Origin of the sequence: Nocardioides sp. CER19 (assembly GCF_029846275.1) — a bacterium.
GTDB lineage: Bacteria > Actinomycetota > Actinomycetes > Propionibacteriales > Nocardioidaceae > Nocardioides.
Map to the genome: position 1 here is coordinate 447,626 of NZ_JARVWS010000004.1, position 214,179 is coordinate 661,804.

Genomic DNA, 214,179 nt, shown 5'->3' on the forward strand with positions numbered 1-214,179 from the left:
GGAGGCGCCGTCGGCGGCCACCTTGCCGGTGATCGTCGTCTTGCCCGCGGTCAGCGTGACGCCCTCGAGGCGGCCGTCGGTGACCTTCGCGCTCACGCGGCGGTCGACCGGGACGCCGCGCTCGCCCTTGGCGACGTTGGAGGTGATCGCGACCGGGTCGGTCGGCGTCTGGGACGGCGACGGGCTACCGCTGGTGCTGGCCTCGACACCCCCCGTATCGGGGGCGCCGTCGTCGGCCTGGCAGCCTGTCAGGAGAGCCGCAGCGGTCACGGCACTCAGCAGCAGTGCCGCGGACTTGGCGTTGCGAAGGAACCCCATGGCGTTCTCCAGACAGACGACTCGTTGGACAGGTCCTGGGACCCGGCCGGGCCCCACCCTAACTTCCACTCCTCTTGGGACGGAAAAGCCCGCCGGCTGGTTGCAGCCGGCGGGCCTTCGTGATCTGTCTGTGACCTCAGTGGGCGTGCTCGCCCCGGTAGTACTCGAAAACGAGGCCCGCGAGGGCGATCGCACCGAGGGCGCCGCCGATGATCATCAGCCAGTAGGCGGCCATCGCCGCACCGAACACGATGATGGCGAGCGTCGCGCCGCACCACAGCGGCCACCACGAGTACGGCGGGAAGAAGCCGAGCTCGCCGGCACCGTCGGCGATCTCGCCGTCCTTGCGGTCCTCCGGGCGCGCCTCCATCCGCTTCGCGTGGAAGCCGAGGTAGAGCGACACCATGCCGGTCAGCAGCGTGGCCATGGTGAGCGCCGAGGTGCCCGTCCAGTCCAGGCCGTGCTCCGACGCGCCGGTGACCAGCGCGTAGGCCGGGGTGACCAGCACGAAGAAGATGGTGCAGGCCACGAAGATCCAGGTCTCGGACTTCATCAGGCGTCACCTTCCGTGTGCGTGGACTTGCCGGGGATGTGGACCGCGAGCTCGTCCTCGGACTCCAGCTCGAGCGCCGCGATCTCGGGGTGGTGCAGGTCGAACGCCGGGGACTCCGACCGGATCCGCGGAAGCACCGAGAAGTTGTGGCGCGGCGGCGGGCAGGACGTGGCCCACTCGAGCGAGCGGCCCCAGCCCCACGGGTCGTCGACCTCGACCTTGGGCGCCTTGCGGGTCACCCACAGGTTGAGGAACCACGGCACCATCGAGAGGCTCAGCAGGAACGCGCCCACCGTCGAGACCTGGTTGAGCGTCTCGAACCCGTCGGACGGCAGGTAGTCGGCGTACCGGCGCGGCATGCCCTCGACGCCCAGCCAGTGCTGGACGAGGAAGGTGGTGTGGAAGCCGATGAACAGCAGCCAGAAGTGGATCTTGCCGAGACGCTCGTTGAGCATCTTGCCGGTCAGCTTGGGCCACCAGAAGTAGAAGCCGGCGAACATCGCAAACACGACGGTGCCGAAGACCACGTAGTGGAAGTGGGCGACCACGAAGTAGGAGTCCGAGACGTGGAAGTCCAGCGGCGGGCTGGCCAGGATGACGCCGGTCAGACCACCGAAGAGGAAGGTGGTCAGGAAGCCGATCGACCAGAGCATGGGGGTGTCCATGCTGATCGAGCCGCCCCACATGGTGCCGATCCAGTTGAAGAACTTCACGCCGGTCGGCACCGCGATGAGGAAGGTCATGCCGGAGAAGAACGGCAGGTCGACCGCACCGGTGACGAACATGTGGTGGGCCCACACGGCGACGGACAGCACCGCGATGCCGGTCGTCGCGCCGACCAGGCCGACGTAGCCGAAGATCGGCTTGCGGCTGAAGACCGGCAGGATCTCGGAGATGATGCCGAAGAACGGCAGCGCGATGATGTAGACCTCGGGGTGCCCGAAGAACCAGAACAGGTGCTGCCAGAGGATCGCGCCGCCGTGGGAGGCGTCGAAGACGTGCGCGCCGAGCTGGCGGTCGGCTTCGAGCGAGAGCAGCGCACCGGCGAGGACCGGGAACGCGATCAGGACGAGCAGCGACGTGATGAGGGTGTTCCAGACGAAGATCGGCATCCGGAACATCGTCATGCCGGGGGCACGCATGCAGATGATGGTCGTGATGAAGTTGACCGCGCCGAGGATGGTGCCGAGACCGGCCATCCAGAGGCCCATGATCCAGAGGTCACCGCCGACGCCGGGGCTTCGGACGGCGTCCGACAGCGGCGTGTAGGCGAACCAGCCGAAGTCGGCGGCACCGAGCGGGGTCAGGAAGCCGGACGCGGCGATGAGGCCACCGAAGAGGAACAACCAGTAGCTGAACATGTTCAGTCGCGGGAACGCGACGTCAGGCGCACCGATCTGCAGCGGCATGATCGCGTTGCCGAAGGCGAAGAACAGCGGCGTCGCGAAGAGCAGCAGCATGATCGTGCCGTGCATGGTGAAGAGCTGGTTGTAGAGCTCCTCGTTGACGATCTGGTTGCCGGGGAAGGCCAGCTCCGCGCGGATGATCAGCGCCATCACGCCGCCGATGAGGAACCAGGCGAACGCCGTGACGAAGTAGAGCTTGCCGATCAGCTTGTGGTCGGTGGTCGTCAGCAGACGGTAGGCCAGCTGCCCCAACGGCCGGCGCCCGCTCGGGGTCGCGGTCGAGGGCGATGCGGTCGCGGTCACTGGTTGTCTCCTTCAGAATCAGCGCTGTCGCCGCCCACCTGGCCACCCTCGCCGCCGGGCTGGGTGTTGAGACCGTCCTGCGTGTAGGCCTCCGAGCCGCCGAGCAGGGGCTTCGTGGTCTCGCGACCCTTGTTCTGCAGGTCCTGGAGGTAGCTCGCGTAGTCGGCCTCGCTGACCACCTTGACGTTGAACAGCATGCGCGAGTGGTAGGTGCCGCAGAGCTCGAAGCACTTGCCCTTGAACTCGCCGAGGCGCGTCGGGGTGATCGCGTAGTGGTTCACACGGCCCGGGACGACGTCCATCTTCATGATGAAGGCGGGGACGCCGAAGTCGTGGATGACGTCGGGGCTGTGCAGGTTGAAGCGCGTGGTCTCGCCCACGGGCAGCACCAGCGTCGGGATGCGCTCCGCGGTGCCGGCCTCGTAGACGTAGCTGTCGTAGGGGAACTTCATGTCGGTCGGGTCGTCGTCGGCCGAGCCGTCGCGGGTGCCGATCCCGTAGTTGAACGTCCAGGACCACTGCTGGCCGACGACCTCGATCGTGTTGTCGACCTTGCCCTCGTCGAGCATGATGTTCTGGGTCCGGACCGTGTGGGTGAAGAACACGATGACCATGAGGACCGGCGCGATCGTGTAGAAGATCTCGATCGGCAGGTTGTAGCGCGTCTGGACGGGGATGTCCGCCTCGCTGCGGCGGCGGTAGCGCCAGATGGACCAGAAGATCAGGCCCCAGACGATGACTCCGGTGATCATCGCGGCGATCCAGGCGCCCTGCCACAGCGAGAGGTTGTGCTCGCCCTGGGCCGAGGCGGGATCGGGCATGGCCGCCCGCTTCCACTCGTCCTTCGTCTCCGACGAGCAGCCCCCCAGCAGTACGACGGCGGCGGCCAGCGCGACCAACAGGGACGTCTTCCCCGCCAGTCGCCGGCCCCCCGGCTTTCCGGGCAAGTGCAGACCCACGAACGAGCCTCTCTCTCGAGCATTCACGGCTTGGGTCCCGTACCCCTCTGCGGGGACGGGCTCACTGGTCGCACATTAGCGGAACCGCTCCCCCCGGCGGCCCGCGGGGTGGGCCTTAGGGTTGCGATGTGATCTATCCCGCGGTCTATCTCGACGCGGCGTCGGCGGAGCCTCTTCACCCGGCCGCACGAGACGTCCTGGCGGCCGGCGTGGAGCGTGGGTACGCGGATCCGCGCCGGCTGCACGGCCCCGGCCGCGACGCCCGGCTGCTGCTCGACAACGCCCGCGAGGTCGTGGCCGCCTCCCTCGGCGTGCGCCGCGACGAGGTCCTGTTCACGACCTCGGGGACAGCCGCCGTCCACGCCGGGCTGCTCGGGCTCGCGCCGTCGACGAACAGCGCCGTCGTCACCACCGCGGTCGAGCACCAGTCGGTCCTGGACGCCGCCTCGTGGGCGGGCCTGCCGGTCCGGTCCGTCGAGGTGGACGCGACGGGACGCGCCGACGCCGGCTCGGTGGCCGCGGCCACCCGTGCGGGGCGCACCGGCCTGGTCGTCGTACAGCAGGCGAACCACGAGGTCGGCACGGTCCAGCCGGTCGACGAGATCGCCGCCGGGCTCGACGGCGTGCCGCTCCTCGTGGACGCGTGCGCGTCCATGGGGCGGCTGCCGCTGCCGGCGGCGTGGACGGCGGTGGCCGGCTCCGCGCGCAAGTGGGGCGGCCCCGGCGGCGTCGGGGTCCTGGTCGTGCGTCGGACGGCGCGCTGGCGCTACCCCTTCCCGGCGCCCGACCCCACCGAGCGCACCGACCACGGGTTCACCCACGTGCCCGGGGCGCTGGCGGCGGCGGCCGCCCTCCAGGCCGTCGTGGCCGAGCGCGACGACGTGGGCGCGCGGCAGCGAGAGCTGATCGACCTCGTCCGCGCCCGGGTCGTGGCGATCCCCGACGTGGACCTGGTCGGGGACCCGGTCGAGCGGCTCCCCCACCTGGTGACCTTCTCGTGCCTCTACGTCGACGGCGAGGCGCTGGTGACCGAGCTGGACCGCCGCGGCTTCGGCATCGCCAGCGGCTCGGCGTGCGCCGTCGACACGCGCGAGCCGTCGCGCGTGCTCGGGGCGATGGGTGCGCTGACGCACGGCAACGTGCGGCTCTCCCTCACCCGGGACGCGACGCGCGAGGACGTCGAGCGGCTCCTCGACGTGCTGCCCGGTGTCGTGAGCGACCTGCGCGCCGAGGTGGCGCTGTGACGGTCGCCGCGACGACGCTGGACTGCCGCGGCATGCCCTGCCCGCGCCCGATCATCGAGCTCGCCCGGCACCTGACCGACGTCGAGCCGGGCGCGGTGCTGGGCGTCGCCTCCGACGACCCGGCGGCGCGGCACGACGTACCGGCCTGGTGCCGGCTCCGGCAGCAGGAGTACGCCGGCGAGGAGACCGCCCCCGACGGGGTGCCGGTCTACCTCGTCAGGCGTCTGAGCTGAGGCTCGCTCAGCCCAGGTGCGGGGCGACCTCCGCGGCCGCCTCCGTCCCGTAGCTCTCGCTCAGCCGGTCGAGGAACTGCTGGCTGGTGAAGGAGTACTCCTGGGTGCCGACGGTCTCGACGACGTACGCCGCCAGGGTGCAGCCCACCTGCGCCGACCGCTCCAGGCCGAGGCCCCACGCGGTGGCCGCGAGGAACGCGGCACGGAACGCGTCACCGACGCCCGTCGGCTCGACCGCCGCGACGTTCTTGCAGGCCGGCACGACGATCGGGTCCTCGCCGCGGCGGGTGATCCGCACGCCGTCGGCGCCGAGCGTGGTGACCTGGGTACCGACCCGGTCGAGCACCTCCGCGGCGCTCCAGCCGGTCTTGGACTCGATGAGGTGCGACTCGTACTCGTTGGAGAACAGCAGCGCGGCGCCGTCGACGAGCTGCTGGATCAGCTCGCCGCTGCCGAAGGCCAGCTGCTGGCTCGGGTCGGCGATGAACGGGTAGCCGTGCTGGCGGCACTCCTCGGTGTGGCGGAGCATGCCGTCCGGGTCGTCGGCGCCGATGAGCACGTAGCTCGGGTCGCCGACCTGCTTGACGATGGGGGTCAGCTCGATGAGCCGCGCCTCGGACATCGCGCCGGGGTAGAAGCTGGCGAACTGGGCCATCGTGTCGTCGGTGGTGCACACGAAGCGGGCGGTGTGCCGGGACTCGGACACATACACGTGGTCGCAGTTGACCCCGTGTCGCTCCAGCCACGACCGGTAGTCGCCGAAGTCCTCGCCGACCGCACCCACGAGCACCGGGGAGAGCCCGAGCTTGCCGAGGCCGAAGCAGATGTTGGCCGCGACGCCGCCGCGGCGGATCTCCAGGTCGTCGACGAGGAAGCTCACGGACAGCTTGTCGAGCTGCTCCACGACGAGGGAGTCGGCGAACTTGCCGCGGAAGGTCATCAGGTGGTCGGTGGCGATCGACGCGGCGATCAGGAGGCTTCCAGACACGTGCCGGAACACTACCCGTTGGTACCGCTTGGAGTACCCATCGGTAGTTCATAGCGTCGTACGCATGAGCGCTGCCGACCATGTCTCCGGACTGGCCTACGACGACCCTTCGACCCCGTCCGAGCTGACCGCCGACTGCCGTGCCGCCGGTGCCCGGCTGGCGCTGCCGGCCTCGTTCGACTCCGTCGCACGGGCCGCCGCGCGCGGCCCCGTGTCCCTTCGCTTCGAGGACTTCCGCGAGATGAGGAAGCCCGAGATCCACCCGACCGTCGCCGCCCGCCGTATCGCGGCCGCGCTGGACCTGGACCTCGACTGACCTCTCCTGGCCATCCCTCCCTGGATGCAACAGCCCCCGCCGGAAACCCGGCGGGGGCTGTTGTCTGCGGTGCGTGTGCGACTCAGTGGAACGAGTCGCCGCAGGCGCAGGAACCCGTGGCGTTCGGGTTGTCGATCGTGAAGCCCTGCTTCTCGATGGTGTCGACGAAGTCGATCATCGCGCCGTTGAGGTAGGGCACGCTCATGCGGTCGACGACGACCGACACGGAGTCGAAGTCGGTGACGACGTCGCCGTCGAGGGTGCGCTCGTCGAAGAAGAGCTGGTAGCGCAGGCCGGAGCAGCCACCGGGCTGCACGGAGATGCGCAGCGAGAGGTCGTCACGACCCTCCTGCTCCAGCAGGCTCTTCACCTTGGCGGCCGCCACGGGGCTCAGGTTGATGCTGTCGGCGCGGCGCTCGAAGGTGGTGTCGGTCATGGTGGCTCCCTGTGTGGTGGGTGCGGGGTCTGTCCTTCGCTCCAATCCTAAGTCATCGACGGTTATTCCTCCTCACCGCGACCAGCTGCGCGCGACCCGCTCGGCGAGTGCCTCCAAGGACCCCGCCGGGTCGGCGAAGGCCCGCTCCTCCCCCACCGTCTCGAGCAGGGAGTAGGCCGACTCGATGCCGAGCGCCCGCATCTCCCGGGCCCCCACGTCGACCCTGCCCGCGAGCAGGACGCAGGGCCGGGCCACCTCGGCCGCGACGTCGGCGACCCCGGCGGGCACCTTGCCGGAGCGGCTGGAGAAGTCGAAGGCGCCTTCGCCGGTGACGACCAGGTCGGCCGACCGCGCGCGGTCGCGGAGCCCGACGGCGTCCGCGACGAGCGCGAGCCCCGGTCGGCGCTCCGCCCCGAGCAGCAGCAGCCCGTAGCCGAGCCCGCCGGCGGCGCCGGCGCCCGGCGCGAGGGCGAGCCGTCGGTCGGCCGCGGCCGCGAGGTCCTGGAGCGCTCCGTCCAGCGCGGGCAGCTGCTCCTCGGTCAGCCCCTTCTGCGGCCCGTAGACCTTCGTGGCGCCGAAGAGCCCGGTCAGCGGGCTGTCCACGTCGCTCGCCGCGATGATCTCCACGCCGGGAGGCGTCGGCACGGTGACCTTCGTGATCCCGGTGAGCGCCGCGCCGCCGCCGTCCAGTGGTCGGTCGGCGGTCGCACCGAGCGCCGCGAGCAGGCCGGCCCCGCCGTCGTTGCTGCCGCTGCCGCCGAGCCCGACGACGACCCGCCGGGCGCCGGCGTCGACCGCCGCGAGGACGAGCTCGCCGACGCCGTACGTCGTGGCCGACTCGGCGCCGCTCCCCCCGGTGATCGCGAGTCCGCACGCCTGGGCTGACTCGACGTAGGCGGTCTCCTCGACCACCAGCACCGTGGCCGGGACCGGCCCGCCGTGTGGTCCGGTGACGGTGACGGCGAGCAGCTCGCCGCCGAGCGTCGCGTGCAGCACGTCGACGAAGCCCGGTCCGCCGTCCGCCATCGGGACCAGCTCGAGCTCGTCGCCCGGCGCGTGGCGGCGCCAGCCGGTCCCGATCGCCTGCGCCGCTTCGACGGCCGTCAGCGTCCCGGCGAACTTGTCGGGAGCCACGAGGATCCTCATGGCGAGCACCCTAGGGCGTCCGGCCCGGCCCCTAGGGTGTGCCGGGTGGAGATCAGGCCGATGCGCGGGAGTGACGTGGCCGTCGCCGAGTCGCTCAGCGACGAGGCGTTCGCCGCGTTGCCGCAACGCTCCGCGGGCGCCGCGCGGTCAGCCCGGCGTACGAGCGCACACTCCGCGGCGTGGGTGCGCCGGACCACGCACCTGGTCGGGACCGACCCCGGCGGCTGCTGGGTCGCCGAGGACGAGGGTCGGATGATCGGCTTCGCGACGTCGTTCGTGCGGGAGACCACGTGGTTCCTGGCGACGTACGCCGTCCGCCCCGACCGGCAGGGCGGCGGCATCGGCACCGCGCTGCTCGCCGCCGCCATGCACCACGGCCGAGCCTGCCTGCACGCCATGCTGTCCGCCTCGGAGGACCCGCGAGCGGTACGCCGCTACAAGCTGGCCGGCTTCGACCTGCACCCGCAGATGCACCTGACCGGCACGGTCGACCGGACGACCATCCCGGTGATCGAGAAGGTCCGCGACGGGAGCGCCGCCGACATCGACCTGCTGGACTCGCTCGACCGCGCGACCCGCGGCGCTGCGCACGGTCCCGACCACGAGCTCCTGCTCGCCGGCGGCCGACTGCTGGTGTCCGACACCTCGACCGGGTCCGGCTACGCCTACGTCGAGGCGACGGGCCGCGTCGTCCTCCTCGCGGCCGGCAACCGTCGGACCGCGTCGAGACTGCTGTGGGCGGCGCTGGCCGACCTTTCGGGACCGGTGGTCGTCCCGAACCTCACCGCCGCCAACCAGTGGGCCCTCGACGTGGGGGTCGCCGCCCGCCTGCAGCTGGGTCAGGGCGGTTACCTCGCACTGAAGGGCCTGCGGGCGCCGGCTCCTTACATCCACCACAGCGCGCTGCTTTGATGACCGGGTGAGCATCTTCCGCCGCAAGCCGTCGGAGTCCGACCGCATCGCCGCCTTCTGGACGTGGTGGTCTGAGGAGGGTGCGACGTTCTGCGCGGACGCGCTGGCCGGGCGCGACGTCGAGCGCATCGTGCCGGTGCTCGGCCCCAGGGTCGACCGACTCCACGACGACCTGGCGTGGGAGCTGGTGGCGGGCACCGTCAGCGAGCACGCGCTCGTCGTCTCCGCCGAGGGGACGCCGGAGCTGCGTGCACTGGCACGTCGGTGGCTGCTCGCCGCCCCGCCGGCGACGGAGACCTGGTCCTACAGCGACGTCCGACCCCCGCTCCCCGATCCGGACGACGCCTCGATCGGTCTCGACGGCGGCCTGCCGCTCGCGCTGCGCGACGTCACCGTCGCGGCGCGTCGGGTCGGCACCCGGCTCGACGTCACGGTGCACCACCCGTCGTTCGCCGACGCCCCCGCGGAGGCACGTCTGCGGCTCGCCCTGCTCGCGCTCGATGCGACGATCGGCCAGACCGCCGTGGAGCTGTGGATCGGCGAGATCACGCCGAGCGAGCTGAGGCCCCGTGACGGCTTCGGGCTCGCCCCGCTCCGCGTGTTCGTCGAGCGGATGCAGAGCGAGTACGTCGACCAGGACGGCGCCCCCTCCTGGCTGCTGCTGCGCGGCGAGGGGCCGCGGGGCCCGGTCCAGGCGGCCGTCACGGTCCCGCTGCACCCCGCTGTGTCCCCGTTGCTCACCCACCACGTCGGCGTCCTGGTGCCCTACGCGCAGCGCGACGAGGAGGGGTTGCCGACCGGCACGTCGCTCGACGGGCTGCGCGCGCTCGACCAGCGCATCGCGGAGCTCCTCGGACCGGACGGCCGGGTCGTGGCGCACGAGTCGGCCGCCGGCGTACGGCTGCTGCACGTGTACGCCGACGGGGCGACCGACGCGCCGGCCCGGCTCCGTCGCGAGCGGCTCGAGTGGGCCGAGGGGACCGCGGAGGTGGAGGTCGCCGCCGACCCGGGGTGGGACCGGGTCCGGCACCTGTCGACCTGACCGTACGATTCCGCCATGACGACCGTCGACCTCCCGCTGCTGCCGCTCGGCCGCGGCATCGACCTCGACTCCGAGCGGGGCGTCGAGTGCCCCGGGGACCTGCCGCCCGCCTCGGACCCCGCCCTCGTCGAGCGCGCCCGGGCTGCCAAGGCGGCGCTCGGAGACCGCGTGTTCGTGCTCGGCCACCACTACCAGCGCGACGAGGTCATCGAGTTCGCCGACGTCACCGGCGACTCCTTCAAGCTCGCCCGCGACGCGGCCGCGCGGCCGGAGGCGGAGTTCATCGTCTTCTGCGGCGTCCACTTCATGGCCGAGTCGGCCGACATCCTCACCTCGCCGGCGCAGAAGGTCGTGCTGCCGGACCTCGCCGCTGGTTGCTCGATGGCCGACATGGCTCGCCTCGGGCAGGTCGAGGCCGCGTGGGAGGCGCTCACGGCTGCCGGGATCGCCGATCAGGTCGTGCCGGTGACCTACATGAACTCCAGCGCCGACATCAAGGCGTTCTGCGGTCGCCACGGCGGCGTCGTGTGCACGTCCTCCAACGCGCAGACGGTGCTGGAGTGGGCGTTCGAGCAGGGGACGAAGGTGCTCTTCCTGCCCGACCAGCACCTCGGTCGAAACACGGCGGTGCTCAAGCTCGGGATCCCGCTCGACAAGTGCGTCGTCTGGGACCCACGGCAGCCGAACGGCGGCCTGACCGCCGAGGAGCTCGCCGACGCGACGATGATCTTGTGGAAGGGCCACTGCTCGGTGCACGGCCGCTTCTCCCCCGACACCGTCGACGCCCTGCGCGAGACGATCCCGGGGATCCAGATCCTGGTGCACCCCGAGTGCCAGCACGAGGTCGTGCTCAAGGCCGACCTGGTCGGGTCGACCGAGTTCATCATCAAGACGATCGAGGAGGCGCCGGCCGGCTCCGCCTGGGCGATCGGCACCGAGCTCAACCTGGTCAAGCGGCTCGCCGCCCGGCACCCGGACAAGAGGATCGTGTTCCTCGACCGCAACGTCTGCTACTGCTCGACCATGAACCGGATCGACCTGCCGCACTTCGTCTGGGCGCTGGAGTCGCTGGTCAGCGGTGTGGTCCCCAACGTCATCGAGGTCGACGCCGACACGGAGCACCACGCCAAGGTGGCCCTCGAGCGCATGCTCGAGCTGCCGGGCAAGATCGAGAAGGACTGACTCAGCGCGGGAGCCGGACCCGGATCGTGGTGTCGCCGGGGCGGCTCTGCAGCGCGACCGTGCCACCGTGCGACTGCACGATCGCCTGGACCAGCGCGAGTCCCAGGCCGGCACCGGACTCGCCGCCGCGGTGCCGTGACTCGTCACCGCGCACGAACCGCTCGAAGGCGCGCGCCGCGATGGAGGGCGGGAAGCCGGGGCCGTCGTCGTGCACGTCGAAGCCGTCGGCCAGCACCCGGACCGTGACCGTCGTGCCCGGCGGCGTGTAGCGGGTCGCGTTGCCGAGCAGGTTCGTGACCACCTGGTGCAGCCGCTGCTCGTCGCCGGGTACGAGGACGCCGGCATCCGACTCGGGGTCCGCGCTCGCGGGGAGCACCAGCTGCCAGCGGCGCTCGGGGTCGACGACGCGGGCGTCGGAGGCGGCCTCGATGAGCAGCCGGGTCAGGTCCACCGGGTGGTGCTCCAGCGGCCGGCCGGCGTCCAGCCGCGCGAGCAGCAGCAGGTCCTCGACGAGCGAGGTCATCCGGCCGGACTCCTCCTCGACCTTGGCGAAGGCGACCTTGGCCGCCTCCGCGTCCTCGGGGTGCTGCCGGGCCAGCTCGGTGTAGCCCCGGATCGTCGTGAGCGGCGTCCGCAGCTCGTGCGAGGCGTCGGCGACGAACTGCCGCACCTGCTGCTCGCTGCGGTGCCGCGCGGCGAGCGACGACTCCACGTGCTCCAGCAGCGTGTTGAGCGCGTTGCCGACCTGACCCACCTCGCTGCGGGCGTCGGTCAACCGCTCCGGCACGCGCTCGGTCACCCCGATGTCGCCGGTGTCGAGCGGGAGCCCGGCCACCGTGTGCGCGGTCGCAGCGACGTCACGCAAGGGGCGCAGCTGCCGTCGTACGACGAACGTGCCGGCGCCGGCCGCGGCGACGATGCCCAGCAGCGTGAGCAGCGCCTCCCAGCGGAGGAGCCCGGCGATGGTGTCGTCGACGGTCTTGGTCGGCAGACCGGTGACGAGGGTGACGACCTCCTGGGTCTGACCGACCTGCAGCGGGAGGTCGCGGGCGGTCACCCGATAGCTGCCGTGACCGGGCACCTCCACGGTGTGGACGTTCCCGTCGACCGGGACGCCGTCGAAGTTGTCGAGATCGGTGATCGTGTCCTCGTCGTTGACGTCGCGGCTGTAGATCTGTCCCTGCGCACGCACTGAGCTGCCCTCTCCAGGGAGGATCACCTGGAGGGTCCCGGGCGCGACGTTGCGCGAGCTGGGCGGGCCCGGGCGGCCGAGCGACCGCACGTCGGCGTCCAGACGGTCCATCAGCTGGCTGCGCATCGCCAGGGTGGTGACCGCGCCCATGAGCACGCAGACCACCGCCACCAGCGCCACGGCGGTGACGACCAGGCGCGACGTGAGCGTCGCGAAGAACCTCATCAGGTGGCCGGCTTGAGGACGTAGCCCGCGCCACGGAGCGTGTGGATCATCGGCTCCCGGCCGGCGTCGATCTTCTTCCGCAGGTAGGAGATGTAGAGCTCGACCACGTTGGCCTGGCCGCCGAAGTCGTAGTTCCAGACCCGGTCGAGGATCTGCGCCTTCGACAGCACCCGTCGCTGGTTCCGCATCAGGTAGCGCAGCAGCTCGAACTCGGTCGCCGTCAGGCTGACCTCGTCCTCGCCCCGGAAGACCTCGTGGCTGTCCTCGTCCAGGCGGAGGTCGCCGACGGTGAGGACCGAGCTCGTGGTCTGCCGCCGGGCACCCGCTCGGCGCATCAGACCGCGCAGCCGGGCGACGACCTCCTCGAGCGAGAACGGCTTGGTGACGTAGTCGTCGCCGCCCGCGGTGAGGCCGGCGACGCGGTCCTCGACGGCGTCCTTGGCGGTGAGGAAGACGACGGGCAGGTCCGGCTGGGACATGCGGACCCGGCGCAGGACCTCGAGCCCGTCGAAGTCGGGCAGCATCATGTCCAGCACGACGGCATCGGGCTCGAAGTCCTTCGCCGCCGCGACCGCCTTCGCGCCGGTGTGCGCCATCTGGACCTGCCAGCCCTCGTAGCGCAGCGCGAGACCGATCAGCTCCGCGATGTTGACCTCGTCGTCGACGACCAGCACCCGGAGCGGGGAGCCGTCGGGGCGGGACAGGGTGTCGCTCTCGGTCATGGCTCCACCCTGCCGGGCGTGTCTGTGAGAAACCTGTGACATCTCTGTGCCGCGGATGCGGGTCGGGGCCGGCCCGATCCCGTGCCGGCCCCGATGCCGCGACCCGTCAGCCGCGGCCGTCGAAGCCACCCCCGCCGGGGAACGCGCCGCCCCCGGACGGGCCCCCGCCGGTGAAGCCGCCGAGCCCGCCGGCGCCGCCGAAGCGGCGCTGGTTGGTCGTGGACCCCCCGCTGGGCAGCGCCTCGTCGAGATCGGCCAGGACGACCCGCTGGCCGGCCTTCAGGCCCTCGGAGATCTGCGTGCGGCTCCGCCCGACGACTCCCGTCGTCACCCGTACGCGGGTCGGGGTGCCGTCGTCGAGCACGGTGACGCTGCCGTTGCTCACGGCGCTGGTCGGCACCGTGACGACGCCGGACGCCGTCCCGATGACGATCGCGACCGAGGCGGTGCCGCCGCTCGGCAGGTCCAGGCCGCTGTCGTCCAGCGTCACGACGACCGGGTACGTCGTCGTGCTGCTCGAGTCGCTCGGCTGCGGATCGATCCAGGTGACCTTCGCCGGGAGCGCCTTGTCCGCGCCGGCGGGGGTGACCGCGGCCGCCTGGCCGACCTCGAGCTCGGCCAGGTCGGTCGAGCTCACGCTGAGCTGCGCGGTGGTGGTGCCCTCGCCGACGAGGCTGACCGCGTCGGTACCGGCGCTGGCGGAGTCGCCGGCACCGACGTCGACGGCGACGACCTTGCCCGCGTTGGGCGCCGTGATGACCGCGCCGGCCAGCGACTGCTGGGCTTCGACGAGCGCGGCCTTCGCCTCGTCGATCTTCGCCTGGTCCGACGCGAGCGTCGCGGCCGTGACCGTCCTGGCGGCGCCGCCCGACCCACCGACGGACTCCGAGCCGCCCGTCGACGCGGGCGACCCGCCGGTCGCCGTCGCGGTCGTGCTGCTCACCTTGGTGCTCGCCTTCGTGCTCGCCTTCGTGCTCGCCTTCGTGCTCGCCTGGGTGCTCGGCGTGGTGCTCGTCTTGGTGCCGCTGGACTTCGTCCCGCTCGAGCCGCTCGTCGACCCCTGGCGCAGTGCCGCGACGGCGTCGTCGAGCGTGCCGCCGAGCGTCTCGAGGGCGCTCTGCAGGTCGTCCTGGGCGGCCTTCACGGACTGCTGGGCGTCCTGGACCGCCGCGAGCGCGTCGGTGCAGGCATCGTCGGTGGCCGAGGAGCCCTGGGTGCTGCCCGATCCGGTCGTCTCGCCGGCACCGTCACCGTCGCCCCCACCGGATCCGGTCCCGTCCGGGTCCGTCGTGTCACCGGAATCGTCACCGGAGCCGGTCTCGCCTCCCGCGAAGGCGTCCTTGCAGGCCTCCGTCTGGGCCGCGAGCTCGTCCTCGGCGCCGGTCAGCGCAGACGTGGCGGCCGACTGCGCCGACGTCACGGCCTGCTGCTCCCGGGCCAGCTTGGCGAGCGCCGCCGTCACCGCGGGCGGCACCTGGACGGTGGCCCCACCGGAACCTGACCCCGCTCCCCCACCGGTCGAGCCGCCGGTCGAACCGCCGGTCGAGCCGCTCGGCGTCGACCCCGAGGGAGCCGAGCCCGAGGGGGCCGCGGAACCCGAGCCTCCTGACGACCCCGATGACCCGGACGAGGTCGACGAGGTGGCCGTGCTGACCGTCGACGCCTGCGTGTCCTCGTCGGACTCGAGCTGGGCCCTGGCGGAGGCCACGTCCGCGCGCGCCTTCTTCACCGCCGCCTCGAGCGACGTCTTGTCGAGGCGCGCGAGGACGTCGCCGGCTGCGACGGTGTCGCCGGCCGAGACCGTCACCTTGCTCACGGTGCCGGACGTGGCGAACGAGAGGTCGACCCGCCCGCTCTGCGTGAGGGTGCCCGAGAGCGTCAGCGACTGGTCGACGTCGCCGCGGGCCGCCAGTGCGGTGCGGTAGTTGCCGGCCGCGTCGGCGTTGCCGGCGTACGCCGCCCAGCCGCCGCCGGCCAGCGCCAGGACGAGTCCGCCAGCGATCGCGTGCCGGGGCCGCAACCGCCTCACGAGCTGGCTCCCTGCCGGCCGCCGAACCCGCTCCCGAACCCGCCACCGAACCCGCCGGTGCACTGACCGTTGACGGCATCGCTGATCGTGATCCGCTGCGCCGTGACGGCTCCGGTGTCGTCGCTCTGGCCGTTGGCGCTGACGCACTTGCCCACGGCGAGGACCTTGGCCGTCGCCGTCTTGGTGGTCGTGTAGGTCGTGTCGGCGGTGACCGTGACCTCGACCGTGGTCGACGTGCTCGACCCACTGCTCGCTCCGGGCGTCTGCGACATCACCGTCAAGGTGTTGCCGGTGGCGCCGAGCACCTTCCCGAACGCGCCGAACATCCCGCGGCGACCGCCGGGCCCTCCGCTGGGCGCACCGTCCGGCGCACCGTCGGGCGCACCGTCGGGGGCGGCGCTCGGCAGGTCGGTCGGCATCCCGCTCGGGGCACCCGACGGCCGGTCGGCCCGCGACCCGCCGAAGCCGCCGTCGCAGGACCCGTTCTGGGCGGCGGTGATCCGCACGGACGCCGCGGTGATCGCCGTCTGCTGGGTGTCCGCAGCGCCCGAGCCGCTCGAGGAGCTGTCCTGCACCGGCATGACGACCACGCAGCTGCCGGCGGCCACATCGCTCAGCTTGGCGGCGACCTGCGCGGTGAAGGTGGTCGAGCCCGTGTAGGTGACGGCGGTCTGGCCGGACTGGCCCTGCACCTGCAGCGTCTTGCCGCTGATGGCGGCCACGAGGCCGTTCGCCCCGGGGAAGCGGCCGGAGCCCTGGCCACCGGCCTGCCCGCCACCGGCGTACCCGCCCTGCTGGCTGCCCGGCTGGCTGCCCGGCTGGCCGTCGGTCGCCTGCGAGTCGTTGCCACCGCCGCACGCCGTGAGGGAGAGCATCAGCACACCTGCGGAGGCGGCCAGGACGGGACGAGCGAGCTTCATGGGTGTTCCTTTCACGGCGCCGGTCACTCGGACCGCAGCGCGTCGATGGGGGTGAGACGGGCGGCGCGGCTGGCGGGGTAGACCCCGAAGCCGATGCCCAGCGCCAGGGAGGTGCCGAGGGCGGCACAGGTGGCGAGCGTCGAGAGCGACACCGGCTGGTCGATCAGCGACGGCAGCACGAAGGAGCCGACGTAGCCGATGACGACGCCGATCACGCCGCCGCAGAGTCCGAGCAGCGAGGCCTCGACCAGGAACTGCCGCCGGATGACCGCCGGGGTCGCGCCGAGCGCCTTGCGCAGGCCGATCTCCCGGATCCGCTCGGTCACCGAGACCAGCATGATGTTCATGACGCCGATGCCGCCGACGAGGAGCGAGATGGCGGCGATGCCGCCGAGGAGGACGGTCAGGGTCTTGTTGGTCGAGTTGGCCGTCTCGACCAGGGAGTCCTGGGTCGAGATGCTGAAGTCGGCCGTGCTCGCCGTCACGCCGTGCGCGTTGAGCAGCAGGGCGTTGATCTCCTGGTAGGCCGCGGACAGCGTGCTCCCGGAGGTCGCCTCGACGTAGATGGTGCTGACCGCCGAGGTGGTCGAACCGGTCAGCCGCTTCTGCGCGCTGATCGGGAGGATCGCCTGGTCGTCCTCCGAGGAGCCCGTCGACGACGACCCGCTGGACGCGAGGACCCCGATGACGGTCAGCGGGGTCCCGTCGACGCTCACCTGCTGCCCCACCGGGCTCTGCGGGGTGGCGAACAGCTCCGAGGCGGTGTCGGCGCCGAGCACGACGACGTTCGCCGCCGACGTCACCTCGGCGCTCGTGAAGAACCTGCCCTCGCTGACGGAGCGGGCCCTGACCTCCGGCCAGGCGGCGGTCGTGCCCACGACCGACGTCGTCCAGTTGGTCTGACCCGCGGTCAGCGAGGCCGAGCCCGAGGAGACCGGCGCGACCTTGTCCGCGTCCGGGACCACGGCGCGATCGCCGATCGACTGGGCGTCCTGGAGGGTCAGCGTCGTCGAGGAACCGAAGCCGCCGCGTACGCCGGACGAGCTGGTGCTCGACCCGGGAGACACGATCAGCAGGTTGCTGCCCAACGCGCTGATCTGGTCCTTCACCTTGTCCTGCGCACCCTGCCCGAGGCCGACGGTGAGGATCACCGACGAGATGCCGATGACGATGCCGAGCATGGTGAGCAGCGAGCGGAGCCGGTGGGCACGCACCGCGTCGGTGGCGGTGCGGAAGGTCTCCCTCCAGTTCATCGGGCACCCACCAGTCGGTCGTCGGTGATGAGTCCGTCGCGGATCACCAGGTTGCGGTCCGCTTGTGCCGCCACGTCGTGCTCGTGGGTGATCAGCACGATGGTGCGACCGCTGCCGTGCAGCTCCTCCAGGAGGCCGAGAACGGCCTCGGTCGAGCCGGAGTCCAGGTTTCCGGTCGGCTCGTCGGCGAGGATGATGTCGGGCTCGGTGACCAGCGCGCGGGCCACCGCCACACGCTGCTGCTGGCCGCCCGAGAGCTCGCCGGGTCGGTTCTCGACCCGGTCGCCCAGCCCTACCTTCTCGAGCGCAGCGACGGCACGGTCGCGACGATCGGCCCGCGGCACGCCGGCGTACACGAGCGGGAGCTCGACGTTGCGCCAGGCGGGGAGCGAGCTGAGGAGGTGGAACTGCTGGAACACGAAGCCGATCCGCCGGTTGCGGACCTCGGCGAGCTGCGCCTCGGTCATGCGGGACACGTCCTCGCCGCCGAGCAGGTAGGTCCCTTCGGTGGGGGTGTCCAGGCAGCCGAGCAGGTTCATCAGCGTCGACTTGCCGGAGCCGGAGGGCCCGATGACGGCGACGTACTCGCCCCCGGCGATCTGCATGTCGATGCCGCGCAGCGCCTCGAACTCGATGCTGCCCGAACGGTAGGTCTTGCGCACGCCGCTCAGGTCGACCACGGGAGCGTTCACTGGGGGAAGCCCCCGCCCGCGCCGCCGCCCGGGAAGCCCCCGCCGGGGAAGGCGCCCTGACCGCCGGGGAACCCACCCTCCTGCTGGTTGCTGCCGGTGCGGTTGCTGCGGTTGCTGCGGGTGCCGGCGCCCGAGGGCAGGGTGAAGCCGGGCACCTGGACGGTGTCGCCGGACTTCAGGCCGGAGAGGACCTGCGTCTGGGCGCCGTAGGTCTGCCCCACCTCGACGGTCGTCCTCGTCGCCTTTCCGCTCACCATCTTGAGGACGTACGTCGTGTCGCCGCTGGACTTCAGGGCGCGGCTCGGGACCACGAGCACGTCGGGCGTCTGCTTGACGACGATCGACGCGGTCGCCGAGGTGCCCGCGAACAGGTCGTTGCGCTGACCGGTCACGGCGATCGTGACCGGGAAGACCGCGGCGCCGCTGCTGTTGGTCTCGGCGACCAGACCGACGCTCTGCACGGTGCCGTAGACCGTGTCGTTCACGCCCGTCACGGTGATGTTGGCCTGCAGGCCCTTCTTCACCTGGGCGACGTCGGAGCTGGCGACCGTGGCGTCGACGACGTAGGTGCCGTTGGAGACGACGGTGACCGCGGTGGTGCTCGAGGTCGAGGTCGAGGCGCTGGACGACGCGGAGCCGAGGCCGCCGCTGCTGCCACCCGCGCTGCCGTTGCTGCTGCCGCCGGAGCTCCCGCTGCCGACCGTGTCACCGACCTCCAGGCCGACGGAGGTCACCGTGCCGGAGATGGTCGACCGGAGGACAGCGTCGTCCACGGCCTGCTCGGCCTCGTCCAGCGACGCCTGGGCGGACACGACCGAGGTCTGGTCGGCCGCGACCTGGACGTCGGAGGCGTTGGCGTCCTCGTCCTCGGAGAGCTGCGCCCGTGCGGCGTCGAGGGTGCTCTGTGCAGCGGTGCGCGCGGCCTCGAGGGCAGTCGCGTCGACCTCCGCCAGTCGCTGGCCCTTCTTGACCTTGTCGCCCGCGGCCACCCAGACGTGGGTGACGCGGCCGGAGACGCCGAAGTCGAGGTCGGCCGTCTTCGCGGCCGCCACGGTGCCGGACGCCGACACCGTCTGCTGGATCGTGGTGGAGCTGACCTGCGCTGTGGTCGCGGCCGTTGCTGCCGCTCCGTCGTCGCTGCGGAACAGCAGCCAGCCGCCGCTGCCCGCGACCACCACGAGCGCGACCGCCGTGACCAACCACCAGGTGCGCCCGCGGCGCCGTTTCTTCAGGAGTCTCCATCGCACGGGCAGAGGCTCGCGGACCGGGCTGTGCCGGTCGTCAGGTGAACCTGTGCTGGACCTGTGGAAGCCTCAGGAGCCTCACAGGCCCGGTGCGCCCCACACCGCGAGCCAACGGCCGAGGTCCTGCTCCATCGGCAGCTCGCCGGCCAGGGCGTCGCGCACCTGCAGCTCGAGCAGGTTGTCGCGGGCCTTCGCCGCCTGCGGGGCGAACGGGTAGAACGTGCCCTGCTTGTAGAGGTAGACCAGCCCGATCGTGCGCCCGTCGGCGCCGGTGAACGGCACCAGCGAGCAGAGCAGCCCGGGGCCGAACCCCTGCTCCTCGAGGGTCGAGTTGACGGCGTGGAGGCCGGTGCACAGCGAGGTGAGGTCGGGGTTGGCCGGATCGACCGGGTCGTGGTCGAGCTCGAGCCAGGTGAAGCCGAACTCGTCGGCGGTCGTCGTGACCCGGGGCGCGTCCGACCCCTCGGAGACGAGGGCGACCAGGTCTGCCTGGGTGGTGGCAAAGCCTGACCCGGCCGCGCCCCGGTAGCAGACGGAGCCGTCACCGGTCGCGACCAGGCCGAGCGTCGTCTGCAGCGTGATCGCGGCGCTCGGCACCAGGAAGAGCGAGTCCAGCTTGGCCTGCTTGGGCTTCGACCGCCCGGTGATCGTGTCCCAGAACCCCATCAGTCCGCCGGCCTGCCGAGCTCCGCCTCGATCTTGGCCAGCTGCTCGAGCCGCTGCTCGAGCGACGGGTGCGTCGAGGTCAGCGTGCGCAGCGAGACGCCGCTGACCGCCGGGGCGATGAAGAAGGCGTTCATGGCCTGGCTCTGGCGCAGGTCGGCGGTCGGGATCTGGTTGATCTCGCCGGTGATCTTCTGCAGCGCGCTGGCCAGCGCTCGCGGCTTCATCGTCAGCTGAGCACCGGCGCGGTCGGCCGACAGCTCGCGGTAGCGGGACAGGAGCCGGAGCAGCAGGAAGCTGACGGCGTAGACCACCATGCTGACGACGAGCACGATCAGCCAGATCGGCAGCCCGTTGTTGTCGTTGCCGCGGCGCCGGTCGCCCCCGCCGAAGATCGCGCCGTACTGCGCACCGCGCGTCAGCATGCTCGCGATGATGCCCGCCGACGAGGCGACCGTCATGACGAGGACGTCGCGGTGGGCGACGTGGGAGAGCTCGTGGGCGAGCACGCCCTCGAGCTCCTCGGCGGTGAGCCGGCGCATGATGCCCGTGGTCACGACGACAACCGAGCGGTTCGGGGAGCGGCCGGTCGCGAAGGCGTTCGGCAGGTCGGTGTCGGCGACGCCGACGCGCGGCTTCGGCATGTCGGCGAGGGCGCAGAGCCGCTCGATCATGCCGTGCAGCTCGGGCGCCTCCTCCGGCGAGACCTCGCGGGCACGCATCGCCTTCATCGCGACGGTGTCCGACTGGTACCACTGCCACCAGGCGACCCCGAGGCCGATCAGGCCGATGAAGGGTGCGTACTGGGGCGGGAAGATCGCGATCAGCACCGCGATCAACGCGACGAACAGTCCCCCCAGCAGGACCATCACCAAGGTCATCCGCGTGGAGAGCCCCGCGTCTCCCGCGAACCGTGTGCGTGCCATGAGGCAAGTCTCCTTCATTCCGCAACCGGTGGGGTGCGGTCCTCCCCGGAAAGCCGACGTCGGTTCACCGAGCGTTCCTCTTTCCTCCCTGCAACGGACAGGACCCATCCATAGGTTCCCTTTCGTTCGCAACGGAAAGGTTCTCGGCATGGAGCGGACCCCCGCAGTTCGGGCGCGTGGGATCAGCAAGTCCTTCGGCGACGTCCTCGCCCTCGACGGCGTCGATCTCGACGTCCCGGAGGGCCAGGTGCACGGGCTCGTCGGACCCAACGGCGCTGGCAAGACGACCCTCCTCGGGCTCCTCCTCGGCCTGGCGGTCGCCGACTCCGGCACGCTCGAGATCCTCGGTACGCCGGTCGGCCGGGTGCTCGCCGTACCGGAGGGTGTCGCGGGGTTCGTCGACGGGCCCGGCCTCTACCCGTCGCTGACCGCCCGCCAGAACCTGGCGGCGCTGGCCACCCTGCGCCGCTTCGGGCCCGATCGGGCACGCGAGGTGGACGAGGCGCTGGCCTCGGTGGGGTTGAGCGACGTCGCCGACGACCGCGTGCGCGGCTTCTCCCTCGGGATGCGCCAGCGGCTCGGGCTCGCGGCGGCCCTCATCACGCGGCCGCGAGTGCTGGTCCTCGACGAGCCGGCCAACGGCCTGGACCCGGCCGGGAAGCACCACGTCCACGGCGTCATCCGCCGGCTGGCCGACGACGGCGTGGCGATCGTCCTCTCCAGCCACCGGATGGACGACCTCGCCGCGCTCTGCTCGGAGGTCACCATCCTGGCCACCGGCCGCGTCGTCTTCGCCGGGCCGGTCGCCAAGCTGGCCTCCGAGAGCGGCGACCTCGACTACCGGGTGCTGACCTCCGACCCCGCTACCGCGCGAGAGGTGGCGACCGCCACGCCGGGCCTGCGCCTGGTGACCGCCGACGGGCTCCAGCGGCGCAGCGAGGCGCTCGTCGTGCGCGGCGCCGTACAAGCCCTCGACGAGCTCGTCGTGCGGCTCGTCGGCGCGGGTGTGGCGGTGCGCGAGCTGGCCCCGGTGGTGACGCCGTTGGAGGCGGCGTTCCTCGCCCTCACGGGCATCGACCCTGCTCGGGACGCGGGCAGGGAGGAGGTGGGGTGACCACCGTCGTCGCACCGCTCGGGGACGTCGCTCGGCCGGCCGCCGTCCTGCCCGGCTTCCGCTTCGAGCTCGCCAAGCTGCTCTCGCAGTGGCGCATCCGCGTCGTGCTGCTCGTCTGCTGGCTGGCTCCCGCCGGGTTCGTCGCGGTCGTGAGCCGCCAGTCGTCGCTGCCGACCGACACCGTCTTCGGACGGTGGATGCTGGCCACCGGCTGGGCCGGATCGCTGGTCGTGCTCGCCTTCGCCTGCAGCTGGGCGCTGCCGCTGCTGACCTCGCTCGTCGCCGGCGACGTGTTCGCCGCCGAGGACCGCCTCGGCACCTGGCGGCACCTGCTCGTCGCCGTCCGCTCGCCGCGTCGCATCTTCCTCAGCAAGGCCCTCGCCAGCCTCACCCTCATCGTCCTCATGTTGGCCGGCCTGGCCGTGTCGAGCATCGTCGGCGGGCTGGCCGCCGTCGGCAGCCACTCCCTCGTGGGACTCGACGGTCACCTGCTTCCGACCGGTACGGCGGCCCGCACCGTGGTCCTCGCCTGGCTGTGCGTGCTGGCCCCGACGCTGGCCTTCGCCGCGGTCGGCCTGCTCGGCTCCGTCGTGCTCGGCCGCTCGCCGATGGGCCTGCTGGTGCCGGCGGTGCTCGCGCTGGGGATGGACCTGGTCCTGATGCTGCCGGTGCCGGTCGCCGTACGGCTGGCGCTGCCGAGCAACGCCTTCCTCGCCTGGCGCGGGCTGTTCACCGACCCGGGCCAGACCGGCCCGCTCGTCGTGGGCATCGTCGTGAGCCTGGCCTGGGCGGCGGTCGCCACGGCACTCGCCTACCTGCTCTTCCTGCGCCGCGACTTCACGGACTTGGCCTACGACGGCGCCGGCCGGCGCGCCCTCCTCGTCGCGGCGCTCCCGCTGGCCACCCTCGTCGCGGTCACGGTCGGTGTGGTGTCGCTCTCGACCCCGGCCCGAGGATCGGGGATCGAGAAGGACAAGCTCGATGCCTCCCTGGGGACGGCGTTCGCGCACCTCTACCGCCTGCAGACCGAGGAGCTGCACCGCCCGGCCGTGACCGAGGCGCAGCTCTCCGCGAAGGCGGACTGCGACAAGGGCGGCACCCGCGTCGACGACCACGGCGCCGGCAACGACTGGCGCTGCGTCGTGTCGTGGCGCCTGCCCGGCTCGACCGCCGTGGGCGCCGCGATCTACCAGCTCGACGTCACGGCCGATGGCCGCTACGTCGCCGACGGCGACGGCCCCAAGGAGGTGAACGGCTACTTCCAGGTGCGGACACCGCACGGTGACGCACCCAACCCCCTCTGGCAGCTCGACGGCTCCGTCGACCTGCTTCATCACAGCTGAGAAGGGAAAGACCCATGCAGGTAACGCGACGACGCGTTCCAGATGTCCGTCTCGGGCTCTTCGGCAAGCGGCGGCTCCGCCTCGCGATCGCCGGCACGGCCGCCCTGGCGGTCGCCGGTGGCGGCATCGCCTACGGCTCCACCACGATCTTCGACCACCAGCAGGTCGGCACCGAGTACGCCAACGGCCTCCAGGTGTCCGCCGACCAGGTCATCAAGCCGATCGGCGACCGGCTCTCCACCGTCTACGGCAAGTTCATGGCCTCGGCCCCCAGCCCCGACGGCCGTTTCCTCGCCGTGACCAGCACCGACCGCTCGGTCGCCGTGCAGATCTTCGACCTGTCGACCTACCAGCTGGTCTGGCGGGCCGGCACCGCCGCGGGCGTCAACCAGAAGCTCACCGACAACAGCGTCGGGCAGGAGGCGCCGACGTACTCGCCCGACGGCAAGTTCCTCTGGATCTCCCAGACGAACGGCGTGACCCGGTTCCCGGTCAACGCCGACGGCAGCCTCGGCACCCCGACCAGCTTCCCGATCGCCGCCGTGGACGGGCACTCAGCCCTGCCCGGCCAGTCGGCCTACTCCCCCGACGGCTCGACGCTCTACGTGGCCGTCAACGGGCAGAACCGCGTGCTCGCGCTCGACCCTGCCACGGGCGCGATCAAGCAGACCTGGACGGTCGGCACCGCGCCCCGCCAGCTCGCCTTCGTCGGCAGCAAGCTCTACGTCAGCAACGAGGGTGGCCGCGCCGCGAAGCCCGGCGAGACGACGATGGACTCCTACGGGACCGCCGTACCGGCCGACGGGTTCCGGGGTACGTCGACCACCGGCACGCTCAGCGTCATCGACACCACCCAGCCCGCCGCGGCGGTGCGCTCGATCGGCGTCGGCCTGCACCCCACCGCGCTGAAGGTGGCCGGCAACGCGCTCTTCGTCACCAACTCCTTCGACGACACCGTCTCCGTGGTCGACACCCAGCGCGACAAGGTCGTGCAGACGATCAACACCCAGCCGTGGGCGGGGTCGAAGGTCGGCTACCAGCCCAACAGCGTCACCCTGACCAAGGACGGCCACCTGCTGGTCACCCTGGGCCGGGCCAACGCGGTGGCCGTCTACCGCTACCACGGCAACCCGCAGGAGCCGGTCGACTTCATCGGGCTGCTCCCGACCGACTACTACCCGGCCGAGGTCACCACCGCCGGCGACCAGGTCGTCGTCACCAACACCCGCGGCATCGACGCCCGCGGCCCGCTGCTGAGCTTCACGCAGGGCACCGGTACGACCAAGGCGACCGGCCACGGCACGCACGGCACCACCGGCTCGCTGACGCGGTTCACGCTGCCCAGCGACCGGAAGATCGGCGACTACACCAGGACCGTCTTCGCCCAGAACGGCTGGGGCGCCAGCGGCACCGACGTCAAGCAGGCGACGGGCAAGAAGGTGAAGGCGGTCCCCGTCCCGAAGCGGATCGGCGACCCGTCGACGATCAAGCACGTCTTCCTCCTGGTCAAGGAGAACCGCACCTACGACCAGGTCTACGGCGACCTGACGGAGGGCAACGGCGACGCGACCCTCGCCCAGTTCGGCGCGCAGGTGACCCCGAACCAGCACGCGCTGGCGAAGCAGTTCGGGCTCTACGACAACACCTACGACATCGGCACCAACTCCGCCGAGGGCCACAACTGGCTGATGCAGGGCGACAACCCGGAGTACACCGAGTCCAGCGCCGGCGAGTACGTCCGCAGCTATGACACCGAGGAGGACGTGCTCGGTCACCAGCGCTCGGGCTTCCTGTGGACCGCCGTCCAGCAGGCCCACAAGACCGCGCGGAACTTCGGCGAGTTCGAGTACACCGAGGGCAAGCCCTCCGGCACCTGGCAGCAGTACTACTGCGCCAGCAAGAGCGTCGACGCCGGCGGCGACCCCGCCCAGCTGACGTCGCCCGAGCTCAAGGGCAACTACGGCTCGGTGATCCCGTCGCTCAACGCCATCAGCAACCCGACCTCGCCGCCGTTCGACACCGCGATCCCGGACATCTACCGCTACCAGATCTGGAAGCAGGAGTTCGAGAAGAACGGTCCCGCGAACTTCAACATGATGTGGCTCTCGAGCGACCACACGGGCGGTACGGCGGACCCGCGGGCCCAGGTCGCCGACGGCGACCTCGCCGTCGGCCGGATCGTCGACGAGATCTCCCACAGCAAGTGGTGGAAGGACTCGGCGATCTTCGTGGTCGAGGACGACAGCCAGGCGGGCGCCGATCACGTCGACGGCCACCGCGCGCCGATCCAGATCATCAGCCCGTGGGCGCAGCACGGGAGGACCGACAGCCGGTTCTACGCCCAGATCACGATGGTCCGGACCATCGAGCAGATCCTGGGTGCCCAGCCGCTGAACCAGAAGCTGGCCGCCGCGACGCCGATGACGACCGCGTTCCAGTCCAAGCCGGACTACACGCCGTTCGACGCCGTACCGAACCAGATCCCGCTGACCGAGGGTGTCGCCACGCCACCGGCCTGCGGTCCCGACACGCTCGGCCTGACCGGCGCGGCCGCCCAGAAGCTCAAGGCCCAGCAGGCCCAGGCCACCGCAGTGCCGGACGACAAGACGGCGATCGCCGCCCAGTGGAACAAGTGGAAGTCCCAGCAGAAGCTCACGGGCAACGGGGCGCGGGCCGACTACGCGGCGCCCGAGCTGATGAACCGCTTCACGTGGTACCAGACCCACAGCTGGAAGGTCCCCTACCCGGGTGACAGCCAGGTCTATGCCCCGTCCGAGGTCCCCGGCGGCGCCATTCCGTCGCCCGACAACGACTGAGGCTCCTGCAGCACCCACGACGGCCCGCCGGGGACTCCCCGGCGGGCCGTCGTGGGTGCGGACTGGCTACTGCTGCTCGGTCGGCTTCTCGGCCGGCCTCTCCTCGGCCGTGCCGTCGAGGAGAGGGCTGGACTCGATCGCCTCGGGGGCGTCGGCGGCCGGGATCTCCTGACCGCCGGCCTTGCCCTTGAGCCGGGCGAGCTCGGCCTCGACGTCACCCTGCGAGCTGAGCGCCTCGAGCTCGCGGGAGATGTCGTCGCCCTTGTTGAGGGACGTGACGTCGTCGAGCGCGCCGGACGCGATGAGCTCGTCGACAGCGCCCGCGCGGGCCTGCATCTGCGCCGTCTTGTCCTCGGCCCGCTGGATCGCGGCGCCGACGTCGCCGAGCTCGTCACCGATGCCGGTGAGGGCCTCGTTGATCTTGGTCTGCGCCTCGGCCGCCGTGTAGGTGGCCTTGATCGTCTCCTTGCGGGTGCGGAACGACTCGACCCGGGCCTGCAGCCGCTGCTGCGCGAGGGTGAGCTTCTCCTCCTCGGCCTGGAGCGCGTCGTGCTGGGTGCGCAGGTCGGAGATCTGCGCCGTCAGGCCGGACTTGCGGGTCAGCGCCTCGCGGGCGAGATCCTCGCGGCCCAGGCCGATGGCCTTCTCGGCCTGCTCCTGGAGCTTGCCGGACTGCTGGTTGAGCTGGTTGAGCTGGAGCTCGACGCGCTTGCGGCTGGTCGCCACGTCGGCGACGCCGCGGCGCACCTTGGCGAGCAGCTCCAGCTGCTTCTGATAGCTGTAGTCGAGGGTCTCGCGCGGGTCCTCGGCGCGGTCCAGCGCCTTGCTCGCCTTCGACTTGAAGATCAGGGAGAAACGACTCCACAGGCTCATGGCGGTTCGGCTGCCTCTCACGCAGGATCGATGGGTGCCCTCACCCTACGGCGCGAAGACAACCATGCGCGACCGAGCCACTACGCTGGACGCCGTACCCATCCCCGCTGGATAAGGCCCTGAGTTGTTCCGTCGCAAGTCCGAGAGCGCCGTCGTCGACCAGACCTCTCTGAAGGAGGGCGGCAAGGGCCGTCCGACGCCCAGCCGCAAGGAGGCCGAGGCCGCGCGCCTGGCCCGCGCCCGCACGCCGCGCGGCCGCAAGGAGCAGGCGGCCGCGTCGCGCAACATGCGCTACGAGTCCAGCCAGAAGATGCGTGAGGCGATGAAGACGGGCGACGAGCGCTACCTGCCGGCGCGCGACAAGGGCCCGGAGCGGCGCTTCACCCGTGACTTCGTCGACAGCAAGTTCACCCTCGCCGAGCTGATCCTGCCGCTGCTGGTCGTCACGATGGTGCTCGGCTGGTCGGGCAACAACACCCTGGCCTGGTTCTCCAACGCGTTCATGACGCTCATGCTGCTCGCGGTGGTCGCCAACCTGCTCTGGCTGCGCTTCGGCCTCCACCGGCAGATGAAGCGCCGTTTCCCCGAGTCGACGCGCAAGGGCCTCACCTACTACGCCGTGGTGCGCGCGGTGCAGCTCCGCTTCCTGCGTATGCCGAAGCCGCAGGTCCGCATCGGGCAGCAGCTGCCCGACACCTACCGCTGAGCCGGCGTCAGGGGCGCTTGGCCGGCGACACGGTCTTCCCCGGGTCGCGCTCCACGGCGTCGCCGAGAGCATCGTCGATCGCAGCCATCAGGTCGGCCTCGAGCGTGACCCCGGCCGCCTTGACGTTCTCGGTGACCTGCTCGGGCCGGCTCGCACCGATGATCGCCGCCGAGACGTTCGGGTTCTGCAGCACCCAGGCGACGGCGAGCTGGGCCTGCGACAGCCCGGCCTGCTCGGCCAGCGGCTTGAGTCGCTGGACCCTCGTCAGCACGTCGTCGTTCAGGTAGCGGCCGATGAAGTCGGCCCCGCCCTTCTCGTCGGTGGCCCGCGACCCCTCGGGCACGGGCTGGCCCGGGACGTACTTGCCCGTCAGGACGCCCTGCGCGATCGGCGAGAAGACGACCTGGCCGATGCCCAGGTCCTCCGAGGCCGGCACGACCTCGGACTCGATGACGCGCCACAGCATGTTGTACTGCGGCTGGTTGGAGACGAAGGGGATCCGCAGCTCACGGGCGAGCGCGTGCCCGGCGCGCAGCTGGGCGGCGGTCCACTCCGAGACCCCGATGTAGAGCGCCTTCCCGCTGCGGACGACGTCGGCGAAGGCCTCCATCGTCTCCTCGAGCGGCGTCTCGTGGTCGTAGCGGTGCGCCTGGTAGACGTCGACGTACTCCGTGCCCAGCCGGCGCAGCGAGCCGTCGATCGACTCCATGATGTGCTTGCGCGACAGGCCGCTGTCGTTGTGCTTGCCCGGCCCGGTCGGCCAGTAGACCTTGGTGAGGATCTCGAGGCTCTCGCGCCGCTCGCCGGCGAGCGCCTTCCCGAGCACCTCCTCGGCGACCGTGTTGGCGTAGACGTCGGCGGTGTCGAACGTCGTGATGCCCTCGTCCAACGCCCGCCGCACGCAAGCGAGCGCCGCGTCCTCCTCGACCTGCGAGCCGTGGGTCAGCCAGTTGCCGTAGGCGATGGCCGAGATCTTCAGGCCGCTGTTGCCGAGGTTGCGGATCTCCATGTCCTCGACCCTACTGAGCCCCCGATGCGGCAGGATCGACGGGTGAGCTCCCCCACCTCCGATGTCAGCGTCCGGGTCGCCTGGGCCGAGGACGCGCCCGCGATCGCGGCGCTGCAGCTGCGCTCGTGGCAGCAGCGGTACGCCGGCCTGCTGACCGCGTCCGAGCTGCCGTCCGGCCCCGAGGCGGTCGAGGCGGCGACCGCCGCCTGGCGCGCGTCCCTCGTCAAGGCGGCCGACGCCCGGCAGCGGGTGCTCGTCGCGCTGGCCCACGCCGACGTCGTCGGCTTCGTGATGACCGGCCCGGCGACCGACCCGGACTGCGAGCCGATGCGCGACGGGGTCGTCGAGGAGCTGACCGTCGACCCGTCCCGGCTGCGCGAGGGTCACGGCTCGCGGCTGTTGCAGGCGGCTGCCGACACGCTCGTCGCCGACCGGTTCACGCGCGCGGTCTGCTGGGTGCCGTCCACCGACGACGACCTGCGTGGCTTCCTGACCGGCGCGGGCTGGGTGCCCGACGGGGCCCACCGCACCCTCGAGTCCCCGTCGGGCAAGCCGCTCAAGGAGATCCGGCTCCACGTCGCCCTGGAGGGCTAGAGGGACAGGTAGCTCTCGAGCCCCACCGTGAGGCCCGGGTGGTCCGCCACGCCGCGCAGGCCCGCGAGGACGCCCGGGACGAAGCCGGCCCGGTCGAGCGAGTCGTGCCGGATCGTGAGCGTCTCCCCCACCCCGCCGAGGACGACCTCCTGGTGGGCGACCAGCCCGCGGATCCGGAGACCGTGCACGTGGATGCCGTCGACGACCGCGCCGCGGGCGCCGTCGAGCTGCGTGCTGGTGGCGTCAGGGACCGGCCCGAGGCCCGCGTCGCGGCGGGCCGCGGCCACCAGCTCCGCCGTACGTCGTGCCGTGCCGGAGGGGGCGTCGGCCTTCGTCGGGTGGTGCAGCTCGACGATCTCGACCGACTCGAAGAAGGCGGCGGCCTCCGCCGCGAAGCGCATCATCAGGATCGCGCCGATGGAGAAGTTGGGGGCGATGAGCACGCCGACGCTGGGAGCGTCGTCGAGCCAGCCGCGGAGGGTCGCGAGCCGCTCGTCGTCGAAGCCGGTGGTGCCGACGACGGCGTGGATGCCGTGGGAGACGCAGAACTCGAGGTTGCCCATGACGGCGGCGGGGGTCGTCACGTCGACGACGGCGTCGACGCCGCGGTCGAGCAGTGTCTCCAACGGGTCGGCGCTGCCGATCCGGGCGACGACCTCGACCTCGTCGGATCCCTCGAGACCCTCCACGATCGCCGAGCCGAGCTTGCCGTGTGCGCCCAGTACACCCACCTTCACCACGCGTCGGACCCTACCGGGTCCACCACCCGCCGACCCGATCTGGCAGTCTGAGACCATGCCAGTGCAGACGATTCCGGCGCGGATCCGCTGGGCCGTGGACTTCATCGACGTCCACCCCAACGACCACATTCTCGAGGTCGGGTGCGGCCCGGGCGCGGGCGCGGAGCTGATCTGCAGCAGGCTCGAGACCGGCAAGCTGTTCGCCATCGACCGCTCCGAGTCGGGCGTCGACCGGACCAAGCGCCGCTGCGCCAAGTTCGTCCAGGCCGGCCGGCTGACCGTCCGCCAGATCGACCTGGCGACGCTGCGCGTCCCCGTGAAGCGGCTCAACAAGGTCTTCGCGTTCAACGTCAACCTGTTCTGGGTGCGCGAGGCGACCGACGAGGTGGCGCTGCTCTACGAACGCCTCCTGCCCGGCGGCACCTGCAACATCTTCTACGAGTCGACCCGCCGCGAGGACGTGGCCGCGATGGTCGAGAACACCTCGAAGGCCCTGATCGGCGCAGGCTTCCGCGTCTCGGTCGTCGACCAGAAGCAGCCTGCGGTCATCGGGATCATCGGCCGCAAGTGACGCACGCCGCGTCAGCGGAACTGCGTCGTCAGGGGTCGAGTAGGCGGGCGCGGCTGAGGAACGAAGTCGCGGCCGGCGTGTCGAGACCGGACGAGTAGGCCCCACGAGACTCGACACGCTCGCTGGCGATCGCTACTCGACCAGCCGAGCTTCAGGTCAGGGGCCGACGACGGCGAGGATCTCCGGGCCGGCGAACACCTGGGCGGCGATGGCGCGGCAGTCCTCGAGGGTGACCTCGTCGATCCGGGTCAGGACCTCGTCGATCGTCAGCAGGTCGGTGTGGACCAGCTCGGCCTTGCCGAGCCGCGACATCCGGGAGGCGGAGTCCTCGAGACCGAGCACGAGGCCGCCGCGCAGCTGGCCCTTCCCGACCGCGAGCTCGTCGGCCGTGATGCCGTCGCGGGCGAGCACCGCGATCTCGGAGCGGACCACCTTGAGCACCTCCTCGACCTTCGAGGGGAGGCAGCCGACGGCGACGCCCACCAGGCCGGTCTCGGCGTGGGAGCTGGCGAAGGAGTAGATCGAGTAGGCCAGGCCGCGCCGCTCGCGCACCTCCTGGAACAGCCGCGAGGAGGTGCCGCCGCCGAGTGCGGTCGTCAGGACCGACAGGGCGAAGCGGCGGTCGTCGTCACGGGCCAGGCCGGGTACGCCGAGGACCAGGTTGACCTGCTCGAACGGCCGGCTCGCCGAGACCGACCCCGATGCGATGCGCACGGGGCGTCCGGTGCGCGGAGGCACCGGCGGCTCGCTGCCGGACAGGAAGCCGTCGCGCCCGAAGGCCTTGCGGACCTGCCGCACGACGGTGGCGTGGTCGAGGTTGCCCGCGGCCGAGACGACCATGTTGGCGGGCCGGTAGTGCTTCTTGTAGAACCGCCGGATCTGGTCGCGGCTGAGCGCCTCGACCGACTCGGCCGTACCCGCGATCCCCCGGCCCAGCGGGGCGCCCTCACCGAACGCCTCCGCGGCGAACAGGTTGTGCACCACGTCGTCCGGGTCGTCGTCGTGCATGGCGATCTCGTCGAGGATGACGTCGCGCTCGGCCTCGACGTCGTCGGCGGTGAGCAGCGACGCGGTGACCATGTCGCCCAGGACGTCGATCGCCAGCGGCAGGTCGCTGTCGAGGACACGGGCGTGGAAGCAGGTGTACTCCTTCGTGGTGAAGGCGTTGAACTCACCGCCGACCGCGTCGAGCGCCAGCGAGATCTCGAGCGCGGTGCGCTCGGGGGTGCCCTTGAAGAGCAGGTGCTCGAGGAAGTGCGACGCGCCGTGCAAGCGGGCGCTCTCGTCACGGGAGCCGACGCCGACCCACACGCCCACGGCGGCGGACCGTACGCCGGCCATCTGCTCGGTGACGACACGCAGCCCGCCCGGCAGCACCGTGCGTCGTACGACGGATCCGGGGCCTTCCTCGAGCGTCACCGTCGTGCCGACCCGCTGGCTGGCGCCGGACAGGGCAGAACCGGACGACCGGCCGGCAGTGCCCTGCCGGCCGGTCGTCTCGGTCTCAGTCTTGCGAGAGCTCACGCCGGAGCGTCACTCCTCCACCTCGACGGCCTCATCCGTGGCCTCAGCCGCATTGTCGGCCTCCTCCACGACGGGGGCCAGCGAGAGCTTGCCGCGGTCGTCGATCTCGACGATCTGGACCTGGATCTTCTGACCCACCTCGACGACGTCCTCGACGGACTCGACGCGCTTGCCGTCGTTGAGGGCCCGCAGCTTGGTGATGTGCAGCAGGCCGTCCTTGCCGGGCAGCAGCGACACGAACGCACCGAAGTTGGTGGTCTTCACGACGGTGCCGAGGTAGCGCTCGCCGACCTCGGGCATCGTCGGGTTCGCGATCGAGTTGACCGCCGCGCGGGCGGCCTCGGCCGCGTCGCCATTGGTCGCACCGATGTAGACGGTGCCGTCGTCCTCGATCGAGATCGTGGCGCCGGTGTCCTCCTGGATCTGGTTGATCACCTTGCCCTTCGGGCCGATGACCTCGCCGATCTTGTCGACCGGCACCTTCACGGTGATGATCCGCGGCGCGAAGGGGGACATCTCCTCCGGACCCTCGATCGCCTCGCCCATGACCTCCAGGATCGCGGTACGCGCGTCCTTGGCCTGGTTGAGCGCGGCCGCGAGGACGTCGGCGGGGATGCCGTCGAGCTTGGTGTCCAGCTGCAGCGCCGTGACGAACTCGGGCGTGCCGGCGACCTTGAAGTCCATGTCGCCGAACGCGTCCTCGGCGCCGAGGATGTCGGTGAGCGCGACGTACTCGGTCTTGCCGTCGATCTCACCGGAGATCAGGCCCATCGCGATGCCGGCGACCGGAGCCTTGAGCGGCACGCCGGCCTGCAGCAGTGCCAGCGTCGAGGCGCAGACCGAGCCCATCGAGGTCGAGCCGTTCGAGCCCATGGCCTCGGAGAGCTGACGGATCGCGTAGGGGAACTCCTCGCGGGTCGGGAGGACCGGCAGGAGGGCACGACGCGCGAGGGCGCCGTGGCCGACCTCGCGGCGCTTCGGGGAGCCGACGCGGCCGGTCTCGCCGGTCGAGAACGGCGGGAAGACGTACTTGTGCATGTAGCGGCGGTGCTTCTCCGGGGAGAGCGTGTCGAGCTGCTGCTCCATCTTGAGCATGTCGAGGGTGGTGACGCCGAGGATCTGCGTCTCGCCACGCTCGAAGAGCGAGGAGCCGTGCACCCGCGGGATCACGCCGACCTCGGCGTGCAGCGGACGGATGTCGGCCAGGCCACGACCGTCGATGCGGACCTTGTCGCGCAGGACGCGCTCGCGGACGAGCTTCTTGTTGAGCGAGCGGAACGCGGCGCCGATCTCGCCCTCGCGGCCCTCGAACTGGCCGGCGACCTTCTCCAGGAGCGACGCCTTGATCTCGTCGAGACGGCTCTCGCGCTCCTGCTTGCCACCGATGGTGAGCGCCTCGGCGGTCTCGGCCGACACGGCGGCCTCGACGGCGTCGTAGACGTCGTCCTGGTAGTCCAGGAAGATCGGGAACTCGGCGACCGGCTTGGCGGCGACGTTGGCCAGCTCGACCTGCGCGTCGCACAGCTGCTTGATGAACGGCTTGGCGGCGTCCAGACCGGTGGCCACGATGGGCTCGGTCGGCGCCTGGGCGCCGGACTGGACCAGGTTCCAGGTCTGCTCGGTCGCCTCGGCCTCGACCATCATGATCGCGACGTCGCCGGTCTCGGTGACCCGGCCGGCCACGACCATGTCGAAGACGGCGTCCTCGAGCTGGCTGTGCGTCGGGAAGGCCACCCACTGGCCCTCGATGAGGGCGACGCGGACGCCACCCACCGGGCCGGAGAACGGAAGGCCGGACAGCTGCGTCGACATCGAGGCCGCATTGATCGCGAGGACGTCGTACGGCTGGTCGGGGTCGAGCGCGAGGACGGTGATGACGACCTGGACCTCGTTGCGCAGGCCCTTCTTGAAGGTCGGGCGCAGCGGGCGGTCGATCAGCCGGCAGGTGAGGATGGCGTCCTCGCCCGGACGACCCTCGCTCCGGAAGAAGGAGCCGGGGATCTTGCCCGCGGCGTACATCCGCTCCTCGACGTCGATCGTGAGCGGGAAGAAGTCGAAGTGGTCCTTCGGCTGCTTGGACACGGTGGTGGCCGACAGCAGCATGGTCTCGTCGTCGAGGTAGGCGGTCACCGAACCGGCGGCCTGGCGGGCCAGGAGGCCCGTCTCGAACTTGACGGTGCGCTTGCCGAACTTGCCGTTGTCGAGAACGGTCTCGACGGCAGAGATGACGGGTTCAGTCAATTTCTTCTCTTGTCATAGCGGTGGAGCGCCTCGCTCCACGTTCTTGGACTCGGATTTCGCCAGACAGCCTATCGGGCAGAGGCCCGAAATGCGGAACGACCAGCCACCCGCAGGGGTGGCTGGCCGTCACGCGAAGACTGAGGTCGTGATCAACGACGCAGACCGAGGCGCTCGATGATGGAGCGGTACCGGTTGATGTCGGTCTTCTGCAGGTAGTTGAGCAGACGACGACGCTGGCCGACGAGCAGCAGCAGGCCACGACGGCTGTGGTGGTCGTGCTTGTGCTGCTTGAGGTGCTCGGTGAGGTGGCCGATGCGGTGCGACAGCAGCGCGATCTGCACCTCGGGCGAGCCGGTGTCACCCTCGGTCGTGGCGTACTCGGCGATGATCTTCTTCTTGGTCTCCGCGTCGGTTCCAACCGCCATGGAGGGCTCCTCTCGTCTCGCTGCGCGGCGCGCCCGGGCCTGTTCACCGGGGCACTTTTTGTCCGCGGCCGTTCTTACGGCAACCGGAGAAGACTATCCCGGCGGTGTGCGCCCGACCCAATCGAGCCGGGCGCCCCGCTCAGACCCTGACTCCCTCGAGGACGTCGAGCACCTCCTCAGGGACCCGCGCCTCCCGCAGCCGCGCGACGCGCTCGGGGTCCGTGAACGTCTCGGCGAGCCGAGCGAGGAGGGCCAGGTGGTCGTCGCCGGCTCCGGCGATCCCGACGACGAACTCGGCCCGCTGACCGTTCCAGTCGACCGGCTCGTCGTACCTCACGAAGGAGATGGCGGTCCGGCGGATGGCGGCCTTCGCGTCGTTGGTGCCGTGCGGGATCGCGAGCCCGTTGCCCATGAAGGTCGACACCGACCGCTCCCGCTCGTGCATCGCCGCGACGTACGACGGCTCGACGGCACCGGCCGCGAGAAGCAGCTGTCCGGCCTCGTCGATGGCCGCGTCACGCGAGGTGGCCGTGCCGCCGAGGACGACCGACGTCGGCGACAGCACGCTGCCGTCCGCCGCCGCCTCGACGCCCGCGGACGGGACCGTCTCCAGGGGAACCTCCGCTCCGGTCGACCCCTGGTCGACCAACTCGACGATCTCGTCGTAGCGCGGGCTGCCCATGAAGTTGTCGACCGAGACGTGCATCGCGGACGGCGTCCTCTCCCGGGCCCGCTCGGTGAGGTCCTGGTGGGTGACGACGAGGTCGTAGGTGTCGCTGAGGTCGGAGATCGCCTTGTTGACGACCGTCACCTCGTCATGGCCGGCGTCGCGGATCTTCTTGCGCAGGACCGAGGCGCCCATGGCGGAGGAGCCCATGCCGGCGTCGCAGGCGAACACGATGGACCGGATCTCGCCCGTGTGCGCCCGCTCCCCCGTCAGCACGCTCGCCACCGACGACCGCTTGCCCTTGTTGGCCTCCATCTGTGCGGTCGCGCCGACGAGGTCGATCTCCTCGTCGGAGCGCTCGAGCTTCAGCAGTGCACCCGCGACCACGAAGGTCACCACCAGGGCGCTCGACCAGCACAGCGTCACGCCGAGGGCGCTGCCCTTGGCCAGGGAGGAGTAGACGGCGAAGATCGAGCCCGGCGCCGCCGGCGCCACCAGGCCGGAGTCGAAGATGACGTTCATCAGCGTTCCCGTCGCACCGCCGGCGATGAGCGCCAGCAGGAGGCGCGGCTTCGCGAGCACGTAGGGGAAGTAGACCTCGTGGATGCCGCCGAGGAACTGGATCACGAACGCACCCGGTGCCGTCGCCTTGGCGACGCCCTTGCCGAAGACCATGAAGGCGAGCAGCACGCCGGCGCCGGGCCCGGGGTTGGCCTCGAGCAGGAAGAGCGCCGAGTGCCCGATCTCCTTCGACTGGTCCAGGCCCAGCGGCGTCAGGACACCGTGGTTGATCGCGTTGTTGAGGAACAGCACCTTCGCCGGCTCGATGAAGATCGCGGTGAACGGCAGCAGGCTGTGGTTGACGAGGAACTCGACCACGTTGCCGAGGCCCTCCATGACGGCACGCAGGACCGGCCCGAGGAGGAACATCGCCCCGATCGCCATCAGGGCCGCCGAGATGCCGGCCGAGAAGTTGTTGACGAGCATCTCGAACCCGGGCTTGATCTTGCCGTCCCACAGCCGGTCGAGCCGCATGATCACGAACGCGCCCAGCGGTCCCATGATCATGGCGCCGAGGAACATCGGCGACCCGCCGGTCTCGGCGTAGGCCTTGTCGAAGAGCGGCGAGCTGGTGGCGAGGATGATGCCCAGCGTCGAGGTCGCACCGACGACGCCACCGCGGATCTTGTAGACGTTGTAGCCGCCGGTGTAGGCGATCAGCAGCGGGATCAGGTAGTAGATGCCCGGGCCGACCATCGTGGCGATCTTCTCGTTGGGGGTCCACCCCACGGGGATGAAGAACGCCGTGATGAGGCCCCAGGCGATGATGGCGCCGATGTTCGGCATCACCATGTTGGACAGGAACGTGCCGAACTTCTGCACGTGGACGCGAGCCCCGGGTCGGGACCTCGGGACGGTGGTCGGTGCGCTGGCGGTCGCGGCCATGGAACGTCCTCTCGTTCTCAGAGGCGGCGTGACGTGCGTCACGCGGCAATGCGGTCAGTGTGCACCGATTCGGACATGTTGCCAAGCACTCGGACACTGTTTTCTGTCCGATGATGTGGCTTTTGCGGGCGGCCGCCGCTAGCGTCGGAGATCGACGACGTGGGCAGATCCGCCCGGAAGATCGAAAGGACGATCCGCCATGAAGGCACTGCGCTTCTACGCACCCGAGGACGTCCGGCTCGAGGAGGTCCCCGAGCCGACCTGCGGCCCCGACGAGGTCAAGCTCAAGGTCCGCAACTGCTCGACGTGCGGCACCGACGTGAAGATCTTCCACAACGGCCACCAGAACCTCACGCCGCCGCGCACGATCGGTCACGAGATCGCCGGCGAGGTCGTGGAGGTCGGCGCCGACGTCAACGCGACGTACGGCAGCAGCTGGGCGGTCGGCGACCGCGTCCAGGTCATCGCCGCCGTGCCGTGCGGCGAGTGCCACGAGTGCCGCAAGGGCTGGATGGCCGTGTGCCAGAACCAGACGTCGGTGGGCTACCAGTACGACGGCGGGTTCGCCGAGTACATGATCGTCCCGCGCCAGGTGCTCAAGGTGGACGGCCTCAACCGGATCCCCGACAACGTCGGCTACGACGAGGCCTCGGCGGCCGAGCCGTTCGCGTGCGCGATCAACGCCCAGGAGCTGCTCGGCATCGAGCCGGGCGACACCGTGGTGATCTTCGGCGCCGGACCGATCGGCTGCATGCACACGCGCATCGCCCGCGGCGTCCACGACGCGGGTCCGATCTACCTCGTCGACGTCAACGCCGAGCGCCTGGCCATGTCGGCGGACGCCGTGAAGCCCGACGAGGCGATCAACGGCTCCGTGGTCGACGTCGTCGCCCGGGTGATGGAGCTGACCGGCGGCCGCGGCGCCGACGTCGTCATCACCGCCACGGCCGCGAACGTCACCCAGGAGCAGGCCATCTCGATGGCCGCCCGCAACGGCCGGATCTCGTTCTTCGGGGGGCTGCCGAAGACCGACCCCTTCATCCGCTGCGACTCCAACCTCGTGCACTACCGCCAGCTGCACATCCACGGCGCCAACGGCTCCGCCCCGGAGCACAACAAGCGCGCGCTGGAGTACATCTCGACCGGTCAGGTCCCGGTCAAGGACCTCATCACCCGCCACGTGCCGCTCGACGACGTGCTGAGCGCGTTCGACATCGTCAAGAACGGTGAGGCGATCAAGGTCACCGTCGAGCCGTAGGGCGGCGAAGCCGCTCCTACGGCTCAGGGCGGGGAGGTCGAGCGAGCCCGCGGCCGAGCCTGTGAGGCCGCGACGGCGAGTCGAGACCCACCGTCGAGCCGTAGGGCGGGCGGGAGTACCCGGTTGACCGGGTACTCCGGAACTCCGAGGGCGTCATGACACCCCGGGAGTTCCGCACTTCCCTGGGCGGCGGGGCCGGTGGGGCTCCTGTGGGTCGGGCGGGTCGGGCGAGTCGGCCGGGCAGGGCGTCTCAGGCGAGGAGGGCGCGGACCGCCTCGCGCCCGGCCCGGGGGTCGGCGGCGGCCAGCGCCGCCTCGGCCGCCTCCTCGCAGGTCGCGCGCGTGACGGCGGCAAGCTGCGCACCGACCGCCCGTACGGCGGCCGGCGCCATCGACAGGGAGGTGACACCCATCCCGACGAGAGCCATCGCGAGCAGCGGGTCGGCGGCCGCCTCGCCGCACACGCCGACCGGCTTGCGCGCCTGACGTCCCGCCTCGGCCGTGATCGCGACCATGTGCAGCACGGCCGGCTGCCAGGGGTCGGTGAGGTAGGCCAGGTCGGTGGCGAGCCGGTCGGCGGCCATGACGTACTGGGTCAGGTCGTTGGTGCCGATGGACAGGAAGTCGACGACCTCCAGGAACCGGCTCGCGAGCAGTGCAGCACTGGGGACCTCGACCATGACGCCGGGCTTGAGGTCGCGCCGACGCACCTGCTCGGCGAAGGCGGCCGCCTCGGCGACCGTGGCCACCATCGGCGCCATCACCCAGGCGTCGGCGCCCGTGCGCCGTGCCGCGTCGGCGATGCCGTCGAGCTGGCGCTCCAGCAGCTGCGGGTTGTGCTCGGCGAGCCGCAGCCCGCGCACTCCGAGGGCCGGGTTCTCCTCGTCCTCGAGCGTCGCGAACGCGATCGGCTTGTCGGACCCGGCATCGAGGGTGCGCACCACGACGTGGTGGCCCGCCGCCGCGAACGGCCCGAGCACCTCGGCGTAGATGTCGGCCTGCTCCTCGGCCGTGGGTTCCTCGCGGCGGTCCAGGAAGCAGAGCTCGGTGCGGAACAGCCCGACGCCCTCGACCGGGACGTCGGTCGCGACGCGCGCGGACTCGCCGTCCGCGACGTTGGCCAGCAGGGTGACACGTGCGCCGTCGGCCGTGGCGCCGGGGCCGGCCCACGCCTCGAGCGCGGCCCGGCGGACCCGGTCCTCCTCGACCAGGCGACGGGCCTCGTCCTCGGCCACGGCGGGGTCGACGGTGCCGGCCGCTCCGTCCACCAGGACGTGGCTCCCGGCCGCCAGCCCGAGGGCGGCCGCGACGCCGACGACGCACGGGATGCCGAGCTGGCGCGCGATGATCGCGGTGTGGCTCGTCGCCCCGCCCCGCTGCGTGACGAGGGCGAGGACCCGGCCGGGCTCGAGGCTGGCGGTGTCCGCCGGAGCGAGGTCGGACGCGACGACGACCGACGGAACCTCCGGCGGGGCGACGCCGGGCTCCGGCTCGCCCACCAGCCGCGCGACCAACCGCCGTTCGATGTCGCGCAGGTCGGTGGCCCGCTCGGCCATGAGACCGCCCATCGCCGCGAAGACTCCGACGAACTGCTCGACCGCACCGTGCACCGCGGCCAGCAGCGCCTCGCCGCCCTCGAGGCGTGTCCCGACCGCCTGGCGCAGCCCCTTGTCGCGGGTCAGGCCGGCGCTCGCGGTCAGGACCTCCGCGGCCGCGCCCGTCGCCCGGGCCGCCTTGGCGGCGTACCCCTCAGCGACCGCGACGGCGGCGAGGTCGTAGGCGGCCAGCGCGTCGTCGACCGTGGCGTGGCCACCGTCGCCGTACGATGCGACTGCCTCCGGCGAGACCTCCTGCGTGACCACGAGGACCGGCCCGTAGGCGAGTCCCGGCACGACCGGCGTGCCGCGGAGCAGGGAGTGCGGCGCGCTCTGGCCGACGTCCGTGGTGGTAGTGACCATGGCCACATCCAATGCCACAGGTCGCTTGACAGTCAACACATTCGGGACTAAAACAACACAATCAAAGGTGCCGCTCGATCGCCGGCAGTGAGGAGCCCCCAGACATGTACGCCGAGGAGCGCCACCAGGCCATCGCCGAGATGGTGGCGAGCCGGGGCAGGGTCGCGGTCACCGAGCTCGCGTCGCGGTTCAGCGTGACGACGGAGACCGTGCGGCGCGACCTCTCGCAGCTCGAGCGGCTCCAGCTCGTCCGGCGGGTCCACGGCGGGGCGGTCTCGCTCCGCTCGGTCACGATGCTCGAGCCGCGCCTGTCCGACCGCGACCAGGAGCGCACACCCGAGAAGGACCGGATCGCACAGGCCGCGGTCGCCCTGCTCCCCCAGGGCGGCGGCACGCTGCTCATCGATGCCGGCAGCACCACCGCGCGGCTGGCCTCGCGGCTCCCGGCCACCGACCCGTGGACGGTCATCACCCACTCGGTCCCGATCGCCGCCATCCTCGCCCCGCTCCCCCACGTCGAGCTGCACCTGCTGCCCGGCCGGGTCCGGACGGCGACCCAGGCGGCGGTCGGGCACGAGACGGTGCAGGCGATCGGGCAGTACCGCGCCGACCTGGCCTTCCTCGGCACCAACGGCGTCTCGACCCGCCACGGCCTGTCCACCCCGGATAGCGAGGAGGCAGCGACCAAGCGGGCGCTCGTGGAGGGCGGCCAGCGGGTCGTCGTACTCGCAGACGCCACCAAGATCGGTCAGGAGCGCGCCGTGCGCTTCGCCGGCCTCGATGAGGTCGACGTCCTGGTGACCGACGACGCCATCAGCCCCTCCGACGTCGCGGCGTTCGAGGCCGCCGGCCTGGACGTCGTCGAGGCGTAGCAACGATGTCGACGACGCGGCAGGGAGCGGGACTGATCGTCACGCTGACCGCCAACCCCAGCGTCGACCGGACGGTCGCGCTGCCCTGCGCCCTGGAGCGCGGTGCCGTCCTCCGCGTCGACCACGCCACGTCCCAGGCCGGAGGCAAGGGCGTCAACATCTCCCGGGCGGCCGTCGCCGCCGGCCTCGCCACCGTCGCGGTCCTGCCCGCGCGATCCGACGACGCGTTCGTCCACGAGCTGGAGGAAGCCGGGATCAGGTGCCGCACGTCGCGGCCGGCCGGCGAGATCCGGGTCAACCTCACCCTCACCGAGCCCGACGGCACCACGACGAAGCTCAACAGCCCCGGCGCGGCCGTCGACCGGGAGCACCTCGACGACCTCGCCGCGACACTCGAGCGCGAGGCGCGAGGTGCGTCGTGGGCCGTGTTCGCGGGCTCGCTCCCACCCGGCGCGCCTGCAGGCCTGTACGCCGACCTGGTCGCCCGCCTGCGCGGGGTGACCCGGATCGCCGTCGACACCAGTGGCGAGCCGCTGGCTCGCCTGGTCGACGGGCTGCCCACCAGCGCCCCCGACCTGCTCAAGCCCAACGCCGAGGAGCTGGCCTCGGTGACAGGCGCGGACGGGGCCGAGCTCGAGGCCGACCCGGTCGCCGCCGCCCGGGCCGCGCGCCAGCTGGTCGACCGGGGCGTCGGCACCGTGCTCGCGACCCTCGGCGGCCAGGGCGCCCTCCTGGTCGACGCCGAGGGGGCGTGGCACGCGCTGCCGCCGCCGACCACGGTCGTGAGCACGGTCGGCGCGGGCGACTCGAGCCTGTTCGGCTACCTGCTCGCCGAGCTCCGTGGGCTTCCACCGGCCGACCGGGTCGCGCTCGCCGTCGCCTACGGCAGCGCGGCCGCCGGCCTGCCCGGCACCACGATCCCCGGGCCCGAGCACGTGCGGCCCGAGGCGGCGGTCGTGCGCCCCCTGCTGCTGCACGAAGCGATGTGAGCCCTCACCGACCATCCACTCACCGCACCGGAGGAGACCCCATGCCCAGCACGTCAGTCATCGTCGGCTCGGCCGTCGGCCTGCACGCCCGACCCGCCGCGCTCATCGCCGAGGCGGTGGGGAACCTCGGCGTCCCCGTGACGATCAACGGCGTCGACGCCGGCTCGTCCCTCATGATCATGACGCTCGGCGCGAAGAAGGGCGACGAGGTCGAGGTCGCCAGCGACGACCCCGCGGCGCTCGCCGCTGTCGTCGCGCTGGTCGAGCGCGACCTCGACGCCGAGTGAGCGCGTGACATAGCCCCTCGGGGGTGCCCACGGGACGGATGTGATGGCACGATCAACCGTCATGACCCGTCTCGGAACCCTGGTCGCCGCACTGCTCCTGGCCCTCGGCCTGCTGGCACCGGGCGGCCCGGGCGGCCTGCTGGCACCGGGCGGCCCGGCGAGCGTGGCGGCCGAGGCGCGGATCCCGGCCGACGTACCGACGTTCGCGAGCGCCGTCCCGGCCAGCACCACCCAGGTGGTCCGGACGATCTCGAGCCGACGCTGGTGCCGGCAGGTCTACTGCACCGTCACCCAGGCCTGGCGGAAGGACGCGGCCGGGTGGCACCTGGTGCGCCAGTTCCGTTCCTCGATCGGCGCGAAGGGCTGGGGCAAGCAGCGGGAAGGCGACCGGCGCTCCCCCGTCGGCGTGTTCCGGATCAAGGTGACGTTCTCGACCCGCTCGCCCGGACCCGGTCCGATGCCGTGGCGCCAGCGGAGGGCGACGTCGGTCGTGAGCAACACGCCGGGACCGAACTACAACACGTGGCTCGAGGTGCCGGGCGTGCGCAGCGGCAACCGCCCCTCGATGCGCTGGGGCTGGGTGGTCGACTACAACCACGTCCGGCTGGCGCCGGGACAGGGCGCGCAGCCGGTGCCGGGCAAGGGCAGCGGCATCTTCTACCACACGTCCAAGCCCGGGCACCGCTGGTCGCCGACCGCGGGCTGCACCCAGGTCGGCAACCCGCAGGGGATGCGTTGGCTGGAACGCTGGCTGCGCCCCGGAGCCGACCCACGAGTGGTCCAGCGGCTCTGAGGCGCAGCCTGCGTGGCGCGGCTACCCGGCGGCGTACGCCGGCCGCTCGGGCTCCTCGACACGCGTCCCGACCGGTGCGGTGAGCCGGCCGGGCCACCAGGCCCGCTCCCCCAGCAGGACGAGCGCCGCCGGCAGGAGCACCTGACGGACCAGTGTGGCGTCGAGGAAGATCGCGACGGCCAGGCCCACACCCAGGGTCTTCATCTCGAGCATGCTGAGCGTCGCGAAGATCGCGAACACCGAGATCATCACCGTGGCGGCGCTGGTGACGACGCCCGAGGTGTCGGCGATGCCGCGCTGCACCGCGAGCCGCGGCGGCAAGCCGTTGAGCGCGTGCTCGCGCACCCGGCTCAGGACGAACGCGTGGTAGTCCATCGACAGGCCGACCAGGACGACCATCACGAACAGCGGCAGCCAGTTGATGAGGAACCCGGGTGAGCTGAAGCCGAGCGGCCCCTCGAGGAACCCGTGCTGGAAGACCAGCGTCAGCACGCCGAACGCGACGCCCACCGAGGCCAGGTTGAGCACGCAGGTCAGCAGCGCGAGCACGACGCTGCGGAAGGCCAGGCCCATGATGAGGACCGTCAGCAGCAGCACGGCGCCGACGACGTACGGCAGCCGCTCGCGCAGCAGGTGGGTGGTGTCGTAGTTCTCGGCCGCCATACCGCCGACGTACGCCGTCTGCTCACCCATCGCGGCCGGCACCAGCCGGTTGCGCAGGTGCAGCACCGCGTCGTCGACCCGCGGGTCCTCGTCGGCGTAGTGGGTGGTCAGGTGCAGCACGGCGACGCTGCCGTCGTCGGCGACCTGGATGTCGGGCTGCCCGGCCAGGAAGTCACGCGTCCGACCCGCGTCCTGCTGGAGCCCCGCCAGGGCGGTCCGCACCTGGGACTCCTGGCCGGCGGGCACGGGCACCACGACGTCGGCCCCGACCAGCTGCGACGGGAACGCCGCCTCCATGTCCCGGTAGGTCTGGACCTGCGGGATCGACTGCGGCAGCGTGGAGAGGTTGGACTGGTGGATCTTCATGCCGAGCGCCGGCGCGGAGAGGGCGAGTACGACGACCGTGCCGGCGAGCAGGGCGGCGACCGGGTGCCGCACCACCGGACCGAGCAGGCGGGTGCTGATGCCACCGCGGCCGATGCGGCGGTTGAGCCGCCACAGCAGCGGGATGCGCGGTCGGTCGACCCAGCGGCCGAGGCCGCCGAGGAGCGCGGGCAGCACGGTGATCGAGCCGATCACGGCGATCGCGACCACCACGATGGCGCCGGTGGCGAGCGAGTTGAAGGTGACGTCGCCGACCAGGTAGAGGCCGGCCATCGCCGCGATCACCGCGGCTCCCGACACGAGGATCGAGTGTCCCGAGGTGGCCGCCGCGATCTCGACGGCGTCCACGGTGCCGTGGCCGGCGGCGCGCTCGGCGCGTTCGCGCTTGAGGTAGAAGAGCGAGTAGTCGACGCCGACCGCCATGCCGATGAGGACGATGAGGCTGCTGACCGTGGGCTCGGCGTGGACCAGGTGCGAGATCGGCGCGGTGAGCCCGATCGTCGCGGCGACGCTGGTGGCTCCGACGAGCACCGGGATGCCCGCCGCGATGAGCGCGCCGAACGCCAGCAGCATGAGGACGAGAGTGATCGGGAGGCTGATGCCCTCGGCCGAGGAGAGGTCCTCGCCGACCCGGTCGTTGATGGCGGCGTCGACCGAGACGTCACCGGTCTGCCGGACCTCGAGGTCCGGGTGCTGCTTCTGGACGGAGTCGGTGACCGCCTGCAGGGCGCTCACGTCGTCGGTGTTGTCGCGCAGCTCGGCGTTGACGAGCACGGCCTTGCCGTCCGGGCTGGTCACCGGGTCGACGACCTTGGCGACGAAGGACAGCGTCCGGCCCTGCGTGGCGATCTGCCCGGCGGCAGCGGTCCGCTCCGCCGGCGTACCGCCGGTGACGAGGATGCGCTCGGTGTCGGGCGCCTCCATGCCGGCGCTGCGGACGAGGGCGGCGGCGTGGCCCGAGTCGCCCGTGTCGTAGTCGGCGTCGGTCGTCTCCTGGGTCGGGACGGCGGCCGCGAGGCCGACGGCGATGATGACGAAGGCGAGCCACCCCCCGACCGCTCGCCAGGGGTGACCGGCGCTCCAGCGGGCGATCCGCAGGGGGACCCCTCCGTGTCTGTTCAGCTTGTTCATCTCAGGCTCCTTTCAGGCTGTGCGACCAGCCTCGTGAGCCCGCGCTCCCGTGTCGGTGGTGCGCCCTCCCGAAGTGACGGTGGTGCCTGCACCACTGCGCGGGACCGCCTGCCGGCGCCAGGATGGGGGCGTGAGTACCGTGACCGCTGTCGCACCGACCGAGATCGCCGGGCGGCTCCGCCTGACGCTGTATGCCGGCGCCGAAGTCCTCCTGACCGTGCCGACGCTCGTCGCCCTGGTGGTCACGATCGTGGGCGGCGTCTTGTCGATCACGTGGATCGGGCTGCTGTTCCTGGTCTGGTCGGTGCCGATGCTGCACTGGCTGGCGGACCGGCACCGGGCCATGGCCGCCCACACGCTCGGTGTCCCCGTGCCCGACGACCGGGTGCCGGTGCCGCCGGGGACACACCTGATCGGGCGCGTCTTCGTCTGGGCGCGCGACCCGATGACCTGGCGGGAGCTCGGCTGGGCGATCGTCGCGGCGACCGTCGGCCTCGCGATCTCGCTGCTCACGGTCGTGCTGTTCCTGGCCGTGGTGACCGGGGCGCTGTGGTGGTTCGGCGTCGAGCCGATCATGCGCGCTCGCGCTCGGATCGACTGCTTCTTCCTCACCTACGGCCGTGCCGAGCGGCTCGAGCAGCGGGTCGCCGACCTGACCGAGAGCCGCGCCGACGTGGTGGACCATTCGGCCGCCGAGCTGCGCCGCCTCGAGCGCGACCTGCACGACGGCGCCCAGGCCCGGCTGGTCGCCCTCTCGATGAGCCTGGGGATGGCCGACGAGGCGTTCGACGCGGACCCCGAGCGGGCCCGCAAGCTGGTGAGCGAGGCGCGGGCCACGTCGTCCGCCGCGCTCGGCGACCTGCGCGGTGTGGTCCGCGGGATCCACCCGCCCGTGCTCGCCGACCGCGGCCTCAGCGGCGCCGTCCAGGCGCTCGCCCTCGACCTTCCCCTCCCGGTGGAGGTGGAGGCGCGGCTCTCGGGGCGTCCGCCGGCCCCCGTCGAGTCGGCCCTCTACTTCGCGATCGCCGAGTGCCTGGCCAACGTCGGCAAGCACTCAGGGGCGGAGCATGCGTGGGTCCGACTGTGCCACCGGGACGGCGTCCTGAGGGCGATCGTGGGGGACGATGGTCGTGGCGGCGCCGATCCGACGGCAGGAACGGGCATGCTAGGCGTGATGCGCCGACTGGCGGCTTTCGACGGCACCTTGTCCGTCTCCAGCCCCGTCGGCGGCCCCACGATCGTCACGCTGGAGGTCCGTTGCGCCTTGTCCTCGCCGAAGACAACACCCTCCTCCGGGCCGGCCTGACCCAGCTGTTGGAAGGGCACGGCTTCACGATCCTGCACGCTGTCGCCGACTCCGCCCACCTCGACGAGGCGCTGGCCGATCCCGCCGCCGAGGCGGCCGTGCTCGACGTACGGCTGCCACCCGACTTCACCGACGAGGGGCTGCGCGCGGCCATCACCGTGCGGACGGCCCGGCCCGGGTTCCCGGTCATGGTCCTCTCCCAGTACGTCGAGGCGCTGTACGCCCGCGAGCTGCTCGCCTCCGGCACCGGTGCCGTCGGCTATCTCCTCAAGGACCGGGTGGCCGACGTGGCGGAGTTCGCGGAGGGCGTGCGCCGGGTCGCCGCCGGCGGGACCGTGCTCGACCCGGAGGTCGTCGCCACGGTGCTCTCGCGCCAGCGGGTGGAGCCGCTCGACCGGCTCACCGCGCGCGAGCGCGAGGTGCTGGGGCTGATGGCGGAGGGGCGCTCCAACGCCGCGATCGCCCACGCCCTGACCGTGACGGAGAAGGCGGTGGCCAAGCACATCAACGCGATCTTCACCAAGCTCGACCTCCCCGTCGACGAGGACGACCACCGCCGCGTGCGGGCGGTGCTCGCCTACCTCCGGGTCTAGCGACCCTAGGTGATCGGGCGCGACCGACCCTGAGCACCCTCAGGGGCGCCTCAGGGTCTGGTCCGGGGCGCTGCCCGACGCGCGTACCGGCGTCGCTCGGCGAGGGTTCTCGTCATGATCAAGGTCGAGTCCCTCACCAAGAAGTACGCCGGATTCACGGCCGTGGACGACGTGTCGTTCACCGCCCGGCCGGGTCGCGTCACGGGCTTCCTCGGCCCGAACGGGGCCGGCAAGTCCACCACCATGCGGGTCATGGTCGGCCTCACCGAGGCCACCTCCGGATCGACGACCATCCTCGGTCGCCGGTTCGCGGACCTGCCCAACCCGGGCCGCGAGGTCGGCGTCCTGCTGGACGCCTCCGCCCAGCACGCCGGCCGCACCGGCCGGGAGATCCTCACCATCGCCCAGCGCACGATGGGGCTGCCCAAGTCGAGTGTCGACGAGACGCTCGAGCGGGTCAGTCTCACGGAGAGCGAGGCCGGCCGCCGGGTGCGCAACTACTCGCTCGGCATGCGCCAGCGGCTCGGCATCGGCGTCGCGCTCATCGGCGACCCGGAGGTGCTGATCCTCGACGAGCCCGCCAACGGTCTCGACCCGGCCGGCATCCGCTGGATGCGTGACCTGCTGCGCGGCTTCGCCGACCAGGGCGGCACCGTGCTGCTCTCCTCGCACCTGCTCCACGAGATCGAGGTCATCGCCGACGACCTCGTCGTCATCGGCAACGGCCGGATCGTCGCCGGAGGCACCAAGGACGAGCTGCTCGCCGCCGGAGGCACGCTGGTCCGCGCGGCGGACACCGCCGCGCTCGCCGCGGCCCTCGCCGGGGCCGGCATCGGGTACAGCGCCGCGGACCGCGGCGCCCTGCTCGCCGACGCCGAGCTCGCGGTCGTCGGCCAGGCCGCGTTCGCGGCCGGCGTACCCCTCACCGAGCTGCGCGCCGCCGACGGCGCCGGGCTCGAGGAGATGTTCCTCGCGCTGACCGCCGAGAGCCAGCGCGACCAGATCACCGTCCAGGAAGGAACCGCGGCATGACCACCGCCACCATCGAGTCCGCCGACGTCCGTACGTCGACCCGCGACCGCGCCGTCCCGAAGCCGATCCCCTTCAGCCGCATCCTCGGCGTCGAGCTCCGCAAGATGTTCGACACCCGCTCGGGCTTCTGGCTGATGGCGAGCATCGGGATCCTGGCCGTGGTCGCGACCGGCGCGGTCATCATCTTCGCGCCCGACGACCAGATCGACTACGGCGCGTTCGGGTCGGCCGTCGGCGTGCCGATGACGGTGATCCTGCCGATCATCGCCATCCTCTCCGTCTCCAGCGAGTGGAGCCAGCGCAGCGCGCTGACCACCTTCACGCTGGTGCCCAGCCGGGCCCGCGTCATCGCCGCCAAGGCGACGCTGACCGTCGCCATCGGCGTCGTCTCGATGCTCGTCGCGCTCGGCGTCGGCGCGGTCGGCAACGTGGTCGGCAGCGCGCTGGCCGGTGTCGACCAGACCTGGAACATCTCGCCGTCGGAGTTCGCCCAGATCGTGCTCGCCGACGGGATCGGCATGCTGATGGGGTTCATGCTCGGCGTCCTGCTGCGCAGCTCCCCCGCCGCCGTCGTCGGCTACTTCGTCTACTCGCTCGTCCTGCCCGGCATCTCGGGGGCTCTCGCCAACGCGACCGACTGGTGGAACCAGCACGGCGCGTGGTTCGACCTCAACTGGGCCTCGGGCAACCTCTACGACGACATGACCGGGCAGATGTGGGCACAGCTGGGTGTCACCGCGCTGATCTGGCTGGTTCTTCCCCTCGCGGTCGGGCTGCGGCTCCTGATGCGCGCCGAGGTGAAGTGACCTCCTGAGACTGCGGCCCGGCCCCTGCGGGGGTCGGGCCGCTGCCATCTCTCAGAGGATCGTGACGGGATGGCGGACCACGGCATCGAAGAAGTAGCCGTTGGGGTTCCAGGCCGCCTCGTCGGGCTGCGTGCGGCCGCGCACGTCGGTCGCCCGGGCGAGGAGCGTCCTGGCCCCCGGCTCCGGGCGCTCGAGGACGGTCGACCACTGCGTCCAGCCCCAGCCGTGCCCGGCACTCGCCCGACCGGGAGCGTGCAGCCTCGCGGGACGCCAGGTGGCACCTCCGTCGGTGCTCACCTCGACACCGGCGATCGGGCCGGCCCCGCTCCACGACCGCCCCGTCAGCTCGATCCGCGGGGCTCGCGCCAGCTGGGCGCCCCACGGGAGCTCCCAGGCCGAGCGCACCGGATTGGTGGAGAGCGGGCCGTCGATGTTGTACCAGGTCGTGCTCCACGGCGAGGTCAGCTCGCTGGTCGACACCTCGAGGGAGCCGAGCCACTTGATGTTCGCGATGCCGACCCAGCCGGGCAGCACCAGCCGGAGCGGAAAGCCGTGGTCGGGCAGCAGCGGCTTCCCGTCGGCTCCCCAGGCGAGGATGGCGTCGTCGAGGGCCTTCGCGACCGGGAAGGGTCGCCTGACCGGGCCGTAGTCCACACCGGCGTTGACGTAGTCGGCGTCGAGGCCGGTGGCCTGGACGCTGACGGCGTCGGGCCGCAGCCCGAGCGCACGCAGCACGTCCGCGAGCCGTACGCCGGTCCAGCGCACCGTCCCGACCGCGCCGAGGGTCCACTGGGTGCCCGAGGCGGCACGTCCCTGCTGGGAGGCGAAGAAGCTGCGCCCGTTGCCGGTGCACTCGTGGACGGTGGTCGCCTGGACGTGACGGAAGCCGCGCAGCTCGCGGAGCGACAGGCTGGCGTCGCGGCGTACGCCGTCACCGTGGACGCGCAGCCGGTAGGTGCTCGGGTCGATCGTCGGCGTGGAGGTGTGGTTGCGGACGAACAGCCGGCGCTGCGGGGTGAGGTAGGCGCTGGGGTCGACCGACTCCCAGCGCATCTCGGCGTTGCTGCCGTAGTCGACGAACCACCGCGGCGGGAGCGGCTTCAGGATCTGGGGAGCGCCCGCCGACGCGGGCGGCACGAACGAGGGCAGCGAGGCGGCCGCAGCGGCCGAGGCGGCGAGTCCGAAGACCGTGCGCCGGGTGACCCGAGTCATGCGCCGAACGTTAACACGATCGACTTAGTAGTTTTAGTGGTCGAAGGCCCTGATCGTCCGGTACGCGGCGCGGACCGCGATGGCGCGGCGGAGCTGTCGCGACACGACCCCGGCGAACTGCTGGTGGTAGTTCTCGTCGGTGAAGGTGGAGACGGTCAGGTAGAAGCCGGAGAAGGCACCGAGGAAGACCGCCACCTCGACCAGCTCGCGGGTGACCCGGTGGAGGCCGAGGATCGGGCGGCCGGGCTCCGACAACCAGGCCTGGTAGACCTCCGGCGAGATGATGATGGCGCCGAAGACCAGCAGGAACGCGGCCACGATGAGCGCCAGCAGGGTGACCTGGATGAGCTGTGTGAGCAGCAGCATGAGCAGCAGGTTCCAGCGCTCAGGGCCGCTCACCGCCGCCTGCTCCACACCGACGTCGCCGATCTCGCCCGCGTGCGCGGCGAGCGGAGTGCCCTCGCACGCGGTCACGAGACTGTCGGAGTCCATCCCGTTGTCGGCCTGGTCGACCTCGTCGGGCAGCCGCACCAGCAAGAAGGCGACCGAGAGCCCGAGGAAGAGCAGCACGACCAGCCACAGGTCACCGAGCCCGAGGTGCGCACTGACCTGCCAGACCTCGGTGTTGACGAACAGGAACGTCACGAACAGCACGAGAAGCGGCAGCGCACGGGTGGCGACCGGGACGAGGGCGGTCAGCGACCGGAACGTCGTGCCGAAGGCCCACACGACGATCGCCCGGGCCCGCAGCGCGGTGAGCGCGTACCACACGGACACGAGCAGGACGACCGTGACGAGCGCGGCCGGGGCGAACGAGAGCTGGTCGCCGATCCAGGCGAGCGCGACCCCCGCGGCAGCGGCCGCGAGGACGGCGACGACCAGGAGGGGCAGCGCGCGACCCGGGCGCAACGCCTGCCGGACGGCGGCGCGCTGCTCCGGCACGAAGTAGGGCAGCCCGTGCCGCTCGAACCAGATCTCCGTCGCGCGCAGCGCGTCCCCGCGGTCCGGGGGCCCCGGCATCCCTCAGTCCTCGGCGAGCAGGCGGCGCGCCTGGTCGACGTCGGCCCGCATCTGGTCGATCAGCTCGTCGATCGAGCCGAAGGCGACCATGCCGCGCAGCCGGTCGACGAACTCGACGAGGACCTCGACGCCGTAGAGCTCGAGGTCGGTGCGGTCGAGGACATAGCTCTCGACCCGGCGCGTGATGACGCCGTCGAAGGTCGGGTTGACGCCGACGCTGATGGCCGCGGGGTAGCGCTCCCCCGTGTCGAGCCGGGTCAGCCAGCCGGCGTACACGCCGTCGGAGGGTGTCGCCGTCAGCGCCTCGGTGGGGACGTTGGCGGTCGGGAAGCCGAGCTCACGCCCGCGCTGGTCGCCCTTGACGACAAGGCCGCGGACGGCGTGCGGTCGGCCGAGCGCCTCCGCCGCCCCCGCGACGTCGCCGGCGGCGAGGCACGTGCGGATGTAGGTGGACGACCACACCTGCGGACCGCCGTCGAGCGGGATGCCCTCGACCGCGAAGTCGTGCCCCGCACCGAAGTCGGCCAGGCAGGCGACGTCCCCGACCGCGCGGTTGCCGTAGCGGAAGTTCGCGCCCACGACGGCCTCCTGGGCGTGCAGCGCGTCCACCAGGACGCGCTGGGCGAACTCGTCGGGCGACCACCGCGCCATGTCGCGGTCGAACGGGAGGGCCAGGACGGCGTCGGCGCCGTGCTGGGTGAGCAGCTCGGCGCGCGCCTCGATGGTGGTCAGCGTGGGTGGCGCGTGCTCAGGCCGGAGCACCGCCATCGGGTGCGGGTCGAAGGTCACCGCGACGAGCGTGAGCCCGTCGGCGAGAGCCTTCGCCCGCGCCGTCGCGAGGACGTGCTGGTGACCAAGGTGCACTCCGTCGAAGTTCCCGATGACGACGGCCGTCCGTCCCAGGTCGGAGGGCACCTCGTCGAGCGATCGCCACAGCTGCACGAGGTCAGACTCTAGTGGTCCTCATCCGGTGAACACCGCGACGGGTCGTGCCACGGACGGGTCGCCGGTGGGCTCGTAGAGCGCGAGGAAGGCGCCGTCCGGTGCGAAGACCGCGGTCAGCCCGTCGAGGCCGATGCCGAGCTTCCGACCCACGCGCACGTGTCCGGCCTGCTCCTCGTCGAGGTCGTACGCCGGGAAGGCGGCGCGGGCGGCGTCGGCGATGGGCAGCAAGGTGAACGTCTCGCCGAGCTCCTCGAGCGTGTGCGCCACGTCGAGCCCGTAGGGCCCGACGGCCGTGCGGCGCAGCGCCGTCAGGTGCCCGCCCACCCCCAGCATCGCGCCGACGTCGCGGGCGATCGCGCGCACGTAGGTGCCGCTCGAGCAGCGCACCGAGATGTCGACGTCGAGGAAGTCGCCGACGGCGCGTCGGTCCAGCACCTCGAGCGCGTGGATGGTGACCGGGCGAGCCTTCAGCTCGACCGCCTCGCCCTCGCGGACCCGCTGGTAGGCCCGCTTGCCGTCGACCTTGATCGCGCTGACCGCCGTCGGCACCTGCTCGATGTCGCCGACCTGCGTGGCGAACGCCGCCCGGACCGCCTCGTCGACGAGGTGGCCCGCGGACGCCGTCGTGAGCGTCTCGCCCTCGGCGTCGTCGGTCGTGGTGCTCTGCCCGAGGCGGACCGTGGCGTCATAGGTCTTCTCGGTCAGCATGAGGTACCCGAGCAGGCGGGTGGCGCGCTCGACGCCGACGACGAGCACGCCGGTCGCCATGGGGTCGAGCGTGCCGGCGTGGCCGACCTTCCGGGTGCCGGCCAGCCGGCGGACGCGGGCGACCACGTCGTGCGAGGTCATCCCGCCGGCCTTGTCGACGACGACAAGACCCGGGTCGGTCACGGTTCCTGAGGTGGGCGCGCAGCGCCCGTCTCGAAGGGCTCCGTGCCCTCGTCCTCGTCGAGCTCGCCGTCCCAGTCGTCCTCGTCGTCGCGCGGCTTCTTGTAGGGGTCCTCCTCGCCGGCGTACGTCGCCCCGCGAGACGCGGCGACCGCCTCGTCCTGCGCCTTGGCGCGGGCGAGCACCTCGTCGAGGTGGCGGGCCGTCTCGGGCAGGGCGTCGTGGATGAACTCCAGCGACGGCGCGTGCCGCATGCCGAGCTGCTTGGCGACCTCGGAGCGGATCAGGCCCTTCGCCGACTCGAGCGCGGCAGCGGTCGCCGCCAGCTCGGTCGGATCGTCGCTCATCGCCGTGTAGAAGACGCTGGCCTGCTGCGTGTCACCGGAGACCCGGACGTCGGTGACGGTGACGAACCCGAGCCGAGGGTCCTTGATCCGGCGCTCCAGCATCTGCGCGACGATCACCTGGATCCGGTCGGCGATCTTGCGCACCCGGGGGTTGCTCATGTCTCTCACTCTCTCAAACGGCCGACGCCGCCACAGCCCGAGGGCTGCAGCGGCGTCGGCATGTCAGCTGACTCAGCCGCGCGGGATCTCGACCATCTCGAAGGCCTCGACGATGTCGCCTTCCTTGATGTCCTGGAAGTTGCGCAGCACCAGACCGCACTCGAAGCCCTCGCGGACCTCGGAGGCGTCGTCCTTCTCGCGCTTCAGCGACGCCAGGTCGAGGTTGTCGGCGACGACGGAGCCGTCGCGGATGACCCGGACCTTCGCGTTGCGGCGGATCAGGCCGCTGGTGACCATACAACCGGCGATGTTGCCGACCTTGGAGCTGCGGAAGATCGCACGGATCTCCGCCTGGCCCAGGGTCCGCTCCTCGTACTCCGGCTTGAGCATGCCCTTGAGCGCGGCCTCGATCTCCTCGATGGCCTGGTAGATGACGGTGTAGTACCGGATCTCCACGCCCTCCTTCTCGGCCATCTCGGTCGCCTTGCCCTGCGGGCGGACGTTGAACCCGATGATGATCGCGTCGGAGGCGGCGGCCAGGTCGACGTTGGTCTCGGTGATCGCACCGACACCGCGGTCGATGACGCGGATGCCGACCTCGTCGCCCACGTCGATCTTCGCCAGCGCGTCCTCGAGGGCCTCGACCGAACCGGACACGTCGCCCTTGAGGATGAGGTTGAGCTCCTGGCTCTCGCCCTTCTCCATGGAGGCCATGAAGTCCTCGAGGGTACGACGCACACGGCGCTTCGCCTGCATGGCGGCCCGCTCGCGGGCCTCCCGCTTCTCGGCGATCTGGCGCGCCATCCGGTCGTCCTCGACCACCAGGAAGTTCTGGCCGGCGCCGGGGACCGCCGAGAGACCGAGAACCATCGCCGGACGCGCCGGGGTGGCCTCCTCGATCTCCTTGCCGTACTCGTCGAGCATCGCCCGGACACGGCCGTGGGCCGGGCCGGCGACGATCGAGTCGCCGACACGGAGCGTGCCGCGCTGGACCAGCACCGTGGCGACCGGACCGCGACCGCGGTCGAGGTGCGCCTCGATGACCAGACCCTGGGCGTCCTGCGTCGGGTTCGCCCGCAGGTCGAGGCTGGCGTCGGCGGTCAGGACGATCGCCTCGAGCAGCTTGTCGAGGTTGAGGCCCGACTTGGCCGAGACGTCGACGAACATCGCGTCGCCGCCGTACTCCTCGGGGATGAGGCCGTACTCGGTCAGCTGGCCACGGACCTTGGTCGGGTCCGCCTCCGGCTTGTCGATCTTGTTGACCGCGACGACGATCGGCACACCGGCCGCCTTGGCGTGGTTGAGCGCCTCGACGGTCTGCGGCATCACGCCGTCGTCGGCCGCGACCACGAGCACCGCGATGTCGGACGACTGCGAGCCGCGGGCACGCATGGCGGTGAACGCCTCGTGACCCGGGGTGTCGATGAAGGTGATGGCACGGTCCGCGCCGTCGACCTCGGTGGAGACCTGGTAGGCACCGATGTGCTGGGTGATGCCACCGGCCTCGCCCGCGACGACGTTCGCGTTGCGGAGTGCGTCGAGGAGCTTCGTCTTGCCGTGGTCGACGTGACCCATGACGGTCACGACCGGCGGACGGACGACCAGGTCGGCCTCGTCGCCCTCGTCCTCGCCGAACTCGATGTCGAACGACTCGAGCAGCTCGCGGTCCTCGTCCTCCGGGGAGACGACCTGGACGACGTAGTTGAGCTCCTCGCCGAGCAGCTCGAAGGTCTCGTCACCCACGGACTGGGTGGCGGTCACCATCTCGCCCAGGCTGAAGAGCATCTGCACGAGGGCAGCGGCGTCGACGTTGATGCGCTCGGCGAAGTCGGTCAGGGACGCGCCGCGCGGCAGGCGAACGGTCTCGCCGTTGCCCTTGCGGACGCGCACGCCGCCGATCGTCGGGGCCTCCATGGCCTCGAACTCCTGGCGACGCGCCCGCTTCGACTTGCGACCGCGGCGCGACGGGCCACCGGGACGACCAAACGCGCCCTGCGTGGAGCCGCGCTGGCCGGGACGGCCACCGCCGCCCGGACGACCGCCGCCACCGGGAGCGCCGCCACCGGGACCGCCGCCGAAGCCACCGCGACCGGGGGCACCGGCGCCGGCGCCGGCCCCGGGACGACCCGGAGCACCAGTGCGGCCACCCGGGCCGGGACGGCCCGGAGCACCGGGGCGACCGCCAGCGGGGCCGCCGGGACGCGCGCCGAAGGAGTTGGGGTTCTTGGGCATCATCGCCGGGTTCGGGCGCGGCATGCCCGGGCGACCGGGCGCACCGCCGTCACGGCCGGCCGGCGGACGCGGCGGACGCTGGGCGTCGCCGGCACCAGCGCCGGCACCGGCGGGGGCACCACCGTCGCGCGCGGCCGGCGGGGCCGGGCGACGGCCCATGCCCTGGCTGGACGCGAACGGGTTGTTGCCCGGACGCGGCGCGCCGGGACGCGGAGCCGGGCGGGGACCCGGGGACGGAGCCTTCGGCGCGGGCGCCGCAGGAGCCGCCGGGGCCTGCGCGGCCTGCGCGGCCGGAGCGGCGGGGGCTGCGGGCTGCTCGGACGGGGCCGGAGCCGGCTTCTTCGCCGGGCCGGGCCGCGGGCCGGAGGGTGCGGAGGGTGCGGACGGAGCGGGCGCAGCCGGAGCGGCGGCAGCCGGGGCGGCAGGCGCCTCGGCGGCGGGGGCCGACTCCTGGGCAGGCGCGGCCTGCGGCGCAGGCTTGGCCTGCTCCTTCGGCTGCACCGGAGCGGCCTGCGTGGCGGGCGCCTCGGGCGCCTTGTTGGCGAGAAGGTCGGCGCCGTAGGTCGCTTCGAACTTCTTCACCGCGGGGAGCTCGATGCTCGACGACGCGGTCTTGGCGAACTCGCCGATCGCGCCCAGCTTCTCCAGCGCTTCCTTGCTGGTGATGCCGTACTGCTTGGCGAGTTCTGATACTCGGGTCTTGGCCACAATTCTCCTTCTGGCCACAGACCCGGTTTCGGGCTCTTCTTCTGTGACCGTTAGTGGTTGGTGCTGTGCAGACAGCGGAGGGGGCTCATCGCGAAGTACTCATCGAGTGCTCATGAGCTGTTGCTCCGATTCCTAGGTGGGTCGATCACGGTCAGCGAGTCGAGGTACTCCCCTACCGGTGTCGCAGGCAGACCACCCTCGAGCCGCAGGGCTCGTGTGAAGGCCTTCCTCCGCACCGCGAGGTCGTAGCACTCGGACGTGGGGTGCAGGTGCGCTCCGCGTCCGGGTGTGGTGGCAGTCGGATCGGGTACGACGGCCGGGTGGCCGTTCGCGTCCGAGCCGGCGGTCACCCGCACCAACTCGCGCTTGGCGGCCCGCTGCCGACAACCGATGCAGGTCCGAACCGGGCCATGAGCAGGGGTTTCGTCTTGGCGTGCCACCAATCCACCACTCTACCGGTTCCGGGCAACGGATTCCGAAACGGGGCTGGTCGTAGCGTGAACTCATGGCAGTGGGCCGTGCGTTCGCCGAACGCTTCAGGGGATCAACACTCGACGGGGCGAAATGGTTCCCGCACTACCTGCCCGCGTGGTCGTCGCGGGCCGCCACCGCGGCGTCGTTCCGCGTCGGCGAGGGGCTGACGCTCGAGGTGCCGCCCGACCACCCGCTGTGGTGTCCCGACCTCCACCGGCCGCCGCTGCGGGTGTCGGGGATCCAGTCCGGCAGCTGGTCGGGACCGGCCGGGTCGACGTACGGGCAGCAGCGGTTCCGCGACGGCCTCGTCGTCCGGGAGGAGCAGGAGCGCTTCGAGGGCTGGCTGCCGGCCACCGGGCGGGTGGCCGCGCGAGCAGCGATGGACCTCTCGCCGCGGTCGATGGCGGCACTGTGGCTGAGCGGGTTCGAGGACGACGCGGAGCAGCTGCGCTGTGGGGAGCTGTGCGTCTTCGAGGTGTTCGGGCGCTCGGTCGAGGGCGCGACCGCTGAGGTCGGGGTCGGCATCAAGCCGTTCCGCGATCCCGCACTCACCGACGACTTCGCCGCTGCCCGCCTCCCCCTCGACGTGCGGGAGCCGCACGACTACGCCGTCGAGTGGGACACGGAGGAGGCGGTCTTCACCGTCGACGGCGAGGTCGTCCGTCGCTGCGCCGGCCCGCCGACGTACCCACTGCAGCTGATGCTCGCGGTCTTCGACTTCCCGGAGTGGTCGGTCGGTGGCGACGACGATCTGGTGCCACGGCTGCTCGTCGAGGAGGTCAGCGGCTGGTCGTGACCTGTCTCAGGATCCGCGGAGGGCGTCGAGCAGGACCGGCCACAGCTCGCGTCCCAGGGCCGCGTCGGCCGCCGGCGTGCCGCCGTGGGCGAGGTCGCGGCGTGGCGGCGTGGCGGTCTCCCCCGGCAGCAGCACCCGGTGACCCGCCTCGGCGTGCGTGACGACGGTGGTGCCGCGCCCCGTCGCCTCGCGACGTCGTCGGACCTGCTCGGCGAAGAGCACCGACGGCCACAGGGCGTCGTCCCCGCCCGCCGCGAGCACCACCTCACCGGTGATGCGCTCGACCGGGATCCGCGCGGCGGGTACCCGGTCGGCGTAGGTCTCGAGGCTCTGGCAGTACATGTCCACGTAGGACGGCGGGCCCTCGCCACCTTCCGGCTCCCAGCCGTCGTCGTAGGGAACGAACGGGAGCGGCTCGCCACCGCGCGTCCAGGACGACCGCTGCGGCCTCGCGTCACCGAGGGCCGCCCACACCACGTCGCTCGGCGCGAGCCCGACCACGACGTCGATCTCGGCGTGGAGCGCGCCGAGGAGCAGGGCCGCCTCGGCGCCCCGTGACGTGCCGAGGACGGCCAGCCGGTCGCAACGCTCGTGGAGCCGGGCCAGCGGCTCCTCGAACGACTCGAGCGGCACCAGGTCGACGGTGTCGCCGAACCAGCGGTACGACGCCGCGGTGATGCCCGCCGCAGCGAGGACGCGGCAGCGGTCCTCCTCCACGCGGCCGCTGGAGCCGGCGAGGACGAGCACGCCGACGGCGTCACCCCCGTCGGCGATGAACAGCTCGGCCATCCGCGCTCAGCTCTCCGCCGGGGCCTCCTCGTCGGAGCGGATGTCGATGCGCCAGCCGGTGAGGCGCGCGGCCAGGCGGGCGTTCTGCCCCTCCTTGCCGATCGCCAGCGACAGCTGGTAGTCGGGGACGACGACGCGGGCCGACTTCGCGTCGGCGTCGAGGATCTCGACGGAGTTGACCCTCGACGGGGAGAGCGCGTTGGCGACGAGCGTCGCCGGGTCGTCGGACCAGTCGACGATGTCGATCTTCTCGCCGTGCAGCTCGGCCATCACGTTGCGGACTCGCTGGCCCATCGGGCCGATGCAGGCGCCCTTGGCGTTGACGCCCGAGGTGTTGGACTTCACCGCGATCTTGGTGCGGTGACCGGCCTCGCGGGCGATCGCGGCGATCTCGACGGTGCCGTCGTGGATCTCGGGGACCTCGAGCGCGAACAGCTTGCGCACCAGGTTCGGGTGGCTGCGCGACAGGGTGATCTGCGGGCCGCGCATGCCCTTGCGCACGCTCGTGACCAGGCACTTGATGCGGGTGCCGTGGTCGTAGCGCTCGCCCGGGACGCGCTCGCTGACCGGCAGCAGCGCCTCGATCTTGCCCAGGTCGACCATGACGTCGTCGGGGTTGCGACCCTGCTGGATCACCCCGGAGATGATGTCGCCCTCACGGCCCGAGAACTCGCCGAACTTGATGTCGTCCTCGGCGTCGCGCAGCCGCTGCAGCATGATCTGCTTCGCGGTCGTCGCGGCGATGCGGCCGAAGCCGGCGGGCGTGTCGTCGTACTCGGTGATGACGTTGCCGTCCGCATCGACCTCGGCGGCGAGGACGCTCACGTGGCCCGACTTGCGGTCGAGGACGACCCTCGCGTTCTGATGGGCGCCGGGGGTCTTGTGGTACGCCGTCAGGAGGGCCTGCTCGATCGCCTCCACGAGCACGTCGAAGGAGATCTCCTTCTCCCGCTCCAGCATCCGCAGGATGCTCAGGTCGATGTCCATCAGGCGTCTCCTTCTTCCGTGTCGCCAGGGTCGCCGGCGGCGCTGCCGGGGCGGTTGAACTCGATCTGCACCAAGGCTCGCTTGACGTCGACGTAGGCGACCCGCCGCTGCTTGCCGGAGACGTCCAGCGTGGCGCCGTCCTCGTCGCTGGCGATGACGCGTCCGGTGAACACGCCACCCTCCTGCGGGGTGACCTTGACCAGGCGCGACTCGTTGCGGCGCCAGTGGCGCGGCAGGGTGAGCGGCCGGTCGACACCGCGCGAGGTGACCTCGAGGGTGTAGGGGTGCTCGCCCATCACGTCGGAGTCGTCGAGCACCCGGTTGACCTCACGGGTCGCGTCGGCGACGTCGTCCAGCGTGACACCGCCGTCCTTGTCGACGGCCACGCGGAGGATGCGACGCTTCCCGGCGGGCGTGATCTCGACGGCCTCGACGTCCAGACCCAGGGAAGCGAGCGGCTGCGTCAGCTCGCTCTCCAGCCTGTCCCTGACGGTGTCATTCACCGGGCCGGTCATGGCCACCTCCCTGTCCTGTTGTGTGGTGCAGTTGTGCCCGACAGCCTATCGGCTCGGTGGGGTGACCAGCACCGTGGTCCCGACACGCCGCTCGATAGGGTCCGGGTGTGCGACCGCTCTCCCGTCCCCTCACGCGACGGACCGTCCACGGGGTGCTCGCCGGGGCCATCGCAGTGCCGCTGACCGGGTGTGACCTGCTGCCCGAGTCCAAGCCCGCGCCGTCGCCCGCACCCACGGCCGACGAGCTCCTGGTGGACCGGGTGGCGTCGGCGATACGCACCGCCCGCGCCGCCGCCGCTTCCGTCCCCGCAGGGCGGTCGCTGGTCGTCGTGCACGACGCTCACCTGGCCGCCCTCGGGGTGGCGACGCCGTCGGGCTCCCCCACCGCCACCGGGTCCCCTGCCGTGGCCGACCTGCGCTCGGCCGAGGCGACCCTGGAGGCCACGCTGACCGACGCCGGGAACCGGGCCGACGACGGCGGCCTCGCTCGTCTGCTGGCCTCCATGGCCGCCTCGATCGCCCAGCACCTCGCCACGCTGCCGAGCGGGGCGGGCCGATGAGCGCGTCCGTGCAGCCGCTGCAGACAGCGCTGGCGGCCGAGCACGCGGCGGTCTACGTCTACGGCCTGCTCGGCGGCCGCACGTCCCGCGCAGACGCTCCCCAGCTGTACGACGCCGTGCGCAGCGCCTACGAGAGCCACCGCTCCCGCCGCGACCGGCTGCAATCGCTCATCGCCGACGCCGGCGCGGACCCGGTCGGTCCGGCCGCTGCCTACGAGGCTCCAGCGGGGATCGACTCGACTCGCGGCATCCGTCGGGCGGCGCTGGAGCTGCAGCGCTCGTGCGTCGAGACCTACGCCTGGGTGGTCTCGAAGACCGACGGCGAGGCGCGCTCCTGGGCGATCAACGCCCTGAAAGACGGAGCGGTCCGCGAGCTCACGTTCCGAGGAACTCCCGAGACGTTCCCCGGAATCCGTGAGCTCACGGACCACTCATAAGGGCCTGGACACGAGGCCGGTGAGGGACCCGTCGGCTTGTGGGGACTGACGGTTGGGACGCCCTCGTGCACAATCATGCAACCGAGCCTGGGGCAGGGCCACAGCAGCGCGGCCTCAACTCTCTGCATTGCAAGAACGTGCAGAAATGGGGGTCGTCAGGCCCACTTCTCCACGAGGTCGAGAACGTCCGTCAGCGACCGCGCGACACCGTCCGGCGCACCCTCGGCGTGGCCCCGCTGCTCGTCCGGGATGACGCTGTGCGGCACGTGGATCGCGCGCATGCCCGCTGACTGCGCACCCCAGATGTCGTCGTAGAGCCGGTCGCCCACGTAGACGCAACGCGCGGGGTCGTCGACCCCGACGGCCTCCATCGCGGCCCGGAACGCGTTCGGTGACGGCTTGGTCCAGCCGATCTCCGACGTGTAGACGTCACCGTCGATCAGGTCCGCGACGCCGTCGCGCTCGAAGAAGCCGACGTGCCACGCGCGCGGCCAGATCGTGTTGGAGAGCACGCCGACCTTGAGGCCCGCCTCCCGCAGACCTTTCAGCAGCGGCGCGACGTCGGGGTCGGTCTCGGTGTGAGGGAGCCAGAACTCGTAGTAGGCCGTGAGCAGGTCGGGATCGTGCTCGAGACCCGCGACGTCGAAGAGGTCGGCGATGGTGGCGCTGCGCTGCTCGTCGCGCGACCAGCCCCACACCACCTGCCCGGCCTCGTGGAGCCGCGGCGCGTTCACGGCGTGGTCGTCGTCGCAGGCGCCGCGCACCGCGTGGGCGAGCGCGAGCGACTCGGCGTGGAAGTCGATGTCGTGCCAGCGGGTGAGCGTGCCGCCCCAGTCGAAGATGACGGCGTCGATGCCGGTCATGCCATCGTCCCCGTCTCGAGGTAGCGCTGGTGCCAGCCCAGCGCCTCGTCCAGCAGGTGAGGGGTGTGGCGGGCGTGCGGCCGCGCAGCACGGGCGCGGGCGACGTAGTCGCGCAGGGGCTCACGGAAGTCCGGATGGGCGCAGTGCTCGATGACCCGTTCAGCGCGGGCGCTCGGCGAGAGGCCGCGTAGGTCCGCGAGGCCCTGCTCGGTGACGAGCACCTCGACGTCGTGCTCGGTGTGGTCGACGTGGCTGACGAACGGCACGATCGACGAGATCGCGCCGCCCTTCGCGGTCGACGGCGACACGAAGAAGTTGAGGTAGGCATTGCGGGCGAAGTCGCCGCTGCCGCCGATGCCGTTCATGATCGCGCTGCCCATGACGTGGGTGCTGTTGACGTTGCCGTAGACGTCGGCCTCGATCATGCCGTTGATCGCGATCACGCCGAGCCTGCGGACGACCTCCGGGTGGTTGGAGATCTCCTGGCTGCGCAGCAGGATCCGGCCCTTGTAGGAGTCGATGTCGTCCATGAAGCGGCGTACGCCGTCCGGCGACAGACCGAAGCTGGTCGCCGAGACGCCCGTCAGCTTGCCGGCGTCGAGCAGGTCGAGCAGCCCGTCCTGGATCACCTCGGTGTAGGCGGTCATGCCCTCGAACTCGGCGTCGAGGAGTCCGGCCATCACCGCGTTGGCGACGTTGCCGACGCCCGACTGCAGGGGCAGCAGCGAGTCGGGGATCCGGCCGAGCCGGACCTCGTGGCGGAGGAAGTCGACGAGCAGGTCGGCCATGGCGCGGCTGGCGTCGTCGACCGGCTTCAGGGGCGTGTTGCGGTCGGGCGCGTGGGTCTCGACGACGGCGACGACCTTGGCCGGGTCGACCCGCAGGTAGGGGTCGCCGATCCGCTGCATCGTCGACGTCAGCTGGAGGGGCGCCCGGTGCGGCGGCAGCCGGGTGCCGTTGTAGATGTCGTGGAAGCCCTCGAACTCCGCCGGCTGCCACGAGTTGACCTCGAGGATGACCTTGTCGGCGCGGTCGAGCCAGGTCTTGTTGTTGCCGATGCTGCTGCTCGGCACGAGCAGCCCGTTCGGGAGGATCCTGGTCACCTCGACGACGGCGACGTCGAGCGGACCGTAGAAGCCGAACCACATGTGCTGGGCCGCGTGGCTCAGGTGCGTGTCGACGTACTCGACCTCGCCGTCGTTGATGAGCTGGCGCAGCGTCGGGTCGGAATTGTAGGGCAGGCGCTTCGAGAGGCCGTGGGCCGACGCGAGGACGCCGTCCACCTCCGGGGCGGTCGACGCCCCCGACCAGAGCTGGACGCGGAAGTCCTCGCCCCGCTCGTGAGCGGCGGTCATCCGCCTGGCGAGCGCATCCGGGAGAGCCTTGGGATAGCCGGCCCCGGTGAACCCGCTGATGCCGACCGCGTCGCCGGGCCGGATGTGCGTCGCGGCCTCGTCGGCCGAGACGACCCGGCCCGCGAGCCGCGGGCAGACGATGCGGCTCATCGGACCTCGGCCCGCGGGGTCACTGCCGGACCAGCGCGACCAGGTGGTCGCGGACGCGGTCGGCGGGCACGTTCTCGCGCTCGCCGGTGCGTCGGTCCTTGACCTCGATCACGCCGTCAGCGAGCCCGCGCCCGACCGTCACGATGGTCGGCACGCCGATCAGCTCGGCGTCCTTGAACTTCACGCCGGGGCTGACCTTCTCGCGGTCGTCGAAGAGCACGTCGATGCCGTCGCCGGAGAGCTCGTGGGCGAGCCGCTCCGCGGCCGCGAGGACGGCCTCGTCCTTGCCGGCGGCGACCAGGTGGACGTCGTACGGCGCCACGTGGCGGGGCCAGCACAGACCGATGTCGTCGAGGGTGTCCTCGGCGATCGCGGCCACCGCGCGGGTGACGCCGATGCCGTAGGAGCCCATGGTGACGGTGACGAGCTTGCCGTTCTCGTCCAGGACCTGGAGGCCGAGCGCGTCGGCGTACTTCCGGCCGAGCTGGAAGACGTGGCCCATCTCGATGCCGCGTGCGGACTCGAGGACGCCCTCGTCGCAGTTGGGGCAGGGGTCGCCGTCGCGCACCTCGGCGGCCTCGATCGTCCCGTCAGCCGTGAAGTCCCGGCCGGCGACGAGGTCGATGACGTGGCGGCCGGGCTCGTCGGCGCCGGTCACCCAGCGGGTGCCGTCGGCCACACGCGGGTCGACGACGTAGCGGATCCCGGACGCGCCCTCCTCCCCCAGCGCGCCGGGGCCGATGTAGCCCTTGACCAGCGCGGAGTGCTTGGCGAGCTCGGCCTCGTCCATCGGCTCGACCTCGATGGGCTCGAGCTGGCCCTCCAGGCGCTTCTGGTCGACCTCACGGTCGCCGGGCAGGCCGATGGCGAGCGGCTCGCGGGTGCCGTCCGGGTGCTTGAGGACAACCATGACGTTCTTCAGCGTGTCGCCGGCGTTCCAGGGCCGGTCCTGACGAGGGAAGACCGCGTTGAGGTGGTCGACGAGCGTCTGGATGGTCGGGGTGTCGGGCGTGTCCTCGGCGTGCGCGGCCGGCACGTCGGCGTACGACCGGGGCGCGGGCGGCCGGACCTGCACGGCCTCGACGTTGGCGGCGTAGTCGCACTTGGTGCAGCGGACATAGGTGTCCTCGCCGACCTCGGCCTTCGCGAGGAACTCCTCCGACGCCGAGCCGCCCATCGCGCCCGACGTCGCCTTCACGACGACGTAGTCGAAGCCGAAGCGGTCGAAGATGCGGACGTAGGCGTCGCGGTGGCGGTGGTAGCTCTCGTCGAGGCCGGCGTCGGACACGTCGAAGGAGTAGGAGTCCTTCATCGTGAACTCGCGGCCGCGGAGCAGGCCGGCGCGCGGCCGCGCCTCGTCGCGGTACTTCGTCTGGATCTGGTAGAGGCTGAGCGGCAGGTCCTTGTAGGAGCTGTAGAGGTCCTTCACGAGGAGTGTGAACATCTCCTCGTGCGTGGGCCCGAGCAGGTAGTCGCCGTCCTTGCGGTCCTTGAGGCGGAAGATCCCGTCGCCGTACTCGGTCCACCGGCCGGTCGCGTCGTAGGGCTCCTTGGGCAGGAGCGCGGGGAAGGTGACCTCCTGCGCGCCGATGCCGTCCATCTCCTCGCGGATGATCCCCTCGATCTTGCGCAGCACGCGCAGTCCGAGGGGCAGCCAGGTGTAGATGCCCGGCGCGGCACGACGGATGTAGCCGGCACGGACGAGCAGCCGGTGGCTCGGCACCTCGGCGTCCGCGGGGTCCTCTCGCAGGGTCCGCACGAACAGGGTCGACATCCGCATCAGCATGTGCAGAAGGTTACGGCGCACGGGCCGTCCGCACGCACTCGGTATCGCGCGCTCATCTGCCCGTCGCGGCCTGGGTGCCGCGCGGGGGCGGTGACTAATCAACCGTCGACACCGGTGATCGGTTCACCACTCACCGCCTGACGGCACCGACCCACGTCACCGTCAGTCCGCCCTGCTTGATGACCGTTGCAGCAACCAGGAAGTCGGCCGAACTGACGGTGACATGGCCGGGGAGACGCTCAGCCCCGCGCGGCACCCAGCGCGGCACGGATCAGCGGAAGCTGGAGCGGCAGCCGGCCGAGGGCGGCGGCCTTGAGCGGGGTGTTGTCGGTGCGGGCGGCGTCGGCGGCCATCTTCAGGTTGCCGGGGAAGACGGCGACCAGCAGCAGCGCACTGACCAGTCCGGCGACGCGGCGGGTACGCCGGGTGTTGAGGCCGGCCGCGCAGACCAGCTCGGCGACGCCGCTGGCGAGGATGACCTCGCGGTGTGCCGGCACCCACGACGGCATCAACGGCTCGAACGTGCGGGGCCGGACCAGGTGGACGGTGCCGCTGATCGCGAACGCGGCGCTCAGGATGCGGGTGCCCCGCGCGAAGACCATGCGCGTGACCCTACGCACCGCTCGGCGTACGGCGCGCCGCGGCGGCCCGATCAGCTGCCGGACCCGCCGGCCACGACCGCACCGGCGATCACCACGGTCATCACGGCGGCCGACACCTCCTGGACGGCCTTGCGCGTCGCTTCCGCTGCCCAGTCGCCCTCGGCGATCTCCTTGGCCCGCGCCCTCGCGACCCTGCGGTCAGCCTTGTCGACGACGCGTGGGATCGCGTCGATCGCGTGGAGGAGCGCGATCACCGCTGCGGTCCGCGAGTCCGGCGTCAGGCCCGTGACGAGCACGCCCTGGAGCCGAGCGCGCAGCTGGTCCTCGTGGGAGGAGTCCTCGGCCGGCCAGCTGCTCCGCGGGAAGAGGCCGAGGATCCTGTCACGCTCCAGGCGGAGCACGCCGCGGGCGGCCAGCCCCTCCAGCAGGTCGGTGCGCAGCCGCTTGGTCAGCCTGCCGATCACGTCCTTCGGCCGGCGCCCGTCTCGACCCTCGAGCCTGGCCAGGGCGGCGTCCAGCACCGGCTCGCCGGTCGGGGTGGTGTCGAGGATCTGCAGGCGTCCCTTGCGGCCCTCGCCGTCGAGCCCGATCCGGCCGGCCTCGGTCAGCTCGATGAGGAGCGCCCCGGCGAGCGCCGCGTCCAGCCGCTCGGTCATCCGCCAGTCAGCGCGTCCGCCCTCGTCGTCGTACGCGAGCAGGACGAGGTCCTCGGCGATGAGCATGGTTCGAGGGTAGGACTCCTCAGAACATGACCGTCGAGAACCGGGCCGTCTCGACGAAGCCGACCCCCTCGTAGGCGCGCCGCGCGGGGGTGTTCCAGTCGTTGACGTAGAGCGAGACCACCGGCGCGATCTCGCGACGGACGATCTGCGCGACCGCGGCCATTCCGACAGTGGCCAGGCCCCGCCCCCGCAGGTCAGGCACGACGTAGACGCCCTGGATCTGGGCCGCGTGCGGCGACGCGCAGGCCACCTCGGCCTTGAAGACGAGTCGCCCGGACTCGTCGAAGCGGGCGAACGACCATCCGCGGGACATCAGCTGCAGGACCCGCGCGCGATAGAGCTCGGCGCCTCCGCCCTGCTCGGGAGAGACGCCGACCTCCTCGGTGTACATGGCGACGCAGGCCGGGTAGACCTCCGCCAGGTCGGCCCGGGTCGTACGCCGGACCAGCGGGTCGCCCTCGACCAGGGGGTCGCCGTCCAGCTGCAGGTGCGGCTGGTTCCAGCGGACGTCGCGCGGCCTCCCCCACGAGCCAGCGACCGTGTGCCAGAACGCCCGGACGGCGTCGTGCGGCCCGACGATGGTGGAGATCGTGCGGCCCCGGGCGAGCGCCCGCTCGGCGAAGGCCCGCGCGTCCTCCTCGCTGGCGCCGATCGGCACGAGGTTGGCGCCCACGTGGCAGGCGGCGACGAGCTCGCCGTCGGCGTACCGGCCCCACATCTCGCCGCCGAGCCAGCGCGGCTCGAGGCTGGTCGTGCGGGCACGGTAGTCGGCGAAGACGTTGACGACCGGGTCACGGCCGACGAGCTCGAGGAACGCGTCCAGGTCGGCAGGGCCGAGCGGCCTGATCCCCTGACGCGTGGTGAGCACGCAGCGAGCCTAGTGTGCCGGACCGGGAACCCGACTCCGGAGGTCCCCGCAGACGACCTCGACGTCGCCCATCTGGAGCAGACCGGGATGGACCTGCCCGAGTTCGCCGCGTTCCCGCTGCTGGACAGCGAGGCGGGACGCGCTGCGCTCGCCGACTACTACGCCGGGTACGTCGACGTGGCGGTCCGTGCCGGGCGCCGGTGCTGCTGAAGCCACGCCGAGCTGGACGAGGCCGACGACCTCGACGAGGGCGACCCGGTGGTCCTCGCCGCTGCCCAGCGCCGTTGCTCGCGGCGTTCCCCCACCTCGAGGTGCTCGGCGGCCGCTGCGGCACCGACGTGCGGCACGTGGCCGCGATGTGGGGCAGCGGGCCGGTCAGCTGATGCTGACCGACGGCGCCGCGCCGTCGACCGACTCCATGCCCTCGGCGATCTTCATCGCCTCTTCGATGAGGGTCTCGACGATCTGCGACTCGGGCACGGTCTTGATGACCTCGCCCTTGACGAAGATCTGCCCCTTGCCGTTGCCGGAGGCGACGCCGAGGTCGGCCTCGCGTGCCTCGCCGGGGCCGTTGACGACGCAGCCCATGACGGCGACCCGCAGCGGCACCTCCATGCCCTCCAGGCCGGCCGTGACCTCGTCGGCGAGCTTGTAGACGTCGACCTGCGCGCGGCCGCAGGACGGACAGGAGACGATCTCGAGCCGGCGCGGCCGCAGGTTGAGCGACTCCAGGATCTGCAGGCCGACCTTGACCTCCTCGACCGGCGGCGCGCTCAGCGAGACGCGGATCGTGTCGCCGATGCCCTTGCTCAGCAGGGCGCCGAACGCCGTGGCCGACTTGATCGTGCCCTGGAAGGCCGGCCCGGCCTCGGTGACGCCGAGGTGGAGCGGCCAGTCGCCGCGCTCGGCGAGGAGCTCGTAGGCGCGCACCATGACGACGGGGTCGTTGTGCTTGACCGAGATCTTGAAGTCGTGGAAGTCGTGCTCTTCGAAGAGGCCCGCCTCCCAGACGGCCGACTCGACGAGCGCCTCGGGCGTCGCCTTGCCGTACTTCTCGAGCAGCCGCTTGTCGAGCGAGCCGGCGTTGACGCCGATGCGGATCGAGGTGCCGTGGTCCTTGGCCGCCGCCGCGATCTCCTTGACCTGGTCGTCGAAGGCGCGGATGTTGCCCGGGTTCACGCGTACGGCGGCGCAGCCGGCCTCGATCGCGGCGAACACGTACTTCGGCTGGAAGTGGATGTCGGCGATGACCGGGATCTGCGAGTGCTGGGCGATCGCGGGCAGGGCCTCGGCGTCGTCCTGGCTCGGGCAGGCGACCCGGACGATGTCGCAGCCGGCGGCCGTCAGCTCCGCGATCTGCTGCAGGGTCGTGTTGACGTCGGCCGTGAGCGTCGTCGTCATCGACTGCACCGAGATCGGGTGGTCGCTGCCCACCCCGACCTTGCCCACCTTGATCTGGCGGGTCTGGCGGCGCGGAGCGAGGACCGGCGGCGGGGCGGCCGGCATACCGAGGGAGATCGCGGTCATGACTGAATTATCCGTCCCTACTGAGACTGCAGGTGAACGGGGACCACCAGGTCCCCGACGATCAGCACGCCGCCCATCACGAGCAGCGCGGAGGCGACCACGTAGGCCACCGGGAGGAGCTTGGCCGCGTCGACGTAGCCGGGGTCCGGACGCCGCCGGAGCCGGGCCAGGCCGCGGCGGATCGCCTCCCACAGCGCGCTCGCGATGTGGCCACCGTCGAGCGGCAGCAGCGGCACGAAGTTGAACAGGCCGATGAAGAGGTTGAAGCCCGCCACGAGCCCGAACAGGAACATGACCTTGTCGAGCAGCGGGAAGCCGCCGTCGGAGACCGCCTCCCCGGCGATCCGGCCGCCGCCGACGATGCTGACCGGCCCGTTGGGGTCGCGCTCGCTGACGCCGGCGATCGCCTTGGCCACGCCCCAGACCTTGACCGGCAGGTGGGCGAGCGCCACCACGCTGTCGCGGGTCATCCCGCCCATCCGCTCGAGCGTGAACACCGGACCGCCGGTGGTCGTGACGATGCGGGTGGTCGGCGAGACGCCGAGGAAGCCGACCTGGCGCAGCGTCTGGTCGGTCTCGGAGGCCGGGCGCGCCTCGACGGTGGTGTTGGTCGTCGCCGTGTGCTCGGTGCCGTCGCGCAGGTAGCCGATGGTCGCCGAGCCGTCCTCGTTGGCCCTGACCAGGTCCTTCAGCTGGTCCCACGAGGTGACGGCGGTGCCGTTGAAGCTGGTGATGGTGTCGCCGGGGCGCAGGCCGGCCTTGGCCGCCGGCGACTCGGGGTCGCCGGACCGGCAGTCGGCACGCTGGTCGGAGTAGGGGACGACGCACTGCGACACCTGGTCGAGGACGGGCCGACCGGCGTCGGCCTTGACCTCGCGGACGCCGTACGTGCCGAAGATGACGCTGAACAGCGCGAACGCGATGAGGAGGTTCACCGTGGGGCCGCCGGCCATCACGATGACCTTCTTCCACCAGGTCATCTTGTAGAAGAGCCGGTCCTCGTCCCCGGGCTGGACCAGCTCCCACTCGGCCGCGCGGGCGTCGGAGATGAGCTGCGTGAACATGCCGGTGTTGGAGCGACGCACCTTGAGCGAGCCGTCGGGCTGCCGCTCCCCCAGCTCCTCGGCGCCGGGCGGCAGCATGCCGATGATCTTGACGTAGCCGCCGAGCGGGATCGCCTTGACGCCGACCTCGGTCTCGCCGCGCTGGGTGGACCAGACGGTCGGGCCGAACCCGATGAAGTACTGGGTCACCTTGCCGCCGAACGCCTTCGCGGGGATCAGGTGGCCGAGCTCGTGCAGGCCGATCGACGCGAGGATCGCGAGGAAGAAGAGCACCACGCCGAGGGCGTAGTAGACGGCGGTCATTGCCCTCCTAGGGGCGGGAGTCGTTCAGGCTCGTTCGGGTCGTTCAGGATCGTTCAGGCGTGGTCGATGAGGCTCGCGGCAGTCGTGCGTGCCCACGCGTCGGCAGCGAGCACGTCGTCGACGGTGAGCGTCTGGTTCGAGGGTACGTCGACCGCGCCAGCGGAGCCGTATTCCGTCCTGCGTTGCACGACACGTTCCACCGTGTCGACGATGTCGGTGAACCCGATGCGGCCGTCGTGGAACGCGTCGACGCAGACCTCGTTGGCCGCGTTGTAGACGGCCGGGAACGTGCCGCCGCGCTCGCCGACCGTGCGCGCCAGCCGGACCGCGGGGAACGCGCCGTCGTCGAGCGGCTCGAAGCGCCAGTCGCTGGCCGTGGTCCAGTCGATCGGCGTCTCGGCGTCGGCGACCCGGTCCGGCCACGCCATCCCCATCGCGATGGGGACCATCATGGTCGGCAGCCCCAGCTGGGCGATGACCGCACCGTCGGTGAACTCGACCATGGAGTGGATGAACTGCTGCGGGTGGACGACGACCTCGATCCGGTCGAACGGCACGTCGAACAGCAGGTGCGCCTCGATCACCTCGAGGCCCTTGTTGACCAGCGTCGCGGAGTTGGTCGTGATGACCCGGCCCATCGCGAAGTTGGGGTGCTTGAGGGCCTGCGCCGGCGTGACGTCGGCGAGCTCCTCGCGGGTGCGACCGCGGAACGGGCCGCCACTCGCGGTGATGACCAGGCGACGTACCTCGTCCGCCGTCCCGGCGCGCAGGCTCTGCGCGATGGCCGAGTGCTCGCTGTCGACCGGGACGATCTGGCCCGGCTTCGTGGCCCGCTTGACCAGCGGCCCACCGACGATGAGCGACTCCTTGTTGGCCAGCGCGAGTGTGTTGCCCGCCTCGAGGGCGGCCAGCGTGGGGCGCAGACCGACCGCGCCGGTGATGCCGTTGAGGACCACGTCGGCCGGCATCCCGGCGGCCTCGATGCTGGCGTCCTCGCCCAGCCCCGAGTACGCCGGCCGGAACTCGGCCACCTGGCGCTCGAACAGCTCGGGGTTGCCGCCGCCGGCGGTCAGCCCCACGACCCTGAACCGGTCGGGGTTGACGCGCACCAGGTCGAGCGCCTGGGTTCCGATGGAGCCGGTCGAGCCGAGGATGACGACATCGCGGGAGTCATGCACGCTGTCATCCTCCCAGACCCGCGGGCGTGGTTACGGTGGCGTCATGGCCGAGGTCACGACGGAGTACGTCGACATCGACGGGCACGCGACATGGCTGCGCCGCTCCGGCAGCGGCGAGGAGGTCGTGCTGCTCCTGCACGGCGGCCTGAGCTGCAGCGAGGAGCTCCTCGACGCGCTCGAGGCACCGCTCGTATCGACGTACGAGGTGGCCGCGTTCGACCGCAAGGGGCACGGCTACACCGCCGACACCGACGAGCCGTTCCACTACGAGTCGATGGCCGACGAGGTGATCGGCGTGGTGGAGCTCCTCGGCCGTCCGGTCCACCTGGTCGGCTGGAGCGACGGCGGGATCGCCGCGCTCCTGGCCAGCAGGCGACGACCCGACCTCATCGGCCGACAGGTGCTGATCGGCACCAACTTCCACTACGACGGCATCGTCCTCGGCGGCACGGACGACGAGGGATCGGGGCTGGCCGGCGCCATGGCCGAGTCATACGGCCGTCGCTCCCCCGACGGACGCGACCACTTCCCGGTCGTGCACGCCAAGTTCCTGGAGATGGCCCGGACCGAGCCGACCCTGGCACCCGCCGACCTCGCCGCAGTCGCGACGCCCACGCTGGTCCTGGCCGGCGACGACGACATGGTGAGCCTCGAGCACACGGTCACGCTCTACCTGTCCCTGCCCGCCGGACAGCTCGCGATCGTGCCCGGCACGTCGCACGCCGTGCCGCTCGAGAAGCCGGCGCTGGTCGGTCAGCTGATCGGCGAGTTCCTGCGCGGTCCGGTGCCGCCGATGACCGCCCTGCCGGTCCGCCGGGCGCCGTCGGCGGAACCCGACCTGCCCTGACCCTGGCGCTCGGGGCACCTCCGGGATCAGAATGCCGTCCACCCGGCCATCGGGAGCCGGCGAGCCGAGAGGGCGCGTGGCCATGGCACGACTGCGGATCTGGACCATCGGACTGGCGGCGGCAGCGGTCGCCGCGACAGGCGTCACGGCTCCGGCCGGGGCGACCAAACCGGGCAGCGGGTCGTCGACGGGCTCCGCGCGCATCTTCATGGTCAACCCGGTCCAGTCCAGCGGCGACCAGTCGCTCGCGGACGACAACGACTCCGCCACCTCGGTGCCGGCGAGCGACTACGTCGTCGTGCCGCTGACCCATCTCGACGGCTCCGGCTACCTGCGAGGCGACTACGCGGTCGTCCAGTCGAGCACCGGCACGCCGGCGTTCTCGAAGTCCAACGAGTTCCTCTACAACCGGCACGACGACCAGTTCGAGCAGACCATGGCCTACTTCTGGGTCACCCAGGCGCAGACCTACCTGCACGAGCTCGGCTTCGGCGAGAGGCTGCCCGGCGTCTTGAACCAGCCCTTCGACGTCAAGGTCGACCAGTACGGCGGCGACAACTCCTACATGACCGACAAGCCCTACCGCGTCCGGCTCGGCAAGGGCGGCGTCGACGACGCGGAGGACGCCGAGGTGATCGTGCACGAGTACGGGCACGCCGTCCACGCGAGCCAGGTCCCCGGGTTCGGGACCTCCCTCGACGCCGGCTCCATCGGCGAGGCGTTCGGTGACTACCTCGGGGTCACCGTCGGACTGGATGCGGCGGCACAGTTCGGCTGGCCGGTGCGGACCGACCCCGCCTGCGTCGCCGACTGGGACTCGATCTCCTACACCGCCGCGCCCCACTGCCTGCGCACGCTGCACGAGAACCTGACCGTCGCTGACCGGATCGGCGAGGTGCACTTCGACGGCCAGATCTGGAGCCAGGCGCTGTGGGAGAGCCGGCTGGGCTACCAGGCACTCGGGCTGAGCACCCGGGCCTGGGACACGACGCTGATCGACTCGCAGTTCGGCTATGCGCCCGACACGTCCTTCTCGGCGGCCGCCGCGACGACGTACGCCACGGCGCTGCGCCGCGACGGGCAGGCGGCGGCCGACGTGGTCCGCGCCGCGTTCGCCGCTCGAGGCATCACGTTCTGATGTCGACCGCAGATCCGCCGGATCCGAAGCGCTCGGTGGCTTCAACAGACGGATCCAGTCGTCATACGCTGTCGCCATGACGGAATTCGGTGGCCCGGCCCTCCCCCAGCAGCGCAAGCTCGTCACCGCGATCCCCGGCCCGGGATCGCTCGAGCGGTTCGACCGGAAGAAGGCGTACGTCGCCGACGGCGTCGGCACGACGCTGCCGGTCTTCGTCGTGGCCGCCGGCGGCGGCGTGATCGTCGACGTCGACGGCAACAGCCTCATCGACCTCGGCTCCGGCATCGCCGTGACCACGGTCGGCAACGCGGCGGAGAAGGTCGTCGAGCGGGCGAGCGCCCAGCTCGCGGCGTTCACGCACACCTGCTTCATGGTCACGCCCTACGACGGCTACGTCGACGTGGCGCAGAAGCTGGCCGAGCTCACGCCCGGCGACCACGCCAAGAAGAGCGCGCTGTTCAACTCGGGCGCCGAGGCCGTCGAGAACGCGGTGAAGATCGCCCGCGTCGCGACCGGCAAGGACGCGGTGGTGGTCTTCGACCACGCCTACCACGGTCGCACCAACCTGACGATGGCGATGACGGCGAAGAACATGCCCTACAAGCACGGCTTCGGCCCCTTCGCGGGCGAGGTCTACCGCGCGCCGATGTCCTACCCGCTGCGCGACGGCCTGTCCGGCGCCGAGGCCGCCGCCCGCGCGATCGACGTCATCGAGAAGCAGGTCGGCGCCACGAACCTCTCCTGCGTCGTCATCGAGCCGATCCAGGGCGAGGGCGGCTTCGTGGTGCCCGCCCCCGGCTTCCTCCCGGCGATCGCCGAGTGGTGCGCCAAGAACGACGTGCTGTTCGTCGCCGACGAGATCCAGGCCGGCTTCTGCCGTGCCGGGAGCTGGTTCGCCGTCGACGAGGAGGGCGTCGTCCCCGACCTGATCACCACCGCCAAGGGCATCGCCGGCGGCCTCCCGCTGGCGGCGGTCACCGGCCGCGCCGACATCATGGACGCCGTCCACGGCGGCGGCCTGGGCGGCACCTACGGCGGCAACCCGGTCGCGTGCGCCGCGGCGCTCGGCGCCATCGAGGAGATGGAGACCCACGACCTGGCCGGCCGCGCCCGCGAGATCGGCACCCTCATGCAGACCCGCCTCGATGCCCTGAAGGACGCCCATCCGGTCATCGCCGAGGTACGCGGCCGCGGGGCGATGATGGCCATCGAGCTCACCCAGCCGGGCACCCTCGAGCCGGACGCCGAGCGGACCGCCCGCGTTGCGGCGTACTGCCACTCCCAGGGCGTCGTCGTCCTCACCTGCGGCACCTGGGGCAACGTCTTCCGCTTCCTGCCGCCGCTGTCGATCTCCGACGAGCTCCTCCAGGAGGCGTTCGACGTCGTCGCTGAGGCCTTCTCCGCCACCGCCTGACCCCTCACCTCCCCGAGATCGGCGTTCCCGCCCGTCGAGATCGGCTTTCTCGCCCGTCGAGTTGGGGCTTGTCGCCCGTCGAGTTCGGGCTTGTCGCCCGTCGAGTTCGGGCTTGTCGCCCGTCGAGTTCGGGCTTGTCGCCCTGCGAGTTGGGATGGCAGGCCACCCGCGCGACGGGCGAGAACCCCGAACTCAGCAGGCAGGACAACCCAACTCGATGGGCAAGAACGCCAATCTCGACGGGCAAAGAACGCCAATCTCGAGGGGCGGGAAGGCCCATCTCGAGGGGCGGGAAGGCCAATGTCGGGGTGGACGTCGGTGGGTGTGGGTGTCGCCACCACCGTTTGCTCGGAGCCTAGTGAGTGGAAGACGTGCTCAGATAGAGCAAACGCGGGTAATCCGGGAAGCGTTACGCGGCTGTCACAACTGATTTCGTCGTCAGATCGGCACTCAGACGACGGAATCACTTGCATCTCACGCATCGGGCAGGGACCATGGGACCCATGGACCCGGACTACACCGCCGACCTGCCCCACCTGCAGCAGGCCGCCAAGGACCACCTCTGGATGCACTTCACGCGGCACTCGTCGTACGAGAACGCCGACGTGCCGATCATCGTGAAGGGTGAGGGCGCCTACATCTACGACGCCCACGGCAAGAAGTACCTCGACGGACTCGCCGGCCTCTTCGTCAACCAGGTCGGCCACGGCCGCACCGAGCTCGCCGAGGCCGCCGCCAAGCAGGCCTCGCAGCTCGCGTTCCACCCGCTGTGGTCCTACGCCCACCCGGCAGCGATCGAGCTGGCCGAGAAGCTGGCCAACCTGGCGCCGGGCAACCTCAACCGCGTCTTCTTCACCAGCGGCGGCGGCGAGGCCGTCGAGACCGCGTGGAAGCTCGCCAAGAACTACTACAAGCTCGTCGGCAAGCCGCTCAAGCACAAGGTGATCAGCCGCGCGATCGCCTACCACGGCACCACCCAGGGCGCGCTGTCGATCACCGGCCTTCCGGGTCTCAAGCAGCAGTTCGAGCCGCTCGTGCCGTCCACGTTCCGCGTGCCCAACACCAACACCTACCGGGCCGACTCGATCACCGGCGGCCTCCTCGACGGCTCCGACGCGGAGGCCTTCGGCCGCTGGGCCGCCGACCAGATCGCCGTCGCGATCGAGAACGAGGGGCCCGACACCGTCGCCGCCGTCTTCCTCGAGCCGGTCCAGAACGCCGGCGGCTGCTTCCCGCCGCCTCCGGGCTACTGGCAGCGCGTGCGCGAGATCTGCGACGAGTACGACGTCCTGCTGGTCTCCGACGAGGTCATCTGCGCCTACGGCCGGCTCGGCACGTGGTTCGGCGGCCAGAAGTTCGGCTATGAGCCCGACATCGTCACCTCGGCGAAGGGCCTCACCTCGGGCTACGCCCCGCTCGGTGCGATGATCGCCTCCGACCGGCTGATGGAGCCGTTCCTGGCCGACGGCCAGATGTTCGCCCACGGCTACACCTTCGGCGGCCACCCGGTGTCCACCGCTGTCGCGCTGAAGAACCTCGAGATCTTCGAGGAGGAGAAGCTGCTCGAGAACGTGTCGAGCAACGAGGCCGCCTTCCGGTCGACGCTGGAGAAGCTCAAGGACCTGCCGATCGTCGGCGACGTCCGCGGCTCGGGCTACTTCTACGGCATCGAGCTCGTGAAGGACCGCGACACCAAGGAGTCCTTCACCGAGGACGAGTGCGAGCGCATCCTCTACGGCTACGTCTCCAAGGCGCTCTACGAGGAGGGCCTCTACTGCCGTGCCGACGACCGCGGCGACCCGGTCATCCAGCTCTCGCCGCCGCTGATCGTCGGTCAGCGCGAGTTCGACGAGATCGAGCAGATCCTGCGCGTCGTCCTCGACAAGGCCTACAGCCTGCTCTGACCGGACCCCCGAGTCGGCGCCTCCTCGCTTCCCGTTGCGAGGAGGCGCCGACTCGGCATTTCGGGGTCCAGTGGGACGCCCGAGCCGGCCGCCGCGGGGTCGCCGAGAAAAACCTGGCGACGCGCTCGCCGGAACGACGTCACGGCGAGGGGACCACCACGACCTGGGGAGCACCGGGGATCGGGATGTAGCCGGGGCCGTAGAACGTCAGGTGCGTCAGGTCGACGAGCATGGCGCCCAAGCGGTAGGTGTCCGGTGGCGTGCCGGCGGGCAGGACGACGTCTCCGGTCCAGATCCCGTCCCGGGCGGTGCCGCTGGCGAGGACCAGGGAGCCGCCCGGCGCGCCGAGGTTCTCGGCGTTCAGCAGCGATGCCTGCACCTCGGTCACCCCCTCGACGTCGGTGACGTGGAGGCTGACGTGGACCGAGACCGGGCCGTTCAGCGTGTCGACCTGAGTCGGATCGACGGACGCCGAGACGAGCTGCGGGGCATGGGTGTCGGACGTGCCGAGAACGGTGATCGCGCCGGCCCCACCGGGGAGTGCCGCATTGGGCGAGACGCGGCCGTCGGTGGTCTCGTCCGCGTAGGCGTCGGGACCGAGGTAGGTCAGCTGCCGCCCCGCCCGGTCGACGGTGGCGACGGTGATGTTCCACGTCCCACCGATCGAGCCTCGTGGGATGGTGACGGACCCGGTCCAGACGCCGTCGGCCGCGGTGCCGCGGGTCAGGGCGGCCTCCTCCATGGTGGTGCCGCCGCTCCAGTAGCCGTCCGATCCGCGATAGCTGGCGCCAACGCCGACGTAGGTGACGCCGCTGTCCGCGTCGGTCACCCGGGCGCTGATCGTCAGGGTGCGGGCCGCCGTACGGACGTCGACGGTCGCGCCGGCCGCGGGGCTGAGCAGCTGCACCACCGCTGGTGGGGTGAGGTCCGGGTGGCTGTTGGTGACCCGGAGCGTCCCGAGCGGGTTGCGGAAGGTGTTGTGACCGACCCAGTCGTTCACGCTGATCGAGAGGGCGAAGGTGCCGGGCGCCGTCCACTGGTCGAGGTGCGCCTGGGCCTGCCACCAGCCGTCGCGCACGGTCCCCGAGACGAGCCTGAGCTCGTCCACGTGGATGTCGATGCCGAGGCCTCCGAGCACCCAGGCGACACCCGTGTCGTCGGTGATGTGGGCGCGGACGAGAACGTCCTCCGGGCCGCTGCCGACGTCCACGGTGGTCGGCAGCACCTGGGCGGACACGATCACGGGGGCAGCGGTGTCGTGCTTGCACTGGGACCCGGCGTCGGCGGGGTCGTTGCCGCACCAGTTCGTCCCGGGCCCGCCGGTGAGCACGTCGGCGCCCGGGCCACCGTCGAGGTCGTCGTTCCCGGCGTCGCCGTAGAGGTGGTCGCGCCCGGCGCCGCCGAGGATCGTGTCGTCCCCGGAGCGACCGCGCAGCTGGTCGGCTCCGGTTCCGCCGTCGACGCGGTCCCGGCCCGGCCCGGCGTCGACGACGTCGTTGCCGCCGCGGGCACGGATGACGTCGTTGCCGCCGCGACCACAGATGACGTCGCGCCGATTGGTCCCGACGAGGACGTCGGCGTGCTTGGTCCCGACGATCGTGCAGCGCTCACCGCGGGCGGTGTAGGCCTGCGCCTGGGCGGACACGAACAGCGTGCCGACGAGGACGACGGCCACCACGACGGCCGCACGTCCGGCGGTGCGCAGGATTCGGGACATCAGGGGCCTTCCGACGACGGTGGGTCGGCACATCTCACCACGCATCGCCCACGCCGTCAGAGGAACGGCAGGACCCACCGTCGAGCGGGCTAGCTGTCGAAGCCGAGCCCCGCGCGGTCGAGGGCACGCAGCCACAGGTTGCGCCGGCCCCCGTCGGCGTCGGCCTTCGCCAGCGAACGGGTCGTGAGCCTGATGCCGGTCCAGCGCAACGGTTCCGGAGGGAACGGCAGCGGCTTCGACCTGACCATCTCCAGCCGGGTCCGCTCGGTCTCCTCGCCGGAGAGCAGGTCGAGCATGACCTGGGCGCCGAACCTGGTGGCCGCGACACCGAGGCCGGTGTAGCCGAGGGCGTAGGCGACGTCTCCGCGCAGGGCGGTGCCGAAGAACGCCGCGAACCGGGTGCAGGTGTCGATGACGCCGGCCCAGCGGTGCGTGAAGCGCACGTCCTCCAGCTGCGGGAACGTCTCGAAGAAGTGCCGCGCCAGCCGGTCGTGGGTCGGCCCCGCCGACTCGAGCTCCGGGGAGATCCGGGATCCGTAGTGGTAGACCGCGTCGTAGCCGCCCCACAGGATCCGGTTGTCCCGGGTGAGGCGGTAGTAGTGGAACTGGTTGGCGGAGTCCCCGATGCCCTGCCGGCCGGACCAGCCGATCGCGGCCATCTGCTCGGCGGTGAGCGGCTCCGTCATCAGGACGTAGTCGTAGACCGGCACCGTCATCAGCGAGAGCCGCCGCAGCAGCGGCGGGAACGCGTTGGTGGCCAGCGCGACCTGGCCTGCGCGCACCGAGCCGCCCGGGCCGGCATCCGACGCCGTCTCCAGCCGCAGGCCGGCGGCACCGCGGTCCAGCGCGGTCACGCGGGTGCCCTCGTGGATGACCACGCCGGCGTCCAGGCAGGCCTGACGTAGACCCCAGGCCAGCCGGGCCGGCTCGACGAGCGCGGTGCCGTGCGGCTCGAGCAGCCCGCCGACGTACGTCGGCGAGTCGACCAGCGCCCGGACGCCGGCCTGGTCGAGGAGCGTGTGCTCGACGCCCCGCGCCCGCATCTCCTCCGACAGCTCGGTCAGCTCGGTGACCTGGTGGGGACGCGTCGCGACCGAGAGCTCACCGGTGACCCGCCAGTCGCAGTTGATCCCGTGCCGCTCCACGGTGCGGCCGATCGCCGCCAGGTTCTCCTCCCCCAGCCGGTCGAGCGTCTGCAGCTCGTCGGGCCACCGCGACAGGCCGTTCCAGAAGCCGTGGGTCAAGCTCGCCGAGGCGAAGCCGCCGTTGCGCCCGCTGGCCTGGTCGCCGCACCGCCCGCCCTCGAGCAGCAGCACCGATCGCGACGGGAACCGCTCACGAGCCAGCAGGGCCGTCCACAGACCGGTGTACCCGCCGCCGACGACGACCAGGTCGGCCTCGGCCGCGTCGCTCAGGGGCGGCAGCGGGTCGGGGCGCGCCGGGTCGTCGAGCCAGTACGGCATCGGCCTGGCCTGCGCCAGTGCGGGATGCATCAGGCGGCGAACGCCCGCGACCGACGGCGCGAGAGGATCTCGCCGGTGAGCACGACCGTGATGGCGATCAGGAACATCAGCGTGCCGACGACGTTGACCTGCATCGGCACCGCGCGCTGCGCCGAGCCCCACACGAACATCGGGAACGTGACCGTCTGGCCGGCGTTGAGGTTCGTGATGATGAAGTCGTCGAAGGACAGGCTGAACGCCAGCAGGGCCGCGCCGAGGATGCCCGGGAAGACGAGCGGGAAGGTCACCTTCCAGAACGTCTGCGACTCGGTGGCATAGAGGTCCATCGCCGCCTGCTCGAGGTTCTCGTCCAGCCCCGCCAGGCGGGATCTCACGGTGACCACGACGAACGACAGGCAGAACATCACGTGCGCGATGAGGATCGTGCCCGTGCCGAGGCGGCCGCCGAAGCCGGAGGCGACGAAGAGGGCGAGCAGCGAGGAGCCCATCACGATCTCGGGCGAGGCCATCGGGAGGAACAGCACCAGGTTCATCGAGCCGCGCCCGTGGAACCGGTGGCGGACCAGCGCGAACGCGGCGAGCGTCCCGATCACGGTGGAGATCACCGTGGCCAGGAGCCCGATCTCGATGCTCTTGCCCACCGCCTCGCACATGCCGGCGGGCTTGCACGGGTGCAGCCAGTTGTCCCAGGTGAAGGACTGGAACCGGTAGAGGTTGCGAGCGTGGCTGCTGTCGTTGAACGACATCAGGGCGACGATGACGTTCGGGATGTACATGTAGACCAGGACCAGCAGGCCCAGGAGCAGGACCAGGTGGTCGTTGACCCATCGGCCCAGGCGCGAGAACCCGTTCACAGGAGCTCCTCCGTTCCGACCCGGCGAATGTAGAAGAGCACCAGCGCCAGGATGATGACCATGAGGATCACCGAGAGCGCGCCGGCGGCGGCATAGTCCCCGGTGGTGGTGAAAAGGTCCTGGATCACGTTGCCGACCATCCGCTGGTTGGGGCTGCCGAGCAGCGAGGCGTTGATGTAGTCGCCGGCCGCCGGGATGAACGTCAGCAGCGTGCCGCCGACGACGCCCGGCAGCGACAGCGGCCAGGTCACCTTGAAGAACGCGCGGGCCGGCGAGGCGTAGAGGTCGCCGGCTGCCTCGATGAGGCGCCCGTCGATCTTCTCCAGCGAGGCGTAGAGCGGCAGCACCATGAACGGCAGGAAGTTGTAGGTGAGTCCGGCGATGACCGCGACCGGGGTGGCGAGCAACCGCCCGTCGGCGCTCAGGATGTGCACGGCCTGGAGCGTGTTCACCACCCAGCCGTTGTCGCCGAGGATGAGCTTCCACGACAGCGTGCGGATGAGGAAGCTCGTGAAGAACGGCGCCACCACCATGACCAGCAGCAGGTTCTTCCACCGGCCCGCCTTGAACGCGATCGCGTAGGCGAGCACGTAGCCGAGCACGAGGCAGAAGAACGTCGCCAGGGCGGCGTAGCCCAGCGAGCGGACCAACGGCTGCCAGTAGTCGGCGAGGGCGTCGACGAAGTTGCGGAAGTGGTAGGTGACGTCGTAGCCGGTGAGGACCGAACCGTTCGGGTCGAACAGCGACGTCGCCAGCAGCGAGTAGAACGGGACGACGAAGAACAGCCCGAGCCACACCGCTGCGGGAAGGACCAGCCAGTAGCCGGTCAGCTTCCGACGCGGCTTGTCCCGCCCTTCCGCCGCGCCGGCGGGCGGCGCCTGCTCAGGGGTGACGGCGACCATCAGTCCTCCTCGATGCCCGCGCCGACGTCCTGGCTGGCGTCGAGCAGGAAGGCGAACTCCGGGCGCCACGAGACGTCGACCTTGGTGCCCGGCGCGAGGAGGCCGCGCGCGCCGGTGTTCTGCTCGAAGGCGATCATCTCCGAGCCCCACGGCATCTTGACGACGTACTGCGTGGAGACGCCGATGAAGCTGGAGTCGACGACGACGGCGCCGGTCATGTGGTTGCCGGGTGCGTCGATCGGCTCACCCTCCGGTGCGATGAGGACCTTCTCGGGCCGGATGCCGACCCAGCCCGGCGTGCCGGCCGTGTTGGCGGTGTGCGCCCGCTCGATCGGGATGGAGACGACGGTTCCCTGCATGTCGACCCGCACCTGGCCGTCCTCCACGCCGACGACGGTGCCGCCGATGAGGTTGGACTGACCGAGGAAGTTGGCCACGAAGGTGGTCTTCGGGTTCTCGTAGAGCTCGGTCGGGCTGCCCAGCTGCTCGATGATGCCGCCGTTCATGACCGCGATCGTGTCGGCCATCGTCATCGCCTCCTCCTGGTCGTGCGTCACGTGCACGAAGGTGAGGCCGACCTCGGTCTGGATCCGCTTGAGCTCGAGCTGCATCGCGCGACGCAGCTTGAGGTCGAGGGCGCCGAGCGGCTCGTCGAGCAGCAGCACCTCCGGCCGGTTGATGAGGGCGCGGGCGAGCGCGACCCGCTGCTGTTGGCCCCCGGACAGCTGGGCCGGCCGCTTGCCGGCCTGCGGGGTCAGCTCGGTGAGCTCCAGGATGTCGCGGACCGGACCCTTGACGTCCTTGACGCCGCGCCGCTTGAGGCCGAAGGCGACGTTCTCCGCGATGGTCAGGTGCGGGAAGAGCGCGTAGTTCTGGAAGACCGTGTTGACCGGCCGGCGGTAGGGCTTCTCGTGGGTGATCTGCTGGTCGCCGATCGTGATCGACCCCTGCGTCACGGTCTCGAGGCCCGCGACCATGCGCAGGGTCGTCGTCTTGCCGCAGCCCGACGGGCCGAGCAGGGCGAAGAAGCTGCCCTGCGGGATCTCCAGGTCGAGCGACTGCACCGCCACGAAGCCGTTCGGGTACTCCTTGCGCAGCCCGGTCAGGCGCAGGTCGCGACCGGACCCGCCGTCAGCCACTGATGACATCGTTGAATTCTCCTTCGTACTGCCGCATGGTGGCCTCGTCGAGCGCCATGAAGCTGTGCGTCGCCTTGAGGAAGTCCTGGCTCGGGAAGATCAGCGGGTTGTCGACCAGCGTCGGGTCGACCTTCTCCATCTCGGCCTGTGCGCCCTGGACGGGGCAGACGTACCAGACGTACGCCGCGAGCTTCGCCGCGATCGCGGGCTCGTAGTAGAAGTTGATCCACTTCTCGGCGTTGGCCTGGTGGGGCGTGAGGTTGGGGATGATCATGTTGTCCGACCAGATCATCAGGCCCTCCTCCGGCCTCACGAAGACGAGGTTGTCGTCCTCGGCCGCCGCGATGTCGCCGGACCAGGCGACGCAGGCGGCGATGTTCCCGGCCGAGAGGTCGTTGAGGTACTCGTTGCCGGTGAACGCGCGGATCTGGCCGCGTCCGCGAGCGGCCTTGACCTTGTCGAGCGCCGTCTCCCAGTCGCTGTTGGTGAACTTGCTGGGGTCCTTGCCTTCGGAGAGCAGCATCAGCCCCATCGTGTCGCGCATCTCGGTCAGCATCGTGACCTTGCCGCGCAGGTCGTCCCGGGTGAGCAGCTCGTCCATCGTCCGGACTTCCTTGACCAGCTTCTTGTTGTAGGCGATGCCGGTGAAGCCGCTCTGCCACGGGGCCGAGTAGTCCCGGTTCGGGTCCCAGCCCACGCCCTGCAGGGAGGAGATGAGGTTCTTGTCGAGGTTCGGGACCTTCGCCTTGTCGAACTTCTGGATCCAGCCCATGCCGATCATGCGGGCGGCCATCCAGTCGGTCAGCATGAACATGTCACGCCCCGTCGACTGGCAGGCCCCGAGCTGGTTCTTGACCTTGGCGAAGAACTCGTTGTTGTCGTTGACGTCGGCGACGTAGTTGACGTCGATGCCGTACCGCTTCTGGAAGTCGGTCAGCGTCGACGTGACGTTGTTCTTCGGGTCGTCCTCGTCGATGTAGGCCGGCCAGTTGGAGACCACCAGCCGCTTGTCGGTCGCCGACCGGTCGGTCGCCCGGCACGACGTCGGGTCCTGCTTGAGGTCCGGCGTCGAGAACCGCGGTAGCACGGCGAGGCTCGCCACTCCGAACGCGGTGACGCCGGCCCCCTTGATCAATCCCCTGCGGCTCAGGCCATTCCCGCCCACGGCGCACCTCCTTCCAACCCGGCCGCCTCACCGGGTGCCGGGATCGTGTCACGGCTCACCAAGTGAGGCAAGGGAATCCGTGGTCGCGAAACACGAATGCAACGAACTACGTCGTCGCGTCGGCCGGCGACTGGCGAAATCCGCTGCGCCACGCATCGAAACCTTTGACCCTGGCTGACCCAGCCTGGACACTGACGCCCATGACGCGCCCCCGGAACAAGTCGTCGGTGAGCCTGGACGAGGTCTCGAAGGCGATCATCGAGCAGCTCCAGCAGGACGGACGGCGGTCCTACGCCTCCATCGGCAAGGTCGTCGGGCTGTCCGAGGCCGCCGTACGCCAGCGGGTGCAGCGACTGATCGACTCCGGCGTCATGCAGGTCGTCGCCGTGACCGACCCGCTCGAGCTGGGCTTCGCTCGCCAGGCGATGGTCGGCATCCGCGTGGCCGGGCCGCTCGACCCCGTCGCCGACGCGCTCACCGCGCTCGACGAGGTCGACTACGTCGTCATCACCGCCGGCTCCTACGACCTCCTGGCGGAGGTGGTGGCCGAGAGCGACGAGCACCTCCTGGACCTGATCTCCGAGAGCATCCGCACCATCCCGGGGGTCGTCGCCACCGAGACGTTCATGTACCTGCGCCTGCGCAAGCAGACCTACTCGTGGGGCGTTCGATGAGCCCGTACGCCGGCCTCTCGCTCTGGCACGCCACCGCCGGCGACCCGCTGGAACCCCGCGCGGCGCTCCCCGGCGACACGACCGTCGACGTGGCGATCGTCGGCGCCGGCTTCACCGGGCTGTGGACCGCCTACTACCTGGCCGAGGCGCGCCCCGACCTGCGGATCGCCGTCATGGAGAAGGAGATCGCCGGGTTCGGCGCCTCCGGCCGCAACGGGGGCTGGGCCTCGGCGCTCTTCCCTGCGTCGCTGGCGACGCTGGCCCGGATGGGGTCGCGCGAGACCGCGCTGGCCCAGCACCAGGCGATGCGCGCGAGCGTCGACGAGGTGATCCGGGCGGCCGCCGCCGAGGGGATCGACGCCGACATCGCCAAGGGCGGCACCATCGTGCTCGCCCGCACCGCGCCGCAGCTCGCCCGCGCACGCGCCGAGGTGGCCGATGCGCGCTCGTGGGGGCGCGGCGAGGACGACATACGGCTGCTGGACGAGGCGGAGGCCCGGGCGGTCGTCGACGCGGCGGGGACGCTCGGGGCGACGTACACGCCCGACTGCGCGGCCATCCACCCCGCCAAGCTCGTGCGGGGGCTGGCGCGTGCCGTGGAGGCGCGGGGCGTCACGATCCACGAGCAGACGCCGGTGACCGCGATCGAGCCGCACCGCGTCGTGACGCCGCGCGGCACCCTGACGGCCGACGTGGTCGTGCGCGCCACCGAGGGCTACACACCGAGCATCCGCGGCCTCGAGCGCGCCGTCGTTCCGGTCTACTCGCTCATCATCGCCACCGCTCCCCTGCCGGGGGCGCTCTGGGACGAGATCGGGCTGGCGCGTCGGGAGACCTTCAGCGACCACCGCAACCTGATCGTCTACGGCCAGCGCACGGCCGACGACCGGCTGGTGTTCGGCGGCCGCGGGGCGCCGTACCACTTCGGGTCCCGGATCGAGCCGGCGCACGACCGCGACGAGCGGGTGTTCGCGAGCCTCTACGCGACGCTGCTGGACCTGTTCCCGGTGCTCGCCGGCACGAAGGTCACCCACTCGTGGGGCGGCGCGCTCGGCATCCCCCGCGACTGGTGCGCCTCGGTCGGGCTCGACCGCGCCACCGGGCTCGGGTGGGCCGGCGGGTACGTCGGCGACGGGGTCACCACCACGAACCTGGCCGGCCGCACGCTGCGCGACCTCGTGCTCGAGCAGTCGACCGCGCTCACCATGCTTCCGTGGGTCGGCCACCGCTCGCCGCGCTGGGAGCCCGAGCCGCTGCGCTGGCTCGGCATCAACACCGGTCTGCGGACGATGACGCTCGCGGACGCCGAGGAGCGGCTGACCCGTCGTCCGTCGCTGGCCGCTCGGGCGATGGCGCCGCTGCTGGGTGGCCACTGAGGCCGCCGGGTCCTGTTCCGGGTCGCGTCGGGGTGGTCCGGCGCGGCGACCGGATAAACCAGTTGCGCTGCCGGTCCGGCGCCCCGCAGGATGTTCCGCGATCGGGCGCGTGCCCGGTGATGACCGAGAGGAGGCGAGTAGCCGTGATGACTGTCGTTGTCGGCCTGCCCACCCGCCGTCCCTCTCACTCTCACCGGAGCACCCTTGTCTTCCGACTTCACGCTTGACCCCAGCTTCACCTTCGACTTCGTCGCACTCGACGACGATAACTTCGCCGAGAACGGCTCCCGCTGGTCGACCTGGCTCGCCGTCGAGCCGCTGTGCCGCGGCCCGGAGCCGCGCCCCGACTGGGTCGTGACGTCCCAGGCCGCGGTCGACACCGAGCTCGGCATCCTCAAGACCGGCAAGGAGGCCGACGCCTTCCTCCTCGAACGGGCCGTGCCCGGCTCCGACCTGGTCGGCGAGTCAGTCGTCATGGTCGCCAAGCGCTACCGCGGCGAGGAGCACCGCACCTTCCACCGGTCGACGTCCTACACCGAGGGTCGCCGCAGCCGGAACACCCGCGACATGCGGGCCGTCGCCAGCAAGTCCGCCTACGGCCGCTCGGTCGCCGCCGGACAGTGGGCGCACGCCGAGTGGGAGGCCCTCGTGCGTTGTCACGGGCTCGGCCTGCCGGTCCCCTACCCGGTCCAGGTCGACGGGACCGAGATCCTCATGGAGTGGATCCAGGTCGCCGGCGAGACCGCCCCGCGGCTCGCGCAGACCCGCCCGTCCCCGGAGCTGCTCGCGTCCTACTTCGAGCAGCTGCGCGGCGTGCTCGTCACGCTGACCGAGCAGGGTCTGGTGCACGGTGACCTGTCGCCCTACAACGTGCTCGCCGCCGACGAGCGGCTCGTCGTCATCGACCTGCCGCAGATGGTCGACCTGGTCGCCAACCCGGCCGGGGCGGACTTCCTGCTCCGGGACTGCACCAACGTGTGCCGGTGGTTCGCGTCCCGAGGGCTGAACGTGGACGAGCACGCGCTGTTCGGGGAGCTGATGGCCGTGGCGTTCTGACGAGGCCGGGTCGGCGGCCCCGTCCAGCGGTGAGCCATCAACCGACCGACAGCACCAAACGGTTGATGGCTCACCGCTCCGGAGCGGCCGGGCCCTAGTCTCGGCTGTCGTGAGCCGCCGCCGTGTCCGTCCTCAGCCCGTCCCCGTCGCCGCGCCCGTCCCGCACGCGCCGGTGGACGCGGAGCGCACGACGCTCTACACGGCGGAGGAGCTCTACGACACGGCGGACTACCCCGACTCGCTGGATGCACGGGCCTACGCGTGGTCGCGCGAGCGGCACACCCGCGAGACGGCGCGGATCCGGGCGCTGCACGACTTCGCGATCGACGAGGCCCTCGACGCCTGGATCGAGGGCCGGCACCTGGTCGGGGTGATGGGCGGGCACGACGTGCGGCGGGGCGAGCCGACGTACGCCGCCGCCGCGCGGCTCGGGCACGCGCTGGGGCAGAGCAACGTCGTGACGACCGGCGGCGGTCCCGGGACGATGGAGGCGGCCAACCTGGGCGCCTGGCTGACGTCGTACGACGTCTCAGCGGTCGATGCCGCTGTCGCACGGCTCGGGGCCGTCCCGACCTTCCGGCCGTCCGTCCAGGACTGGGCCGACCTCGCGCTCGGCGTGCGCGCCGGCGTGACGGACCGCCCGAGGCAGCGCTCGCTCGGCATCCCGACATGGTTCTACGGCCACGAGCCGCCCAACGTGTTCTGCGACGCGATCGCGAAGTACTTCCGCAACGCCACCCGCGAGGCGATCCTGCTCGAGGTGTGCGACGCCGGCATCGTCTTCCTTCCCGGTGCGGCGGGAACGGTGCAGGAGGTGTTCCAGGACGCCTGCGAGAACTACTACGCAACACCCGAGACCGTCGCGCCGATGATCCTGCTCGGCGCGCGCTACTGGACCGAGGAGCTGCCGCTGTGGCCGCTGCTGCAGGCGCTCGCGAAGGGCCGCGTGATGGAGGGCCGGGTCCACCTCGTCGACACCGTCGAGGAGGCCGCCGAGGTGGTCGCGGGCGGGCGCTCCTGACCGCTCGGACGGCGGTCAGGCGGCTCGGGTCCGGACGATCCGCGCGCCGATGACGTCGCGGTAGTGCTCCACGAGGGTGTCGTTGACGGCCTGCCACGAGCGGCCGGCGACGGCGGCGCGGGCGTCGCGCCCCATCCGGCGGCGCAGCCGCGGGTCCTCCCGCAGCCGGCCGACGAAGGCGGCCAGGTCGGTCCCGCTGCCGGGCTCGTAGAGGAAGCCCGTGACCCCGTCGTCGACGACGTCGATCGGTCCCCCGGAGCGCGGCGCGACCACCGGGACGCCCGAGGCGAGCGCCTCCTGGGCGGACTGGCAGAACGTCTCGTGCCGACCCGTGTGGACGAAGACGTCCAGCGAGGCGTACGCCGCCCCGAGCTCCTCCCCGTGGAGGACCCCGAGGAAGTGGGCCCCGGGGAGGAGCGCGCGCAGGCGCTCCTCCTCGGGACCGCCTCCGACGACGACCAGCGCGTAGCGGTCGTCGTGGGCCAGGGAGGCGAGCAGACCGAGCTCCTTCTCGGGAGCCAGCCGGCCGACGTACCCGACGATCGTCTGACCCCCGGGGGCCAGCCGGGCGCGCAGGCCGTAGTCGACGCGCCGGGGGTCGAACGCGGTCAGGTCGACACCGCGTGGCCACAGCGCCGTGCGCTGGATGCCGAGGCCCTCGAGCTGGGCCAGGCTCGCGGTCGACGGGACCAGCGTGCGGTCGGCGCGGTGGTGGATCTTCCGGGTCAGGGCCGACGCGGCGAGCGTGCAGCCGGTGCGGTGGAGCATCGGATAGCGCGCGGCGAAGCCGACCAGGTCGGTCTGGTAGATCGCGACGGTGGGGATGCCGAGCTCGCCGGCGACCTTGAGGGCTTGGTAGCCCAGCGTCGCGGGGCTCGCGACGTGCACGACGTCCGGGCCGAAGCGCTGCATGATCGCGCGCAGTCGGCGCCGCGTCTCCAGACCGAGGCGGAAGTCCTTGTAGAACGGGAGGCTGGCACCGCGCACGCGGAGCACCGGGAAGCCGGCGTACTCGGCGGGGCCGGTCGGCGCGACGAGCGCGGCCTCGTGGCCGTCGACCTCGAGGTGCTCGAGCACCCGGCGGACGGAGTTCGTGACCCCGTTGACCTGCGGCAGGAACGACTCCGAGACGACCAGGACACGCAGCCGGTCGTCGGCTCCACCGGCGACCGGGAGCTCGATGACGTTCGTCATGGCACCGACGGTGTCGGGCGGGCGTCAACGGGCCGTCATGCTCGGTTGACGAGTCGGTGAATGTCGTGTGAGCAGCGCGCGGTCACAGGTGCTCGCGCGCCCACAGGGCGGCGCTGGTGCGGTCGGCGACGCCCAGGCGCCGGAACACGCTGCCGAGGTGCACCTTGACCGTCCGCTCGGCGATGCCGAGCCTGCTGGCGATCTGCTTGTTCGCCAGCCCCTGCGCGACGAGGGCGAGCACCTCGCGCTCGCGGTCGCTCAGGTCGCCGCCGGGCGACGACGTGCGGGTCGGGAGCAGCGCCCGCGCGACCCGCGGGTCGAGCGGGGCGTGGCCCGCGGCTGCCGAGCGGATTCCGGCGAGCAGCTCGGCCGGCTCGCTGTCCTTGAGGAGGTAGCCGACGGCCCCCGCCTCGAGAGCCTCGGCGACGCGGGTCTGGTCGGCGAAGGAGGTGAGGACGACGACGGCCGCGGTCGCGCCGCCGTCGACCAGGCGGCGGGTCGCCTCGACGCCGTCGACACCGGGCATCGAGAGGTCCATGAGTACGACGTCCGGCTGCTCCGACAGCGCCGAGACCGCGTCGACGGCGGCCTGCCCGTCGGCCGCCTCGGCGACCACCTCGAGGTCGCCGGTCGCGTCGATGAGCGCCCGGATCCCGGTGCGCACGAGGGGGTGGTCGTCGACGAGGACGACCCGGGTCCTGGGAGCGGTCATGGCAGTCGCAGCCTCCAGACACAGCCGAGCCCCGGGGCGGAGGCGACGGCGAGGTCGGCGCCGGCGTCGGACGCGACGTCGGCCAGCACCCGCAGCCCGAGGTGTCCGTGCGGCGGATCGGCCAGCACCTGGGCCGGGTCGAAGCCGACACCGTCGTCGGCCACCTCGAGGACGACGCCCTCGGCGGTCTGCCGGAGCGAGAGCGCGACGCGGGTCGCGGCGGCGTGCCGGCGTACGTTGTGGAGGCACTCGCGGGCGACCCGGTAGACCAGCCGCTCCTGCTCGGTCGTCAGGGCGAGCTCGTCGTCCACGTCCACGTCGACGTGGATGCCGCGCGGCCGGAGGCCGGCAGCCAGGTCGCCGAGCGCCGAGCGCAGTCCGGCCGTCTCCAGGCCGGGTGGGTGGAGGTCGACCAGCAACGACCGGAGGCTGCCGATGCTGCTGCGCAGGGTGCCGGCCGCGTGGTCGAGCTCGGTGGCGGTGGCGGTGTCGCCGGTGGCGGCGAGGCGTGCGGCTGCGCCGCTGACGGCGTACGACGTCGCCGCGAGCTCCTGCACCGGGCCGTCGTGCAGGGTGCCGGCGATCCGGCGGCGCTCCTCCTGGGAGGCGTCCACCGCCTTCTCGAGCAGGGCCTCGCGCTGGCGCTGGGCGCGCCGGAGCCGTCCGAGCAGCCGCCAGAGCAGGGGCGTCAGGAGGACGGCGAAGAACAGCAGGCTGCTGATGGTGACCCCGGCGAAGCCGCGCCACAGCTGCCCGCTGCGCGCGGTGACCGTGTCATAGCGCGAGTAGGTCTCGAACAGCAGCGGCGTCCCGTCGGGCGTCCGGACCGGCCGGTAGACCTCGAGGAGGCGACCGTTGCCGCGCTCGTAGCGGTTCTCGGGCTCGTCGAGGTCGCTCACGTCGGCACGCGTCGCGGGGTGCTGGAGCACCTCCCGCTCCTCACCGCCGAGCGGGAAGACCGCGCCGATCAGCCGCGGCTCGTCCGACCACACCACCTCGCCGTCGCGCGACCACAGCTTGACCCGGATCACGGACGAGGCGGGCATGTAGTCGTGGAGGGCCGCGGACAGCTTCGCGGCCGCCGCCGGGTCACCCGTCAGGATGCCGTCGGTGAGCGCCGGCTGGGCGACCGCGCGGGCGAGCAGGTCGGTCGTGTTGGCGGCGTCGTTGACCGCTTCGCGCTCGGCGAGGTGGCGGGCGGCGTAGGACCCGACCACCGAGACCAGCACCAGTACCGCCAGTGCGGCGACGACGACCGGGAGGAGCACCCTCACCGGCCCGCCGTCGCCGTGGTCGGACGGGTCCCGTGGCCGCGACACCGCGAGCCACGGGACCTGCGCCTGCGTCGTCATCGCCCCATCATCGTCGGCCGCGGTCGTCACGGTGACCGGAATCGTCGGAGCCGCGACCCGTGTGCCGGCCGGAGCGGTGTCCGCCGTTGTCGTCGCCCGGCTCGGCCTCCCGGCCGCCATGGTCGTCGCCGGGCTCGGCCTCACGCGCCCCGCGGTCGTCACCCGGCTCGACGCGCCGGTCGCGGTCGTGTCGGCCACCGTGGTCGTCGCCGGGCTCGGCGCTGGGTGTAGCGGTACGGCGTTCGGTCGCTGCCCGCTCCGTCGGCTCCGCCGACGGCGCCGACCGAGTTGACCGAGTCGACGGAGTCGACGGAGTCGACGGAGTCGATGGAGTCGACGCAGCCGGGGCGGCGGAGGCGGCGGAGGCGGCCGGTGGGGTCGTGGGGTCCTCGGCGGGGACCTGCCGCGTGAAGGACGCGTTGCCGAACAGGCCGAGGGCCGCCGGGACGCCGGCGACCACCAGGGCGAGGGCGCCGAGTGCTGCCTTGATGATCATCGGGGCTCCTAGAGGTGGATGGCTTCGTGCTGACACCCCCACCGTGGCCGTCACCCCGGTCGGTCCACCATCGGACCTTGGTACTAGTACTCACGGCTCCGGGCCTCCTTGGCCGCGAGGTAGTCCTGGTTCGTCGGCGTGAGGTGCACCGTCATCGGCACCTGCTCGGCGACCCGGATGCCGAGCCGCGTCAGCTGCGCGGTCTTGTCGGGGTTGTTGCTGAGCAACCGGATCTCGCCGACCCCGAGCGCGCGCAGCATCTGGGCGGCGACCGTGTAGTCGCGGGCGTCCTCGGGATAGCCGAGCGCGAGGTTGGCGTCGAAGGTGTCGATGCCCGTGTCCTGCAGCGTGTAGGCGTCGATCTTCGCGTAGAGGCCGATGCCCCGGCCCTCCTGCCGGAGGTAGAGCAGGTAGCCACCCTCCGTGCCGAGCAGGTCGAGCGAGTCGTCGAGCTGGGGGCCGCAGTCGCAGCGGCGACTGCCCAGCACGTCCCCGGTGAGGCACTCGCTGTGCAACCTGACCAGGGGTACGCCGGCCGGGCCGGTGCTCGGCGGGCCGGACCGGTCACCCAGCCCGAGCGCGACGTGCTCGCGGCCGTCGACGAGGCCGTCGAAGCTGAACAGCCGCCCGGTGACCACCCGGCCGTCCGGGAGCCGGACGGGAAGCCTCACCTGGTTCCTGATGCTCGCCTCTGGCACGCCTCACTCCTCCTCGATCCGTTCCTCGACGGTGACGCCGACGCGCTCCCCGTACCGCCCGGACAGGGCGTAGCGGAGCACCACGACGTCGCCGACCTGCTCCACGTCGACCAGGCGGGCCCGGCCGGGCGGGCGGCCCGACGGCCCGAGCAGGCGCGGCGCCTGCGGGTCTCCGACCAGCAACGGGGCCACGGCGAGCTGCAGCTCGTCGGCGACGCCCTCGTCGAGGAACTGGGTGAGCACGCTCGCTCCGCCCTCGACCAGCAGCCGTCGTACGCCTCGGCGGTGGAGGTCCTCGGCCACCCCACGCATGGAGACCGTCGGACCGGCGTCGACGAGCACGGCCCGCTCCCCCACCGCCGCACCCACGTCGGGAAGGCAGCCCGAGGCGCAGTAGACGAGCTTGGGCCCGTCGCCCGTGGTGAAGAACCGCGCCTGCGGGTCGAGCTTGCCGCCCTCGGTGACGGTCACCTTGAGCGGGTGCTCGGGGCGGCCGCGCCGTCGTCGCTCCTCGCGCCGGGCGGCGTCGCGGACCAGCAGGCGCGGGTCGTCGGCCCGGACCGTCCCGGCGCCGACCAGGATCGCGTCGCAGCCCGCCCGGACCGCGTCCACGCGGTCGAGGTCGGCCTCGTTGGAGAGCACGAGCCGGCACTCCGAGCAGTCGTCGAGACAGCCGTCGAGAGAGACGCAGCAGCTCAGCAGCACGTAGGGGCGGTCAGCCAACCGTCGCCTCCCTTCGTGGCGCCAGGCGCCCGACCAGCAACACGAGCGCACCCGGCAGCGTCGCCACCAGCGCCGCCACGCCGTAGGCCACCGACACCGCGAGCCCGTCCGAGGCGGGCAGACCGACCGCCATGAAGGCCCAGGCCGCGGCGCCCTCCCGCGGCCCCCATCCGGCCAGGCTGGTCGGCACCGTCGAGCCGAGCAGGACGGCCAGCGCGAGGGCGAGCGCCTGCCCCGCCGGCAGGTCGACCCCGGCGGCGGCCATGGCGGTGAGCAGGACGGCCGTGTGGCAGGCCGCGACGCCGAGCGAGGTGGCGACGACGATGAGCGCGACCCTGGGGCGGCGGAGGATGGCGGCGACGTCGCGACGCGCCCAGCGCAGTCCGACCAGCGCCAGGGCCACCGCCCCGAGGCCGACGACGACCGCCGCCGTCCGCAGCCCGCTCGGGACCAGGACGACCACCGCGACGGTGACCGCTGCCTGCACGGCCAGTCCGAGCGTGCGCTCCCAGAAGACGCTGCGCACGGCGCGGCCGGTGCTGTCGACGCGGCGCCCGTGCTCGACGGCACGGTGCACGTCGCCGAGCACCCCGGCCGGCAGGGTGGCGTTGAGGAACTGCGCACCGTAGATGGACACGTACGCCGGCCCGAACCCGATCCGGGCGTCGAGCGCGGTCGCGACGGCCCGCCAGCGCCAGGCGCAGCAGGCGGTCGCCGCCGCGGTCAGCGCGAGCGCGATCGCGAGGAGCGGCCCGTCAGCCGTGCGCAGCCCGCGCACGACCGGGTCGGCGCCGAACCTGGCGAGGAGCACGCCGACGACCAGCGCGCCGGCGGCCGGCTTCAGCCAGGCACCGGTGCTCATCGGCGTACTCCGATCGGGGCCGGCAGGGCGTCGGCGACGCGGGCCGCGGTCTCGTCCCAGCCCGTGAGCGAGGTACGCCGGTCGAGGGCCGAGACGCGCAGCGTCGCCCGGAAGTCGGGGTCGGTCAGCCAGACCCGCAGCGCGGTCGCCAGGGCGTGTGGGTCGCCGGGCTGCACGAGCAGACCAGGCAGCTGTCCGTCGGAGGTCGTGCCGACGGCCTCGCGGACGCCGCCGACGTCGGAGGCGAGCACCGGCACGCCGCGGGCGAGGGCCTCGGTCAGCACCATCCCGTAGGTCTCGCCTCGGGAGGGCAGCACGACGAGGTCGGCGGCGGCGTACCGCGCCGCGAGCTCCGCGGTCGACATCGGGCCGACGCGGGTGACGAGGCTCAGGGCACTGTCGTCGAGGCCTGCATCGACCGGGCCGACCCAGTCGCAGGTCCAGGTGAGGTCGGTGAGCGTCTCGAGCGCGGCGGCCAGGACGTCGTAGCCCTTGGCGCGGCAGACCCGGCCGACGCAGAGCAGCGCCCCGCCGCTCTCCGAGCCCGCGGCGACCGGCGCCGGGTCGACGCCTGGAGCCGCCGTGGCCACGGCGGTGAGGCCGTACTGGCTGCGCAGCCAGTGCCGGGTCCACGCGCTGGTGGCGACCACGGTCCGTGCCGCCTGCAGGACCTCCCGCTCGACCGCCCGGGCCCCGGGGGCGTCGACGCCGAGCGGGAGGTGGACGAGGATCCCGAGCGCGAGCCGCCGACTCGCCGGCACGAGCACGTCGGGCGAGGCGGATGCGACCAGTCCGTCGACGAGCACGGCCTCGCCGTCCGGGACGGCCCGGAGCGCGTCGACCAGCCGTCTCGTCGCGAGCTCGTCCGGCCACGGCCAGGGCCCGGCGACGGGGTGCTCGACCACGCGCCAGCGGAGCGCGGTGAGCCCGTCGGCGACCCGGCGGTCGTAGACGTTCCCACCGCTCGGACGTTCGGTGTCGTCGATCCCCGCCGGCGTCACCAGGTGCAGGATCCTCATGGCACCGCCTCGTAGGACACCCAGGCGACGTCGGACTCGCGCAGCGTGACGACCAGCGACGCGATCCCGGTACCGAGCGCTCCCGCCCGGACGCGGTCGGCGAGCGCGTCGCCGACGACCTGGGCGATCACCTCGGTCGTGCTGTTGCGGCCGGCGAACGCCGGCGACTCGTCGAGGTTGCGGTAGTCGAGGTCGGCCAGCACGGTGCGGAGCTCGCTCGCGGCCTTCCCGATGTCGACCAGCACCCCCGCGTCGTCGAGTGCCTCGCCGCGGAACCCCGCCTCGACGACGTACGTCGCTCCGTGCAGCCGCTGCGCCGGGCCGAACTCGTCCCCGGCCAGGCTGTGGGCGATCATGATGCGGTCGCGAACGGTCACGGTGAACACGTCAGGCCTCCGGGTAGTCGACGGTGTGGCACAGGGCGGGCCGGCCGGCCGCGAGCGCGGCCAGGACGGCGGGGAGCTCCTCGAACGGCGAGCGGTCGGTGAGCAGCAGGTCGAACGCCTCGTCGCGCAGCAGTGAGAGCGCGAGCGCGAGGCGGTCGGTCGTGGTGCGGCGCGAGCGGCGCGCCCGCGCGACGGACCCGACCTGGCTGGCGACGATGCGCAGCCGCCGGGAGTGGAACGCGCCGCCCAGGCCGACCTGGACCGCCCGGTCGCCGTACCAGCTCATCTCGAGCACGGTGCCCTCGTCGGCGAGCAGGTCCACCGCGACCTGCAGCCCCTCCCCACTGGCGCTGGTGTGCACGACGAGGTCACGCTCGCCCTCGGCGTCGGCCGGGGTGGCGAAGCCGACCCCGAGGGCATGCGCCGTCACGGCACGCTCCTTGTCGATGTCGACCAGCGTCACCTCGATACCCGGGATGCCGGCGAGCAGACGCGCCACGCAGCAACCGACCATGCCGGCGCCGATGACGGCCACGCGGTCGCCGACGAGCGGCGCCGCGTCCCAGAGCGCGTTCACCGCCGTCTCGACGGTCCCGGCGAGCACCGCCCGCCGCGCCGGCACGCCGTCCGGCACGGGGACGACGGCGTCGGCCGGGACCACGTACGCCGTCTGGTGCGGGTGCAGGCAGAAGACCGTGCGGCCGAGCAGCTCGGGCGGGCCGGCCTCGACGACGCCGACGTTGAGGTAGCCGTAGGCCACCGGTCCGGGCAGGTCGCCGGTCTGGAAGGGCGCCCGCATCCGCTCCCGCTGGTCCTCGGGCACCTCGCCCCGGAAGACGAGGGTCTCGGTGCCCCGGCTGATCCCGCTGTGGAGGGTGCGCACCAGCACGTCGCCGGGTCCCGGCGCGGGCAGCGCGACCTCCCGGATCTCGCCGGTTCCGGGACGCACGACCACGAACGCACGTGCCGTCGTCGCCGTCATAGGAACCGTCCTTCGTCCGAGACACATCGTGAACCGAAACCGACCGGGCGTCGTACCCCAGTCGTACCCCAAGACACGGAGGTCACATGCCGACGGTTCAGATCCGCCCGGCCGACGCGGTGACGTCGGTCCGACTGGGCCTCGCCTGCCTGGTCGCGGTGCTCGTCGCCCGCTCCTTCCTCGCACCTGCGAACGTGGGCCTGATCGTGGTGGTGGCCTCCGTGGCCTTGGCGCTCGACGCCGTCGACGGCGAGGTCGCCCGCCGGACCCGCACCTGCACCCGGTGGGGAGCGCGCTACGACATGGAGGTCGACGCGTTCCTGCTGCTCGGGCTCAGCGTGTACGTCGCCTCGACCGTCGCGTGGTGGGCCGTGCTCATCGGGCTCGCGCGCTACCTGCTGCTCGTCGCCGGCTGGTGCTGGCCGTGGCTGCGTGCTGAGACGCCCCCACGTCGCTGGGCGAAGGTCGTCGCGGCGATCCAGGGCATCGTGCTCACCGCCGTCGCCGCCGACGTCCTGCCGCCCGGGGTCGCCCTCGTCGCGCTCGCCGTGTCCCTCGCGCTCCTCGTCGAGTCCTTCGGCCACCAGGTGCGCCAGCTGTGGCGGGCCCGGCCGGCCGAGCGGAAGCCGGCGGCGGCGGTCACCGTCGCGGCGGTCCTGGTCGTGTGGCTGGCGCTCGTCGCGCCCGACCGGCTCGACGGCCTCTCCCCGCACGCGTTCCTGCGGGTCCCGGTCGAGCTCCTGGTCCTCGTCCTGCTCGCGGTCGTCCTGCCGGCGGTCGTGCGCCGACCGCTGGACGTCGTCCTCGGCGTCGCGCTCACCCTCCTGGTGCTCGTCAGGGCCCTCGACGTCGGCTTCTACGCCGTGCTCGACCGGCGCTTCGACCTGCTCAACGACTCCTACTACCTCGCGCCCGCGATCGGGGTCGTCCGTGACTCCAGCGGTACGCCGGCCGCCGTCGGCGTCGTCGTGGCGGCGGTGCTGCTGCTCGCGGCGGTGGCGGCGCTGCTGATCGGCGCGGTCTCCCGGATCGCGTCGGCCGCGGCCCGCCACCGGCGGGTCGGCACGTCGCTGGTCGCGGCACTCGGGATCGTGGGCGCGTTCTCCGCAGCCGCCGGCGCCGGGCTCGCGACCGCGCAGACCTCGCAGCTCGCCGCCAGCCAGGTCGGCGGGGTCAGGAGCGACCTGGCGGACCGGCAGGTGTTCTCGCAGCAGATCGCCACCGAGGAGCAGCAGCCGGCCGGGCTGCTCGACAGGCTGCGCGGCAAGGACGTGCTCCTCGTCTTCGTCGAGAGCTATGGCCGGGTCGCCGTGCAGGGGACGTCGTACTCCCCCGGGGTCGACACCGTCCTCGACCGCGGCACGTCCCAGCTCCGCGACGCCGGGTACGGAGCGCGCAGCGCGTTCCTCACCTCACCGACCTTCGGCGCGGCGAGCTGGCTCGCGCACTCGACGATGCAGTCAGGACTGTGGGTCGACAGCCAGCAGCGCTACGACCAGCTGCTCACCTCCCGTCGCGACACCCTGACGTCCTCGTTCGAGCAGGCCGGTTGGCGCACCGTCTTCGACGTGCCTGCGGTGACGAAGGACTGGGCAGACGGCCGGCGCTTCTACGGGTTCGACAAGCTCTACGACGCCCACGACGTGGGCTACCGGGGACCACGGTTCAGCTATGCGACCATGCCTGACCAGTTCACCCTCGCCGCGCTGCAGCGCAACGAGCTCACGCCCGGCTCACGCCGGCCGGTGATGGCCGAGATCGACCTCGTCTCCAGCCACCACCCGTGGGCGCCGCTGCCGCGGCTCGTCCCGTGGGCCTCGGTGGGTGACGGCTCGGTGTTCGACGGGATGCCTGCCCAGGGCGACTCCCCCGACCAGGTCTTCCGCGACCCCGACAAGGTCCGCGCCGCCTACGGGCAGTCGATCGAGTACAGCTGGCAGTCCCTCGTCTCCTGGCTGACCCGCCACCCCGACCCGAACCTCGTCCTGGTGGTGCTCGGCGACCACCAGCCGCACAGCTACGTGACCGGGTCCCGCCCCGGTCACGACGTGCCGGTCAGCGTCATCGCGCAGGACCCGCGGGTGCTCGCGTCGATCGACGACTGGCACTGGCAGGACGGGCTGCACCCGTCCCCGGAGGCGCCCGTCTGGCGGATGGACGCGTTCCGCGACCGGTTCCTCGCCGCCTACAGCGGTGACCCCATCGAACGGAGAGAACCATGAGGATCCGCATCATCGCAGCGCTCGCCGTGCTCGTCTCGGCGTTCGTCCACCTACGGCTCTGGGCCGACGGCGTCAAGCACGAGCACATGGTCGGACCGGCGTTCATGGTCAACGCCGTGGCCGGCGTCGTCATCGCGGTGCTGCTGCTCGCGTGGCGGCACAGCTGGGTGCCGCTGTTCCTGGCGCTCGGCTTCGGCGCGTCCACCATGGGCGCATTCATCATCTCGGCGACCGCGGGCCTCTACGGCGTGCACGAGCACTGGCAGGGCGGCTACGTGTGGGCCGCGTTCATCGCCGAGGCGGTCGCGATCGTCACGGGCGCGGTCGGCCTGCTCACCGAGGGCTACGTCACGACCGACCGACGTACGCCGGCCCCGCACTCGCGCGCGCTGTGAGGCCCTAGACCTCGGTCGCGGCCAGCTGCCCGCAGGCGCCGTCGATCTCCCGACCGCGGGTGTCGCGGACGGTGGTCGGGATGCCCTTCGCCTCGAGCCGGCGCACGAACTCGCGCTCGTCGGCCGGGTCGGAGGCCGTCCACTTGGAGCCGGGCGTCGGGTTGAGCGGGATCAGGTTGACGTGCACCCAGCCCCAGTCACCGTAGGAGTTGAGGACGTCGGCCAGCAGGTCGGCCCGCCAGGCCTGGTCGTTGATGTCGCGCATCATGGCGTACTCGATCGACACCCGGCGCTTGGTGGTGCGGGCGTACTCCCACGCCGCCTCGACCGTCTCGGCCACGCTGAAGCGGGTGTTGATCGGCACCAGCTCGTTGCGCAGCTCGTCGTCGGGCGCGTGCAGGCTGAGCGCCAGCGTGACGGGGATGCCCTCGGTCGCGAGCTGCTTGATCCGCGGCACCAGGCCGACCGTCGAGACGGTCACGTGACGGGCGCTGAGGCCGAGCCCGTCCGGTGTGGGAGACGTCAGCCGGCGTACGGCTCCGATGACGGCCTTCCAGTTGGCCAACGGCTCGCCCATGCCCATGAACACCACGTTGGAGAGCCGGCCGCGGCCGCCGGGCACCTCGCCCGACGCCATCGCGCGGGCGCCGACGACGACCTGGTGCACGATCTCGGCGGTCGACATGTTCCGCTGCAGGCCGCCCTGGCCGGTGGCACAGAACGGGCAGGCCATGCCGCAGCCGGCCTGGGAGGAGATGCAGATGGTGGCGCGGTCCGTGTAGCGCATCAGCACCGACTCGACGAGCGCGCCGTCGAACAGCTTCCACAGTGTCTTGCGGGTGGTCCCGCCGTCGGCCTCGAGCGTCCGGATCGGCGTCATCAGGTCAGGCAGGAAGGTGCCGACGAGCTCCTCCCGCTGGGCGGCGGGCAGGTCGGTCATCTCGGCCGGGTCGTGCACGAGCCGCTCGAAGTAGTGCACCGACATCTGCTTGGCCCGGAAGCCCGGCAGACCGGCCTGCTTGGCGGCCTCGACCCGCTCGGCGAGCGTGAGGTCGGCAAGGTGCCGCGGCGGCTTGGCGCGGCCGCGCGGGGCGTCGAAGACGAGGGGAAGGGGCTTCGGCTCGGACATGAGGGTCCCAGTGTCCCACCCGAGGGGTCGGTTCCCCGAAACGAGCGACGGCCCCGGGGTCCGGTCCCCCGGGGCCGTTCGCGTCAGTGGCGGTGACGTCCTCCCCCGTGGCCCCTGTCGAGGCCGCTGCCGCTGAGCGCCCCCTTGATCGTGTTGAACATGTCGGTCTGGTCGGACAGGCCGACCACGTTGGCCGCACCCGGGCCGTAGCCGGCCAGCCGCAGCTGGGTCCCGGTGTGCTGCTGGGAGCCGTTGAGCTGCGCGGTGCCGTAGGCGACGGTCATGGTCGTGCCGTCGTGCGTGAGCAGGTTGTAGGTGCCCGCCAGCGGGATCGTGCTCGGGGAAGCCGCGCTGATGTCAGCGGCGTTGATGATCTGGCTGGTGTGGGCGTGGTCGGCCGTCACGAGCACGAGCGTGTCGCCGTGCTTCTTCGCGAACTCCATGCCGACCTGGACGGCCTCGTCGAGGTCCTGGGTCTCGCCGATCTGGCCGCAGGCGTTGGCCGCGTGGTCCTGCTTGTCGATCGAGGCGCCCTCGACCTGGAGGAAGAAGCCCTTCTTGTTGTCGAGGAGCTTGATGGCCTTGTCGGTCATGTCCGCCAGCGTCGGCTGGGTCCCCGGCCAGGTGACCGCCGAGCCGTCGGGCGCGGTGTCGTTGGTCCGGCAGGTGGCGGCGGGCTTCGAGTAGCCGGTCGCCGTGGCGGGCGTGGCCTTGTAGCGCGTCTGCATGTTGCCCGACGCGAACAGGCCGAGGAGGGGCTTGCGCTGGTCGGCCGACCGTACGCCGGTCAGGGTGCCCTTGTCCTCCACCACCTGGAACCCGCTGTCCTCGGCGTTCTGGAGCACCGACCGGCCGTTGCCGGCGACCGCGTCGAACCAGCCGCGACCGCCGCCGAGGGTGACGTCGGGACGCGCCGCGAGGAGCTGCTCCTCGATGGACGTCTGGCCCGGGCAGTTGGTCGTGTCCTTCTTCTGGGATCGGCCGTCGACCGTGACGGTCTGGCCGGCGGGGGTGTAGCACCCGCGGTCGGCGACGTGGGCGTACTGCACCGCCGGGGTGGCGTCCTGGATCTCCGCCGTGGTGACGTCGCCCGTCTTCAGGCCGCGCGTCTTCGCCCACTCCAGCAGGGTCTGGTGGGTCGTCGTACCGTCCAGCCCGACGCTGATGGCGCCGTTGTAGCTCTTGACGCCGGTGGCCCAACCGGTGCCGGAAGCGGCCGAGTCGGTGACGTAGTCGGGCTTGCCGGTGTCGTCGCCCGGCGAGAGCGGGTCGTCCTTCTTGTGCAGCGCGTACGTCGTGTACTGGCCGGTGAGCGGGAGGCTGTCGATGCCCTTGAGGGTGCCGGCGGCACCGGCGAGGTAGTTGCGGGCGATGGTGATCTCGGAGTCACCCATGCCGTCACCGATGAAGAGGATGACGTTCTTCGCCTTGCCGTACTTGATCTGGGCGTCGACCTCGGCGGTCTGGTCGCCGTGGTGGCGGTTGGTGCCACCTGGCGCGGTGAGGTTGGCGGCGTACGCGGCTCCGGTGCTGGCGACAGCGAGAGCGGCAACGCCGGCGAGCACGCGGAGACGGCGCGGGCTGGCGAGGTTGCGGGGCATCGTGGCTTCTTTCACTCGGGTCCCGGGACGGTCCCAGGCACACCTGAAACTAAGAACCCCGGCGCGCCGGCTGCCCCCTCGCGTCGTTAACCGCAGGTGAACAGGCACCGACCAGTCGTCGCGGCGTCCCCCACCTGGGGGAACGAGGAAAGCGGGCCCCGGAGCCGTCGGCTCCGGGGCCCGCGTGCGCAGAGCGCAGGTGTCACTTGACCTTCTTGACCCCGCTGGTCTTGACGAGCGAGGACGGGACGGCGCCGGCGAGCGAGCCGGTCACGCGGACGGAGACCTTCTTGCCCTTGAGCTTCTTGGTCAGCTTCAGCGACGTGCCGGTGGCACCCTTGATCGGCTTGCCGTCGGCCAGCCACTGGTAGGTCAGCTTCGTGCCCGCGGTCCAGTGACCCGCTGTGACGGTGAGTCGCTTGCCGACGCGCGCCGTGCCGTTGACCTTGGGCGCGGCGCCGACGAGGTGCACGGTCGGCTTCGTCGGCGGCTTCACGACCGGGACGTCGGCCTGGCTGCGGTAGATGTGGACCTGGTCGACCAGCGAGCCGATGGGGGCCGGCGTGCCGGCGAGGTTCGGGCCGATGCCGGTGACGTTGCCGCGCTGGACGGCCGCGTTCGGGCTGTCGCCGTCGCCGGACCGGACGTTCTTGACCGTGAGGCCCTTGTCGGTGACGCTCACCTCGATGTAGGTCGGGACGTGCTCCTGGTTCTCGACCGAGTTCGCCCAGTGACGCGTGTGCCCCTTGGTCTCGGGTCCGCCCTTGAGGGTGTCGGCGCCGTAGCCGCCCTTGGTCGCGTCCGGCTCCGTCAGGTCGTAGAACTTCGACCCCGAGGCCGAGTTGGCGGTCACGTAGATGACGCCGCCCGGACCCTCGACGACGGTGGTCTGGCCGGGCTGCTCGGCGGCGTTCGCCTTCGCACCGCTCGGGGACTCCGCCGAACCCTTGATCGCGTAGGAGCGCGAGTAGGAGTGGTCGTGGCCCTGCAGGACCAGGTCGACGCCCAGGTCCGAGAACGACTTCGTGAAGTCGGTGCGGCGCTGGATGTTGTCAGTGTCGTTGGCGTGGTCGGCCGGCGAGTAGATCGCGTGGTGGTAGACCAGCACGACGTGCTTGATGTCCGGGTCGGCCGCCTTCTGCCGGGTGATCGTGTTCCGCACGAACTCGACGTGGGCCGGGTCCGAGTTGGTGGTCGCGGAGTAGGCGTTCGAGTTGAGGTCGATGAACAGGACGCCCTTGTAGGTGAAGAAGTAGTCGCCTCCGGAGACGGCATCCGCCGCCGGGCCCTTCTTCGCGGCGTTGGTGTAGAGCGGGTCGCTGCGGTCGATCGTCGACGGCAGCGCGAAGTGCTGCTCGTAGGCGTAGCCGGACACGTCGTGGTTGCCGATCGTCGCCGCCCACGGGATGGAGCGGAGCTCGGACGGACGGAGGAACTGGGTCCACTCGGTCTCGTTGTTGGCCGTGTTGACCTGGTCGCCACCGGAGACGTAGAGCTCGGCCTTCGGGCTGTGGATCTTCGTCTGGTCCAGGGTGTACTGCCAGCCGTCGCCGTCGAGGACGGGGTCGCCGGACGAGCCGATCTGCGGGTCGCCGAAGAACAGGAACTGGTAGCCGCCGTTGCCGAACGTGCCGGTCTTGAAGGTGTAGTACGCCGACTTGGCGCCGTCGGCCGTCTTGATCCGGTAGTAGTACTTGGTGCTGGGCTGCAGACCCGTGAGGGTCGCCTTGCCGTTCGCGCTGGTCAGCGCGTTGCCGGTCGCGGCGTCGCTGGTCACGTTGGACGCGACCGTCGCGTCGAACGTCTTCGTCGTCGCGAAGTCGCTGGTCGTCGACAGCTCGACGGTCGCACCGGTGGGCGTGGCCGAGGAGTACCAGGCCACGGTGCGCGCCGTCTCGTCGGCGCCGACGCCGAGAACGACACCGCTGAACGTGGTCGGGTCGGCGCCGTTGGCGCCCGTCACGACGACGGTGCCCGCGAGGGCGGCGGCCGTCAGCGAGACGGTCGCGATGCCGGCGGCAGCGCGCCGGCGGGTGTTGAGCAGCTTCATCGAAGCGATTCCCTTTCGGATCCGAGGGAAGAGTGGGACAGGACGGCTCACCGTTTCGGCACCCGGTGACGCACCGGTGAACGGGACGCGTTCACTCAGGTGCCACTCAGGGAACGCTCAGCCCGCGGCGACCCGCTGGACGAACCAGACCAGGCCGAACACGGTCACCACCGCGGCGATCCCGCCGGTCACCACCACGCTGGGAATCGCCGACTTGTGGCGCCGCAGGAGGGCCAGCATGGGGAACAGGGCCACGATGAGGCCGAGCTGCACGGCCTCGATGCCGAGGTTGAACACGAGCAGCGACCACAGGAGCGTCCACGACCACGCCTGCTGGATGCCGAGAGCACCGGCGAAGCCGAGACCGTGGATCAGGCCGAAGCAGAAGACGACGGCCAGCCGGGTCCAGCCCGCGCGGTCGAGGGCGAAGTGGCTCCTGCTTGTGGTGTCGAGGTCGATCGCATGACCGCGCTTGAGCCACAGCCGCAGGAGGTGCCACCCGGCGACGAACGCGATCGACAGCGCGATGATCGGCTCGACGACGCGTGCCGGGACGGTGACGAGGCCGAGCGCGGCGAAGAGCAGCGTCACGGAGTGGGCCAGGGTGAAGGTCGTCGCGGCCAGGACGATCTCGCGGAGGCGCCGGGACCCGGCGATGAGGGCGACGAGGAAGAGGATGTGGTCGATCCCGGTGAGGAGGTGCTCGCAGCCGAGCTTGAAGAACTCCCAGAACCGCTCCGCGGTCGACTGGTCGGTCGAGAAGGACGTCCGTGAGCCGTCGAGGGCCGCGCTGCCGTCCACGAAGTCGAGGTCGTAGGTGGCGATGGTCTTCGTGCCTGTCACGTAGCCTTCGTCGTCGGGGAAGAGCGTGCTGTGGATCTCGTGCGCGCGGGCGGCATCGCTGCAGCGGTAGTCGAGGACGACGTGCGCATAGGGGACGTCACGCAGCTCGACCGTGAAGTCCCCGTCCGGGGTCGGCGTACAGGCGGCGCCGTCACTGCTCACCCCGAAGCGCTTCTCGACGTAGGACAGCACCGAGTCGGCGTGGTCGTTGATCGCCTTCGCCTGGCCCGCGAGGTCGGCCGCATCCCACGCGGGCTGTCCCTCCTTGACGAGGGGATCGTCGCGCTCGGCGTCCGCGACCGAGTAGAGCAGCAGGTCGTACTCGAGACCGAGGTCCACGCGGACGTGGCCCATCGCGGGTGCCGTGACGTCGGCGTACACGACGGACGAGAACCCGTGCGCGTCGGCCCGCGAGAGCGGAAGAGCGAGGAACAGCAGGACGGCGAGCGGCGCGAGGAGCGCGGGGATCTTTCGCATGGCAGTGCGGAGGGTGTCGGCAGCGGGTGAACGAACGGGGACGTCTCGGCGAACTCCTCCGGAAAGCCGTCGACCGCGTTGGAACGGCTCGACCCGGTCGGGTAGACAGAGCGCCGCAGATCCCATCTCCGGAGAGGCCGTTCAGTGCTCCCCCGCGTTTCCGGCTGCGTCGTCGCAGCCGCCGTCCTCGCCCTCGCGACGGCCTGCTCGTCGTCGTCCGCCGACGAGCAGGACGCACCCCCGCCGAGCCCGTCTCCGTCGATCGTCGGCGCCGACGGCGGCCCGGTGCGGCCGGCGGAGGGCACCGGCACTCTCGGTCCCGGCTTCGTGACGCCGACCGCGCCACCGCCCCCCGGCGGCACCATGACGCCGAGCCCCGACTCGTGGTCGAGCGTGCAGGTTCCGGACGGCTACACGGCTGCCCTCCTCTCGACCGACGACTCCCCCGCCGCTCGCCACCTCGCCACGGCGGTGAAGGCGTGGGCGGCCGCCCACCACGTCGGACTCGCGCTCGTGCCCGCCCACGACCCGGGGAGCTATGTGGCGGCGATCCAGAAGGCGATCGACCTGCACCCCGACCTCGTCATCAGCGCCGGCGACGCGCTCGCGGACCCGCTGGCGCTCGTGACCGCGAGCTGGACCCAGCAGAAGTTCCTGCTCCTCGGCGCGGAGCTGGCGGAGCCGACCTACAACGTCACGGCTGCGGTCTGGAAGGGGACGGCGGCGCGCGGAGGTGGTTCGGGAAGCGCGCGCGCCGACGTCTCGACCTTCACCGTCGAGCGGGCTCGTCGGGCCCTCGACGCCGGCGTCGCCGCGGTGCTCCGCGGCTACGCGGGGTACGTCGTCCAGGTCGACTGAGCGCGGCTCAGGCGGTCGAGGTCAGGATCCACACGACCAGCGCGCCGACGCCCACCACCACGAGGGCGGTCGCGACCATGCCGAGCACGAAGTAGAGCCCGAAGCGCCGGCTCTGCCGACGGGCCACCAGCACGATCGGCACCACGAGGGCGACCAGGACGACCGGGAAGAGGTCGGTCACCGTGTGCTGGGCGAGGAAGGACTCCAGCAGCGCGGCGAAGAGACCCGGGACGACCAGCGTGAAGGCCAGCCCCGAGAAGAACCCGGACAGCGGCGTGAACACCGGATGGTCGCGATGCCACCAGTCAGGACCGTCGTTCTCGGACATGTCCATCCCGCCTTCGACGGCGGTGTTCGGTCGGAGCTGGATCATCAGACCCCCTCACATCGAGGATGTGCCCCTCGACCATAACGCCGCCGTCGCGCCGGATGAGGGACATCCGCTCCGCGGACACCCGGGGCCGCCTAGAAGACGGCGTAGTGCAGCAGCAGCCAGATCGGGGCGATCGTGGCGAGCAGCGAGTCCAGCCGGTCCATCAGGCCGCCGTGTCCGGGAATGACCTGGCTCATGTCCTTGACCCCGAGGTCGCGCTTCATGACGGACTCGCAGAGGTCGCCGAGGGTGGCCATCACGACCGCGATCAGACCGAGGGCGACGCCGATCCACCAGTCGGCGTCGAAGAGGAAGACGACCAGCAGCACGCCGGCGACGATCGTGAACAGGGTCGAGCCTGCGAAGCCCTCCCAGGACTTCTTCGGCGAGATGACCGGGGCCATCGGGTGCCGGCCGAAGAGCACGCCCGCGACGTACCCGCCGATGTCGGAGGCGATCGTGACCAGGACGAACGTGATGATGCCCTTCACGCCGTCGTCGATCCCGGTCTCGTCCCAGGTGCCGCCCTCGGCGAGCATCAGCGCGACGAAGGACCCGAGGAACGGTACGTAGACCAGGGTGAAGACCGACGCCGTCGCGGTCTTGACGTAGCCGTCGACGCCGCGGCGCAGCAGCCAGAGCATGGTGACGAGCGCTGCGACCGCCGTGGCCGTCACGAGCGCGTCGGCGCCCCACGCGTACGCGACGACGACCATCACGACGCCGCCGATCATCAGCGGCTGCTCGGGCAGGTCGATGTCCTTGGCCAGGAGTCCCTTGCGCAACTCCCACGTGGCGACCACGACGGCGGCCGCCACGATGAGGATGAACAGGCTCTTCCAGATGAAGAGCGAGAGCGCGACGGCGGCGAGCAGGACGACGGCGGACGTGATCGCCGCCTTGAGGTCCCGCCCGGCGCGGCCGTGGTCCTTTGCTCCCCCGGCAGGGGGCCCGCCCTTCCCGGGCGGGTCGGAGGCGGGAGCCGGCACAGACATGTCGGTCATCGTGGGGACTCCGGTGCTCGAGGTCAGACCTCGAGCAGCTCGGCCTCCTTGTGCTTGAGCAGGTCGTCGATGGCGTCGGTGTGCTTCTTGGTCATCCCGTCGAGCCGCTTCTCGGCACCGGTGAGGTCGTCCTTGCCGATCTCGCCGTCCTTCTCGAGCTTCTCGAGGGCCTGCTTGGCCTTCTGACGGACCTGCCGGACCGCGACGCGGCCACCCTCGGCCTTCTCGCGTGCCTGCTTGATGTACTCCTTGCGGCGCTCCTCGGTCAGCTCCGGGAACACGGCGCGGAGCACGCGGCCGTCGTTGGACGGGTTCACGCCGAGGTCGCTGTCGCGGATCGCCTTCTCGATGTTCGGCATGGCCGAGGCGTCGAACGGGGCGATCACGATGATGCGCGGCTCCGGGCTGGTGAAGGTGGCCAGCTGCTGGATCGGCGTGGGCGTCCCGTAGTACTCAACGGTCAGCTTGTTGAAGACCGCGGGCGTCACGCGGCCGGCGCGCAGGGTCGCGAAGTCCTCGCGGGTCGCCTCGACCGACTTGTTCATCTTGTCGTCGGCCTCGTTGAGGGTGTCGTTGATCACCGGTGCTCCTTCGTTGAGATCTTCGCTGGCCGCGGGGACGTCAGCCTGCGCTGACCAGGGTGCCAATCTTCTCACCCTGCACGACGCGCAGGATGTTGCCCTCGGGCTCCATGCCGAACACCACCATCGGCAGCTTGTTCTCGCCGCAGAGCGCGAACGCCGTCTGGTCCATGATCCGCAGGCCCTGGGCGATGGCCTCGCCGTAGGTCAGCTCGTCGTACTTGACGGCGGTCGGGTCCTTCTTCGGGTCCGCGGAGTAGACCCCGTCGACGCCGTTCTTGGCGACCAGGACGACGTCGCACTTGCTCTCCAGCGCGCGCTGCACGGCGACCGTGTCGGTCGAGAAGAACGGCAGCCCCATGCCGGCACCGAAGATGACGACACGACCCTTCTCGAGGTGCCGGATCGCGCGCCGCGGGATGTAGGGCTCGGCGACCTGGCCCATCGTGATGGCGGTCTGGACGCGGGTGTCGACGCCCATCTTCTCGAGGAAGTCCTGGAGCGCCAGGCAGTTCATGACGATGCCGAGCATGCCCATGTAGTCAGCGCGGGCGCGGTCCATGCCGCGGTTCTGCAGCTCCGCGCCTCGGAAGAAGTTGCCGCCCCCGGTGACGACGGCGACCTGCACGCCCGCTTGGACGACGGCCGCGATCTCCTTCGCGACGCCCTGGACGACATCGGGGTCGACCCCGACCTTGCCGCCGCCGAAGACCTCGCCCGAGAGCTTGAGGAGAACCCGCTTGTACCCCGTCACGCGGTGACCTTTCCGTGGTGGAACCGTTGCTGGACGCGCGAGGAGGCCGGCCCGATGAACAGTTGCTGTGTCATCGGGCCGGCCTCCTCGTCGTACGTCTGGTGAAACCTATCTGATCGCGAGGATCAGGCACCGACCTCGAACCGGGCGAACCGGGTCACGGTGGTGTTGGCGGCGTCGAGCACCTGCTTGACAGACTTCTTGGCCTCGAAGACCGACTCCTGGTCGAGGAGCACGATCTCCTTGAAGAAGGCGCCGATGCGACCCTCGACGATCTTGGCGACGGCAGCCTCCGGCTTGCCCTCCTCCAGCGTCTTCTTGGTCAGGACGTCCTTCTCGGCCGCGACGACGTCGGCCGGGACCTCGTCGCTGGTGAGGAACTGCGCCTTGAGAGCCGCAGCCTGCTGAGCAGCCTGCTTCGCCGCGGCCTCGTCGCCCTCGAACTCGACGAGCACGCCGAGGGTCGGGGGCAGGTCGGACGCCTTCTTGTGCAGGTAGACGGTCGTGTTGCCGTCGAAGTAGGCGACCTCGCCGAGCTCGATCTTCTCGCCGATGGTGCGGGCGAGCTCCTCGACGGTCTCGCCGACCGTCTTGTCGCCGAGCGAGACGGCCTTGAGGGCCTCCGCGTCGCCGACCTTGCTGGCGTTCGCGGCGTCCGCGATCGCCTGGGCGGCGTTGATGAACGCGTCGTTCTTGGCGACGAAGTCCGTCTCGGCCTTCAGGCTGATCAGCGCGTTGCCCGAGGCGGCGACGAGACCGGCGGACGCCTCACGCTCGGCGGCGCGGGCGGCGGCCTTGGCCGTACCCTTGACGCGGAGGATCTCGACGGCCTTGTCGAAGTCGCCGTCCGCCTCGTCGAGCGCCTTCTTGCAGTCCATCATGCCGGCCTGCGTCAGCTCACGGAGCTTCTTGACGTCGGCTGCGGTGTAAGCCATGTGTCTTCCTCTTGAAGTACGTCGGTGTGCGGGAGTGGGTCAGGCCTCGGCCGGAGCCTCGGTGCTGGCCTCGGCCGGAGCCTCGGTGCTGGCCTCGGTGGCCTCGGTGGCCTCGGTGTCAGCCTCGGCGGCCGGAGCCTCGGTGCTGGCCTCGGTGCTGGCCTCGGTGCTGGTCGCCTCGGCGGCCGGAGCCTCGGTGCTGGCCTCGGTGCTGGCCTCGGTGCTGGTCGCCTCGGCGGCCGGAGCCTCGGCGCCCTCGGCGCCCCCGAGGAGCTCGCGCTCCCACTCGGCCAGCGGCTCAGCCTGCTCGCTGCCCTCGGCGGCCTTGCCACCGGAGCGGGCGATGAGGCCCTCGGCCACGGCGTCGGCGACCACGCGGGTCAGCAGGCCGACGGCGCGGATGGCGTCGTCGTTGCCCGGGATCGGGAAGTCGACCTCGTCGGGGTCGCAGTTGGTGTCCAGGATGCCGATGACCGGGATCCTGAGCTTACGAGCCTCCTCGACGGCGAGGTGCTCCTTCTTCGTGTCGACGATCCAGACGGCGCTGGGCGTGCGACCGAGGTCGCGCAGACCACCGAGGGTCTTCTCCAGCTTGTCCTTCTCGCGCTTCATCTGGAGGAGCTCCTTCTTCGTGCGGCCGGAACCGGCCACGTCGTCGAAGTTGACCTCCTCGAGCTCCTTGAGGCGGTTGATCCGCTGGTGCACCGTCGAGAAGTTGGTGAGCATGCCGCCGAGCCAGCGCTGGTTGACGAAGGGCATGCCGACGCGGGTCGCCTGCTCCTGGATCGCCTCCTGCGCCTGCTTCTTGGTACCGACGAACAGGATGACGCCGCCCTTGGCGACGGTCTCCTTGATGAAGGCGTAGGAGCGGTCGATGTAGGCCAGCGACTGCTGCAGGTCGATGATGTAGATGCCGTTGCGCTCGGTCATGATGAAGCGCTTCATCTTCGGGTTCCAGCGACGGGTCTGGTGTCCGAAGTGGACGCCGCTCTCGAGGAGCTGGCGCATGGTCACGACTGCCATGATGGTTCTCTCCTTGTGGTGGGGCCGCGCTCCGTCGCACCCGTCCTTGCGTCTGTCGAGGACGGGCCGGAGGCGGCTCCGGTCGGTTTTCAGTTGCTGCCCGGTTCGTGTTCAGCCGGGCCCTGACGTCCACGCGCACCCCGACCCGATCGCTCGGGACTGAGGGACGCGCCCACGGGCGGTCGGCGCTCAGGAGTCGAGTGCCGTCGCGGTCTGTGGACGTGCGAAGTCAACCCATACGGGTTGCACGGTCAAGACTAGTCGGCTCACCCCTGCGGGGCGAATCTGCGCAGTGGGCCGGTTGTCGTCCACAAGCGGCCGGCGCGCGGTGGTTCTCCCCAGGTCGTACGGCGACCGATGCGGCCCGGCCCGCAGCCCGGGCATCGTCGGCGCATGAGGTCGTCCACCGCCGCCCCGACCCGGCTCCCCGGCTGGCAACTCGTCGTCGTCCTGCTGGTCGGTTCCCTGATGCTCGGCCCATCCCCGGCCAGCGCCACCGGGGAGTCGGATCCGGTCGGCGTGTGGCCCCTCTCCCCCGTTCCCGACGTGGTCCAGCGGTTCGACCCGCCCTCCGCCCCCTGGGGGCCGGGTCACCGAGGCGTGGACCTGCTGGGCCACGTCGGCCAGACCGTGCTCGCCGCGCTGCCCGGCCGCGTGACCTTCGCCGGCGCGCTGGCAGGGCGCGGCGTCGTCGTGGTCGACCACGGCCCGACGCGGACCACCTACGAGCCGGTCAGCGCCTCCGTCGGTGTCGGCGACCTCGTCGCGGCCGGTGCCCCGCTCGGCACCCTCACCTCGGTGCAGTCGCACTGCCTCCCGTCGGCCTGCCTGCACTGGGGGTGGATCCGCAACGTCGACGACGTCTACCTGGACCCACTGCGACTGGTCGGCGCGACGCCGGTCCGACTGCTGCCCCTCTGGCGCGACCGGCCCGCCGACGAGGGAGCGCGGTCGGCCGGACGCGCCCTCTCGCCGTACGCCGGGCCGCGGCCCCCGCTCCAGCTGCTGCGGTTCCCGCGAGGGCTGTAGCGCTGCGCCGCGCGTCGGACGTCCTGCGTCCGGGCCGCACGGGCGGCCACCGCGTCGGACGTCGGCTCAGGCCCGGGGGTGCGCCTGCTGGTAGGCGCGGCGCAGGCGGTCGGTGCTCACGTGTGTGTAGAGCTGGGTGGTCGCCAGGGAGGCGTGCCCGAGGAGCTCCTGCACGGAGCGCAGGTCGGCGCCGCCCTCGAGCAGGTGGGTCGCGGCGGTGTGCCGCAGCCCGTGGGGGCCGATGTCGGGGGCACCCGGGACGTCAGCGATGCGACGGTGCACGAGGGTGCGGACGGCCCGCTGGTCGATGCGGCGCCCACGTGCACCCAGGAAGAGCGCGGCGCCGGCGCCGTCCGCGACGAGAGCGGGTCGGCCGCGGACGAGCCAGGCGTCGAGCGCACGGGCAGCAGGGCCGCCGTAGGGCACCGTGCGCTCCTTGCGCCCCTTGCCGAAGACACGGAGCACGTGGCGGTCGCGGTCGACGTCGTCGATGTCGAGCCCGACGAGCTCGCCGACGCGGGTGCCGGTCGCGTAGAGAAGCTCGAGCATCGCCACGTCCCGCAGCCCGATCGGGCTGCCGTCGTCGGCCAGCTCGGCGGCTGACCGGATGAGCGCATCGGCCTCGTCGGCGCGGAGGACCGGGGGCAGCGTGCGGTGGGCCCGCGGCGACCCCAGGCTCGACCCGACGTCGCTCGCGGTCCGCCCGGTGCGGGCCAGCCATGCGGTGAAGACGCGGGCGGCGGTGGCCCGGCGCGCGATGGTGGTGCGGGCACGTCCGGTCGTCTGCTGCTTGGCGAGCCAGCTCCGCAGGGTGCGCAGGTCGAGCTGGTCGACCGATGTGATCCCGAGCCGATGGGCGTGGTCGAGCAGACCTTCGATGTCGCCGATGTAGGCGCGGACCGAGTGGGCGGTCAGGTCGCGCTCGGAGCGCAGGTGGCGCTCGTAGTCGGCCAACAGGCGCGCGAAGTCCTCGGGCAGGTCGGCGTCGTCCACCGTCCCAGGGTGGACGACGGCGTCGATCCGACCAGCGCGACACGCCCGCCGTCGGGTCAGGTCCGGGCGAAGGCGGTGATCCTCCACCCGGCGCCCGCCTTCTCGGCGAAGCCGTTGCGGGTGAGGTCCGCCAGGTGACGTGCCGTCTCCGCCGCCTCCATGCCCGCGATCCGGGCGATGGAGTCGAGGCCGGACGGGCGGCCGACCGGCAGTGCGTCGAGCACCTGGAGCTGTCGCACGCTGAGGTGGTCGCGCGGTCTCTCGGGTCCCCGGACGTCGACGGTGAGGTGGTCGCCGGCGGCTCCGACGGCTTCGAGCACCTCGGCCCCGCTGCTCACCAGCGTTGCGCCACGTCGGATCAGGAGATGGACTCCGGCTGACGTCAGAGCCGTGACCGGACCGGGCACGCCCATCACCTGGCGGCTCACGCCGTCGGCCCAGCCTGCGGTGTTGAGGGCGCCGCTGCGCGGGGCCGCCTCGACGACGACCGTGCCCCGAGTCAGCGCGGCGATGATGCGGTTGCGGGCGAGGAACCGCAGCTTCATCGGGGATGCGCCGGGAGGCGCCTCGGAGACGACCGCCCCGTGCTCGGCGAGGTGCTCGAGGAGCCGCTCGTGGGCGGCGGGGTAGATCCGGTCGGCGCCACACGCGAGGACGGCGACCGTCGGCCCGCCAGCGGCGACCGCGCCGCGGTGGGCGGCCTGGTCGACGCCGAAGGCGGCGCCGGACACGACTGCCCACCTGCTCTTCGCGAGCACGCCGCACATCTCCCGAGTCACGCTGGTGCCGTAGTCGGTGGCCGAGCGGGAGCCGACGACCGCGACGGAGTCGTCGAGCGAGTCCAGTGTCACCGGCCCGCGTACCCACAGCCCCAGCGGGACTCCACCGCGCCCCTCGACGATCTCGGGAGCGTGCTCCAGGTCGTCGAGCTGCGTCGGCCACTCGTCGTCGCCCGGGACGACGAAGCGCAGGCCATTCGTCTGCGCCCGCTCGAGGTCGCGGGCGGGGTCGACCGCGGCCAGTCGGGCCACCGCGTCCTTGCGGTTCCCATCGCGCGAGCCCGTGCGCAACAGGTCCTCTCGAACACTCACCGCTCCGCGGGCAGCAACGTCTCGCGCCAGGTCCGGGTCGGCGGGCTCGAACGCCATGGCGAGGGCGACCCTGGCGAGGCGCTCGGCCTCGGACGCGCTCATACGGCCTGCCTCAGGATCGCGTCCTGCAGCGGTTGACCCAGGCGCAGCCGCAGCGCGACGTCGAGCTCCTCCACCCCGGGCCGCTCGGTGCCCCACAGATCGGTGATCGTCCAGGCCATCCGATGGACCCGGGTCGCACCGCGCCGGGTCAGGCCACCGCCGAACAGCTGCTGGTCGAGCAGTCGCTCGGCGGTCTCGCTGAGCGGCCACTCGTGGCGCAGGATGGGCCCCGGGGCCTGGCCGTTGAGCCGCCACGACCGGCCGGCGTAGCGCTCGCGTTGACGCTCCCGTGCGAGAGCAACCCGCTGCCGCACGGTCGCCGACGTCTCCGGAGCCCGGGCCAGCGGGTCCCTGGCGTCGTCACCGGTCACCGGGCGGACGTGGCGCAGGATGTCGATCCGGTCGGCGATCGGGCCGGTGAACTTGGCACGGTAGGCGTTGCGTCGAGCGGGAGTGCAGATGCACCGGTCGCGACCGGCGTCGACGTCGAAGTCGCCGCACGGACACGGGTTCGCGGCGAGGACCACGATGCCCCGGGCGGGGAAGGTCGCCGACTCCTCACCGCGGGCGATGGTGACCTCGCCGCTCTCGAGGGGTTGGCGCAGTGCCTCGATGACGTCGGACTGGAACAACGGGAACTCGTCCAAGAACAGCACCCCGTTGTGCGCGCGGCTGATCTCCCCGGGGCGGACACGACCGGTGCCGCCGCCGAGCAGGCTCGCCTTGCTGGCGTCGTGGTGCGGCGCGAAGAACGGCGGACGCGACAGCATGGAGTCGGTCGGCTCCAGCGCGCCCGCCAGGGAGTGGATGGCCGTCAGCTCGAGCGACTCGTCGAGGGTGAGATCAGGCAGGATGCCGGGGATCCGCTCGGCGAGCGTTGTCTTTCCTGCGCCACGGGGCCCCGAGAGCATCAGGTGGTGGCCCCCGGCGGCGGCGACCTCCAGCCCGAAGCGGGCATCCTGCATGCCGAGCAGGTCGGCGAGATCCTGCTCGGCCATCCGCTCCTGGCCGCGCCACGCGAGCAGCCGGCTGCCCGACATGGGCGCGACGGGCGGAGCCTCGGGCACCTCCTCGCCGCGAAGCTCGCACAGCACCTGGGCGAGGGAGCGCACGCCGAAGACGGCGATCCCCGGGACCATGGCGGCCTCACGGCTCTGCGGCTCGGGAACGAAGACGCGCCTGATCCCTCGGGTCGAGGCGGCCAGCACCATCGGGAGGACCCCGGGCCCGCTGCGCAGGCCACCCGAGAGGGTCAGCTCGCCGATGAACAGCGTCCCGGCAAGCGCACCGACGGGCACGACGCCGATCGCTCCCATCGTGGCGACGGCGATGGCGAGGTCGAAGTGGGTCCCACTCTTCGGCAGGTCGGCCGGCGAGAGCAGGATCGTGACCCGGCGCGTGCTCGGCCACTCGGCGGTCCGCTCCTCCTCGTCACGGCTCCCGAGCCGCAGCCCGCTGTTGTTGACCGCCATGCGGCAGCGGTCGCGCGCCTCGTTGAGCGCGACGTCGGGGCGGCCGACGATGGTCGTGCCGACCATCCCACGCGACACGTCGACCTGAACGTCGATGAGGTGTCCGACCGCCCCCTGGAGAGCGACCGTGCTCGCCGTGGCGACGCCCATCAGAGGCCTTTCACGTGATCGACGACCGCCGCGCCGCGACCGGGCCGCAGCACGGCCACCAGGTCGATCCGGATCTCGGGCGGCCTGAGCCCACGGTCGTCCGCCCACCTCTCGACCAGCCGGCGGAGCCGCTCGAGCTTGTCGAGTCCGACCGCCTCGTGGGGCGTACCGCAGGTCGTTCCGCTCCTCGTCTTCACCTCGCACGCGACGAGGACGGACCCGTCGCGGAGGACGAGGTCGAGCTCGCCCTCGTCGCACCGCCAGTTGCGGTCGAGCAGGACCATCCCCTGCCCCGTCAGGTGCCGCTCCGCCACCGACTCGCCGTAGTACCCGAGCGCAGCGCGGGCTGCCGCTGTTGTCGCCATGTCGCTGACCTCCGAGCCGATCGCTGTCATAGGACGAGCATCGGGGCGCCTTCGGACAGCTGGGGCCTGGTGCTGTCGGCCTGTGGAGAAGGGCGCTCGATGGCGAGGCTGTGGACGCAAAGTGGCCCGGCAGGGTCCCAGGATCGCCGGTGTCCTCCTATGCTGCGGGCACGACCCGATCGGGAAGACACGCTTTTCACCGCGACCGGCCGCCGAGGTCCCGGGTCGTCGTAGTCACTCCGGCTCATTCCTCTAGCCCGTTGGAGTGAACTCGACCGCGTCTGCTATGCGGCGAGTCTGAGGCCCCCCTACGTTTTCCGCCGGGGGCCGACTTCTTTGGGGAGGTGTGCAGCCACGATGCGCAGTCATGCGGGCTCACGCGCACGTGGCGTGGTCGCCGCAGGAGCGGTCGTTCTCAACACCGCCCTCGTCGCGCCGCTCCTCGTGATCATCGTCCTCGGCATCGCCGAGACGGCATTCCTGATGAAGGACAACGTCGCCCTGAGCTCTCTGGTCCGCGACGGCGGCCACGCCGCCGCGTCCTCGGCCGCGTTGCGCGACGGCGACTCCCCCGCGCTCGGCACGGTGACCGCCGCAGCCATCGCCCGCGCCGAGTCGTCGCTGTCGAAGGCTGAGATCACCGAGCTCTGGATCTACAAGGCGGACGCAGGCGGCTTTCCTGCGGGCAACCCCGCCAACGACCACTTCCGCCGCTGCGAGACGGAGTGCATGGCCTACACGTGGGACGCCGACCGGCAGACGCTCGACTACGTCGGCGGTCAATGGGACGCGGACGACATCGACGTCTGTTCCGACGATCTCGGCGTCTACATGAAGGCGAACCACAGCATCCTCACCGGCGTCTTCTCCCAGGGCATCGGCATCAGCAAGCACGAGACCTTCCACGTCACCTCCGCCTCCGGAAGCTGCCAGATGGTGACCTCGTGACCGCCGTACGCCGACGTCGTCAGTCAGACCGCGGAGCCGTGATCGTGGAGTTCGCGCTGATCGCGCCGCTCCTGCTGATGCTCGTGTTCGGCATCATCGACTTCGGCTGGATGATCGACCGCAGCAACGTCATCAACAACGTCGCACGCGACGCCGCCCGATCAGCGAGCCTCGACGGCACCTACTCGGAGATCAACCAGGTCGTGACCGACGAGCTCCACGACATCGGTGTCACCGTCCCGAGTGCTGACGTGAACATCAGCATCACGTGCACGAACCCGGCCCCGGCCGCGAACTGCACCGGCGCGGGCGACTACAACGCCAACGCCAAGTCGGGTTCGGCGGTCAAGGTCACCATCGCGTACACCCACCACTGGATCACGCCCGTCGGTGCTCTGTGCGGCTTCTTCGGCGGCGGCTCCTGCACCGGCAACACCATCCTGCTGACCCGGACCTCGGAGATGATCAGGGAATGAGGCGCTTCTTCTCACGCCCCCGCCGTGAGCGTGGCGCCGTGGCGATCATGGTCGCCGCGCTGGCGATCGTCCTGTTCGGCGTCGCCGCCCTGGGCGTCGACCTCGCGTCTCAGGTCAACCGCAAGCACCTGCTCAAGAACCAGCTCGATGCCGCCGCGACCGCCGCCGCGTACTACCTGGACACCGATGCGACCGGGATCAGGGACGCCGCGACCAACGCGATCACCTATTTCGCGAAGAACGGTCAGGGGACCCTGAATCCGAGCCAGATCGACTTTTGGTGCGTGGTCGGTCGCAAGCTCAACGGCGACGGCACGCCGTTCGTCGTCAGCGGTGGCGGACAGGTGGCCGACTACCAGATCCCGAGCGCCGGCCAGACCGCAGGCGTCTGCAACCCCGATCCGGCGTCGGCGACCACGACCTGGAAACAGTCGGAGTACGGCAACCGGGTACGAGCCTGGGACAACTCGCACTACAGCATGACCTGCAACAACACCCTGTGCGCCGTTCCTTGCGCCCTGAGCGCCGGGCCAGCCAACAACTGGAGTCCGGGCACGTCGTCGTACAACGGCCTGCCGATCACCTGCAACACGATCCGCGTGGGCGCCAGCGCGGACGTGCCGTTCAGCTTCGCACCGGTTCTCGGGATCGACCAGGGATCGACCGGATCCCAGATCGCCGTCGCTTGCAAGGGCGTGTGCGGCGCGATCGCGCCTAATCCGATGGACGTCGTGATCGTCGCCGACCGCACGCTGTCGATGACGATGAACCCCGAGAACCACGACTACCGCGAGGACCTCGCCGACGGCATCAAGGGGATGCTCAAGGTGATGACGCCCGAACAGCAGTACGTCGCCTTCGGCGCCCTCGGCCCGAGCTACCTGAAGCGCTCCGAGAGCCCGGAGACGAAAGCCTGCAGCAGCACGGCGCACGGCCTGATCTTTCCAAGCAGTAACGAGACGATCGCTTCGGGTGGCTCGTGGATCCCGATCCAGTTCCACAAGGACTACAACACCCTGAACGCAGCGGGAGTCCGGACGCTCGACACCACCAACCCGCTCTACAAGGCGATCAGCTGCCTCAGCACGACGGATCCCCCCACCCGCACCGCGCTGGCGTCACCACTGAAGTCGGCCGCGCGCTACGTGCTGAACAAGCCGGGCGACACCAACAACGTCTCAGCGATCGGAGGCGCGGGACGGGCGGGCGTTCCGCGCAAGGTGATCATCTTCGAGACCGATGGCCAGCCGTGGGAGAACTTCACGACCGGCGGATCGACGAGCCTCGACAACAGCGGCGACATCTTCTCCAACTACAACGACTCTTCGACGCCTCCGGCGACGTCCACCTTCACCGTCGACGGGACGGTTCAGTCCGGTGCGCCCTCTGGGCTCTCGCCGGCGCCGCCGACGTCCTACACCAACGGCAGCAAATACACCTACACGTACAAGAACAAGTCAGTGACCACCGTGACGGCCAAGACGACGACGCTCTTCGGAGGCCAGCAGGCCTGCAAGAACTTCCAGGCCGTGGCTGAAGCCGCGAAGGCCGCGGGAGTGCTGCTCATCACCGTCGGCTACGCGACGAGCGGTCTGACGTGCAGCAGCTGCAACGCGCAACCGTCGTCGTGCAACTCGCCCCAGACGCCGCAGACGACCCTGACCGGGACACCGTCGAGCAATGGCTCGGCCTGGGTCAGCGACGTCTCGCCGAGTGCCTGCCGTGACAGCAGCAACGGCAAGGACGGCAGTCAGTCCAAGCCGTACGGCATCCTCACCAGCTGTAAGCAGAACATCACCGTCACGTACTCGGTGCCGATGAAGCAGAACGGCACGGTCACCGTTCAGCGTGCCGACGACCAGGTCATCACGTCGGTCCTCGCGAGTGCCGCCTCCCCCCGGGACAACGGTTCGTCCTCCGACTCGAACGGCTGCGGGAGCACGGCGGACATCACTGCGGAGAACGCAGACGGCGACTTCTTCTTCTGCGCTGCGAAGGGTCAGGACATGGCGCCGATCTTCATCACGGCGCTGAGCCAGGTGAGCAAGGGCGTCAAGCTGATCAACATGCCCCACTGACGCACCTCGGGGCGGCCCGACGCCGCTCCGCGGTCGAGGAGGCTACTTCGGCGAGTCGATGTCGAGGAGGCTACTTCGGCGGGTCGATGTCCGCCGGCTGCAGCTCCTCGACGTTGACGTCCTTGAACGTCAGCACCTTGACGTTCTTGGCGAACCGCGCCGGGCGGTACATGTCCCACACCCAGCAGTCGCTCATCGAGATCTCGAAGAACACGTCGCCGCCCTCGCTGCGCGCCTTCACGTCGACCTGGTTGCAGAGGTAGAAACGACGGTCCGTCTCGACGACGTACTTGAAGATGCCGACGACGTCGCGGTACTCCCGATAGAGCGTCAGCTCCATCTCGGTCTCGTACTTCTCGAGGTCCTCGGCGCTCATGCAGTCTCCTCCACAGGTCCCTCACCAGGTACGACGACGGGCAGGTCAGACTCTAGTCCGGAGGTCACCCCGGGCAGGCTCCAGGACCGTCGGTGGTGGGTGGTCGGGCCGAACCGCGCGAGGGCGTCGATGTGAGCCGGTGCGGAGTAGCCCTTGTTCTCGAGCCAGCCGTACTCCGGGTGCTCCCCGTCGAGCTCGACCATCAGCGCGTCGCGGGCGGTCTTGGCGAGGATGCTGGCGGCCGCGACGGCGGCGCAGGTGAGGTCCGCCTTGATGCGCGTGAGCACCGGCGGCAGGTCGATGAGCTCGTCGAGCGCAGGGGCGACGGGGAGCGCCGCGGGTGCGACAGGCACGTCGAACAGCGGCACCTCGACCGGCTCGACCAGCGGAGCCGGCGCCGGCGGGGTCAGGTAGTCGTGGTTGCCGTCGAGGAGCACCTGGTCGGGCACGATCGAGAGCTGGGCGAGCGCGCGGTGACCGGCGAGCCGGAGCGCCGGGATGATGCCGAACTCGTCGATCTCGCCCGGCGTGGCGTGGCCGACCGCCCAGCAGGCCGCCCAGCGCTGGATCTTAGGCACCAGCCGCTGCCGCGCCTCCGGGGTCAGCAGCTTGCTGTCACGCACGCCCTGGGGCGCCGTACGCGTCGTCTCGGAGATGACGACGACGCCGATGGTCACCGGTCCGCACAGCGCGCCGCGGCCTACCTCGTCACACGCCGCGAGGTGGCGCACTCCCCCGCGCAACAGGGTGCGCTCGAACCGGAGCGTCGGGGCGGCACTCATCGCGACGGCACCGCGTCGAAGCTGTCCGGACGGTGCTCGATCCGGAACTTGCTCGCCGGCCACACCACGGCGCCCACCTTGCCGACGACGAGGTCCTCCGCGACCCACGGCGAGTCGGAGCAGTCGGTCTCGTTGGGCGTGCACAGGTGGTAGGAGGAGTCGGCCGAATGGGCCCGGTTGTCGCCCATGACGAACAGCATGCCCTTCGGGACGCGCTGCGTCTTCCAGTGCTTCACGCCCGGCATCGGCCCGTAGCAGACCCCCGAGCTCCCGGGGGCGCATCCGGTCGCCGCCGGCCGGGCGTACGCCGACTCGTCGACCGGCTTGCCGTTCACGAGCAGCCTCCCCTGCTGGTCGCAGCACTCCACGACGTCGCCCGGTACCCCGATCACGCGCTTCACCAGGTGGCCGCCGGACGGATAGAGCCCCACCTTCGTCAGCAGCTGCGTCACGGGGTTGGACGCCTCGGAGACGTCCTCCGGGCCGAGCCAGCCACCCGGGTCCTTGAACACGACGACGTCGCCCCGCTGCGGCGTCCCGCCGAACCAGTACGACGGCTTCTCGACGAGGATCCGGTCGTTCTTGACCAGCCCCGGCTCCATCGACTCCGACGGGATGTAGAACGCCTGGACGAAGAGCGCCTTGATGAGGATGGCGAGGATCAGCGCCCCCGCCAGGAGCAGGATCGTCTCCTGCCAGACCGGCAGGTGCGGGTGGCGTGCCGACCCCCCAGACGCCGAGGACCGCGACCCTCCTCCGTCCGGTTCGACGGTGGAGATGTCGCGGTCCTCGTAAGTCACGCGCAGAGTCTAAGGAGACTCCGGCCCGGGGCCGGATCAGGCCTCGCGGCGCTCCTTGATCTTCGCCTTCTTGCCGCGCAGGTTGCGCAGGTAGTAGAGCTTCGCCCGGCGGACGTCACCGCGGGTGACGACCTCGAGGGTCTCGAAGATCGGGGAGTGCAGCGGGAAGGTGCGCTCGACGCCGACGCCGAAGGAGACCTTGCGGACGGTGAAGGTGCGACCGACGCCCGAGCCGTGGACGCGGATGACGACACCCTGGAAGACCTGGATACGGGACCGGTTGCCCTCGACGACCTTGACGTGCACCTTGACGGTGTCGCCGGCGCGGAAGTCCGGAACGTCGGTTCGCTTGTTGGTGTTGCCGATCTCGGCAAGCACGTTGGTCATGATCTCTCCTCGCAGATGCCACAGGTCAGCCGCGGTCTGGGAACTTGCTCTTCAGGTGGGGGCCTCGCCATGCTGGCCGGCGGCGTGCGGTTCCCCCTGTGGCAGGAGCCCGACGCGGACCCTCCGCTCGATCTTGCTCGGAGCGGTCCTTCGGCCGACGAAGACCAAGCGAAGAGTCTGCCACAGTCGCGTCAGGAGCCAGAAATCCGTCGCCGCTTCGTGAGAACCACCGCGCCCGGCGGCGCCTCCAGGTCCGGCCGCAGCCGGAACCCGGCCTTCTTGTACATCCGCTGGTTCTCGGCGCTGGCCACCCCCGTGAACAGCGCGTACGACGTCGCGGCCGGTGCGGCGACCGCCTGGATGTGCTCGAGCAGGACCCGGCCGAGGCCGCGGCCCTGCACGTCGGGCGCCACCATCAGCCGCCCGATGTCCCAGGCCTCGCCGTCGAGGCGCCCACGGACCGCCCCGACCAGCCGCCCGGCCACGCGGACGACGTAGTTGTCCCAGACGCGCAGCGACTCCTCGACGTCGGCGAGCGACTCGTGGAGCGCCGGGATGTCGAGCGAGTCGTTGGTCAGTGCCTCCTGGACCCAGCAGGCGCGCTGCAGGGTGAGGATCTCGCCGGCGTCGCCGCGGGTGGCGGGCACGATCTCCCACTCGCTGCCGGCGGCGCTGGCGTGCAGCAGGTCGGGCCGGCGCTCCGCGGTGCGGCGCAGCCGCTGCTCGTGGCGCCAGGCGGCGATCCGCGCGTGGTCACCGGAGAGGAGCACCGGCGGGACGTCGTACCCCTGCCAGGACGCGGGCTTGGTGTAGACGGGGTACTCCAGCAGCCCCGTCCCCTCGCCCGAGTGGGACTCCTCGACGAGGGACTCCGCATTGCCCATGAAGCCGGGCAGCAGCCGCACGACCGCCTCGGTGATGGCGAGCGCCGCCACCTCTCCCCCGTTGAGGACGTAGTCGCCGATGCTGATCTCCCGCACCTCGGCGACCTCGCGCGCGCGGTCGAGGACCCGCTGGTCGATCCCCTCGTAGCGCCCGCAGGCGAAGACGATCCGGTCGCGGGTGGCCAGATCGCTCGCGAGCGCCTGCGTGAAGGGCTCGCCGCTGGGCGTGGTGAAGACGACCGTCACACCCTCGCCGACGCCGAGCTCCTCGAACGCCTCCCCGAACGGCTCGGGCTTCATGACCATGCCCGCCCCACCGCCGTAGGGCGTGTCGTCGACGGTGCGGTGCCGGTCGTGCGTCCAGCTCCGCAGGTCGTGGACGTGCACCTCGAGGAGTCCACTGTCGATCGCCTTGCCGGGCAGGCTCAGCGAGAGCGGCGCGAGGTAGTCGGGGAAGATCGTGAGGTAGTCGAGCCTCACTCGTCCTCCTCCGGCAGCGGCGCGATGAGGCCCGGGCGGTCGTCGATGACGACCCTCTGCCCGGCGAGGTCGACGACCGGGACGAGCGCCTTGACGAACGGCACCAGCGCCTCGCGGCGGTCGGTCGTACGGATGGTCAGCAGGTCCTGGGCGCCGCCGTGGACGAGCCCGGTGACCTCGCCGAGGTGCGCGCCGTCCGTGCCGTACGCCGCCAGGCCGACCAGCTGGTGGTCGTAGTACTCGTCCGGGTCGTCGGGCGTCGCGTCGGCGGGGATGTCGACGTAGAGCAGCACGCCGCGCGCGGCCTCGGCGGCGTCGCGGCCGTCGAGCTCAGCGAAGAGCAGGTGGAGGATCCCCTGGTGCCAGCGGCTCCCCTCGACGGTGAGCGTGCGCTCCCCGAACGCCGACCCCTTGGGCGGCACCGCCCGCAGCGTCGTACCGTCCGCGAAGCGGCGCTCCGGCTCGTCGGTGCGCACGTCGATCGTCACGTGACCGCGGATGCCGTGCGGCTTGCCGATGCGGCCGACCAGGACCTCGATGGACTCCACGGGCGACATTGTTCCGCACGTCAAGGGTCTCTCGACCCTGGGCCACGCTGCCCGCCGCCGCTAACGTCGGCAGGGACCACTCGAGGAGGCGGCGGATGGACGACGACAGCCCGGTCCGGGAGCTCACGCTCGACGAGTGCTGGGACTTCCTGGCGACGCAGGAGCTCGGGCGGCTGGCGTTCCGGCTGACCGACGACGTCCACCTGGTGCCGGTGAACTACGCGGTGGACGGCAGGACCCTCCTGTTCCGCACCGCCCCGGGCACCAAGCTCGTCGGCGTCGAGCTGGGCGGGTCCGTCGCCTTCGAGGTCGACGAGGTGGACGGCGAGACCGCGCGCAGCGTCGTCATCCGCGGCCGGGCCAGGCGCCTCGAGGAGCCCGACGAGTACCGGGCCGACAACATCGCGCTCCACGTCTGGGTCGACACGCCGAAGTACTTCGTCGTCGAGCTGGCCCCCGACGAGATCACCGGCCGCGAGTTCAGCCTGCACCGGCCCTGGCGGCGCATCCGCCCGGCGGATTGACGCCCTGCCACTTCCGGCACCGGCAGCGGCACGAGGCCGCGCACCGCGCGGACGCCGCCGGCCTGCGCTCCTGGGTCGCCGGCGCCAGGTACCACGTCGTCCAGGTCATCGCCGCGCACACCGTCGGTCGCGGCTACCGCCTGGACCGCGACGGCGACGTCAGCGCCCGCTGAGCGGCTCCGCCGTCAGGACTCCCCTGCCGCGTACGTCGAGCACACCAGCTCGCGCAGCCGCTCGGCGTCCGCACGCTCGTGGGCGTGGAGCAGGCCGAACGTGAAGCCGCTCACGCCCGCCGGGACGCCGCTCACCAGCCGTCGAAGCGTCGCCTCGGCGACCACGGCGTCCTGGAGGTCGCCGAGGATCCGCTGGATCCCCTTGAACCGCTTCCGCTGCTTCTTGCCGTGCCCCAGCGGGCGTAGCAGCTCGCCGGCGTAGCGCGCCCGCTTGGCGGCCTTGCGCGCGCGGTGCAGGTCGTCGTCGGCTCGGGACGCGCAGGCCTCCTCCAGCCGGCGCTCGGCCTTCCGCGCGGCCTTGCGGGCCCGCTTGCGCAGCCGGCGGGCGTCCGCCTCGTCGACCGGTGGCTCGCGGCGCCAGGTCTGCAGCAGGTCCTGGACCGCCTGGTAGCGCTCCGAGGTCATCGCCTTCGCCAGCTCCTCCTCGGCATGGACCTGCTCCGCCAGGAGGGTGCCGTCGATGCGGGACGTGACCGGGCCGAGGACCTGGTCGGCCGGCAGGTCGGCCAGCGCGGCGGAGAACCTCGACCGCTGCACCTGCCGGTCGCGCACCTCGCCGAGCCGGCCGGCGTACCAGCGCAGCTCCTCGTCGGCCTCCGCGACGTCGGCCGGCGCGAGGCGGAGCAGCGGGGCGAAGACCCGGACGGTGCTGCGCAGCCGGCGGGCGGCGACGCGGGTCGCGTGGATCGCCTCGGCGTCGGGGAGACGGGCGGCTCCGGTGAGGACCGCGTCGGCCTGGTCGCGCAGGTAGGCGGTGAGCGGATCGTCGGACTGGTCAGTCGTCATGCGGCCTCCTCCACCGAGCAGACCTCCACGGTAGCCGGGGAAGCAGAACGGGCGTCATCCCGAGGTGGGATGACGCCCGTTCCGAGCGTGTGCTCGACCTCAGCGGCGGTCGACGTCGACGAAGTCGATCCGCGCGCCGTTCTTGCCCGCGAGGGCCCCGATCACCGTGCGGAACGCGGAAGCCGTGCGGCCGCCGCGGCCGATCACCTTGCCGAGGTCGTCGGGGTGGACCCGGACCTCGAGGATCGACCCGCGCCGCAGCTGCTTGTCACGCACCACGACATCGTCGGGGTGGTCGACCACGCCGCGGACGAGGTGCTCGAGCGCCTCGGCGAGCATGATCAGGCCCCAGAAGTGGGCTCAGCGGCGGGCGCCTCGGCCTCAGCCGGGGCGTCCTCGGCGGGAGCCTCGGCGGCCGGGGCCTCCTCGGCCTTCTTCTCGGTCTTCTTCGACGCCTTGGTCACGGCCTCGGAGGTCGGGGCGGAGTGAGCCTCGGCGAGCGCCTTGTTGAAGAGCTCGAGCTTGTCCGGCTTCGGAGCGGCGACCTTGAGGGTGCCCTCGGTGCCCGGGAGGCCCTTGAACTTCTGCCAGTCACCGGTCACCTTGAGGATCGCCTCGACGGCCTCGGTCGGCTGGGCGCCGACGCCGAGCCAGTACTGCGCGCGCTCGGAGACCACCGCGATGAAGGACGGGTCCTCCTTGGGGTGGTACTTGCCGATCTCCTCGAGCACCCGGCCGTCGCGCTTCTTGCGCGAGTCGACGACGACGATGCGGTACTGCGGGACCCGGATCTTGCCCAGGCGCTTCAAACGGATCTTGACGGCCACGTCTGTGGTATTCCTTCGGAATTCGTGTGTGGGTGAGGATCGCGCGACCAGGTGGGGAACACCGACGCCCGCTCCTCGGCGGACGCTGCACGGCCGGTGAGAGGGGCCGCCCGTACAGGACTCGACGGGCAAGTCTGCCAGAGGTGCCGCCGCGGGTCGAAATCCGACCGCTACCCGACCAGCGTCCCGCGCAGCACGACGGCCGCCGGCCTGGCCAGCACCGTGAGGTCCGCGAGCGGGTCGGCATCGTAGACGATGAAGTCGGCCTCGCTGCCCTCCGCCAGGTCGGGCGTGAAGCCGAGCCACTCGCGCGCCCGCCAGGACGCGGCGCCGAGCGCGACGTCGGCGGGCAGGCCGATGCGGTGCAGTGCGACGACCTCCTCGTGGAGGACACCGTGGCGCTGGTTGCCGGCCCCGTCGGAGCCGGCGAAGAGCGGCACCCCGGCGTCGTACGCGCTCATGAGCGTCTCGCGGCGCCGCGCGTAGAGGTCGGTCATCGTCGAGGCGTAGGTGGGGAACTTCGGTTCCGCGGCGGCGGCCAGCCCCGGGAAGATCTCGGTCTGGACGACGGTCGGCACCAGCGCCGTGCCGCGCTCGGCCATCGCGTCGACGAGATCGGGCGTGAGGCCGGTGCCGTGCTCGATGCAGTCGATGCCGGCCTCGATGAGGCCGGGCAGCACGTCGCGGCCGAAGCAGTGGGCGGTGACCTTCGCGCCCGCGTCGTGGGCGATCTTGACCGCCTCGGCGAAGTCCTCGGCCGAGAACGACGGCGTCAGGTCGCCGACCTCGCGGTCGATCCAGTCCCCGACGAGCTTGACCCAACCGTCGCCGCGGCGGGCCTGCTGGGCGATGGCGGCCGCCAGGTCGGCGGGCTCGACCTCGTCGGCGAAGTTGCGCATGTAGCGGCGCGTGCGGGCGACGTGCCGGCCCGCCCTGATCAGGCGCGGCAGGTCGTCGCGCTCCTGGATCCAGCGGGTGTCGGCCGGCGTACCGCAGTCACGGACGAGCAGGGCGCCACCGTCACGGTCGGCGATCGCCTGCTGCTCGGTCTCCTCCTTGCTGACCTCGCCGTCGTTGCCGAGACCGAGGTGGCAGTGCGCGTCGACGAGGCCAGGCACGATCCAGCCGCTCGCGATCGTCTCGGCCCCCGCCTGGTGCTCGTAGGTGACCCGGCCCTCGACGACGAAGAGGTCGTGGACCTCGCCGCCGGGAAGGACCGGGCCGTGGAACCGGAGCGCCGTCATGTGCGGCACGTTACCGGTCGGCCGAGGCGTCGTACGGGCCCCTCCCAGGGGCGGTCACCCGCACGACGCCTCGGTCTCGTCACCGCCGTCGGGTGGTCAGCCCCCAGCCGAACGGGTAGAGCGGGTCGTAGTTCGCGTCACCCACGTTGATCGGCTCCTGGTCGAGCGTGCGCGGCCAGGTGACCGGCAGCTTGCCGGTGAAGGCACGGGTGCCGAACAGGTCGTCCGCCACGCCTGCGCCCTCGCTACCGGGCAGCCACGAGGCGACGATCGCGTCGGCCTCGGCGACCACCTCGGGCGGCAGGATGATCGGCCGTCCGGACACCACGAGCACGGTGCAGCTGGCGGCCTGCGAGCAGACCTTGTCGATCGCCGTACGGTCCGCGGCGGAGAGCTGCATCGTCTGCGGCTGCCGCGGCACGCCGTGGTCGCCGGGGTCGTAGGCCCACTGGGGACCGCCGACGTCACCGAAGCCCTCGGCGTACGGCGTCTCGCCGACCACCACCACACCGGCCGCGTTCGACGGCACCGCCGCCGAGGCGTCGGCACTGTAGGTCGCACCCGGGGCGTACTGCTTGATGCCGTCGAGGATGGTCGTGCCGGGGATGACGTTGGTCGACCCGCCTTGCCAGGTCAGCGTCCAGCCGCCGGCCTGGTTGCCGATGTTGTTGGCGTTGCTGCCGGCGACGTAGACCGGCCGGTCGGCGCGCGCGTGCAGGGGCAGGGTGCGGCTCGAGTTCTTGAGCAGCACCTGCGACTCGGCCGCGGCCCGTCGGGCGAGCGCGTGGTGCGCCGCGTCGCCGACGGTCGACTGCAGCGACCGGTCGGTGAACGGGTGCTCGAACAGCCCGAGGTTGAACTTCGCCGTCAGGATCCGGCTCACCGCGTCGTCGATGCGGCTGATCGGCACCTGGCCGGAGTTCACCAGCCCGGTCAGCGTCGGGATGAACACGTCCCAGCCGTTCGGGTTGTTGGGCGCCTGGATCGGCTCCATGAACATGTCGACGCCTGCGAGCACCGACGTCTTCACCTGGGCGGTGTAGTCGCCCGGCAGCTGCCGGATCGCCCGCCAGTCGCTGATGACGAAGCCGTCGAAGTGCTGCTGTCCCTTGAGCCAGCCGGTGATGAGCTCACGGTTGGCGTGCATCTTGACCGCGCCGTCCTGCCCGTCGGTGAGACCGTCGGTGAAGTCGACGCTGGAGAACGACGGCATGACCGAGCCGACGTGGTGCCGCTTGATCGCCGGCTTGTAGACCGACAGCGCGTACTTCTCGAACTCGGCGCGGGTCACGTGGTCGACGCCCTGGTCGATCGGGTAGGCCCCGGTGCCGGCCTTGCTGGCGTCGTAGGTCGTCAGCCCGTCGCCCGCGAAGTGCTTGGCGGTCGCGAGGACGTGGTCGCGCTGGTCGAGCTGGCCCGGGTGACCCTGGAGGCCGTCGATCACGGTCTCCATCGACTCCACGAGCTTCGGGTCCTCACCGAAGGACTCGTAGGTGCGGCCCCACCGGTCGTCACGCGCGACGCAGATGCACGGCGCGAAGACCCACGGGACGCCGGACGCGCGCGTCTCGATGGCCGTGACGTGGCCGATCTTCTCGACCAGCTTGGGGTCCCGGGTGGCACCGAGCCCGATGTTGTGCGGGAAGACGGTGGCGCCCTGCATGTTGCCGTGACCGTGGACCGAGTCGACCCCGTAGATCATCGGGATCCCGAGACGGGTGGCGAGCGCCGCCCGCTGGTAGCGGTCGACCATGTCGGCCCAGCCCGCCGCGTTGTTCTGCGCGGGCGTCGAGCCGCCCCCGGAGAGGATGCTGCCGAGACCGTAGGTCGTGATGAGCGAGGGGTTGGCGTCGATGTCGATCCGCTCGGCCTGCGTCATCTGGCCGATCTTCTCGGCGAGGGTCATCCGGCCGAGCAGGTCGGCGACGCGCGTCTTCGTGGACAGCTTCGGGTTGAGGTACGCCGGCCCGTGGCTGTGCTGGCTGTGATGGCTGTGGTGGCCGTACCGGTCGTGCCGGGTCGCATGGTGCGCGTCGGCCGTCGGGGTGGCGAGGAAGGCGAGGCCGAGGGTGGCCGCGGTCGTGGCGCTCAGGACCGCCAGCCGGGTCTTGCGAGACCGTCGGCGACCGATGGGGCGATGGTGGGATTGCTGCAGAGACAGCACGTGAGCCTCCTCCCGGGATGTCCCGACGCCTCGGCTCAGAGACGCGGGGCGCGACGACCGCGCGCGACCCACTTTGTTGCGTACGTCACATTCCGGTCAACCGTTACGCGTCCGTAACTTGGGAGCGCTCCGACGGTGGTCGGACCTCAGAGCCGGTCGAGCAGCCACGTCGGGCTGAGCGTCGCGGCGAAGCCGGAGACGTTGGCCTGGAGGGCCCGGTCGGCGGTCACGACGGCGACCCGCTGGCCCCGGTCGGCCGCACTGCGGGCCTCGGCCACGATCGCCGAGTCGCCGTCGCGGGCTGCGTGCACGGTGCGGACATGGGCGTCGCGGCCGGCCTTGGCGCCGGACTTCGCCTGCCCCTCGAGGACGAGTACGACGACGTCGTACTCGATGTCGGCGACGAGCAGGGCTTCGTGCAGTCGGCGAGCCGCGCCCGCGCGGTCCTTCCACCACCCGTCGGGGCGTGCCCCGACGACGTTGGCCGCATCGACGACGAGGACGCTGGACACGTCATCGACCCTAGCCGCGCGGGGTGCGGCGGACGACGATGGGGGCATGAGGTTCACCGACGCCCAGCTGGCCTACCTGCGCTCACAGTTGCTGGGCCGGCTCGCGACGGTCGGCCCCGACGGCGGGCCGCAGAACAACCCGGTCGGCTACCGGGTCGACGACCAGCACCGGATCGTCATCGGAGGCGCCCGGATGGGCGCGTCGCGGAAGTTCCGGAATGTCCAGCGACACCCGCAGGTGGCGTTCGTGGTCGACGACCTGGCCTCGGTGAAGCCGTGGCGGCCGCGGATGCTCGAGATCCGCGGTACCGCAGAGGCGCTCACCGACGCCGAACCGTTCGGGCCGGGCTACTCCCCCGAGCTCATCCGCATCACGCCGGAGAAGGTGTTCGCCTTCGGACTGGAGTGAGGCTGTGTCGGCCACGTGTCACCGTGACCGTCGGGGCCACGGGTGACCGTTCGGAGGTGTCACTCTCTTCCCAAGAGGTCACGGTGACCGTTCGGCGAGCGACCAACCGATCCGACGCACCCAACCGTCGGCCGCTCACCGCGGGCCGGTGTCACTTGAGGTACTTGGAGAAGTCCTTCGGAAGGTTGAGCTGCGCGGCGGCCGCCTCGTAGTCGACCTCCTCGCCCCCGGGGTTGCCGAAGGGGTTCGCGGCGGCGGGCTTCTTCTCGGACTCCGCCTTGGCCTGGGCGGCCGCCTTCGCCGGGTTGCCGGACTTGCGGGCGCCCTTGCCCTTCTTCTGCTTGGCCTGCTGCTTGGCCCCGGCGCGCTTGCCGAACGCCGCACCGGGAGCGCCGGGCATGCCGGGCATACCGCCGCCGGAGGCGAGCTGGCGCATCATCTTCGCGGCCTCGCCGAAGCGGTCGATGAGCTGGTTGACGTCGGAGACGGCGCGGCCCGAGCCCTTCGCGATGCGGGAGCGGCGGGAGCCGTCGATGATCTTGGGGTTGGCCCGCTCGGCAGCGGTCATCGACTGGATGATCGCCTGGATCCGGTCGATCTCGCGCTCGTCGAAGTTGGCGAGCTGCTCGCGGAACTGGCCCATGCCGGGCAGCATCCCCATCAGCTTCGACATCGAGCCGAGCTTGCGCAGCTGCTGCATCTGCTGGAGGAAGTCGTCGAGGGTGAAGTCGCCGGTCGCGACCTTCTCCGCCGCCTTGGCCGCTTGCTCGGCGTCGAACGCCTTCTCCGCCTGCTCGATCAGGGTGAGCATGTCGCCCATGTCGAGGATCCGGCCGGCCATCCGGTCGGGGTGGAAGAGGTCGAAGTCGGTCATCTTCTCGCCGTTGGAGGCGAACATGACCGGCTTGCCGGTGAGGCTGACGATCGAGAGGGCGGCACCACCACGCGCATCGCCGTCGAGCTTGGTGAGGACCACGCCGTCGTACCCGACGCCGTCGAGGAAGGCCTGCGCGGTGGTGACCGCGTCCTGACCGATCATCGCGTCGACGACGAAGAGGACCTCGTCGGGCTCGATCGCGTCGCGGATGTCGGCCGCCTGCTTCATCATCTCGGCGTCGATGCCGAGCCGGCCGGCGGTGTCGACGATGACGACGTCGTGGAGGGTGCGCTTGGCCTCGTCGATGCTCTGCCGCGCGACCGCCACCGGGTCACCGACGCCGTTGCCGGGCTCGGGGGCGAAGACGGGTACGCCGACCCGCTCGCCGTTGACCTGGAGCTGGTTGACGGCGTTCGGCCGCTGCAGGTCGCAGGCGACGAGGAGCGGCGACTTGCCCTGCTCCTTGAGCCAGCGGGCGAGCTTGGCGGCGAGGGTCGTCTTGCCGGCGCCCTGGAGGCCGGCGAGCATGATGACGGTCGGGCCGGTCTTCGCGTAGCGCAGCCGGCGCGTCTCGCCACCGAGGATCGTGATGAGCTCGTCGTTGACGATCTTGACGACCTGCTGGGCCGGGTTGAGCGCCTGGGAGACCTCGGCGCCGCGGGCGCGCTCCTTGACGGCAGCGACGAACTCGCGGACGACCGGCAGGGCGACATCCGCCTCCAGCAGCGCGATGCGGATCTCGCGCGCGGTGGCGTCGATGTCGGCCTCGGAGAGCCGGCCCTTGCCTCGCAGGTTCTTGAAGGTGTCGGCGAGCCGGTCGGAGAGCGTGGCGAACAAGTTCTGGTCCTCAGGATCAGTCGGGTGGATCGACGCCCAAGCCTAACCGGCGGTCATGGTCATCGAGGTATGCAGGCGAGTGCACACTGCCCACGCGGAGTTCCGCACGGGAGGTGAGGGCTGGGCTGCATACCTCGACGAGCAGTCACAGCAGCTCCCCCGACAGTGCCGCCCGGACCGCGTGCGCAGCCTGCGCGGCCCGCTGGTCGCTGAGTACGCCGGCCGACGACTCCTGCACGTAGAACACGTCGACGGCCTGCGGCCCGAGCGTGTCGACGTGCGCCGACCGGACCGTGACGTCGAGCCGAGCGAGGGCGGCGCAGACGAGGTAGACGACGCCGGGCCGGTCGGTGGCGCGGACCTCCAGCACGGTCGCCTGCGTCGACGCCTCTGGGCGTACGGCGACACTCGGGGCGAGCGTCGAGCTGTCGGCCGGTCGCAGCCGGCTCGCCGGGTCGACCCGGCGCTCGGCGATCGCGGTGAGGCGCTCCCGGAGCACCGCGGGGTCGAGGCCCTCCTCGTCGAGCTCCCAGACGGAGACGCCGTAGGCGTCCTGGGCCCAGGCCCGCGCCGCCCGGACCCGGAGCCGCTGCACGGCGAACGTCGCGGCGATGTCGGCCAGCAGGCCGACCCGGTCCGGGGCGATGACCGTGACCCGCGTCCCGTCGGCCACCGGCTCGACGTCGAGCGAGGCCCCACCGGCGCGGACCTGCGGAGGGACGGGCACGTCCTCGGTGACGATCGCCGGCAGCGCGGTCCCGGTGTCGAGTGCGACCCGCGCCCGGCGGGCGAGGTCGAGCACGAGCGAGGCGCGCCAGGACGACCACGCCTTCGGGCTGGTGGCCCGGGCATCGGCCTGGGTCAGGGCGGCGAGCAGGTCCAGCGCCGCCGGGTCGGTGACGACCGAGGTGATCGCCTCGACGGTGCCCGGGTCGTCGGGATCGCGGGTCGTCGCGACGGAGGCGAGCAGCAGGTGCCAGCGCACCAGGGTCTCGACCAGCTCCACGGCGTCCGGCTCGAAGCCCATCCGGGTCGCGACCTCCCGCGCGATGGGCGCACCGGCGACGCTGTGCTCGGTGAGGCTGCCCTTGCCGATGTCGTGCAGCAGCGCGGCGACCATGAGCACGTCGGGCCGGGCGACCGTGCGGATGAGCGCCGCCGCCTCGATGCAGGTCTCCACCACGTGCCGATCGACGGTGAAGCGGTGGATCGCCGAGGCGTGCGGGAGCAGCCGGATCCGCTCCCACTCGGGCAGCAGCCGGTCGACCGCGCCGGTCTCGTCGAGGGTCTCCCACACCGCCCTCAGCCCGTGGCCGGCGGCGAGGAGGCGCACGAACAGCCGGCGGGCCTCCGCCGGCCACGGCACCGGCAGGGGCGCGCCCTCCTGGGCGAGCCGCGCGACGGTGGCCGGCGCGAGCACGACGTCCTGCTCGGCGGCCAGGGCCGCGGCCCGCAGGAACAGCAGCGGGTCCTCGGCCGGCCGGGCGCCGGGGGCGAGCACGACCTCGCCACCCGACAGCGCGACGCCCGGGCCGAGCGGGGTCAGGTCGGGCCGGCGCGGCCGCACCCGGGTCGGGCGGTCGATCAGCGCGTCGACCCGCCGCCAGGTCAGCCGCGAGAGGTGGGTGATCCGACGCCCGATCCGACGCACGTGCACCTGGGCGGCGCGCTCGTCCGGCAGGCCGAGCCGCTCGGCCAGCTCCGCCCACATCTCGGGCCCCACGCGGTCGGTGGCCCGCCCTGCGAGGTCGTGCACGTGGTCGCGCACGTCGAGCAGCTCCTGCCGACGCGGCTCGAGGTCGGTGTGCGGCACGTCGACCAGCCACGTCGCCACCAGCGCCTTGAGGATCGTCGCGTCCCGCAAGCCCCCGGCCGCCTCCTTGAGGTCCGGCACGCTTGCGTGTGCCAGCTCGCCGAGCAGCTCGTGGCGCTGCATGACCAGACGCCGGAGCTCCGGCAGCCGCGTGCGGGCGTGCCGGCGCCAGTGGGCGAGCATCGTGGTGCGCAGCCGCAGGGTCAGGTTGGGGTCCCCCGCCAGGTGACGGACGTCGAGCAGCCCGAGCGCGACCCGCACGTCGCCGTCGGCCGCCGAGACCATCTCGGGCAGCGACCGCAGCGAGTGGTCGAGGTCCGCCCCGGAGTCCCACAGCGGGTACCAGACCTTCGTCGGCGTCTCCCCCAGGTCGACGCCCTCGTCGTGCACGAGGACCACGTCGAGGTCCGAGTACGGCGCCAGCTCGCCGCGGCCGAAGCCGCCGACCGCGACGAGCGCCGCTCCCTGCGTCGGACCGGCCGAGGCGTCGTACGCCTCCACGCAGAGACCGTCCGCCGCTGCGGTCCGTCGGGCTCGCTCGGCGGCGGTCACGGGGTGGCGGTCACAGGGGTGGCGGTCAGATCGCCGCGTCGTCGCGGTCGCCGGTGCGGACGCGTACGACGCCCTCGATGGCGGACACCCACACCTTGCCGTCGCCGATCCGACCGGTCTGGGCGCTCCTGACGATCGTGTCGACGACCACGTCCGCGTCGGCGTCCTCGACGACGATCTCCAGGCGGATCTTCGGGACCAGCGCGACGTCGTACTCCGCACCCCGGTAGACCTCGGTGTGGCCCTTCTGCCGTCCGTAGCCGCTGACCTCGCTGACCGTCATGCCGGTGACACCGACGGACTCGAGAGCGACGCGGACGTCCTCCCACTTGTGCGGCTTGATGACCGCGGTGACGAGCTTCATGGTTCTCCTCATGTTCCTCGGTCCCGCGTCGCGGGCCGGCGGACGACCTGGGGCGATTGTGCCGGATGCGGGACGGCCCGGCCCCTGTTGGAGCCGGGCCGTCCCTCGGTGCTGTCAGATGGCGGCGGCGTCGCGGTCGCCGGTGCGGACCCGCACGACCGTCTCGACCGCGCTCACCCACACCTTCCCGTCGCCGATCCTGCCGGTCTGGGCCGTCTTGACGATGATCCCGACCACGTCGAGGGCGTCGCCGTCCTCGACGACGATCTCGAGGCGGATCTTCGGGACCAGCGCGATGTCGTACTCGGCGCCGCGGTAGACCTCGGTGTGGCCCTTCTGCCGTCCGTAGCCGCTGACCTCGCTGACCGTCATGCCGGTGACACCGAACGTCTCCAGCGCCTCGCGGACGTCCTCCCACTTGTGCGGCTTGATGACCGCCGTCACGAGCTTCATGCGAGGACCCCCGTCCCGGCGGCGATGTCGTACGCCGACTCGCCGTGCTGGTCGCCGTCGATGCCCTCGATCTCGGCCTCCTCGCCGATCCGCCAGCCGATCGTGTACTTGATGCCGAGGGCGATGCCCGTCGTCAGGACCCCGGTCCACACGATGGTGAACAGCGCCGCGAGGATCTGGTCGCCCAGGGAGGCGAACCCGCCGCCGTAGAACAGACCGTTGATCCCCCCGGGCGCGTCCGCGCTGGACAGGAACCCGATGAGGAGCGTGCCGACGAGGCCGCCCACGAGGTGCACCCCGACGACGTCGAGCGAGTCGTCGTACCCGAGCTTGTACTTGAGGCCGACCGCCACGGCGCACAGCGCGCCGGCGACCGCGCCCACGATGATCGCCCCCGTGAGCGTCACCGCGCCGCAGGCCGGGGTGATGGCGACCAGGCCGGCGACGATGCCCGAGGCCGCGCCGAGCGAGGTGGCCTTGCCGTGGAGGAAGCGCTCGACCAGGAGCCAGGCGAGCATCGCCGCGGCCGTGGCGATCGTCGTGTTGAGGAACGTGATGCCGGTCTCGCTGCGGAACTGCTTGCTGATCGCGTCGTCCGAGTCACCCGTGAACACGATCGAGCCGACGTTGAAGCCGTACCACCCGAACCACAGCAGGCCGGCGCCGATCATCGTGAGCGTGAGGTTGTGCGGGCGCATCGGCTCGCGGCCGAACCCGAGACGCTTCCCGATGACGAGCACGAGGACCAGGCCGGCGATGCCGGCGTTGATGTGGACCACGGTGCCGCCGGCGTAGTCCTGCGGGACCGTCGAGCCGCCGCTGAGCTTGTCGGCCAGCCAGCCGCCACCCCAGACGTTGTGGGCGACCGGGAAGTAGCAGAGCGTCAGCCAGACGGGGATGAAGACCACCCAGGCGGACATCTTCACGCGGTCGGAGATCGCGCCGCTGATCAGCGCGACGGTGATGGCCGCGAAGGTCAGCTGGAAGACCACGAAGATGTGATTGCCGCCGGTGATGCCGTCGAGCCCCCACATCGTGAACGGGTTGGCGATGAGGTTGCCGTTGCCGTTGCCGACGCCGTCACCGCCCCACCCCTCGGACCAGCCCCACAGCACCATGACGATGCTCGCGATCGCGAACGCGACGAACGACATCATCATCATGTTCAGGACCGACTTGGACCGCGTCATGCCACCGTAGAACAGCGCGAGCGCGGGCACGGTCATCATCAGGACCAAGGCTGTCGCCACCAGCATGAAGGCGTAATAGCCGTCCACAGAACCTCCAGAAGACATTCCGACGGCGAGTGCTCGGTCGTGTCCGGCCCCTCGCCCTACCTGTCGATCACGTTCGTCCGCCGAGGTTTCGACGCGCGCCGCCACGTGTTGCGTGCGTGTAACAGAATCCGCGATCGGGTGACGCGGGCATTACGGCCCTCGTCCGTCGGGCCGTCCGCCGCGGCTCGACTACGCTGCACGGCGCACCGTCGGACCGACGTCGGACCAAGGAGAGATGCGCGTGACCCGGTTGGCCGTGATGGCGCACTTCGACGTCAGCGGTGAGGTGCGGCCGCACGTGCGGCGGCAGGTCGAGCACCTCCGCCGGGCGTTCGACGAGCTGGTCGTGGTCTCCACCGCGAAGCTCACCGACGCCTCCCGCGCGTGGCTCACCGCCCGGAGCACGCTGCTCGAGCGGGACAACGAGGGCTACGACTTCGGCTCCTACAAGGCCGGGCTCGACGCCGCCCGGCAGGACCTGTCGACGTACGACGACGTGGTGGTGTGCAACGACAGCTTCGTCGGGCCGCTGGTGGACTGGGCGCAGATCCTGTCGACGATGGCCGCGCGGGGCTGTGACTTCTGGGGACTGACGGAGTCGCGCCAGCACGTCAGGCACGTCCAGAGCTACTGCCTCGGCTTCCGCTCCACGGCGCTCGCCTCGCCCGCGTTCCGGAGGTTCTGGGACGACTTCGAGCCGACCTCGGACCGTGAGCAGGTCATCCAGCGCTACGAGCTCGGCCTGTCCCGGCGACTCCGCAAGGCCGGACTGAAGCAGGCTGCTTACTTCACCGAGACCGACGGCGACAGGCGCACCGCTCGGCGGCGGATGGCCTGGTGGGCGCTGCAGCGCGAGCCCGCGCCCCGGACGCGGGCCCAGTGGGCGGCGTGGCGCGAGCGCACGCGTCGGCCGTGGAACCCGACCGTCGTGCTCGCCGACCGTGCGCTCGACGGCGCCCGGCTGCCCCTCGTGAAGGTCGAGACCATCCGTCACGACCTGCACCGACTGGGCTCGGGCCGGCTGCTCGCTGCCTGCGAGGCCGCCTACCCGGACGACTTCGCGGGGGTGCGGGACTTCCTCGAGGACACCGCGGCCGCCTACGCCATGCGGCCGGGCGACGTGCTGCACCTCCCGCCGGTGCCGCTGCGCTGGGCCGGGCGCCTCGTCCGCTACCGGACCCGCGCGCGGGCGCGGGCGGCCCGAAGGTAGCCCCCGGTAGCCGCCGGTAGCCCCCGGTAGATTGTCGTCTCGTGCCCGAGCATGCCGTCGACATCGACATCTCCGACCCGAACACCAGCCACGCCCAGGTCATCGACCTGATCGGTCATGACAAGCGGGTCCTCGACGTCGGGTGCTCGACCGGTGAGCTCGGCCGCGTCCTCGCCACGCGTGGCTGCCGCGTCATCGGCCTGGAGGTCGACGCCGCGGCGGCCGCCGTCGCCGAGCAGCACCTGGAGCGAGTCGTCGTCGCCGACGTGGACAGCACTCCGCTCTCGGAGCGCTTCGAGGCCGCCGGCTTCGACGTCGTCGTCTTCTCCGACGTGCTCGAGCACCTCGCCGACCCTCACGCCGCCCTCACCGAGGCGGCCCGGCTGCTGGGACCGAACGGCAGGATCGTCGTCTCGGTCCCCAACGTCTCGCACGGCTCGGTCCGGCTGGCGCTGCTGCAGGACCGACCCGACGCGGGCCCGGGTCTGCTCGACGGCGACCGCGTGCGCCTCTTCACGCGGCAGCGCCTCGTCGACCTGCTCGCCGGCGCCGGTCTCGTCCTCGACGACCTCCGGGGGACGCTCGCCGACCCGCTGGACGCCGGCGTCGCGCTCGACCCGCACGATCTGCCGGTCGGCGCCGCCGAGTGGGTGCGCGGTCGGCCCGACGCCCTGGTGCGGGGCTTCCAGTGCGCGGCCCGGCCGGCCGGCGACGGCGAAGCCGCCGTACCGGAGCTCGTCCCTGCCGTGCCGGCCGCGGCGGTGCCGGCCCCGGCGGTGCCGGCCGCCGAGGCCCTGACCGCGGAGTCCGAGCAGGCGGCGCGGCAGGCTCTGGTCGAGCGCGACCGCGTCGTCGGGCTGGAGGCGAGCCTGGCCACCGCCACGGAGCGGATCGCCGCGATGGAGGACGAGCTCGGGAGCCTGCGCGCCCGCGACGAGCGCCAGAAGGACGAGATCGGACGGCTCCGCAAGCGGGTCGGGGCGCTCGAGCACGACCTCGCCGCGGCCCCTCGGGGTGTCGCCGGTCTCCTGCGGGACGTCTACCGCAAGATCCGCCGCTGATCGGCGCGCTTCGCCTTGCGGTTCAGTGCCGCTCGGCGGAGCCGCTCGCGGCGCTGCCGCACCCGGTTCGCCAGCCGCGTCCTCAGGCCGCCGCGCTTCCGCAGGGTCCGGACATTGTTGACGAAGCGCTCGCGCTTGTCGGAGTCGCCCCACCTGGCCTCGATCGTGGCCATCTCCCAGTCGCTGACGCTGCCGTCGCGAGTGACCGACTCGAAGTGGTGGAGCACGACGTCGTGCAGCCAGAGCAGGCGGAGTCCGTCGCGGCGCAGCTTGAAGCAGAGGTCGACGTCGTTGTAGTTGGACGGGAGCGACTCGGAGAAGCCGCCGACGGCCCAGTAGTCGCTGCGCCGCACGGCGAGGCAGGCGCCGGTGAGCGCCGACACCTCACGGTTGACCCAGAGCTCGCCGAGCGCACCCGGGGAGTCCGCGGGCTCGCGGTAGTAGGCGTGGTAGACGCTCGGGCCGTAGCGCACCCCGGCGTGCTGGATGCGCCCGTCCTCGAAGAGCAGCTTGGCGCCGGTCGCACCGACCTCGGGCTCCCGGAGCGGCGCGACCAGGCGGTCGAGCACGTCGGTGCCGCTCGCCTGCACGTCGTCGTTGAGGAAGACGAGGACGTCGCCCGTGGCCTTGATGGCACCGACGTTGCACTTCGCGGCGAAGTTGAACTTCTCGTGGAAGGGCACGAGCTGCAGGGTCACGCCGGGGATCGCGCGCAGCTCGTCGAGCACCGCGGGCGGCGTCGGGTCGTCGTAGACGACGACGAACTCGACCGCATGCCTCCTGCTGCTCTCCGCCATGGAGCGCACCGTCTCGGTCACCAGCGTCCGCGGCTCGCCCCAGATCCGCGCGCGCGTGCCGATCGTCGGGATGATGACGCTGACCGTGGTCGTCGCGTCAGGTCGGCGGTCCACCTGGACCAGCTCGGGCAGCTTGCCGGGGCCAGCGGTCGCCTCGATCCCTGACCGGTCGAGATGCTGCTGCACGACGCCGATCCGGGCCTCACGTGCGGCGGTCGCCGCGGCGACCCCGTCCGTGGCAGGGACCGGTGTCTCACAGAGGATGTACGGCACGCGCGCGACCCGGTCGGTGTGCTCGCTGATGCGCAGGTGGAGGTCGTAGAGCCCGAGGTCGTCGGTCGCCCCGAGACCGCCGGCGCTCGCGAGGGTGGAGCGGCGGACGACCGTCAACCGGCCGAGATAGTCCTGGTGCCGCAGCCGCTCCGGGGACCACTCCGGCCGCCGGTGGACGGCCCGTCGCTCGCCGGCCTCGTCGATCATCCCCTCGTCGCCGTAGACGACGTCGTAGCCGTCCGTCGCCAGAGCCGCGCCGATCCGCTCCAACGCCCGAGAGTGCAGCCGGTCGTGCTGCCCGAGCACGGCGACGTACTCGCCGTGGGCCGCTGCGGCGAGCCCGGCGCCGTTCGCCGCCTCGACGACCCGGACGCGCGGCTCGGCAGCGGTCAGCTCCGCCAGACGCTCGCGCACCCAGGGGGTGTCCTGGGGGTCGGCGAGGAGCCACTCCCAGTCCCCGGCCTGCGGCAGCACGGCCCTCACCGTGCGCTCGAACGCGTCCCGGCTCGGATGGTCCAGAACGGTGAGCAGGGAGAGCTGGGGCGGCATGGGCGTCACCCTAGAGGAGCGTCCACGTCAGCCCGGGAGCCCCCGGCGCCGGCGTACGTCGCGCGCGACCTCGATCAACCGGTCGGCCCGCGCCCCGAACGAGTGCTCCTCGCCGACACGGGATGCGACCTCGATCCGGGCGGCGTCGTCGCCGAACACCTCGTCGCCGGCCTCGGCCAGGCGGTGCAGGTCGGCGACGCCGCGGTAGATCTGCACCGCGTCGCCGAAGATCTCCCGGAGCGCGTCGGCGCCACCGGCGACCTCGTCGGTGATGACCCGGGCACCGCACGCGACCGCGTCGAAGAGCCGGTTGGAGAGGAAGCCGTCGCGGGCCATGTCCTCCCAGTGGTCGTTGAGCACGACCCCTGCGGAGCGGTAGGCCTGGGCCAGGTGCTCGTTGTCGATGTAGTCCCCCGCGATCAGCTCGGAGGGGACGAACTGGGCCCACTTCGTGCCGTAGATCTTGAGGGGCAGGCCCGCGTCGACGGCGTCGCGCACGACCGGCCGGTTGACGTTGCGGGAGTTGCCGACGAAGAGCACGTCGTGGCCCGTCCCCGGGACGCCGCGGTCGGGGTGGAAGCGGACCGGGTCGGTGGCCTGGAGCAGCGGCTCGACCGGCACGCCCCAGACCGCGGACCGCTCGTGCGACCACGTGGTGCTGGCCGCGAACACGTGGTCGTAGGCGGCCAGCTCGGCTCGGGTGACCATGTCGGGGTGGCTGATGACCCACGCGAGCGTGGGGAACTCCGGGGTGACGCGGAGGGCGCGCAGTCCGCGCAGCACCAGGGCGACGTCGTCGTGGCGACCACTCGCCCGCTCGAACTCCTCGCGGTGGTCGATCACGACCTCCTGGCCCCTGGCCCGCAGCGCGTCGGCCAGGGCGCGTGCGAAGTGCGTGTCGCCCCAGGTCTCGCCCACCTCGCCGGCGGGGGCCGCGTGCTTGATCGCCCAGCGCATCGAGCCGGGCCGCTCGTTCACCTGCAGTCGCGCCGTCCTCACCAGCACCGGCTCGGGCACCCCGAGCCGGCGGCCGGCCGGGCCGCTCGCGTGGCGCACCTCGTGGCCGACGACCGTGAAGCCGCAGGACGCCCACATGCGGACGTCGTCACGCGGCTCGTCCACGCCGCGCCACCGGTCGAGGTAGACGTCGCGGTTGACCAGGTGCCGGGCGAACCGCCCGGGGGTGCGGGACTCGTGGTGGACGACGCGGACGTCGGAGACGACCCGGAAGTGGCCGGGCCGCAGGGCACGCAGCCGGTGGCAGAGGTCGATGTCCTCCATGCCGTTGGTGAAGACGGGGTCGAACGCGCGGGTGGCCACCGCGTCGTCGTACCTCATCACCAAGGCGGCACCCGTGAGCGCGTTGAGCTCCAGGGCGTCGACGCCTCGCGCGTCCTCGACCGGGAAGCCCTGCAGCAGCGGGTGCGGCAGGCCCCCCGTCGTCGGGTGGACGACGCCGGCGCACTGGACCGCGCCGCTCGGGTAGAGCAGCAGCGGCTGCACCGCGAGGACGTCGGGTTGGTGGAGGGCCTTCACGAGCGGCGGCAGCCAGTCGGCGGGAACCGTCGTGTCGTTGTTGAGGAACACCACGGTGGCGCCGGTCGCGTGCGCCAGCGCCAGGTCGTTGCCGAGCGAGAAGCCGAGGTTGACCGGAGTACGCAACAGCACGATCTCCGGAAATCGCTCGCGGAGAGCGTCGAGCGCGGGCGACACCCGCGCCGACGAGCCGTTGTCCCAGACCAGGCACTCGACCCGGACGCCGCCCACGCCGTCGGAGGCCATCACCGACTCGACCGCGGCGGTCGTCAGCACGGAGTCGTCGTAGGTCGGGATGATGACCGACACGACGTCGCTCTCCTGCCGACGTCCCTCGAGCGCCGACCAGTCGACGAGCTGGCGACCCAGGGAGACGTCCTTCCACGAGTCGAGGAACTCGTGGTCCACGAGCGGCCGGTCGGCGGCCGGTGCCTTCAGCAGCGCGGCCGGGTTCTCGACCGTCCGTCGGACGCCCGGCCATCCGACGTGCGACCACCGGGCCGGACCGAGCCGCAGCTGCACGAGCAGGTCGAACAGCCACGCGCCCCGGAGGGTGAGGTCGACGTCGGGAAGGGCGCTGCGGCGCACCAGCACGCGGGCCGGGTCGACCAGGACGCGCCCGGGCACCAGCTCGGCGGGTACGTCGACGGCGTACCCGCGCGCGGCGGGGCTGGCGTCCACCAGGTCGTCGACGACCACGTCGGCCGTCTCGGCTGCGGCCGCGGCGGTCAGGATGCGGAGCCGGTCGGGCTCCCACACGTCGCCGGCCTGGAGCCAGGCGACGAAGTCGATGTCGGGGCCCATGCCGGGGCCCATGTCGGGGCCGGTGTCGGGGCCCGTGTCGGAGCCCCTGTCGAGGCCGGCGAGCGCCTGCTGGAGCGCGTCGCCGAACGAGGCGCCGCTCACCACGCGGGTGCGGCCGGGCAGGCGCGCCTCCAGCATCTCCGCGAGGGCCGGCAGTCGGCCGAGGTCGACGGCAACGACGGTCGTCGCGGCGCGCGACTGGGCGGCCAGCGAGTCGAGGGTCTCCGCGAGCCGCTTCTCGTCGCTGCCGGGGTCGAGCACGACCGCCACGGTGGCCTGGGGCGCGGATGCCGCCCGCCAGCGCTCCGCGACGCGTCCCGCCTCGGCCGTGTCGTAGCCCTCCTGCCACTCCGTCGGTACGACCGCCGCGCGGGCGTGCCACTCGGCGGTGCGAGCCCGCACCCAGTCGCGCAGGTCGATGCCGGCCGGCAGCCAGTCGTTGGGCCGGTCGATGCCGCCCCGGCTGCAGTAGTGGCCGGTCGGGCCGTCGGGATGCTCGGTCGCGTCGGGGTTGCGCTCGACGTATCCGGCGGTGTCGAAGAGCGGGTGCGTGGAGAACTCGAACAGCCTCCGCCGCAGCAGCAGCTCGAGCGGGTCGCCCGCACCCAGCCGCTCGCGGCGCCCCGGGGCGAACTGGCGCCGGATGTAGTCGGGGTCCACGAGCGGGTGGGGCATCAGGCCCCGGCCGAGGCCCTCGTCGAGGTAGTGCCGCACCGCGGCGGCGCGGTCGGCGAACCGGGTGGCGCCGCCGACCTGGCCGGCGTACCACTCCTCGTCGAAGAGCTGGGAGCGCACGAGGCGGTCGACGCGCGGGTCCGGCGCCTCGTGGATCACGGGGCGGCCCAGTGCCCGCTTGACGCGGTTCTTGACGCGGGACCTGAGTCCGGCTGCGCTCACCAACGAACTCCTCCTCAGCCGAGCAGGGCGTCGACGAACGCCTCGGGGCTGAAGGGCGCGAGGTCGTCCGGGCCCTCGCCCAGCCCGACCAGCTTCACGGGGACGCCGAGCTCGCGCTGGACCTGGACGACGATGCCGCCCTTCGCCGAGCCGTCGAGCTTGGTGAGGACGATGCCGGTGACGTCGACGACCTCGCTGAAGACGCGGGCCTGGATGAGGCCGTTCTGGCCGGTGGTGGCGTCGAGGACCAGCAGCACCTCGGTGACGGGCGCCTGCTTCTCGATGACGCGCTTGACCTTGCCGAGCTCGTCCATGAGGCCCTGCTTGTTCTGGAGCCTGCCGGCGGTGTCCACCACCACCGTCGCGACGCCGCGGTCGACGCCCTCCTTGACGGCGTCGAACCCGACGCTGGCGGGGTCGGCGCCCTCCGGGCCGCGGACGACCTCCACGCCGACGCGCTCGCCCCAGGTGACCAGCTGCTCGACCGCTGCCGCGCGGAACGTGTCGGCCGCGCCGAGGACGACGGTGCGGTCCTCCGAGACGAGGATGCGGGCGAGCTTGCCGACGGTCGTCGTCTTGCCGGTGCCGTTGACGCCGACGACCAGCACGACGCCGGGCTGCCCGTCCTGTCCGGTGACCTGCAGCCTGCGGTCCATCGTCGGGTCGACCAGCGTGACGAGCTCCTCGCGGAGCACCGACCGTACGTCGGCCGAGGCGCCGCCCTCCACGCGCAGCCGCGTGCGGAGACGGTCGACGAGCTCCTGCGTCGGTCGTACGCCGATGTCGGCGGTGAGGAGGACGTCCTCGATGTCCTCCCAGGTCTGCTCGTCGAGGCGGTCGCGGCTGAGCAGCGCGAGCAGCCCCTTGCCGAGGCCGCTCTGCGAGCCGGCCAGCCGCTGCCGGAGCCGGACCAACCGCGAGGCGGTGCCTTCGGGCTTCTCGACCGTCGGCGGGGCCGCAGGCGCGGGAGGCGCCTCCTCGACCACCTCACCAGGCCGCTCGCCCGGCCGCTCGACCTGCGGCTCGGTCGGCGGTGCCGGGGCCGGCGGCACCGTCGGCGCAGCGCGCCCGGCCCGGCGTCGGGTGGAGGTGACGAGACCGGCGCCCGCCAGCGCGAGGGCCACGACGGCGACGACGACGATGAGCAGGATGAGTTCAAGCCCCATGAGCGTCATCCAACCATCGGCGCGGCCCCTGCCACGAACCCACCCTCACCGGCGGCGACGCTCGGCGGCCGGTTGTCGACGGGTCGGTCAGGCGGAGGCGTCCCGGTGGGGCGACCAGTCGTGGCCGTCCTCCGGCTCCAGCGTGGGCAGCCGGTCGGCGGCGGTGTTCATGGCCTCGCCGAGCCAGGGCGCGACGGGCAGCTCCTCACCGCGGTGCGGAAAGGCGGCATAGGCCAGAACGAGTCCGGCGACGGCCACGATGACGAGCATCGTGATCAGGATGAAAAGCACGGCGATCCCTCCGAGCAGGTGGTCGAGCGTGCCTACGAGACTGCCACACGGTCCCTGCCCGATCCGGAACCACCCGGTTCGCGTGTCTCTCCTCAGCCGGCGACGCCTCGCCCGGCGCCGTCCCGCCCACCGAGGCGGCGGGCGGCGCGGACGGCCCGGCCTGTGGCGCGGCGCGCCGTCCGGCGTGCCGCGCCCACCACGCCGCCGCGCTCCAGCTCCGCGACGCGAGCGCGCAGCTGCTCCACCTGGGCCCGTGCCTTCACGAGACGCCTGTGCTGCGTGGCGAGCTCCTCGAGCAGCGCGTCCATGGCGCCGGTCAGCGGCGTGGGGAGAGGTTCGTCACGGTCGGGCACCGTGGCGTCGGGGTCGCGGCGGACGATCCAGACCGTCTCGTCCGGTGACAGCCTGAGCCACGCGGACATCTCCCCACCCAGCAGCGATCGGGGCGTCACCCGCCGCAGCCCGAGGCCTGCCTCGACGAGGCGGTCCTCGAAGTCGTCGCCGTAGTAGCGCACGTGATCGTCCTGCCCGAAGCGGCGGATCCGCTCCGCGGGGTCCGTGACCGACGGGTCCTCGTCCGTCACGGTGCCGGGCCGGAACGGGACCTGGAGGATGCCGAGTCCTCCGGGGCTGAGCACCCGGGTGATCTCGCGCATCGCCGCCCGGTCGTCGGGGACGTGCTCGAGCACGTGGTAGCAGGTCAGGAGGTCGACGGACCCGTCCGCCAGAGGCAGCTCGGTGAGGCTGCCGAGCACGTCGACGAGCCGGTTGTCGGCGCCGAGGTCGAGACGCACCGTCCGTCGCGCACCGAGGCCCGCGAGCAGCGGCGTGACCTGGGGCGACGGCGCGACGTCCAGCACCAGGTCGATGTCGCCGAGCATGGGCCGCAGGACGTCCAGCAGCACCGCCAGGAACCGGTGACGCTCCAGGCTGACGCACCGCGGGCAGGCCGCGTTGGGCCGCCCGCCGGGACCTGGTCTGAACTCGCGGCGGACCACCGACCCGCAGGCCGCGCAGTAGCGGCGGGGGTAAGCCTGGATGGCCGTCATCTGCTGATAGCACTCCCTCCTAGGTCGTCGACCGCCTCGAGCAGCGACGACAGCTCGGCCTCGCCCGGGTCCGGGGGAAGCACGTGGACGCGGACGCCCAGCATCTCGGCGAGCTCGCCGGCTCGCTCCGGCGTCGGGGCGGCGACCACGTCGAAGCCGCCGGTCTCGCGCGCCGGCAGACCAGCGGCGCCGAGGACCCACAGCACGTTGACGCGCCCGGGCTCGGGGTCGACCCGGTCGTCGAGACGGACGGCGACGGCGACGTCGGCGTCGCGGCCGGCGGACCCGTGGTGCGCCTCGAGCCGTACGACGGCCGCCGCGTGCCCGTGGGCGCGGAGCCGCTCGGCCAGGCGCTCGCAGACGCCGCTCAGCTCGGCCGCGTCGCCCTCCGGACCGGCCGGTACCGGACTGTTGAGGCTCCACCGCAGCGGGCCACCGCGACCCTCGGCCGTCCTGCGCCGGACGAGCACCGGAACGGGCGCGGGACACGCGGCACCGTCGAGGCCGATCCCGACCATGTCCAGGCCCAGCGCGTCGAGGACGGCGGTCCCGGCCACCGGCAGCCGCCCGCGCCAGCGCTCGAGGAACAGCCGGCGGTTGGGCGTGACCCATCGCCAGGGGCCGCGGTTCGGGTCCGGCTCCGACTGGCTCGCCACGGAGCGGGGCTCGAGCACGAAGCTGCCGATCCCCCGGTCGCGGGCGCGCAGGCACAGGTCGACGTCGTCCAGCAGGGCGACGTACCGCGGGTCCAGGCCGCCGAGGTCCACGTAGTCGCGGGCGTCGAGCATGAGCGCCGCCGCCGACACGGCGGGCAGCGTCACGGACCCCAGCGCGGCCGCGTCCTCGCGGGGATGCCCCTGCGCCGCGGCGACCGGCAGGGCATCAGCGACGGGGAACAGGAAGCCGGCGCTGCTGATCGTGTCGTCGGGCCCGAGGACCAGGGACTGGACGCCGACAACGCCGTCGTCCGACAGCCGGTCGAGCAGCGGCCCCCGCCAGCCGGGCCGCAGCACGCAGTCGTGGGCCAGCAGCATCACCGTGTCGCCTGTGGACCGGACGACGCCGACGTTGTGGGCCGTCGCGGAGTGCAGCCGCCGGGGCAGCCGCTCGATCCGCACTCCCGGAACGCCCAGCAGACCGGCCTGCAGAGCCAGCGACGGTGCGGCCGGCAGCCCGTCGTCGACGACGACCACCTCGACGTCGTCGCCGTCCGCATCCAGCACGGCCGACCACGCGGCCGCGATCGTCTTCGAGACGTCGACCTTCGCGGCGATCACCACCGACGTGCGCCCGGTGACCCGGTCGGCGAGTCCGCGCGCCGCCTCGTCCCAGTCGACCCAGGCCTTGCCGAGGACCGCGAACTGCCAGTTGTCGGGCTCACGCAGGGTGATGCGATCGGGGTCGGGGTGGTCGTCGCGGTCGTCGTAGTCGCAGCCCAGGAACGGCAGCAGCCGCGGCACCTCGACCTCCGCCACCCGGAGCACGTAGTCGTGGTCGACCCAGCGGCGCAGCTCCGTGTCGAAGCCGCCCACCTGCCGCGCGACGTCGCTCGAGAGCATGAGGACGTTGAGGTCGATGTGGTTGTGGACGAGGAGGTGCTCGCGATCGCCGTCGTAGGCGCGGTACTGCAGCCCGGCGGGCGACTGCATGCTGACGCCGGCGTATGCCGCCGACAGGCCCTTCGCGGCCATCGCCCGCACCATCGTGCTGAGGTAGAGCGGCCGCCAGGTGTTGTCGGAGTCCAGGAAGGCGACGTAGCGGCCCCGGGCGCTGTCCAGGCCCGCGTTGCGCGCCTGCGAGACCCCGCCGTGCGGCGCCTCGACGACGACGATGCGGGCATCGTCGGCCGCCAGCTCGCGCAGGACCGCCACGGTGTCGTCGGTCGAGCCGTCGTCGACGACCACGAGCTCCCACGCGTCGAGGTCCTGCGCCTGCACGGACGCCACGGCCTCGCGGACGCGATGGGCACGGTTCCAGACCGGCATCACGACCGAGACCAGCGGCGGCGCGTCGTCGGGCAGCGGCTCGCGCTCCACCGCGGCCAGCCACGCGGACTCCGCGGCCACGTCCCAGCTGTCGGTCGTCCGAGGCTCGTCGAGGCGCCGCTGCGCCGCCAGGTCCTGGGCGTGCGCGATCAGGGCCGCCCGGGCGGCGCCCCACGTCACCTGCTGCCGCGCGTCGGCGGTCGGCAGCTCCTGCTCCGCCCGCAGCCCGGCCAACCACGCGCGCACCTGCGGCCAGGCCCCCGGGCGGTCCGGGCTGCTCGTCCCCGACGACACGACCTGCGCCGGGTCGAACAGCGCGCTCCACGGGCGGGCGAGCCCCTCGTCGCTGCGCAGGTGGTCGAGCGCGCGGCGCAGCTGGCCCCCGTGCCACCCGCGCCGGATCGGCACCGGCAGCAGGGCGACGTCGATCAGGGGATGCGGCGACAGGCCGAGCGCCATGCCGGTGCCGTGCAGGTGCCGGGCGGCGTCCTCTGGAGAGCCGAAGGAGCGGCCCGCCTGCGCGGCGTAGTAGTCGACGTCGAGCAGTCCGTCGTCGAGCAGGCTCTGCCAGGGGCCGCCGGGTCGCGGTCCCGGCTGGCGGACGTCGTTCGCCTGGGTTCGCTTCCGGGACCACACGCGCCAGGATCCTAGACGACGTCGCCCCTCCCCTGTCGCCCCCACGTCCGCTACCGTCCAGCAATGACGACGTCGAGCACGTCAGGTGTCCAGGTACCGCTGCCGCCGATGCGATTGCGGCTCATGATGGACGACGACGAGTCGTTCCTGCGCAGCGGCCAGGGACTCGTCCGCATCCTCCGCGGCTACGGGTTCGCCGACGACGACGCCCTCCTCGACGTCGGCTGCGGCGTCGGTCGCCTCCCGATCGCGCTGCTCGCGACCACGTCCTTCCGGGGCCACTACCGAGGCTTCGACGTCTCCCGCAGGCATGTCCGCTGGGCGAAGCGGAGCCTGACGCCGATCGCGCCGGACATGACGTTCCGCCACCTCGACGTCCGCAACGACCGCTACAACCCCGAGGGCGCGATCGCCGCGGCCGAGGCCCGCTTCCCCGCGAGGACCGAGGGCTACGACGTGGCGTGCCTGTTCAGCGTGTTCACCCACATGTACCGGGGCGACACGCAGCTCTACCTGCACGAGCTCCACCGGGTGCTCAAGCCGGGTGGCCGGGTCGTCGCGAGCTGGTTCCTCTACGACGACGCGACCTACGAGTCGGCGGTCGAAGGTGCTTTCCCCATGGTCCACCGGCTCGACGAGCACACGATCTACCACGAGGCCGAGGACCCGCTCCGCGCGATCGCGTTCCACGAGGACGAGGTGCGCGAGATGATCGCCGCGGCGGGTCTCGAGATCGAGCGGGTCGACTACGGGCACTGGTCACGGGACCGCAACGGCGAGCAGTTCCAGGACCACCTGCTGCTTCGGCGGCCCGAGCTCACGACCGCGCAGCGGCTGCGGCGCCGGGCCGGCTCCCTCAAGCGGCGCGTGCTCGGCCGCGGCTGAGGCGACCGACCAGCGACCGGTCAGCCGACAAGTCAGCCGACAAGTCAGCCGACCGGTCAGGCGACCGCTCAGGCCGGCTCCGCCTCGCGGAGCCGCTGCGAGATGACGGTCGAGACGCCATCGCCGCGCATCGTGACGCCGTAGAGCGCGTCGCCGACCTCCATGGTCCGCTTCTGGTGGGTGATGACGAGGAGCTGGGAGCTCTCCCGCAGCTCCTCGTAGATCTCCAGGAGGCGACCCAGGTTGGTGTCGTCGAGCGCCGCCTCCACCTCGTCGAGGATGTAGAACGGGCTCGGCCTGGCCTTGAACAGCGCCACGAGGAACGCGACCGCGACCAACGACCGCTCACCGCCCGAGAGCAGCGAGAGCCGCTTGACCTTCTTGCCCGGCGGCCGCGCCTCGACCTCGACTCCCGTCGCCAGCATGTCGGACGGGTCGGTGAGGATCAGCCGACCCTCGCCGCCCGGGAACAGCCGCTCGAAGACGTGGTCGAAGGCGCGCTCGACGTCGGCGTACGCCTCCGTGAAGACCTGCTCCACACGGGCGTCGACCTCCTTGACGATGTCGAGGAGGTCGCGTCGGGTGGTGCGCAGGTCCTCGAGCTGCTCGGTGAGGAACTGGTGCCGCTCCTCCATCGCCGAGAACTCCTCGAGCGCCAGGGGGTTGACCCGGCCCAGCTGGGCGAGCGCCCGCTCGGCCGTGCGCAGACGCTTGGCCTGCTCCTCGCGGACGTAGGGCACGAACCGGGTCTCGGAGTCGTCCGACTCCCCGTCGGTCGAGCCGGTCGAGACCACGGGCACCGGCTGGTCGGGGCCGTAGTCGGCCGCGAGCGAGTCGGCGTCGAGGCCGAGCTCGGCCAGCGCCTTCTCCTCCAGCTGCTCGATCCTCATCCGCTGCTGGGCGCGCGCCATCTCGTCCCGGTGGACCGAGCTGACCAGCTCCTCCAGCTCGGTGCCGAGCTGTCGCAGCGTCGCACGTACGCCGAGCAGCTCCTGCTCCCGCCCGCTGCGGGCCTGCTCGACGGCGGTCCGCGCGTCGGCGGCGCGCGCGATCGACGCCTCGAGCCTGACCAGCACGTGCCCGACGGCCACGCCGACGGCCTCGGCGGCACGGCCCTCGCGGAGCAGGCGCTCGCGCCGCTCGGCGGCCTTCGCCCGCGCCTCGCGCTCGGCGGCGGCCGCACGGAGCAGACCGTCGGCACGGCCGTGGATGGCGCGCGCCCGCTCCTCGGAGGTGCGCAGCGCCAGGCGTGCGTCCGTCTCCGCCTGGCGGGCCTCGCGCGCGGCCTCGGCGAGCCGGTCGCGGTCGTCGGTGTCGGGCTCCTCCTCGCCGCTGTCCTCGGCGTTGGCCAGCCTCGCCTCGAGCTCGGCGAGGCCGGCGACGGCCTGCTCGCGCGACTCCAGCGCCTGCTCGATCGACCGGCCGAGCCGCTCCGCCTCGCCGCGCGCGGCCCGCGCCTGGGCGCCGTACTGGCCGAGCTCCTCGGCGACGGCTGCCAGGGTCGCGTCGGACTCGTGCAGCTTGGCGAGCGCGACGTCCACGCGCTTGTGGGCGTCGAGCCGCTCGGCCTCCAACCGGGAGGTCTCGAACGTCAGCCGCTCCGAGGCGGCGACGGCCTCGGCGAGCTGCGTGGTCGCCTCGTCGACGGCGGCCTGGATCTCGATGAGGCTCTGCTGCGCGCTCGAGCCGCCGGACGCGAAGTGCGCACCCAGCAGGTCACCGTCGCGCGTCACGGCGGTGACGTCGCGGTGGTCGGCGACCAGCGCGCGGGCGGCGGCGAGGTCGTCGACGACGGCGACCCTGACGAGCAGCCGGGCGAGAGCCGGGCGCAGCGTGTCGGCGCACTCGATCACGTCGATCGCCCACGTGGCTCCCCCGCCGAGCGTCGGCCAGTCGCGGGCCTCCGCCGGCGCGCCGCCGAGCAGCATCCCGGCCCGGCCGAGGTCCTCCGACTTCAGGAGCTCGATGGCGTCCAGGGCGGCCTCGGCGCCGGTCACGGCCACGGCGTCGGCGGCGCCGCCGAGCGCGGCGGCGACCGCCGTCTCGTAGCTCGCCTTCACGCTGAGCACGGCGGCGAGCGAGCCGACCAGCCCCGAGACCCGGTCACCGGCGGCGAGGAGAGCGCCGGCGCCGTCCTTGCGGGCGAGCCCGAGCTCGAGGGCGTCCTTGCGGGCACCCAGCGCGCTGCGCTCACGGTCCGCCTGGGCCGCCTCCTCGCGCAGCTTGGCGAGCCGCTCCTCGACGTCGTCGAGCAGGGCCGACGCCGCCTCGTGCTCGGCGTCGAGACCCTCCTCGCCCGCGTCAAGGCCGGCGACCTTGGTCTCCAGGGCCGTGAAGTCGCGTTGCGCGCGGTCGGCGCGGGCGGTCGCCTCCTCGCGGGCGAGGGTCAGCCGGCCGACCTCCTCGTCGGCGGCCGCGGCGCGGGACCGCAGGGCGTTGACCTGACCGTGCAGGCGCGCGAGCCCCTCGCGCCGGTCGGCGGCCGCCCGGTGCAGGGAGGCGATGCGGCGGTCCTCCTCGGCCGCGGCGTCCTCGGCGGCCTTGCGGGCGTTGACCGCGCCCTCGAGCGCAGTGCGGTGCGCCTGGACCTCCGCGTCGATGGCGCGCTCCTGCTCGCGGACGCGCTCGGCCTCGGCCTCCAGCTGCTGCGGGTCGCGGCCGTGCTCGACCTCGGGGACCGACCCGGCGTTGCGCACGCGCTCGGCCGCCAGCGACTGTGTCCCCCGCAGCCGCTCGCGCAGGCCGTTGAGGGCGAACCACGTCTCCTGGGCCTTCGCCAGCGCGGGCAGGTCCTCCCGCAGGGCGGCCTCGAGCGCGGCCTCGTTCTCGCGCGCGGTCGCGACCGCCTGCTCGACCTCGCCGCGACGCGCGAGCAACACCGACTCGTCGGCCAGCTCCTGCTCCAGCGACGTACGCGCGGTGACGAGGTCGTCGGCGAGCAGCCGTGCCTTCGCGTCGCGTACGTCGGCCTGGACGGTCTGCGCCTGGCGGGCGACCTCGGCCTGCCGGCCGAGCGGCTTGAGCTGGCGCCGGATCTCGGTGAGCAGGTCGTTGAGACGGTTGAGGTTGCCCTCGGTGGAGTCGAGCTTCCGGAGCGCCTTCTCCTTGCGCTTGCGGTGCTTGAGGACGCCGGCCGCCTCCTCGATGAAGCCGCGGCGCTCCTCGGGGGTCGCGTGCAGGATCTGGTCGAGCTGGCCCTGGCCGACGATGACGTGCATCTCCCGGCCGATGCCCGAGTCGCTGAGCAGCTCCTGCACGTCGAGGAGGCGACAGGTCTGCCCGTTGATGGCGTACTCGGACCCGCCGGAGCGGAACATCGTGCGGCTGATCGTCACCTCGGCGTACTCGATCGGGAGCGCGCCGTCGGTGTTGTCGATCGTGAGGACGACCTCGGCGCGGCCGAGCGGCGGGCGGCCGGAGGTGCCGGCGAAGATGACGTCGTCCATCTTGCCGCCGCGCAGGCTCTTCGCACTCGCCTCGCCCATCACCCACGCGAGCGCGTCGACGACGTTGGACTTGCCCGAGCCGTTCGGACCGACGATGCAGGTGATGCCCGGCTCGAGCTGGAGCGTCGTGGCGGAGGCGAAGGACTTGAACCCCTTCAGGGTCAGGCTCTTCAGGTACACGCGGGCTCCCAACTGGTACGGCGGACGTCGCGCAGCGGTCCCGTCGGGACTGCCGAGGTGCTGCGCGGGGGAAGCTCAGCGAGTCTCACCCTACCTGCGGCGACCGGCGATCCCTGGGAGGTCACGCCTCCCGACGCGCGAGGGCCTTGAGGCCCTCCACCATGATGTCGACAGCGAACCCGACCCGGTCGTCGGCATCCCCGGTGGTCATCACGCTCGCCAGGCTGCGCAGCAGCGGGAACTCGTCAGCGGGCAGTGAGGCGAAGACGTCGTGGACGGCGGCCACCATGTCCTCCTCGCGCAACGGCTCGCCGCCCTCGCCCGCCGCAGCCGCGCGAGCACGCCAGACGTCCTCCTCGATCGCGACCGCGCCCATGTAGAGGGCGAACATGTCGCAGGCCCAGGCGGCGAGCTGGTCAGGGATCCCGCCTGCCCGACAGAGCGCCATGACGCCCTCGGCGTTGCGCATCGCTCCCGGCGAGGTCGGGATCATGCCGAGCGTCGCGCGGGCGACCCCCGGGTGGGCGCGGTAGACGGTGAGCATGTCCAGGAGCGACTGCTTGAGCTGCTCGTCCCAGCGCTCGGGATCGGGCTCGGGGATCGGGAAGTCGCCGGCGACGCGGTCGATGAGGAGCTGGTCGAGCTCGTCCTTGTTGGCGACGTGGGCGTAGAGCGAGGCAGGGCCGGTGCCGAGGTCCTTGGCGATCGAGCGCATCGAGACCGCCTCGTAGCCCCGCTCCTTCATCTGGGCGAGGGCGACGTCGACGATCCGCTCGCGACTGAGCCGCTGCCTCGGCGCGGCGTCGTCACCCGCCGCGTTCACGCGCACCCGCACAGGGCCGAGGTGGAAGACCTTCTCCGTCGCCATGGCCCCACCCTAATCGATTGACACGAACACCGTTCGCTAGTAGAACACCGTTCGTTGAGAACGAACAGTGTTCGATTCCTAGGAGACCCGCTCATGTCCACCGCTCCCCTCGAGGCCGTCGGCACGCCCGCACCGACGGCCTACCGCTACCGCTGGCTCGTCATGACGGTTGTGATCATCGCCGACGTCATGGACCTCATCGACGGCACCGTCGCCCAGCTCGCCGGGCCGTCCATCCGCCGCGACATCGGCGGCTCCGAGACCACGTTGCAGTGGATCCTCGCGGCGTACACGCTCGCGTTCGCCGTGGGGCTCATCACCTCGGCCCGCCTCGGCGACATCGTCGGCCGGCGCCCGATGTTCATCATCGGCATGGCCGGCTTCGCCGTCTCCTCGCTCGCGTGCGGCCTGGCGCCGAACGCCGACGCGCTCATCGCGTTCCGCGTCCTGCAGGGCCTCTTCGGCGCGACGATGATCCCGCAGGGCCTGGCGATGGTGAAGCAGTCCTTCCCGCCCGAGGAACTGCAGAAGGCGTTCATCCCGTTCGGGCCGATCATGGGCCTGTCCGCCGTGCTCGGGCCGATCCTGGGCGGCTTCCTCATCGACGCCGACATCGCCGGCACCGGCTGGCGCGCGATCTTCCTCATCAACGTGCCGATCGGGATCGTCGGCGCCGTCCTCTCCTGGCGCTACCTGCCCCAGGTCCCGAAGGTGCCGGGCGCGCGCCTCGACCCGCTCGGCTCGCTACTCATCACCGTCGGTTGCGCCGGCCTCATCTACGCGCTCGTGCAGGGGCGCGAGCTCGGCTGGCCCGTCTGGCTGTACGGCGTCATCGTGGCCTCGCTCGCGGTGTTCGTGGTCTTCGTGTGGAGCGAGCAGCGCAGCTCCCACCCGATCATCGAGCCGACCCTCTTCACACACCGCGGCTTCGTCGCGGGGGTCGTCTTCCTCAGCACGTTCTTCGTGTCGATGGTCGGGCTCGGCCTCGTGATGAGCCTGTTCATGCAGCTCGGCCTCGGCTTCTCCGCGCAGCACGCGGCGATCGCCCAGACGCCGTACGCGCTGGGTATGTCGATCGGGGCCGTGCTCTCCGGCGCCCTGCTGGGACCGAAGCTCGGCCGGCACGTGCTCCACCTCGGCCTGGCGATCACGATCGCCGGCGTGGCGTGGTTCGGGCTGGTCGCCGGTGGTCTCGAGCACGGCGCGAGCGCGTGGCACCTCGCGGGTCCGTTCCTGGTGGCCGGTCTGGGCAGCGGCCTCATCTTCGCGCCGCTCTTCGACCTGATCCTCGCCGACCTCGGCGACAACGAGGTGGGGTCGGGCTCCGGACTGCTCAACGCCGTCCAGCAGTTCTCGGGTGCGCTCGGCGTCGCCGTGCTCGGCACGCTGTTCTTCCACCTGCTCCCCGCCCACGGCTTCTCGCTGTCGACCCGGTGGGTGACGTGGGCGACCCTGGCCTGCTACGCCGTCAGCTTCCTCACCGCGTTCCTGCTGCCCCTCAAGGCACGCGAGGACGCGACGGCGCACTGAGCCCGGTCAGCCCAGCCGCCCCACGAGCTCGTCGACCGTCGTGACCTGCACCAGCGGGGCGTAGAGCGACATCGCGTCGAGCGCCCGCTGGTGGTCCTTCGGACTGGCGCCGGCGCAGGCATCCGCCACCACCGTGACGCGGATGCCTGCGTCGGCCGCGGGCAGCGCGGTGGAGAGCACGCAGCAGTCCGTCGACACCCCGGTCAGCACGAGCTCGGCGGCACCGTCCGTCGCGGCGACGAGCTCGGGCCCCCACTTCCCGAAGGTCGTGCGGGTGACCACCGGGTGCCCGCCGGCGTCGAACTCCTCGGTCAGGTCGTAGAGCCGATCGTCCGGCGGGACCAGCGCGAAAGGCCACTCCTCGAAGTACGGCACCCACGCCCCGGTCGGGGTCTCGGGGGCGACGTACCGCGTGAACACCACCCGCTCGCCGAAGTGCGGCAGCAGCCGCCGGATCCCGGCGCTCGCGTTGGGGTAGTCGGGCGAGGCCCATGGACTCCCGGCAGCGAAGACGTGCTGCATGTCGATGACGACGAGCCAGGGCTCCGCCGTCATCGCTGCTCGGCATTCGGCTCGGCATTCGGCTCGGCATTCGGCTCGGTTCTCGGCACGGTGCTCTCCTCGGCCGGCGGCGTCAGCAGCCAGGTACCCAGGCCGCCGAGGAACCCGATGACCAGCGAGACGAGGACGCCCAGGTTGGCGAAGGCCCACTGGCCGTCGCGCCCACCCAGCGGGCCGAGCAGGTAGCCCTGCCAGTCGAGCCAGCCGGCGTAGGTGTTGGTGACGAGGCCCCAGCCCACGATCGTCCCGATCACCAGCGCCCCCACCGAGATCCAGCGGATGCTGCCGTAGCGGCCGGTCGGCGTGTAGAGGTCGGCCTCGACGTACGGGCGCCGCCGCAGCGCGACGTCGGCGAGGAAGACCCCGCACCACGCCGCGACCGGCACGCCCAGGGTGATGAGGAAGCCCTGGAAGGTGTAGATGAAGGTGCCCGAGCCGAAGACGATGTAGATCGCGCCCAGCAGCATGATCACGCCGTCGATCGCCGCCGCGACGTAGCGCGGGACGGGCAGGCCGACGGAGAGGAGCGCGAGGCCCGAGGAGTAGATGTCGAGCGCCGCGCCGCCGACGAGCCCCAGCACCGCGACCAGCGCGAACGGCACGAGGAACCAGGTGGGCAGCAGGGTAGCCAGCGCCCCGATGGGGTCGGCGCCGATCGCCTTGCTCAGGTCGGTGGACGATCCCGCCAGCAGCAGGCCGAACACCAGCAGCACGACCGGTGCCAGCGCCGAGCCGAACGTCGTCCAGAAGACGATGCCGCTCCCGGAGGCGCTCCGGGGCAGGTAGCGGGAGTAGTCGGCCGCCGCGTTGACCCAGCCGAGGCCGAAACCGGTCATCATGAAGACGAACCCGCCGATGACGGCGGGAGCGTTCCCGGAGGGCAGCGCCGAGACGGCGTGCCAGTGGATGTTGTCGAGGACCAGCAGGAAGTAGACGACGGTCAGCACCCCGGTGACCCAGGTGATGACGACCTGCAGCCGCATCACGATCCCGAACCCGAAGACACCGGCGGCGATGACCACCGCCACCACGACGAGCAGGACGACGACCTGCGTCGGGTGCCCGTGGCTCCAGCCGAGCTCGCCGAACACCGTCGACGTGGCCAGGACCGCCAGCGAGACGAGGACGGTCTCCCAGCCGACCGTCAGCACCCAGGAGACGAGCGCGGGCAGCCGGTTGCCGTTGACGCCGAACGACGCGCGGCTCAGCACCATCGTCGGCGCCGAGCCGCGGCGCCCGGCCAGAGAGACGAAGCCGCACAGGAGGAACGAGACGATGATCCCGACGACCCCGACGACCACCGCCTGCCAGAACGACACGCCGAAGGCCAGGAGGTAGGAGCCGTAGCCGAGGCCGAGCACCGACACGTTCGCCCCGAACCAGGGCCAGAACAGGGCGCGGGGCGTGCCGCGCCGCTCCCCCTCCGGGATCGGGTTGAGGGCGTTGAGCTCGACGGCGAGGCCCGCGGGTACGGCGGACGGTGCATCGGGCGCGACGGGCCCTGTCGTGGACGTCATGTCGCGATCTTCACGGGTCGGCGTGCGATTGTCACCGACATTCGCACGACCGACGTCGAGCCGTCGGCGCCAGCGTCGCCGGAGGGCCGCGGAGAGCCTCCGCAGCGGCGCGGTGACCCGCCACGACGTGGAGCCACGAGGGCGCCCAGCTCGCGCTCGGTGGGTGGTGCCGTGGTCCGCCCCACGCACCGCACTCGATCACACCCGGCGGCCTGGGCGCGTCGACGCGCGCCGTCCGCCGGGAGGTCGGCCACCCGCCGTCAGGCGGGCTGCATCTCCTTGATGGAGGACTCCAGCAGCTCGGTGTGGGCCTCCACCAGGGCGTCGTTCTCGCTCTTCAGCGTGAGGACGAGCTGCTCGAGCTCCTGCACGCGCGCACGCAGCCGAGCGTTCTCGGCTGTGAGATGGTGCGGCGTCCGCAGGTCGCTGTGCATGTAGCCGATCAGCGCCTTGGCCATGAGGAACGTTCCTTCGTTGGATCGCCAGTCAGCCCGCGGCCCGGGCCGTCTACCAGAGTCCCACTGTTGACCTGCAGGGTCAAACCTCGGCGAGCGGCCGCACCGGGTCCCCGGCGAGCTGGGCGAAGGCCGTCGCCAGGTCCACCGTCCAGCCGTCCGGGTGCAGCACGAGCTCGCGCGGACCCACCGGGTCGTCGACGGAGTCCAGGGACACGTGGCCGCAGGTCTCCGGGCCGACACCGACCTCCGCCATGCACGCGAGCAGCACGGCCAACGCGTCCTCCGCGTCCTCAGGCCGGACCGTCAGGCTCAGCCCGACCGCGCTCGAGGCGGCCGTGAGCTCGACCATCCGGCGCGTCCACTCCCGGTCCTCTGCCCACTCCGGATGAGCACGCAGGCGCAGCCGCACGGCCTCGTCCGGGGCGACGGCCACCAGCCAGGCGCGCAGCACGGCCGCCTGGAGCTCCGGCGGGGCCATCACGCCGTGCGGCGCGACCAGGGCACGTGACAGCGGCGGCTCGGCGACCGCACCCTGCGTGAACTCGAGCAGCTCCGCGACGTACGCCGGGTCGAGCAGCGTCTCGCCCAGCTCGTCGACGGAGGCCGGGGCCACCGAGCGGGCGGCCTCGTACACCTCGCCGAGGGCGGCGAGCCAACCGTCCCCGCGGTGCGCGCGGAGGACGGCGTTGCGCGTGCGGATTCCACGCCGACGGCGCTCCTTCGGGCGGTGGACCATCGACCGCAGCTCCTCGACGAGCGCGGCGACGTCGGGGACGCGGTGCGCGGGGTCCTCCAGACCCGGCGACTGCGAGGCCCAGACCTCGCTGTAGCGGGCGGTCTCCTGCAGGCACAGCACCGGCAGACCGGACGCCGCCGCCTCGAGCACCGCCGTACCGCCCGAGACCGGGTAGGAGTCGAGGTAGACGTCCGCCGCGGCGAAGAGCCGGCCGAGCTCGTCGACGCGACCCAGCGGCACCAGCCTGCCCGGGTAGCGCGCCGCCAGGGCGGGCCAGGGCTCGGCGTCGCCGGGGCCGACGACGAGGACCACGAGCTCGGGCACGGCGGCGAGCACCTTGTCGAGGACCTCGGCGAAGCTGACGCCGAACATCGGCGAGAGCTTCGCGGTGGTGCCCACGCACACCGCGACCGGCGTGTCCGGACCGAGCCGCATGGCGGTCCGGACCGGCCCACGATCGTTCGGTCCGGCCGGGGGCTCCACCGGCAGCGGCAGCAGCCGGAGCCGGTCCTGCGGCACTCCGCGGCTCTCGACGCACAGTCGAGCGCCCGTCGCGCGGTGGTTGACCACCACGTCGCTGACGGACAGGCCGAGCCAGTAGGCGTGGTCGACGTGGTTCTGGGTCACGATCGGCGGCCGGACGGGACCGAGCTGTGCGGCGGCGAGCGCCACGACGTCGTAGGGGTGGGTGTGCAGGACGACGGTGTCGGCACGGGCCATGAGCCCCGCCAGGGCACGGGCGCGGTCGAGGAGGGTGTCCCCCGGGCGCGCCACCACGTGGACGGTTCCACCGCTGGCGGCCACGGCGGCCGGCAGCGCCGGCGGGAGCTCGGCGCGCAGCGGTGCGGTGATCGCGACGTCGGCGGGCCGCCCGTCGCGCTCGATCCAGCGCCAGGCGAGTCGCGAGTGGCCGCCGAGGTGGTAGGCCTCCGTCAGCACGTGCAGGACCCGGCCGGTGCCGCGTTCGCCGCCGACCTCCGGCGCCGGGGCGTCGCCACGCACGGCGCGCGCGACCAGCCCCTCGAGGCGCGGGTCAGCGAGGCGCCCGACGGGCATCATCCAGGCCAGGTGCGCCGCCGTCGTGGCGACGTGCAGCACGCCCTCGGCGTCGCCGGCGGCGAGTCGCTCCTCGGCCACACCGACCAGGGCGTCGTACGCGCGTCGGTTGGCGGCCAGGGCCCGGTCCGTGTGACCGCTCATCGCGGGTCCCCCGCGATGGCACGCACGCCGATGTTCGCCAGCATCTCCGGCGGGATCTCCGGGCTGATGTCGATGAGGGCCGCCACGAGCTCGGCCGGCCAGTCCAGCATCATCGAGTTCGGCACCGTCTTGAGCTGGTAGCCGAACCGCTCGGTCACGGTGAAGCCCGCCTCGGCCAGGTCGGCGCCCAGCCGCTCGAAGTCGTAGACGCGGAGGTGGCCGACCAGCCCGTCCCGGGCGCTCAGGGTGTCGAGCGCGGGCTGCAGGCCCATCCGGACGGCCAGCCGGCGGTGCAGCGACTCGGCGTTGGGGACCACGACGACCAGCGCGCCGCCCGGGCGCAGCCAGCCGTGGATCTGACGGAACATCGCGACCGGGTCGCTGACGTGCTCGGCGATGTGCAGCGCGAGGATCGCGTCGTAGGGCTCGTCGGGCGTGAAGTCCTCGAACATCGCGGTGTGCACGACGAGGCCCTGGGCACCGTGCCGCGCGCGGGCCTCCTCGGCGAGCCGGGGCGAGCCCTCGACGACCTCGATGTCCACGCCGCGGGAGAGCAGCTCCCCGGTGACCAGACCGGTGCCGAACCCCATCTCGAGGACGCGGCGGGCGCCGCGCAGCGCCTCGAGCGTGCGGCCGAGCGAGCGCTCCTGGCCCATCTCCTCGATGTCGACGTCGGCGACCTCCCCGTTGAGGTAGTACTCCTCCGCGTAGCGGTCGAGGTCGTCGGGCGTCAGCGCCTGGGCGGCGCCCGCCTCCTGGGTCGTCGTCATGCGTCACTCGCCTCCGCTGTCCTGAGTCCTTGGATGATCTGCTCGCCGAGCGCGTCGGCGCCGAAGCCGGTGGCGGCGCCGATGACGTCGCACGCGAGGCCCTGCTGGGCGAGGACCGCCGCGGCAGCCTCGAAGTCGGCGGCGTTCCGCGCCGTGGGAAGCGCGAAGGACCGCACGGCGGCACCGCGCAGCACGTCCACCTGCGCACCCGGGCGGACGAGCCCGAGGCTGCCGAGCCCGCGGAGCGCGGTCGACGCGATGTCGTCCTCGGGGGTGTCGTGACGCAGCTCGACGGTCAGCACGGTGCGTCCCGCGGGCGCGGAGCCTCCGGTGGAGACCCGCAGCACCGGTATGTCGGCGTCGACGACGTTGAGCAGCGAGGGCACCTCGACGAGCTCGTCGGTCGCGACCTCCAGCCAGCAGACGACGGTGCGGGCGCGCTCGGGCCGGTAGTCGGCGCCGACGGCCGCGAAGAGCTGCTCCGCGGCCACCCCGACCACCGGACGGTCCGTCTCGACGACGGCGCCGTCGTCGAACGCGAGGAAGGTCCGGCCGTGTGCCGCCGGGCGGGCGGTCTCGAGCCGCCCGACGCGCTCCGTGGCGATGCCGACTGCCTCGAGCCTGGCGACGAGAGCGGTGACGACCTCGCCGGCGCCACCGTCTCGGACCGTGTGGAACGGCCGCCGGGGCTGGAAGCCCACCTCCGCGGCGCCAGCCGCCTCCGCGAGGGTTCGGGGCCAGAACAGCGGCAGCCAGATCTTGCGTCGCAGCGAGGCCGGCACGGCGGCGGTGCCACCCTCGACGAGCTTGTCCGCGACCGGCTGCATCAAGAGCCGGTGGAACGTCTTGCCGTGGTTGCGCAGCGAGGCCTCGAGCAGTGACATGTCGTCGGTGAGGTCCTCGCCGAGCACGCCGGCCGGACCGTGCTCCGCCGCGCAGGCCGCCGCCTCGGCGGCGATGGCCGCCCGTGTTCCCGTGTCGAGCGCGTCGCGCAGCGCCGTGGCGTCGGTCGTGAAGTAGAGGTCGTCGACGATCGACCGGTCGACGAGCATCCGCGGACGGTCGGCCTCGACGAGCCTGTCCCCCACCAGGTCGGCGACGTAGTCGGCGATCAGGCGGACGTAGGGCCGGTGGCCGATGACCCCGGGGACGTAGTCGACCAGCGGCGGCGGAGCGCCGACACCCTCGTAGTCCAGCTCGAGGAGGCGGACGCCGAGCTCGAGCACCCGACCGTCCTGGCGCAGCGACGCGAAACCCCCTCCCACAGGGCCCGGCGGCACCAGCAGCCGGACGCTGTTGCCCCGCGCCGCGAGCCGCTCGGCGGCCACGAGCGCGGCGACGGACGAGCCGACGACGACGCGGTCAGCCACGGCCGAGCACCAGGTAGTTCATCGCGCAGGCGTCCGGGTAGTGCCGCGCCGCCGCGATGAAGCCCTCGACGACCTGCTCGGGAAGCTGCTCCATCAGGTGGTTCGGCAGCGGCTTGAGCATGACGCCCTCCCGGGCGATCACGTCCAGGCCGGCATCGCGGGCCAGACCCGTGAGGTCCTCCACGGTCCACAGACCCCTGGTCCCCCACTGCCGCCCGCGGTCGGACACCTCGACCAGCGAGTCGATCAGGCCGAGCTCGACGGCGCAGACGCGGTGGATCGAGAGCGGGTTCTGGAGCGAGACGTGCACGCGGCCGCCGTCCCCGAGTCGCGCTGCGGCCCGACGCAGGAACTCCAGCGGGTCGGCCAGCTCGTGCAGCACGTTGGTCGCCAGCACGTGGTCGAACGACTCGCCCACGGTGGCGAGGTCGTCCAGGTCGGCGGTCACGAAGGTCGCCGCCGGCAGCTCACGGGCGCGGGCGCGCTCGAGGAAGGCCGCCGACCGGTCGAGCCCGACCCAGCGCCCCGGGGCGCTGGCGGCCATGATCTCGGCGCTCATCAGGCCGGTGCCGCAGCCGAGCTCGAGCACGGTGTCGCCCGGCTCGACCCAGGTGGCGATGCGCCGCCCCGTGGCGATCGTGTAGTGCCGGTCGAAGTCGGCGTCCGGGTCATAGGTGTCGCTGTAGTCCCGACCCTCGGTGGACGGCAGGCTGGTCATGACATCTCCCGGACGACGGTGAACCGCGGCTCGACGGTGGCGAGGACGCTGCGCTTGAAGCGGGTCAGCCCGACGTTGGGCCGCAGCCGCCCGTCCTCGTCTTCGTCGGGCTCGTTCGAGATGGCCAGGTCGAGCAGCGCCACGCCCTCCTGCACGGCCCGCTCCACCAGGTCGTGGGCCAGCGTGACCATCGGCGAGCGCGGCAGGTCGTGCGGCCCGTCGCCCCAGGCGACCACCAGGTCACGCCCGGCGGCGACGCGGTAGACCAGGGCAGCAGCGACGGGGATGTGGCCGTGGCAGAGCTCGAACATGCGCACGGCGGGCGCCAGCGCCCGCCAGGCGGAGACGACGTAGTCCTGGGAGAGGGCGAGGCGGCGTCCCTTGGCGGCCCGGTTGGCCGCCAGCAGGTCGTAGCCGCGGCGCACGCCCTCGACGTCGGTGGCCTCCCGCAGCCACAGGTCCTCGGCCGCCAGCCGCCGCAGCGCCTTGCGGGTGACCGGTCGCAGCTCGTCGACGTAGTCCCCGACGCTGCGCCAGCGCTCGACGCGGATCGCCTGGTTGAGCTCGGTCCGTACGACGCGGAAGCCGGCGTTGAGGAGGAAGAACTGGAGCAGTCCCTCGTTGGCCGAGCTGCTCGCCGGGGGCAGCTTGACCGTGATCCGGCGGACGCCGGCGGACTCGAGCTCGCGGACGGAGCCGTCGACCACGGCTTGGACGGTCTCGGCGGTCGCGTGGGTGTCGACGAGGTCGAGGCCGCCGAACGGTGCACTGAACCCCGAGACGAGCTCGTCGCCGGTCCGCATCCCGGCCAGGCCGCCCAGGAGGCGGCCGTCGTCGTCCCGGACCTCGATGCCGACGATCTGCTGGCCCGGTCGTCGGTTGAGCCGGTGGAACTGCGCCCTGTTGAAGAGGGAGCGCCACGCGTCGGAGTCCACGGCCACGGCCGGCGGAGCGGCGGTGGTGTCGAGCGCGAGCGCGGTGAGGGTCACGGCGTCCCCTTCGGCGTACGTGATCGGCACCTGAGCCTTATCCGCGGGCGCGGCCTGCCGATGGAGGCAGCATGAGGACGCTGGAGAACCCTGGCGCAACCACCGTCGCCGCCCCCTCGACACCGCTCACGCGCTCCCACGTGGCGGGCCTGCCGGTCATCGGCGACCCGCGGGGCAACCTCACGTTCATCGAGTCCGGGCTGAGCGTCCCGTTCGAGATCCGCCGCGTCTACTACCTCTACGACGTGCCGGGCGGCGCCCACCGCGGGGGGCACGCGCACCGCGACCTCCACCAGTTCATCATCGCGATGTCGGGCAGCTTCGACATCCACCTCGACGACGGCTTCGAGCAGCGTTCCCACCACCTCAACCGGTCCTACCAGGGGCTCTACGTCCCCCCGATGATCTGGCGCGAGATCGACAACTTCTCGTCGGGCTCGGTCTGCATGGTGCTCGCCTCCGAGCACTTCGACGAGGCCGACTACTACCGCGACTACGCCGAGTTCGTCGCCGACGCCGTGCCCGCCCCCGCGCCGCGGACCGGCGCGTGACAGCCACCGCCGAGCGGGCCGGCGTCCCGTTCCTCGATCTCGCGGGGCTGCACGAGTCGCTCGAGGAGTCCCTGGTCGCGGCGGTGCGCCGGACGATCCGCGCCAACCAGCTGGTCCGCGGACCGGAGGGCGAGGCGTTCGAGGACGAGTTCGCCGCCTACTGCGGCGCTCGTCACGGCGTCGGCGTCGGCAACGGCCTCGACGCGCTCAGCCTCGGCTTGCGGGCCCTCGGCGTCCAGCCGGGCGACGAGGTCATCGTGCCCGGCCACACCTTCGTGGCCACCTGGCTGGCGGTCAGCGCGGTCGGGGCGACCCCGATCGCCGCCGACGTCGATCCGAGCACCGCCCAGCTGGACCCGGCGGCCGTGGAGGCGGCCGTCGGACCGCGTACGGCGGCCGTCCTCGCCGTCCACCTCTACGGGGCGCCCGCGCCCATGACTGCGCTCCGGCGGATCGCTGACGCCCATGGCCTGGCGCTGGTCGAGGACGCGGCGCAGGCCCACGGCGCCCGGCTCGACGGCGTCCGCGTCGGCTCGCTCGGCGACGTGGCGGCCTTCAGCTTCTACCCCGGCAAGAACCTCGGCGCCCTCGGCGACGGCGGCATGGTCGTCACCGGCCGCGCGGACGTCGCGGACCGGGTCAGGGTCCTGGCCAACTACGGCGCGCGGGTCAAGTACGACCACGAGGTCCGTGGCGTGAACTCGCGCCTCGACGAGGTCCAGGCGGCCGTCCTCCGGGTCAAGCTGCCGCTGCTGGACGGCTGGAACGCCCACCGGCGCCACCTCTCAGCACGCTACGCCGCACGTCTCGCCGATCAGCCCGGGATCGCGCTCCTGGCGGTCGACCCGTCGGCCGAGCCGGTCCACCACCTCTACCCGGTGCGGCTCACCGATCGTGACGCCGTGGCCGCCCGGCTCACCGAGCGCGGCATCGGCGTCGGCATCCACTACCCCGTCCCGCCGCACCGCTCCCCGGCGTACGGCGACCTCACGCAGGTCCCGTCGCTGCCGCACAGCGAGGCCTGGGCCGCCACCGAGCTGAGCCTGCCGATCGGTCCGACCATGTCGGACGCGGACGTCGACCTCGTGGCCGACGAGCTCCTCGCGGCGGTCGGGTAGCGCGGAGGTCAGGAACGGGTCGCGATGCGGCGTCGCGGCGCCGGCTGGCACACCGGGCAGAAGTACGACGACCGGTTCATGAACGTCGCCCGCCGCATCGGCGTACCGCAGCGCCGGCACGGCTCGTCCTCGCGGCCGTAGGCGTTGAGCGAGCGGTCGAAGTAGCCGGACTCGCCGTTGACGTTGACGTAGAGCGCGTCGAACGACGTCCCGCCCTGCCCGAGGGCCTCCCCCAGCACGTCGCCGACGTGGCCGAGCAGCTCGCGCAGGACCGGGCCGGTCAGCCGGTTCCCGGGCCGCTCCCCGTGGAGCCGCGAGCGCCAGAGCGCCTCGTCGGCGTAGATGTTGCCGACGCCGGAGATCACGGTCTGGTCGAGGAGGAGGCGCTTGATGCCGCTCGAGGACCGCCGGACCCGGCGTACGAAGGCCTCGGCGTCGAACTCCGGGTCGATCGGGTCGCGCGCGATGTGGGCGATCTCCGGCGGCAGCTCGGCTCCCCCGGCACTCACGGCGAGGCCGCCGAACATCCGCTGATCCACGAACCGCAGCTCGAGCGGGGTCTCGATACGCTCGCTGGCGCTCGCTACTCGACCAACCAGAAGGCCTTCGCTGGTCGAGTAGCCGGAGCCGCTAGGCGGAGGCGTGTCGAGACCAGGCTCGCCGAAGGACAGGCCGAAGCGGACGCGCAGGTGCCGCTCGTCGGGCGAGCCGGGCGGCTGGACGAGCAGCTGGCCGCTCATGCCGAGGTGGCCGAGGATGGCGTTGCCGTCGTCGAGCGGGAGCCAGAGGTACTTGCCGCGGCGCCGCGCGGCGGTGATGGTGCGGCCGCGCAGCTCGGCCACGAAGCCGGTGGGGCCGGTCGGGTGCCGGCGCACGGGGCGCGAGTGCAGGACGTCGACCTGCGTGATGGTGGCGCCGACGACGTGGCGCTCGAGGCCGGCGCGGACGACCTCGACCTCGGGGAGCTCCGGCACGGCTACGAAGCCGGAGGCGCGGCGGGAAGGGCGGCGTCGATCTCGCCGTACGCCGTCTCGGCGGCCGCCTGCTCGGCCTCCTTCTTCGACCGCCCGACGCCGTTGCCGTAGAGCCGGTCGCCGACCTTCACCTGGGCGGTGAAGGTCTTCATGTGGTCGGGGCCCTCGTCGGCGATGACGTACTCGGGCACGCCGAGGCTCCGCTCGGCGGCGAGCTCCTGCAGGGACGTCTTCCAGTCCAGCCCGGCGCCGAGCGCCGAGGCGGCGTCGATGAGCGGGTCGAAGAGCCGGTGGACGAGCGTCGCGGAGGTCTCGATGCCCCCGGAGAGGTGGACCGCTCCGATGACGGCCTCGACGGTGTCGGAGACGATCGAGGCCTTCTCGCGGCCACCGGTGGCTTCCTCGCCACGGCCGAGCTTGATGTGGCGGCCGAGCCCGATCGCCCGGCCGACCTGGGCGAGCGCCCGGGCGTTGACGACGGCGGCGCGCAGCTTGGCGAGCCGGCCCTCGGACAGGTCCGGGTGCTTCAGGTAGAGCGTCTCGGTGACGATGACGCCGAGCACCGAGTCACCCAGGAACTCCAGCCGCTCGTTGGTCGGCAGGCCGCCGTGCTCGTAGGCGTAGGAGCGGTGGGTGAGAGCGCGCTCGAGGAGCTCGGGGTCCAACGTGGGATCCCCGAGCGCCTCGCGCAGCTCCGGATAGTCCGCGTAGGCGGTCAGTGGACCAGGCCTGTCGACTGGGTCAGAGGACCTGGCGACGGTCGGCGCGAGCGCCGTACTGGCCGCACTCGCCGCACGCGCGGTGCGGGAGGTGCTTGGCACCGCACGCCGGGTTGGCGCAGGTGACCAGGGTCGGCGCCACGGCCTTCCAGGCCGAGCGACGGTGGCGCGTGTTGCTGCGCGACATCTTCCGCTTCGGGACAGCCACTTTTCTCTCCTCTAACTGCGTACAAAAAAGTCGTCTGCCCGCCAGCCGCGGTGACGCGGCGGGTCAGGCAACCTGGCAATCCTACGAGACCCGCAGGCCCCAGTGTTATTCCTGAGCGTCCTTGAGCCCGGACAGGCCCGCCCACCGCGGGTCGATCGCCGCCTCGTGGCTGTGGTCGGGGTCGTCGGCCAGCCGCGCACCGCACTCGGGGCACAGGCCCGGGCAGTCGTCCTGGCACAGCGGCTGGAAGGGCAGGGCGAGGACGACCGCGTCGCGGAGCACCGGCTCGAGGTCGAGCAGGTCGCCGTCGAGCATGCTGACGTCGTCATCGCCCTCCTCCTCGACCGAGGCCGCGTCACGGGTGTCGTCGTAGAGGTAGAGCTCCTGGAAGGTCACGTCGACCTCGTCGGTGATCGGCTCGAGGCATCGCACGCACTCGCCCTCGAGTGCGGCGTGCGCCTCGCCCGTGACGAGTACGCCGTCCATGACGGCCTCGAGGCGCAGGTCGAGCTCGACCGGCGTACCGGCGGGGACGCTGAGGACTTCGATACCGAGGTCGGCCGGTGCGGGGGCGCTCCGGGTGAGCTCTCGCTGCGATCCGGGGCGGCGGCCGAGGTCGCGGGTGTCCAGGACGAGGGGAGCTCGAGGGTCCAGGCTGGTCACGGGGATCACTTCCGGCGTCGAGCAGTGCACATACAGATCACGGCGATGCTAGCCGCCCTCCGGGCGAGGACAAAGCCGATGCCCGCCCGACGCCCGGGCCGATGTCCGGCCGGGCCGATGTCCGCCCGTCGAGGCCGCCCCTCGCGTGCCCAGCCAGCAACTAGGGTGCTCGGGCAGACGAGAACAGAGGTGATGTGTGGCCAGGGACAAGCGCGCCGACCGACTGACGACTCTCGCGGGCGCGATCCTCGCCGTCGGTTTCCTGGCCGTGATCCTCGGCCCTGCGCTCCTCGGCCGGGGCGTCCTGCTCGACGTCGGCCTCCTGACCCGCTACCTCCCGTTCGGGGCCGGCGGCGTGCACACGGGGGCCATCTGGTGCCGGAGCGACACCATCGACGGCGTCCTGCCCGCGCTCGCGCAGATCCGGGCGGGCGTCCACAGCGGCGACCTCCCGACGTGGGCGCCGTGGGAGACGGGCGGCGCCCCGCTCGCGTCGCAGCCGCAGAACAACTTCCTGAACCCGACGATCTGGCCGTACCTGCTGCTGCCGATCTGGCTGGCACCGGCGTTCTCGACGCTGCTGCAGATGGTCGCGGGCATCGTCGGGATGGTCGCCTTCCTCGGGCGCTGGGGCGTCTCCCGGGGCGCCGCGCTCGTCGCCGGCGTCGCGTTCGTCGCCTCGGGCTTCATGATCATGTGGCACGGCTGGCCGCACGTCGCCGTCGCCTGCTTCATCCCGGCCCTGTTCTGGGCGGTGGAGCGATCCGTCGCCCAGCCGTCGCCGCGCAGCATCGCGTGGCTAGGGCTGGTGATCGCCTGCATGCTCCTGGGCGGCTTCCCGTCCGTGACGCTCTACGCGCTCACCGGTGCCGCCGTCTACGCGCTCGCGCGACTGGTCGCCGAGGGTCGTCGCCGCGGCGTACGGCACGCCGTGCTGGGCGCGCTCACCTCGGGAGCCGGGGTGGTGCTCGGCGCGCTGCTGTCGGCCGTGCAGATGCTCCCGTTCGTCCGGGAGCTCGGGACCGTCGGCCTCGACACCCGCGACTTCAGCAACTCCCACCTCCCGGCCTCGTCCCTCCTCACGACGCTGGCACCCGGCGCATTCGGCACGTGCACCGACGGCCACATGTTCGGCGAGCGGAACGCGGTCGAGATGATCGCGTTCGCGGGTGCCGCCGTGCTCGTCCTCGCCGTGTTCGCGTTGGTCGCCCGGCCCCGCACCGACACGCCGTCACGTCCCCGCTGGATCCTGGCCGCGATCCTGGTCGTGGCGGGAGCCGCGATCTGGACCGGAGGCATCGCCTTCGACGTGCTGAAGCATCTGCCCTACTTCAAGAGCAACATGATCGGCCGGGCCACCTCGTTGACCGGCTTCCTGCTGGCCGCCCTCGCCGGTTTCGGGCTCGACCGCCTCCTGCACCCGTCGACGCCGCCCGACGAGGAACGAACGGCCGAGGACGCAGTGGCGGACGGACGGCGCCGTCACCTCCGGGTGGTCGGCGCAGTGGTCGGCGCAGTGGTCGTCGTCGCCGCGGGCCTCGTCGCCTGGTGGGCCTGGGCCGAGGCCCGCACGGCCGCCCGCGAGGCCCACTCGCTCGGCGCGTTGATGCAGGCGGTCCACCTCCCGCTGGTGGCACTGGCCCTCGCGATCGTCGGCGTCGTCGCGGCGGCCCTCCTGCGGGGCCGGCTGCGGCTGCTCGTCACGGCGTGCGTGGCCGTGCTGCTCGTCGCGCAGAGCACCGCCTTCGCCCACCGGGAGCTGCCTCTGAGCTCGCGGGACGACTTCTACCCCATCACCGACACCCACCGCTTCCTGCAGGACAACCTGGACGGCTACCGCTACGCCGCCCAGGGCAGGGAGATGTATGTGGCGACGTCGGACTACTACCGGCTCCGCACGCCCGTGGGACACCAGTTCACCCAGCCGGGCTGGGCCGACCTGATCAAGACCGTCGACCCGGACGCCATGCCGACGCCGACGTTCAGCATGTTCAACCGCCTGCCCGACGCGGGCGGCAACCCGATCCTCGACCAGCTCTCGGTGCGCTACTGGGTGACCGACCCGTCCTACGTTCCGGGGCGCTCCGTGGCGAGCGACGGCGCCGACGCCACGGGGCCGGAGGTCACCCTCGACGCCGGGGCCGTCGCGCACTGCACCGTGCCGGGCGGCGCGATCGCCGGCGTGCAGGTCGAGCTCACCGCCGACCACCCGGTCAACACCTACCGCGCCGCCCGCCTGCACGTCCGGGTCAGCGACGCCGAGGGCACCACGAAGGGTGCCCGGGCGATCGCGACGCGACTCCGGTCCGGCCCGCAGCGGGTCGCGCTCGAGTCCAGCCCGCCGGAGACCGACAGCCCCCGTCGCGTCGACGTCTGGTTCACGGGTCTGCGCACCCCGGTCAGCCTCGCCGGGACCGCTGCAGGCGGGATCAGCTGCGAGGCGGTCCGGCCCTCCCAGCACATGACGCTCGTCCAGGCGACCCCCGGCGCGAACGTGTACGAGAGGCCGAACGCGCTCCCCCGCATCCGGTGGGCGAGCCGGAGCGAGATCGTGACCGACCGGCTCGAGCGCCTCAAGCGGATGGCGGCCGGGCTTCCCCGCGACACGGTCCTGCTCGAGCAGGAGGACGCGCAGGCCGCCACCGGGGCTCCGGCCGACGTCCACGTGGTCGCCGACGACCCGGAGCGGATCAGCGCCGACGTCAAGGCCTCCGGGCTCGGCTACCTCGTCGTCGGTGACGCCATCGTGCGGGCCGGCTGGACGGCGTACGTCGACGGACGAGCGACCCCGATCCTGCAGGCCAACCACGCCTTCGGGGCCGTGGCCGTGCCGGCGGGCGAGCACCGCGTCGAGCTCCGCTACACGGCTCCCGGCCTCCGGACGGGCATGATCATCAGCATCATCGCCCTGCTGCTCACCCTCGCGCTCCTCCTCGTGCCGGCACTGGTCTCGACCCGATCTCGCGCACGAGCGGCGGCGCGCCGCCGCGAGCAGTAGACGGGCGCCGGCATGCGACCAGCAGAACGTGTCTCCCAGGTCGTCGTCGGTCTCCTCGCGGCGGCGTACGTCGCCATCACGCTCGGGCCGGCGCTGCTCGGACGGGGCGTGCTCGCGGACGTGGGCCTCCTCACCCAGTTCCCGCCGTTCAACAGCGACCACGTCTCGACGAATGCGATCTGGTGCCGCTCCGACACGATCGACGGCGTCCTGCCCGCCATGGCCCAGATCCGGGACGGGCTCGCGCACGGGGAGATCGCGACCTGGACGCCGTTCGAGGCCGGGGGCGCCCCGCTGGCCGCCATGCCGCAGAACAACGTCCTCAACCCGACGGTCTGGCCGTTCCTCCTCCTGCCGACGTGGTACGCCCCGGCGCTCGCCGCGCTGCTGCGGACCGTCGTGGCGGTCGTGGGCATGGTGGCGTTCCTCGGCCGGTTCGGGGTGAGCCGTGCCGCCGGCGCCGTCGCGGGCCTCGCCTTCGCGGCGTCGGGCTTCATGGTGATGTGGAACAACTGGCCGCACGTCGTCGTCGGCTCCTTCATCCCGCTGCTGTTCTGGGCGGTCGACCGGGCCGCGACCCAGCCGTCGCCGCGGAGCGTGGCGTGGCTGGGGCTCGTCGTGGGGTGTCTGCTCCTGGGCGGGTTCCCCGCCGTCGCGATGTTCGCGCTGACAGCCGCGGGCGTCTTCGCCGTTGCCCGCCTGGTCGTGGTGCAGCGTCCGCACGGCACCGGCGCGGCGGCGCGGGGCGCGCTGGTGGCGGGGCTGGGGGTCGTGCTCGGCGGCGCCCTCTCGGCGGTCCAGCTGCTGCCGTTCGTCAGTGACATCGGCGACGTCGCCCTCGGGAGCCGCGACTTCGTCGGCGCGCACCTGCCGTGGGTGCACTTCGTGACGACGGTGGCGCCCGGGACGTTCGGGACCTGCGCGGGAGGCGAGCGCTTCGGCGCGAAGAGCGTCATCGAGGCGACCGTCTTCGCCGGCGCCGCGGTGGTGGTCCTGGCGCTCTACGCCGTCACGGCCCGTCCGTCCCGCGGCTGGCGCGCCCCGCGCTGGGCGCTGGCCGGGATCCTCCTCGTCGCGCTGCTCGCGGTCTGGCAGGGCGGGGTCGTGCTGTGGCTGCTGCAGAAGCTGCCGTTCTACTCGAGCAACTCGATCGGACGGGCGACGTCGGTCACCGGCTTCCTCCTCGCCGCGCTCGCGGGGGTCGGGCTCGACCGGCTCCTCAGGGCCGGCAGCCCGTCCGACGACCCGTCGCCTCGACGGCGCGCGGGTCTCCGCGGTCGGCGCTGGCAGCTCTACGTCGTGGTCGTCGCCGCGGCGGCCGTCGGCCTCGCCTGGTCGGCGTGGTCCACCGCTCGGGCCCTCGCGGTCGACCAGGGCATCACCGACCTCTTCGACGACGCGCTCCGCCTGCCGGCCGTGCTGCTGGCCCTCGCGGTGGTCGCGCTGGTCGCCGCGATCTGCGCCCCGCCCGCGGTGAGACCGATCGCGGCGCTGGGCCTCGCCGCGCTCGTCGTCGCGCAGAGCACCGTGTTCGCGCACACGATGCTGCCGCTCAGCTCGCGCACCGACTTCTACCCGGAGACGCCGACGCACCGGTTCCTCCAGACCCACCTCGGTCACGAGCGCTACGCCTCCTCGGCGACCGTCCTCTACCCGGCGACCTCCGACTTCTACGGGCTGCGCACCCCGGTGGGACACGAGTTCACCCGCCCGACGTGGCGCGAGCTCCTCGAGGACGTCGACCCCCACGCGATGGTGACGCGCACCTACAGCGTCTTCCACCGGGTGACCGGGGTCGCCGACCAGCCGGTGCTGGACGCGCTCGCGGTGCGCTACTGGGTCACCGACCCGGGTGCGGTGTCCGGCACGGTGGTGCACCTCCCGGGCACCAGGTCGCGGGCCACGCTCGCCGCCTCCCCCGACGCCCACGTCTCCTGCGAGGTTCCCGCCGGGCGCCTCCGCGGGGTCGTGGTCACCCTGCCCACAGGTCTCCCGCTCCCCACCGGCGAGGTCGCACGCGTGCACGTGCGGCTGCACGGCGCGTCGGGAGTGGTCGACGGGGCGCGGGCGATCCCTCGAGCGCTCGGCCGCGGCCCGATGCGGGTCGCGCTGCCCGCCGACCTCGACCTCCCTGCCCGTGGCCGGGCGGAGCTGTGGTTCACCGGCGTGGCCACGCCGGTCGAGCTCGGGGGCACCCGCGACGGGTCGGTCCGCTGCGGGGTCATCCGCCCGGACGACGGCCTGCGGCTCGTCGACGCGGCGCCCGGCGCGCTGGTGTACGAGCGGCCGCACCCGCTTCCCCGCATCAGGTGGGCCGGCACGAGCCGGGTCGTCGCCGACCCGGCCGATCGGCTGCGCGAGCTCGCGGCCGGCGTACCGCGGGGGATGGTGCTCCTCGACAGCGACCGCACACCGCCGGCGAGCGGCGGCTCCGCCCGGGTCGACGTCGTCCAGGACGACCCGGGACGGATCACCGCCGACGTCACCGCCCGCGGCGCCGGCTACCTCGTCGTCGCCGACGCCATCGCCCGCAACGGCTGGACGGCGTCGGTCGACGGTGAGCCCGCCGCCCTCGTCCCCGGCGACCACGGCATGGCCGCCGTCCCGGTGCCGGACGGGACGCACCGTGTCGCCCTCCGCTACCGGGCGCCCGGACTGCGCGTCGGGTCCGTCATCAGCGGCGTGGCCGCCGTCGTCACCGTGGTCCTGTTCGTCGTCGGCGGCAGGCGCCGCCGTGTCCGCCCCGCCGACCCGGTCGGGCCGGCCGATTAGTATCGACCCAACCTCCGCCCCCACCAGAACGAGGACTCCGTGCGTCTTGTCGTCCAGATCCCCTGCTTGAACGAGGAAGAGACCCTTCCCGCGGTCCTGGAGTCGATCCCGACCCAGATCCCGGGCATCGACGACATCATCGTGCTCGTCGTCGACGACGGGTGCACGGACCGGACGGTCGAGGTCGCCCGGGCCCACGGCGTGACCGAGTTCGTCCACCACGCCCGCAACCAGGGGCTGGGCCGCTCGTTCCACGACGGCGTCGTGCGCGCGCTCGAGCTGGGGGCCGACATCGTCGTCAACACCGACGGCGACAACCAGTACCCCCAGGACCGGATCACCGACCTGGTCCAGCCGATCGTCCGCGGCGCGGCCGACATCGTCATCGCCGACCGGCAGGTCGCCCTCGTCGAGCACTTCTCACCCCTGAAGAAGTCGCTGCAGCGGGTCGGGAGCGCTGTCGTCAACAAGGCCGCCGGGACCGCCCTCCCGGACGCGGCCAGCGGCTTCCGCGCCTACTCGCGCGAGAGCCTGATGATGCTCAACACGATCACGCGCTTCAGCTATTGCATGGAGACGATCATCCAGGCGGGCAACAAGCAGCTGAAGATCGAGAGCATCCCGGTCGAGACCAACGCCAAGACCCGCGAGTCACGGCTGTTCAAGTCGATGCCGGAGCACATCCTGAAGTCGGCCGCGGCGATCATCCGCTCGTTCATGATGTACAAGCCCTACGTCATCTTCGCGTGGCTCACCCTGCTGTTCGGGATCCTCGGGCTGATCCCGTTCGCCCGCTACGGCGTGCTGTGGCTCGACGACCGTCAGGGCGGTCACCTGCAGTCGCTGCTGCTCGGCGCGCTGATGTTCATCATCGCGTTCATGAGCCTCATGCTGGGCGTCGTCGCCGACCTGATCCGGACCAACCGGATCCTCATCGAGGACAACCTCGAGCACACCAAGCGGGCGCGCTTCGGGAAGTCCGGGACCGAGATCCTCCGCGATCAGTCGTCGCGGCCGGAGTTCGACTGGCCCAAGGTCGACACCGGCTTGCGCTGAGCGCGCCAGCGGACCATCTCGACCAGCGCGAACACCAGGTCGCACACGGTCGCGATCGCGCGCGCCAGCAGCGCGACGAGCAGCGCCGTCGACCCGGTGACCACGCCGGCGAGGGCGAGCACGAGGGTCCCCTCACGGATGCCCGCGCCGGCCGGCAGCAGGAAGGCGAGCATGCCCAGGCTGTAGGCGAGCGCGTAGCCGCCGACGGCCGCGGGCAGCGACGCGAGCACCGGCGCACCGAGACCGGTCACCAGCAGCCACACCTGGAGGCCGAACAGCAGCCACGTCACCGCCTGGAGCAGCAGCGCGCGGCGCAGGGCCGGCCAGGTGGGGAGCGTGGTGATCGGCTCGCGGCCGATGAGCTTGAGCAGGCGCGTGAGCACCCAGCCGAGAACCGGCGGGTGCACGCCGACGTACAGCAGCGGCAGGACGAGGACGAGCCACCAGTAGCGTCGCGCGATGTCCTCCCCCGCGAGCGGGAGGAGCAGGACGGCGACCGTCGTCCCGGCGACGACGGCGACCGCGAGGACGAGGACGCCGACGGCGGCCGACGTACGACGGGGGACCTTGAACTCCCGGCCGAGCTCCATCTGCGCCATGACCGACCACATGGTGCCGGGCACGTACTTGCCGAGCTGGCTGATGTAGAAGACGCGCGCCGCGGCCCCGAACGGCAGCGGGGCGCCGAGCTCGGCCATCAGCACCCGCCAGACCTGGAGGGAGACGAGCATGGCGAGCACGGCCGGCACGAAGGACGCCGCGATCACCGCCGGTGAGAGCCGGTCGAGGTCGTCGCGCAGCGCCTCGTAGTTGCGGTAGACGGCGTAGAACGCCAGCAGCACCACCACGACGAGCGCGACCCGCTTCGCCCAGACGACGCTCCGGCGGTCGCGGGAGGCGTCGGCGGGAACGTCGGCGGCTGGCTCAGGCACGGGGCGAGACTACGCGGCGCACGGCTGGCGTCCGACGACCCGGTCGCTAGCCTGACCGCCGTGCGAATCCTGGCCTTCGGCACCTACGACGTCAGCGCCCACCCGAGGGTGGGCGCCCTGGTCCAAGGGCTGCGTGACGACGGCCACGACGTCGTCGAGGTGAACCGGCCCCTGGGCCTCAGCACGGCCCAGCGGATCGCCATGGTCCGCCAGCCCTGGCGGCTGCCGCTCCTGGCCCTGCGCCTGCTGCGCTGCTGGACCGCACTGGCCTGGCAGGGGGCCCGCGAGCGGCGCCGGTCCCGGCCCGACGCGGTCCTGGTCGGCTACCTCGGCCACTTCGACGTGCACCTGGCCCGCCTGCTCTTCCGAGGTACGCCGATCGTGCTGGACCACCTCGTCTCCGCGGCCGGGACGGTCGCGGACCGCGGCCTCTCCAGCGGCGGCCCGAAGACGCGGCTGATGCGGGCGATCGACGCGGCGGCCCTGCGCGCGGCCGACGTCGTCGTGCTGGACACCGCCGACCGACTCGGATCCCTGCCGGACGCGGCCCGCGTCAAGACGGCCGTGTGCCCGGTCGGCGCGACTGACCGATGGTTCGCGGCCGGTGCCGTGACGGTGGACCGGGCACCGCGAGACGGCCTCCGGGTCGTCTTCGTCGGGCTCTACACGCCGTTGCACGGGACGCCGGTCATCGCCGAGGCGATCGCGGCGCTCGCCGACGACGCCCGGATCGAGTTCACGATGGTGGGCAGCGGGCAGGACCGGCCGCGGGCCGAGCGGCTCGCCGCCGCCAACCCGCGGGTGCGGTGGGTCGACTGGGTCGGCGGCGACGAGCTGCCCGACCTCGTCGCCGGCCACGACGTCAGCCTCGGGATCGTCGGGACCACGGCGAAGGCGCTCGAGGTCGTGCCGACGAAGGCCTACCAGGGAGCGGCTGCCGCGACGGTCGTCGTCACGTCGGACACTCCCCCGCAGCGCGCGGCGCTCGGCGACACGGCCGTGCTCGTCCCCCCGGGCGACGCGCGCGCCCTGGCCGATGCCCTGCGGCGGCTCGCCGACGACCCGGACTCCGTCGCCCGACTGCGCCGGTCGGCGTACGGCCTGGCGCGCGAGCGCTTCACCGCCGGCGCGGTCGTCCGGCCGATGCTCGACGCGCTCGCGGCCCTCCGCGCCCCGCGTTGAGTGCACCGGTTAGCCTGATCGCCGACCCAGAGGAGCGATCTGTGACCGAGACCCGCCCGAAGACGACCGAGCCGCTGCCCCCGCTGGCGATCCGCGCCTGGCTCCGCTACGACGTGGTGAAGGGTGTGATCGACCGGCTGCGCCCTCGCACCGCGCTCGAGATCGGCTGCGGCCAGGGCGCGTTCGGCGCCCGCCTCGCCGAGCGTGCCGACTACCTCGGCGTGGAGCCGGACGACACCTCGTTCGACGTCGCCTCCTCGCGGATCGTCCCGCGCGGTGGCCGGGTGCTGCACGGGATCCACTCGGTCGTCCCCGAGGGCTCCACCTTCGACATGGTCTGCGCCTTCGAGGTGCTCGAGCACATCGAGGACGACGCGGCCACGCTCGCCGAGTGGGTCCGGTTCGTCCGCCCCGGTGGCCACCTCGTCCTGTCGGTCCCGGCCTTCCAGGACAGGTTCGGCCCGATGGACGTCCACGCCGGGCACTTCCGGCGCTACAGCCCCGACGAGCTGCGCTCGCGGCTGACCGACGCCGGTCTCACCGACGTCGACGTCACGGTCTACGGCTGGCCGCTCGGCTACGCCCTCGAGGCGGTCCGCAACCGCATCGACGCCAAGAAGCTGCAGCGGGTCGGCGATGCGTCGATGGCCGAGCTGACGCAGGCGAGCGGGCGCACGTTCCAGCCGACGACGTCACGGCAGGGCACCTTCGTCGCCGCGTCGACCGCGCCGTTCCGGCTGCTCCAGCGGCTCCGCCCGACGGCGGGCACCGGTCTGGTCGCCGTCGCGCGGCGGCCCGACTGACGCCTACCGCGCCAGCTTCTCCTCGAGCCGCTCGGCGACGAACTCCGGCACGAACGCCGAGATGTCGCCGCCGAACGCGGCGACCTCCTTGATGAGGCTCGAGGAGACGAACGCGGTGCCGGTCGCGCCCGGCAGGAACATCGTCTCGATGCCGGTCAGGTGGACGTTCATCTGCGCCATCGGCAGCTCGTACTCGTAGTCGGTCGCCCCGCGCAGACCCTTCACGATCGCGATCGCGCCGATCTCACGGCAGAAGTCGACGATCAGACCCGTGAAGCCCGAGACGCGCACGTTGTCCCACGGCCGCACGGCCTCCTCGAGCATCGCGAGGCGCTCCTCGGGGTCGAACAGTCGGCGCTTCGAGACGTTGACGCCCGTCGCGACGACGATCTCGTCGAACAGACCGGCCGCCCGGCCGATGATGTCGAGATGACCGTTGGTCACCGGGTCGAAGGAGCCGGGGCAGACCGCGCGACGCATGACGGACACGCTAGCGGTCGGGTGCCGCCTCGGCGTACCAGAGGCGGGTCTCGCCGTACTTCTTCTCGCGCCACAGCCTCAGGCCCGCGGGCCACGTCGGCTCCGGGCTGCGAGACGCGCGCTCGACGACGACCAGCGCGTCGGGCGCCAGCCAGCCGTTGCTCGCGAGCAGGGCGAGGTCGCGGGCGAGCGCCTCCTCGTCGAGGGGGTACGGCGGATCGCTGAAGACCACGTCGTAGGGCGACCGTGGCGCTCCGGCGAGCACCGTCGGGACCGACGCCGCGACCACGTCGGCTTCCGGGAAGCCCAGCGAGCGGGCGTTGGAGGCGACGAGGGCGGCGGTGCGCCGGTCGGACTCCACGAGCGTCACCGCGGCGGCACCGCGGGACCAGGCCTCGAGGCCGATCGCGCCGGAGCCGGCGTAGAGGTCGAGGAAACGGAGCCCGTGCAGTGAGCCCGCCCAGGAGTCGAGGGCCGAGAAGAGCGCCTCGCGGACCCGGTCGCTCGTCGGCCGGGTCTGGTCACCCTTGGGCGTCGCGAGCCGGCGCCCGCCGGCCGTGCCGCCGATGATGCGCGTCACGAGCGCTCCAGGAACTGGGCGCCCTCGGTGCGCTCGATCTCGGCGACCACGCGGGCCAGCTCCGGAGCGCCGGCCAGGTCGGCGTCGGCATCGAGCAAGGTCGCGGCGGCCGCACGCGCCTCGACGATCGTCTGCTCGTCGCGCAGCACGCGCAGCGTCTGCAGGCTGGAGAAGCGGCCGGACTGGGACGCGCCGAGGATGTCGCCCTCGCGGCGCAGCTCGAGGTCGACCTGGCTGAGCGCGAAGCCGTCGTTGCTCCCGGCGACGGCGTCGAGCCGCAGGCGTGCGGGCGAGCCCAGCTCGGCGTGCGTGACCAGCAGGCAGAGCCCCGGCAGGCCGCCACGGCCGACCCGGCCGCGCAGCTGGTGGAGCTGGGAGACGCCGAAGCGGTCGGCGTCGAGGATGACCATGGCGGTGGCGTTGGCGACGTCGACGCCGACCTCGATGACGGTCGTGGAGACGAGTACGTCGAGCTCGCCGGCCGCGAACGCCCGCATGGTGCGGTCCTTCTCGTCGGGCGGCAGCTTGCCGTGGAGGACACCGACCCGCAGCCCCGCGAGCGGGCCGCTGCACAGCTGCTCGGCCACCTCGACGACCGCGCTGAGCGACCCTGCGGCGACCGGGCCGAGCGGGTTGCCGTCCTCGTCGCGGTCGACCGCGTCGCTCTCGCCCTGCTCCGCCTCGTCGCCGCTGATCCGCGGCGCGACCACGTAGGCCTGGTGACCCTTGGCGACCTCCTCACGGACCCGCTCCCAGATCCGCGACTGCCACTGCGGGTGCTCGGCGAGCGGGACGAGCGAGGTCTGGATCGGTGCCCGCCCGGCGGGCAGCTCGGTGAGGGTGGAGACCTCCAGGTCGCCGAAGACCGTCATCGCCACCGTGCGCGGGATCGGCGTCGCGGTCATCACGAGCACGTGCGGCGGCGTCCCGGCCTTGTCCGTGAGCGCCGCCCGCTGCTCCACGCCGAAACGGTGCTGCTCGTCGACGACGACCAGCCCCAGGTCGAAGAACTGCACCTGGTCCTGCAGGAGCGCGTGCGTGCCGACGACGATGCCCGACTCCCCTGTCACCAGCCGGCTGAGCGGGCCGGTGCGCTGCGACTTCGTCATCGAGCCGGTCAGCAGCTCGACGCCGGTGCCCTCGCCGAACAGCCCGCCACCGGCGAGGTCGCCGAGCATGGCGGTGATGGAGCGGAAGTGCTGCTGCGCGAGGACCTCGGTCGGCGCGAGCAGGGCCGTCTGGCCGCCGGAGTCGACGACGCGGAGCATCGCGCGCAGCGCGACGAGCGTCTTCCCGGAGCCGACCTCGCCCTGCAGGAGCCGGTTCATCGGGTGCGGCTGAGCGAGGTCGCGCTCGATCTCCGCCCCGACGTCGCGCTGGCCGTCGGTCAGGGTGAACGGCAGCCGCTCGTCGAACCGGGCCAGCAGGTCGCCGCCACCGGTGCGAGGCGCGGCGCCGATCGCGCGGGCGAACTGGCGGCGCCGCGCGAGCACCGTCTGGAGGACCAGCGCCTCCTCGAAGCGGAAGCGACGCTGCGCCGCCTTGACCTGCGCCCAGTCCTCCGGGGCGTGGATCCAGTCGAACGCCTGGCGCGCGCCGACGACGTCGTAGGACGACCGGATGCTCTCCGGCACGACCTCGGGCACCTCGTCGACGACCGTGCGCGCGAACCGCGTGGCCCGCATGACCTCCCACGACTCCAGGCCGGCGGTCAGGGGGTAGATCGGGAAGAGCGCGGTGAGCTCCTCGACCGTCATCATCGCCTCGGCGGCCTCGGAGTCCTCCTCGTCCGCGTCGCCGAACAGCACCAGCTGCGGGTTGGTCAGCTGCCAGGTGCCGCGGAAGCTGCCGACCTTCCCCATGAAGACGCCGCGGGTGCCGGCTGCGAGCCGTTTCGCCTGCCAGTGGGTGACGCGGGGGTTCTTGGCGAAGAACGTCATCTGCAGCCGGGGGCCGTCAGTGCCGAGCACGGTCTCGAGGCGGGAGGCGCGCCGGCCGGTCCGGCGGTCGGTGTAGTCCTTCACCTCGCTGCGCACGATCTCCCCCACCACGGTGAGGTAGTCGCCCTCCTGGAGCTGGTCGACCTTGGTCAGGTCGGCGGTGTTGAGGTAGCGGCGCGGGAAGTGGCGCAGCAGGTCGCCGACGGTCTGCAGGCCGAGCCCCTTGGTGAACTTCTCGGCCTTCTTGTTGGCGCCGAGCACGGCGGCGACCGGGGAGTCGAGGGTGATCACGACGGTCTTCCTCCGGGGCTACTCGACGGACATCAGGAGCGGGTATCGGTCCTGGCCACCGTCGTACACCATCACATCGACAGTCGGGTGGTGCGCCTCGACCCAGGCGGCGCAGACGCGGGCCAGCTCGGGGTCGTCGGGGCCGGCTCCCGACACGACGGTCACCATCTCGCCGCCCGCGCCGAGGAGGCGGCCGAGCACGTCGGTCGCGACGGCGGCGAGGTCGTCCCCGACGACCACGAAGTCGCCGTCCACGACGCCGAGCGGGTCCCCGATCTCACACGGTCCGGCCATCGTCATCGCCCGCTTCGCGGCGATGGTGACGGCGCCGTGGCGGACGTGCCGCGCGGTCGCGGTCATCTCGAGGACGTCGCCGTCGAACGTCCGGCCGGGCTCGTGGACCGCCATGGCGGCCAGGCCCTGGACCTGCGCATAGCTCGGGACCACCGCGACCCGGATGCCGTCGTCGGCCTCGGCCGTCCGGGCCGCGACGGCGGCCGCGCGGAGGCTGTCGGAGTCGTTGGGCAGGACGACGACCTCGGCGGCGTTGGTGTCGCGGATCGCCTCCAGCAGCGCACCTGCGGACGGGCGCCGGCCCGGTCCGCCGTCCACCACGACGGCGCCGGCCTCCTCGAAGAGCGCGCGCAGGCCGGCGCCGGCGGCCACGGCGACGACGCGACGGCCGGTGCGTGCGGGGGTACGGGCCGCGGCCTCCAGGTGGTTCACGCGCACGCGATGCGGCCGGCCGGCCGCGATGCCGGCCTCGAGGGCGGCGCCGGCGTCGTCGACGTGCACGTGGACGTTCCACAGCTGGTCCGAGCCGGTGACCACGAGCGACTCGCCCAGGTCGGCCAGCCGCTCGCGGAGGACGGCGACGGCGTCGGGCGTCGCGTCGAGGAGGTACATCACCTCGAAGGCCGGTCCGTCCGGGCAGGCCGGCGCCCCCGGCTGGGGCGAGGGGATCGTGTGCTGCGGCCCGACCCGCGGCGCGACGGGCGTGGGCCGGCGGCCGGTCAGGGCGGTCTCGGCGGCGTCGAGGATCGCCGACAGCCCGCGGCCACCGGCGTCGACGACGCCGGCGTCCCGGAGGACCGCCAGCTGCTCGGGCGTACGCGCCAGGGCGTCGCGGGCGGCGGCGGCGGCCGCGCACAGCACCTCGCCGGTCCTGGCGCCGGTGACCTTCGCCCGCTCCATCGCCGCGTCGCTCGCCGCGCGGCACACGGTGAGGATGGTGCCCTCGACGGGGATGCCGACGGCGGCGTACGACGCCTCGGCGGCCTGCTGCAGGGCCTCGGCCACGACCACTGCCGTCGGCTCGACCACCTGGCGGCCCACGCGCCGGGCGACGGCACCGAGCATCTCGGCCAGGATCACGCCCGAGTTGCCGCGCGCCCCCAGCAGCGCGCCGCGGGCGAACGCCTCGAGCGCGGCCGAGCGGTCCTGGTCCTCGGCCTCGTGCAGCGCGTCGCAGGCGGCCGAGAGCGTGAGGAACATGTTGGTGCCCGTGTCGCCGTCGGCCACCGGGTAGACGTTGAGCGCGTCGATCTCCTCGCGTGCCGCACCGAGGGCGTCGGTCGCCATGTCGGCGAAGCGGGAGAGGACGGCGAGGTCGAGCGGTCGCGCTGCCGACATGCGTCCTCCTCGCCGTCCGGGTAGCCTGATGTCGTCACAGGCTAGTGGGCAGAACCCGGAATCCGGGCACCGCCCGCCGCGGTCGGGACGGTGTGGATTTCATCGGACCGGAGGGCCTGGGATACTCTTTTTCGGTTGCCTGGCGCTGCTCGCCGGCGACGACTGACCTAGTAACGAAATCACTTCAGGAGTTCACGGTGGCTGCCGTCTGCGACATCTGCGCCAAGAAGCCGGGCTTCGGCAACAACCGGCCGTGGTCCCGCAAGATCACGAAGCGTCGCTTCGACCCCAACATCCAGCGCGTGCGTGCCGTCATCAACGGCACCCCGAAGCGCCTCAACGTCTGCACCGGCTGCATCAAGGCCGGCAAGGTCACTCGCTGACCCGCTGACGAAACTGTCACCAGAGCCGCTGCCCGGTTTCGGGCGGCGGCTCTTGTGTTGGGGTGGGCGGCTCCCCTCGGCTGTTCATCGAGGTATGCAGCCGAGTGGTCACTACCCGTGCGGAACTCCGCGCGGGAAGTGCGCATTTCCCTGCATACCTCGATGAACCAGCCGACGGGCCGGTCACAGCCCACAGCCCCACCCGGCGCACGGACCATCCACAGTCCCGACGAGGCCAGCTCCCGACGACGCCCGCCGACGGGGATGGTCCGGGCATGGACATCGACCCCCTGCGCGTCATCGCGGACCGGGACGGCTTCTTCACACGGCGGGACGCCAAGGGCGCCGGCTACGTGGACCGCGAGATCACCCACATGGTCCGGGCGAAGGTGTGGCGCAGGATCCGGCGTGGCGCCTACGTGTTCGACGACACGTGGACGCGGCTCGACGACGTCGCTCGCCACCGCGTCCGCTCGAGCGCGGTGCTCCGCTCCCTCGGGGACGTCGTCGCGCTCAGCCACGCCTCGGGCGTGGTCCGTCACGGCATCGACGTCTGGGGACTCGACCTGGCGCGCGTGCACGTCACCCGGCTCGACGGCGGCGCCGGTCGCGTCGAGGGCGACGTCATCCACCACGAGGGGTTCTGGGTCGACAACGACGTCACCGAGGTCGACGGTCAGCAGGTACTACGAGCCGAACGGTGCGTCCTCGAAGCCGGCTCGCGCACGAGCAACGAGAAGGCGCTCTGCCTCATGGAGGCCGGCCTGCGCGCGGCCCTGTTCGACCGGGCGACGCTCGGGGCGACGTACGACCTGATGCGGCACTGGCCGTTCGCGCGGCACCTCGCGGTCCCCCTCGAGATCGCGAACGCCTGCGCGGGGTCGATCGGCGAGTCCAGGGGGAACTGGCTCTTCCACCGCGCCGGTCTCCCCCGGCCCGAGGCTCAGCACGAGGTACGCCGCGCCGACGGCACCGTCGCCGGCATCTCCGACTGGTGGTGGCGCGACCAGCGCGTGCTGGGCGAGTTCGACGGGCAGGTCAAGTACGGGCGTCTCCTCAAGCCGGGTCAGGCGCCGGGAGACGCCGTCTTCGAGGAGAAGCGCCGCGAGGACGAGCTGCGCGAGCTGACCGGAGCGACGATGGTGCGGCTGATCTGGGCCGACTTCGACATCCCGGCCGTCACCCGCGCCCGGCTCGAGCGCGTCCTCGGACTCGCTGGCTGAGGGTGCCCGGGCTGACGGCCACCCTGCTGATGGTGGCCGATGGTGCCGGCCGCGCGGTCGCCTGCATGTTCATCGAGGTATGCAGCCGAGTGGTCACTTCCCGTGCGGAACTCCGCCCGGGAAGTGCGCATTTCCCTGCATACCTCGATGAACAGACAGCGGCGACCTCAGAAGTGCGTCCACCCCGACGGCCCGTCGTAGGACTCACCGTCGACGGTGACGCCGGTGCCCTCGGCCACCTGCCCGATCACCCGCCAGCCGTCGGGAAGTGCGGCGGCGGAGGGGAAGGTGGCCAGCAGCGCGTGGTCGTCGCCGCCGGTGAGGGCGAACGACACGGGGTCGGCGTTGAGGGCCGCGGCGACCGCCTCGAACGGTTCCGGGATCTCGAGCGAGGACGCCGCGACGTCGATGGCGACCCCGGAGGCGGCGGCGAGGTGGCCGGCCTCGGCCAGCAGGCCGTCGGACACGTCCACCATGGCGGTCGCACCGGCGGCGGCCGCGGCCGGGCCGGCGTCGTACGGCGGCTCGGGGCGCTGGTAGGCGGCCACGACCGCGCGCGGCGACCGGAACCCTCGGCCCAGGACGGCGAGCCCGGCGGCGGCCCAGCCCTGCCGCCCGGCGAGGGCGAGTACGTCGCCCGGGCGGGCGCCCGACCGCAGGACCGGTGCCTGGGTGACCGACCCGAGGACCGTCACCGACACGACGATCTCGCTCGACCGGGTGACGTCACCGCCGACGACGCTGGCCCCGACGAGCGAGCACTCCTCCGCGAAGCCTTCGGCGAAGCCGAGCGCCCACGCGACGGGTAGGTCGGCCGGCGCGGCCAGTCCGATCGTCAGCGAGTGTGCCCGGCCGCCCATGGCGTTGATGTCGGACAGGTTCTGCGCGGCGGCCCGGTGCCCGACGTCGGCGGCCGAGGCCCACTCGCGCCGGAAGTGCCGACCCTCGACGAGCAGGTCGGTGGAGACCACGACATGGCCGTTGCGGATGCGCAGGAGCGCAGCGTCGTCGCCGGGCCCGACGAGCACCTGCTCACCCTGCGGGAAGCGCTTCGTCAGCTCCGCGATCAGTCCGAACTCACCGAGATCCGCCACCGTCTGCTCCACCACGCCTCCATCCCAGCACGACGCGGCGGCCGGGGTCGCGTTGGACACGGCTATGGACAGGAGTGAGCCGCACGATAGGTTGATCGGCGGCCCCAGGGGTCTCACCGCACCGCCCAGCAGTAGGGAGAGCAGCATGGTCGTCCAGGCCTACATCCTCATCCAGACCGACGTCGGCAAGGCCGCCGAGGTGGCCGCCCAGATCGCCAAGATCAAGGGCGTCACGATGGCCGAGGACGTCACCGGCCCCTACGACGTGATCGTGCGCGCCGAGGCCCGCAACGTCGACGAGCTCGGCAAGCTGGTCGTCTCGAAGGTGCAGAACCTCGACGGCATCACCCGGACGCTGACGTGTCCGGTCGTCCACATCTGAGCGTGCGTCGCCTGCTCCGCCCCGTGCCGCTCGCGGCACGGGGCGCCGTGCTGTCCGGAGTGCTGGTGCTGACCGCCTGTGGCGGTCCGGTCGAGATCACTCCCCCGCCGGCCTCGGCACGCGCTGCCTGCGCGAAGCTCGCCGCCGCGCTCCCGACCAAGCTCGGCGACCTGGCGCCGGTCGAGTTCACGCCGAAGGACTCCTACGGCGGCGCCTGGGGCGATCCGCCCGTCACGCTGACCTGCGGGGTCGACGTACCCGACGGCTTCGGCCCGACCTCGGGCTGCGACGTCATCAACGGCGTGGACTGGTACGCCCCCGCGAAGGAGCTCGGCGACAACGATGCCGACGTCACGCTGACCACCGTCACCCTCACGCCGCGCGTGGCCGTGCACATCCCGGCCAAGCAACGCGGCACTACCTCGGCCGCGGTGCTGATCGATCTGGCCGAGCCGCTCAAGAGCTCCCTCACCGTGGGCGCCCGCTGTGAGTGACCGTCCGATGTGGAACCCTGGGCCCCATGAGTGACTTCGAGGGGCCCATCGCCGTCATCGCCGGCGGGCTCAGCCACGAGCGCGACGTCTCCCTGGCGAGCGGACGCAACCTCGTGCGCGAGCTGCGGGCCTCGGGCGTCGAGGTGGCGGCGTACGACTTCGACCGCAACCTGCTCCACGACCTCGAGCGCGACAAGGTCGTCGCCGCCGTGCCGGCGCTGCACGGCCAGTTCGGTGAGGACGGCGAGATCCAGACCCTGCTCGAGCTCATCAGCCTGCCGTACGTCGGCTCCGAGGCCCGCGCCTGCCGGGTCGCCTACGACAAGGCCACCGCGCGCGAGCTGCTGCGGCGGGCGGGCATCCCGGTCCCCGACAGCGTCGGCCTCTCGGCGCAGACGTTCCGCGACATCGGCGCGAACGCGCTGATGGAGCACGTGATGGAGCGGCTCGGCACGCGCGTCGTCGTCAAGCCGACCCGGGGCGGGTCCGCGCTCGGGGTCACCGGCGTCGACGGCCTCGCCGAGCTGCCGTCCGCCCTCGTCGGGACCTACGCCTACTACGACGAGGCCCTCATCGAGCGCTTCTACCCGGGGGCCAACGTGTCGGTCGTCGTCCACGAGACCGACGAGGGCGTCGTGCCGCTCGCGCCGATCGAGATCGACTTCGTCAAGGGCCACGAGTTCGACTTCTCGGCGCGCTACACCGCCGAGTTCGTCGGCCTGCGCCCGCTCGGCCTCGAGCGCGCGGTCGTCGACGAGATCGGGCAGGCAGCCGTCCGCGCCCACGAGGTGCTCGGCCTGCGCGACCTGTCCCGGTCCGACTTCATCGTCGGGCCCGACGGCTCGTTCGTGGTGCTCGAGACCGCGATCACGCCGGGGACCACGGAGACGTCCGTCTTCCCCTTCTCCTGCACCGCGTCCGGCACCAGCCTCGGCGCGGTCGCCAAGGACCTGATCGCCCGCGCGCTCGCGCGGGCCTGACCCGGCGGCGGTCAGCGCAGGCCGGTCGGGCGCTCCAGCGCGAGCTGGATGAGCTCGTCGATCAGCTCCGGGTAGGAGATGCCGGAGGCCTCCCACATCTGCGGATACATCGAGATCGGGGTGAACCCGGGCATCGTGTTGATCTCGTTGATGACCACCTCGCCGTCGGGCATCACGAAGACGTCGACGCGGGAGATCCCCTCGGCCCCGATCGCCTCGAACGCCTGCACGGCGATCTCGCGGACCCGCTCGGAGACGTCGGCCGGCAGGTCGGCGGGCGCCTGCGTCCGCGCGTGCGAGTCAGCGGAGTACTTCTCCTCGAAGTCGTAGAACTGCGCCGCGTCGTGGTCGACGACGATCTCGCCGGGCACCGAGGCCCGCGGCGCGGCGCCGCCGCGGCCGCCGAGGACGGCGCACTCGATCTCGCGGCCGTCGATGCCCTCCTCGACGAGGACCTTCGGGTCGTGGAACCGGGCCTCCTCGATCGCGTCGGCCAGGCCGGTGAGGTCGTCCACGCGGGTGACGCCGAGCGACGAGCCGGCCCGGGCCGGCTTCACGAAGACGGGGAACTTCAGCTCGGCCTGGACCCGCTCGATCATCGCCGACTGGTTCTGCTCCCAGTCGCGCGGCTTGATGACGACGTACGGCCCGACGGGCAGGCCGTGGCCGGCGAAGACGAGCTTCATGTACTGCTTGTCCATCCCGACCGCCGAGGCGAGCACGCCGGCGCCGACGTAGTGGACGCCGGCCAGCTCGAGCAGGCCCTGGATGGTGCCGTCCTCGCCGTAGGGTCCGTGCAGCAGCGGGAAGACGACGTCGACGTCGCCGACCTCGCCGAGGCTGGCGAGCTCGCGGCCGGCGTCGTCGGTGACTTCCGGCAGATGGCCCGCCGTGAGCTCCCAGCGGGCCGGGTCCCCGGAGGCGAGCACCCACCGACCCTCGCGCGTGATGCCGACCGGGAGGACGTCGTACTTGTCCCGGTCGATGGCCTTCATCACGCCGGCCGCGGTCGCCGCCGAGATGGCGTGCTCCCCGGAGCGGCCCCCGAAGACCAGGGCGACGCGGACCTTGCGGGAGGGGGTGTCGGTCATGGTGATCGACCCTACTGAAGCGCCGAAGCGACCTCGTCGAGGCGCGCCCCCCGGGACGCCTTGAAGAGAACCGCGTCACCCGCGCCGACGTGCTCCCGCACCCACGCCACCGCCGCCGCGTTGTCAGCGACGAGCGTGCTGCGCCCCCCCGCGCCCTCGTGGATGCCACGGGCGCCCTCGCCGACGACCAGCACCTGGTCGATCCCGCGCTCGGTCGCGAACGCGCCGACACCCCGGTGCTCGGCGGCGCCGCCCTCCCCCAGCTCCAGCATCTCGCCGAGCACGGCCACCGTCCGTCGGACGTCGGGGTCGGCGCCGATCGAGGCCAGCGCGTCCAGCGCGGCCCGCATCGACTCGGGGTTGGCGTTGTAGGAGTCGTTGAGCACGATGACGCCGTCGGCCAGCTCGCGCAGCTCCATCCGCCACTGCGAGAGGGTCTCGACGCCCGAGAGCGCCTCGCCGATCTCGGCCGGCGTCAGGCCGGCGGCCAGGGCCGCGGCCGCGGCCGCGGCGGCGTTGAGCGCCTGGTGGGCGCCGACGACCTTGAGGGTCACCGGCACCGAGCCCTGCGGCGTCGCCAGCACGAACGACGGCCGGCCGAGGCGGTCGAGCGTCAGGTCCTCGACGTGTACGTCGGCCGACGGCTCGTCCCCGAACGTGACGACCGACCCGTCGGTGAGCCGCGCCATCGCCGCCACCCGCTCGTCGCCGGCGTTGAGCACCGCCGTACCGGTGGGGGGCAGCGCCTGCACCAGCTCGCCCTTGGCCTCGGCGATCGCCTCGCGCGACCCGAACTCGCCCAGGTGGGCGGTGCCGACGTTGAGGACGATCGCGATGTCGGGCCTGACCACGCGGGTCAGCTCGGCGATGTGGCCCTTGCCCCGAGCCCCCAGCTCGAGGACGAGGAACCGCGTGTCCGGCTCGACGCGCAGCGCCGTGAGCGGCATGCCGAGCTCGTTGTTGAACGAGCCCCGGGTCGCCACGGTCGCAGCGGCGTGGCCGAGCACGGCGCCGAGCAGGTCCTTGGTGGACGTCTTGCCCTGCGACCCGGTCAGTCCCACGACCGTCAGGTTCCCCGCCCGGCGCACCTGCGCGACGACGTACGCGGCGAGCTGCTGGAGCGCGTGCTGGGTGTCGGCGACGACGACGGTCGGCAGCTCGGTCGGCCGGCTTCCGAGCACGGCGACGGCGCCGTGCTCCCCTGCCTGCGGGGCGTGCTCGTGGCCGTCGACGCGCTCGCCGACGAAGGCCACGAACAGGCTTCCGGGCCCGGCCTCGCGACCGTCGAGGACGACCGGGCCGGTGACGCTCACGGCCTCGGCCGCGCCGACCACCTCGCCGCCGACCACGTCGGCGATCTGCGACAGGGTCATCGCGATCATGCGGTCACTCCACTGACGATCCCGGGCATCTCGGTCATGGCGAATGACCCTAGAGGCTCCGTCGACCGGTGTCGTCGTCGACCCGCGTCGCCTGGGTGCGTGTCCAGGCGGGGCGGGCCCGGGGAGACCAGCCGGCGCAGCCTCATAGTCTGTGGGCATGGCCGACCTCGCGAAGCCCGCCGCGCTCCGTCCCAGCACCGTCGCCGTCCACGCCGGGCGCCCCCCGCACGAGCCGGACCAGCCGCTCAACGTGCCGATCACGATGGCGTCGACGTACGTCGGCGGCGGGGACAAGGAGTACGGCCGCTACACCAACGACGCGTGGGTCGCGTTCGAGGACACGCTGGGCGCGCTCGAGGGCGGCAAGGCGCTGGCGTTCGCGAGCGGCCAGGCGGCGACGGCCACCCTGCTCGACCTGGTCGACGCCGACAGCGTCGTCGTGGCCGGGCAGTCCTACCTCGGCACCGCCGGCCAGCTGGCCGACCGCGAGTCCCGCGGGCGGGTGAAGACACGGCTCGTCGACGTCTCCGACACCAAGGCCGTCATCGCCGCTCTCGACGAGGACACCGCGCTGCTGTGGCTGGAGTCCCCCACCAACCCCGGCATGGAGCTCGCCGACCTGCCCGCGCTCATCGCCGCGGCGCACGACGTCGGCGCCCGCGTGGTGGTCGACAACACCTTCGCGACCCCGATCCTGCAGCGCCCGCTCGAGCTCGGCGCCGACATCGTCCTGCACTCGGCGACCAAGTACCTCGCCGGCCACTCCGACGTCGTCATGGGCGCCGTCGTCGTGGCCGACCCGTCGCTGTGGGACGTCCTCAAGGGCCGGCGCGACCTGTACGGCGCCGTCCCCGGCCCGTTCGAGACCTGGCTCGCCCTCCGTGGGCTGCGCACGCTGCCGCTGCGGATCGAGCGTGCGTCCGCCAACGCGGCCGAGCTGGCCCGCCGGCTCGAGCAGCACCCGGCCGTGACTGAGGTCAGGTACCCCGGCCTGGGCGCCATGCTCGCGGTCGTCCTCGCGACCCCGGAGCAGGCGGAGCTGCTCACCCACAGCACGCTGCTGTGGGTGCACGCGACCTCGCTCGGCGGCGTCGAGTCGACCTTCGAGCGGCGCCGCCGGTGGAAGGGCGAGGCCCGCGAGGTGCCCGAGGGGCTGGTGCGGCTCTCGGTCGGCATCGAGGACGTCGCCGACCTCTGGGCCGACCTCGAGCAGGCGCTCGACCGGCTCTGACCCCGCCGGACCGGACTCAGTCCGTCTCGGCCTTCGTCGGACGGCCGAGCACGGCGTCCATCATCTCGGCAGCCGTCATCCGGCCGCCGACCACGTCGTCGACGTACTGCGCCACGGGTGCGTCCACGTCGTTGCGCGCGGCGAGCTCGCGCAGCGAGTGGCACGACTTCGCGCCCTCGGCCACCTGCCGGGTCTGGGCCACGATGTCGGGGACCGACATGCCGCGGCCGAGGTTCTCCCCGAACGTGCGGTTGCGCGACAGCGGCGAGGAGCAGGTGGCGACCAGGTCGCCGAGGCCGGCGAGCCCCATCAGCGTGAGGGGGTTGGCGCCGAGCTTCACCGCCAGGCGCGCGGTCTCGGCGAGCCCGCGGGTGATCACCGACGCGGTGGTGTTGTCGCCGAAGCCGAGCCCGGCGGCCATGCCGGCCGCGATGCCGACCACGTTCTTGTAGGCGCCGCCGATCTCGCAGCCGATCACGTCGGTCGACGTGTAGGGCCGGAACGCGGCGCTGTGCACCCGCGCCTGCAGCATCTGGGCGACGCCCTCGTCGGTGCAGGCGACCACTCCGGCGGCCGGTTCGCGACGGGCGATCTCCGGTGAGAGGTTCGGCCCGCTGATGACGGCGATCCGATCGGGACCCGCGCCGGTCACGCCCGCGATGACCTGGCTCATCCGCTCGAGCGTGCCGAGCTCCACACCCTTCATGAGCGAGACGAGGACGGCCTGGTCGGGCAGGAACGGCGCCCACTCGACGAGGTTGTCGCGCAGCGTCTGCGAGGGCGTCGCGAGGACGACGACGTCGGCCTCGTGCACGGCCTTCTCGACGTCATGGGTGGCCGAGATGGCCGGCGGCAGCTGCACCCCGGGGTGGTAGTCGGCGTTCTCGTGCTGCTCGTTGATCGCCTGGGCGACCTCCTCGCGGCGTGCCCAGATGGTGACCTCGTTCCCCGCGTCGGCGAGGACGATCGAGAAGGCGGTGCCCCAGGATCCCGCGCCGAAGACGGCGACCTTCCCCGTCACTTCGTCCTGGGCTTCTTGTTCGGGTTGCCGGTCGCGCGTACGCCGGCCTTGCGCGGGTCGAACAGCTCGGCCGGTCGCGGCTCGCCACGCACGTCGGCGACGAGGTCGACGATCGCGTCCATGATCCGGTGCGTCGCCTCCGCGACGACCTGCACGGTGTGCTCCTGCTCGACCAGGTCGCGGAGGTCGACCGGGTCGCCGACCTTCATCCGGACGGTCTTGCGCGGGAACGGGTGCGGCCGCTTGGAGTAGGCGGGCAGCAGCTGCTGCGCGCCCCACTGCCCGACCGGGATGACGGGGGCGCCGGTCGCGAGCGCGATGCGGGCCGCGCCCGACTTGCCGACCATCGGCCAGCCGGCCGGGTCCTTGGTGATCGAGCCCTCGACGTAGACGACGACGAGCTCGCCGGCGTTGACCGCCTTGACCGCCTCATCGAACGCGCGCGCCCCGGCGCTCGAGCGCTCGACCGGGATCTGCCCGGCGGCGCGGAGGAACCGAGCCAGCCACTTGTTCTTGAACAGCCCCGACTTCGCGAGGTAGCGCGACTGCCGGCCGTAGTCCCACGAGAGGTGGGCCGCGGTCAGCGGGTCGATGTGCGACACGTGGTTGAGCGCGAGGATGCACCCGCCGGTCGCGGGGATCTTGTCGCCGCCCTCCCAGCGCTGCTTGGTCGTCGAGAGGAGGACCGGCTTGACGATCGCGACCGCGATCGCCCATGCCCAGCCGCGCTTGTGCCCCAGCTTCCGGTACTTGCCCACGAGGAAGGAGGCTACCGGTCCCCTCGCGCGTTCCGCGTCAGCGTCACCTGGGAAGATCGTCGCGATGCCCACGCACGTCGTCCTGCTCCCCGTGAAGCCGCCAGCCCGCGGCAAGTCGCGCCTCTCCGAGCTCACCGACCCCGTACGCCGGCGGCTCGCCGAGGCCTTCGCCCTGGACACCGCCCAGGCCTGCCTCGACGCGACCTCCGTCGGCGCGGTCCTCGCGGTCACCGACGACGCCGGCTTCTCGGCCGACCTGACGGCGCTCGGCTGCGTCGCGATCCCCGACGGCGTCAGCGACGACCTCAACGGCACGCTCGTCCAGGCGGCCGCCGAGGCCGCCCGGCGGTGGCCGGACCTCGTCCCCGTCGCGCTCACCGGCGACCTGCCCGCCCTGCGCGCGGCCGACCTCGACGCGGCCCTGTCGGCGGTCCCGGCCGGCCGGCCGGCGTACGTCTCGGATGCGGAGGGCGTCGGGACGACGCTCTACACCGCCGCGGTCCGGGAGTTCTCGCCGCGCTTCGGCGACGGCTCGCGGGCCGCGCACGACGACGCGGGCGCCCTGCCGGTGGCCGGGAGCCTGGCAACGCTGCGGCGCGACGTCGACGCGCTGGGCGACCTCCGAGCGGCGATCGCGCTCGGGCTCGGGCCGCGCACGGCGGCGGTCGTCGCCGACCTCGACCTCCCCTGAGAGACGCCGAGCGGGCCGCCTCGACGAGGCGGCCCGCTCGGCGATCAGGAGTCAGGACTTCTTGGCCGCAGCCTTCTTCGAGGCCGGTGCCTTCTTGGTCGTCGATGTCTTCGCGGTCGACGTCTTGGCGGTCGACGTCTTGGCGGTCGACGTCTTCTTGGCGGCCGACGTCTTCGACGGTGACGACTTCGACGGCGTCGCCTTCGAGGCCGCTGCCTTCGTCGGGGCTGCCTTCTTGCTGGCCGCGCCCTTCGTCGAGGCGGTCTTGGTCGACGCGCTCTTCGAGGCGGCCTTGGCGGGCGCCTTCTTCGCCGAGGCGGTGCTCGCAGTGGACTTCGCCGGCGACGACTTCTTGGCGGCTGCCGACTTGGTGGTCGTGGTCCGCTGGGAGGCCGACTTCTTGCCGGCCGGCGTGTGGCTGGCGGCGACCTTCACCGGCGGCGCCGACGCTGCCTTCTTGCCGGGCAGGGTGGGCAGGGCCAGCTTGGGCAGCTTCTTGACGCCGGAGACGACGTTCTTCAGGTCCGCGCCGGCGCTGAACTTGGGGACTGACGTCTTCTTCGTCTTGATCTGCTCGCCGGTCTGCGGGTTGCGGACCATGCGGGCGGGCCGGACTCGCTTCTCGAACGAGCCGAACCCGGTGATGGCGACCTTCTCCCCGCGAGCGACCTCGCGGGTGATGGTGTCGAGCACGGACTCGAGCGCATGTGCTGCGGCCTTCTTGTTGCCGTCGAAGCGCGCGGCAAGCGCGTCGATGAGCTGGGACTTGTTCACGATCGGCCTTTCCGTACGAGCTCGCAAGCCGGGCCTGCTGCCCGACGTCATAGATCGCACGCTAATGAGGAGTGCCCACCTCCGACACCATCACGCGCGTGTCGGCCGCCGAAATCTCCCTCGAACGCGGAAAAGTGCCGGCTCCCGAGGCGGGAGCCGGCACTTTCGCCGAGCAGGGTGCGGTCAGAGGGTGGCCGGCTTCCACGCCGGCCGCGAGCCCTCGTACGTCGCGATGTCGGACTCGTGCGAGAGGGTGATGCCGATGTCGTCGAGTCCCTCGAGCAGTCGCCAGCGGGTGTAGTCGTCGATGTCGAACGAGTCGGCGACCTCGCCCCCGGGGGTCGTCACGGTCTTCGCGTCGAGGTCGACGGTGATCTGCCCGCCGGGGTTGTCGTCGAGGTAGTCCCACAGCGCCTGGACGACCTTCTCGTCGACGAGCGCGGTCAGCAGCCCGGCCTTGCCGGAGTTGCCGCGGAAGATGTCGCCGAAGCGGCTGGAGATGACCACCTTGAAGCCGTAGTTCTGCAGCGCCCAGACGGCGTGCTCGCGGGACGACCCGGTGCCGAAGTCGGGGCCGGCGACGAGGACGGTACCGGCGCTGTAGATCGGGTTGTTGAGCACGAACTCCGGGTCGTTGCGCCACGCGGCGAAGAGCCCGTCCTCGAAGCCGGACCGGGTCACCCGCTTGAGGTAGACGGCCGGGATGATCTGGTCGGTGTCGACGTTGCTGCGCTTCAGCGGGACGCCGACGCCGGTGTGAGACGTGAACTTGTCCATCTTTGCTCTTTTCGTAGGTCGAGTGGCCGCCGAGGAACGAGGCGGCCTATCGAGACCGGGATCAGGCGTCGGCGCCGACGGGCGCGAGGTCGGCGGGCGAGGAGAGGGTGCCGCGCACGGCGGTCGCCGCTGCGACGAGCGGGGAGACCAGGTGGGTGCGGCCACCCTTGCCCTGGCGGCCCTCGAAGTTGCGGTTGGACGTCGAGGCCGAGCGCTCGCCCGGCTCGAGGGTGTCGGGATTCATGCCCAGGCACATGGAGCAGCCCGCACCGCGCCACTCGCCGCCGGCCTCCTTGAAGATCACGTCGAGGCCCTCGTCCTGCGCCTGCAGGCGGACCTTGACCGAGCCCGGTACGACGAGCAGGCGGGTGTGCTCGTCGACCTTGCGGCCCTCGAGCACCGCGGCCGCGGCGCGCAGGTCCTCGATGCGGCCGTTGGTGCAGGAACCGATGAAGACGGTGTCGACCTTGATGTCGCGCAGCGGCGTACCCGCCTCCAGGCCCATGTAGGCGAGCGCCTTCTCGGCGGCGACGCGGTCCTGCGGGTTGTCGAAGTCCTCCGGCGCCGGCACGGCCGCGCCCAGCGGCGCACCCTGCCCGGGGTTGGTGCCCCACGTGACGAACGGGGTGACCTCGGCGGCGTCGAGCACGAGCTCGCGGTCGAAGACGGCGTCCTCGTCGGTGACGAGCGTCTTCCAGTGCGCGACCGCGGCGTCCCAGTCGGCGCCCTTCGGCGCCTCCGGGCGGCCCTCGATGTAGTCGAACGTCGTCTGGTCCGGCGCGATGAGGCCGGCCTTGGCGCCCCACTCGATCGACATGTTGCAGATCGTCATGCGGGCCTCCATCGAGAGCTCGCGGATCGCCTGCCCGCGGTACTCGACGATGTAGCCCTGGCCGCCGCCGGTGCCGGTCTTGGCGATCAGCGTGAGGATGAGGTCCTTGGCGGAGACACCCTCGGGCAGCGAGCCGTTGACGGTGACGGCCATGGTCTTCGGCTTGGCCTGCGGCAGGGTCTGGGTCGCGAGCACGTGCTCGACCTCGGAGGTGCCGATGCCGAACGCGATCGCGCCGAACGCACCGTGGGTGCTGGTGTGCGAGTCGCCGCAGACGATGGTCATGCCCGGCTGGGTCAGGCCGAGCTGCGGGCCGACGACGTGGACGATGCCCTGGTTCTCGTCACCCAGCGGGTGGAGGCGTACGCCGAACTCCGCGGCGTTCTTGCGCAGCGTCTCGACCTGGGTGCGGCTGACCGGGTCGGCGATCGGCTTGTCCCAGTCGACGGTCGGGACGTTGTGGTCCTCGGTGGCCAGGGTCAGGTCGGGCCGACGTACGGGCCGTCCGGCGAGGCGGAGGCCGTCGAAGGCCTGCGGGCTGGTCACCTCGTGGATGAGGTGGAGGTCGATGTAGAGCAGGTCCGGCTCACCGGGGGTCGACCGGACGACGTGCTCGTCCCACACCTTCTCCGACAGGGTCCTGCCCATCACGATCTCCTTCATCTCAGCGGTCGTCGTCGACCGCCTTCCAGCGTGCCCTTCGGAGCCTACGCTTGCATCCCACAAAGTGAGATATTAGTCTTGCATTATGGACAACGGCAGCGGCGTAGGCGTTCTCGACAAGGCGGCTCTGGTGCTCACCGCGCTGGAGTCGGGCCCGGCGACACTCGCCGGTCTCGTCTCCGCGACGGGGCTCGCCCGACCGACCGCGCACCGTCTCGCCGTCGCCCTCGAGCACCACCGCCTCGTCGCCCGCGACATGCAGGGCCGCTTCGTGCTCGGGCCGCGGCTGGCCGAGCTCTCCGCGGCCGCCGGCGAGGACCGCCTGCTGGCGACGGCCGGCCCGGTGCTGGCCCGGCTGCGCGACATCACCGGCGAGTCCGCCCAGCTCTGGCGCCGGCAGGGCGAGTCGCGTGTGTGCGTCGCCGCCGCCGAGCGCCCCTCCGGCCTGCGCGACACGATCCCGGTCGGGTCGCAGCTCACCATGCGGGCGGGTTCCGCCGCGCAGGTGCTGCTCGCCTGGGAGGACCCCGAGCGGATGCACCGCGGCCTGCAGAACGCCGCCTTCTCGGCCGCCGCCCTGTCCGGCATCCGCCGCCGTGGCTGGGCGCAGTCCGTCGGCGAGCGCGAGGCTGGCGTCGCCTCCGTGTCCGCCCCGGTCCGCTCCCCCGGCGGCAAGGTCATCGCGGCCGTGTCCGTGTCCGGCCCGCTCGAGCGGCTCTCCCGCCAGCCCGGCCGCATGCACGCCCCCGCGGTCCTCGCCGCCGCCGAGCGGCTGTCCGAGTCGCTGCGTCGCGCGGCGGAGTAGGTGCGCGGCTGCTGGATGCCCATCGAGGTATGCAGCCGAACCACCACTACCCACGCGGAACTCCGCACGGGAAGTGCGCACATCCCTGCATACCTCGACGAACATGCGGGCCCGCTGAATGCCCATCGAGGTATGCAGCCGAACCACCACTACCCACGCGGAACTCCGCACGGGAAGTGCGCACTTTCCTGCATACCTCGACGAACATGCATGCCCGCTGAATGCCCATCGAGGTATGCAGCCCCACCACCACTACCCACGCGGAACTCCGCACGGGAAGTGCGCACTTCCCTGCATACCTCGACGAACACTCACCCCAGCTTCCCCAGCGCCGCAGCGGCGTACGTCAGCGCCGCGAGCGTCTCGCCGTCGAGGATCTCTCCGCGGCCGACCATGGCCACGAGCTCGGGCCACGGGACGGCCTCGGTGCCGACGATCCCCTCCTCGAGCATCTGGTCACCGCCGACAGCGGTCAGCCCGCGGGCCAGGTAGACGTAGCCCGGGGCGTCGGCGACGCCATTGAGGGAGAACACCTCGCCGAGCAGCCGCCAGTCGGCGGCGACGTGGCCGGTCTCCTCGTGGAGCTCGCGACGGGCCGCGTCCAGCGGGTCCTCGCCGTCGGTGCCGCCGGCGGGGATCTCGAGGCTCTCGCGCCCCATGGTGTAGCGGTACATCCTGACCAGCAGCACCTCGCCGGCGTCGGTCACCGGCACGACGAAGACGGCCGGGTTGCGGACCTCGACCACCCCGTAGATCCCGTCCCCGCCGTCCGGCCGGACGACGTCGTCCTCGCGGACACGGATCCAGCGGTTCTCGTAGACGGTGCGGGACGCGCGGGTCTGCCAGGACATGGGCCCAGGCTAGAAGCCCTAGAAGAGGGACTCGGTCTCCAGGTCGAGCAGGAGCTGCTTGCGCTCGAGGCCGCCGGCATAACCGGTCAGCGTGCCGTTGGCGCCGATGACGCGGTGGCACGGGATGACGATCGGGATCGGGTTGCGGCCGTTGGCGAGGCCGACCGCGCGCGACGCCGCGTTGGTCATGCCGAGGCGGTGCGCGATCTCGCCGTACGTCGCCGTCTTGCCGAAGCCGACGACCAGGAGCTCCGCCCACACCCGCCGCTGGAACGGCGTCCCGTCGGGCGCGAGCGGGAGGTCGAACTCGGTGAGTTCGCCGGCGAAGTAGGCGCCCAGCTGACGTGCGCACTCGACGAGGACCGGGTGGTCGTCGTCGCGGTCGCCGAGCGGGCGGCCGAGGGCCTCGCGGAACGGCGAGAACTCGATGGCCGTGATGGCGCCGTCGTGCTCGACGAGGCGCAGGTCGCCGATGGGCGACTCGATGACTGTCCACATCAGGGGGTCTCCTCCAGATCGAGGTCGAGGCTGTGCCAGAGGTGCATGAGGGCGTAGGAGCGCCAGGGGCGCCACGCCTCCGGTTCAGGGGTGCCGCCGAGCCTGGCGAGGGCGCGGCGCACGCCGATGTCGGTCGGCAGGAAGACGTCGGGGTCTCCCAACGCCCGCAGGGCGATGTAGTCGGCGGTCCACGGGCCGATGCCGGGCAGCGCGACCAGCCGGGCACGTACGTCGCCTCGGTCGGCGCCCCGGTCGAGGGCGATGTCACCGTCGGCGAGCGCCGCGGCGAGGCCGGCGATCGCCCGACCGCGCGACCGTGGCATCGGCAGCGTCTCGGGGTCGACGGCCGCGAGCGTCTCCGCGCGCGGGAACAGGTGGGTCAGCCCGTCGACGTCGGTCTCCACCGGCTTGCCGTGGGCCTCGACGAGCCGGCCGAGCACGGTGCAGGCGCCGGCGACGCTGACCTGCTGGCCGACGACCGTCCGCACGGCGAGCTCGTCGCCGTCGACGTGTCCGGCGACCCGCAGGCCCGGCGTACGGCCGACCAGTCGCCCGAGCACGGGGTCGCCGCCGAGCTGCTCCCCCACGGCGACCGGGTCGCAGTCGGCGTCGAGCAGGCGGCGGGCCCGCTCGAGGGCGGCGGCCGTGTCGCGGAGGTCGGTGAGCCGGAAGGTCGCGTGCATGAACGCGGTCTGGCCGCGGTCGAGCGCGTCGGCCAGGTCGAGCCTGACCGAGCCCGGGCCGTGCGGCAGGTCGAGGGTGCGGGCGTACCACCCGTCGCCGGCGGTCTCGACGCCCGCGACCGCGTGCCCGGCGAGGAACGCGTGCAGGGCGCGCCCCGCGAACGGGGTCCGCACGGCCAGGCGCATCTCCACCGTGCCGGTGCCCGCGCCCGATCGGTGGGCATGGCCGCGGCGGCGGCGCAGCTCGCTCGGGGTCACGGCGTAGACCTCCCGCACGGTGTCGTTGAACTGCCGCACGCTGGCGAACCCGGCGGCGAACGCGACGTCGGCGAAGCCGAGGGCGGTTGTCTCGATGAGGACGCGCGCCGTCTGGGCGCGCCGCGCACGAGCGAGCGCGAGCGGTCCGGCGCCGAGCTCGGCGGTCAGCAGCCGGCTGAGGTGGCGCGGGGTGTAGCCGACCCGACGGGCCACCCCGTCGACGCCCTCCCGGTCGACCACGCCGTCGGCGATCAGCCGCATGGCACGGCCGGCGGCGGTGCCGGCGACGTCCCACTCCGGGCTGCCGGGGGTGGCGTCGGGGAGGCACCGCTTGCAGGCGCGGAAGCCGGCGGCCTGGGCGCTCGCGGCGCTCGGGTGGAACGTGACGTTGGCGAACGACGGGGTCCGTGCCGGGCACGACGGGCGGCAGTAGATCCCGGTCGTGCGTACGGCGGTGTAGAACGTGCCGTCGAAGCGACGGTCACGGCTCTGCACGGCCCGGTAGCACACCTGCGGATCAAGCGACATGCCTTCATCCTGCCCCACCGCGCCGACAGGATCTGGCGGGATTCGGACACGGCGGTTCAGGGGTGCGCTAGCGCTGTCCGGTGGCGCGGGCCATCAGCCGCTGGACGAGCCCGATCGCCGGCTTGGGCGCCACGCGGATGGCCGTGCTCATCAGTCGCGAGTCGACGCCGACGTAGATGTGCAGCCGGTCCTTCTGCAGCCCGTTGAGCATGATCCCCGCCGCCTTCTCGGCGCTCAGCATGGGGATCTTGCTGTCCGAGGCCTCCGGCACGCCCGCCGTGACTCCCGAGTTCTCCGTGATCGCGGTCCGCACTGCGCCCGGGAAGATCGCCGAGACCCGGACGCCGGTGCTGCTGAGCTCGGCGTACAGGCCCTCGGTCAGCAGCTTCACCGCCGCCTTCGAGGCGCCGTAGACCGTCTGGCCCGGGAACGGGAAGAAGCCGCCCATGCTGGAGACGTTCGCGAGGTGGGCCTCGGGCCGCTCCAGCAGCAGCGGCAGGAACGCCTCGACGACGTGGTAGGCGCCGAAGAAGTTCACGTCCATCACACGTCGCGTGTCGCCGTAGTCGAGCTCGGCGACCGGGGCGAACGGCTGGATGATCCCGGCGTTGTTGATGACGCCGTCGACGGCTCCGTGCGCACCCACCACGGCCTCCGGCAGCGCGCGTACGGCGACCCGATCGGTGATGTCGACGACGTGGGTGCTCAGCCGCTCACCGGCCCTGGCCAGCCCGGCCGTCTCGGCGAGCGTCTCGGCGCGCAGGTCGACGGCGGCGACCCGCGCGTTCCGGGACAGCAGCTGCAGCACGAGCTCGCGACCCATGCCGGCGCCCGCGCCGGTCACCACCCATACCTTGCCCTCGATGCGCACCCCCCGAGCGTAGGCCCGCTCGGCCGATCTGCTGCCAGACCGAGCCCGGTGCTGTCAGGATCCGGACATGCCACGGACCGCTGACGCCCGCGACCGCCGCACGATCCTGGTCGTCATCGTCAGCACGCTCCTGGTGCTCGCGGTCGCCACGGCGGCCACCGTCGTGCTGGCCTACCGGCACCTCGAGGGCCGGATCACGACCGGGAGCGCCATCAAGCACTCCGTCAGGAAGTCGCACCGGCCGAAGGCGCCGCTCAACCTCCTGCTCCTGGGCACCGACACGCGCGACTGCGACGGCTGCAAGATCGACGGCGAGTCCGGCAAGGGCGGTTCGGACGTCACGATCCTGCTGCACGTCGCTGCGGACCGCCGGTCGGCGTACGGCATCTCCATCCCCCGCGACTCGCTCGTCGACCGCCCGGCCTGCGCGAAGACGTCCGGAGGGCAGTCGCCGGCGGTGACCGACGTGATGTGGAACGACGCCTTCGCAGTCGGCGGCGCGGCCTGCACGGCCCAGCAGCTCGAGCAGCTCAGCGGCATCTACGTCGACCACTACCTGACCGTGAACTTCGCGGGCTTCATCAAGATGGTCGACGCCGTCAACGGTGTCGACGTCTGCATCCCGAAGGCGGTCGACGACACCGAGCACCACATCCACCTCGCCGCGGGGCAGCAGACGCTGCACGGGAAGCACGCGCTCGACTACATCCGCGAACGCAGCTCCACCCCCAACTCCGACCACGGCAGGATGAAGCGCCAGCAGGCATTCCTCGCCTCGCTCATCAACAAGGTCTTCTCCGCCGGCACACTGACCCGACCCGACCGGCTCTACGAGTTCGCGGACGCGCTGGCCGGGTCGATCACGACCGACCCCGACATCAACGGCCTGTCCGACCTGGTCAAGCTCGCCCGCCAGCTGCGGCACGCCGACCTCCAGCACATCCAGTTCGTCACGGTGCCCAACGAGGACTTCCCCCGCGACAGCCCGGACTGGGGCCGGGTCCGCATCCTCCCGACCGCCAAGCGGCTGTGGCGGCGGGTCGCGGCGGACCGACCGCTCGGAAGTGGCTTCAGCGACGAGGCGATCACCGCCGGCGCCCCGCCCAACGCGAGCAGTACGTCGACCGGCTCACCGACCGGCTCACCCACCGGCTCACCCACCGGCTCACCCACCGGCTCACCGACGAGCGCGCCCACGACGACGCCCACCCGATCGGCGCAGGACGCCGCCGCGAACGGGCTCTGCACCTGATGCAAGGGTGTCGCGCGGGCGCCGTGGTCTGCTAGACAGCGCTGGTGTTCGGGTCACTCACCGACCCGCAGTGGGCGGGCCTCTCGTTCGTCTTCCTGGGGATGGCGCTCATCTGCGGCATGCTGCTGCGGCGCATGGTCCCCTGGCTCGCCGCCGTCTACATCCCCGCGAGCGTGCTGGCCGGCTTCCTCGTCCTGCTCGTGGGGCCGCAGGTGCTCGGGAAGGCGACCGGCGGCTGGAGCCTGATCCCGGACGAGGCCGTCCGCGTGCTCTCGGTACTGCCGGGGCTGATGATCAACATCGTCTTCGGCGGCATCATGATCGGCAAGCGGCTGCCCTCCGTCCGGCGGATCTGGAAGGACGCCGCGCCGCACGCGATCCTGGGCAGCGTCTTCTCCTTCGGCCAGTTCGCGATCGGCGGCCTGGCCGTCACGTTCCTCCTGACCCCTGTCTTCGGGCTCCCCGACGCGGCCGGCTCCATCATCGAGATGTCCTTCGCCGGCGGACACGGCACCATCGCGGGGATGGGCGGCCTGCTCGAGGACGCCGGGGCCTCGGAGCTGGTCGACATCGGCCTCGGGCTCGCCACGATCAGCATGCTGACCGGCGTCATCGGCGGCACGCTCCTGGTCAACTGGGCCGTCCGCAACCCGCACGTCGACGTCGCCCGCGAGCACACGACGACCCGCTCGACGGCGAGCCGGCTCAGCGACGTACCACCCAACGAGGGCGACTCCACCGACGACGTCGGACTCGGCTCCCTGAGCCGCGGCGCGGGCGCCATCGCGGTGGCGGTCTTCCTCGGGTTCCTCATCCTGACGGCGCTCCGTGGGATCGCGACCGCGTTCGGCTCCGACCTCTTCGACCGGTTCCCCCTGTTCCCCTTCACCGTGATCGGCGGGTTCGCGGTCCAGCTCGCGCTCACCTGGACCCGGCACGAGGACCTCGTCGAGCGCCGGACGGTCAACGACATCACCGGCCTGTCCCTCGACGTCCTCATCGCCGCGGCGATCGGCACGCTGTCCATCGCGACGCTCGGCGCCAACGTCCCGGCCATCGTCATCCTGACGGCGCTCTCCCTCGCGTGGAGCGTCATCGGGTTGCTCTGGCTCGGGCCGAGGCTCTTCGCCGACGAGTGGTTCGGCCGTGGCATCGCCGACTACGGGCAGTCCCAGGGCAACGTCGCCACCGGCTTCGTCCTCGCCGAGATGGCCGACCCGGCCCACACCACGGGGGCCGCGATGGGGTACGGCTACAAGCAGCTGTTCTACGAGCCGTTCCTCGGCGGCGGAGTCCTCACCGCGCTGAGCGTTCCGATCATCGTCGCGGTGGGCTCGCTCGCGTTCGGGATCGCCTCGGCGGTCATCACGGTCGGGTTCGTCGTCTGGGGCGTCACGCGCGGTCGCCGGGTTCGGGGCCAACCGGTTGACGGCCCCTGACTGTCATCACGTTCGTGCCGGCACCATGCTGCCGGCAGGGCTCACTCCACGGAGATGCGGAAGATCCCGGCCCGCTCGCGGATGCGCTCGGCCCGCGCGAGGCGCGGCTTGTCGCTGCCGTCGCGGATGACGCCGCCGGCCTCGGCGAAGGACCGGAGGAAGTCCAGCGCCCACGAGACGTCGGCCGGCGAGGGGCTCATCTCCTCGTTGATCACCGCCGGCTGCTCCATGTCGAGGCACAGCTTGCCGGTCATGCCGATGCCGACCGCGTCCGCGGCCTGCTCGCGCAGGATCGCGTGGCTGCTGCCGACCGTCGGCCCGTCGATGGGGCCCGGGAGGCCGCCGATCCGGCTGGCCAGCACCAGCCGGGTGCGCGGGTAGGCCATGGCGAGCGGGTTGTTCTCGGCGCCGGTGTCCTTGCGGTAGTCGCCGCTGCCGAAGGCCAGCCGGAAGGCGCCTCGGGCGCTCGCGATCGACACGGCGCTCTCGATGCCGAGCGCCGACTCGACCAGGGCGAGCACCGGGGTGCGGCCGCCCAGCCGCTGCCACGTGTCGGTGACATGGTCGGGCGACTCGGCCTTGGCCAGCATGACGCCGCGCAGGCCGGGCAGGCCGGCGAGCGCCGCCAGGTCGTCGCTCCAGAAGGTCGTGGTGCAGTCGTTGATGCGCACCCAGGCGCTGCCACCTGAGGTCAGCCACTCGACCACGCCGTCCCGCGCCTCGGGCTTGAGCGCCGGGTCGACGGCGTCCTCGAGGTCGAGGATGACCTGATCGGCCCGTCCGAGCCGGGCCGCGTCGAACAGCTCGACCGAGCGGGCGTTGACGAGCTGCCAGGAGCGGGAGTTCTCGCCGTCGACGCGCTCCTTCTCACGGGCGGCGACACGATCGGCGGAGACGGGGGCAGACACAGGCAGGTACCTCGGAACGAGACGGGAACGGATGGACACGCCGGCGCGGTGGCGGGCACGAGAGATGCACGCGGTGACCGACGCCCGGGCTACAGGATACCGACGGCGATCAGCGCGCCGAGCAGCACCAGCAGCCAGCCGGCGACCCTCCGGGTCTTCGACGCGATCGGGCTCGGCGCCGAGAACGCGACGTTCTGGGAGCGGCCGCACAGCCGGCCGCCGATGGCGTCGGTCCCGGCCTCACGCCGAGTGCGGGGGGTTCGTTCACGCGTGCCCCCAGAGCTCGTGTGCGGCATGCACGGCCGCCGCGAGCACCGCCTTCTCCGGAAGCCCGGTGGCGGCCGCGACACGGGCGACGTCGTCGTACTCGGGGCTGGCGTTGACGACGGCGCCGTCGAGCCAGGCGACCTTCACCCGCACGCTCGAGCCGAGTACGTCGACCTCGACCGACTTCCTCGGCAGGGGCAGCTTGTCGAGGGCGTGGCGGCGCAGCCCGATCGTGCTGGTCCGGGTCAGCAGCACCCGGGCCAGCGCGTCGGCGCGATCAGGCGATGCCAGCACCGACACCGTGTGGGCCGGCCGGCCCTTCTTCATGACGATGGGCGTGAGCCAGGCGTCGTCCGCGCCGGCGTCGAGCAGGCCGGTCAGGACGCCCGGCCACAGCCGCGGGTCGAGGTCGTCGACGTTGGCCTCGAGCACGACGGCGGGTTCGCCCGCCGGCACCGGGGAGTCGCCGGCCGAGGCGTCGCCGACGACGAGTCGCAGCAGGTTCGGGTGGCTCTCCGGGTCGGCGGCGCCGGCACCGGCGCCGGTCAGCTCGGGCACCAGCGGCGGCATCGGCCCGAAGCCGTCGGCGAGCGTGACCAGGACCGCGACGCCGGTCGGGGTGGCGAGCTCGCGATCGATCGGGCCGCCGAGCGACGGCGCGCCGGCCCCGCGCAGGAGCTCGAGGACGGCGGGCGCGGGCACCGGCAGCGAGCCGTGGGCCGCCCGCACCCGACCGCCGCCGAGCGCGATCGGACTGCACACCAGCCGGTCCAGGCCCAGCCAGTGCAGGCCCGCGACGGCGCCGACCACGTCGGCGATGCTGTCGAGCGCGCCGACCTCGTGGAACTCCACCTCATCGGTCGAGACCCGGTGGACGGCCGCTTCGGCCGCGGCCAGGGCGCGGAACACGGCGGCCGCGCGCTCCCGCAGCGGCGGCTCGAGCGCCTCGAGCAGCGCGAGGATGTCGCCGAGCCGACGGTGGTGCCGGGTCTCGTCCACCTCCACGAAGACGCGGGTGCCTCCCACGCCGGCGCGGGTGACCTGCTCGGCGCTCAGGGCGACCCGCTCCGGGAGGCCGAGCCGGTCGACGGCCTGCTGCAGGACCTCCACGGGAACGCCCGCGTCCACGCAGGCGCCGAGCAGCATGTCGCCGCTCACGCCGCTGCCGGCGTCGAGCCAGCCGACGCGGGTGCTGCGCGTCATCGCGGCTCGTTCATCGAGCCGGACCGGAAGCCGCGCTCGTCGACCTCGACGGCCGCGAACCCGGTCACGGCAGCCAGCACCTCCGGCCGCGCGGACAGCTCCGCGACCAGGTCGTGGTCGACCTCGACCCGCGCGTGGTCGCCGACGTCCCGCACCCGGAGGTCCCGCACCGGCAGCCCCGCGTCGGTCATCGCGCTGCGCAGGTCGCGCTCCGCGCGCTCGATCCGGCCGAGCCGGTGCGGGGTGATCTCCAGCCCATAGGCGACCCGGCTCGAGAGGCAGGCGGCGGCCGGCTTGTCGGCGGTCACCAGCCCCCACGCCCGCGAGGCCGCCCGCACCTCGTCCTTGGTCAGGCCGACGTCGGCCAACGGCGTGACCGCGCCGGCGTCCTGGGCAGCCCGGATGCCGGGCCGGAACCGGTCGAGGACGTCGTCGGCGTTGGTGCCGGTCGCCACCGCCATGCCGAGCTCCGTGGCGAGCGGGCCCAGCACCGACAGCAGCTCGGCCTTGCAGTGGAAGCAGCGGTCGCGTCCGTTGGCGGCGTACCCGGGCCGGGTCAGCTCGTCGGTGCGCGGCGTGTGGTGCGCGACCCCGAGCCGTACGGCGAACTCGCGGGCGCCCGCCAGCTCGCTGGCCGGCAGCGAGGGGCTCACCGCCGTCGCGGCGGCCACGCTCGGGGCTCCCAGGGCGCGGACCGCGGCCGCGAGCAGGAACGCCGAGTCGGCGCCGCCGGAGAACGCGACCAACACCGAGCCGAGCTCGCGGAGCCGGGCCTCGAGCGCGGCGAGCTTCGCGTCCGGCGCGTCCCCCGTGCTCATCGACCCTCCTCGCGGCCGTTGAGGAAGCGCACCGCCGCGCACGCGGCGCCGAACCCGTTGTCGATGCCGACCACGGTGATCCCCGGGCTGCAGGACGCCAGCATCGCGAGCAGCGCGGTCACTCCCTCCAGCCCGGCGCCGTAGCCGGTGCTGGTCGGGACACCGATCACCGGCGCCCGGGTCAGCCCGGCGACCACGCTCGCCAGAGCGCCCTCCATGCCCGCGACCACCAGCACCACGTCGGCCGCCGCGAGGGCCTCCTGCTGGCCGAGGACGCGATGCAGCCCGGCGACACCGACGTCGGCGACCACGGTGGTCGTGACGCCGTACGCCTCGAGGACGGCGGCGGCCTCGCCGGCCACCGGGAGGTCACCGGTGCCGGCGGTCAGCACGAGCGCCGTCCCCGGCCGCGGGGGCTGCTGCCGCCAGGTCAGCGTCTGCAGCCCGTCGCGTGCGTCGGCGGAGTCCGTCACCACCGCACCCGGGCTGCGCGACATCGCGGCGGCGGCCTGCTCGGCGCGGGCCCGGGTCAGCAGCACCGGACCGGTTCCCGGCCCGGCGAGGAGCTCGGCCACAGCGGCCGCGCACTGCTGCGGCGTCTTGCCCGGAGCGTAGACCGCCTCGGCGACGCCGGTGCGCCCCTGGCGGTCGTGGTCGACACGGAGGTCACTCACGTCGCCGATCCTTGCACAGCCGACCCGTCCGAATGCGGGCACAGACCGTCGACTTCCCTGCCTTCGATGTGCAAGGTTCAGGGGCATGACCGCAGACCCGGGGAGCGGCCGGCCGCCCGTCCGGACCAGCCTGGCGGGTCGGCACCTGCTGCTGACCGGCGTGACGGGCTTCGTCGGGAAGGCGCTCCTGCAGCGACTCCTGACCGACGTGCCGGAGGTCCGGCTGACCGTGCTGGTGCGGCCCCGCGGCTCGACGCCCGGCGCCGCACGCGTCGAGAAGCTGCTCGGTGGGCCGATCTTCGCTGACGCGGTGGAGCGGGCGGGTGGCGTCGCGGCGCTGATGGCCGAGCGCGTCGCCGTCCTGGAGGGCGACCTGTCGGACCCGCCCGAGCTGCCGACCGACCTCGACGCGGTCGCGCACTGCGCCGGCGACGTGTCGTTCGACCCACCCGTCGACGAGGCCTTCCGCACCAACGTCGTCGGCGTACGACGACTGCTCGCCCGGGTCGAGGAGGCCAGCGCCGCCGGCGCCCGCGACCTCCACTACCTCCACGTCTCCACCGCCTACGTCGCCGGTCGGCGCCGCGGCCCGGTCTTCGAGGAGCCCCTCGACCACCGGGTCGACGTCGACCGCGAGCTGGCGTGGGGCCTGGCGCAGGCCGAGCAGGTGGAGGCGCGGTCGCGCGAGGCCGACGCCCTGGCGGGGATGCGGCGGAAGGCCGAGCGCGAGCACGGCCGGGCGGGCATGATCACCGCCGCCGCGGCCGGCGAGGAGGCCCGGCGGCAGTGGGTGAAGGACGAGCTCGTGCGGATCGGGACCGAGCGCGCCCGCAGCCTGGGCTGGACCGACTGCTACACGTTCACCAAGGCGCTCGGCGAGCGCGTGGTCGAGGCGCACGCCGCGGCCGGGCGTCGGGTGACGATCTACCGGCCGAGCATCATCGAGTCGGCCCTCGAGCGGCCGCACCCCGGCTGGATCGAGGGCTTCAAGATGGCCGAGCCGCTGATCCTCGCCTACGGCCGCGGCGAGCTCCCGCTCTTCCCAGGAGCCGCCGACACGACGATCGACGTCGTCCCGGTCGACCACGTGGTGGCCTCGATCATCGCCTGCCTCGCTCGCCCGCCCGAGCCGGGCGAGCCGGCGTACGTCCACCTCTCGTCGGGCCACCGCAACCCGGTGACGTTCGGGATGATCTACGACCACGTGCGCGCCTACTTCCAGGCCAACCCGTTCGCCGGCGGCGAGCGCGGGCACACCCGGCTCCCCGTGTGGACCTGGCCCGGCTCGGTCAGCGTCGAGCGCCTCATGCGCACGGGCGAGCGGGCGCACCGGGCGGCCGAGCGGCTGGTCGCGATGGCGCCGCGCAGCGACCGGACGATCGACTGGACCCGCCGGCTCGACCGCCAGGGCAAGCGGCTGGCGTTCCTGCGGCGCTACCTCGACCTCTACCGCGAGTACGCCGAGGCCGAGGTGCGCTTCGTCGACGACCACGCCCAGGCCCTGCTCGCGTCGCTGAGCCCCGAGGACCGCGAGACGTTCGCGTTCGACACCGCCACCATCGACTGGCGCCACTACCTCGAGGAGGTGCACTGCCCGGCCGTGACCCAACCGATCCGCGACCTCGACCGGCTCCGGAGCCGGCAGTCGAGGCCGGACCCGTCGCGGCTCCGGGTGCTCGAGCCGGCGCCCGCCGAGGACGCCCCCCGGGTCGCGGCGTTCTTCGACATGGACGGCACCCTGCTGTCGTCCAACGTCGTCGAGACCTACCTCTGGATGCGGCTCGCCGAGCTCTCCCCCACCGAGAAGGTCGCCGAGGCCGCACGCATGGCGGCACGGCTCCCGAAGATCGTCCAGGCCGACCGCTACGACCGCGCGGGCATGCTGCGCGCCGTCTACAAGGACTACGCCGGCGCCCGGCTCGCCGACCTCGACGCGATCGTCGACGTCCACCTGGCGCCCTACGTCCTCGAGCGCCTCGCACCCGACGCCGTCCGACGCATCCGCCAGCACCGGGCCGCGGGGCACACCACCGTGCTGATCACCGGCGCACTGCGGCCGCTGACCCGGCCGCTGACGCCGCTCTTCGACCACATCGAGGCCGCCGACCTCGGCGTCGACGACCGCGGCCGCTGCACCGGCCACCTGACGACCCCGCCGCTGGTGGGCGAGTCGCGGGCCGCGTTCGTCCGCGAGTTCGGGCGATCCCACGGCCTCGACCTCGCCGCGTCGTTCGCCTACGCGGACTCCTACTCCGACCTGTCGCTGCTCGAGGCGGTCGGGCACCCGGTCGCCGTCCGACCCGACGTCGCGCTGTTCCGCCATGCCCGCGCCAAGCACTGGAACGTCGTGGACTGGGCCTCCGCAGGGACATCGCAGCGGGTGCTCGACCCAGCCGCGAGGGTGACCCGCTGATGCTGGCCCTGGAGATGGTGCGCAGCGTCCCGAAGACCATGCTCGGCAAGGCGGCAGGTGGTCGCATCCCGATGCTGCTCACCGGGGTCGCGGCGCCGCTGCGACTCGTCACGCTCGACGCACCGCGCCGCGAGCGGCCCGGGTGGGCGCGGCTACGGGTGCTGATGTCGGGCATCTGCGGCTCCGACCTCGGGATGCTGGCCGGAACGACCTCGCTCTACTTCAGCGCCGTGGTCTCGCTGCCGTTCGTGCCCGGCCACGAGGTCGTCGCCGAGCTGATCGACGACTGCGAGGACCTGCCGGCCGGGACCCGGGTCGTCCTCGACCCGGTCCTCGCCTGCGCGGCCCGTGGCGTCGAACCGTGCCCGGCCTGCGCCGAGGGCGACACCAACCGGTGCGCGCGCATCACGGTGGGCGACGTCTCCCCCGGGCTCCAGACCGGCTTCTGCCACGACACCGGCGGGGGCTGGAGCGAGCAGCTGGTCGCCCACCGCTCCCAGCTGCACCCCGTGCCCGAGGGGCTGAGCGACGAGCAGGCCCTGCTCGCCGAACCGGTGGCCTGCGCGGTCCACACCGCCGCCCGGGCCGGCATCCGTCCGGGTGACCGGGTGCTGGTCTCGGGCGCGGGCGCGGTCGGCCTGCTCGCCACGCTGGCGCTGCGCGAGCTCACCGAGGCGGGCGAGATCCTCGTCGTCGCCAAGCACGGGCACCAGGAGGAGCTCGCGCGGGCGTTCGGGGCGACCGAGGTGGTCGGCCCGAAGGAGGTGCTGCGCCGGGTACGCCGGGCCACGGGCGCGTTCCAGCTGGAGCCGGAGTACGCGTCGCCGTACCTGCTCGGCGGGGTCGACGTCGCGCTCGACGCCGTCGGCAGCTCGACGTCGCTGGAGACCTGCCTGCACGCCACCCGCGCGGGTGGCCGGGTCGTGCTCTCGGGGATGCCGGGCAAGGCCGACCTGTCCGCGGCGTGGTTCCGTGAGCTCGAGCTGGTCGGGACCTACGCCTCCGCCCGTCGCGAGGGCGCCTTCGCGCGGGCGCTCGAGCTCGTCGGCCACGACGCCGTGGCCCGCCTGTCCAAGACCGTCGCTCCCTACCCGCTGCACCGGTGGCGCGAGGCGCTCGACCACGCGCACTCGGCCGGCCGCCTGGGCACGGTCAAGGTCGCGTTCGACCCCAGGAGGACCAGTTGACCCCCACCGATCGGAGGGCCCGATGACCCGACCCGGCTTCGTCCTCGAAGTCGACGACCGGACCCCGCCGCTCCTCGTGCACGAGGGGCTCGGCTTCCGGCTCGAGGAGTTCCCGCTCGGCACCCGGGTGGTCTACCCGCCGGAGCCGATCCCGAGCCTGCGCGACGTCGACGAGGCGATCCTGGACGCGCTGCTCCACCCGGTCGACGCCGAGCCGCTGCCGACGCTGCTCAAGCCCGGGATGCGGCTGACGATCGCCTTCGACGACCTCTCCCTGCCGCTTCCCACGATGAGGGCGCCCGACATCCGGGGCCGGATCATCGAGCACGTGCTGGAGCTCGCCGCGCGGGCCGGCGTCGACGACGTGGAGCTGATCGCCGCCAACGCGCTGCACCGACGGATGACCGAGGGCGAGCTGCGGCACATCGTCGGCGAGCGGGTGTTCCGCTCGTTCTTCCCGCAGGGTGCGCTCTCCAACTTCGACGCCGAGGACCGGGCGAACCTCGCCCACCTCGGCGTCACCGAGAAGGGCGAGGACGTCGAGATCAGCAAGCGGGCCGCCGAGTCCGACCTGCTCGTCTACGTCAACGTCAACCTCGTCGCGATGGACGGCGGGCACAAGTCGGTCGGGATCGGGCTCGCGTCCTACCGATCGCTGCGCCACCACCACAACGCGCGGACGATGGTTCACAGCCGCTCGTTCATGGACCACGAGCACTCGGCGATGCACTCCTCCGCGTGGCGGATGGGGCGGCTCATCAAGGAGCACGTGAAGGTGTTCCAGATCGAGACCACGCTCGACAACAACGTCTTCCCGAGGCCCTACGACTTCTTGATGAAGCGCGAGTGGGAGTGGTCGATCCGCGATCAGGCGTCGATGCTCGCGATGCGGCGCGGGCTCGCGCTGCTGCCGCAGAAGATGCGGCACCGGAGGTTCCACGACCTGCGGTCGGCGTACGGCGTCACAGGCGTCAACGCCGGCGAGGTCGAGGCCGTGCACGAGCGGACGCTGCGCAAGGTCCACCAGCAGCAGCGGGTCGAGGTCGACGGGCAGACGGACGTGGCCGTGTTCGGGGTGCCCTACCTCGGCCCCTACAACGTCAACAGCTGGATGAACCCGATCCTCGCGACCTGCATGGGCCTGGGCTACTACTTCAACTCCTACCTGGGCAGGCCGGTCGTCCGGCCCGGCGGCGTCGCGATCCTCTACCACCCGCTCGACGAGGGCTTCAGCACGCTCCACCACCCGTCGTACGTCGACTTCTACGAGGAGGTGCTCGCGGAGTCGACCGACCCCGCCGTCATCGGGGAGAAGTTCGAGCAGCAGTTCGCGACCGACCCGTGGTACATCCACCTCTACCGGACCTCGCACGCCTACCACGGCGTGCACCCGTTCTACATGTGGTACTGGGCGGCCCACGCGATGGACCATCTCGGCGACGTCATCTGGGTCGGTGCCGACCGGGCGGCGGCGGCACGGCTCGGCTTCCGGGCGGCGTCGACGCTGCGCGACGCGCTGGAGATCGCCTCCTCGACGGTCGGCACCTCGCCCTCGATCACCTACCTCCGCAACCCGCCCCATCTGCTCGCGGACGTGCGCTGATGGGCTTCCTCAAGGACACCGTGGCCGACGTACGGCAGGTGAAGGACGGGTGGCGCTGGGGCCGGCGCCCTCAGGTGCCGCGGTCGGCCGAGCCGTTCGTGCCGCCCGCGTCGCAGAACGTCTACCCCAACGACTGGTCGCGGACGCCGGCGGCGATGCTCGCGCGCGAGGTCGTGCAGAAGGTCGGCCTGGAGCCGGTGTTCCGCTCGCAGGTGCGGGTCCGGGCCGAGGGCCTCGACGTGCTCGACCGGGTCGCCGGCCCGGTGATCTTCGCCGCCAACCACGCCTCTCACCTGGACACCCCGCTGATCCTGCTCTCGCTCCCCGACGCATGGCGTCGGCGGACGGCGGTCGCGGCGGCGGCCGACTACTTCTTCGACACGTGGTGGCGCGCGGTCGGCTCCTCACTGGTCTTCAACACGATGCCGATCGACCGTCGCGGCGGCTCGCTGTCGACGACCCCCGGCGAGGTGCTCGCCGACGGATGGAGCCTCGTGATCTTCCCCGAGGGCACCCGCTCGAAGGACGGCTGGATGCGCACGTTCCGGATGGGCGCCGCCTACCTCGCGGTGGAGCACGGCGTGCCCGTCGTCCCGGTCGCTCACCGCGGGACGTTCGCGGCGATGCCGAAGGGGGCTGCCTGGCCCACGCGCGGCCGGCCGCAGCTGACGATCAGGTACGGCGAGCCGCTCGCCCCGGCCGACGGAGAGTCGGTGCGCGACTTCGCGCGCAGGGTCCGCGGCGCCGTCGCCCGGCTGCTCGACGAGGACCAGACCGACTGGTACTCCTCCCTGCTCCGTGCCGCGTCAGACGCCACACCCGACCCGGCCGGGCCTGACGTCGCGCAGTGGCGCCGGGTCTGGGAGTCGACGCAGGCGCCGGACGCGGACCCCGGACGGATCCGCGCCTGGCGCTGAGGTCAGGCGGCGACCGGCTTGCCCTCCGGGGCGATGGTCTCGCGGAGCTTGGCGAGGATGCCGCCGAGCAGGCGGGAGACCTGCATCTGGGTCACGCCGATGCGGTCCCCGATCTCGGCCTGGGTGAGGTCCTCGACGAAACGG

201 protein-coding genes and 1 pseudogene (1 of these 202 running past the window's edge) are annotated in these 214,179 nt (G+C 72.2%); 67 read left to right on the forward strand and 135 right to left on the reverse strand.

Annotation, left to right across the window (positions count from 1 at the left end; translation table 11 throughout):
- From QDS12_RS21650 to coxB, 4 genes are all read right to left on the reverse strand, one after another.
- Nucleotides 1–318, reverse strand: the start of a protein-coding gene (locus QDS12_RS21650; protein ID WP_279883040.1) for an Ig-like domain-containing protein. The gene continues 900 nt to the left of window position 1, outside the view; the window shows 318 of its 1,218 coding nt (coding positions 1–318); its start codon is at nt 316–318; its stop codon lies off the left edge, out of view.
- Nucleotides 319–454: 136 nt separating this feature from the next.
- Nucleotides 455–871, reverse strand: coding sequence for a cytochrome c oxidase subunit 4 (locus QDS12_RS21655; RefSeq protein WP_279883042.1), 417 nt, complete (start codon nt 869–871; stop codon nt 455–457).
- Nucleotides 871–2,580, reverse strand: a complete 1,710-nt coding sequence (ctaD, locus tag QDS12_RS21660) for a cytochrome c oxidase subunit I (RefSeq protein WP_279883044.1) — start codon at nt 2,578–2,580, stop codon at nt 871–873. The genes QDS12_RS21655 and ctaD overlap by 1 nt, the downstream gene beginning before the upstream one ends.
- Complete coding sequence (coxB, locus tag QDS12_RS21665) at nt 2,577–3,539, reverse strand: cytochrome c oxidase subunit II (RefSeq protein WP_279883046.1); 963 nt, start codon at nt 3,537–3,539, stop codon at nt 2,577–2,579. Before coxB ends, ctaD begins: the two co-directional genes overlap by 4 nt.
- A gap of 128 nt (nt 3,540–3,667) precedes the next feature.
- Here coxB and QDS12_RS21670 point away from each other — a divergent pair, with 128 nt between their 5' ends.
- Nucleotides 3,668–4,783, forward strand: a complete 1,116-nt coding sequence (locus tag QDS12_RS21670; protein WP_279883048.1) for an aminotransferase class V-fold PLP-dependent enzyme — start codon at nt 3,668–3,670, stop codon at nt 4,781–4,783.
- Nucleotides 4,780–5,016 (forward strand): sulfurtransferase TusA family protein, encoded by a 237-nt coding sequence (locus QDS12_RS21675; RefSeq protein ID WP_279883050.1) that lies wholly within the window; start codon nt 4,780–4,782, stop codon nt 5,014–5,016. Before QDS12_RS21670 ends, QDS12_RS21675 begins: the two co-directional genes overlap by 4 nt.
- A gap of 7 nt (nt 5,017–5,023) precedes the next feature.
- Here the strand turns inward: QDS12_RS21675 and QDS12_RS21680 are convergent, their stop codons facing one another.
- On the reverse strand, nt 5,024–6,004 hold the full coding sequence (locus QDS12_RS21680; RefSeq protein ID WP_279883052.1) for a carbohydrate kinase family protein: 981 nt from the start codon (nt 6,002–6,004) through the stop codon (nt 5,024–5,026).
- A gap of 64 nt (nt 6,005–6,068) precedes the next feature.
- Here QDS12_RS21680 and QDS12_RS21685 point away from each other — a divergent pair, with 64 nt between their 5' ends.
- Nucleotides 6,069–6,320: a hypothetical protein gene (locus QDS12_RS21685; RefSeq protein ID WP_279883054.1), complete on the forward strand. Its 252-nt coding sequence runs from the start codon at nt 6,069–6,071 to the stop codon at nt 6,318–6,320.
- Nucleotides 6,321–6,402: 82 nt separating this feature from the next.
- On the opposite strand, the gene erpA is transcribed toward QDS12_RS21685, so the two are convergent.
- A complete protein-coding gene (gene erpA, locus QDS12_RS21690) occupies nt 6,403–6,756 on the reverse strand; it encodes an iron-sulfur cluster insertion protein ErpA (protein WP_192681187.1) in 354 nt (117 codons plus the stop codon).
- A 72-nt stretch (nt 6,757–6,828) separates the two neighbouring features.
- Nucleotides 6,829–7,902 carry a glycerate kinase gene (locus QDS12_RS21695; protein ID WP_279883056.1) on the reverse strand — a complete coding sequence of 358 codons (1,074 nt, stop codon included), beginning with the start codon at nt 7,900–7,902 and terminating at the stop codon, nt 6,829–6,831.
- A 45-nt stretch (nt 7,903–7,947) separates the two neighbouring features.
- On the opposite strand from QDS12_RS21695, the gene QDS12_RS21700 reads away from it, so the two are divergent.
- The 3 genes from QDS12_RS21700 to nadA are packed head-to-tail and all read left to right on the forward strand — an operon-like array spanning nt 7,948 to nt 11,038.
- Nucleotides 7,948–8,814: a GNAT family N-acetyltransferase gene (locus tag QDS12_RS21700; protein WP_279883057.1), complete on the forward strand. Its 867-nt coding sequence runs from the start codon at nt 7,948–7,950 to the stop codon at nt 8,812–8,814.
- Nucleotides 8,815–8,821: 7 nt separating this feature from the next.
- On the forward strand, nt 8,822–9,856 hold the full coding sequence (locus QDS12_RS21705; RefSeq protein ID WP_279883059.1) for a DUF695 domain-containing protein: 1,035 nt from the start codon (nt 8,822–8,824) through the stop codon (nt 9,854–9,856).
- A gap of 15 nt (nt 9,857–9,871) precedes the next feature.
- Nucleotides 9,872–11,038 (forward strand): quinolinate synthase NadA, encoded by a 1,167-nt coding sequence (gene nadA, locus QDS12_RS21710; RefSeq protein WP_279883061.1) that lies wholly within the window; start codon nt 9,872–9,874, stop codon nt 11,036–11,038.
- A gap of 1 nt (nt 11,039) precedes the next feature.
- Here nadA and QDS12_RS21715 read toward each other — a convergent pair whose 3' ends face one another.
- The 9 genes from QDS12_RS21715 to htpX form a co-directional block, all read right to left on the reverse strand.
- Complete coding sequence (locus tag QDS12_RS21715; protein ID WP_279883063.1) at nt 11,040–12,455, reverse strand: HAMP domain-containing sensor histidine kinase; 1,416 nt, start codon at nt 12,453–12,455, stop codon at nt 11,040–11,042.
- Nucleotides 12,455–13,177 (reverse strand): response regulator transcription factor, encoded by a 723-nt coding sequence (locus QDS12_RS21720; protein WP_279883065.1) that lies wholly within the window; start codon nt 13,175–13,177, stop codon nt 12,455–12,457. The genes QDS12_RS21715 and QDS12_RS21720 overlap by 1 nt, the downstream gene beginning before the upstream one ends.
- 106 nt (nt 13,178–13,283) lie before the next feature.
- Nucleotides 13,284–15,206, reverse strand: a complete 1,923-nt coding sequence (locus tag QDS12_RS21725) for an HlyD family efflux transporter periplasmic adaptor subunit (protein ID WP_279883066.1) — start codon at nt 15,204–15,206, stop codon at nt 13,284–13,286.
- Nucleotides 15,203–16,126: a DUF5666 domain-containing protein gene (locus QDS12_RS21730; RefSeq protein ID WP_279883067.1), complete on the reverse strand. Its 924-nt coding sequence runs from the start codon at nt 16,124–16,126 to the stop codon at nt 15,203–15,205. Before QDS12_RS21730 ends, QDS12_RS21725 begins: the two co-directional genes overlap by 4 nt.
- Nucleotides 16,127–16,149: 23 nt before the next feature.
- Nucleotides 16,150–17,379 carry an ABC transporter permease gene (locus tag QDS12_RS21735; RefSeq protein ID WP_279883069.1) on the reverse strand — a complete coding sequence of 410 codons (1,230 nt, stop codon included), beginning with the start codon at nt 17,377–17,379 and terminating at the stop codon, nt 16,150–16,152.
- The gene (locus QDS12_RS21740) at nt 17,376–18,071 is read right to left on the reverse strand and encodes an ABC transporter ATP-binding protein (RefSeq protein ID WP_347882195.1); all 696 of its coding nucleotides are present in this window, start codon (nt 18,069–18,071) and stop codon (nt 17,376–17,378) included. Before QDS12_RS21740 ends, QDS12_RS21735 begins: the two co-directional genes overlap by 4 nt.
- Nucleotides 18,068–19,318, reverse strand: a complete 1,251-nt coding sequence (locus QDS12_RS21745; protein WP_279883071.1) for a biotin/lipoyl-binding protein — start codon at nt 19,316–19,318, stop codon at nt 18,068–18,070. Before QDS12_RS21745 ends, QDS12_RS21740 begins: the two co-directional genes overlap by 4 nt.
- 75 nt (nt 19,319–19,393) lie before the next feature.
- Nucleotides 19,394–19,981: a hypothetical protein gene (locus tag QDS12_RS21750; protein WP_279883073.1), complete on the reverse strand. Its 588-nt coding sequence runs from the start codon at nt 19,979–19,981 to the stop codon at nt 19,394–19,396.
- Nucleotides 19,981–20,904 carry a zinc metalloprotease HtpX gene (htpX, locus tag QDS12_RS21755; RefSeq protein ID WP_279883075.1) on the reverse strand — a complete coding sequence of 308 codons (924 nt, stop codon included), beginning with the start codon at nt 20,902–20,904 and terminating at the stop codon, nt 19,981–19,983. Before htpX ends, QDS12_RS21750 begins: the two co-directional genes overlap by 1 nt.
- A gap of 148 nt (nt 20,905–21,052) precedes the next feature.
- On the opposite strand from htpX, the gene QDS12_RS21760 reads away from it, so the two are divergent.
- The 3 genes from QDS12_RS21760 to QDS12_RS21770 are packed head-to-tail and all read left to right on the forward strand — an operon-like array spanning nt 21,053 to nt 26,177.
- On the forward strand, nt 21,053–22,018 hold the full coding sequence (locus QDS12_RS21760; RefSeq protein WP_279883077.1) for an ABC transporter ATP-binding protein: 966 nt from the start codon (nt 21,053–21,055) through the stop codon (nt 22,016–22,018).
- Nucleotides 22,015–23,361, forward strand: coding sequence for an ABC transporter permease (locus QDS12_RS21765; RefSeq protein ID WP_279883079.1), 1,347 nt, complete (start codon nt 22,015–22,017; stop codon nt 23,359–23,361). Before QDS12_RS21760 ends, QDS12_RS21765 begins: the two co-directional genes overlap by 4 nt.
- A gap of 14 nt (nt 23,362–23,375) precedes the next feature.
- Nucleotides 23,376–26,177, forward strand: a complete 2,802-nt coding sequence (locus tag QDS12_RS21770) for a bifunctional YncE family protein/alkaline phosphatase family protein (RefSeq protein ID WP_279883080.1) — start codon at nt 23,376–23,378, stop codon at nt 26,175–26,177.
- Between the two features lie 66 nt (nt 26,178–26,243).
- Here the strand turns inward: QDS12_RS21770 and QDS12_RS21775 are convergent, their stop codons facing one another.
- The gene (locus QDS12_RS21775; RefSeq protein WP_279883082.1) at nt 26,244–27,050 is read right to left on the reverse strand and encodes a PspA/IM30 family protein; all 807 of its coding nucleotides are present in this window, start codon (nt 27,048–27,050) and stop codon (nt 26,244–26,246) included.
- A gap of 124 nt (nt 27,051–27,174) precedes the next feature.
- On the opposite strand from QDS12_RS21775, the gene QDS12_RS21780 reads away from it, so the two are divergent.
- A complete protein-coding gene (locus tag QDS12_RS21780; protein WP_279883084.1) occupies nt 27,175–27,756 on the forward strand; it encodes a DUF3043 domain-containing protein in 582 nt (193 codons plus the stop codon).
- 7 nt (nt 27,757–27,763) lie between these two features.
- On the opposite strand, the gene QDS12_RS21785 is transcribed toward QDS12_RS21780, so the two are convergent.
- Nucleotides 27,764–28,765 (reverse strand): aldo/keto reductase family protein, encoded by a 1,002-nt coding sequence (locus QDS12_RS21785; protein ID WP_279883086.1) that lies wholly within the window; start codon nt 28,763–28,765, stop codon nt 27,764–27,766.
- A 42-nt stretch (nt 28,766–28,807) separates the two neighbouring features.
- Here QDS12_RS21785 and QDS12_RS21790 point away from each other — a divergent pair, with 42 nt between their 5' ends.
- Nucleotides 28,808–29,359, forward strand: coding sequence for a GNAT family N-acetyltransferase (locus QDS12_RS21790; RefSeq protein WP_279883088.1), 552 nt, complete (start codon nt 28,808–28,810; stop codon nt 29,357–29,359).
- Here QDS12_RS21790 and dapB read toward each other — a convergent pair.
- Nucleotides 29,356–30,099, reverse strand: a complete 744-nt coding sequence (dapB, locus tag QDS12_RS21795; protein WP_279883090.1) for a 4-hydroxy-tetrahydrodipicolinate reductase — start codon at nt 30,097–30,099, stop codon at nt 29,356–29,358. The two genes, QDS12_RS21790 and dapB, sit on opposite strands and share 4 nt — an antisense overlap.
- 55 nt (nt 30,100–30,154) lie before the next feature.
- On the opposite strand from dapB, the gene QDS12_RS21800 reads away from it, so the two are divergent.
- Entirely contained in the window at nt 30,155–30,670 is a 516-nt protein-coding gene (locus tag QDS12_RS21800; protein ID WP_279883091.1) for a class I SAM-dependent methyltransferase, read from the forward strand.
- A 156-nt stretch (nt 30,671–30,826) separates the two neighbouring features.
- Here the strand turns inward: QDS12_RS21800 and QDS12_RS21805 are convergent, their stop codons facing one another.
- From QDS12_RS21805 to QDS12_RS21820, 4 genes are all read right to left on the reverse strand, one after another.
- On the reverse strand, nt 30,827–32,194 hold the full coding sequence (locus QDS12_RS21805; protein WP_279883093.1) for a pitrilysin family protein: 1,368 nt from the start codon (nt 32,192–32,194) through the stop codon (nt 30,827–30,829).
- A gap of 9 nt (nt 32,195–32,203) precedes the next feature.
- Nucleotides 32,204–34,435 (reverse strand): polyribonucleotide nucleotidyltransferase, encoded by a 2,232-nt coding sequence (locus tag QDS12_RS21810; RefSeq protein ID WP_279883095.1) that lies wholly within the window; start codon nt 34,433–34,435, stop codon nt 32,204–32,206.
- Nucleotides 34,436–34,584: 149 nt separating this feature from the next.
- Nucleotides 34,585–34,860 carry a 30S ribosomal protein S15 gene (gene rpsO / locus QDS12_RS21815; RefSeq protein WP_279883097.1) on the reverse strand — a complete coding sequence of 92 codons (276 nt, stop codon included), beginning with the start codon at nt 34,858–34,860 and terminating at the stop codon, nt 34,585–34,587.
- Nucleotides 34,861–34,999: 139 nt separating this feature from the next.
- Nucleotides 35,000–36,973, reverse strand: coding sequence for a PTS mannitol transporter subunit IICBA (locus QDS12_RS21820; RefSeq protein WP_279883099.1), 1,974 nt, complete (start codon nt 36,971–36,973; stop codon nt 35,000–35,002).
- Nucleotides 36,974–37,172: 199 nt separating this feature from the next.
- Between QDS12_RS21820 and QDS12_RS21825 the strand changes: the two genes are divergently transcribed.
- On the forward strand, nt 37,173–38,231 hold the full coding sequence (locus tag QDS12_RS21825) for a zinc-dependent dehydrogenase (RefSeq protein WP_279883101.1): 1,059 nt from the start codon (nt 37,173–37,175) through the stop codon (nt 38,229–38,231).
- 250 nt (nt 38,232–38,481) lie between these two features.
- On the opposite strand, the gene QDS12_RS21830 is transcribed toward QDS12_RS21825, so the two are convergent.
- Nucleotides 38,482–40,188 carry a putative PEP-binding protein gene (locus QDS12_RS21830; RefSeq protein WP_279883103.1) on the reverse strand — a complete coding sequence of 569 codons (1,707 nt, stop codon included), beginning with the start codon at nt 40,186–40,188 and terminating at the stop codon, nt 38,482–38,484.
- A 104-nt stretch (nt 40,189–40,292) separates the two neighbouring features.
- On the opposite strand from QDS12_RS21830, the gene QDS12_RS21835 reads away from it, so the two are divergent.
- The 4 genes from QDS12_RS21835 (at nt 40,293) to QDS12_RS21850 (ending at nt 43,129) form a co-directional block, all read left to right on the forward strand.
- Nucleotides 40,293–41,060, forward strand: a complete 768-nt coding sequence (locus QDS12_RS21835; protein WP_279883105.1) for a DeoR/GlpR family DNA-binding transcription regulator — start codon at nt 40,293–40,295, stop codon at nt 41,058–41,060.
- A 5-nt stretch (nt 41,061–41,065) separates the two neighbouring features.
- Nucleotides 41,066–42,049, forward strand: coding sequence for a 1-phosphofructokinase family hexose kinase (locus tag QDS12_RS21840; RefSeq protein ID WP_279883107.1), 984 nt, complete (start codon nt 41,066–41,068; stop codon nt 42,047–42,049).
- A gap of 41 nt (nt 42,050–42,090) precedes the next feature.
- Nucleotides 42,091–42,336 carry an HPr family phosphocarrier protein gene (locus tag QDS12_RS21845; protein ID WP_279883108.1) on the forward strand — a complete coding sequence of 82 codons (246 nt, stop codon included), beginning with the start codon at nt 42,091–42,093 and terminating at the stop codon, nt 42,334–42,336.
- Between the two features lie 61 nt (nt 42,337–42,397).
- Complete coding sequence (locus QDS12_RS21850; RefSeq protein WP_279883109.1) at nt 42,398–43,129, forward strand: L,D-transpeptidase family protein; 732 nt, start codon at nt 42,398–42,400, stop codon at nt 43,127–43,129.
- Nucleotides 43,130–43,150: 21 nt separating this feature from the next.
- On the opposite strand, the gene QDS12_RS21855 is transcribed toward QDS12_RS21850, so the two are convergent.
- The gene (locus tag QDS12_RS21855; protein WP_279883110.1) at nt 43,151–45,307 is read right to left on the reverse strand and encodes an MMPL family transporter; all 2,157 of its coding nucleotides are present in this window, start codon (nt 45,305–45,307) and stop codon (nt 43,151–43,153) included.
- Nucleotides 45,308–45,437: 130 nt separating this feature from the next.
- Between QDS12_RS21855 and QDS12_RS21860 the strand changes: the two genes are divergently transcribed.
- The 4 genes from QDS12_RS21860 to QDS12_RS21875 all read left to right on the forward strand — a co-directional run bounded on the left by QDS12_RS21860 (nt 45,438) and on the right by QDS12_RS21875 (nt 49,044).
- A complete protein-coding gene (locus QDS12_RS21860) occupies nt 45,438–46,613 on the forward strand; it encodes a sensor domain-containing protein (RefSeq protein ID WP_279883111.1) in 1,176 nt (391 codons plus the stop codon).
- Entirely contained in the window at nt 46,565–47,206 is a 642-nt protein-coding gene (locus QDS12_RS21865; protein WP_279883112.1) for a response regulator transcription factor, read from the forward strand. The genes QDS12_RS21860 and QDS12_RS21865 overlap by 49 nt, the downstream gene beginning before the upstream one ends.
- A gap of 114 nt (nt 47,207–47,320) precedes the next feature.
- The gene (locus tag QDS12_RS21870) at nt 47,321–48,238 is read left to right on the forward strand and encodes an ATP-binding cassette domain-containing protein (RefSeq protein ID WP_279883113.1); all 918 of its coding nucleotides are present in this window, start codon (nt 47,321–47,323) and stop codon (nt 48,236–48,238) included.
- On the forward strand, nt 48,235–49,044 hold the full coding sequence (locus QDS12_RS21875; protein ID WP_279883114.1) for an ABC transporter permease: 810 nt from the start codon (nt 48,235–48,237) through the stop codon (nt 49,042–49,044). The genes QDS12_RS21870 and QDS12_RS21875 overlap by 4 nt, the downstream gene beginning before the upstream one ends.
- Nucleotides 49,045–49,095: 51 nt before the next feature.
- Here QDS12_RS21875 and QDS12_RS21880 read toward each other — a convergent pair whose 3' ends face one another.
- From QDS12_RS21880 to QDS12_RS21910, 7 genes are all read right to left on the reverse strand, one after another.
- A complete protein-coding gene (locus QDS12_RS21880) occupies nt 49,096–50,256 on the reverse strand; it encodes a sulfite oxidase (RefSeq protein ID WP_279883115.1) in 1,161 nt (386 codons plus the stop codon).
- Between the two features lie 33 nt (nt 50,257–50,289).
- Nucleotides 50,290–51,276: a hypothetical protein gene (locus tag QDS12_RS21885; protein ID WP_279883117.1), complete on the reverse strand. Its 987-nt coding sequence runs from the start codon at nt 51,274–51,276 to the stop codon at nt 50,290–50,292.
- A 3-nt stretch (nt 51,277–51,279) separates the two neighbouring features.
- A complete protein-coding gene (locus QDS12_RS21890) occupies nt 51,280–52,218 on the reverse strand; it encodes a bifunctional riboflavin kinase/FAD synthetase (RefSeq protein ID WP_279883119.1) in 939 nt (312 codons plus the stop codon).
- Between the two features lie 21 nt (nt 52,219–52,239).
- Complete coding sequence (gene truB / locus QDS12_RS21895; protein ID WP_279883121.1) at nt 52,240–53,112, reverse strand: tRNA pseudouridine(55) synthase TruB; 873 nt, start codon at nt 53,110–53,112, stop codon at nt 52,240–52,242.
- Nucleotides 53,109–53,615, reverse strand: a complete 507-nt coding sequence (rbfA, locus tag QDS12_RS21900) for a 30S ribosome-binding factor RbfA (protein ID WP_279883123.1) — start codon at nt 53,613–53,615, stop codon at nt 53,109–53,111. The genes truB and rbfA overlap by 4 nt, the downstream gene beginning before the upstream one ends.
- Nucleotides 53,616–53,687: 72 nt before the next feature.
- Entirely contained in the window at nt 53,688–56,555 is a 2,868-nt protein-coding gene (gene infB, locus QDS12_RS21905) for a translation initiation factor IF-2 (RefSeq protein ID WP_279883125.1), read from the reverse strand.
- A gap of 110 nt (nt 56,556–56,665) precedes the next feature.
- On the reverse strand, nt 56,666–56,995 hold the full coding sequence (locus QDS12_RS21910; RefSeq protein WP_279883127.1) for a YlxR family protein: 330 nt from the start codon (nt 56,993–56,995) through the stop codon (nt 56,666–56,668).
- A 65-nt stretch (nt 56,996–57,060) separates the two neighbouring features.
- On the opposite strand from QDS12_RS21910, the gene QDS12_RS21915 reads away from it, so the two are divergent.
- A complete protein-coding gene (locus QDS12_RS21915; RefSeq protein ID WP_279883128.1) occupies nt 57,061–57,825 on the forward strand; it encodes a glycoside hydrolase family 16 protein in 765 nt (254 codons plus the stop codon).
- A gap of 6 nt (nt 57,826–57,831) precedes the next feature.
- Here QDS12_RS21915 and QDS12_RS21920 read toward each other — a convergent pair whose 3' ends face one another.
- The 3 genes from QDS12_RS21920 to rimP are packed head-to-tail and all read right to left on the reverse strand — an operon-like array spanning nt 57,832 to nt 60,116.
- On the reverse strand, nt 57,832–58,614 hold the full coding sequence (locus tag QDS12_RS21920; protein ID WP_279883130.1) for an acyl-CoA thioester hydrolase/BAAT C-terminal domain-containing protein: 783 nt from the start codon (nt 58,612–58,614) through the stop codon (nt 57,832–57,834).
- Between the two features lie 6 nt (nt 58,615–58,620).
- Complete coding sequence (nusA, locus tag QDS12_RS21925; protein ID WP_279883131.1) at nt 58,621–59,601, reverse strand: transcription termination factor NusA; 981 nt, start codon at nt 59,599–59,601, stop codon at nt 58,621–58,623.
- Nucleotides 59,601–60,116 carry a ribosome maturation factor RimP gene (gene rimP / locus QDS12_RS21930; protein WP_279883133.1) on the reverse strand — a complete coding sequence of 172 codons (516 nt, stop codon included), beginning with the start codon at nt 60,114–60,116 and terminating at the stop codon, nt 59,601–59,603. The genes nusA and rimP overlap by 1 nt, the downstream gene beginning before the upstream one ends.
- A 107-nt stretch (nt 60,117–60,223) precedes the next feature.
- Here rimP and QDS12_RS21935 point away from each other — a divergent pair, with 107 nt between their 5' ends.
- Nucleotides 60,224–60,676, forward strand: coding sequence for a hypothetical protein (locus QDS12_RS21935; RefSeq protein WP_279883135.1), 453 nt, complete (start codon nt 60,224–60,226; stop codon nt 60,674–60,676).
- Complete coding sequence (locus tag QDS12_RS21940; protein ID WP_279883137.1) at nt 60,673–61,113, forward strand: ferritin-like domain-containing protein; 441 nt, start codon at nt 60,673–60,675, stop codon at nt 61,111–61,113. The genes QDS12_RS21935 and QDS12_RS21940 overlap by 4 nt, the downstream gene beginning before the upstream one ends.
- A gap of 155 nt (nt 61,114–61,268) precedes the next feature.
- On the opposite strand, the gene QDS12_RS21945 is transcribed toward QDS12_RS21940, so the two are convergent.
- The 6 genes from QDS12_RS21945 to QDS12_RS21970 all read right to left on the reverse strand — a co-directional run bounded on the left by QDS12_RS21945 (nt 61,269) and on the right by QDS12_RS21970 (nt 67,459).
- A complete protein-coding gene (locus QDS12_RS21945) occupies nt 61,269–61,976 on the reverse strand; it encodes an HAD family hydrolase (protein WP_279883139.1) in 708 nt (235 codons plus the stop codon).
- The gene (locus QDS12_RS21950) at nt 61,973–63,481 is read right to left on the reverse strand and encodes an acetyl-CoA hydrolase/transferase family protein (RefSeq protein ID WP_279883141.1); all 1,509 of its coding nucleotides are present in this window, start codon (nt 63,479–63,481) and stop codon (nt 61,973–61,975) included. The genes QDS12_RS21945 and QDS12_RS21950 overlap by 4 nt, the downstream gene beginning before the upstream one ends.
- 19 nt (nt 63,482–63,500) lie before the next feature.
- Complete coding sequence (locus QDS12_RS21955; RefSeq protein ID WP_279883143.1) at nt 63,501–65,267, reverse strand: proline--tRNA ligase; 1,767 nt, start codon at nt 65,265–65,267, stop codon at nt 63,501–63,503.
- A gap of 239 nt (nt 65,268–65,506) precedes the next feature.
- Nucleotides 65,507–65,869, reverse strand: coding sequence for a hypothetical protein (locus tag QDS12_RS21960; RefSeq protein ID WP_279883145.1), 363 nt, complete (start codon nt 65,867–65,869; stop codon nt 65,507–65,509).
- A 50-nt stretch (nt 65,870–65,919) separates the two neighbouring features.
- A complete protein-coding gene (locus QDS12_RS21965) occupies nt 65,920–66,591 on the reverse strand; it encodes a GPP34 family phosphoprotein (protein ID WP_279883147.1) in 672 nt (223 codons plus the stop codon).
- Between the two features lie 19 nt (nt 66,592–66,610).
- The gene (locus tag QDS12_RS21970) at nt 66,611–67,459 is read right to left on the reverse strand and encodes a GNAT family N-acetyltransferase (RefSeq protein WP_279883149.1); all 849 of its coding nucleotides are present in this window, start codon (nt 67,457–67,459) and stop codon (nt 66,611–66,613) included.
- A gap of 87 nt (nt 67,460–67,546) precedes the next feature.
- Here QDS12_RS21970 and QDS12_RS21975 point away from each other — a divergent pair, with 87 nt between their 5' ends.
- Complete coding sequence (locus tag QDS12_RS21975) at nt 67,547–67,669, forward strand: hypothetical protein (protein WP_279883152.1); 123 nt, start codon at nt 67,547–67,549, stop codon at nt 67,667–67,669.
- 165 nt (nt 67,670–67,834) lie between these two features.
- Here the strand turns inward: QDS12_RS21975 and ispG are convergent, their stop codons facing one another.
- Genes ispG through dxr form a run of 3 tightly spaced genes read right to left on the reverse strand, consistent with a single transcriptional unit; the run spans nt 67,835 to nt 71,531 of the window.
- Nucleotides 67,835–68,986 carry a flavodoxin-dependent (E)-4-hydroxy-3-methylbut-2-enyl-diphosphate synthase gene (gene ispG / locus QDS12_RS21980; RefSeq protein ID WP_279883154.1) on the reverse strand — a complete coding sequence of 384 codons (1,152 nt, stop codon included), beginning with the start codon at nt 68,984–68,986 and terminating at the stop codon, nt 67,835–67,837.
- Nucleotides 68,987–69,003: 17 nt separating this feature from the next.
- Nucleotides 69,004–70,353 carry a site-2 protease family protein gene (locus tag QDS12_RS21985; RefSeq protein ID WP_279883156.1) on the reverse strand — a complete coding sequence of 450 codons (1,350 nt, stop codon included), beginning with the start codon at nt 70,351–70,353 and terminating at the stop codon, nt 69,004–69,006.
- A 53-nt stretch (nt 70,354–70,406) separates the two neighbouring features.
- The gene (dxr, locus tag QDS12_RS21990; protein WP_279883158.1) at nt 70,407–71,531 is read right to left on the reverse strand and encodes a 1-deoxy-D-xylulose-5-phosphate reductoisomerase; all 1,125 of its coding nucleotides are present in this window, start codon (nt 71,529–71,531) and stop codon (nt 70,407–70,409) included.
- A 43-nt stretch (nt 71,532–71,574) separates the two neighbouring features.
- Between dxr and QDS12_RS21995 the strand changes: the two genes are divergently transcribed.
- From QDS12_RS21995 to QDS12_RS22010, 4 genes are all read left to right on the forward strand, one after another.
- Nucleotides 71,575–72,378 carry an alpha/beta hydrolase gene (locus QDS12_RS21995; protein WP_279883160.1) on the forward strand — a complete coding sequence of 268 codons (804 nt, stop codon included), beginning with the start codon at nt 71,575–71,577 and terminating at the stop codon, nt 72,376–72,378.
- Nucleotides 72,379–72,460: 82 nt separating this feature from the next.
- Nucleotides 72,461–73,516 carry a M36 family metallopeptidase gene (locus QDS12_RS22000; RefSeq protein WP_279883162.1) on the forward strand — a complete coding sequence of 352 codons (1,056 nt, stop codon included), beginning with the start codon at nt 72,461–72,463 and terminating at the stop codon, nt 73,514–73,516.
- A gap of 76 nt (nt 73,517–73,592) precedes the next feature.
- Nucleotides 73,593–74,930, forward strand: coding sequence for a 4-aminobutyrate--2-oxoglutarate transaminase (gabT, locus tag QDS12_RS22005; RefSeq protein WP_279883164.1), 1,338 nt, complete (start codon nt 73,593–73,595; stop codon nt 74,928–74,930).
- 503 nt (nt 74,931–75,433) lie between these two features.
- Nucleotides 75,434–76,834 carry an aspartate aminotransferase family protein gene (locus tag QDS12_RS22010; RefSeq protein WP_279883166.1) on the forward strand — a complete coding sequence of 467 codons (1,401 nt, stop codon included), beginning with the start codon at nt 75,434–75,436 and terminating at the stop codon, nt 76,832–76,834.
- Between the two features lie 139 nt (nt 76,835–76,973).
- On the opposite strand, the gene QDS12_RS22015 is transcribed toward QDS12_RS22010, so the two are convergent.
- The 6 genes from QDS12_RS22015 to QDS12_RS22040 all read right to left on the reverse strand — a co-directional run bounded on the left by QDS12_RS22015 (nt 76,974) and on the right by QDS12_RS22040 (nt 84,074).
- Nucleotides 76,974–78,551 carry a calcium-binding protein gene (locus tag QDS12_RS22015; protein WP_279883168.1) on the reverse strand — a complete coding sequence of 526 codons (1,578 nt, stop codon included), beginning with the start codon at nt 78,549–78,551 and terminating at the stop codon, nt 76,974–76,976.
- 89 nt (nt 78,552–78,640) lie between these two features.
- A complete protein-coding gene (locus tag QDS12_RS22020) occupies nt 78,641–80,044 on the reverse strand; it encodes an FAD-dependent oxidoreductase (protein ID WP_279883170.1) in 1,404 nt (467 codons plus the stop codon).
- Nucleotides 80,044–80,868: an ABC transporter permease gene (locus tag QDS12_RS22025; protein WP_279883172.1), complete on the reverse strand. Its 825-nt coding sequence runs from the start codon at nt 80,866–80,868 to the stop codon at nt 80,044–80,046. The genes QDS12_RS22020 and QDS12_RS22025 overlap by 1 nt, the downstream gene beginning before the upstream one ends.
- Entirely contained in the window at nt 80,865–81,770 is a 906-nt protein-coding gene (locus QDS12_RS22030) for an ABC transporter permease (protein ID WP_279883174.1), read from the reverse strand. The genes QDS12_RS22025 and QDS12_RS22030 overlap by 4 nt, the downstream gene beginning before the upstream one ends.
- Nucleotides 81,770–82,918: an ABC transporter ATP-binding protein gene (locus QDS12_RS22035; RefSeq protein ID WP_279883176.1), complete on the reverse strand. Its 1,149-nt coding sequence runs from the start codon at nt 82,916–82,918 to the stop codon at nt 81,770–81,772. Before QDS12_RS22035 ends, QDS12_RS22030 begins: the two co-directional genes overlap by 1 nt.
- Nucleotides 82,902–84,074 carry a spermidine/putrescine ABC transporter substrate-binding protein gene (locus QDS12_RS22040; protein ID WP_279883178.1) on the reverse strand — a complete coding sequence of 391 codons (1,173 nt, stop codon included), beginning with the start codon at nt 84,072–84,074 and terminating at the stop codon, nt 82,902–82,904. The genes QDS12_RS22035 and QDS12_RS22040 overlap by 17 nt, the downstream gene beginning before the upstream one ends.
- 200 nt (nt 84,075–84,274) lie before the next feature.
- Here QDS12_RS22040 and QDS12_RS22045 point away from each other — a divergent pair, with 200 nt between their 5' ends.
- The 4 genes from QDS12_RS22045 to QDS12_RS22060 all read left to right on the forward strand — a co-directional run bounded on the left by QDS12_RS22045 (nt 84,275) and on the right by QDS12_RS22060 (nt 88,201).
- Nucleotides 84,275–84,748, forward strand: a complete 474-nt coding sequence (locus QDS12_RS22045) for an Lrp/AsnC family transcriptional regulator (protein WP_279883181.1) — start codon at nt 84,275–84,277, stop codon at nt 84,746–84,748.
- Nucleotides 84,745–86,124 (forward strand): FAD-dependent oxidoreductase, encoded by a 1,380-nt coding sequence (locus QDS12_RS22050; protein ID WP_279883183.1) that lies wholly within the window; start codon nt 84,745–84,747, stop codon nt 86,122–86,124. Before QDS12_RS22045 ends, QDS12_RS22050 begins: the two co-directional genes overlap by 4 nt.
- Before the next feature lie 204 nt (nt 86,125–86,328).
- Nucleotides 86,329–87,180, forward strand: coding sequence for an RIO1 family regulatory kinase/ATPase (locus tag QDS12_RS22055; RefSeq protein ID WP_279883185.1), 852 nt, complete (start codon nt 86,329–86,331; stop codon nt 87,178–87,180).
- A gap of 109 nt (nt 87,181–87,289) precedes the next feature.
- Complete coding sequence (locus tag QDS12_RS22060; RefSeq protein ID WP_279883187.1) at nt 87,290–88,201, forward strand: LOG family protein; 912 nt, start codon at nt 87,290–87,292, stop codon at nt 88,199–88,201.
- 15 nt (nt 88,202–88,216) lie between these two features.
- Here the strand turns inward: QDS12_RS22060 and QDS12_RS22065 are convergent, their stop codons facing one another.
- The 10 genes from QDS12_RS22065 to QDS12_RS22110 form a co-directional block, all read right to left on the reverse strand.
- Complete coding sequence (locus QDS12_RS22065; protein ID WP_279883189.1) at nt 88,217–89,395, reverse strand: glycosyltransferase family 1 protein; 1,179 nt, start codon at nt 89,393–89,395, stop codon at nt 88,217–88,219.
- Between the two features lie 82 nt (nt 89,396–89,477).
- Entirely contained in the window at nt 89,478–90,107 is a 630-nt protein-coding gene (locus QDS12_RS22070; RefSeq protein WP_279883191.1) for a response regulator transcription factor, read from the reverse strand.
- Nucleotides 90,104–91,459 carry a sensor histidine kinase gene (locus tag QDS12_RS22075; RefSeq protein WP_279883193.1) on the reverse strand — a complete coding sequence of 452 codons (1,356 nt, stop codon included), beginning with the start codon at nt 91,457–91,459 and terminating at the stop codon, nt 90,104–90,106. Before QDS12_RS22075 ends, QDS12_RS22070 begins: the two co-directional genes overlap by 4 nt.
- Nucleotides 91,460–91,466: 7 nt before the next feature.
- The gene (locus tag QDS12_RS22080; protein ID WP_279883195.1) at nt 91,467–91,955 is read right to left on the reverse strand and encodes a hypothetical protein; all 489 of its coding nucleotides are present in this window, start codon (nt 91,953–91,955) and stop codon (nt 91,467–91,469) included.
- An 83-nt stretch (nt 91,956–92,038) separates the two neighbouring features.
- Nucleotides 92,039–92,653 carry a GTP cyclohydrolase II gene (gene ribA / locus QDS12_RS22085; protein ID WP_279883197.1) on the reverse strand — a complete coding sequence of 205 codons (615 nt, stop codon included), beginning with the start codon at nt 92,651–92,653 and terminating at the stop codon, nt 92,039–92,041.
- A 3-nt stretch (nt 92,654–92,656) separates the two neighbouring features.
- Nucleotides 92,657–93,376, reverse strand: coding sequence for a dihydrofolate reductase family protein (locus QDS12_RS22090; protein WP_279883199.1), 720 nt, complete (start codon nt 93,374–93,376; stop codon nt 92,657–92,659).
- Nucleotides 93,369–94,238 carry a lysylphosphatidylglycerol synthase transmembrane domain-containing protein gene (locus QDS12_RS22095; RefSeq protein ID WP_279883201.1) on the reverse strand — a complete coding sequence of 290 codons (870 nt, stop codon included), beginning with the start codon at nt 94,236–94,238 and terminating at the stop codon, nt 93,369–93,371. The genes QDS12_RS22090 and QDS12_RS22095 overlap by 8 nt, the downstream gene beginning before the upstream one ends.
- Nucleotides 94,235–95,257, reverse strand: coding sequence for a glycosyltransferase family 4 protein (locus tag QDS12_RS22100; RefSeq protein WP_279883203.1), 1,023 nt, complete (start codon nt 95,255–95,257; stop codon nt 94,235–94,237). The genes QDS12_RS22095 and QDS12_RS22100 overlap by 4 nt, the downstream gene beginning before the upstream one ends.
- A complete protein-coding gene (locus QDS12_RS22105) occupies nt 95,254–95,634 on the reverse strand; it encodes a 6-carboxytetrahydropterin synthase (RefSeq protein WP_279883205.1) in 381 nt (126 codons plus the stop codon). The genes QDS12_RS22100 and QDS12_RS22105 overlap by 4 nt, the downstream gene beginning before the upstream one ends.
- A 10-nt stretch (nt 95,635–95,644) precedes the next feature.
- The gene (locus QDS12_RS22110; RefSeq protein ID WP_279883207.1) at nt 95,645–96,625 is read right to left on the reverse strand and encodes a dehydrogenase; all 981 of its coding nucleotides are present in this window, start codon (nt 96,623–96,625) and stop codon (nt 95,645–95,647) included.
- An 86-nt stretch (nt 96,626–96,711) separates the two neighbouring features.
- Between QDS12_RS22110 and QDS12_RS22115 the strand changes: the two genes are divergently transcribed.
- Nucleotides 96,712–98,847, forward strand: coding sequence for a CDP-alcohol phosphatidyltransferase family protein (locus tag QDS12_RS22115; protein WP_279883209.1), 2,136 nt, complete (start codon nt 96,712–96,714; stop codon nt 98,845–98,847).
- Complete coding sequence (locus QDS12_RS22120; RefSeq protein WP_279883211.1) at nt 98,844–99,242, forward strand: hypothetical protein; 399 nt, start codon at nt 98,844–98,846, stop codon at nt 99,240–99,242. Before QDS12_RS22115 ends, QDS12_RS22120 begins: the two co-directional genes overlap by 4 nt.
- 4 nt (nt 99,243–99,246) lie before the next feature.
- On the opposite strand, the gene rlmN is transcribed toward QDS12_RS22120, so the two are convergent.
- From rlmN to QDS12_RS22140, 4 genes are all read right to left on the reverse strand, one after another.
- Entirely contained in the window at nt 99,247–100,371 is a 1,125-nt protein-coding gene (gene rlmN, locus QDS12_RS22125; protein ID WP_279883213.1) for a 23S rRNA (adenine(2503)-C(2))-methyltransferase RlmN, read from the reverse strand.
- A gap of 83 nt (nt 100,372–100,454) precedes the next feature.
- Nucleotides 100,455–101,972, reverse strand: a complete 1,518-nt coding sequence (phoA, locus tag QDS12_RS22130) for an alkaline phosphatase (protein WP_279883214.1) — start codon at nt 101,970–101,972, stop codon at nt 100,455–100,457.
- Nucleotides 101,973–102,174: 202 nt separating this feature from the next.
- On the reverse strand, nt 102,175–104,022 hold the full coding sequence (locus QDS12_RS22135) for a metallophosphoesterase family protein (RefSeq protein WP_279883216.1): 1,848 nt from the start codon (nt 104,020–104,022) through the stop codon (nt 102,175–102,177).
- Nucleotides 104,023–104,139: 117 nt separating this feature from the next.
- Nucleotides 104,140–105,342 (reverse strand): HupE/UreJ family protein, encoded by a 1,203-nt coding sequence (locus QDS12_RS22140; protein WP_279883218.1) that lies wholly within the window; start codon nt 105,340–105,342, stop codon nt 104,140–104,142.
- Between the two features lie 144 nt (nt 105,343–105,486).
- On the opposite strand from QDS12_RS22140, the gene QDS12_RS22145 reads away from it, so the two are divergent.
- Nucleotides 105,487–106,200, forward strand: a complete 714-nt coding sequence (locus QDS12_RS22145; protein ID WP_279883220.1) for a hypothetical protein — start codon at nt 105,487–105,489, stop codon at nt 106,198–106,200.
- A gap of 7 nt (nt 106,201–106,207) precedes the next feature.
- Here QDS12_RS22145 and QDS12_RS22150 read toward each other — a convergent pair whose 3' ends face one another.
- From QDS12_RS22150 to rpsB, 6 genes are all read right to left on the reverse strand, one after another.
- Nucleotides 106,208–106,573 carry a hypothetical protein gene (locus QDS12_RS22150; protein ID WP_279883222.1) on the reverse strand — a complete coding sequence of 122 codons (366 nt, stop codon included), beginning with the start codon at nt 106,571–106,573 and terminating at the stop codon, nt 106,208–106,210.
- 92 nt (nt 106,574–106,665) lie between these two features.
- Complete coding sequence (locus QDS12_RS22155; protein WP_279883224.1) at nt 106,666–107,568, reverse strand: phosphatidate cytidylyltransferase; 903 nt, start codon at nt 107,566–107,568, stop codon at nt 106,666–106,668.
- 32 nt (nt 107,569–107,600) lie between these two features.
- Nucleotides 107,601–108,155, reverse strand: coding sequence for a ribosome recycling factor (frr, locus tag QDS12_RS22160; protein WP_279883523.1), 555 nt, complete (start codon nt 108,153–108,155; stop codon nt 107,601–107,603).
- Nucleotides 108,156–108,198: 43 nt separating this feature from the next.
- The gene (pyrH, locus tag QDS12_RS22165) at nt 108,199–108,912 is read right to left on the reverse strand and encodes a UMP kinase (protein ID WP_279883226.1); all 714 of its coding nucleotides are present in this window, start codon (nt 108,910–108,912) and stop codon (nt 108,199–108,201) included.
- A 125-nt stretch (nt 108,913–109,037) separates the two neighbouring features.
- A complete protein-coding gene (gene tsf / locus QDS12_RS22170; RefSeq protein ID WP_279883228.1) occupies nt 109,038–109,847 on the reverse strand; it encodes a translation elongation factor Ts in 810 nt (269 codons plus the stop codon).
- A gap of 39 nt (nt 109,848–109,886) precedes the next feature.
- A complete protein-coding gene (gene rpsB / locus QDS12_RS22175) occupies nt 109,887–110,870 on the reverse strand; it encodes a 30S ribosomal protein S2 (protein ID WP_279883230.1) in 984 nt (327 codons plus the stop codon).
- A 393-nt stretch (nt 110,871–111,263) separates the two neighbouring features.
- Between rpsB and QDS12_RS22180 the strand changes: the two genes are divergently transcribed.
- Nucleotides 111,264–111,899 (forward strand): M23 family metallopeptidase, encoded by a 636-nt coding sequence (locus QDS12_RS22180; protein WP_279883231.1) that lies wholly within the window; start codon nt 111,264–111,266, stop codon nt 111,897–111,899.
- A 66-nt stretch (nt 111,900–111,965) separates the two neighbouring features.
- Here the strand turns inward: QDS12_RS22180 and QDS12_RS22185 are convergent, their stop codons facing one another.
- From QDS12_RS22185 to QDS12_RS22200, 4 genes are read right to left on the reverse strand one after another with little or no spacing between them, the layout of a single operon-like run.
- The gene (locus QDS12_RS22185) at nt 111,966–112,892 is read right to left on the reverse strand and encodes a tyrosine recombinase XerC (protein ID WP_279883233.1); all 927 of its coding nucleotides are present in this window, start codon (nt 112,890–112,892) and stop codon (nt 111,966–111,968) included.
- A gap of 56 nt (nt 112,893–112,948) precedes the next feature.
- Nucleotides 112,949–114,085 (reverse strand): DNA-processing protein DprA, encoded by a 1,137-nt coding sequence (gene dprA, locus QDS12_RS22190; protein WP_279883235.1) that lies wholly within the window; start codon nt 114,083–114,085, stop codon nt 112,949–112,951.
- Entirely contained in the window at nt 114,082–115,707 is a 1,626-nt protein-coding gene (locus tag QDS12_RS22195; protein WP_279883237.1) for a YifB family Mg chelatase-like AAA ATPase, read from the reverse strand. Before QDS12_RS22195 ends, dprA begins: the two co-directional genes overlap by 4 nt.
- Entirely contained in the window at nt 115,707–116,102 is a 396-nt protein-coding gene (locus QDS12_RS22200) for a YraN family protein (protein ID WP_279883239.1), read from the reverse strand. Before QDS12_RS22200 ends, QDS12_RS22195 begins: the two co-directional genes overlap by 1 nt.
- 327 nt (nt 116,103–116,429) lie before the next feature.
- Here QDS12_RS22200 and QDS12_RS22205 point away from each other — a divergent pair, with 327 nt between their 5' ends.
- Both QDS12_RS22205 and QDS12_RS22210 read left to right on the forward strand, forming a co-directional pair.
- The gene (locus QDS12_RS22205) at nt 116,430–117,020 is read left to right on the forward strand and encodes a pilus assembly protein (RefSeq protein ID WP_279883241.1); all 591 of its coding nucleotides are present in this window, start codon (nt 116,430–116,432) and stop codon (nt 117,018–117,020) included.
- A 44-nt stretch (nt 117,021–117,064) separates the two neighbouring features.
- A complete protein-coding gene (locus QDS12_RS22210) occupies nt 117,065–117,496 on the forward strand; it encodes a pilus assembly protein (protein WP_279883243.1) in 432 nt (143 codons plus the stop codon).
- A gap of 2,148 nt (nt 117,497–119,644) precedes the next feature.
- Here QDS12_RS22210 and QDS12_RS22215 read toward each other — a convergent pair.
- The 7 genes and pseudogenes from QDS12_RS22215 to rimM all read right to left on the reverse strand — a co-directional run bounded on the left by QDS12_RS22215 (nt 119,645) and on the right by rimM (nt 123,840).
- Nucleotides 119,645–119,950: a DUF2469 domain-containing protein gene (locus tag QDS12_RS22215; protein WP_279883245.1), complete on the reverse strand. Its 306-nt coding sequence runs from the start codon at nt 119,948–119,950 to the stop codon at nt 119,645–119,647.
- Entirely contained in the window at nt 119,947–120,732 is a 786-nt protein-coding gene (locus QDS12_RS22220; RefSeq protein WP_279883247.1) for a ribonuclease HII, read from the reverse strand. The genes QDS12_RS22215 and QDS12_RS22220 overlap by 4 nt, the downstream gene beginning before the upstream one ends.
- Nucleotides 120,729–121,532 (reverse strand): signal peptidase I, encoded by an 804-nt coding sequence (gene lepB / locus QDS12_RS22225; protein ID WP_279883249.1) that lies wholly within the window; start codon nt 121,530–121,532, stop codon nt 120,729–120,731. The genes QDS12_RS22220 and lepB overlap by 4 nt, the downstream gene beginning before the upstream one ends.
- A gap of 36 nt (nt 121,533–121,568) precedes the next feature.
- Nucleotides 121,569–121,919, reverse strand: coding sequence for a 50S ribosomal protein L19 (gene rplS, locus QDS12_RS22230; RefSeq protein ID WP_279883251.1), 351 nt, complete (start codon nt 121,917–121,919; stop codon nt 121,569–121,571).
- A gap of 191 nt (nt 121,920–122,110) precedes the next feature.
- Nucleotides 122,111–122,566 (reverse strand): GNAT family N-acetyltransferase, encoded by a 456-nt coding sequence (locus QDS12_RS22235; RefSeq protein WP_279883525.1) that lies wholly within the window; start codon nt 122,564–122,566, stop codon nt 122,111–122,113.
- Between the two features lie 36 nt (nt 122,567–122,602).
- Nucleotides 122,603–123,283: pseudogene (gene trmD / locus QDS12_RS22240) on the reverse strand (tRNA (guanosine(37)-N1)-methyltransferase TrmD); the annotation flags it as partial.
- A complete protein-coding gene (gene rimM, locus QDS12_RS22245; protein WP_279883253.1) occupies nt 123,280–123,840 on the reverse strand; it encodes a ribosome maturation factor RimM in 561 nt (186 codons plus the stop codon). The gene rimM and the pseudogene trmD, both read right to left, overlap by 4 nt.
- 86 nt (nt 123,841–123,926) lie before the next feature.
- On the opposite strand from rimM, the gene QDS12_RS22250 reads away from it, so the two are divergent.
- Nucleotides 123,927–124,355, forward strand: coding sequence for a pyridoxamine 5'-phosphate oxidase family protein (locus QDS12_RS22250; protein ID WP_279883255.1), 429 nt, complete (start codon nt 123,927–123,929; stop codon nt 124,353–124,355).
- Nucleotides 124,352–124,528, forward strand: a complete 177-nt coding sequence (locus QDS12_RS22255; RefSeq protein ID WP_279883257.1) for a hypothetical protein — start codon at nt 124,352–124,354, stop codon at nt 124,526–124,528. Before QDS12_RS22250 ends, QDS12_RS22255 begins: the two co-directional genes overlap by 4 nt.
- A 12-nt stretch (nt 124,529–124,540) precedes the next feature.
- Here the strand turns inward: QDS12_RS22255 and QDS12_RS22260 are convergent, their stop codons facing one another.
- From QDS12_RS22260 to QDS12_RS22285, 6 genes are all read right to left on the reverse strand, one after another.
- Complete coding sequence (locus QDS12_RS22260; RefSeq protein ID WP_279883259.1) at nt 124,541–125,374, reverse strand: CHAD domain-containing protein; 834 nt, start codon at nt 125,372–125,374, stop codon at nt 124,541–124,543.
- Between the two features lie 99 nt (nt 125,375–125,473).
- Nucleotides 125,474–125,713, reverse strand: coding sequence for an RNA-binding protein (locus tag QDS12_RS22265; protein ID WP_279883260.1), 240 nt, complete (start codon nt 125,711–125,713; stop codon nt 125,474–125,476).
- A gap of 2 nt (nt 125,714–125,715) precedes the next feature.
- Nucleotides 125,716–126,201: a 30S ribosomal protein S16 gene (gene rpsP, locus QDS12_RS22270; RefSeq protein WP_279883262.1), complete on the reverse strand. Its 486-nt coding sequence runs from the start codon at nt 126,199–126,201 to the stop codon at nt 125,716–125,718.
- 170 nt (nt 126,202–126,371) lie between these two features.
- Nucleotides 126,372–127,445 (reverse strand): amidohydrolase family protein, encoded by a 1,074-nt coding sequence (locus QDS12_RS22275; RefSeq protein ID WP_279883264.1) that lies wholly within the window; start codon nt 127,443–127,445, stop codon nt 126,372–126,374.
- Nucleotides 127,446–127,524: 79 nt separating this feature from the next.
- A complete protein-coding gene (locus tag QDS12_RS22280) occupies nt 127,525–129,609 on the reverse strand; it encodes a glycoside hydrolase family 3 protein (protein ID WP_279883266.1) in 2,085 nt (694 codons plus the stop codon).
- 146 nt (nt 129,610–129,755) lie between these two features.
- On the reverse strand, nt 129,756–130,121 hold the full coding sequence (locus QDS12_RS22285; protein ID WP_279883268.1) for a hypothetical protein: 366 nt from the start codon (nt 130,119–130,121) through the stop codon (nt 129,756–129,758).
- Nucleotides 130,122–130,167: 46 nt separating this feature from the next.
- On the opposite strand from QDS12_RS22285, the gene QDS12_RS22290 reads away from it, so the two are divergent.
- Complete coding sequence (locus tag QDS12_RS22290; protein WP_279883270.1) at nt 130,168–130,530, forward strand: PPOX class F420-dependent oxidoreductase; 363 nt, start codon at nt 130,168–130,170, stop codon at nt 130,528–130,530.
- A 151-nt stretch (nt 130,531–130,681) separates the two neighbouring features.
- Here the strand turns inward: QDS12_RS22290 and ffh are convergent, their stop codons facing one another.
- From ffh to QDS12_RS22315, 5 genes are all read right to left on the reverse strand, one after another.
- Entirely contained in the window at nt 130,682–132,244 is a 1,563-nt protein-coding gene (gene ffh / locus QDS12_RS22295; RefSeq protein ID WP_279883273.1) for a signal recognition particle protein, read from the reverse strand.
- Between the two features lie 145 nt (nt 132,245–132,389).
- Complete coding sequence (locus QDS12_RS22300; protein WP_279883275.1) at nt 132,390–134,609, reverse strand: [protein-PII] uridylyltransferase; 2,220 nt, start codon at nt 134,607–134,609, stop codon at nt 132,390–132,392.
- 25 nt (nt 134,610–134,634) lie between these two features.
- Entirely contained in the window at nt 134,635–134,973 is a 339-nt protein-coding gene (locus QDS12_RS22305) for a P-II family nitrogen regulator (protein WP_279883276.1), read from the reverse strand.
- 114 nt (nt 134,974–135,087) lie between these two features.
- Complete coding sequence (locus tag QDS12_RS22310) at nt 135,088–135,426, reverse strand: P-II family nitrogen regulator (RefSeq protein WP_279883277.1); 339 nt, start codon at nt 135,424–135,426, stop codon at nt 135,088–135,090.
- Nucleotides 135,423–136,721 (reverse strand): ammonium transporter, encoded by a 1,299-nt coding sequence (locus QDS12_RS22315; RefSeq protein WP_279883279.1) that lies wholly within the window; start codon nt 136,719–136,721, stop codon nt 135,423–135,425. Before QDS12_RS22315 ends, QDS12_RS22310 begins: the two co-directional genes overlap by 4 nt.
- 223 nt (nt 136,722–136,944) lie before the next feature.
- Here QDS12_RS22315 and QDS12_RS22320 point away from each other — a divergent pair, with 223 nt between their 5' ends.
- Together QDS12_RS22320 and QDS12_RS22325 are read left to right on the forward strand one after the other, a co-directional pair.
- Nucleotides 136,945–137,913, forward strand: a complete 969-nt coding sequence (locus QDS12_RS22320; protein ID WP_279883280.1) for a rhamnan synthesis F family protein — start codon at nt 136,945–136,947, stop codon at nt 137,911–137,913.
- 41 nt (nt 137,914–137,954) lie between these two features.
- A complete protein-coding gene (locus QDS12_RS22325) occupies nt 137,955–138,974 on the forward strand; it encodes a class I SAM-dependent methyltransferase (RefSeq protein ID WP_279883283.1) in 1,020 nt (339 codons plus the stop codon).
- Here the strand turns inward: QDS12_RS22325 and QDS12_RS22330 are convergent.
- The 6 genes from QDS12_RS22330 to QDS12_RS22355 all read right to left on the reverse strand — a co-directional run bounded on the left by QDS12_RS22330 (nt 138,953) and on the right by QDS12_RS22355 (nt 148,957).
- On the reverse strand, nt 138,953–140,593 hold the full coding sequence (locus QDS12_RS22330) for a glycosyltransferase (protein ID WP_279883286.1): 1,641 nt from the start codon (nt 140,591–140,593) through the stop codon (nt 138,953–138,955). The two genes, QDS12_RS22325 and QDS12_RS22330, sit on opposite strands and share 22 nt — an antisense overlap.
- A 27-nt stretch (nt 140,594–140,620) precedes the next feature.
- Nucleotides 140,621–143,830 carry a glycosyltransferase gene (locus tag QDS12_RS22335; RefSeq protein WP_279883288.1) on the reverse strand — a complete coding sequence of 1,070 codons (3,210 nt, stop codon included), beginning with the start codon at nt 143,828–143,830 and terminating at the stop codon, nt 140,621–140,623.
- Between the two features lie 14 nt (nt 143,831–143,844).
- Nucleotides 143,845–144,996 carry a signal recognition particle-docking protein FtsY gene (gene ftsY / locus QDS12_RS22340; RefSeq protein ID WP_279883290.1) on the reverse strand — a complete coding sequence of 384 codons (1,152 nt, stop codon included), beginning with the start codon at nt 144,994–144,996 and terminating at the stop codon, nt 143,845–143,847.
- Nucleotides 144,997–145,083: 87 nt separating this feature from the next.
- The gene (locus QDS12_RS22345) at nt 145,084–145,287 is read right to left on the reverse strand and encodes a hypothetical protein (protein WP_279883293.1); all 204 of its coding nucleotides are present in this window, start codon (nt 145,285–145,287) and stop codon (nt 145,084–145,086) included.
- Nucleotides 145,288–145,379: 92 nt separating this feature from the next.
- Nucleotides 145,380–146,336: a class I SAM-dependent methyltransferase gene (locus QDS12_RS22350; protein WP_279883296.1), complete on the reverse strand. Its 957-nt coding sequence runs from the start codon at nt 146,334–146,336 to the stop codon at nt 145,380–145,382.
- Nucleotides 146,333–148,957 (reverse strand): glycosyltransferase, encoded by a 2,625-nt coding sequence (locus QDS12_RS22355; RefSeq protein ID WP_279883299.1) that lies wholly within the window; start codon nt 148,955–148,957, stop codon nt 146,333–146,335. The genes QDS12_RS22350 and QDS12_RS22355 overlap by 4 nt, the downstream gene beginning before the upstream one ends.
- A gap of 63 nt (nt 148,958–149,020) precedes the next feature.
- Here QDS12_RS22355 and QDS12_RS22360 point away from each other — a divergent pair, with 63 nt between their 5' ends.
- Complete coding sequence (locus QDS12_RS22360) at nt 149,021–149,842, forward strand: class I SAM-dependent methyltransferase (RefSeq protein WP_279883302.1); 822 nt, start codon at nt 149,021–149,023, stop codon at nt 149,840–149,842.
- A 68-nt stretch (nt 149,843–149,910) separates the two neighbouring features.
- Here the strand turns inward: QDS12_RS22360 and smc are convergent, their stop codons facing one another.
- Together smc and QDS12_RS22370 are read right to left on the reverse strand one after the other, a co-directional pair.
- On the reverse strand, nt 149,911–153,468 hold the full coding sequence (smc, locus tag QDS12_RS22365; RefSeq protein ID WP_279883305.1) for a chromosome segregation protein SMC: 3,558 nt from the start codon (nt 153,466–153,468) through the stop codon (nt 149,911–149,913).
- 121 nt (nt 153,469–153,589) lie between these two features.
- Nucleotides 153,590–154,336 (reverse strand): TetR/AcrR family transcriptional regulator, encoded by a 747-nt coding sequence (locus tag QDS12_RS22370; protein WP_279883308.1) that lies wholly within the window; start codon nt 154,334–154,336, stop codon nt 153,590–153,592.
- A gap of 93 nt (nt 154,337–154,429) precedes the next feature.
- On the opposite strand from QDS12_RS22370, the gene QDS12_RS22375 reads away from it, so the two are divergent.
- Nucleotides 154,430–155,866 (forward strand): DHA2 family efflux MFS transporter permease subunit, encoded by a 1,437-nt coding sequence (locus tag QDS12_RS22375; protein WP_279883311.1) that lies wholly within the window; start codon nt 154,430–154,432, stop codon nt 155,864–155,866.
- Nucleotides 155,867–155,872: 6 nt separating this feature from the next.
- Here the strand turns inward: QDS12_RS22375 and QDS12_RS22380 are convergent, their stop codons facing one another.
- The 8 genes from QDS12_RS22380 to QDS12_RS22415 form a co-directional block, all read right to left on the reverse strand.
- The gene (locus tag QDS12_RS22380) at nt 155,873–156,421 is read right to left on the reverse strand and encodes a cysteine hydrolase (protein WP_279883314.1); all 549 of its coding nucleotides are present in this window, start codon (nt 156,419–156,421) and stop codon (nt 155,873–155,875) included.
- Nucleotides 156,418–157,944 carry a cytosine permease gene (locus tag QDS12_RS22385; RefSeq protein ID WP_279883316.1) on the reverse strand — a complete coding sequence of 509 codons (1,527 nt, stop codon included), beginning with the start codon at nt 157,942–157,944 and terminating at the stop codon, nt 156,418–156,420. Before QDS12_RS22385 ends, QDS12_RS22380 begins: the two co-directional genes overlap by 4 nt.
- A gap of 260 nt (nt 157,945–158,204) precedes the next feature.
- A complete protein-coding gene (locus tag QDS12_RS22390; RefSeq protein WP_279883319.1) occupies nt 158,205–158,402 on the reverse strand; it encodes a hypothetical protein in 198 nt (65 codons plus the stop codon).
- A 79-nt stretch (nt 158,403–158,481) separates the two neighbouring features.
- A complete protein-coding gene (locus QDS12_RS22395) occupies nt 158,482–160,338 on the reverse strand; it encodes a glycosyltransferase (RefSeq protein ID WP_279883322.1) in 1,857 nt (618 codons plus the stop codon).
- Complete coding sequence (locus tag QDS12_RS22400; protein ID WP_279883325.1) at nt 160,335–161,108, reverse strand: class I SAM-dependent methyltransferase; 774 nt, start codon at nt 161,106–161,108, stop codon at nt 160,335–160,337. Before QDS12_RS22400 ends, QDS12_RS22395 begins: the two co-directional genes overlap by 4 nt.
- Nucleotides 161,105–162,478, reverse strand: coding sequence for an NAD(P)/FAD-dependent oxidoreductase (locus QDS12_RS22405; protein WP_279883328.1), 1,374 nt, complete (start codon nt 162,476–162,478; stop codon nt 161,105–161,107). The genes QDS12_RS22400 and QDS12_RS22405 overlap by 4 nt, the downstream gene beginning before the upstream one ends.
- The gene (locus QDS12_RS22410; RefSeq protein WP_279883331.1) at nt 162,471–163,196 is read right to left on the reverse strand and encodes a class I SAM-dependent methyltransferase; all 726 of its coding nucleotides are present in this window, start codon (nt 163,194–163,196) and stop codon (nt 162,471–162,473) included. Before QDS12_RS22410 ends, QDS12_RS22405 begins: the two co-directional genes overlap by 8 nt.
- Complete coding sequence (locus tag QDS12_RS22415) at nt 163,193–164,215, reverse strand: GNAT family N-acetyltransferase (protein WP_279883334.1); 1,023 nt, start codon at nt 164,213–164,215, stop codon at nt 163,193–163,195. Before QDS12_RS22415 ends, QDS12_RS22410 begins: the two co-directional genes overlap by 4 nt.
- Before the next feature lie 41 nt (nt 164,216–164,256).
- Here QDS12_RS22415 and QDS12_RS22420 point away from each other — a divergent pair, with 41 nt between their 5' ends.
- Nucleotides 164,257–164,736, forward strand: coding sequence for an FdtA/QdtA family cupin domain-containing protein (locus QDS12_RS22420; protein WP_279883337.1), 480 nt, complete (start codon nt 164,257–164,259; stop codon nt 164,734–164,736).
- On the forward strand, nt 164,733–165,854 hold the full coding sequence (locus tag QDS12_RS22425; RefSeq protein WP_279883339.1) for a DegT/DnrJ/EryC1/StrS family aminotransferase: 1,122 nt from the start codon (nt 164,733–164,735) through the stop codon (nt 165,852–165,854). Before QDS12_RS22420 ends, QDS12_RS22425 begins: the two co-directional genes overlap by 4 nt.
- 8 nt (nt 165,855–165,862) lie before the next feature.
- Here QDS12_RS22425 and QDS12_RS22430 read toward each other — a convergent pair whose 3' ends face one another.
- From QDS12_RS22430 to QDS12_RS22445, 4 genes are all read right to left on the reverse strand, one after another.
- On the reverse strand, nt 165,863–166,828 hold the full coding sequence (locus tag QDS12_RS22430; protein ID WP_279883342.1) for an Fpg/Nei family DNA glycosylase: 966 nt from the start codon (nt 166,826–166,828) through the stop codon (nt 165,863–165,865).
- A 2-nt stretch (nt 166,829–166,830) separates the two neighbouring features.
- Nucleotides 166,831–167,493: a ribonuclease III gene (rnc, locus tag QDS12_RS22435; RefSeq protein WP_279883346.1), complete on the reverse strand. Its 663-nt coding sequence runs from the start codon at nt 167,491–167,493 to the stop codon at nt 166,831–166,833.
- Between the two features lie 76 nt (nt 167,494–167,569).
- On the reverse strand, nt 167,570–167,755 hold the full coding sequence (gene rpmF, locus QDS12_RS22440) for a 50S ribosomal protein L32 (protein WP_081790257.1): 186 nt from the start codon (nt 167,753–167,755) through the stop codon (nt 167,570–167,572).
- A gap of 105 nt (nt 167,756–167,860) precedes the next feature.
- Entirely contained in the window at nt 167,861–168,418 is a 558-nt protein-coding gene (locus QDS12_RS22445) for a YceD family protein (protein WP_279883353.1), read from the reverse strand.
- A 196-nt stretch (nt 168,419–168,614) separates the two neighbouring features.
- Here QDS12_RS22445 and QDS12_RS22450 point away from each other — a divergent pair, with 196 nt between their 5' ends.
- From QDS12_RS22450 to QDS12_RS22460, 3 genes are read left to right on the forward strand one after another with little or no spacing between them, the layout of a single operon-like run.
- Complete coding sequence (locus tag QDS12_RS22450; RefSeq protein WP_279883356.1) at nt 168,615–171,416, forward strand: YfhO family protein; 2,802 nt, start codon at nt 168,615–168,617, stop codon at nt 171,414–171,416.
- A gap of 12 nt (nt 171,417–171,428) precedes the next feature.
- On the forward strand, nt 171,429–174,188 hold the full coding sequence (locus tag QDS12_RS22455; RefSeq protein ID WP_279883359.1) for a YfhO family protein: 2,760 nt from the start codon (nt 171,429–171,431) through the stop codon (nt 174,186–174,188).
- Nucleotides 174,189–174,227: 39 nt separating this feature from the next.
- Nucleotides 174,228–175,244, forward strand: a complete 1,017-nt coding sequence (locus QDS12_RS22460) for a glycosyltransferase family 2 protein (RefSeq protein ID WP_279883361.1) — start codon at nt 174,228–174,230, stop codon at nt 175,242–175,244.
- Here QDS12_RS22460 and QDS12_RS22465 read toward each other — a convergent pair.
- Nucleotides 175,190–176,176 carry a lysylphosphatidylglycerol synthase domain-containing protein gene (locus QDS12_RS22465; RefSeq protein WP_279883364.1) on the reverse strand — a complete coding sequence of 329 codons (987 nt, stop codon included), beginning with the start codon at nt 176,174–176,176 and terminating at the stop codon, nt 175,190–175,192. The two genes, QDS12_RS22460 and QDS12_RS22465, sit on opposite strands and share 55 nt — an antisense overlap.
- A gap of 60 nt (nt 176,177–176,236) precedes the next feature.
- Between QDS12_RS22465 and QDS12_RS22470 the strand changes: the two genes are divergently transcribed.
- On the forward strand, nt 176,237–177,358 hold the full coding sequence (locus tag QDS12_RS22470; protein ID WP_279883367.1) for a glycosyltransferase: 1,122 nt from the start codon (nt 176,237–176,239) through the stop codon (nt 177,356–177,358).
- Nucleotides 177,359–177,399: 41 nt separating this feature from the next.
- Nucleotides 177,400–178,161 (forward strand): class I SAM-dependent methyltransferase, encoded by a 762-nt coding sequence (locus QDS12_RS22475; protein ID WP_279883370.1) that lies wholly within the window; start codon nt 177,400–177,402, stop codon nt 178,159–178,161.
- A gap of 3 nt (nt 178,162–178,164) precedes the next feature.
- On the opposite strand, the gene coaD is transcribed toward QDS12_RS22475, so the two are convergent.
- The 4 genes from coaD to QDS12_RS22495 are packed head-to-tail and all read right to left on the reverse strand — an operon-like array spanning nt 178,165 to nt 183,084.
- Nucleotides 178,165–178,641: a pantetheine-phosphate adenylyltransferase gene (gene coaD / locus QDS12_RS22480; RefSeq protein WP_279883372.1), complete on the reverse strand. Its 477-nt coding sequence runs from the start codon at nt 178,639–178,641 to the stop codon at nt 178,165–178,167.
- Between the two features lie 10 nt (nt 178,642–178,651).
- On the reverse strand, nt 178,652–179,221 hold the full coding sequence (rsmD, locus tag QDS12_RS22485; RefSeq protein WP_279883375.1) for a 16S rRNA (guanine(966)-N(2))-methyltransferase RsmD: 570 nt from the start codon (nt 179,219–179,221) through the stop codon (nt 178,652–178,654).
- Complete coding sequence (locus QDS12_RS22490; RefSeq protein ID WP_279883378.1) at nt 179,218–181,452, reverse strand: ATP-dependent DNA helicase RecG; 2,235 nt, start codon at nt 181,450–181,452, stop codon at nt 179,218–179,220. The genes rsmD and QDS12_RS22490 overlap by 4 nt, the downstream gene beginning before the upstream one ends.
- Nucleotides 181,453–181,470: 18 nt before the next feature.
- Nucleotides 181,471–183,084, reverse strand: a complete 1,614-nt coding sequence (locus QDS12_RS22495; protein ID WP_279883382.1) for a DAK2 domain-containing protein — start codon at nt 183,082–183,084, stop codon at nt 181,471–181,473.
- Between the two features lie 197 nt (nt 183,085–183,281).
- Here QDS12_RS22495 and rpmB point away from each other — a divergent pair, with 197 nt between their 5' ends.
- Nucleotides 183,282–183,467 (forward strand): 50S ribosomal protein L28, encoded by a 186-nt coding sequence (rpmB, locus tag QDS12_RS22500; RefSeq protein WP_279883384.1) that lies wholly within the window; start codon nt 183,282–183,284, stop codon nt 183,465–183,467.
- 275 nt (nt 183,468–183,742) lie between these two features.
- Complete coding sequence (locus QDS12_RS22505) at nt 183,743–184,690, forward strand: type IV toxin-antitoxin system AbiEi family antitoxin domain-containing protein (RefSeq protein ID WP_279883387.1); 948 nt, start codon at nt 183,743–183,745, stop codon at nt 184,688–184,690.
- 167 nt (nt 184,691–184,857) lie between these two features.
- Here the strand turns inward: QDS12_RS22505 and QDS12_RS22510 are convergent, their stop codons facing one another.
- Nucleotides 184,858–185,796 (reverse strand): thiamine-phosphate kinase, encoded by a 939-nt coding sequence (locus QDS12_RS22510; protein ID WP_279883527.1) that lies wholly within the window; start codon nt 185,794–185,796, stop codon nt 184,858–184,860.
- 133 nt (nt 185,797–185,929) lie between these two features.
- Between QDS12_RS22510 and QDS12_RS22515 the strand changes: the two genes are divergently transcribed.
- Genes QDS12_RS22515 through QDS12_RS22525 form a run of 3 tightly spaced genes read left to right on the forward strand, consistent with a single transcriptional unit; the run spans nt 185,930 to nt 187,640 of the window.
- Nucleotides 185,930–186,166 carry an Lrp/AsnC ligand binding domain-containing protein gene (locus QDS12_RS22515; RefSeq protein WP_279883390.1) on the forward strand — a complete coding sequence of 79 codons (237 nt, stop codon included), beginning with the start codon at nt 185,930–185,932 and terminating at the stop codon, nt 186,164–186,166.
- Nucleotides 186,167–186,168: 2 nt separating this feature from the next.
- Nucleotides 186,169–186,660 carry a DUF3515 family protein gene (locus tag QDS12_RS22520; RefSeq protein WP_279883393.1) on the forward strand — a complete coding sequence of 164 codons (492 nt, stop codon included), beginning with the start codon at nt 186,169–186,171 and terminating at the stop codon, nt 186,658–186,660.
- A 26-nt stretch (nt 186,661–186,686) separates the two neighbouring features.
- The gene (locus QDS12_RS22525; RefSeq protein ID WP_279883396.1) at nt 186,687–187,640 is read left to right on the forward strand and encodes a D-alanine--D-alanine ligase; all 954 of its coding nucleotides are present in this window, start codon (nt 186,687–186,689) and stop codon (nt 187,638–187,640) included.
- Nucleotides 187,641–187,651: 11 nt separating this feature from the next.
- Here the strand turns inward: QDS12_RS22525 and QDS12_RS22530 are convergent, their stop codons facing one another.
- Nucleotides 187,652–188,731 (reverse strand): D-alanine--D-alanine ligase, encoded by a 1,080-nt coding sequence (locus QDS12_RS22530; protein WP_279883399.1) that lies wholly within the window; start codon nt 188,729–188,731, stop codon nt 187,652–187,654.
- Between the two features lie 11 nt (nt 188,732–188,742).
- Nucleotides 188,743–190,113, reverse strand: a complete 1,371-nt coding sequence (murF, locus tag QDS12_RS22535; RefSeq protein ID WP_279883402.1) for a UDP-N-acetylmuramoyl-tripeptide--D-alanyl-D-alanine ligase — start codon at nt 190,111–190,113, stop codon at nt 188,743–188,745.
- Between the two features lie 157 nt (nt 190,114–190,270).
- Here murF and QDS12_RS22540 point away from each other — a divergent pair, with 157 nt between their 5' ends.
- Entirely contained in the window at nt 190,271–191,344 is a 1,074-nt protein-coding gene (locus tag QDS12_RS22540; RefSeq protein ID WP_279883404.1) for a PLP-dependent aspartate aminotransferase family protein, read from the forward strand.
- A gap of 16 nt (nt 191,345–191,360) precedes the next feature.
- Here the strand turns inward: QDS12_RS22540 and QDS12_RS22545 are convergent, their stop codons facing one another.
- The gene (locus QDS12_RS22545; protein ID WP_279883407.1) at nt 191,361–192,365 is read right to left on the reverse strand and encodes an NAD(P)-dependent glycerol-3-phosphate dehydrogenase; all 1,005 of its coding nucleotides are present in this window, start codon (nt 192,363–192,365) and stop codon (nt 191,361–191,363) included.
- A complete protein-coding gene (locus QDS12_RS22550; protein WP_279883409.1) occupies nt 192,362–193,123 on the reverse strand; it encodes a lysophospholipid acyltransferase family protein in 762 nt (253 codons plus the stop codon). The genes QDS12_RS22545 and QDS12_RS22550 overlap by 4 nt, the downstream gene beginning before the upstream one ends.
- A gap of 64 nt (nt 193,124–193,187) precedes the next feature.
- Here QDS12_RS22550 and cofC point away from each other — a divergent pair, with 64 nt between their 5' ends.
- Nucleotides 193,188–193,814 (forward strand): 2-phospho-L-lactate guanylyltransferase, encoded by a 627-nt coding sequence (gene cofC / locus QDS12_RS22555; protein WP_279883412.1) that lies wholly within the window; start codon nt 193,188–193,190, stop codon nt 193,812–193,814.
- A 51-nt stretch (nt 193,815–193,865) separates the two neighbouring features.
- On the opposite strand, the gene QDS12_RS22560 is transcribed toward cofC, so the two are convergent.
- From QDS12_RS22560 to leuC, 3 genes are all read right to left on the reverse strand, one after another.
- Nucleotides 193,866–194,588: an HU family DNA-binding protein gene (locus QDS12_RS22560; RefSeq protein WP_279883415.1), complete on the reverse strand. Its 723-nt coding sequence runs from the start codon at nt 194,586–194,588 to the stop codon at nt 193,866–193,868.
- Between the two features lie 183 nt (nt 194,589–194,771).
- Complete coding sequence (leuD, locus tag QDS12_RS22565) at nt 194,772–195,365, reverse strand: 3-isopropylmalate dehydratase small subunit (RefSeq protein ID WP_279883418.1); 594 nt, start codon at nt 195,363–195,365, stop codon at nt 194,772–194,774.
- A gap of 61 nt (nt 195,366–195,426) precedes the next feature.
- Nucleotides 195,427–196,845 carry a 3-isopropylmalate dehydratase large subunit gene (leuC, locus tag QDS12_RS22570; protein ID WP_279883421.1) on the reverse strand — a complete coding sequence of 473 codons (1,419 nt, stop codon included), beginning with the start codon at nt 196,843–196,845 and terminating at the stop codon, nt 195,427–195,429.
- Nucleotides 196,846–196,945: 100 nt separating this feature from the next.
- Here leuC and QDS12_RS22575 point away from each other — a divergent pair, with 100 nt between their 5' ends.
- Nucleotides 196,946–197,665 (forward strand): IclR family transcriptional regulator, encoded by a 720-nt coding sequence (locus QDS12_RS22575; RefSeq protein WP_091123107.1) that lies wholly within the window; start codon nt 196,946–196,948, stop codon nt 197,663–197,665.
- Between the two features lie 311 nt (nt 197,666–197,976).
- Here QDS12_RS22575 and QDS12_RS22580 read toward each other — a convergent pair whose 3' ends face one another.
- From QDS12_RS22580 to QDS12_RS22595, 4 genes are all read right to left on the reverse strand, one after another.
- Nucleotides 197,977–198,516: an NUDIX hydrolase gene (locus QDS12_RS22580; protein ID WP_279883424.1), complete on the reverse strand. Its 540-nt coding sequence runs from the start codon at nt 198,514–198,516 to the stop codon at nt 197,977–197,979.
- 18 nt (nt 198,517–198,534) lie between these two features.
- The gene (locus QDS12_RS22585) at nt 198,535–199,014 is read right to left on the reverse strand and encodes a methylated-DNA--[protein]-cysteine S-methyltransferase (protein ID WP_279883427.1); all 480 of its coding nucleotides are present in this window, start codon (nt 199,012–199,014) and stop codon (nt 198,535–198,537) included.
- Nucleotides 199,014–200,483, reverse strand: a complete 1,470-nt coding sequence (locus tag QDS12_RS22590) for an Ada metal-binding domain-containing protein (protein ID WP_279883429.1) — start codon at nt 200,481–200,483, stop codon at nt 199,014–199,016. The genes QDS12_RS22585 and QDS12_RS22590 overlap by 1 nt, the downstream gene beginning before the upstream one ends.
- Nucleotides 200,484–200,550: 67 nt before the next feature.
- On the reverse strand, nt 200,551–201,354 hold the full coding sequence (locus QDS12_RS22595; RefSeq protein WP_279883432.1) for an SDR family oxidoreductase: 804 nt from the start codon (nt 201,352–201,354) through the stop codon (nt 200,551–200,553).
- A gap of 67 nt (nt 201,355–201,421) precedes the next feature.
- On the opposite strand from QDS12_RS22595, the gene QDS12_RS22600 reads away from it, so the two are divergent.
- Both QDS12_RS22600 and QDS12_RS22605 read left to right on the forward strand, forming a co-directional pair.
- Complete coding sequence (locus QDS12_RS22600) at nt 201,422–202,606, forward strand: LCP family protein (RefSeq protein WP_279883434.1); 1,185 nt, start codon at nt 201,422–201,424, stop codon at nt 202,604–202,606.
- 44 nt (nt 202,607–202,650) lie between these two features.
- A complete protein-coding gene (locus QDS12_RS22605; RefSeq protein WP_279883436.1) occupies nt 202,651–204,045 on the forward strand; it encodes a sodium/glutamate symporter in 1,395 nt (464 codons plus the stop codon).
- Nucleotides 204,046–204,086: 41 nt separating this feature from the next.
- On the opposite strand, the gene QDS12_RS22610 is transcribed toward QDS12_RS22605, so the two are convergent.
- The 5 genes from QDS12_RS22610 to larB all read right to left on the reverse strand — a co-directional run bounded on the left by QDS12_RS22610 (nt 204,087) and on the right by larB (nt 207,915).
- Nucleotides 204,087–204,953 carry a CoA ester lyase gene (locus QDS12_RS22610; RefSeq protein ID WP_279883438.1) on the reverse strand — a complete coding sequence of 289 codons (867 nt, stop codon included), beginning with the start codon at nt 204,951–204,953 and terminating at the stop codon, nt 204,087–204,089.
- Between the two features lie 89 nt (nt 204,954–205,042).
- Nucleotides 205,043–205,249 carry a hypothetical protein gene (locus QDS12_RS22615; RefSeq protein ID WP_279883441.1) on the reverse strand — a complete coding sequence of 69 codons (207 nt, stop codon included), beginning with the start codon at nt 205,247–205,249 and terminating at the stop codon, nt 205,043–205,045.
- Complete coding sequence (gene larC, locus QDS12_RS22620; RefSeq protein WP_279883444.1) at nt 205,218–206,423, reverse strand: nickel pincer cofactor biosynthesis protein LarC; 1,206 nt, start codon at nt 206,421–206,423, stop codon at nt 205,218–205,220. The genes QDS12_RS22615 and larC overlap by 32 nt, the downstream gene beginning before the upstream one ends.
- On the reverse strand, nt 206,420–207,241 hold the full coding sequence (gene larE / locus QDS12_RS22625; protein WP_279883449.1) for an ATP-dependent sacrificial sulfur transferase LarE: 822 nt from the start codon (nt 207,239–207,241) through the stop codon (nt 206,420–206,422). The genes larC and larE overlap by 4 nt, the downstream gene beginning before the upstream one ends.
- On the reverse strand, nt 207,238–207,915 hold the full coding sequence (larB, locus tag QDS12_RS22630; RefSeq protein ID WP_279883452.1) for a nickel pincer cofactor biosynthesis protein LarB: 678 nt from the start codon (nt 207,913–207,915) through the stop codon (nt 207,238–207,240). The genes larE and larB overlap by 4 nt, the downstream gene beginning before the upstream one ends.
- A gap of 85 nt (nt 207,916–208,000) precedes the next feature.
- Here larB and QDS12_RS22635 point away from each other — a divergent pair, with 85 nt between their 5' ends.
- From QDS12_RS22635 to QDS12_RS22650, 4 genes are read left to right on the forward strand one after another with little or no spacing between them, the layout of a single operon-like run.
- Nucleotides 208,001–210,328, forward strand: a complete 2,328-nt coding sequence (locus tag QDS12_RS22635; protein ID WP_279883455.1) for an HAD-IB family hydrolase — start codon at nt 208,001–208,003, stop codon at nt 210,326–210,328.
- Nucleotides 210,328–211,515, forward strand: coding sequence for an alcohol dehydrogenase catalytic domain-containing protein (locus tag QDS12_RS22640; protein WP_279883458.1), 1,188 nt, complete (start codon nt 210,328–210,330; stop codon nt 211,513–211,515). The genes QDS12_RS22635 and QDS12_RS22640 overlap by 1 nt, the downstream gene beginning before the upstream one ends.
- 22 nt (nt 211,516–211,537) lie before the next feature.
- Entirely contained in the window at nt 211,538–213,118 is a 1,581-nt protein-coding gene (locus tag QDS12_RS22645; RefSeq protein ID WP_279883473.1) for a lactate racemase domain-containing protein, read from the forward strand.
- Nucleotides 213,118–214,035, forward strand: coding sequence for a lysophospholipid acyltransferase family protein (locus QDS12_RS22650; protein ID WP_279883474.1), 918 nt, complete (start codon nt 213,118–213,120; stop codon nt 214,033–214,035). Before QDS12_RS22645 ends, QDS12_RS22650 begins: the two co-directional genes overlap by 1 nt.
- A gap of 2 nt (nt 214,036–214,037) precedes the next feature.
- Here QDS12_RS22650 and QDS12_RS22655 read toward each other — a convergent pair.
- Nucleotides 214,038–214,179: sigma factor-like helix-turn-helix DNA-binding protein (locus QDS12_RS22655; RefSeq protein ID WP_279880393.1), on the reverse strand; the 142-nt coding region annotated here is incomplete at its 5' end.

What these genes read in the sequence shown, in the direction of transcription:
- QDS12_RS22265 (WP_279883260.1), bottom strand. Translation starts at nt 125,713, where the DNA reads ATGCTCGCCGAGGCGCTCGAGCACCTCGTCCGCGGCGTGGTCGACCAC.
- QDS12_RS22400 (WP_279883325.1), bottom strand. Translation starts at nt 161,108, where the DNA reads ATGACGACGACCCAGGAGGCGGGCGCCGCCCAGGCGCTGACGCCCGAC.
- QDS12_RS22030 (WP_279883174.1), bottom strand. Translation starts at nt 81,770, where the DNA reads ATGGTCGCCGTCACCCCTGAGCAGGCGCCGCCCGCCGGCGCGGCGGAA.
- QDS12_RS22070 (WP_279883191.1), bottom strand. Translation starts at nt 90,107, where the DNA reads ATGACCGCTCCCAGGACCCGGGTCGTCCTCGTCGACGACCACCCCCTC.
- ftsY (WP_279883290.1), bottom strand. Translation starts at nt 144,996, where the DNA reads ATGGGGCTTGAACTCATCCTGCTCATCGTCGTCGTCGCCGTCGTGGCC.
- QDS12_RS21785 (WP_279883086.1), bottom strand. Translation starts at nt 28,765, where the DNA reads ATGGAGATCCGCAACCTCGGCAACAGCGGCCTGAAGATCTCGGCCATC.
- htpX (WP_279883075.1), bottom strand. Translation starts at nt 20,904, where the DNA reads ATGGCACGCACACGGTTCGCGGGAGACGCGGGGCTCTCCACGCGGATG.
- QDS12_RS21715 (WP_279883063.1), bottom strand. Translation starts at nt 12,455, where the DNA reads ATGAGGTTCTTCGCGACGCTCACGTCGCGCCTGGTCGTCACCGCCGTG.
- QDS12_RS21855 (WP_279883110.1), bottom strand. Translation starts at nt 45,307, where the DNA reads ATGAACAAGCTGAACAGACACGGAGGGGTCCCCCTGCGGATCGCCCGC.
- rlmN (WP_279883213.1), bottom strand. Translation starts at nt 100,371, where the DNA reads ATGTCCGAGCCGAAGCCCCTTCCCCTCGTCTTCGACGCCCCGCGCGGC.
- QDS12_RS21875 (WP_279883114.1), top strand. Translation starts at nt 48,235, where the DNA reads ATGACCACCGCCACCATCGAGTCCGCCGACGTCCGTACGTCGACCCGC.
- QDS12_RS22645 (WP_279883473.1), top strand. Translation starts at nt 211,538, where the DNA reads ATGACCCGACCCGGCTTCGTCCTCGAAGTCGACGACCGGACCCCGCCG.
- QDS12_RS21825 (WP_279883101.1), top strand. Translation starts at nt 37,173, where the DNA reads ATGAAGGCACTGCGCTTCTACGCACCCGAGGACGTCCGGCTCGAGGAG.
- rbfA (WP_279883123.1), bottom strand. Translation starts at nt 53,615, where the DNA reads ATGAGCAACCCCCGGGTGCGCAAGATCGCCGACCGGATCCAGGTGATC.
- QDS12_RS22100 (WP_279883203.1), bottom strand. Translation starts at nt 95,257, where the DNA reads ATGAGGATCCTGCACCTGGTGACGCCGGCGGGGATCGACGACACCGAA.
- QDS12_RS22260 (WP_279883259.1), bottom strand. Translation starts at nt 125,374, where the DNA reads ATGACGACTGACCAGTCCGACGATCCGCTCACCGCCTACCTGCGCGAC.
- QDS12_RS22180 (WP_279883231.1), top strand. Translation starts at nt 111,264, where the DNA reads ATGAGGTCGTCCACCGCCGCCCCGACCCGGCTCCCCGGCTGGCAACTC.
- rimM (WP_279883253.1), bottom strand. Translation starts at nt 123,840, where the DNA reads ATGTCGCCCGTGGAGTCCATCGAGGTCCTGGTCGGCCGCATCGGCAAG.
- phoA (WP_279883214.1), bottom strand. Translation starts at nt 101,972, where the DNA reads ATGCCCCGCAACCTCGCCAGCCCGCGCCGTCTCCGCGTGCTCGCCGGC.
- QDS12_RS21940 (WP_279883137.1), top strand. Translation starts at nt 60,673, where the DNA reads ATGAGCGCGTCCGTGCAGCCGCTGCAGACAGCGCTGGCGGCCGAGCAC.
- QDS12_RS21975 (WP_279883152.1), top strand. Translation starts at nt 67,547, where the DNA reads ATGGACCTGCCCGAGTTCGCCGCGTTCCCGCTGCTGGACAGCGAGGCG.
- QDS12_RS21735 (WP_279883069.1), bottom strand. Translation starts at nt 17,379, where the DNA reads ATGAACTGGAGGGAGACCTTCCGCACCGCCACCGACGCGGTGCGTGCC.
- QDS12_RS21770 (WP_279883080.1), top strand. Translation starts at nt 23,376, where the DNA reads ATGCAGGTAACGCGACGACGCGTTCCAGATGTCCGTCTCGGGCTCTTC.
- QDS12_RS22420 (WP_279883337.1), top strand. Translation starts at nt 164,257, where the DNA reads ATGAGGACGCTGGAGAACCCTGGCGCAACCACCGTCGCCGCCCCCTCG.
- QDS12_RS22330 (WP_279883286.1), bottom strand. Translation starts at nt 140,593, where the DNA reads ATGCCGCCCCAGCTCTCCCTGCTCACCGTTCTGGACCATCCGAGCCGG.
- erpA (WP_192681187.1), bottom strand. Translation starts at nt 6,756, where the DNA reads ATGACCGACACCACCTTCGAGCGCCGCGCCGACAGCATCAACCTGAGC.
- QDS12_RS21840 (WP_279883107.1), top strand. Translation starts at nt 41,066, where the DNA reads ATGTCGACGACGCGGCAGGGAGCGGGACTGATCGTCACGCTGACCGCC.
- QDS12_RS22310 (WP_279883277.1), bottom strand. Translation starts at nt 135,426, where the DNA reads ATGAAGCTCGTGACGGCGGTCATCAAGCCGCACAAGTGGGAGGACGTC.
- QDS12_RS21920 (WP_279883130.1), bottom strand. Translation starts at nt 58,614, where the DNA reads ATGGCCGAGCTGTTCATCGCCGACGGGGGTGACGCCGTCGGCGTGCTC.
- QDS12_RS21695 (WP_279883056.1), bottom strand. Translation starts at nt 7,902, where the DNA reads ATGAGGATCCTCGTGGCTCCCGACAAGTTCGCCGGGACGCTGACGGCC.
- QDS12_RS22615 (WP_279883441.1), bottom strand. Translation starts at nt 205,249, where the DNA reads ATGCCGCACACGAGCTCTGGGGGCACGCGTGAACGAACCCCCCGCACT.
- rpsO (WP_279883097.1), bottom strand. Translation starts at nt 34,860, where the DNA reads ATGGCGGTTGGAACCGACGCGGAGACCAAGAAGAAGATCATCGCCGAG.
- QDS12_RS22590 (WP_279883429.1), bottom strand. Translation starts at nt 200,483, where the DNA reads ATGTCGCTTGATCCGCAGGTGTGCTACCGGGCCGTGCAGAGCCGTGAC.
- QDS12_RS21870 (WP_279883113.1), top strand. Translation starts at nt 47,321, where the DNA reads ATGATCAAGGTCGAGTCCCTCACCAAGAAGTACGCCGGATTCACGGCC.
- QDS12_RS22120 (WP_279883211.1), top strand. Translation starts at nt 98,844, where the DNA reads ATGAGGATCCGCATCATCGCAGCGCTCGCCGTGCTCGTCTCGGCGTTC.
- QDS12_RS22045 (WP_279883181.1), top strand. Translation starts at nt 84,275, where the DNA reads ATGACGCGCCCCCGGAACAAGTCGTCGGTGAGCCTGGACGAGGTCTCG.
- QDS12_RS21885 (WP_279883117.1), bottom strand. Translation starts at nt 51,276, where the DNA reads ATGCCGGGGCCCCCGGACCGCGGGGACGCGCTGCGCGCGACGGAGATC.
- QDS12_RS22495 (WP_279883382.1), bottom strand. Translation starts at nt 183,084, where the DNA reads ATGTCGGCAGCGCGACCGCTCGACCTCGCCGTCCTCTCCCGCTTCGCC.
- rpsB (WP_279883230.1), bottom strand. Translation starts at nt 110,870, where the DNA reads ATGGCAGTCGTGACCATGCGCCAGCTCCTCGAGAGCGGCGTCCACTTC.
- QDS12_RS22010 (WP_279883166.1), top strand. Translation starts at nt 75,434, where the DNA reads ATGGACCCGGACTACACCGCCGACCTGCCCCACCTGCAGCAGGCCGCC.
- QDS12_RS22350 (WP_279883296.1), bottom strand. Translation starts at nt 146,336, where the DNA reads ATGACGGCCATCCAGGCTTACCCCCGCCGCTACTGCGCGGCCTGCGGG.
- QDS12_RS22015 (WP_279883168.1), bottom strand. Translation starts at nt 78,551, where the DNA reads ATGTCCCGAATCCTGCGCACCGCCGGACGTGCGGCCGTCGTGGTGGCC.
- rimP (WP_279883133.1), bottom strand. Translation starts at nt 60,116, where the DNA reads ATGACCGGCCCGGTGAATGACACCGTCAGGGACAGGCTGGAGAGCGAG.
- cofC (WP_279883412.1), top strand. Translation starts at nt 193,188, where the DNA reads ATGCCCACGCACGTCGTCCTGCTCCCCGTGAAGCCGCCAGCCCGCGGC.
- leuD (WP_279883418.1), bottom strand. Translation starts at nt 195,365, where the DNA reads ATGGACAAGTTCACGTCTCACACCGGCGTCGGCGTCCCGCTGAAGCGC.
- QDS12_RS22385 (WP_279883316.1), bottom strand. Translation starts at nt 157,944, where the DNA reads ATGACGTCCACGACAGGGCCCGTCGCGCCCGATGCACCGTCCGCCGTA.
- QDS12_RS22505 (WP_279883387.1), top strand. Translation starts at nt 183,743, where the DNA reads ATGGACATCGACCCCCTGCGCGTCATCGCGGACCGGGACGGCTTCTTC.
- QDS12_RS21720 (WP_279883065.1), bottom strand. Translation starts at nt 13,177, where the DNA reads ATGACCGAGAGCGACACCCTGTCCCGCCCCGACGGCTCCCCGCTCCGG.
- QDS12_RS22600 (WP_279883434.1), top strand. Translation starts at nt 201,422, where the DNA reads ATGCCACGGACCGCTGACGCCCGCGACCGCCGCACGATCCTGGTCGTC.
- QDS12_RS21995 (WP_279883160.1), top strand. Translation starts at nt 71,575, where the DNA reads ATGGCCGAGGTCACGACGGAGTACGTCGACATCGACGGGCACGCGACA.
- QDS12_RS22110 (WP_279883207.1), bottom strand. Translation starts at nt 96,625, where the DNA reads ATGACGGCGACGACGGCACGTGCGTTCGTGGTCGTGCGTCCCGGAACC.
- ispG (WP_279883154.1), bottom strand. Translation starts at nt 68,986, where the DNA reads ATGACCGCGATCTCCCTCGGTATGCCGGCCGCCCCGCCGCCGGTCCTC.
- nusA (WP_279883131.1), bottom strand. Translation starts at nt 59,601, where the DNA reads ATGGACATCGACCTGAGCATCCTGCGGATGCTGGAGCGGGAGAAGGAG.
- QDS12_RS22155 (WP_279883224.1), bottom strand. Translation starts at nt 107,568, where the DNA reads ATGTCTGTGCCGGCTCCCGCCTCCGACCCGCCCGGGAAGGGCGGGCCC.
- QDS12_RS22585 (WP_279883427.1), bottom strand. Translation starts at nt 199,014, where the DNA reads ATGTGGACAGTCATCGAGTCGCCCATCGGCGACCTGCGCCTCGTCGAG.
- QDS12_RS21965 (WP_279883147.1), bottom strand. Translation starts at nt 66,591, where the DNA reads ATGCTCATCGCCGAGGACCTCGTCCTGCTCGCGTACGACGACGAGGGC.
- QDS12_RS22020 (WP_279883170.1), bottom strand. Translation starts at nt 80,044, where the DNA reads ATGCATCCCGCACTGGCGCAGGCCAGGCCGATGCCGTACTGGCTCGAC.
- QDS12_RS22250 (WP_279883255.1), top strand. Translation starts at nt 123,927, where the DNA reads ATGGACGACGACAGCCCGGTCCGGGAGCTCACGCTCGACGAGTGCTGG.
- QDS12_RS22135 (WP_279883216.1), bottom strand. Translation starts at nt 104,022, where the DNA reads ATGAAGCTGCTCAACACCCGCCGGCGCGCTGCCGCCGGCATCGCGACC.
- QDS12_RS21850 (WP_279883109.1), top strand. Translation starts at nt 42,398, where the DNA reads ATGACCCGTCTCGGAACCCTGGTCGCCGCACTGCTCCTGGCCCTCGGC.
- QDS12_RS22290 (WP_279883270.1), top strand. Translation starts at nt 130,168, where the DNA reads ATGAGGTTCACCGACGCCCAGCTGGCCTACCTGCGCTCACAGTTGCTG.
- QDS12_RS21730 (WP_279883067.1), bottom strand. Translation starts at nt 16,126, where the DNA reads ATGAAGCTCGCTCGTCCCGTCCTGGCCGCCTCCGCAGGTGTGCTGATG.
- QDS12_RS22360 (WP_279883302.1), top strand. Translation starts at nt 149,021, where the DNA reads ATGACGACGTCGAGCACGTCAGGTGTCCAGGTACCGCTGCCGCCGATG.
- QDS12_RS21835 (WP_279883105.1), top strand. Translation starts at nt 40,293, where the DNA reads ATGTACGCCGAGGAGCGCCACCAGGCCATCGCCGAGATGGTGGCGAGC.
- QDS12_RS21655 (WP_279883042.1), bottom strand. Translation starts at nt 871, where the DNA reads ATGAAGTCCGAGACCTGGATCTTCGTGGCCTGCACCATCTTCTTCGTG.
- QDS12_RS22315 (WP_279883279.1), bottom strand. Translation starts at nt 136,721, where the DNA reads ATGTCTTCTGGAGGTTCTGTGGACGGCTATTACGCCTTCATGCTGGTG.
- QDS12_RS21915 (WP_279883128.1), top strand. Translation starts at nt 57,061, where the DNA reads ATGGCAGTGGGCCGTGCGTTCGCCGAACGCTTCAGGGGATCAACACTC.
- QDS12_RS22410 (WP_279883331.1), bottom strand. Translation starts at nt 163,196, where the DNA reads ATGACCAGCCTGCCGTCCACCGAGGGTCGGGACTACAGCGACACCTAT.
- QDS12_RS22140 (WP_279883218.1), bottom strand. Translation starts at nt 105,342, where the DNA reads ATGCGAAAGATCCCCGCGCTCCTCGCGCCGCTCGCCGTCCTGCTGTTC.
- QDS12_RS22075 (WP_279883193.1), bottom strand. Translation starts at nt 91,459, where the DNA reads ATGACGACGCAGGCGCAGGTCCCGTGGCTCGCGGTGTCGCGGCCACGG.
- QDS12_RS22205 (WP_279883241.1), top strand. Translation starts at nt 116,430, where the DNA reads ATGCGCAGTCATGCGGGCTCACGCGCACGTGGCGTGGTCGCCGCAGGA.
- QDS12_RS22640 (WP_279883458.1), top strand. Translation starts at nt 210,328, where the DNA reads ATGCTGGCCCTGGAGATGGTGCGCAGCGTCCCGAAGACCATGCTCGGC.
- coaD (WP_279883372.1), bottom strand. Translation starts at nt 178,641, where the DNA reads ATGCGTCGCGCGGTCTGCCCCGGCTCCTTCGACCCGGTGACCAACGGT.
- QDS12_RS21845 (WP_279883108.1), top strand. Translation starts at nt 42,091, where the DNA reads ATGCCCAGCACGTCAGTCATCGTCGGCTCGGCCGTCGGCCTGCACGCC.
- QDS12_RS22635 (WP_279883455.1), top strand. Translation starts at nt 208,001, where the DNA reads ATGACCGCAGACCCGGGGAGCGGCCGGCCGCCCGTCCGGACCAGCCTG.
- QDS12_RS22540 (WP_279883404.1), top strand. Translation starts at nt 190,271, where the DNA reads ATGGCCGACCTCGCGAAGCCCGCCGCGCTCCGTCCCAGCACCGTCGCC.
- gabT (WP_279883164.1), top strand. Translation starts at nt 73,593, where the DNA reads ATGACGGAATTCGGTGGCCCGGCCCTCCCCCAGCAGCGCAAGCTCGTC.
- QDS12_RS22000 (WP_279883162.1), top strand. Translation starts at nt 72,461, where the DNA reads ATGGCACGACTGCGGATCTGGACCATCGGACTGGCGGCGGCAGCGGTC.
- QDS12_RS22050 (WP_279883183.1), top strand. Translation starts at nt 84,745, where the DNA reads ATGAGCCCGTACGCCGGCCTCTCGCTCTGGCACGCCACCGCCGGCGAC.
- QDS12_RS21830 (WP_279883103.1), bottom strand. Translation starts at nt 40,188, where the DNA reads ATGGTCACTACCACCACGGACGTCGGCCAGAGCGCGCCGCACTCCCTG.
- QDS12_RS22150 (WP_279883222.1), bottom strand. Translation starts at nt 106,573, where the DNA reads ATGATCCAGCTCCGACCGAACACCGCCGTCGAAGGCGGGATGGACATG.
- QDS12_RS22455 (WP_279883359.1), top strand. Translation starts at nt 171,429, where the DNA reads ATGCGACCAGCAGAACGTGTCTCCCAGGTCGTCGTCGGTCTCCTCGCG.
- QDS12_RS21800 (WP_279883091.1), top strand. Translation starts at nt 30,155, where the DNA reads ATGCCAGTGCAGACGATTCCGGCGCGGATCCGCTGGGCCGTGGACTTC.
- QDS12_RS21820 (WP_279883099.1), bottom strand. Translation starts at nt 36,973, where the DNA reads ATGGCCGCGACCGCCAGCGCACCGACCACCGTCCCGAGGTCCCGACCC.
- larC (WP_279883444.1), bottom strand. Translation starts at nt 206,423, where the DNA reads ATGACGCGCAGCACCCGCGTCGGCTGGCTCGACGCCGGCAGCGGCGTG.
- QDS12_RS22035 (WP_279883176.1), bottom strand. Translation starts at nt 82,918, where the DNA reads ATGTCATCAGTGGCTGACGGCGGGTCCGGTCGCGACCTGCGCCTGACC.
- QDS12_RS21750 (WP_279883073.1), bottom strand. Translation starts at nt 19,981, where the DNA reads ATGGGGTTCTGGGACACGATCACCGGGCGGTCGAAGCCCAAGCAGGCC.
- murF (WP_279883402.1), bottom strand. Translation starts at nt 190,113, where the DNA reads ATGATCGCGATGACCCTGTCGCAGATCGCCGACGTGGTCGGCGGCGAG.
- QDS12_RS22580 (WP_279883424.1), bottom strand. Translation starts at nt 198,516, where the DNA reads ATGTCCTGGCAGACCCGCGCGTCCCGCACCGTCTACGAGAACCGCTGG.
- QDS12_RS22305 (WP_279883276.1), bottom strand. Translation starts at nt 134,973, where the DNA reads ATGAAGCTCGTCACCGCGGTCATCAAGCCGCACAAGTGGGAGGACGTC.
- nadA (WP_279883061.1), top strand. Translation starts at nt 9,872, where the DNA reads ATGACGACCGTCGACCTCCCGCTGCTGCCGCTCGGCCGCGGCATCGAC.
- QDS12_RS22080 (WP_279883195.1), bottom strand. Translation starts at nt 91,955, where the DNA reads ATGATCATCAAGGCAGCACTCGGCGCCCTCGCCCTGGTGGTCGCCGGC.
- QDS12_RS21760 (WP_279883077.1), top strand. Translation starts at nt 21,053, where the DNA reads ATGGAGCGGACCCCCGCAGTTCGGGCGCGTGGGATCAGCAAGTCCTTC.
- QDS12_RS22375 (WP_279883311.1), top strand. Translation starts at nt 154,430, where the DNA reads ATGTCCACCGCTCCCCTCGAGGCCGTCGGCACGCCCGCACCGACGGCC.
- QDS12_RS22515 (WP_279883390.1), top strand. Translation starts at nt 185,930, where the DNA reads ATGGTCGTCCAGGCCTACATCCTCATCCAGACCGACGTCGGCAAGGCC.
- QDS12_RS21985 (WP_279883156.1), bottom strand. Translation starts at nt 70,353, where the DNA reads ATGACCGCCGTCTACTACGCCCTCGGCGTGGTGCTCTTCTTCCTCGCG.
- QDS12_RS22380 (WP_279883314.1), bottom strand. Translation starts at nt 156,421, where the DNA reads ATGACGGCGGAGCCCTGGCTCGTCGTCATCGACATGCAGCACGTCTTC.
- QDS12_RS22115 (WP_279883209.1), top strand. Translation starts at nt 96,712, where the DNA reads ATGCCGACGGTTCAGATCCGCCCGGCCGACGCGGTGACGTCGGTCCGA.
- QDS12_RS22370 (WP_279883308.1), bottom strand. Translation starts at nt 154,336, where the DNA reads ATGGCGACGGAGAAGGTCTTCCACCTCGGCCCTGTGCGGGTGCGCGTG.
- QDS12_RS21955 (WP_279883143.1), bottom strand. Translation starts at nt 65,267, where the DNA reads ATGCTGATGCGGATGTCGACCCTGTTCGTGCGGACCCTGCGAGAGGAC.
- QDS12_RS21960 (WP_279883145.1), bottom strand. Translation starts at nt 65,869, where the DNA reads ATGGTCTTCGCGCGGGGCACCCGCATCCTGAGCGCCGCGTTCGCGATC.
- QDS12_RS22525 (WP_279883396.1), top strand. Translation starts at nt 186,687, where the DNA reads ATGAGTGACTTCGAGGGGCCCATCGCCGTCATCGCCGGCGGGCTCAGC.
- rplS (WP_279883251.1), bottom strand. Translation starts at nt 121,919, where the DNA reads ATGACCAACGTGCTTGCCGAGATCGGCAACACCAACAAGCGAACCGAC.
- QDS12_RS22575 (WP_091123107.1), top strand. Translation starts at nt 196,946, where the DNA reads ATGGACAACGGCAGCGGCGTAGGCGTTCTCGACAAGGCGGCTCTGGTG.
- tsf (WP_279883228.1), bottom strand. Translation starts at nt 109,847, where the DNA reads ATGGCTTACACCGCAGCCGACGTCAAGAAGCTCCGTGAGCTGACGCAG.
- QDS12_RS21685 (WP_279883054.1), top strand. Translation starts at nt 6,069, where the DNA reads ATGAGCGCTGCCGACCATGTCTCCGGACTGGCCTACGACGACCCTTCG.
- leuC (WP_279883421.1), bottom strand. Translation starts at nt 196,845, where the DNA reads ATGGGCAGGACCCTGTCGGAGAAGGTGTGGGACGAGCACGTCGTCCGG.
- QDS12_RS22275 (WP_279883264.1), bottom strand. Translation starts at nt 127,445, where the DNA reads ATGACGGCGCTCCGGTTCCACGGCCCGGTCCTTCCCGGCGGCGAGGTC.
- QDS12_RS21775 (WP_279883082.1), bottom strand. Translation starts at nt 27,050, where the DNA reads ATGAGCCTGTGGAGTCGTTTCTCCCTGATCTTCAAGTCGAAGGCGAGC.
- QDS12_RS22220 (WP_279883247.1), bottom strand. Translation starts at nt 120,732, where the DNA reads ATGAGTGCCGCCCCGACGCTCCGGTTCGAGCGCACCCTGTTGCGCGGG.
- QDS12_RS21945 (WP_279883139.1), bottom strand. Translation starts at nt 61,976, where the DNA reads ATGACCGGCATCGACGCCGTCATCTTCGACTGGGGCGGCACGCTCACC.
- QDS12_RS22095 (WP_279883201.1), bottom strand. Translation starts at nt 94,238, where the DNA reads ATGAGCACCGGTGCCTGGCTGAAGCCGGCCGCCGGCGCGCTGGTCGTC.
- larE (WP_279883449.1), bottom strand. Translation starts at nt 207,241, where the DNA reads ATGAGCACGGGGGACGCGCCGGACGCGAAGCTCGCCGCGCTCGAGGCC.
- QDS12_RS22195 (WP_279883237.1), bottom strand. Translation starts at nt 115,707, where the DNA reads ATGGGCGTCGCCACGGCGAGCACGGTCGCTCTCCAGGGGGCGGTCGGA.
- QDS12_RS22200 (WP_279883239.1), bottom strand. Translation starts at nt 116,102, where the DNA reads ATGACAGCGATCGGCTCGGAGGTCAGCGACATGGCGACAACAGCGGCA.
- QDS12_RS21950 (WP_279883141.1), bottom strand. Translation starts at nt 63,481, where the DNA reads ATGAGCCGCATCGTCTGCCCGCGGCTCGCGGGCCGGGTCGTCTCGGCC.
- QDS12_RS21880 (WP_279883115.1), bottom strand. Translation starts at nt 50,256, where the DNA reads ATGACTCGGGTCACCCGGCGCACGGTCTTCGGACTCGCCGCCTCGGCC.
- dprA (WP_279883235.1), bottom strand. Translation starts at nt 114,085, where the DNA reads ATGAGCGCGTCCGAGGCCGAGCGCCTCGCCAGGGTCGCCCTCGCCATG.
- QDS12_RS22065 (WP_279883189.1), bottom strand. Translation starts at nt 89,395, where the DNA reads ATGACGAACGTCATCGAGCTCCCGGTCGCCGGTGGAGCCGACGACCGG.
- QDS12_RS22395 (WP_279883322.1), bottom strand. Translation starts at nt 160,338, where the DNA reads ATGAGCGGTCACACGGACCGGGCCCTGGCCGCCAACCGACGCGCGTAC.
- QDS12_RS22650 (WP_279883474.1), top strand. Translation starts at nt 213,118, where the DNA reads ATGGGCTTCCTCAAGGACACCGTGGCCGACGTACGGCAGGTGAAGGAC.
- QDS12_RS22530 (WP_279883399.1), bottom strand. Translation starts at nt 188,731, where the DNA reads ATGACCGACACCCCCTCCCGCAAGGTCCGCGTCGCCCTGGTCTTCGGG.
- QDS12_RS22390 (WP_279883319.1), bottom strand. Translation starts at nt 158,402, where the DNA reads ATGGCCAAGGCGCTGATCGGCTACATGCACAGCGACCTGCGGACGCCG.
- QDS12_RS22215 (WP_279883245.1), bottom strand. Translation starts at nt 119,950, where the DNA reads ATGAGCGCCGAGGACCTCGAGAAGTACGAGACCGAGATGGAGCTGACG.